General features: G+C 66.7%; 226 protein-coding genes, 1 tRNA gene, 1 other RNA gene, 3 pseudogenes and 1 riboswitch (2 of these 232 only partly in view). Of the genes and pseudogenes, 115 read left to right on the top strand and 116 right to left on the bottom strand.

Features of this window, described 5'->3' with window-relative positions:
• The 7 genes from AC1Q5B_RS19145 to AC1Q5B_RS19115 all read left to right on the top strand — a co-directional run.
• A protein-coding gene (locus AC1Q5B_RS19145; RefSeq protein WP_492633031.1) for a S9 family peptidase crosses the window boundary here: on the top strand, window positions 1–1,770 show its 3' portion. Its footprint begins 315 nt before the window's first position; 1,770 of the gene's 2,085 nt are visible here — the last part of the coding sequence; its start codon lies beyond the left edge, outside the window; the stop codon is at window positions 1,768–1,770.
• An 8-nt stretch (window positions 1,771–1,778) separates the two neighbouring features.
• Entirely contained in the window at window positions 1,779–4,364 is a 2,586-nt protein-coding gene (locus AC1Q5B_RS19140; RefSeq protein ID WP_492633030.1) for a S9 family peptidase, read from the top strand.
• A gap of 166 nt (window positions 4,365–4,530) precedes the next feature.
• A complete protein-coding gene (locus tag AC1Q5B_RS19135; protein WP_492633029.1) occupies window positions 4,531–6,762 on the top strand; it encodes a hypothetical protein in 2,232 nt (743 codons plus the stop codon).
• Window positions 6,763–6,788: 26 nt separating this feature from the next.
• Complete coding sequence (locus AC1Q5B_RS19130; RefSeq protein ID WP_492633028.1) at window positions 6,789–9,191, top strand: S9 family peptidase; 2,403 nt, start codon at window positions 6,789–6,791, stop codon at window positions 9,189–9,191.
• Window positions 9,192–9,283: 92 nt separating this feature from the next.
• Window positions 9,284–9,517 (top strand): hypothetical protein, encoded by a 234-nt coding sequence (locus AC1Q5B_RS19125; RefSeq protein WP_492633027.1) that lies wholly within the window; start codon window positions 9,284–9,286, stop codon window positions 9,515–9,517.
• Window positions 9,518–9,790: 273 nt separating this feature from the next.
• Window positions 9,791–13,003 (top strand): S8 family serine peptidase, encoded by a 3,213-nt coding sequence (locus tag AC1Q5B_RS19120; RefSeq protein WP_492633026.1) that lies wholly within the window; start codon window positions 9,791–9,793, stop codon window positions 13,001–13,003.
• 10 nt (window positions 13,004–13,013) lie between these two features.
• Window positions 13,014–13,646 carry a GNAT family N-acetyltransferase gene (locus AC1Q5B_RS19115; RefSeq protein ID WP_492633025.1) on the top strand — a complete coding sequence of 211 codons (633 nt, stop codon included), beginning with the start codon at window positions 13,014–13,016 and terminating at the stop codon, window positions 13,644–13,646.
• A gap of 1,681 nt (window positions 13,647–15,327) precedes the next feature.
• Here AC1Q5B_RS19115 and AC1Q5B_RS19110 read toward each other — a convergent pair.
• The 7 genes from AC1Q5B_RS19110 to AC1Q5B_RS19080 form a co-directional block, all read right to left on the bottom strand.
• Complete coding sequence (locus tag AC1Q5B_RS19110; protein WP_492633024.1) at window positions 15,328–16,137, bottom strand: DUF8606 domain-containing protein; 810 nt, start codon at window positions 16,135–16,137, stop codon at window positions 15,328–15,330.
• A gap of 23 nt (window positions 16,138–16,160) precedes the next feature.
• Window positions 16,161–17,147 carry a hypothetical protein gene (locus AC1Q5B_RS19105; protein ID WP_492633023.1) on the bottom strand — a complete coding sequence of 329 codons (987 nt, stop codon included), beginning with the start codon at window positions 17,145–17,147 and terminating at the stop codon, window positions 16,161–16,163.
• Between the two features lie 87 nt (window positions 17,148–17,234).
• Window positions 17,235–19,079, bottom strand: a complete 1,845-nt coding sequence (locus tag AC1Q5B_RS19100; protein WP_492633022.1) for an ATP-binding protein — start codon at window positions 19,077–19,079, stop codon at window positions 17,235–17,237.
• A 4-nt stretch (window positions 19,080–19,083) separates the two neighbouring features.
• The gene (locus AC1Q5B_RS19095) at window positions 19,084–20,115 is read right to left on the bottom strand and encodes an SIR2 family protein (RefSeq protein ID WP_492633021.1); all 1,032 of its coding nucleotides are present in this window, start codon (window positions 20,113–20,115) and stop codon (window positions 19,084–19,086) included.
• 570 nt (window positions 20,116–20,685) lie between these two features.
• Window positions 20,686–21,129 (bottom strand): BLUF domain-containing protein, encoded by a 444-nt coding sequence (locus AC1Q5B_RS19090; protein WP_492633020.1) that lies wholly within the window; start codon window positions 21,127–21,129, stop codon window positions 20,686–20,688.
• 1,041 nt (window positions 21,130–22,170) lie between these two features.
• Window positions 22,171–23,427 carry a hypothetical protein gene (locus tag AC1Q5B_RS19085; RefSeq protein WP_492633019.1) on the bottom strand — a complete coding sequence of 419 codons (1,257 nt, stop codon included), beginning with the start codon at window positions 23,425–23,427 and terminating at the stop codon, window positions 22,171–22,173.
• Between the two features lie 121 nt (window positions 23,428–23,548).
• Window positions 23,549–24,004: a hypothetical protein gene (locus AC1Q5B_RS19080; protein WP_492633018.1), complete on the bottom strand. Its 456-nt coding sequence runs from the start codon at window positions 24,002–24,004 to the stop codon at window positions 23,549–23,551.
• A 216-nt stretch (window positions 24,005–24,220) separates the two neighbouring features.
• On the opposite strand from AC1Q5B_RS19080, the gene AC1Q5B_RS19075 reads away from it, so the two are divergent.
• Entirely contained in the window at window positions 24,221–24,787 is a 567-nt protein-coding gene (locus AC1Q5B_RS19075; RefSeq protein WP_492633017.1) for a MarR family winged helix-turn-helix transcriptional regulator, read from the top strand.
• A 37-nt stretch (window positions 24,788–24,824) separates the two neighbouring features.
• On the opposite strand, the gene AC1Q5B_RS19070 is transcribed toward AC1Q5B_RS19075, so the two are convergent.
• Together AC1Q5B_RS19070 and AC1Q5B_RS19065 are read right to left on the bottom strand one after the other, a co-directional pair.
• On the bottom strand, window positions 24,825–25,220 hold the full coding sequence (locus AC1Q5B_RS19070) for a hypothetical protein (RefSeq protein WP_492633016.1): 396 nt from the start codon (window positions 25,218–25,220) through the stop codon (window positions 24,825–24,827).
• Window positions 25,221–25,230: 10 nt separating this feature from the next.
• Window positions 25,231–25,665: a hypothetical protein gene (locus AC1Q5B_RS19065; protein WP_492633015.1), complete on the bottom strand. Its 435-nt coding sequence runs from the start codon at window positions 25,663–25,665 to the stop codon at window positions 25,231–25,233.
• Window positions 25,666–25,812: 147 nt separating this feature from the next.
• On the opposite strand from AC1Q5B_RS19065, the gene AC1Q5B_RS19060 reads away from it, so the two are divergent.
• The 3 genes from AC1Q5B_RS19060 (at window position 25,813) to AC1Q5B_RS19050 (ending at window position 27,626) form a co-directional block, all read left to right on the top strand.
• Window positions 25,813–26,124 carry a helix-turn-helix domain-containing protein gene (locus AC1Q5B_RS19060; protein WP_492633014.1) on the top strand — a complete coding sequence of 104 codons (312 nt, stop codon included), beginning with the start codon at window positions 25,813–25,815 and terminating at the stop codon, window positions 26,122–26,124.
• Window positions 26,125–26,308: 184 nt separating this feature from the next.
• A complete protein-coding gene (locus AC1Q5B_RS19055; protein ID WP_492633013.1) occupies window positions 26,309–27,214 on the top strand; it encodes a hypothetical protein in 906 nt (301 codons plus the stop codon).
• A 4-nt stretch (window positions 27,215–27,218) separates the two neighbouring features.
• Entirely contained in the window at window positions 27,219–27,626 is a 408-nt protein-coding gene (locus AC1Q5B_RS19050) for a hypothetical protein (protein ID WP_492633012.1), read from the top strand.
• Here AC1Q5B_RS19050 and AC1Q5B_RS19045 read toward each other — a convergent pair.
• Complete coding sequence (locus AC1Q5B_RS19045; protein WP_492633011.1) at window positions 27,603–28,862, bottom strand: site-specific integrase; 1,260 nt, start codon at window positions 28,860–28,862, stop codon at window positions 27,603–27,605. The two genes, AC1Q5B_RS19050 and AC1Q5B_RS19045, sit on opposite strands and share 24 nt — an antisense overlap.
• 175 nt (window positions 28,863–29,037) lie before the next feature.
• Here AC1Q5B_RS19045 and AC1Q5B_RS19040 point away from each other — a divergent pair, with 175 nt between their 5' ends.
• Window positions 29,038–30,576, top strand: a complete 1,539-nt coding sequence (locus tag AC1Q5B_RS19040) for a DUF4365 domain-containing protein (protein WP_492633010.1) — start codon at window positions 29,038–29,040, stop codon at window positions 30,574–30,576.
• A gap of 380 nt (window positions 30,577–30,956) precedes the next feature.
• A riboswitch (cobalamin riboswitch) is annotated at window positions 30,957–31,175 on the bottom strand.
• Between the two features lie 275 nt (window positions 31,176–31,450).
• Here AC1Q5B_RS19040 and AC1Q5B_RS19035 read toward each other — a convergent pair.
• A tRNA-Met gene (locus tag AC1Q5B_RS19035) sits at window positions 31,451–31,527 on the bottom strand.
• 116 nt (window positions 31,528–31,643) lie between these two features.
• On the opposite strand from AC1Q5B_RS19035, the gene AC1Q5B_RS19030 reads away from it, so the two are divergent.
• From AC1Q5B_RS19030 to bfr, 3 genes are all read left to right on the top strand, one after another.
• On the top strand, window positions 31,644–32,240 hold the full coding sequence (locus tag AC1Q5B_RS19030; protein ID WP_492633009.1) for an RNA pyrophosphohydrolase: 597 nt from the start codon (window positions 31,644–31,646) through the stop codon (window positions 32,238–32,240).
• A 67-nt stretch (window positions 32,241–32,307) separates the two neighbouring features.
• Window positions 32,308–32,520 (top strand): (2Fe-2S)-binding protein, encoded by a 213-nt coding sequence (locus AC1Q5B_RS19025; protein WP_492633008.1) that lies wholly within the window; start codon window positions 32,308–32,310, stop codon window positions 32,518–32,520.
• A 117-nt stretch (window positions 32,521–32,637) separates the two neighbouring features.
• On the top strand, window positions 32,638–33,108 hold the full coding sequence (gene bfr, locus AC1Q5B_RS19020) for a bacterioferritin (protein WP_492633007.1): 471 nt from the start codon (window positions 32,638–32,640) through the stop codon (window positions 33,106–33,108).
• On the opposite strand, the gene AC1Q5B_RS19015 is transcribed toward bfr, so the two are convergent.
• From AC1Q5B_RS19015 to AC1Q5B_RS19005, 3 genes are all read right to left on the bottom strand, one after another.
• Window positions 33,081–35,576, bottom strand: coding sequence for an ATP-binding protein (locus tag AC1Q5B_RS19015; RefSeq protein WP_492633006.1), 2,496 nt, complete (start codon window positions 35,574–35,576; stop codon window positions 33,081–33,083). The genes bfr and AC1Q5B_RS19015 overlap by 28 nt on opposite strands.
• A 2-nt stretch (window positions 35,577–35,578) precedes the next feature.
• Complete coding sequence (locus tag AC1Q5B_RS19010; protein WP_492633005.1) at window positions 35,579–37,480, bottom strand: EAL domain-containing protein; 1,902 nt, start codon at window positions 37,478–37,480, stop codon at window positions 35,579–35,581.
• Window positions 37,481–37,562: 82 nt separating this feature from the next.
• Complete coding sequence (locus AC1Q5B_RS19005) at window positions 37,563–38,183, bottom strand: DUF4126 domain-containing protein (protein WP_492633004.1); 621 nt, start codon at window positions 38,181–38,183, stop codon at window positions 37,563–37,565.
• Between the two features lie 98 nt (window positions 38,184–38,281).
• Between AC1Q5B_RS19005 and AC1Q5B_RS19000 the strand changes: the two genes are divergently transcribed.
• Genes AC1Q5B_RS19000 through AC1Q5B_RS18975 form a run of 6 tightly spaced genes read left to right on the top strand, consistent with a single transcriptional unit; the run spans window position 38,282 to window position 42,521 of the window.
• Entirely contained in the window at window positions 38,282–39,016 is a 735-nt protein-coding gene (locus AC1Q5B_RS19000; RefSeq protein WP_492633003.1) for a DUF6776 family protein, read from the top strand.
• Window position 39,017: 1 nt separating this feature from the next.
• A complete protein-coding gene (locus AC1Q5B_RS18995; RefSeq protein ID WP_492633002.1) occupies window positions 39,018–39,449 on the top strand; it encodes a bactofilin family protein in 432 nt (143 codons plus the stop codon).
• A gap of 47 nt (window positions 39,450–39,496) precedes the next feature.
• On the top strand, window positions 39,497–40,225 hold the full coding sequence (locus AC1Q5B_RS18990; protein WP_492633001.1) for a DUF6776 family protein: 729 nt from the start codon (window positions 39,497–39,499) through the stop codon (window positions 40,223–40,225).
• Window positions 40,226–40,262: 37 nt separating this feature from the next.
• Window positions 40,263–40,649: an iron-sulfur cluster insertion protein ErpA gene (erpA, locus tag AC1Q5B_RS18985; protein ID WP_241046638.1), complete on the top strand. Its 387-nt coding sequence runs from the start codon at window positions 40,263–40,265 to the stop codon at window positions 40,647–40,649.
• A gap of 20 nt (window positions 40,650–40,669) precedes the next feature.
• Window positions 40,670–41,605, top strand: coding sequence for an NAD(+) diphosphatase (gene nudC / locus AC1Q5B_RS18980; RefSeq protein ID WP_492633000.1), 936 nt, complete (start codon window positions 40,670–40,672; stop codon window positions 41,603–41,605).
• Window positions 41,606–41,642: 37 nt separating this feature from the next.
• Window positions 41,643–42,521: a hypothetical protein gene (locus AC1Q5B_RS18975; protein ID WP_492632999.1), complete on the top strand. Its 879-nt coding sequence runs from the start codon at window positions 41,643–41,645 to the stop codon at window positions 42,519–42,521.
• Between the two features lie 45 nt (window positions 42,522–42,566).
• Here the strand turns inward: AC1Q5B_RS18975 and AC1Q5B_RS18970 are convergent, their stop codons facing one another.
• The 4 genes from AC1Q5B_RS18970 to AC1Q5B_RS18955 all read right to left on the bottom strand — a co-directional run bounded on the left by AC1Q5B_RS18970 (window position 42,567) and on the right by AC1Q5B_RS18955 (window position 45,654).
• Window positions 42,567–42,977 (bottom strand): DUF2752 domain-containing protein, encoded by a 411-nt coding sequence (locus AC1Q5B_RS18970; protein ID WP_492633071.1) that lies wholly within the window; start codon window positions 42,975–42,977, stop codon window positions 42,567–42,569.
• Window positions 42,977–43,315, bottom strand: a complete 339-nt coding sequence (locus AC1Q5B_RS18965; protein ID WP_492632998.1) for a CD225/dispanin family protein — start codon at window positions 43,313–43,315, stop codon at window positions 42,977–42,979. The genes AC1Q5B_RS18970 and AC1Q5B_RS18965 overlap by 1 nt, the downstream gene beginning before the upstream one ends.
• A gap of 45 nt (window positions 43,316–43,360) precedes the next feature.
• A complete protein-coding gene (locus AC1Q5B_RS18960; RefSeq protein WP_492632997.1) occupies window positions 43,361–43,648 on the bottom strand; it encodes a CD225/dispanin family protein in 288 nt (95 codons plus the stop codon).
• Between the two features lie 110 nt (window positions 43,649–43,758).
• A complete protein-coding gene (locus AC1Q5B_RS18955; RefSeq protein ID WP_492632996.1) occupies window positions 43,759–45,654 on the bottom strand; it encodes an MFS transporter in 1,896 nt (631 codons plus the stop codon).
• Window positions 45,655–45,798: 144 nt separating this feature from the next.
• On the opposite strand from AC1Q5B_RS18955, the gene AC1Q5B_RS18950 reads away from it, so the two are divergent.
• The gene (locus tag AC1Q5B_RS18950) at window positions 45,799–46,905 is read left to right on the top strand and encodes an NADH:flavin oxidoreductase/NADH oxidase (protein WP_492632995.1); all 1,107 of its coding nucleotides are present in this window, start codon (window positions 45,799–45,801) and stop codon (window positions 46,903–46,905) included.
• 4 nt (window positions 46,906–46,909) lie between these two features.
• On the opposite strand, the gene purD is transcribed toward AC1Q5B_RS18950, so the two are convergent.
• From purD to prmA, 6 genes are all read right to left on the bottom strand, one after another.
• Window positions 46,910–48,202 (bottom strand): phosphoribosylamine--glycine ligase, encoded by a 1,293-nt coding sequence (gene purD / locus AC1Q5B_RS18945; RefSeq protein WP_492632994.1) that lies wholly within the window; start codon window positions 48,200–48,202, stop codon window positions 46,910–46,912.
• Complete coding sequence (locus AC1Q5B_RS18940; protein ID WP_492632993.1) at window positions 48,199–48,645, bottom strand: hypothetical protein; 447 nt, start codon at window positions 48,643–48,645, stop codon at window positions 48,199–48,201. The genes purD and AC1Q5B_RS18940 overlap by 4 nt, the downstream gene beginning before the upstream one ends.
• Window positions 48,646–48,694: 49 nt before the next feature.
• Window positions 48,695–50,281: a bifunctional phosphoribosylaminoimidazolecarboxamide formyltransferase/IMP cyclohydrolase gene (purH, locus tag AC1Q5B_RS18935; RefSeq protein WP_492632992.1), complete on the bottom strand. Its 1,587-nt coding sequence runs from the start codon at window positions 50,279–50,281 to the stop codon at window positions 48,695–48,697.
• Between the two features lie 63 nt (window positions 50,282–50,344).
• On the bottom strand, window positions 50,345–50,617 hold the full coding sequence (fis, locus tag AC1Q5B_RS18930; protein ID WP_334180560.1) for a DNA-binding transcriptional regulator Fis: 273 nt from the start codon (window positions 50,615–50,617) through the stop codon (window positions 50,345–50,347).
• Between the two features lie 120 nt (window positions 50,618–50,737).
• Window positions 50,738–51,652 carry a DUF3426 domain-containing protein gene (locus tag AC1Q5B_RS18925; protein ID WP_492632991.1) on the bottom strand — a complete coding sequence of 305 codons (915 nt, stop codon included), beginning with the start codon at window positions 51,650–51,652 and terminating at the stop codon, window positions 50,738–50,740.
• Between the two features lie 61 nt (window positions 51,653–51,713).
• Window positions 51,714–52,628, bottom strand: coding sequence for a 50S ribosomal protein L11 methyltransferase (prmA, locus tag AC1Q5B_RS18920; protein WP_492632990.1), 915 nt, complete (start codon window positions 52,626–52,628; stop codon window positions 51,714–51,716).
• 146 nt (window positions 52,629–52,774) lie between these two features.
• Between prmA and AC1Q5B_RS18915 the strand changes: the two genes are divergently transcribed.
• Together AC1Q5B_RS18915 and AC1Q5B_RS18910 are read left to right on the top strand one after the other, a co-directional pair.
• Complete coding sequence (locus AC1Q5B_RS18915) at window positions 52,775–53,710, top strand: hypothetical protein (protein WP_492632989.1); 936 nt, start codon at window positions 52,775–52,777, stop codon at window positions 53,708–53,710.
• Complete coding sequence (locus AC1Q5B_RS18910) at window positions 53,707–54,066, top strand: hypothetical protein (protein ID WP_492632988.1); 360 nt, start codon at window positions 53,707–53,709, stop codon at window positions 54,064–54,066. Before AC1Q5B_RS18915 ends, AC1Q5B_RS18910 begins: the two co-directional genes overlap by 4 nt.
• 87 nt (window positions 54,067–54,153) lie before the next feature.
• On the opposite strand, the gene accC is transcribed toward AC1Q5B_RS18910, so the two are convergent.
• The 6 genes from accC to cutA form a co-directional block, all read right to left on the bottom strand.
• The gene (gene accC, locus AC1Q5B_RS18905; RefSeq protein WP_487750422.1) at window positions 54,154–55,521 is read right to left on the bottom strand and encodes an acetyl-CoA carboxylase biotin carboxylase subunit; all 1,368 of its coding nucleotides are present in this window, start codon (window positions 55,519–55,521) and stop codon (window positions 54,154–54,156) included.
• A gap of 10 nt (window positions 55,522–55,531) precedes the next feature.
• Window positions 55,532–56,011, bottom strand: coding sequence for an acetyl-CoA carboxylase biotin carboxyl carrier protein (gene accB / locus AC1Q5B_RS18900; protein ID WP_394695703.1), 480 nt, complete (start codon window positions 56,009–56,011; stop codon window positions 55,532–55,534).
• 48 nt (window positions 56,012–56,059) lie between these two features.
• Window positions 56,060–56,500, bottom strand: coding sequence for a type II 3-dehydroquinate dehydratase (aroQ, locus tag AC1Q5B_RS18895; protein WP_492632987.1), 441 nt, complete (start codon window positions 56,498–56,500; stop codon window positions 56,060–56,062).
• Window positions 56,501–56,711: 211 nt separating this feature from the next.
• Window positions 56,712–57,305, bottom strand: coding sequence for a TlpA family protein disulfide reductase (locus AC1Q5B_RS18890; RefSeq protein WP_492632986.1), 594 nt, complete (start codon window positions 57,303–57,305; stop codon window positions 56,712–56,714).
• Window positions 57,302–59,602 (bottom strand): protein-disulfide reductase DsbD family protein, encoded by a 2,301-nt coding sequence (locus AC1Q5B_RS18885; RefSeq protein ID WP_492632985.1) that lies wholly within the window; start codon window positions 59,600–59,602, stop codon window positions 57,302–57,304. Before AC1Q5B_RS18885 ends, AC1Q5B_RS18890 begins: the two co-directional genes overlap by 4 nt.
• Window positions 59,603–59,615: 13 nt before the next feature.
• Window positions 59,616–59,939, bottom strand: coding sequence for a divalent-cation tolerance protein CutA (cutA, locus tag AC1Q5B_RS18880; protein WP_492632984.1), 324 nt, complete (start codon window positions 59,937–59,939; stop codon window positions 59,616–59,618).
• 207 nt (window positions 59,940–60,146) lie between these two features.
• On the opposite strand from cutA, the gene AC1Q5B_RS18875 reads away from it, so the two are divergent.
• The 12 genes from AC1Q5B_RS18875 (at window position 60,147) to rarD (ending at window position 75,510) form a co-directional block, all read left to right on the top strand.
• Window positions 60,147–60,440, top strand: a complete 294-nt coding sequence (locus tag AC1Q5B_RS18875; protein WP_162337521.1) for a co-chaperone GroES — start codon at window positions 60,147–60,149, stop codon at window positions 60,438–60,440.
• A 131-nt stretch (window positions 60,441–60,571) separates the two neighbouring features.
• The gene (gene groL, locus AC1Q5B_RS18870; protein WP_162337520.1) at window positions 60,572–62,212 is read left to right on the top strand and encodes a chaperonin GroEL; all 1,641 of its coding nucleotides are present in this window, start codon (window positions 60,572–60,574) and stop codon (window positions 62,210–62,212) included.
• 91 nt (window positions 62,213–62,303) lie between these two features.
• Window positions 62,304–62,921 (top strand): DUF6445 family protein, encoded by a 618-nt coding sequence (locus AC1Q5B_RS18865; protein WP_492633070.1) that lies wholly within the window; start codon window positions 62,304–62,306, stop codon window positions 62,919–62,921.
• A gap of 213 nt (window positions 62,922–63,134) precedes the next feature.
• Window positions 63,135–64,214 carry a 3-deoxy-7-phosphoheptulonate synthase gene (locus AC1Q5B_RS18860; RefSeq protein ID WP_492632983.1) on the top strand — a complete coding sequence of 360 codons (1,080 nt, stop codon included), beginning with the start codon at window positions 63,135–63,137 and terminating at the stop codon, window positions 64,212–64,214.
• Between the two features lie 102 nt (window positions 64,215–64,316).
• Window positions 64,317–64,748: a DUF2141 domain-containing protein gene (locus AC1Q5B_RS18855; protein WP_492632982.1), complete on the top strand. Its 432-nt coding sequence runs from the start codon at window positions 64,317–64,319 to the stop codon at window positions 64,746–64,748.
• Between the two features lie 11 nt (window positions 64,749–64,759).
• A complete protein-coding gene (locus AC1Q5B_RS18850; protein WP_492632981.1) occupies window positions 64,760–66,283 on the top strand; it encodes a carotenoid oxygenase family protein in 1,524 nt (507 codons plus the stop codon).
• A gap of 36 nt (window positions 66,284–66,319) precedes the next feature.
• A complete protein-coding gene (locus tag AC1Q5B_RS18845) occupies window positions 66,320–68,497 on the top strand; it encodes an AsmA family protein (protein WP_492632980.1) in 2,178 nt (725 codons plus the stop codon).
• Window positions 68,498–68,985: 488 nt separating this feature from the next.
• The gene (gene lipA, locus AC1Q5B_RS18840) at window positions 68,986–70,002 is read left to right on the top strand and encodes a lipoyl synthase (protein ID WP_492632979.1); all 1,017 of its coding nucleotides are present in this window, start codon (window positions 68,986–68,988) and stop codon (window positions 70,000–70,002) included.
• A 211-nt stretch (window positions 70,003–70,213) separates the two neighbouring features.
• Window positions 70,214–72,394 carry a carboxy terminal-processing peptidase gene (locus AC1Q5B_RS18835; protein WP_492632978.1) on the top strand — a complete coding sequence of 727 codons (2,181 nt, stop codon included), beginning with the start codon at window positions 70,214–70,216 and terminating at the stop codon, window positions 72,392–72,394.
• Between the two features lie 157 nt (window positions 72,395–72,551).
• Window positions 72,552–73,391: a methylated-DNA--[protein]-cysteine S-methyltransferase gene (locus tag AC1Q5B_RS18830; protein ID WP_492632977.1), complete on the top strand. Its 840-nt coding sequence runs from the start codon at window positions 72,552–72,554 to the stop codon at window positions 73,389–73,391.
• Between the two features lie 293 nt (window positions 73,392–73,684).
• Window positions 73,685–74,593 (top strand): drug/metabolite exporter YedA, encoded by a 909-nt coding sequence (gene yedA, locus AC1Q5B_RS18825; protein WP_492632976.1) that lies wholly within the window; start codon window positions 73,685–73,687, stop codon window positions 74,591–74,593.
• Window positions 74,590–75,510: an EamA family transporter RarD gene (gene rarD / locus AC1Q5B_RS18820; RefSeq protein WP_492632975.1), complete on the top strand. Its 921-nt coding sequence runs from the start codon at window positions 74,590–74,592 to the stop codon at window positions 75,508–75,510. Before yedA ends, rarD begins: the two co-directional genes overlap by 4 nt.
• Here rarD and AC1Q5B_RS18815 read toward each other — a convergent pair whose 3' ends face one another.
• The 3 genes from AC1Q5B_RS18815 to AC1Q5B_RS18805 form a co-directional block, all read right to left on the bottom strand.
• Window positions 75,511–76,077, bottom strand: a complete 567-nt coding sequence (locus AC1Q5B_RS18815) for a hypothetical protein (RefSeq protein WP_492632974.1) — start codon at window positions 76,075–76,077, stop codon at window positions 75,511–75,513.
• A gap of 29 nt (window positions 76,078–76,106) precedes the next feature.
• A complete protein-coding gene (locus tag AC1Q5B_RS18810) occupies window positions 76,107–78,296 on the bottom strand; it encodes a xanthine dehydrogenase family protein molybdopterin-binding subunit (RefSeq protein ID WP_492632973.1) in 2,190 nt (729 codons plus the stop codon).
• A 63-nt stretch (window positions 78,297–78,359) separates the two neighbouring features.
• Window positions 78,360–78,815, bottom strand: coding sequence for a (2Fe-2S)-binding protein (locus AC1Q5B_RS18805; protein WP_492632972.1), 456 nt, complete (start codon window positions 78,813–78,815; stop codon window positions 78,360–78,362).
• 171 nt (window positions 78,816–78,986) lie between these two features.
• Here AC1Q5B_RS18805 and AC1Q5B_RS18800 point away from each other — a divergent pair, with 171 nt between their 5' ends.
• Both AC1Q5B_RS18800 and AC1Q5B_RS18795 read left to right on the top strand, forming a co-directional pair.
• Window positions 78,987–79,946 (top strand): XdhC family protein, encoded by a 960-nt coding sequence (locus AC1Q5B_RS18800; protein WP_492632971.1) that lies wholly within the window; start codon window positions 78,987–78,989, stop codon window positions 79,944–79,946.
• On the top strand, window positions 79,943–80,542 hold the full coding sequence (locus tag AC1Q5B_RS18795) for a nucleotidyltransferase family protein (RefSeq protein WP_492632970.1): 600 nt from the start codon (window positions 79,943–79,945) through the stop codon (window positions 80,540–80,542). The genes AC1Q5B_RS18800 and AC1Q5B_RS18795 overlap by 4 nt, the downstream gene beginning before the upstream one ends.
• A gap of 48 nt (window positions 80,543–80,590) precedes the next feature.
• On the opposite strand, the gene AC1Q5B_RS18790 is transcribed toward AC1Q5B_RS18795, so the two are convergent.
• The 4 genes from AC1Q5B_RS18790 to AC1Q5B_RS18775 all read right to left on the bottom strand — a co-directional run bounded on the left by AC1Q5B_RS18790 (window position 80,591) and on the right by AC1Q5B_RS18775 (window position 85,224).
• Complete coding sequence (locus AC1Q5B_RS18790; RefSeq protein ID WP_492632969.1) at window positions 80,591–81,901, bottom strand: ABC transporter permease; 1,311 nt, start codon at window positions 81,899–81,901, stop codon at window positions 80,591–80,593.
• A gap of 13 nt (window positions 81,902–81,914) precedes the next feature.
• Entirely contained in the window at window positions 81,915–83,075 is a 1,161-nt protein-coding gene (locus tag AC1Q5B_RS18785) for an ABC transporter permease (RefSeq protein ID WP_492632968.1), read from the bottom strand.
• A 12-nt stretch (window positions 83,076–83,087) separates the two neighbouring features.
• Window positions 83,088–83,780, bottom strand: a complete 693-nt coding sequence (locus AC1Q5B_RS18780; RefSeq protein ID WP_492632967.1) for an ABC transporter ATP-binding protein — start codon at window positions 83,778–83,780, stop codon at window positions 83,088–83,090.
• A 199-nt stretch (window positions 83,781–83,979) separates the two neighbouring features.
• On the bottom strand, window positions 83,980–85,224 hold the full coding sequence (locus AC1Q5B_RS18775; protein ID WP_492632966.1) for an efflux RND transporter periplasmic adaptor subunit: 1,245 nt from the start codon (window positions 85,222–85,224) through the stop codon (window positions 83,980–83,982).
• Window positions 85,225–85,457: 233 nt separating this feature from the next.
• Here AC1Q5B_RS18775 and AC1Q5B_RS18770 point away from each other — a divergent pair, with 233 nt between their 5' ends.
• The 5 genes from AC1Q5B_RS18770 (at window position 85,458) to AC1Q5B_RS18750 (ending at window position 90,982) form a co-directional block, all read left to right on the top strand.
• On the top strand, window positions 85,458–86,378 hold the full coding sequence (locus tag AC1Q5B_RS18770) for an ABC transporter ATP-binding protein (RefSeq protein WP_492632965.1): 921 nt from the start codon (window positions 85,458–85,460) through the stop codon (window positions 86,376–86,378).
• The gene (locus AC1Q5B_RS18765; RefSeq protein ID WP_492632964.1) at window positions 86,378–87,136 is read left to right on the top strand and encodes an ABC transporter permease; all 759 of its coding nucleotides are present in this window, start codon (window positions 86,378–86,380) and stop codon (window positions 87,134–87,136) included. Before AC1Q5B_RS18770 ends, AC1Q5B_RS18765 begins: the two co-directional genes overlap by 1 nt.
• Before the next feature lie 24 nt (window positions 87,137–87,160).
• Complete coding sequence (locus AC1Q5B_RS18760) at window positions 87,161–88,366, top strand: sensor histidine kinase (protein ID WP_492632963.1); 1,206 nt, start codon at window positions 87,161–87,163, stop codon at window positions 88,364–88,366.
• 198 nt (window positions 88,367–88,564) lie between these two features.
• The gene (locus AC1Q5B_RS18755) at window positions 88,565–89,167 is read left to right on the top strand and encodes a response regulator (protein WP_492632962.1); all 603 of its coding nucleotides are present in this window, start codon (window positions 88,565–88,567) and stop codon (window positions 89,165–89,167) included.
• A gap of 102 nt (window positions 89,168–89,269) precedes the next feature.
• Window positions 89,270–90,982, top strand: coding sequence for a sensor domain-containing diguanylate cyclase (locus AC1Q5B_RS18750; RefSeq protein ID WP_492632961.1), 1,713 nt, complete (start codon window positions 89,270–89,272; stop codon window positions 90,980–90,982).
• Here AC1Q5B_RS18750 and AC1Q5B_RS18745 read toward each other — a convergent pair.
• The 7 genes from AC1Q5B_RS18745 to AC1Q5B_RS18715 form a co-directional block, all read right to left on the bottom strand.
• The gene (locus AC1Q5B_RS18745) at window positions 90,967–92,340 is read right to left on the bottom strand and encodes a leucyl aminopeptidase family protein (protein WP_492632960.1); all 1,374 of its coding nucleotides are present in this window, start codon (window positions 92,338–92,340) and stop codon (window positions 90,967–90,969) included. The two genes, AC1Q5B_RS18750 and AC1Q5B_RS18745, sit on opposite strands and share 16 nt — an antisense overlap.
• On the bottom strand, window positions 92,337–93,077 hold the full coding sequence (locus tag AC1Q5B_RS18740; protein ID WP_492632959.1) for an HAD family hydrolase: 741 nt from the start codon (window positions 93,075–93,077) through the stop codon (window positions 92,337–92,339). The genes AC1Q5B_RS18745 and AC1Q5B_RS18740 overlap by 4 nt, the downstream gene beginning before the upstream one ends.
• 826 nt (window positions 93,078–93,903) lie before the next feature.
• On the bottom strand, window positions 93,904–94,992 hold the full coding sequence (locus tag AC1Q5B_RS18735) for an AI-2E family transporter (RefSeq protein ID WP_492632958.1): 1,089 nt from the start codon (window positions 94,990–94,992) through the stop codon (window positions 93,904–93,906).
• A 193-nt stretch (window positions 94,993–95,185) separates the two neighbouring features.
• Window positions 95,186–95,632 (bottom strand): hypothetical protein, encoded by a 447-nt coding sequence (locus AC1Q5B_RS18730; protein ID WP_492632957.1) that lies wholly within the window; start codon window positions 95,630–95,632, stop codon window positions 95,186–95,188.
• Window positions 95,632–96,114 (bottom strand): phage holin family protein, encoded by a 483-nt coding sequence (locus AC1Q5B_RS18725; RefSeq protein WP_492632956.1) that lies wholly within the window; start codon window positions 96,112–96,114, stop codon window positions 95,632–95,634. The genes AC1Q5B_RS18730 and AC1Q5B_RS18725 overlap by 1 nt, the downstream gene beginning before the upstream one ends.
• Window positions 96,115–96,123: 9 nt before the next feature.
• Window positions 96,124–96,486 carry a hypothetical protein gene (locus AC1Q5B_RS18720; protein WP_492633069.1) on the bottom strand — a complete coding sequence of 121 codons (363 nt, stop codon included), beginning with the start codon at window positions 96,484–96,486 and terminating at the stop codon, window positions 96,124–96,126.
• 160 nt (window positions 96,487–96,646) lie between these two features.
• On the bottom strand, window positions 96,647–98,116 hold the full coding sequence (locus AC1Q5B_RS18715) for a Do family serine endopeptidase (RefSeq protein ID WP_492633068.1): 1,470 nt from the start codon (window positions 98,114–98,116) through the stop codon (window positions 96,647–96,649).
• A 537-nt stretch (window positions 98,117–98,653) separates the two neighbouring features.
• Here AC1Q5B_RS18715 and AC1Q5B_RS18710 point away from each other — a divergent pair.
• The 11 genes from AC1Q5B_RS18710 to AC1Q5B_RS18660 all read left to right on the top strand — a co-directional run bounded on the left by AC1Q5B_RS18710 (window position 98,654) and on the right by AC1Q5B_RS18660 (window position 106,889).
• Window positions 98,654–100,804 (top strand): adenosylcobalamin-dependent ribonucleoside-diphosphate reductase, encoded by a 2,151-nt coding sequence (locus AC1Q5B_RS18710; protein WP_492632955.1) that lies wholly within the window; start codon window positions 98,654–98,656, stop codon window positions 100,802–100,804.
• A gap of 547 nt (window positions 100,805–101,351) precedes the next feature.
• The gene (locus AC1Q5B_RS18705; protein WP_492632954.1) at window positions 101,352–101,945 is read left to right on the top strand and encodes a hypothetical protein; all 594 of its coding nucleotides are present in this window, start codon (window positions 101,352–101,354) and stop codon (window positions 101,943–101,945) included.
• A 108-nt stretch (window positions 101,946–102,053) separates the two neighbouring features.
• Window positions 102,054–102,854 (top strand): TSCPD domain-containing protein, encoded by an 801-nt coding sequence (locus AC1Q5B_RS18700; RefSeq protein ID WP_492632953.1) that lies wholly within the window; start codon window positions 102,054–102,056, stop codon window positions 102,852–102,854.
• A gap of 3 nt (window positions 102,855–102,857) precedes the next feature.
• On the top strand, window positions 102,858–103,475 hold the full coding sequence (locus AC1Q5B_RS18695) for a hypothetical protein (protein ID WP_492632952.1): 618 nt from the start codon (window positions 102,858–102,860) through the stop codon (window positions 103,473–103,475).
• 76 nt (window positions 103,476–103,551) lie between these two features.
• The gene (locus AC1Q5B_RS18690) at window positions 103,552–103,749 is read left to right on the top strand and encodes a hypothetical protein (protein WP_492632951.1); all 198 of its coding nucleotides are present in this window, start codon (window positions 103,552–103,554) and stop codon (window positions 103,747–103,749) included.
• A 361-nt stretch (window positions 103,750–104,110) separates the two neighbouring features.
• On the top strand, window positions 104,111–104,329 hold the full coding sequence (locus AC1Q5B_RS18685) for an XAC0095 family protein (protein ID WP_492632950.1): 219 nt from the start codon (window positions 104,111–104,113) through the stop codon (window positions 104,327–104,329).
• 144 nt (window positions 104,330–104,473) lie between these two features.
• Entirely contained in the window at window positions 104,474–104,947 is a 474-nt protein-coding gene (locus AC1Q5B_RS18680) for a hypothetical protein (protein WP_492632949.1), read from the top strand.
• An 85-nt stretch (window positions 104,948–105,032) separates the two neighbouring features.
• On the top strand, window positions 105,033–105,182 hold the full coding sequence (locus AC1Q5B_RS18675) for an XAC0095 family protein (RefSeq protein WP_492633067.1): 150 nt from the start codon (window positions 105,033–105,035) through the stop codon (window positions 105,180–105,182).
• Between the two features lie 140 nt (window positions 105,183–105,322).
• A complete protein-coding gene (locus tag AC1Q5B_RS18670) occupies window positions 105,323–105,997 on the top strand; it encodes a hypothetical protein (RefSeq protein WP_492632948.1) in 675 nt (224 codons plus the stop codon).
• A complete protein-coding gene (locus tag AC1Q5B_RS18665) occupies window positions 105,990–106,451 on the top strand; it encodes a hypothetical protein (protein WP_492632947.1) in 462 nt (153 codons plus the stop codon). Before AC1Q5B_RS18670 ends, AC1Q5B_RS18665 begins: the two co-directional genes overlap by 8 nt.
• A 48-nt stretch (window positions 106,452–106,499) precedes the next feature.
• The gene (locus tag AC1Q5B_RS18660; RefSeq protein WP_492632946.1) at window positions 106,500–106,889 is read left to right on the top strand and encodes a hypothetical protein; all 390 of its coding nucleotides are present in this window, start codon (window positions 106,500–106,502) and stop codon (window positions 106,887–106,889) included.
• A 183-nt stretch (window positions 106,890–107,072) separates the two neighbouring features.
• Here the strand turns inward: AC1Q5B_RS18660 and AC1Q5B_RS18655 are convergent, their stop codons facing one another.
• Both AC1Q5B_RS18655 and AC1Q5B_RS18650 read right to left on the bottom strand, forming a co-directional pair.
• The gene (locus AC1Q5B_RS18655; protein ID WP_492632945.1) at window positions 107,073–107,543 is read right to left on the bottom strand and encodes a YybH family protein; all 471 of its coding nucleotides are present in this window, start codon (window positions 107,541–107,543) and stop codon (window positions 107,073–107,075) included.
• 178 nt (window positions 107,544–107,721) lie between these two features.
• Entirely contained in the window at window positions 107,722–107,928 is a 207-nt protein-coding gene (locus AC1Q5B_RS18650) for a hypothetical protein (RefSeq protein WP_492632944.1), read from the bottom strand.
• Window positions 107,929–108,062: 134 nt separating this feature from the next.
• On the opposite strand from AC1Q5B_RS18650, the gene AC1Q5B_RS18645 reads away from it, so the two are divergent.
• Window positions 108,063–108,410, top strand: coding sequence for a hypothetical protein (locus AC1Q5B_RS18645; protein ID WP_492632943.1), 348 nt, complete (start codon window positions 108,063–108,065; stop codon window positions 108,408–108,410).
• A gap of 106 nt (window positions 108,411–108,516) precedes the next feature.
• On the opposite strand, the gene AC1Q5B_RS18640 is transcribed toward AC1Q5B_RS18645, so the two are convergent.
• A complete protein-coding gene (locus tag AC1Q5B_RS18640; protein WP_492632942.1) occupies window positions 108,517–109,134 on the bottom strand; it encodes an FMN-dependent NADH-azoreductase in 618 nt (205 codons plus the stop codon).
• Window positions 109,135–109,264: 130 nt separating this feature from the next.
• Here AC1Q5B_RS18640 and AC1Q5B_RS18635 point away from each other — a divergent pair, with 130 nt between their 5' ends.
• Both AC1Q5B_RS18635 and AC1Q5B_RS18630 read left to right on the top strand, forming a co-directional pair.
• Window positions 109,265–109,621, top strand: coding sequence for a winged helix-turn-helix transcriptional regulator (locus AC1Q5B_RS18635; RefSeq protein WP_492632941.1), 357 nt, complete (start codon window positions 109,265–109,267; stop codon window positions 109,619–109,621).
• A gap of 118 nt (window positions 109,622–109,739) precedes the next feature.
• A complete protein-coding gene (locus AC1Q5B_RS18630; protein WP_492632940.1) occupies window positions 109,740–110,120 on the top strand; it encodes a hypothetical protein in 381 nt (126 codons plus the stop codon).
• Window positions 110,121–110,239: 119 nt separating this feature from the next.
• Here the strand turns inward: AC1Q5B_RS18630 and AC1Q5B_RS18625 are convergent, their stop codons facing one another.
• Window positions 110,240–111,826 (bottom strand): GGDEF domain-containing protein, encoded by a 1,587-nt coding sequence (locus AC1Q5B_RS18625; RefSeq protein WP_492632939.1) that lies wholly within the window; start codon window positions 111,824–111,826, stop codon window positions 110,240–110,242.
• Window positions 111,827–111,935: 109 nt separating this feature from the next.
• On the opposite strand from AC1Q5B_RS18625, the gene AC1Q5B_RS18620 reads away from it, so the two are divergent.
• Window positions 111,936–112,289 (top strand): FKBP-type peptidyl-prolyl cis-trans isomerase, encoded by a 354-nt coding sequence (locus tag AC1Q5B_RS18620; RefSeq protein WP_492632938.1) that lies wholly within the window; start codon window positions 111,936–111,938, stop codon window positions 112,287–112,289.
• A gap of 121 nt (window positions 112,290–112,410) precedes the next feature.
• A complete protein-coding gene (locus tag AC1Q5B_RS18615; protein ID WP_492632937.1) occupies window positions 112,411–113,058 on the top strand; it encodes a hypothetical protein in 648 nt (215 codons plus the stop codon).
• A 90-nt stretch (window positions 113,059–113,148) separates the two neighbouring features.
• Here the strand turns inward: AC1Q5B_RS18615 and AC1Q5B_RS18610 are convergent, their stop codons facing one another.
• Together AC1Q5B_RS18610 and AC1Q5B_RS18605 are read right to left on the bottom strand one after the other, a co-directional pair.
• Window positions 113,149–113,730, bottom strand: a complete 582-nt coding sequence (locus AC1Q5B_RS18610) for a pyridoxamine 5'-phosphate oxidase family protein (protein ID WP_492632936.1) — start codon at window positions 113,728–113,730, stop codon at window positions 113,149–113,151.
• An 88-nt stretch (window positions 113,731–113,818) separates the two neighbouring features.
• Window positions 113,819–115,261 carry a M20/M25/M40 family metallo-hydrolase gene (locus AC1Q5B_RS18605; RefSeq protein ID WP_492632935.1) on the bottom strand — a complete coding sequence of 481 codons (1,443 nt, stop codon included), beginning with the start codon at window positions 115,259–115,261 and terminating at the stop codon, window positions 113,819–113,821.
• Window positions 115,262–115,428: 167 nt separating this feature from the next.
• On the opposite strand from AC1Q5B_RS18605, the gene AC1Q5B_RS18600 reads away from it, so the two are divergent.
• The 3 genes from AC1Q5B_RS18600 to AC1Q5B_RS18590 all read left to right on the top strand — a co-directional run bounded on the left by AC1Q5B_RS18600 (window position 115,429) and on the right by AC1Q5B_RS18590 (window position 116,782).
• Window positions 115,429–115,830, top strand: coding sequence for a barstar family protein (locus AC1Q5B_RS18600; protein WP_492632934.1), 402 nt, complete (start codon window positions 115,429–115,431; stop codon window positions 115,828–115,830).
• Window positions 115,831–116,009: 179 nt separating this feature from the next.
• Window positions 116,010–116,252 carry a DUF2789 domain-containing protein gene (locus AC1Q5B_RS18595; RefSeq protein WP_492633066.1) on the top strand — a complete coding sequence of 81 codons (243 nt, stop codon included), beginning with the start codon at window positions 116,010–116,012 and terminating at the stop codon, window positions 116,250–116,252.
• 143 nt (window positions 116,253–116,395) lie between these two features.
• Window positions 116,396–116,782: a hypothetical protein gene (locus tag AC1Q5B_RS18590; protein WP_492632933.1), complete on the top strand. Its 387-nt coding sequence runs from the start codon at window positions 116,396–116,398 to the stop codon at window positions 116,780–116,782.
• Window positions 116,783–116,869: 87 nt separating this feature from the next.
• On the opposite strand, the gene AC1Q5B_RS18585 is transcribed toward AC1Q5B_RS18590, so the two are convergent.
• The 3 genes from AC1Q5B_RS18585 to AC1Q5B_RS18575 form a co-directional block, all read right to left on the bottom strand.
• Window positions 116,870–119,731, bottom strand: a complete 2,862-nt coding sequence (locus AC1Q5B_RS18585) for a protein kinase domain-containing protein (RefSeq protein WP_492632932.1) — start codon at window positions 119,729–119,731, stop codon at window positions 116,870–116,872.
• Between the two features lie 232 nt (window positions 119,732–119,963).
• Window positions 119,964–120,209 (bottom strand): hypothetical protein, encoded by a 246-nt coding sequence (locus AC1Q5B_RS18580; protein WP_492632931.1) that lies wholly within the window; start codon window positions 120,207–120,209, stop codon window positions 119,964–119,966.
• 137 nt (window positions 120,210–120,346) lie between these two features.
• Entirely contained in the window at window positions 120,347–120,571 is a 225-nt protein-coding gene (locus AC1Q5B_RS18575; RefSeq protein ID WP_492632930.1) for a hypothetical protein, read from the bottom strand.
• 209 nt (window positions 120,572–120,780) lie between these two features.
• On the opposite strand from AC1Q5B_RS18575, the gene AC1Q5B_RS18570 reads away from it, so the two are divergent.
• The 4 genes from AC1Q5B_RS18570 to AC1Q5B_RS18555 all read left to right on the top strand — a co-directional run bounded on the left by AC1Q5B_RS18570 (window position 120,781) and on the right by AC1Q5B_RS18555 (window position 123,683).
• Window positions 120,781–121,134, top strand: coding sequence for a helix-turn-helix transcriptional regulator (locus AC1Q5B_RS18570; protein WP_492632929.1), 354 nt, complete (start codon window positions 120,781–120,783; stop codon window positions 121,132–121,134).
• A gap of 85 nt (window positions 121,135–121,219) precedes the next feature.
• Complete coding sequence (locus tag AC1Q5B_RS18565; RefSeq protein WP_492632928.1) at window positions 121,220–121,420, top strand: hypothetical protein; 201 nt, start codon at window positions 121,220–121,222, stop codon at window positions 121,418–121,420.
• Between the two features lie 44 nt (window positions 121,421–121,464).
• Window positions 121,465–122,466 (top strand): hypothetical protein, encoded by a 1,002-nt coding sequence (locus AC1Q5B_RS18560; protein ID WP_492632927.1) that lies wholly within the window; start codon window positions 121,465–121,467, stop codon window positions 122,464–122,466.
• Between the two features lie 119 nt (window positions 122,467–122,585).
• Window positions 122,586–123,683: a DNA/RNA non-specific endonuclease gene (locus tag AC1Q5B_RS18555; protein ID WP_492632926.1), complete on the top strand. Its 1,098-nt coding sequence runs from the start codon at window positions 122,586–122,588 to the stop codon at window positions 123,681–123,683.
• 136 nt (window positions 123,684–123,819) lie between these two features.
• Here the strand turns inward: AC1Q5B_RS18555 and AC1Q5B_RS18550 are convergent, their stop codons facing one another.
• Window positions 123,820–124,206 carry a DUF6165 family protein gene (locus AC1Q5B_RS18550; protein ID WP_492632925.1) on the bottom strand — a complete coding sequence of 129 codons (387 nt, stop codon included), beginning with the start codon at window positions 124,204–124,206 and terminating at the stop codon, window positions 123,820–123,822.
• A 47-nt stretch (window positions 124,207–124,253) separates the two neighbouring features.
• Here AC1Q5B_RS18550 and AC1Q5B_RS18545 point away from each other — a divergent pair, with 47 nt between their 5' ends.
• The 3 genes from AC1Q5B_RS18545 to AC1Q5B_RS18535 all read left to right on the top strand — a co-directional run bounded on the left by AC1Q5B_RS18545 (window position 124,254) and on the right by AC1Q5B_RS18535 (window position 127,669).
• Window positions 124,254–125,576, top strand: coding sequence for a hypothetical protein (locus tag AC1Q5B_RS18545; protein ID WP_492633065.1), 1,323 nt, complete (start codon window positions 124,254–124,256; stop codon window positions 125,574–125,576).
• Window positions 125,577–125,680: 104 nt separating this feature from the next.
• Window positions 125,681–126,298: a hypothetical protein gene (locus AC1Q5B_RS18540; protein ID WP_492632924.1), complete on the top strand. Its 618-nt coding sequence runs from the start codon at window positions 125,681–125,683 to the stop codon at window positions 126,296–126,298.
• Between the two features lie 129 nt (window positions 126,299–126,427).
• Window positions 126,428–127,669, top strand: coding sequence for an MFS transporter (locus AC1Q5B_RS18535; protein ID WP_492632923.1), 1,242 nt, complete (start codon window positions 126,428–126,430; stop codon window positions 127,667–127,669).
• 49 nt (window positions 127,670–127,718) lie between these two features.
• On the opposite strand, the gene AC1Q5B_RS18530 is transcribed toward AC1Q5B_RS18535, so the two are convergent.
• Together AC1Q5B_RS18530 and AC1Q5B_RS18525 are read right to left on the bottom strand one after the other, a co-directional pair.
• Window positions 127,719–128,297 carry a mechanosensitive ion channel family protein gene (locus AC1Q5B_RS18530; RefSeq protein WP_492632922.1) on the bottom strand — a complete coding sequence of 193 codons (579 nt, stop codon included), beginning with the start codon at window positions 128,295–128,297 and terminating at the stop codon, window positions 127,719–127,721.
• A 99-nt stretch (window positions 128,298–128,396) separates the two neighbouring features.
• Entirely contained in the window at window positions 128,397–128,831 is a 435-nt protein-coding gene (locus tag AC1Q5B_RS18525) for a hypothetical protein (RefSeq protein ID WP_492632921.1), read from the bottom strand.
• A gap of 167 nt (window positions 128,832–128,998) precedes the next feature.
• Here AC1Q5B_RS18525 and AC1Q5B_RS18520 point away from each other — a divergent pair, with 167 nt between their 5' ends.
• Window positions 128,999–129,835, top strand: coding sequence for a hypothetical protein (locus AC1Q5B_RS18520; protein WP_492632920.1), 837 nt, complete (start codon window positions 128,999–129,001; stop codon window positions 129,833–129,835).
• 78 nt (window positions 129,836–129,913) lie between these two features.
• Here the strand turns inward: AC1Q5B_RS18520 and AC1Q5B_RS18515 are convergent, their stop codons facing one another.
• The 3 genes from AC1Q5B_RS18515 to AC1Q5B_RS18505 form a co-directional block, all read right to left on the bottom strand.
• Window positions 129,914–130,339, bottom strand: coding sequence for a hypothetical protein (locus AC1Q5B_RS18515; protein ID WP_492632919.1), 426 nt, complete (start codon window positions 130,337–130,339; stop codon window positions 129,914–129,916).
• A gap of 294 nt (window positions 130,340–130,633) precedes the next feature.
• Window positions 130,634–130,849, bottom strand: a complete 216-nt coding sequence (locus AC1Q5B_RS18510; RefSeq protein WP_492632918.1) for a hypothetical protein — start codon at window positions 130,847–130,849, stop codon at window positions 130,634–130,636.
• A gap of 163 nt (window positions 130,850–131,012) precedes the next feature.
• Entirely contained in the window at window positions 131,013–131,675 is a 663-nt protein-coding gene (locus AC1Q5B_RS18505; RefSeq protein ID WP_492632917.1) for an ECF-type sigma factor, read from the bottom strand.
• Between the two features lie 261 nt (window positions 131,676–131,936).
• On the opposite strand from AC1Q5B_RS18505, the gene AC1Q5B_RS18500 reads away from it, so the two are divergent.
• Window positions 131,937–132,416 carry a transposase gene (locus AC1Q5B_RS18500; protein ID WP_492632916.1) on the top strand — a complete coding sequence of 160 codons (480 nt, stop codon included), beginning with the start codon at window positions 131,937–131,939 and terminating at the stop codon, window positions 132,414–132,416.
• A gap of 330 nt (window positions 132,417–132,746) precedes the next feature.
• On the top strand, window positions 132,747–132,956 hold the full coding sequence (locus AC1Q5B_RS18495; protein WP_492632915.1) for a hypothetical protein: 210 nt from the start codon (window positions 132,747–132,749) through the stop codon (window positions 132,954–132,956).
• Between the two features lie 25 nt (window positions 132,957–132,981).
• On the opposite strand, the gene AC1Q5B_RS18490 is transcribed toward AC1Q5B_RS18495, so the two are convergent.
• Window positions 132,982–133,500 carry an adenine phosphoribosyltransferase gene (locus AC1Q5B_RS18490; protein WP_492632914.1) on the bottom strand — a complete coding sequence of 173 codons (519 nt, stop codon included), beginning with the start codon at window positions 133,498–133,500 and terminating at the stop codon, window positions 132,982–132,984.
• Between the two features lie 134 nt (window positions 133,501–133,634).
• Here AC1Q5B_RS18490 and AC1Q5B_RS18485 point away from each other — a divergent pair, with 134 nt between their 5' ends.
• Window positions 133,635–134,153, top strand: a complete 519-nt coding sequence (locus AC1Q5B_RS18485; RefSeq protein ID WP_492632913.1) for a DUF1993 domain-containing protein — start codon at window positions 133,635–133,637, stop codon at window positions 134,151–134,153.
• Window positions 134,154–134,184: 31 nt separating this feature from the next.
• Here AC1Q5B_RS18485 and AC1Q5B_RS18480 read toward each other — a convergent pair whose 3' ends face one another.
• From AC1Q5B_RS18480 to AC1Q5B_RS18470, 3 genes are all read right to left on the bottom strand, one after another.
• Window positions 134,185–135,450: an RNA polymerase sigma factor gene (locus AC1Q5B_RS18480; RefSeq protein ID WP_492632912.1), complete on the bottom strand. Its 1,266-nt coding sequence runs from the start codon at window positions 135,448–135,450 to the stop codon at window positions 134,185–134,187.
• A 91-nt stretch (window positions 135,451–135,541) separates the two neighbouring features.
• The gene (locus AC1Q5B_RS18475; protein WP_492632911.1) at window positions 135,542–135,955 is read right to left on the bottom strand and encodes a VOC family protein; all 414 of its coding nucleotides are present in this window, start codon (window positions 135,953–135,955) and stop codon (window positions 135,542–135,544) included.
• A gap of 130 nt (window positions 135,956–136,085) precedes the next feature.
• Window positions 136,086–136,472 (bottom strand): MmcQ/YjbR family DNA-binding protein, encoded by a 387-nt coding sequence (locus tag AC1Q5B_RS18470; RefSeq protein ID WP_492632910.1) that lies wholly within the window; start codon window positions 136,470–136,472, stop codon window positions 136,086–136,088.
• 246 nt (window positions 136,473–136,718) lie between these two features.
• Between AC1Q5B_RS18470 and AC1Q5B_RS18465 the strand changes: the two genes are divergently transcribed.
• Together AC1Q5B_RS18465 and AC1Q5B_RS18460 are read left to right on the top strand one after the other, a co-directional pair.
• Entirely contained in the window at window positions 136,719–137,066 is a 348-nt protein-coding gene (locus AC1Q5B_RS18465; protein WP_492632909.1) for a response regulator, read from the top strand.
• 93 nt (window positions 137,067–137,159) lie between these two features.
• The gene (locus AC1Q5B_RS18460; protein WP_492632908.1) at window positions 137,160–137,555 is read left to right on the top strand and encodes a low affinity iron permease family protein; all 396 of its coding nucleotides are present in this window, start codon (window positions 137,160–137,162) and stop codon (window positions 137,553–137,555) included.
• Window positions 137,556–137,566: 11 nt separating this feature from the next.
• Here AC1Q5B_RS18460 and AC1Q5B_RS18455 read toward each other — a convergent pair whose 3' ends face one another.
• The 3 genes from AC1Q5B_RS18455 to AC1Q5B_RS18445 all read right to left on the bottom strand — a co-directional run bounded on the left by AC1Q5B_RS18455 (window position 137,567) and on the right by AC1Q5B_RS18445 (window position 139,933).
• The gene (locus AC1Q5B_RS18455; protein WP_492632907.1) at window positions 137,567–138,040 is read right to left on the bottom strand and encodes a GNAT family N-acetyltransferase; all 474 of its coding nucleotides are present in this window, start codon (window positions 138,038–138,040) and stop codon (window positions 137,567–137,569) included.
• Window positions 138,041–138,089: 49 nt separating this feature from the next.
• Window positions 138,090–138,953, bottom strand: coding sequence for an SDR family oxidoreductase (locus AC1Q5B_RS18450; RefSeq protein WP_492632906.1), 864 nt, complete (start codon window positions 138,951–138,953; stop codon window positions 138,090–138,092).
• 92 nt (window positions 138,954–139,045) lie between these two features.
• Window positions 139,046–139,933, bottom strand: a complete 888-nt coding sequence (locus AC1Q5B_RS18445) for a TIGR01777 family oxidoreductase (protein WP_492632905.1) — start codon at window positions 139,931–139,933, stop codon at window positions 139,046–139,048.
• A gap of 120 nt (window positions 139,934–140,053) precedes the next feature.
• Here AC1Q5B_RS18445 and AC1Q5B_RS18440 point away from each other — a divergent pair, with 120 nt between their 5' ends.
• From AC1Q5B_RS18440 to AC1Q5B_RS18410, 7 genes and pseudogenes are all read left to right on the top strand, one after another.
• Window positions 140,054–140,752: an alpha/beta fold hydrolase gene (locus AC1Q5B_RS18440; protein WP_492632904.1), complete on the top strand. Its 699-nt coding sequence runs from the start codon at window positions 140,054–140,056 to the stop codon at window positions 140,750–140,752.
• A 50-nt stretch (window positions 140,753–140,802) separates the two neighbouring features.
• A complete protein-coding gene (gnd, locus tag AC1Q5B_RS18435; protein WP_492632903.1) occupies window positions 140,803–141,711 on the top strand; it encodes a phosphogluconate dehydrogenase (NAD(+)-dependent, decarboxylating) in 909 nt (302 codons plus the stop codon).
• A gap of 58 nt (window positions 141,712–141,769) precedes the next feature.
• The gene (locus tag AC1Q5B_RS18430; protein WP_492632902.1) at window positions 141,770–142,447 is read left to right on the top strand and encodes a type 1 glutamine amidotransferase domain-containing protein; all 678 of its coding nucleotides are present in this window, start codon (window positions 141,770–141,772) and stop codon (window positions 142,445–142,447) included.
• 62 nt (window positions 142,448–142,509) lie between these two features.
• Complete coding sequence (locus tag AC1Q5B_RS18425; protein WP_492632901.1) at window positions 142,510–142,797, top strand: DUF3247 family protein; 288 nt, start codon at window positions 142,510–142,512, stop codon at window positions 142,795–142,797.
• Window positions 142,797–142,990 (top strand): annotated as a pseudogene (locus AC1Q5B_RS18420) (CPXCG motif-containing cysteine-rich protein). Before AC1Q5B_RS18425 ends, AC1Q5B_RS18420 begins: the two are co-directional and overlap by 1 nt.
• A 75-nt stretch (window positions 142,991–143,065) precedes the next feature.
• Window positions 143,066–144,376, top strand: a complete 1,311-nt coding sequence (locus AC1Q5B_RS18415) for a PQQ-dependent sugar dehydrogenase (RefSeq protein ID WP_492632900.1) — start codon at window positions 143,066–143,068, stop codon at window positions 144,374–144,376.
• A 66-nt stretch (window positions 144,377–144,442) separates the two neighbouring features.
• Entirely contained in the window at window positions 144,443–144,880 is a 438-nt protein-coding gene (locus AC1Q5B_RS18410) for a hypothetical protein (RefSeq protein WP_492632899.1), read from the top strand.
• A gap of 76 nt (window positions 144,881–144,956) precedes the next feature.
• Here AC1Q5B_RS18410 and AC1Q5B_RS18405 read toward each other — a convergent pair whose 3' ends face one another.
• Both AC1Q5B_RS18405 and AC1Q5B_RS18400 read right to left on the bottom strand, forming a co-directional pair.
• Complete coding sequence (locus AC1Q5B_RS18405) at window positions 144,957–146,804, bottom strand: ABC transporter ATP-binding protein (RefSeq protein WP_492632898.1); 1,848 nt, start codon at window positions 146,802–146,804, stop codon at window positions 144,957–144,959.
• A gap of 54 nt (window positions 146,805–146,858) precedes the next feature.
• Window positions 146,859–147,431 (bottom strand): NADPH-dependent FMN reductase, encoded by a 573-nt coding sequence (locus tag AC1Q5B_RS18400; protein WP_492632897.1) that lies wholly within the window; start codon window positions 147,429–147,431, stop codon window positions 146,859–146,861.
• Between the two features lie 68 nt (window positions 147,432–147,499).
• Between AC1Q5B_RS18400 and soxR the strand changes: the two genes are divergently transcribed.
• Window positions 147,500–147,961, top strand: a complete 462-nt coding sequence (gene soxR / locus AC1Q5B_RS18395) for a redox-sensitive transcriptional activator SoxR (RefSeq protein WP_492632896.1) — start codon at window positions 147,500–147,502, stop codon at window positions 147,959–147,961.
• Window positions 147,958–148,554 carry an HAD family hydrolase gene (locus AC1Q5B_RS18390; RefSeq protein ID WP_492632895.1) on the top strand — a complete coding sequence of 199 codons (597 nt, stop codon included), beginning with the start codon at window positions 147,958–147,960 and terminating at the stop codon, window positions 148,552–148,554. Before soxR ends, AC1Q5B_RS18390 begins: the two co-directional genes overlap by 4 nt.
• Window positions 148,555–148,716: 162 nt before the next feature.
• On the opposite strand, the gene AC1Q5B_RS18385 is transcribed toward AC1Q5B_RS18390, so the two are convergent.
• Window positions 148,717–149,757, bottom strand: a complete 1,041-nt coding sequence (locus AC1Q5B_RS18385; RefSeq protein ID WP_492633064.1) for an oxidoreductase — start codon at window positions 149,755–149,757, stop codon at window positions 148,717–148,719.
• A gap of 170 nt (window positions 149,758–149,927) precedes the next feature.
• Here AC1Q5B_RS18385 and AC1Q5B_RS18380 point away from each other — a divergent pair, with 170 nt between their 5' ends.
• A complete protein-coding gene (locus AC1Q5B_RS18380; RefSeq protein ID WP_492632894.1) occupies window positions 149,928–150,281 on the top strand; it encodes a BON domain-containing protein in 354 nt (117 codons plus the stop codon).
• 112 nt (window positions 150,282–150,393) lie between these two features.
• Window positions 150,394–150,945, top strand: a complete 552-nt coding sequence (locus tag AC1Q5B_RS18375) for a lipocalin family protein (protein ID WP_492632893.1) — start codon at window positions 150,394–150,396, stop codon at window positions 150,943–150,945.
• A 151-nt stretch (window positions 150,946–151,096) separates the two neighbouring features.
• On the opposite strand, the gene AC1Q5B_RS18370 is transcribed toward AC1Q5B_RS18375, so the two are convergent.
• The 8 genes from AC1Q5B_RS18370 to AC1Q5B_RS18335 form a co-directional block, all read right to left on the bottom strand.
• Window positions 151,097–151,630, bottom strand: coding sequence for an acyloxyacyl hydrolase (locus AC1Q5B_RS18370; RefSeq protein ID WP_492632892.1), 534 nt, complete (start codon window positions 151,628–151,630; stop codon window positions 151,097–151,099).
• Between the two features lie 132 nt (window positions 151,631–151,762).
• Window positions 151,763–153,178, bottom strand: coding sequence for an efflux transporter outer membrane subunit (locus AC1Q5B_RS18365; RefSeq protein WP_492632891.1), 1,416 nt, complete (start codon window positions 153,176–153,178; stop codon window positions 151,763–151,765).
• Window positions 153,172–153,921 carry an SDR family oxidoreductase gene (locus AC1Q5B_RS18360; RefSeq protein WP_492632890.1) on the bottom strand — a complete coding sequence of 250 codons (750 nt, stop codon included), beginning with the start codon at window positions 153,919–153,921 and terminating at the stop codon, window positions 153,172–153,174. The genes AC1Q5B_RS18365 and AC1Q5B_RS18360 overlap by 7 nt, the downstream gene beginning before the upstream one ends.
• A gap of 31 nt (window positions 153,922–153,952) precedes the next feature.
• A complete protein-coding gene (locus tag AC1Q5B_RS18355; RefSeq protein ID WP_492632889.1) occupies window positions 153,953–157,123 on the bottom strand; it encodes an efflux RND transporter permease subunit in 3,171 nt (1,056 codons plus the stop codon).
• Window positions 157,124–157,248: 125 nt separating this feature from the next.
• On the bottom strand, window positions 157,249–158,454 hold the full coding sequence (locus tag AC1Q5B_RS18350; RefSeq protein ID WP_492632888.1) for an efflux RND transporter periplasmic adaptor subunit: 1,206 nt from the start codon (window positions 158,452–158,454) through the stop codon (window positions 157,249–157,251).
• A gap of 123 nt (window positions 158,455–158,577) precedes the next feature.
• Complete coding sequence (locus tag AC1Q5B_RS18345) at window positions 158,578–159,384, bottom strand: SDR family NAD(P)-dependent oxidoreductase (RefSeq protein WP_492632887.1); 807 nt, start codon at window positions 159,382–159,384, stop codon at window positions 158,578–158,580.
• Complete coding sequence (locus tag AC1Q5B_RS18340; RefSeq protein ID WP_492632886.1) at window positions 159,381–159,848, bottom strand: hypothetical protein; 468 nt, start codon at window positions 159,846–159,848, stop codon at window positions 159,381–159,383. Before AC1Q5B_RS18340 ends, AC1Q5B_RS18345 begins: the two co-directional genes overlap by 4 nt.
• Complete coding sequence (locus AC1Q5B_RS18335) at window positions 159,845–160,072, bottom strand: hypothetical protein (protein ID WP_492632885.1); 228 nt, start codon at window positions 160,070–160,072, stop codon at window positions 159,845–159,847. Before AC1Q5B_RS18335 ends, AC1Q5B_RS18340 begins: the two co-directional genes overlap by 4 nt.
• Before the next feature lie 130 nt (window positions 160,073–160,202).
• Between AC1Q5B_RS18335 and AC1Q5B_RS18330 the strand changes: the two genes are divergently transcribed.
• Entirely contained in the window at window positions 160,203–161,231 is a 1,029-nt protein-coding gene (locus tag AC1Q5B_RS18330; RefSeq protein WP_492632884.1) for a LysR family transcriptional regulator, read from the top strand.
• A gap of 192 nt (window positions 161,232–161,423) precedes the next feature.
• The gene (locus AC1Q5B_RS18325; protein WP_492632883.1) at window positions 161,424–161,966 is read left to right on the top strand and encodes a hypothetical protein; all 543 of its coding nucleotides are present in this window, start codon (window positions 161,424–161,426) and stop codon (window positions 161,964–161,966) included.
• Between the two features lie 226 nt (window positions 161,967–162,192).
• On the opposite strand, the gene AC1Q5B_RS18320 is transcribed toward AC1Q5B_RS18325, so the two are convergent.
• The gene (locus AC1Q5B_RS18320) at window positions 162,193–162,528 is read right to left on the bottom strand and encodes an OmpA family protein (RefSeq protein WP_492633063.1); all 336 of its coding nucleotides are present in this window, start codon (window positions 162,526–162,528) and stop codon (window positions 162,193–162,195) included.
• 60 nt (window positions 162,529–162,588) lie between these two features.
• Window positions 162,589–164,616 (bottom strand): annotated as a pseudogene (locus AC1Q5B_RS18315) (sodium-translocating pyrophosphatase); the annotation flags it as partial.
• 260 nt (window positions 164,617–164,876) lie between these two features.
• On the opposite strand from AC1Q5B_RS18315, the gene AC1Q5B_RS18310 reads away from it, so the two are divergent.
• Complete coding sequence (locus AC1Q5B_RS18310; protein WP_492632882.1) at window positions 164,877–165,398, top strand: hypothetical protein; 522 nt, start codon at window positions 164,877–164,879, stop codon at window positions 165,396–165,398.
• A 51-nt stretch (window positions 165,399–165,449) separates the two neighbouring features.
• Here the strand turns inward: AC1Q5B_RS18310 and AC1Q5B_RS18305 are convergent, their stop codons facing one another.
• The 6 genes from AC1Q5B_RS18305 to AC1Q5B_RS18280 form a co-directional block, all read right to left on the bottom strand.
• Entirely contained in the window at window positions 165,450–165,944 is a 495-nt protein-coding gene (locus AC1Q5B_RS18305; RefSeq protein ID WP_492632881.1) for a DUF2846 domain-containing protein, read from the bottom strand.
• A 5-nt stretch (window positions 165,945–165,949) separates the two neighbouring features.
• Window positions 165,950–166,624: a hypothetical protein gene (locus tag AC1Q5B_RS18300; protein WP_492632880.1), complete on the bottom strand. Its 675-nt coding sequence runs from the start codon at window positions 166,622–166,624 to the stop codon at window positions 165,950–165,952.
• 95 nt (window positions 166,625–166,719) lie between these two features.
• Window positions 166,720–167,088 (bottom strand): nuclear transport factor 2 family protein, encoded by a 369-nt coding sequence (locus AC1Q5B_RS18295; RefSeq protein ID WP_492632879.1) that lies wholly within the window; start codon window positions 167,086–167,088, stop codon window positions 166,720–166,722.
• Window positions 167,089–167,122: 34 nt separating this feature from the next.
• Window positions 167,123–167,254 carry a hypothetical protein gene (locus AC1Q5B_RS18290; protein ID WP_492632878.1) on the bottom strand — a complete coding sequence of 44 codons (132 nt, stop codon included), beginning with the start codon at window positions 167,252–167,254 and terminating at the stop codon, window positions 167,123–167,125.
• A 70-nt stretch (window positions 167,255–167,324) separates the two neighbouring features.
• On the bottom strand, window positions 167,325–167,717 hold the full coding sequence (locus AC1Q5B_RS18285; RefSeq protein ID WP_492632877.1) for a DUF488 domain-containing protein: 393 nt from the start codon (window positions 167,715–167,717) through the stop codon (window positions 167,325–167,327).
• A gap of 7 nt (window positions 167,718–167,724) precedes the next feature.
• Entirely contained in the window at window positions 167,725–168,981 is a 1,257-nt protein-coding gene (locus AC1Q5B_RS18280; RefSeq protein ID WP_492632876.1) for a 6-phosphofructokinase, read from the bottom strand.
• Between the two features lie 121 nt (window positions 168,982–169,102).
• Here AC1Q5B_RS18280 and AC1Q5B_RS18275 point away from each other — a divergent pair, with 121 nt between their 5' ends.
• The 4 genes from AC1Q5B_RS18275 (at window position 169,103) to AC1Q5B_RS18260 (ending at window position 173,666) form a co-directional block, all read left to right on the top strand.
• The gene (locus AC1Q5B_RS18275) at window positions 169,103–169,681 is read left to right on the top strand and encodes an adenylate kinase (RefSeq protein WP_492632875.1); all 579 of its coding nucleotides are present in this window, start codon (window positions 169,103–169,105) and stop codon (window positions 169,679–169,681) included.
• A gap of 141 nt (window positions 169,682–169,822) precedes the next feature.
• On the top strand, window positions 169,823–171,532 hold the full coding sequence (locus tag AC1Q5B_RS18270) for a cellulase family glycosylhydrolase (RefSeq protein ID WP_492632874.1): 1,710 nt from the start codon (window positions 169,823–169,825) through the stop codon (window positions 171,530–171,532).
• Window positions 171,533–171,606: 74 nt separating this feature from the next.
• Complete coding sequence (gene mpl / locus AC1Q5B_RS18265) at window positions 171,607–172,968, top strand: UDP-N-acetylmuramate:L-alanyl-gamma-D-glutamyl-meso-diaminopimelate ligase (protein ID WP_492632873.1); 1,362 nt, start codon at window positions 171,607–171,609, stop codon at window positions 172,966–172,968.
• 119 nt (window positions 172,969–173,087) lie between these two features.
• Window positions 173,088–173,666, top strand: a complete 579-nt coding sequence (locus tag AC1Q5B_RS18260; protein ID WP_492632872.1) for an LON peptidase substrate-binding domain-containing protein — start codon at window positions 173,088–173,090, stop codon at window positions 173,664–173,666.
• A gap of 84 nt (window positions 173,667–173,750) precedes the next feature.
• Here the strand turns inward: AC1Q5B_RS18260 and AC1Q5B_RS18255 are convergent, their stop codons facing one another.
• Window positions 173,751–175,778: a bifunctional DedA family/phosphatase PAP2 family protein gene (locus AC1Q5B_RS18255; RefSeq protein WP_492632871.1), complete on the bottom strand. Its 2,028-nt coding sequence runs from the start codon at window positions 175,776–175,778 to the stop codon at window positions 173,751–173,753.
• Between the two features lie 68 nt (window positions 175,779–175,846).
• Here AC1Q5B_RS18255 and AC1Q5B_RS18250 point away from each other — a divergent pair, with 68 nt between their 5' ends.
• The 5 genes from AC1Q5B_RS18250 (at window position 175,847) to AC1Q5B_RS18230 (ending at window position 179,690) form a co-directional block, all read left to right on the top strand.
• Complete coding sequence (locus AC1Q5B_RS18250; RefSeq protein WP_492632870.1) at window positions 175,847–176,503, top strand: protein kinase family protein; 657 nt, start codon at window positions 175,847–175,849, stop codon at window positions 176,501–176,503.
• Between the two features lie 40 nt (window positions 176,504–176,543).
• Window positions 176,544–177,362 carry an SDR family oxidoreductase gene (locus AC1Q5B_RS18245; protein WP_492632869.1) on the top strand — a complete coding sequence of 273 codons (819 nt, stop codon included), beginning with the start codon at window positions 176,544–176,546 and terminating at the stop codon, window positions 177,360–177,362.
• Between the two features lie 18 nt (window positions 177,363–177,380).
• Window positions 177,381–177,818 carry a VOC family protein gene (locus AC1Q5B_RS18240; protein WP_492632868.1) on the top strand — a complete coding sequence of 146 codons (438 nt, stop codon included), beginning with the start codon at window positions 177,381–177,383 and terminating at the stop codon, window positions 177,816–177,818.
• 24 nt (window positions 177,819–177,842) lie between these two features.
• Window positions 177,843–178,379: a cysteine hydrolase family protein gene (locus AC1Q5B_RS18235; RefSeq protein ID WP_492632867.1), complete on the top strand. Its 537-nt coding sequence runs from the start codon at window positions 177,843–177,845 to the stop codon at window positions 178,377–178,379.
• Window positions 178,380–178,463: 84 nt separating this feature from the next.
• Window positions 178,464–179,690: an acetylornithine transaminase gene (locus AC1Q5B_RS18230; protein ID WP_492632866.1), complete on the top strand. Its 1,227-nt coding sequence runs from the start codon at window positions 178,464–178,466 to the stop codon at window positions 179,688–179,690.
• Between the two features lie 6 nt (window positions 179,691–179,696).
• Here the strand turns inward: AC1Q5B_RS18230 and AC1Q5B_RS18225 are convergent, their stop codons facing one another.
• The 3 genes from AC1Q5B_RS18225 to thiE form a co-directional block, all read right to left on the bottom strand.
• Window positions 179,697–180,326, bottom strand: coding sequence for an HAD-IA family hydrolase (locus AC1Q5B_RS18225; protein WP_492632865.1), 630 nt, complete (start codon window positions 180,324–180,326; stop codon window positions 179,697–179,699).
• Window positions 180,323–181,615, bottom strand: coding sequence for a glutamate-1-semialdehyde 2,1-aminomutase (gene hemL, locus AC1Q5B_RS18220; protein ID WP_492632864.1), 1,293 nt, complete (start codon window positions 181,613–181,615; stop codon window positions 180,323–180,325). The genes AC1Q5B_RS18225 and hemL overlap by 4 nt, the downstream gene beginning before the upstream one ends.
• 105 nt (window positions 181,616–181,720) lie before the next feature.
• Window positions 181,721–182,359: a thiamine phosphate synthase gene (gene thiE, locus AC1Q5B_RS18215; protein WP_492632863.1), complete on the bottom strand. Its 639-nt coding sequence runs from the start codon at window positions 182,357–182,359 to the stop codon at window positions 181,721–181,723.
• 35 nt (window positions 182,360–182,394) lie between these two features.
• On the opposite strand from thiE, the gene AC1Q5B_RS18210 reads away from it, so the two are divergent.
• Window positions 182,395–182,616: a rubredoxin gene (locus AC1Q5B_RS18210; protein WP_492632862.1), complete on the top strand. Its 222-nt coding sequence runs from the start codon at window positions 182,395–182,397 to the stop codon at window positions 182,614–182,616.
• 93 nt (window positions 182,617–182,709) lie between these two features.
• On the opposite strand, the gene AC1Q5B_RS18205 is transcribed toward AC1Q5B_RS18210, so the two are convergent.
• From AC1Q5B_RS18205 to AC1Q5B_RS18195, 3 genes are all read right to left on the bottom strand, one after another.
• Complete coding sequence (locus AC1Q5B_RS18205) at window positions 182,710–183,558, bottom strand: SirB1 family protein (protein ID WP_492632861.1); 849 nt, start codon at window positions 183,556–183,558, stop codon at window positions 182,710–182,712.
• A gap of 38 nt (window positions 183,559–183,596) precedes the next feature.
• A complete protein-coding gene (locus AC1Q5B_RS18200; RefSeq protein WP_492632860.1) occupies window positions 183,597–184,043 on the bottom strand; it encodes a DUF192 domain-containing protein in 447 nt (148 codons plus the stop codon).
• A gap of 61 nt (window positions 184,044–184,104) precedes the next feature.
• Entirely contained in the window at window positions 184,105–184,533 is a 429-nt protein-coding gene (locus AC1Q5B_RS18195; protein WP_492632859.1) for a hypothetical protein, read from the bottom strand.
• Between the two features lie 161 nt (window positions 184,534–184,694).
• On the opposite strand from AC1Q5B_RS18195, the gene AC1Q5B_RS18190 reads away from it, so the two are divergent.
• Entirely contained in the window at window positions 184,695–185,084 is a 390-nt protein-coding gene (locus AC1Q5B_RS18190; RefSeq protein WP_492632858.1) for a hypothetical protein, read from the top strand.
• A gap of 16 nt (window positions 185,085–185,100) precedes the next feature.
• Here AC1Q5B_RS18190 and AC1Q5B_RS18185 read toward each other — a convergent pair whose 3' ends face one another.
• The 8 genes from AC1Q5B_RS18185 to AC1Q5B_RS18150 form a co-directional block, all read right to left on the bottom strand.
• A complete protein-coding gene (locus AC1Q5B_RS18185; RefSeq protein ID WP_492632857.1) occupies window positions 185,101–185,766 on the bottom strand; it encodes an SH3 domain-containing protein in 666 nt (221 codons plus the stop codon).
• A 14-nt stretch (window positions 185,767–185,780) separates the two neighbouring features.
• The gene (gene rpiA / locus AC1Q5B_RS18180) at window positions 185,781–186,431 is read right to left on the bottom strand and encodes a ribose-5-phosphate isomerase RpiA (RefSeq protein WP_492632856.1); all 651 of its coding nucleotides are present in this window, start codon (window positions 186,429–186,431) and stop codon (window positions 185,781–185,783) included.
• A 180-nt stretch (window positions 186,432–186,611) separates the two neighbouring features.
• The gene (locus AC1Q5B_RS18175; protein ID WP_492632855.1) at window positions 186,612–187,079 is read right to left on the bottom strand and encodes an EVE domain-containing protein; all 468 of its coding nucleotides are present in this window, start codon (window positions 187,077–187,079) and stop codon (window positions 186,612–186,614) included.
• On the bottom strand, window positions 187,076–187,675 hold the full coding sequence (locus AC1Q5B_RS18170; protein ID WP_492632854.1) for a 5-formyltetrahydrofolate cyclo-ligase: 600 nt from the start codon (window positions 187,673–187,675) through the stop codon (window positions 187,076–187,078). Before AC1Q5B_RS18170 ends, AC1Q5B_RS18175 begins: the two co-directional genes overlap by 4 nt.
• Window positions 187,676–187,882: 207 nt before the next feature.
• Window positions 187,883–188,068, bottom strand: a non-coding RNA gene (gene ssrS, locus AC1Q5B_RS18165) — 6S RNA.
• A gap of 84 nt (window positions 188,069–188,152) precedes the next feature.
• Entirely contained in the window at window positions 188,153–188,449 is a 297-nt protein-coding gene (locus AC1Q5B_RS18160) for a cell division protein ZapA (RefSeq protein WP_492632853.1), read from the bottom strand.
• Window positions 188,446–188,667, bottom strand: coding sequence for a TIGR02449 family protein (locus AC1Q5B_RS18155; RefSeq protein WP_492632852.1), 222 nt, complete (start codon window positions 188,665–188,667; stop codon window positions 188,446–188,448). Before AC1Q5B_RS18155 ends, AC1Q5B_RS18160 begins: the two co-directional genes overlap by 4 nt.
• A 115-nt stretch (window positions 188,668–188,782) precedes the next feature.
• Window positions 188,783–191,041 carry a putative bifunctional diguanylate cyclase/phosphodiesterase gene (locus tag AC1Q5B_RS18150; protein WP_492632851.1) on the bottom strand — a complete coding sequence of 753 codons (2,259 nt, stop codon included), beginning with the start codon at window positions 191,039–191,041 and terminating at the stop codon, window positions 188,783–188,785.
• Window positions 191,042–191,178: 137 nt separating this feature from the next.
• Here AC1Q5B_RS18150 and AC1Q5B_RS18145 point away from each other — a divergent pair, with 137 nt between their 5' ends.
• Window positions 191,179–191,721, top strand: a complete 543-nt coding sequence (locus tag AC1Q5B_RS18145) for a UPF0149 family protein (RefSeq protein WP_492632850.1) — start codon at window positions 191,179–191,181, stop codon at window positions 191,719–191,721.
• Window positions 191,721–193,046: an aminopeptidase P N-terminal domain-containing protein gene (locus AC1Q5B_RS18140; RefSeq protein WP_492632849.1), complete on the top strand. Its 1,326-nt coding sequence runs from the start codon at window positions 191,721–191,723 to the stop codon at window positions 193,044–193,046. The genes AC1Q5B_RS18145 and AC1Q5B_RS18140 overlap by 1 nt, the downstream gene beginning before the upstream one ends.
• A 337-nt stretch (window positions 193,047–193,383) precedes the next feature.
• Here AC1Q5B_RS18140 and AC1Q5B_RS18135 read toward each other — a convergent pair whose 3' ends face one another.
• The 15 genes from AC1Q5B_RS18135 to rph form a co-directional block, all read right to left on the bottom strand.
• Window positions 193,384–193,818: a GFA family protein gene (locus tag AC1Q5B_RS18135; protein ID WP_492632848.1), complete on the bottom strand. Its 435-nt coding sequence runs from the start codon at window positions 193,816–193,818 to the stop codon at window positions 193,384–193,386.
• An 8-nt stretch (window positions 193,819–193,826) separates the two neighbouring features.
• On the bottom strand, window positions 193,827–194,222 hold the full coding sequence (locus tag AC1Q5B_RS18130) for a YciI family protein (RefSeq protein WP_492632847.1): 396 nt from the start codon (window positions 194,220–194,222) through the stop codon (window positions 193,827–193,829).
• The gene (locus tag AC1Q5B_RS18125) at window positions 194,219–194,599 is read right to left on the bottom strand and encodes a hypothetical protein (RefSeq protein WP_492632846.1); all 381 of its coding nucleotides are present in this window, start codon (window positions 194,597–194,599) and stop codon (window positions 194,219–194,221) included. The genes AC1Q5B_RS18130 and AC1Q5B_RS18125 overlap by 4 nt, the downstream gene beginning before the upstream one ends.
• Window positions 194,596–194,829: a hypothetical protein gene (locus AC1Q5B_RS18120; RefSeq protein WP_492632845.1), complete on the bottom strand. Its 234-nt coding sequence runs from the start codon at window positions 194,827–194,829 to the stop codon at window positions 194,596–194,598. The genes AC1Q5B_RS18125 and AC1Q5B_RS18120 overlap by 4 nt, the downstream gene beginning before the upstream one ends.
• 27 nt (window positions 194,830–194,856) lie before the next feature.
• A complete protein-coding gene (locus AC1Q5B_RS18115) occupies window positions 194,857–195,279 on the bottom strand; it encodes an MAPEG family protein (protein ID WP_492632844.1) in 423 nt (140 codons plus the stop codon).
• Window positions 195,276–195,608, bottom strand: coding sequence for a hypothetical protein (locus AC1Q5B_RS18110; RefSeq protein WP_492632843.1), 333 nt, complete (start codon window positions 195,606–195,608; stop codon window positions 195,276–195,278). Before AC1Q5B_RS18110 ends, AC1Q5B_RS18115 begins: the two co-directional genes overlap by 4 nt.
• Window positions 195,609–195,736: 128 nt before the next feature.
• Entirely contained in the window at window positions 195,737–196,171 is a 435-nt protein-coding gene (locus AC1Q5B_RS18105) for a hypothetical protein (protein WP_492632842.1), read from the bottom strand.
• A 148-nt stretch (window positions 196,172–196,319) separates the two neighbouring features.
• Window positions 196,320–196,694 (bottom strand): hypothetical protein, encoded by a 375-nt coding sequence (locus tag AC1Q5B_RS18100; protein WP_492632841.1) that lies wholly within the window; start codon window positions 196,692–196,694, stop codon window positions 196,320–196,322.
• A gap of 17 nt (window positions 196,695–196,711) precedes the next feature.
• Window positions 196,712–198,052 carry a Xaa-Pro dipeptidase gene (gene pepQ / locus AC1Q5B_RS18095; protein WP_492632840.1) on the bottom strand — a complete coding sequence of 447 codons (1,341 nt, stop codon included), beginning with the start codon at window positions 198,050–198,052 and terminating at the stop codon, window positions 196,712–196,714.
• 79 nt (window positions 198,053–198,131) lie between these two features.
• The gene (locus AC1Q5B_RS18090; protein WP_492632839.1) at window positions 198,132–198,479 is read right to left on the bottom strand and encodes a PilZ domain-containing protein; all 348 of its coding nucleotides are present in this window, start codon (window positions 198,477–198,479) and stop codon (window positions 198,132–198,134) included.
• Complete coding sequence (locus tag AC1Q5B_RS18085; protein ID WP_492632838.1) at window positions 198,476–200,980, bottom strand: DUF1631 domain-containing protein; 2,505 nt, start codon at window positions 200,978–200,980, stop codon at window positions 198,476–198,478. The genes AC1Q5B_RS18090 and AC1Q5B_RS18085 overlap by 4 nt, the downstream gene beginning before the upstream one ends.
• Window positions 200,981–201,070: 90 nt before the next feature.
• The gene (gene hemW / locus AC1Q5B_RS18080) at window positions 201,071–202,225 is read right to left on the bottom strand and encodes a radical SAM family heme chaperone HemW (RefSeq protein ID WP_492632837.1); all 1,155 of its coding nucleotides are present in this window, start codon (window positions 202,223–202,225) and stop codon (window positions 201,071–201,073) included.
• 3 nt (window positions 202,226–202,228) lie between these two features.
• Complete coding sequence (rdgB, locus tag AC1Q5B_RS18075) at window positions 202,229–202,822, bottom strand: RdgB/HAM1 family non-canonical purine NTP pyrophosphatase (RefSeq protein WP_492632836.1); 594 nt, start codon at window positions 202,820–202,822, stop codon at window positions 202,229–202,231.
• Window positions 202,823–202,828: 6 nt separating this feature from the next.
• Window positions 202,829–203,221, bottom strand: a complete 393-nt coding sequence (locus AC1Q5B_RS18070) for a VOC family protein (protein WP_492632835.1) — start codon at window positions 203,219–203,221, stop codon at window positions 202,829–202,831.
• Between the two features lie 107 nt (window positions 203,222–203,328).
• The gene (gene rph, locus AC1Q5B_RS18065) at window positions 203,329–204,054 is read right to left on the bottom strand and encodes a ribonuclease PH (RefSeq protein WP_492632834.1); all 726 of its coding nucleotides are present in this window, start codon (window positions 204,052–204,054) and stop codon (window positions 203,329–203,331) included.
• 110 nt (window positions 204,055–204,164) lie between these two features.
• Between rph and AC1Q5B_RS18060 the strand changes: the two genes are divergently transcribed.
• From AC1Q5B_RS18060 to AC1Q5B_RS18040, 5 genes are all read left to right on the top strand, one after another.
• Window positions 204,165–205,025, top strand: a complete 861-nt coding sequence (locus tag AC1Q5B_RS18060; protein WP_492632833.1) for a YicC/YloC family endoribonuclease — start codon at window positions 204,165–204,167, stop codon at window positions 205,023–205,025.
• The gene (gene gmk / locus AC1Q5B_RS18055) at window positions 205,022–205,639 is read left to right on the top strand and encodes a guanylate kinase (RefSeq protein WP_492632832.1); all 618 of its coding nucleotides are present in this window, start codon (window positions 205,022–205,024) and stop codon (window positions 205,637–205,639) included. Before AC1Q5B_RS18060 ends, gmk begins: the two co-directional genes overlap by 4 nt.
• Window positions 205,640–205,858: 219 nt before the next feature.
• Window positions 205,859–206,158: a DNA-directed RNA polymerase subunit omega gene (gene rpoZ, locus AC1Q5B_RS18050; RefSeq protein ID WP_296278197.1), complete on the top strand. Its 300-nt coding sequence runs from the start codon at window positions 205,859–205,861 to the stop codon at window positions 206,156–206,158.
• 125 nt (window positions 206,159–206,283) lie between these two features.
• Entirely contained in the window at window positions 206,284–208,455 is a 2,172-nt protein-coding gene (locus tag AC1Q5B_RS18045) for a RelA/SpoT family protein (RefSeq protein WP_492632831.1), read from the top strand.
• A gap of 161 nt (window positions 208,456–208,616) precedes the next feature.
• Complete coding sequence (locus tag AC1Q5B_RS18040; RefSeq protein ID WP_492632830.1) at window positions 208,617–209,000, top strand: RidA family protein; 384 nt, start codon at window positions 208,617–208,619, stop codon at window positions 208,998–209,000.
• Between the two features lie 154 nt (window positions 209,001–209,154).
• On the opposite strand, the gene AC1Q5B_RS18035 is transcribed toward AC1Q5B_RS18040, so the two are convergent.
• The gene (locus AC1Q5B_RS18035; RefSeq protein WP_492632829.1) at window positions 209,155–210,192 is read right to left on the bottom strand and encodes an AraC family transcriptional regulator; all 1,038 of its coding nucleotides are present in this window, start codon (window positions 210,190–210,192) and stop codon (window positions 209,155–209,157) included.
• Window positions 210,193–210,311: 119 nt separating this feature from the next.
• Here AC1Q5B_RS18035 and AC1Q5B_RS18030 point away from each other — a divergent pair, with 119 nt between their 5' ends.
• The 8 genes and pseudogenes from AC1Q5B_RS18030 to AC1Q5B_RS17995 all read left to right on the top strand — a co-directional run.
• Complete coding sequence (locus AC1Q5B_RS18030; protein WP_492632828.1) at window positions 210,312–211,544, top strand: parallel beta-helix domain-containing protein; 1,233 nt, start codon at window positions 210,312–210,314, stop codon at window positions 211,542–211,544.
• 11 nt (window positions 211,545–211,555) lie between these two features.
• Window positions 211,556–212,728, top strand: a complete 1,173-nt coding sequence (locus tag AC1Q5B_RS18025) for an SO2930 family diheme c-type cytochrome (protein ID WP_492632827.1) — start codon at window positions 211,556–211,558, stop codon at window positions 212,726–212,728.
• Between the two features lie 62 nt (window positions 212,729–212,790).
• The gene (locus tag AC1Q5B_RS18020; RefSeq protein WP_492632826.1) at window positions 212,791–215,214 is read left to right on the top strand and encodes a TonB-dependent receptor; all 2,424 of its coding nucleotides are present in this window, start codon (window positions 212,791–212,793) and stop codon (window positions 215,212–215,214) included.
• A gap of 86 nt (window positions 215,215–215,300) precedes the next feature.
• Window positions 215,301–216,230 (top strand): annotated as a pseudogene (locus AC1Q5B_RS18015) (OB-fold nucleic acid binding domain-containing protein); the annotation flags it as partial.
• Between the two features lie 140 nt (window positions 216,231–216,370).
• The gene (locus tag AC1Q5B_RS18010) at window positions 216,371–218,830 is read left to right on the top strand and encodes a hypothetical protein (protein ID WP_155944770.1); all 2,460 of its coding nucleotides are present in this window, start codon (window positions 216,371–216,373) and stop codon (window positions 218,828–218,830) included.
• A 380-nt stretch (window positions 218,831–219,210) separates the two neighbouring features.
• A complete protein-coding gene (locus AC1Q5B_RS18005) occupies window positions 219,211–221,106 on the top strand; it encodes a hypothetical protein (RefSeq protein WP_492632825.1) in 1,896 nt (631 codons plus the stop codon).
• Window positions 221,107–221,159: 53 nt separating this feature from the next.
• A complete protein-coding gene (locus AC1Q5B_RS18000) occupies window positions 221,160–221,699 on the top strand; it encodes a hypothetical protein (protein WP_056881692.1) in 540 nt (179 codons plus the stop codon).
• A protein-coding gene (locus tag AC1Q5B_RS17995; RefSeq protein ID WP_056881691.1) for a DEAD/DEAH box helicase crosses the window boundary here: on the top strand, window positions 221,700–221,895 show its start. Its footprint extends 1,841 nt past the window's final position; only the first 196 of its 2,037 coding nucleotides appear in the window; its start codon is at window positions 221,700–221,702; the stop codon falls past the right edge of the window.

Genomic DNA, 221,895 nt, shown 5'->3' with positions numbered 1-221,895 from the left:
CGGTTGAAGTTGCCTGCGTCGGCGCGAAGAATCTTCGACGTCGGCACCCATGGCTTCAAATGGTCGCCAGATGGCAGACGCATTGCGTTCACCGCACCGGACCCGGAGGCGACGGCCCTCGCTGAAACAGCATCGGATCCGAACGTCGGCATGGAGCTGGATGAAACGTGGGATCCGGTGCGCGCAGCGGGCACGCAGAATGCGCTGGGTTCGGTCCCTTACCAGCCCGCGTTGCTGTGGGTGATGGATTTGCAGGACAGCAAGATGCAGCCCCTGACTAACAAGGCGCTGGATGTGATGGCGTATGCGTGGGCGCCGGACGGGCGTCGCCTGGTGTTCTCTGCGGGCAGCGACTTCGGCTGGACGCGCACGGGACTTGGCGCCGACCTTTACATCGCCGACAGTACAGATGGCAGCATCAGCGCATTACCGGCGCAGCGAGGCGGTGGCATGGATCCGGTCTGGTCGCCGGATGGAAAATGGATCGCGTTCACGTCGCAGAAAGCGTTCACGACGGACGCCACCCCCCGCAATCTGCGTCAGAACCGGAGTCTGTACCGGATAAGGGCCGACGGGAACGAGGCCGCTGTCGATTTGCTGGAGGACGCACGAAAGCGCCAGTTGCTGCCGGTGTACGTGCGTAATCTTGCATGGTCGGCCGACAGTCGCGATCTGTACTTCGAAGGCGGATCGGAATTGCGTTCGGGCGCCTTTCGCGTTCGAACGGAAGGTCCGTCGGTTTCCGCGGATACGCCGCGCGACGTGCTTGCCGAGTACGGCGCGTGCAGTCGCAACGGCAAGGGCATGACCGCCTGCGTGCGGCAGTCGCCCACCCGGGCGCCCGAGGTCGTGGTCCGCGACCGGTCGGGTGGCGACTGGCGCACGATCGAGCGCTGGGACGGAGACCGGATCTTCGATGGCTTGTCCAGCGAGATCGTGCAATGGCGCAGTGCAGACGATCAATGGGACGTGCACGGCATCCTGATCAAGCCGCCCGGCTTTGATGCGACGCGCAAGTATCCTTTGATGGTCTACGTGGAAGGCGGTCCGCAGATGGTGCATGCCGAATTCGGCATCACCACGCAGTATCCATTGCTGGCCTGGGCGCGACGCGGCTATCTGGTGCTGGCGCCGAACACACGCGGAAGATCGGGCTACGGTCCGGGGTTCGACGCCGCGATCGCCGACGAGAAGAGCCAGCACATCGGTCCGCATGGCGACATCGTTTCGGGCGTGGACGCGCTGGTGAAACAGGGCATCGTGGATCCGGAGCGTCTGGGGATCACCGGCTTCAGCTACGGTTTCGGACTCGGGTTGGAGACCATCGCGCAGACGCAGCGCTTCCGCGCCGCCTCGCTAGGCGACGGCGTGGTAGAGATGCTGAGCATCGCCTACAGCCAGGCGGCGATGCCGTGGTACCAAGACCTCCTGCGCGACCTGGCAGGCATCGATTCCATGACGACGTCCGGCGGTGTCCAAAGCCTGCTGCGCGAGTCCTCGCTCATGCGCATCCGCAATGTAAGGACGCCTGTGCTGGCCGAGTTCGGCGGCACCCACGGTATTGCCGCGACCCAAGGACGGATGCTGATGCACGCGTTGCGCCTTCAGGGCGTGCCCGTGGAGCTGATCGCGTATCCGCGTACAGGCCATGGCATCACCGAGCCCCTGCTGCGGATCGACAGCATGCGCAGGAATCTGGAGTGGTTCGACTACTGGGTGGAAGGCAAGGGAACGCCCCGCATGACCGAGCGCTATGGAGCAAAGCAATGATCTGCAGCATGAAGAGCAAAGTCGTAACAACCCGTTATCGCAACGGCGATTCGACCAGAGGGTTGACCTGCTTTCTCTGGATGGCGATGTCGGCGCTATGCGCGGTGATGTTCGCGTCGGATCTGCTGGCATCGAGCAACGCGAAAGCCGGCAGGCCGTTCCAGATAGACGACATCTTCGAGATCGAAAGCCTTGGCCGCTACTACGGAGGGCCGTACTCGTTCTCCAGCGAGGGCACACTCGCCTTCGCACGTGTGCGCCCGAAGCGCGAACTGGCCAATTACAAGTGGGAATACCTGTGGGGAAATGCCGGCAGCGATGTGTGGCTGCAGTCCGGCAACGCGGCTCCGATCAACCTGACGCGCGGTATCGAGGACGGGTCTGGCTGGTGGGCACCGGAATGGTCGCCAGACGGCCGTTACCTGGCGATGCTGTCCACGCGTGGCGGCAATGTGCGTGCCTGGGTATGGGATGCGCAGGCGCGTCGACTGAAGCTGCTCTCCGAACGGGGCGTGGACACCGCCAAGATCCACGCGCGGCCTTACACCTGGGTAGACGGCGGGCACCTGCTGTTGCCCGTGCTGGCCGACGGCGAGCAGCCGCTGGGGATGCGCATCGAACTGGCGACGCCCCAGATCGCCAGTCGCGAATGGCCGAAGGTCGTCGCCGGCAGGGAGATCACCGCCAGCGTACTGGACAGCGGCGTGCCTGCAGATCTCTCAACCCGGCCTCAAGGTCAGCTGCTGCTGGTCGACGTGGACGCCGGAACGTCCTCACGCGTGGTCGAGGGCAGCACCCTCAACCTGCAGGTGTCGCCGCGCCGCGATACGGTTGCGTTCGTGCGTACGATCGGCATGTATCGGCCCCGGCAAGGCGAGCCGCTTCCTCTCGCCGCGTCCGATACGTACGAACTTGGACTGGCCACGCTAGCCGGCGAGCGCATCCGCATCGACGGTCCCAACAGCCCCAATGTGCTTGGCGATTCGGTGCGCTGGTCGCCGGATGGCGCTCACCTGGTGTTTCTGGGCTATCCGGGCGCGGCCCGCAGCGGGTCGCCTTCGTTGTACTACGTGGACGTGCGCGCACGGACTTCGACGGTGCGCTCGCTGGGTGACCTGGACGCTTCCGCCATCGTGCGCGAGAACGAACAGATCGAATGGACCGATCAAGGCGCGCTGCTGCTGTATGCCGCACGTCGTGAAGGCAATCGTGCTCCGGACGTGACAGCGCGTCGCGACTGGTGGTTACTGGAGCGCCAGGGCGACCCGCGCAATCTGACCGCGTCGATGGCCAAAGCGCCGTCGGAGCTCTGGGTCGAGCCCGGGCATGGCAGTTTCGTCGGCCTGGCCGGTGGCGACCTGTGGCGCATCCGCGCCGATGCGCCTGCGCAGAACCTCACCAGTGGCTTTGCGCCGCCCATCGCATCGCTGCAGTGGCCTGTCTATGGCAACAACGGACAGGAACAATGGCCGCGCCAGAGCGCGACGTACCGCGTGCTGGTGCTGGAAGCGGGTGAAGGCGACGCAGCGAAACCTTTCGCCTTGGATCTGGTCAGCGGACGCATCGACGCGCTGAGGACGCCGGCGCCACGCGCCAAGCTCAAGGCCTTCGACCCCGACAGCGGCGATGCGCTGTTCCTGCGCAACGACAGTGAGGGATTCCACTTGTGGCGCAGCGTCGCCGGAAGTCCGCGCGTGGTGAAGCTGATCGACGCCAATGGCTTCCTCAATGCGATCACACCGGCCGACGCACAACGTTTCAGCTACACCAGCCTCAGTGGCCAGAAGCTGGACGCGTGGCTGCTGTTGCCGCCCGGTCGCCGCAAAGGCGAACGACTGCCACTGTTGACCTGGGTCTATGCCGGTTCGATGGCGCGCACCACGCCGCCTTCGATCGCCGATCTGGCCTCGGCCAGTTCCTTGAACATGCAGATCCCGGTTGCGCACGGATATGCGGTGCTGGTTCCCAGCATGCCGCTAGGCCCGGAAGGCGCGGCGGACGATCCGATGTTGCGCTTGCCCGAAGGCGTGCTGCCGGCGGTCGACAAAGTGGTGGAAATGGGCATTGCCGACCCCAAGCGGCTGTATCTGATGGGCCAGAGTTTTGGTGGCTACTCGACCTACGGGCTGGTCACGCAAACCGATCGCTTTGCCGCGGCTGTGTCGCTGGCAGGCCTCTCCAATCTGATCAGCCTCTATGGCCAGTTCGATGCTCGCCAACGCTATGGCGACTACCCGCAGGAAAACCTGTTCCAGATGGCGCTGAGTGAATCGGCGCAGATCCGCATGGGCGGTCCGCCATGGGAGGAACTGAACCGCTATCTGCGGAACAGCCCGATCTTCCAGGTGGATCGCGTCAACACGCCGTTGATGATCGTGCAGGGCGATATCGACTACGTCGCCATCCAGCAGGGCGAAGAGTTCTTCAACAGTCTCTATCGCCAGGGAAAGCGTGCGCGCTTCGTGCGCTACTGGGGCGAAGGCCATGTGCTGGAAAGCCCCGCCAACATCCGCGACATGTGGCAACGGATCTTCGCCTGGTTCGACGGCTTTCCGGAGGCAGGCACACAGACGCGCGCCTCGCCGGAGACGTGACCGGTTCGCGCGCGGCACGCGGCACGCTGCAGGTAGGGAGTTTCCGTTCCGCACCGCCCTTGACCATAGAACGGTGTGCGCAGCCGGCATGCACCACCACCCCCGCTGACATCGCATGAGGAAGGACATGGGCCTGAGAGAGAAGATCGGGGCGAGGAGCCTGTGCGTGATCACGGCATGCCTGCTCTTCGTTTGGTCGTCGCCGGCGACGCATGCTGCGCAGCGCGTGGGCGCCACGGTGCAGGATGCGATCGCCATGGTACGCATCCAGCATGGCGTCACGCCCGAGGACGATGTCGCGGCCATTTCGCCGGATGGGCAGCTGGCGGTGTTCGTGACCTGGCGTGGCGATCTTGCGCGCAATACCAACGTCTACGAGCTGAGGCTGATCGACCTGCGGAAACCCCTGGCGATACGTCCATCGCGCATCGCACTGACGCGTGAGTTCCCGGGCGAACGCCGCGACCAGCAGGCCTCGCCGATCAGACAGCTGCGCTTCGTCCGGGACGGCAAGGCGATCGCTTTCCTCGGCCTGGACAAGGCCGGCATCGCCCAGGCCTACCTGCTCGATCTCTCGAGCGGCACCGAAACCCAACTCACGCATCACGCCAGCGCCATCCGAACGTTCACCGTCGGTCCGGATGGCAAGCTGCTGGCATTCTCGGCGGTGGTGCTGCCGGAAGACGGCAGTGCGAAGCGTATCGAGGAGGACGGCGTTTTCCTGTGGGATACGGACGTCTTCCCGACTCCGTCCAAGTTCATGCTGATCTCCCCCGCCCTGTCCCGCCTGGATGGATGGAATGCGATCCGCCAGTACTTCCTTGTCGAGGGCGGGCAAAACCGTCTCATCTTCGATACCCGGCAGAGCCGGCCTGCACAGCCGCTTGATCTGAAGGACGAGAAGGTGGCCGCCGCGCCCACCCAGTCGCTGGTCGACGACAGCAGCTTGCCGTTCTCCGTGCTTCCGGCCTCGCCGGACGGCAAGCATCTTCTGTTGTATCCGTACCAGCTGACCGAACATCCGATGCATCCGGAGAAGTACGCCTACTACCGCGCGTCGCACATGAATGCGTACACGCATCGCACCGCTCCGCTGGTGGGCGTGGTCGACGTGGCGACCGGAAGGATCCAGCCGCTGCTGGATGCCCCCAGCCCACAATTCGAACGCTACGAAAGCGGGGCGCCGTTGTGGTCGCCCGACGGCAAGTCCGTGATCGTCTATACCCTGTCGCCGGAACGCCCGGCCGATCCACCCTCGTGGGTCGAAGTGGACGTGCGCACGCGCCGGGTATCGGCACTGGGGCTGGAGAAGGATGCAAGGCCGCTGGGCTGGACGGACGCAGGCCGGGCGCTGGTGCTGAGCCGCAAGGGCGAACAGTTCGGCAAGATCATGCGTGCGGGTGGTGGCGGTTGGGGCAAGGCTGTCTACCGCGATGCCGTCAAGGGTTTCAACCCGGACTGGTCCGTGGCGAGCAATGGCAACGTCGTGCTGGGCGTGCGGGATGGGTTGAGGGCGGCGCCGGAACTGGTCGCCTTCGATCCGGCAACGCAAACCAGTACACCGCTCACCGATCTCAACCCGCAGCTGGCGTCGGTCAGCATGGGCGAGATCGTGCCTTATCACTGGCAGGACACGCCGGACGCACCGGCGAACGGTTTCCTGGTCAAGCCCGTCGGCTACCAGCCGGGCAAGCGCTATCCGCTGGTGATCCTGCTCGACGATGGAACACTGCGGAAAGAAGGCGAGCCCTATCTGCTCGACGGTGCCTGGCAGCTCAGCGGGCACGCTACGCAGATGCTGGCGGCCCACGGCTTCATGGTGCTTTACACGCGTGAGCCTTCGATGCGCGACGTGGTCGAAACACCCGCCGAAGGCGAACGCATCCGCACGTACACCGAAGCCGCTGTGGCCAGGCTGGACCGCGATGGATTGATCGATCCTTCGCGCATTGGCATCGCCGGTTGGAGCCGTGCGGGCTACTACGTCTCGTACCTGCTGATCCATTCCTCGATCAGGTTCGCCGCCGCCAGCAATATCGATGGCGGTGCCTCCGAATACACCGACCGCATGCGTCCTTTCACCGACGAAGAGCTGAAGCGGGTGAGCGCGCCGGTCCTGTTCAACTCGCATGGCCTGTGGAGCCTGGTCTACCACGGTGCGATGGCCGATCGCCTGCTGGCGCTGGGGCGTCCCGCGGACATCCTGTACTTCCAGGGCGCATCGCATTCCACGACGCGGCCACAACACCGCTTGCGCTCGCTGGGTAGCAACATCGACTGGTGGCGCTTCTGGCTGATGGAGCAGGAGGATCCGGATCCTGCCAAGGCCATGCAGTACAGGCACTGGCGTGGATTGCGTGCGTTGCAGGCGGAGACGATTGACGGGGGTGGCAAGTGAACGCGTCGCACAAACGGAAAGCCTGCATGTCAATCGCCATCGGATACGTGTTGACGGTCTGCCTGCTGGCGGCGCCAGTATTCGCAGCGCCGGTGCGTGCCGATCCAGGCAAGGAATCGCCGGACGCGTTTCCCTACGAGCTCGCGTTCACCGCCAACGAGTTTCCGTACGAGGAGAGGCCGGTGGCCTCGCCCTCGGGCGATCGTGTGGCCTACGTCGTGATCACGCCACCAGCCACACAGCCGCAGGACGATCGTTTCCTGCCCAACGGCACGCCTACCACCGCCAACGGTGCGCGGCTGTATGTCGTATCGGCGGACGCGCGCTCGGCCAGTACCTCCGCCCCTGTCTGCGCCGGGAGGGGCAACCAGTGGTCGCCCTCTTGGTCGCCGGATGGCAAGCGGCTCGCGTTCTACTCCGATGCCGACGAGCGCGTGCACGTGTGGACGTACGAGCCGGCGAACGGCGCCTGCCAACGGGTGTCGGAGGCGGTGGTGCGCGGCAGCGTTTTCTCGGGGTCAGAACCGCGATGGTCGCCCGACGGCGCGGCGCTGTATCTTCCGTTGGATCCGGATCCTCCCGCGGCTTCGCCTGCGGCGACGGCGCAGGTCCGGGAGGCAACGTCCGGCATCGCGAAGACGGAGGCGATCGTCCATTTCGGCGGTGGAGAGGCGGACGAGCCGGTGAAGCAGACGACCCGGATGGGTTCGAGCGACGCCTTCATGATGCGCTACTACAGCGCGACGCTCGCGGCGATCCAACTGCGCGACGGTCAGGTGCGAGCGCTCGTCCCCGCCGGCGACGAGACGCGACCCAACCGGTTGGACGTATCGCCATCCGGGCGCTGGGTCAGCTATCTGTCGGTCATCTATCCAAAGGAAGAAATTTCTGCTGCGTACCTGACCGATCTGCAGGTGGTGGCGTCGGTCGGTGGCGCACCGCAGAAAATCGCGGCGGGGCTCACGTCGTCCGAGCATGGCGTCAACTACACGCGTGCCGACTATCGCTGGCATCCCGTCCAGGACCGGCTGTTCTATCTCAAGGATGGCGGGCTGTGGTCGTTGGATTTCACCGGCAATGCTCCCAGTGCGCCGCGGCGGATCGCAGAGGAGCTCGGCGAACTCGCACCCGCGGTTCTCTACTTCACGGCCGATGGGAACGATCTGCTGGTGGGCGTCGATCCCAAAGGGATCGGCCGCGATCGCGCACCTCAGGCGCTGGCGCTGATCCCGCTGTCCGGGGGGGGAGCGCCACGGCGTCTCCCGCTTCCAAGCGAAACGGAATGGCAGTTCCTCGATCTGGTGCGTGCCAACGAGAACGTTCTCTGGCAACCGGATGCGCGCCAGTTCGCCGTCCAGTTGCGCGAACGCAGCACCGGCGAGCAGGCGATCATGCGCATCGACATCTTGTCCGGTCGGCGCAGCACGCTCTCGAAAGGCATGCACAGGACCTACCGGTTCGTGTCGGGTGGCGACCATGCCAGGCTGCTGGGCATTTACGAAGACGTGGCGACGCCGCCCAACTTCTACCGCTTCTCTACCGGCGCCGTACGCGGCCAGAAGCTGACCACCATCGATCCACGCCTGGATGGGCGTCGCTACGGGTCGGCGGAAGTGATCGAAACACGCACGCCACAGCACGACGGGTCGCTGGCCACCGTACGCACGACCCTGTTGTTGCCACCCGGTGCGAAGAAGGGAGACAGGTTGCCGGGGATCGTGATGATCTACTCGGGCTCGGATCTCTCCACGCGTGCCAGCTACTTCGGCGGCGGCATGGGAAACACGGTGCCCAGCCAGGTGTTCACCAGCCGCGGCTACGCCGTCATCATGGCCAACATCGTGCTGGCGCCGGAAGGAACGCCCAGCCATCCGGCCGAGCAGATGACGGACGAAGTGCTGGCACAGGCGTATGCCGTGGCGGACGCCGGTTACGTGGACATCGACCGCCTCGCCGTGAGTGGCCAGTCGTACGGCGGCTACAGCACGGCGTCCATCGCCAGTCATACGAAACTGTTCCGGGCTGCGATCCCGGTGAACGGCACCTTCGACTTGGCCAGCTTCTACGCCGGCATGGACGACGGCGGCAGTAGCCATTGGATCCGCTGGGCAGAGAAGGGCCAGGGACGCATGGGCGAACCGCCCTGGGTCAACCCGCAGCGCTTCATGGACAACTCGCCGTTCTATCGCATCGACCGCATCCATACGCCCATGCTGATAGTCGCAGGCGAGAAGGACAGCACGGTCCCCTATGAAGAGTCCAAGAAGCTCTTCGTAGGACTGCGACGTCTGGACCGTCCCGCACAGTTGGCGATTTATGCCGGGCAGGGACACGTCATTGCGACCTGGGCCACGGAGAGTGCGGTCGATGTCAGCCGGCGCATGGTGGCGTTCCTCGACAAGCACCTGGGAGTAAGGCGGCACGACTGATCGCAACGACATTCCGGAGCGTGCCTACCGGGTAGGGTGCGCCGCCCGGATAGCGTCTATATCGATGTGCATCGCAACTCCTGGGAAGACCAGTGTCCATCAAGCGCGCGATCTTCCTTCTGTCCCTGGCCTTCGTCCTCGGCTGCACAAGATCGAGAGGCGATCAGGACGAAGGTGGCACGTTTCGAAAGCTGGTCCAGATGCCGGAGCTCTACTGGGAACGAGTCCGCGAGTGCAAGCTGAGGGAGTCGCGCAACGACGATACGGAATGCCGGGTCAGCCTTGAGGAAATCAAGGAGCGAAGGCGTGCAGAAGCCGACCGCTGAAAGTAGCGAATGGCAGAGCGCATTCGAAACCATGAACTTCGTACGGTGCGCAACGAGAGTACGCCACTGTGTCGATCGGCGGAAAGCTTGCGGCACGGGGCCTCCCGCTTGCCAAGGTCGGTGACTGCCTGGAACGGGTAGGGGATTGCATGATCGAGCCGTCCTTAGCAGTGAGACGGTGCTTTTTCTCTTCAGGGGATTGCAGTGACAATAATCAGCGGACTCACGTTCCATCTGGAAAACGGAACATCATTGCGGTCGCAGCTACGGTGGTTGCTGTTTCTCGTGGGCGTGGTGCTGGCTTCCAGTGCGCTGGCCAATCCCGCTTTCCGGCATCAGCTGGACAGCCGCGAAGCGTGGCTGGTGAATGCCGCGCCAGCGGTGGGTCTGGCAGTGGCCGCGGAAGCTGGCAAGAGCGCAGAAATCGAACGGCTCGTACGGCAGCTCGGTGGTCGCGTCGACTATGTGCATCGTCCCACGGACTTCGTCACCGCGGTATTACCCGTTGCGCAGGTGACACGGTTCCTTGCCGAGGCTCCGCTGGTGTCGTTTGCCGTGGAGAAGCGCGCCATCAGTGGCACCAATCCGCCTAATGGCTGGGAACCCAAGCCGGTCGCCGACACTGCCGTTTCGCCAGTGCGCAACGCTAGGCAGGATTGGCCGCGGCGCGAGGGCATGGCGCCGGTCGAACACCCTTATGACGTGCGCAAGGACATGGACGGCGAAGCGTTCGTAAAGCGTCATGCGGGCAATGACGGCCGTGGTGTGGTGGTCGCGCATGTCGAGTACTTTCCGGATTTCCTCTCACCCGAATTGCAGACTGCGTACGCGGCTGACGGCGCTGAAGTGCCGAAGTTCCGCGACGTCATCAACATCCCGGGCCTGGAACCCTCGCTGGATCCGGCGGCACCGCGGAAAGGCTGGTTCTGGAGCCACCGACTGAGTACGCCGGCGACCGCGCGCCAGGGCGCGATCACCGTCGACGGAACGCGGCACCGTGTGCCGGGAGCTGGCGACTACCGGATGGCACTGCTCGATCTGGAGAAGGAGACCGGCGCCCTGTGGGCCGCTTGGCCCGTGCTCGACAAGGCCTTCCACGGACGTCGGTATCCCGAGGGATTGAAACCCGAGGGCACGGGCGTCTACCTGCGTACGCGCGTGCTGTGGTCCCCGACCGACCGCATGCTGTGGATCGACACCGATCAGGACGGTGATTTCGATGACGAAACCGGTGTCCGCGAGTACGCAGGCTCGCAGCAGATCGGCGTGCTGGGACAGGACGATCCCGCCACCGGCCTGCGCGAAACGGTGGGTTACACCGTCCAGATCGATGGCGACTACGTCTCGGTCAACATGGGCTTCGGTTCGCACGTCACTGCCGTGGCGGGCGCGCTGGCCGCCAGCCTTGGGGACAAGGGCAGGATCCAGGGCGTCGCGCCCGGTGTGCAGTTGGTGGCGATCAACGCCAACGAGGATGTCAGCGGGTTTTCGCGCGCCATGATCGCCGCCTACGAGCATCCGGCCGTGGACATCGTGCTGATCGAGGGGCATAGCGCCATCACCACGCTGCATGAATTGGGCGTGGATGGTGGCTCGCTGATCGGCGTGGTGCTCCGCAGGCTGCAGGTCCTGCACGACAAGCCGACCCTGTTCACGGCTTTCAACACGCCGGGCATGTCCACCATTTCCGATGCGACGGTCCCGGACAATGTGCTGTCCATCGGCGCCTACCAGAGCGCGGACGCGGTCTATGCGAACTACGGCATCCACGTCCGATACCAGGACGACCTGCACTGGGTCGGCTCGGAAGGGCCGGCCGGCAATGGCGGGCTCAAGCCCGACTTCCTGTCGCCTGCGAATCCGACCAGCCTGGAGCCGGGCAACGTCGACCGCGACGACGGCGGAAAGCGCGCCGGTGTATTCCGGATGATCGGTTACGGCATCTGTGGCGGTACGTCCTGCGCGACGCCGGTAGCGACGGGCGCCGCAGCGCTTCTGGTCGGCGCCGCCAAGCGCGAAGGTCTTCCGGTCAGCGGTACTGCCCTCCATCGTGCACTTCGCGACAGTGCGCGACCGCTGCCGCGATTCCCGGTCTACAAGCAGGGACGCGGACTGGTGCAGATCGACGCGGCCTGGCAGCGACTGCAACAGATCGCACAGGAAACGCCGGAGACCATCCTCGTCTCCGCGCCGCTGAAGACCGTGATGAGCCCTTGGCAGCATCCGCAGGACACGGGCCAGGGCCTGTTCGAGCGCGAAGGCTGGCAACCGGGCCAGAAGGCCGCGCGTACCGTCGTGCTCACGCGTACCAGCGGCCCCGCGACCCCGGTGCGCTATCGCCTGCAATGGCGCGGCGATACTGCGGCGTTCCGCTCGGCCGCAGACGTGGTGTTGCCGTTGGACACGCCAGTGCCGGTAGACGTGCACGTGGACGCCCCGGAAGAGAAAGTCTACAGCGCACTGCTCGAACTGCGTCGCGATGGGCTGGCGGGGCCGGCGGCCGTCGTGCCGGCCACGATCGTGGTGCCGCATCGTTTCACCGCGCAGAACAAGTTCCAGGTGGAGCAGACGTTCGAACTCGACCGTCCCGGAAGGACCAATCTGTTCTACGACATACCAGAGGGCGTCGGTCTGCTGCGTTTCCAGATGACCGATGGACGCAAGGAGATGAGGTCCTTCATGCATGCGCCCAACAACTGGCAGGCGGCCTCGACGTTCATCGTCGAGGACGGCGGGCAGGACCTGGTGACGCCCATGCCCGGCAGCTGGCAGATGGCGTTGATGGACACAGGCGACCTGTTCGCGCAGGACTGGTCGGTGGTGCCCGGCACGGTGCTACCGCGCACGAAAGTCGGCATACGGACGTCGCTGTTGTCGGTGGATGCTCGCTTCACGGGACAGGAGGTCGTGCTGAGCAACCGGGGAGCCGCCTTCGATGGCCACCTGCGCAGCCAGGCGTTGGCCGCGCAGCGGAGCGAGACGATCGTGCTGTCCGCCGTAGGCGAGGCCGAGCGCACGCTGACCGTGGCCGAGGGCACCGAGCGCCTGTTGCTCGAACTGGCGCCACAGGCAGGAACCGATTCGGTCTGGATGAACCTGTACTCGTGCGATGCCGATACCTGCACGCGGCAGGGCGATACCGACATCACCGGCGGTCAGAAGCGCATCGTGGTGGACCAGCCGAAGGCCGGTACATGGAAGCTGGTGGTCACGCACCACAGTGGCGCGCCCGGGCAGGTCGTCCTGAAGGAGACCCGCTCGCACCCCGATTTCGGCATGCTCGCCAGCACGGATGCACCGCACAAGCGCGACGTCGGCGCCGAGTGGCGCGTGCCGGTCAACGTATGGCGAAGGAGCGCGGCTCCTGCCGGTTACGTCCCTGCGGTAATGCTGGATGTGCAGGTCGCGGGTTTTGGAAAGCAGCCACCTGCGTCGGTACTGGTAAAGGCCATCGCCCAGGACGCTTTTTCAGCAGCAGTGAACTAGCGCGAAGAGCATGCATCGGAGAGAAACCCTTGTTGCGATTCCCCGAGAAAACCTAGAAAGACATCGCCTCTCCAATCCCCTGTTGCCCTGGTCAAGCCAGGGCATTTTTTTGAGGTCATTCATGCAGGCGCGTGTACTCGTTCCGGCAGATTCGAAACGGTATCTGGATCTGAGGACCAAGGCCTCGATAGAAGAACCCGATGCGATGACGTTCGATGTGGAGCAGGAGCTTGGTCAAGCCAAAAAGGGGCGCCCGCTGCCTCTTCTCCAAGAGGGGCAGCCCCGGGTGCATTGGGGTGTCGAACATCGTGAGGGTCTTGTCGGGGTACTGGCGGCCTCGCGAAGGTTCAATGTCGTTCTCCGGAGCCACATCTGGTTGTGGGGAATCCATGTGCTCCCACGCTATCGGGGAACTACCGTGTCCCGTGAGCTCATGGAGGCCGCCATCCAGTGGAGTGACGGGGAGCCTTGGCAAGACAGACTCATGAGCGGATTTCCGGCGCACAGCGTGCGCGCGCGACGATTGCTAGAGCGATGGGGCTTCCAGCCGATCGATGACAAGGAGCGCGAGCAACGTATACCCGGCGTCCCCTTGGGGTATGTGGTGATGGAGCGCCCGCGTGCCAGCCGTACTGAGCGCTAGCCAAAGAAGAGACAGCGGGCGAAGACCGGAGTGGGATAGCAGGCTGCCGCCAAGAAGTTCCAAGCAATCTGCAAAAAAACAAGTCAGTGGACACATCGCTTGCATGGCGGTTCTTTGCGAGAAATCGTTCCAACGTGTCCGCTCGTGGCCGGTAGCGGACATCAGAGTCAAAAGGGCTGGAGTATGCTTCCCGCGCCTCCCAGCCCACCCAAGCATTTGGGTCAAGATCGCGCCAGATTCCCTTACGGAGCCGTCGCTTTCCGCGCCGGCCACTAGATTTATCACCCAGCGGACCTACAGATAGACTGACGATGCTCGCCTCATCGTCCTCAGTGATCAGTGCTTTCGGCTACTTTACGTAGCGGCGGTAATCTTCCTTGTTCTCGTGCCTTCAGGGCTGATGTGTGGCGCGCTCAAAGCCTAACAATTCATTCAAGCCGACGCCGCTTCGCGGCGCGGCTTAATTCAGGCGTTAGGGCTTTTTGGCCGGGGGAAGTAGTTTATCGATTCCTGGATTTTTGCCGACCTCATACCATCCGATCTTCGTACTCACAATCGTACCGCGCACTGGATTCGATGGCTTGGGCCGGGTCGTTCTCGCTGGCACGCATTCACTGGTTGCGGATGGACAGTACCAGCATCCGTTCGCGGTGCAGACATCAACTTCACCCTTATCGTTAACAGACCACGCACATTTTGGCCCGGCGTCTATGCACACGCCCACTGCGTTCCTGCCATCTACCGCCACTGCGGTACCGCAGAGGAGCCCACCCATCAAGAGTACTGTGGCAATCAATAGGGACTTCATAACACCCTCCTTTTTTTGTCGGCACCCCCCGTAACAAAGTCGACGGAGAGCCTCGACGAAGGGGGACACCGTCTGTCGGAAGACTGGTGTATGCGCCATTGCAGACCGACTTGCGCGACGCAGGACTAGCCCGGGCCGGCGACTACGGCATTAGTCACTTCGCGCGATCGGTCGTTGCTGCCGGCGGCTCCGTCGCCGTGGATCTCTTTGCTGGCACGTCGCAGCCACCCTTGGCTGGAGAAGGCGCCTTCGGTGTGCAGTAGCTTGCTTCTGCTCTTCCGGCCTTGTTGACCGAGGAAGGCTTCGCGGGTCGGCTTAATTCAGGTGTCACGTGCCATGACTCACTCGCCGCGAATGACGCGCCTGGTCGCAACTGCAATTGGGCTCGCACTGGCTCCTAGCCAACTGATGGCCTCTGATTTTTCGGGACTGATGTACGTCGCTTACGCCGTAACAGGGATCACTGCTCTTCTCATTGGCTTAGTCGCCTACTTCTTGACGAAGGACGTCCGAAGCATCGCAATCCGCGCGTCAGTTTGGGGGTTCTTCATTGCATTGGTCTGCACCCGACCCCTAAGCCTCCCTGAAGCCGCCTCCACGCCTCCCGGTAGCCCCATCGCGCCCAACAAAAAACCCGCCGTGAGGCGGGTTCTTTGTAACGCGTTGAATTTCAAAGAAATTCTGGTGGCTATGGGTGGACTCGAACCACCGACCCCAGCATTATGAGTTGCCGCTCGATGCGGCCAAGCGCCTGAAAACAATGAGGAAAATCAGTCATTTCCTAAGGCTAATGGCCGACTTGGGGGTGGGTAAGCCGGCCTGAAGCCGGCAGTCGTCTCACCGCCTGGTCTTCGCGCGCCTGAGGTGCGCGGACTACTTGACCAGTTCTTGCAGCCTAACGCCGAAGGCGTCTTCAACGAAAGCTACCGTTACGGGCTGGCGATCAAGCGAGGCACGAACAAGTTGAGTCGCGAAGAGGCCTGACTTCGACTTCCACTTTGCTTCGGATCTGGGAACTGATGCGATCCATTCGATTCGAAGGACATACTCGGAGTTCACCAGGCTGTCCGAGTTTTCTGCCATCTCAGGAGCCACGAGATCAAAGTCCCGCAGTAGCTTGCCCTCCAGTCGAAAATCGAGATAAGGCACGGCGCGCGCTAACACCTTTCCTACGCCGACATACCCCCTTCCCTTGAGGTAGGGAACAACAACATCACCCTCTGCCAGATCAAGAATTTGATCCCTCCATTGAGCGCCTTGACCCGCAGAGAGAAATCCAAGCCTACGGCAGTCGTCCCAATTCCTGTGAGGTCCCTCGCCAACGTTCACGTAGTAAACGCTGTTCTGAAAGTCGAACGCCGAAAGCTCTCGATGTAGCGTATTGCGAGGCCTGAAGAGCGATACGAAACGGCCGGCCGCCTTGTTCGTAAGACCCTTGCCAAGCTTCCAGATCAGGGTGGTTTCAATCAAGTGAGCTTCTTGCTCCGAAAGGCCAGCAGCCACCGTGCGAATTATTGGCGAAAGTCCCTCCGCCTCTATGGCGCGGATGCGCGCTACCTTCTCGGAGTCAGAGTCATCGGAGAGATGTGAGAAGCGTCTCGCACCCTTTCCTTTGCCGTAGTAAAACTCTTCGTAGTTGCGAGGGTCTATGTATACGTAAACATAGAAATTTCGATCTGACATGGAAATTCTCTCGGGCTGCCACGTTACTTTTCAGGTTCGGCACTTGGAGTCTCTCCGCTCAGTGGGGAGATCCTATAAGCTTCTCGCAGCTTAAAGACCTTCGCGGGCACATCTGAAGGTAACTCAATGCCCGGGTCAGGAACGAATCGAGATCCCAGAACCTCCTCGACAATCAAAGGTGCAAACTGCTCGTCTTCGACATCTATAAGAGATCCAAGACGGCAGCGAAGATCCAGCTCTATCGCAAGGCCGGCGCTCGCTTGGAAAGGAGCACGAAACATGGCGCTCCTAAACTGCGTTGAGAGCTCGGTAGGAAGTCCTGAAAGCACTGAAGGCAGCATCCTGCTCTCGAAGTCAAAGCTAACCATATGGGGAGTGCCGGCGTGCTCCACGTTCGCGCTGGCGGTAAAAGTGCTGTCATCGACGCGCGCAAAAAGGTTCAGACGGGACTCCAGCATGTAGATTTCGGCTGCGTCGCGCATACCGAGTCTGTGAAGAGCGAGTCCGAAGTCAGGAGCAAAGCATCTCAAGCTGGGTTGCAAGAGGTACTTCGGCAGCATGTGCTTCTCGAGCGTGCCCCACTCCTTCTCAAAATCCTCATATCGAACGATAGCGAGGGGCTCTCGTCTATAAATGTCATAGAAGGCAATATGCCTGCCATTGCAAAGTGCAAATTCCCGGCATCTGACATCGGGATGAATGGCATAGCTGTAGGCTTGCTGCACGTGTGCGTCCGCTTCAATATTCTCCGAAGGGGACTTCGCATCGATAACGAGGATGGGCTTGTCCTCGAAGTACAATGTGTAATCAGGGATTGTCTGTAAAGGCAAGTTCCGAGTGCCGACACGTATAAAGGGATGAGAGAGGGTCTTGCTTCGCGCAACTCGAGTCGTGCCGCTATGTGAGTACCCCAGCCTTAGCAGCATTGGCGCGATTACCAATTCTCTAACCGAATCTTCTTTGAAGTCGGGGTTTGAGAAGTCGGCCTGGGAAACATGAATTTGATTCATTGCGCGATCCGTGTCGATCAACTTCGCTATTTCGTGACGCGTCCTGCCATTCGGACTCGATAGGTCGGGGCTGCGAACAGGGCCGATCTAAGGAACAGCTGGAACAAGCTGGCTAAACTTTCTTGTCGAGCTCGACGGGCGTGAAGCTTCATCAAGCGCCTTCATGTGAACCTTAAGCGGAACCTGAGTGACTACGCCACTAAAGACGCAAGTTCCGGTGGGGAGTGTTGGAATGGATTCTTCCGTCACACGATCAACGTAAGACACTGCAGATGCAATCATCTTGAGGTCGGCTTGATTGATCAGCCTGTGTATGAAGTAGTTGTGAGCCTGCGAAGCAATAGTGGGCGATATATCGCTTGGACGCTGGCTTGACAGAGTCACGAAAACGCCAAACTTTCGACCTTCTTTTATGATTTCCTCGAACGTCTCAAGTCGATAGTCCTTCCATGTCTCGGCTTCACGGGAGGACTGCGTGGACAAAATGTTGTGGGCCTCATCAATTATCAATGACAGCGTCCTCCCGTTGCCATCAGACTTCTGCTCCTCATACAGTCGCTTAGCAAGAAGCAAAGGAATTGTCTTCTTCATTTCAATGTTGACGTCGTGAAGGTTGACAACCACAAAATTGCTCTCCCAAAAGTTCCCGCCGGCCGCGAAAGAGAACAACTTTTCTACTTCATCTTTCTTCGCTTTCAAGCGATTGATCAAAGGGGCGATGTGCTCGTTTTGAGCCCTATTAGTTAGTACATCTGAGATAAGCTGGAGGTAGAGTGCGGCTATCAAGTTGTCAAGTATGCTTGCGCCGAATGAGAATCTCTCTATCTGCCGATAAAGAGTTGTATCGGGGATGCGATTTGGGGTTGCACGGAAGTACACCGGTGAGTCCCTAAAGCGAAACTCACTTCCGTTATTGAACCATTCGAGATCGCCCGTTAGATCGACTGGATTGTTGTTTCCATCAACATCCGGAATGATCTGCTCAAAGTAGTCAATGAGGAGCGTGGCGCGCAATTTGTCGGCAAGCTGCAGCGTGTCCTTAACTTTGCTTTGCAGAACACCCTTGAAGTACGCGTCTGCATTGTGTGCCTCAGAAATCTGCTTGAAGAACCGAAGCGTCCTTCTGATGAAAGGCTTCTGAGTCTTCTCGGTTGCGTCAACCAAGATGGAAAGAACCTCGATGTCTACAAGTGCATCCTGTTCCATCGGGATCTTGTCTCCCGCATGGTTTCTTGTAGAGAGGTTGTAAACCCTCTTGTTCGGAGTTATGCAATCATCCGCCTTGTACTCGCCATTGAAGTCGAAGAGGACGAATCGAGAGCTTTCCCTAAAGCGCTGTAGATTTCGTTTAGAGAGTTCCGTCACGAGTCCTTGATACAGCGAGGCTAACGTGTTGGTTTTTCCACTTCCAGTGTTGCCGAAAATGGCTATGTGGCTATTGAAAAGCCCATCTATAGGGAACTCGATATCTATATCTTCTCCGAACAGAGTCGCAATGCTGATAGAAGGTGAGTTCTCTTGAACGAGATTGTGCATCAAGTGCACTTTCTGCTTAGTTAGCAGGTATGCCTCATTTCCGATGAGAGGAAGCTCTCGGGTTCCGCCGGAGAAGGAGCCCCGCTCATCAATGAAGCCTGATAGTCCAACCGTCAGGACTCTCTTGTTCCTATTCACGGGCTGACCCGCTTCTGACCAGGAGTCCAAGGTGTCCGATTGCACTCTCTCTCCCTCAACCCTTCCTATGATGCTGAGAAATCCTTTTCTGATCTCAAGGTAGCTGTTGACGGCAATGTTCGTAAGGATCTCACCATCCAAGAACATGTCAGAGAGATTCTTGTTGCGATCAACTTGAACGTAGATCTTTCGGCCATCAACAGCGCTGACTTCTCCCACTCTAAGCACAGCATCTCGAAGAAGTTCTTGCGAGCTCATGAACTTACTCCATATCCGAACTTAAGATGCGTCTCATAACATCGTTGAACTCATGGAACCGAAGCTCGTTCTCTTCTTCTGGGCAGACAACCTCCACATTGCTGTGTTGCTCGAACATCTTCAGGAATCGCGCGCCCGCCGCTGAGTTGAAAGCAAATATCATCAATCTTAGTGTCGGATTCTTCAGTGCGCGAACAGTGATATCTCGAATATGCTCGTCACCGAATGAGAAGCCGAATACGATCAGAAGAGTGTTCTCTCGGTCGAGTGAATTCGCGTAAATGCGAAGAAGATCGTAGTAGTTCCTGTCCAGAAGCGTCTCTCGGAACTTCGCCGCTTGCGGGAGCACGACGGCACTCTCAGTAATGAACTTCGCTCGGTCATCGTGGGTCGCATCCACCGTAAGCAGTGTCCTTTCCTCAACTCTTAGCTGAATGTCATCCTTGTTCTTCACCCAAGAAAGCGAACCATGCAGCTTAATGAGATTTATGCTTGGCACCTCAACTCGGTACTCATACAAGTTGCCAGTGCTATAGGTCGCTTTAAAGAAGTTTCTGGAGGAGTACTCCATGCGACTGCTGAGGGATGGCGGGCGACTGAAGCCGTCGTTGAGAACTGTGGAAGGGCAAGCGGCAGAGGCCGCTTCAACAAAAAGATCGTAGTTCGTTGAGAACACCGTGGCTTGGCGAGGCAGGATGTTTGTGCGGCGGGAGAAAAGTATTTCTTCCAGCGTTGTTAGCAGGGTCTCGTAGCACTTGAGCGTCGATGCGTTGTTGGCATTCTCTTCGCCAGCAATGAGTGCACTGGTTGGCTTATGGACCGTCTCAAGGAATGCGTACATTTTGGTGTACGCGTCTTCCACTTGATCAGATGAGATGAGCTCAGCAATCTCTGATTCGATCTGCCCGGCTGCAGGAATCGCGGGCAACGAAGCGCCTGATCCAATCAGGAGGTTGATGTGCCCTGATTGAAGAGAGCGAAGAAGTCGCTTGCGCAACTCATCGGTCATTCCATTTGCTGAGATTTTACGCGCCATATCCCTATCCCCTTCCGACCAGGCTGACATAGTCCCCGTCGCGGATACTAAAACCGGTGCGAGGATTTCGCCACTGAGCGCGAGGGAGGACGTGCTTATGCCTGTATGGAGTGGGGTGCCGGGTTACGCCACTTCGGATCAAGCGGGACCGAACGCCGTCGCAGGCTCTAAGACTTCCATACTCAAGGACGAGAGCTATCCGCGACCATCTCGAATTGCCGACCCTGGCATCAGTGATGCAAGGAGGATAGCGGCTTTGGGTCGGTGCATCCCTTACGGATCAAGCACTACCGTGCCACACAAAGACCCCTGCCCGTTGCGGATGACGTCCCTTAAGCCGGCACTGACACGTCTGGTCCGCACAAGTTCGTCACACCCCGAGGTCACTCACTTCGGAGGTGGGCCCCAAAGTGCACCAATCGCTCCCTGCCGCGCTCCTGCAATCACAGCACTACGGGCGCGTCAGGCGATACGGAACGCCCCAGGTGCGTACTGGCTGCGTCCAAACGTGCAGTGCATTCTCCACCTTCGCGCCTACACCATTTGGCAGCTCGGTTTGCGCTCAATGAATTAGACGGCATCCAGTTCCGATGCCGCGTCCTGCAAGTTGCGCCAGAAGTAGCTGAGTGAAGTTGTCACCATGTCCTGCTTTGCTTCGTGATCTGGCACATGGTCGGGAAGCCAGTTCAGCCCAGCAATATCGGCTGGTGCGCCATCCCGGTAGAACATCTTCCAGCCGTCAAATCGACGACCCGAGACCGGCCCCTCAAGCAGCTTGAGCAGGATCACATGGGACTTCGAGGACTGAATGCGCTGGTATGCGTCGGCAATGGCCCCGGGGGGACCCTCGATGTATTGGAAGAAGCAAGTCCCGTCGAAAACCAAAGCTCCTGATACAGCGTTCTGGCCGTTGAACGTCGTCGCGTCGGCAACGATGTCCCGAAGCTTGTCGCGCCCCAACTCGGTGGTGGCGCGGCTAACGTAAGCCACTGCGTGAAGCTGAGGACTGGTCATGGCAATCCTTAGGGCCCGCTGGATAGTCATCATGCCACGACTGGAAATGTGAACGTGACGCCAGCTGTCGCAGTTCTTGTGACTGACCTGCATACGATTCCGGCATGGACGACGCCCCCATGCAGTGGACCCACTTGGAACGCTACGACCAGCATTGGCTGAAGATCGATGGCCGGGAAGTTGCCCTGATTTCCAAGCGTGTCCCCGGTGACTGGCTGGTGCACGTCAACCGACACAGGGAATGGCAGCCGGGGATGCGTTGTAGCGGTGTTTCCCCTACGGTGCCCCACGGGAAAAAGATGGCCGAGCGATGGGCCCGGGTGAATTTGGTGCGCTTGAGGGCTGAAATCGCAGCCTTACCCCGGAGGGCTGGGCTGCCCACGCTCCCAGTGGGTGAACCGAGGATGTGGGTTCCGGAACCATCGGAGTCACCCAAGGAGCCCCGCAAGCCAAGGCGTCGAAAACGTCGCCGGTAGGATTCAGGACGTGACAGGCAATGCCGTTGGTGTAAGGCAAAACGTGACCTGGCACTTCATACAAGCAGGCGACACCTTGGTAGGCCGAGGACGACACGCACGGGTGCAACGCCGAACTATGGGCCGGGACGCCTTCCAGCATGGAGTTTCGTTGCGTTACTGATGGAGTTCCGCTGTCACGGGACTACCAACGCAGCGCCGGGGTACTTCATACCTAAAACGCAACAGGAAGCCCTCTGGAGTCGTCGCAGTTCTGGAGCGACACAACTTCATCAAAAATGCCCGAACGCTTCAGGGTGCTTCCGGGGCGGCTTTGGGAGGCACTCCGGAAGTCTCGGGACAATTCTGGTGGATGCTGCCGTCACTAACGTCTCGGAGATAGCAAACCTGCGTGCCCCGAAGGGGCGCGCAACGCATATCCCGAAGGTGGCAAGGGGCCGCAGGCCCCGATGACACCGAAGGGATATGCTGGTGCAACGACCTCAAGTGTCACGATCTCTATAGCTTCTAAAGAAGCTATTAATAACTACTAAAAAAAAGAATAGAGATCGTGACACCCCCGACCCTACGGCTTCGGCCTCCCGTCTTCATTTGAAGACACCTCGGATTCAACCTCAACGGCGTGTTCAGCACCTTCCGATCCGGCCACCTTCCGATCCAGCCTTTCGCGCTCGCGCTGCCTTTGCTTCCGCAGTGTCGCTGCATTGGTGGTGGCTGCTTTCACGGGGTCGGTGGATCCATATTCGGCGAGGATTATAGCGTCCACCTGTGCCTGCAATACCTGACACTCAACCCGTACCGGACATGTCGGGCAGTCTGTCGCTGTGGGCTCGTGCATACCGAAGCAACCCGGCTTCGGTCGCTGCGCTTCCGTTAGCGGAACGGACAACTCCCTCATCCGATGTGGGGTGTAATCCTGCAAGCGATCCACCGCCTCATCCCCGAATTGCTGCCGCGCTGCCTCCTCTGTGATGATTCGGCTGCTTTTCAACATCATGCTCAACTTGAAGAAATCGGGGAACATCTTTGCTTTCAGGCGCAGGTCCTCATGCGCGGCTCGCTGGATGGGATCACCCGTGTAGTAGTTCTCGACGAGAAACATGGGGTCGAGGCTTGCTGAGTCGTACTCGCGTAAGGCCGGGTTGCCGCCTTGAGTCTGGAATTCCTTCTTGATGTGGTCGAGGATCTTGATACCGTGCCAAAGCTGCCCGGGCTTCGGACAACGCCTATAGCCAGTCTTAAAGCGGTAATCAAATGCCGTCCGAATGTAGAAGTTGTATGGCATGCCGAGCGAATCTGCATGCTGCCTTGCGCGCCATAGGGCAATGATGTCGCTGTCAGGCCATAGCGATAAAGCTTCACGGGATGGCGCCGGAACGGACTTGCCAAAGTAGCGATCCTCATGCTCACGGAAGACTTGGTCGAACTTCTTCGCGAAGTTCTCGGTCCGCCTCCATGGGCTTTGATAGCGATACGGCACAAACGCCAGCCCCAGCAATTCGGGCTCTTCCAGAAATCGCTCCGCTGGGATGATGGAGCGTGCTATCGATAGTTCGGCTTTCGCAATTGAAGACTTGTCGCCGCCCGCAAGTGCTGCATCCAGCACGGCTTGTTTATCGACATGCCGGTCATTCGAGTAGAACTTGCGCGTGGGTCCGGGCGACCTCAATGCGACTTCGGCCGGATAGCCATTTTCGCGATTCTTGGCGCGCCTTGCCTTGTCGGAACTGGATAGCGTCTTCTTGGGCTTGCTACGCCCGTTCCATGTTGCTTTGTGTGATTTATTGCCTTTCTGATCGTGGTCGTTTGCATCTTCGGACATGGCTTCGCCCTCCACCCAGCGTCTGGGTGCTATGCGATCAATGGTGGGAGCAGAGCTGGTAGGCGCCTACCAGTCGCTGCGAAAGTGATCCGCGCGGATCTCTTGGATCAAAAGGCGCCTTTTACGGCGCGCCCGCCGATTTACGGGCAACATGCATGACCACGTCAGGCTTGGTCAGTTGAGTGATTCGGGGGTTTCGCCCATTGGGCCGCCCTACGTACTGCAAAGCATTACCGATGTATTCTTGGTAGGGCATACCGATGCTATCGATGGCTTGACGCAGAACCCACAAGTCCTCGACAGTTCGTGCATTGGCATACTTGGGGTCGTACTTCCCCTTGCTCTTCTTAGCAAGGTTGAGGTCCAGCGCATCAGATACTTCTTCAGCCGCTTGGAACGGTCGGAGATGGGCATTCTGGCGGTGAGCGTTAGCGCGTGTCACTTGATCGCGTTCAAGCACCTCATAGTCGACCAATTCTTCGGCGATTTGTTGCTCGACCTTCGCCGACTCATCGGGACCGATCTTGCGGGCGTCATGCAGACGCTTGATACGCGTAAAATCGAAAGGTTTCGGCATTGCATTTGTCTCCGTGTGGGTTCAATCACGGACTGAATGTTCAGTCTCGCGGCTTTGCGCCTTGCGACGCACGAAGATCTTGCCTATGGGAGGAACCCCATCAGAGCCAAAGATGCAATGGGGCCCAACGACAGTAGAACGCACCAACAGTAGCCATTTGCAGTATCGCGCCGGCACCTTAAGATAGGGATGCATGCACCCCTATAGGACCCAAAGATGACGCTACGGGCAGCACTGGGCTTGCTACACGCAAAATTCGGCGAGCGTCCGAGCCGCCAACTTGCAGGCCTCCCGAAGCCTGTCCGAGAAAGCTTGGAGCGTGAAGTAGGCAGATCCGCATTTGCAGATCGTATTGACGGCATCTTCGCGCTCGAGAGAAGACTTCGGAGGGTAGTCGACCAACAGTTGAGCCGCGCGGGCCTAACCTATGCGGAGTACGCCGTTCTTCGATTCATTCGGGAGCCTCGAGACGAGCAGGGATTCAAGACACAGCTTCCCGTGGGCCCGAAGCAGATCGAGAAGTACTTTGATCTTACAAAGCGCACAGTTGCCGTGACTCTTGGGCAGCTTCGTAACAAGGGGATGCTGATTGAAGAGCGCGGCACGGATGGTCGCCGAGTGGAGCTTCGCATACATCCCGAAAGACTGAAGCTGTTAAACGAAGCCGATCTTATTGTGAGTCACGTAGGGCAGGTGCTCGGCGAAACAGGTTCGCGCCAGCAGGACTATGCCTCCTGGTTCCTGATACCACGCATGTTGAAAAATCTTGATCGATTTCGATGATGCGCCGAGAGCGCCGAGTGGCGGAGAGTTAGTTGCTTCACTGGTCCCGAGAACGCTCGGCCTCTTCTGCAGCCTTAGCCAATGCCTTGTATGAAGACTTTCCGGGCTGTTCGCTTATAGGGCTGAGTTCGGAGCCACAGTGTTTGCAGACCACGGCAGCCGCCCGGACGGCTTCGGCGCACTTCGGGCAGGTTCGGTAGCCGCGATCATCGCCACTGGGGCGCTGTAGCGAACCGAACCCCATCAGGATTACGCCCACAGCGACGGTCCCAATGGACAGGTAGGTGTTCGTACGCTTGTTCTCGTACTCGGTGATTGGGTCCGGGCCAGACCGAAACGGTCCGCGAATCTCCCGCATCGCTTCGTGATAGTTCAGGGCGAAGGCCAGCCATGCCAAGCCAAGGCCAATCAGGATGGCACCGATGCTTTTCATGGGCGCGCCCTCAGAAGCCCGTAGGCGTGATCTGGTACAAGCCCTGCTGCGTGATGGACAGGCGCATCTTGGCTTGGGTGCCGGCTTGGACCGTATGGGAGATTTCCCGGCGATGGGCCGCTTCGTTCGTCCACGAGCACATGCCTCCGCCTGACGGTCCGGCTCCGATGACGTGCGGTCCGGCTGGCAGGTACAGCGTTAGGGTTTCGGATGTCCGGAAGTGGGCAGCAATGACGCCGTCCACGTAGACGGCGATCGGGCAGGCAGCGCCGAATGCCCCCTGATCCCTGACGACGACCAGCTGCCCGTTGGGGCCGTCGATGGGCTGGCTGTAGGCGAAGACCCGATCAGGTGGGACCGGCTTGGCGTCAGTGAGGGCAACAGGACTGGTGGCACAGGCTGCAACCAGCGCAGGTATCAGGCAGAGCACGGCGAAACGCTTCATAGGTAGACCCCCTTGGTCGACGGATCAAGGGTTTAGCCGGCGACCGTCCTCGCGTCGCTTTACACCCCCTCTTCGGGAAATGTAGAGTCTTCGCACGGTGAGGCGCAAGGGTGAACATGCGGCAGGTTCAGAGACCGTTGATTCCGCTTGCCCGACAAGGCGACTGCCATCTTTGCGCAACGACTGAAGGACGCCCGCGCCATGCGGGACGTGTCGCAGCGCGCGTTAGGGGCGATGCTCGGGATGACCAAGAAGAACGGTAGCGTGCGAATCAATCGCTACGAACAACAGACTTCGCGCGCTGATATGGACACAGCAGCAGAAATCGCTGCTGCACTGAATGTCCCTCTGGCCTATCTTTTCGCGGAAGACCCCGGTCTTGCGAAATGGATACTTGCCTATAAGAAACTGGATGCCAGCCAGCGCGCGAAGATTCTGGCAGAGGTAAAGGACGAGTAAGGGGCCGCTCTGCACGCGCGGCTGGCAACTGGTACTCTGGCCCCGGGGAGTGGCAGCCGGGGAGTGCTGCGTTATGGAAGTACTCACTTGAAGGTTGCGCTGTCGCAGTCTATGCGACCGGCCACCGATACATTGCGTCAGCCCCTTTTTTGCGAAACAGGACTTTGCGAAGGAGCAGTGAGCTATGCAAGCAACTTACTATCAATACTATCTGACCAAGGGCAGCAGTCAGAAGCAGTATCGTGTCGATATCCGACCTTTCCTGCGTAAGTTCTGTAGCTGGAAGACACCTGTCTTCAAGTCGAAGTTTACCCACAATGGGGAGCGGCTTTATCTCGTCCACACAGTGGGGGATCATTTTCTTTTTCTTCACACGCTGGACAATGAAATCATCAAGAAAATTGATGCAAACAATCTGACGCTCGACGACTTGAAAGCGCATCTTGCGGGTGACTCTGCGGGCTTCGCGTCGTACGTCAACGTTCGAGATGACTTCTTCGGCATTGCATGCAAGATCTTGTCGCCGAGGTGTGCCACATTTGCCGAGTTCATCAATGCTGTCCTGCAAGCACTAAAGCTGCCATATAAGTTCCATGCGGTAGCTTTGACACATCAGATGGCGCGAAAGGATATTTCAAAACTGACGCGTGTCGGCAAGGTCACTGTCGAGCTCCAGCGGAACAATAAGCTGCATGAAGATCTTGTCGAATTCTTGTCTGGAAATCTGCAGCATCATTACGATGAGGTTGGTCCGATAGAGATTACGATTCGTCCGCAGAAGTCTCGCGGTGACATCAAGCGATTGCTTTCCGGTATGTCGTCAACTATCGGAACCAACGGCGTAAGCGACTTCGAGGCGCGTGCCGTCACGGCGTTGGCAGACAAGGTGGTCGACATCTACTTGGTCGGCGAAGGGATTGTGCGAAATCCCTTGAGTGGTGACACCGATTCAAAAATTCAGCGTGATTTCGACAAGCAGATTCAGACAAATGCGCTGCTGAATGAGAAGCTGAAGGAAATGAGGTCACTCAGTGCAATTCAAGTCCATACGTTTGCTGATCTGGATAATCCTCCTAAGCCACATAAGTAGTCTGGTGGCGCTGTGGGCTATTCCGGACAATGCTGCATGCATTCTTTCCTCTTCTGCGGGAAGGATTGAGTCGCTTGCCTCCCTTCTGGGTAGCTTCTCTTTTACGATGGCCGGCTTTCTTGCGGCTGTGCTCGCTTTGTTTGGAATCATGTCGGGTTCCTCCGTGCTTTCCCGATATCAAAAGCGCGGCCACCTCACCACGCTATTGCTGGTGATTGGGCTTACAGTGGTGGAGTTGATCGCCACGTTTGTGGCGTCCCTACGGTTGTTTTTTGTGATTCCGACGCAGGGCTACGTCTACTTTCTGGGTTGGCTCGTTGCCACGAACCTGATCATGGTGCTGCTTAGTACGATCCCCATAGTGATGCTTGTTAAGGGAACGATTGAGTCAACGAGCGATAGCACTGGTTGATGATTCTGAATTTTGGTTCTTACGAGCCAATTTTTCCACTGCCGAAGCCAGGTGTTCGGGTGCCAAATGGGCGTACCGAAGGGTCATCGTCAGGTCTGCATGGCCCAATAGTTCGCGAACCGTGTTGAGGTCTACGCCGGCCATGACAAGGCGGCTTGCGAAGTGATGGCGTAGGTCGTGGAAACGGAAGCCTTCGATCCGTGCAGTAGTCAGCAGGGTGCCCCAGGACGACTTGATGCCGGAGATGCCGAACACGCTGCCCGAACCTTTGCCTTGTGACGCCCACTGACGGAGCACGGTCATCGCCTCGGAATTGAGTGGTACGTGGCGTTGCTTCCCTGACTTGGAGTTCTCCCGGCGAACGGTCAGCATTCGTGCCTGCATGTTGATATCCGACCAGTCCAACGCCAGTAGTTCGCCTTTGCGCAGGCCAGTGTTCATTGCCAGCAGCACGACCGGGGTCAGATGGTCGGCATAGGAGCCTTCTGAAACCTCTGGAAACAGGGGGCGTTTCCGGGCTGCACGCCATTGATTGGCTGACCTGCGTGCGGCAGCGTGTTCCAGGTCGCGCGCTGCAAGCGTTTCACGGAGGCGCTGCTCCTCGGCTGAGCTCAGGAATCGCACCACGCTCCGGGGCTTGGCCGCCTTCATGCGCAACTGCTGAATAGGGTTCTGCTCCAGCATCCCCCACTTCACTGCCTTGGCGATCACGGCCCGGAAGCTGGCGAGGTCGCGCCACGCGGTCGCCTTGGTGATGAGACCCTCCCGGTCGGGGCGCGCCTTGGTCTGCAGCCGCTCCATCCACCACCGTTCGACCCATACCGAGTTGATGTCCGACATGGGCATGTCGACCGCAGTCGGGAAGACCCGCTCAAGGCGACTTATGTACTTGTCCGCCCCTTTGAGCTCGTTGCGCGCCCACGGGCCGAAATGGTCACGCAGGAACTCAGCGAGGGTGATCTTCGGGGCCGCTGGCTTGGCGATGCTGGGTAGCCCGGTCTGGATGTACTCCGCGATGATCTTTCGGGCGATCTCCCGAGCTTCATCGAGGGTCAGGTGTCCAGCAGACCCCAGCGTACGACGCTTCCCGTGCTCCCAGGTGACGACCCACGCTTTATGCCCACTGGGCTGCACCCGGAGGAGGAGGCCGCGTACCTGCGTGTCCCTGAGCTCGTAGGCGCGATCCTTGGGCTGGGCAGTGGCAACGAGGCGCTTGGTAAGGGTGGTGACTGACATCCGGGCTGCTTCCGTGGTTGGCGTAAGCCAACGATAGGAAGGGCCGGAGGATCATGATTGGATACGGATCATCCGCAACGATGAGCCGCTTTCCTGTTGAGATGAGGCCTGGCGTGGGTGTTGCTTAGAGGACTTTGCAGGAGCATCTTTCGGTCATACGGAAGTGGGGGCCAGGATGAACTTTCCAAATAGCCAACTCGTGGGAGAAGCCTCTGAGCTTGCGGTTCGGCAACTCTTCACGGGTTGGCGCTGGGTGGTCGGTAAAGACTTCATCGACGTAGGGTACGACTTCGTTATCACGCCGGATCAAAGTGTCTTCAGAGGCGCTCGCTTCTGCGTGCAGGTCAAGGGGACCGCGACCAAAGGAAAACGGTCCTATGTCGCCAACGTGAGCAAAGAGCGCCTCCGTCAGTATGCGGAAAGCATCGTTCCTGTTTTCATTCTTCGTGTTCTTCCGGACGGTCGAATCCTTTGGCTCGATGCCAGAAAATGGTGTCAGGAGCATCCCGGTCGGCTTGCCGGAAGTGGAGAGACGGGGCTCAAGTTTCCAGACGCCAATGTGCTTTCCGATGAAAGGGAGTTCACTGAGTACCTTAAGCCATCAATGCTACCCATCGGCCAGCGTAGAGACGCCATTGCAGTGGCAGTCAACGAGCGCGCCGCTTATCTATCAAGTATTGACGACCGACTTAAGGTTCGGATCGACTATGTCAATGGTCGGGAGAGCTACGCAGTTTCCGTAGCAAAGCCAAACGAAGCATTTGCGGCGGGTCTTGTGATCAGGCCTGTCCAGCAGCCCGCTAACGTTGAGAAACTTCGAGACGCGATGAACTACGGAGTCCCTGCCGAGTTTGATGCAGCTGAGTTCCGAATAACTGGCTCGCCGCTGTTCGACGAGATCGGTGCGGGCCGGGGATTGGTCGGCCGAATCTCCCTGCGACCTACTCGCAGCGAAGCAGTGCAAGTAACGATGGTTCCTGGTGATAGGTTCAGCCTAACAGCGCCATCTGTCCGTATTGATTCGAAACTCTACCGAGGAGCAAGAGGATTTGCTGTATTGAGTGAGGGCGAACAGTCGCCCCTGAGTCTGCGTGCCCAATTTGACCCCAACGAGAATGGGACTAAGGCGAACATCACTTTATCTACTAATACTTCCGGATATCTTTCCAGCGCTCCTATCGCCAATCTTACGGCGCTTGCAGGCTTTGCCGAGTGGTTCGAGCAAGCAACAACTAAGCGCTCTATATGGCTCTGCTTCGACTTTGATATTGGGCGGGTGCCTGCCGTGCTCGGTGAGGCTGAGGCTTCCAAGATGCTTTCCGTCTTCGGTCATCTCGCGTATCTATCAAAACTGCACGCGATAGCAAAGTTCTGCGCATCAGGATTTCAACTTCCGCCGTCGTACGAGTTGTCAGATCAAGAGCTTGATGAGATAGATACGCTCTACAAGATCCTACGAGGAGAAATGGTCGAGATCGGGTTGCAGTCTCTCCAGTTCGATCCGCAGCGTGAATTTGATGGCAGCCGCGGAGAGTTCATCGCTACCACAGAGCTTGTCTTTGCGATCCTTGGTAATGAAGTGGGCAAGTTTCCGGTGGCCATCCAGCTCAAAGATTTCGATCTGCTGCCTGGCACTGAGGATTTCAGTTGGAGGCTCCAGCGTGGCGGCGGCGCACAGTCCCTCCTTTACTACGACGAACATTTCTCCGCGTAGTTCATGTCGAAGTGGTTTAACCGTTCGTTGTACTCGGAAGGTAGAGTTTATGTAGCGGATGGTCGTGATGGCACGCGGAGGTCCTCAAGGCCACCATGATCGCGCTGCATAGATGATCGCCGCGGCACCGAATGTGCACGCGAGGACGAGTGCAGCGATTGCCAAGAGTTGACCCGCGCGGTCAGCCCCGCGCGTGCTCATTTCGCCCTGGATATGAAGCTTATGTCGGTTGCCATCACTCTTCATCGTCTGTTCCTGCGAACGCACATCCACCAGCCCGAGGGTTAGGTCGATCTGGAGGTGTGGTCGCGGGTCGCGATGCGAACGGGAGCCCCGCGACTGGCACGGCGCCAGTCGACTGACCCCATCCAGTCCAACGCGTGGAAATGGGGCCGTCGGCAGGTCTTCGGACTCAAGGGCTCGGAAGGATTGCCTTCCACCTACTTCGCCAGCTTCCCGAGGTTAGCCTCAGTGCTTGTGGCGGGTTCGTTCCCTATTACCGCTGCGGGGCAGTGCCGGAGTGGCCCGAAGGCGTCACCAGCTTCCCGTTTTAATCCCGTGGCTTGCGGACCGCGGGAACCGACGACGGCAAGATATGGGGTGATTTGGAGCCAGTCAACACCAAATGCTGTGTGGAACGAGCCGTGGACTGCCTAAGCATGTTTCACGGGCTCCGTCCCTCGACGGCGAGATCGGTGGAGCTATGGGAGGGGCGTTAAGCCCCAATTTGACGAGCAACTACTCCGCGCGAAATCCAGTGCTGGGTAAGCCGCCCTGAAGCCGGGCCGCACCGGCCCGCAGCACCAGGCCACGCCCAAACAAAAACCCGCCTCATGGCGGGTTTCTCTCAACGCGTTGATTCCGCTCGGGAATCTGGTGGCTATGGGTGGACTCGAACCACCGACCCCAGCATTATGAGTGCTGTGCTCTAACCGGCTGAGCTACATAGCCGCGTGAACCGCGTATTCTTCATTTCGACCCCCTGCCTGTCAAGCCGGGCCTGCGTGCTTGTCGCCTGCTTCGGGCCGTGGCAGAGTCGGGGACAGTAGATTTAAGGAGTCCGCATCGTGATCGATCCGGACGGCTACCGACCCAATGTCGGCATCGTGTTGATGCGGCCGGATGGCCGGGTGTTCTGGGCGCGACGGGTGCGCCGGGATGGCTGGCAGTTCCCGCAGGGCGGCATGAACACGGACGAGACGCCGGTCGAAGCCATGTACCGCGAGTTGCGCGAAGAAACCGGCCTGTTGCCCGAACATGTGGAAGTTCTGGGTGTCACGCCCGGGTGGCTGCGCTATCGGTTGCCGCCCCGCGCGATCCGGCGCAACGAACGGCAGGTATGCATTGGCCAGAAGCAGGTCTGGTTCCTGCTGCGCCTCGTCGGCGATGAGGCGCATCTGCGTCTCGACCTGACCGAAAGCCCCGAATTTGACCACTGGCGATGGGTGGACTTCTGGTATCCGCTGGAGCACGTGGTGATCTTCAAGCGCCGTGTGTACGCCAGCGCGCTTGGGCATCTGGCGGCGTTCGCCCGGAGTGTCGCGGGGCCCCAGGCGATCCCGATCCAGTTGCCCGATCCCAGGGCAACTGAAGCGCCACGCCGACGGAGTCGCGACCGACCCGCCCGTAAACGGGGCGAGGCCGGCGAGCCCGCCAAGAATTGACAATCATTCTCATTCGAGGTGGAATGGTGCCGGGCCGTTCCGTGCCCGCCGCATCGCCATTACCACTGTGTACGTCTGCATCTGCAACGGCATAACCGACCACCAGATCCGTGAGGCCGCCGCCGCGGGATGCGCCACGGTGGCCGAGTTGACCATGCGGACCGGCGCAGGGGCCAATTGCGGCAGCTGCCTCGACATGGCGATGGATGTTCTTCAGGCCGCCCAACCGGCCCCGCGCGAACCGCTGTTGCCTATCCTCACGCTGTCGCACGCAGCCTGACGTCCATCTCCGCCCGCCGGCGCGATGCCTTCCGCAAAAATGATCACGATTCGCGTTCCGGCACCGGTCGCGGACACGGGCTAACCTTTGCCGTCCTTCCGCCCACGGAGCATGGCCATGAAAGGCGACGCCAAGGTCATCGAATACCTCAACAAGGCGCTCTACAACGAGCTGACCGCCATCAACCAGTACTTCCTGCACGCCAAGATGCTGAAGAACTGGGGCTTCAAGGAACTCGCCGAGCACGAGTACAAGGAATCCATCGACGAGATGAAGCACGCCGACAAGCTGTCGGAGCGCATCCTGTTCCTCGATGGCCTGCCGAACTTCCAGGCGCTCGGCAAGCTAAGGATCGGCGAGACGCCGCGCGAAATCCTCGAGTGCGATCTGCTCCTGGAGCAGGAGGCGCTGCCGCTGTTGCGCGAGGCGATCGCGTACTGCGAATCGGTCGCCGACTACGTCAGCCGCCAGTTGTTCGCCAACATCCTCGATTCCGAGGAAGAGCATATCGACTGGCTGGAAACGCAGTTGTCGGTGATCGATCGTATCGGCGAGCCGAACTACCTGTTGACCAAGCTGGAAGACTGAGCCGTCGCGACCGGCTGCGACGGCAGCAGCGGCCGCCCCAACTGCTGCGCGGCGTAGCCCTGCAGCGCCATGCGGGCACGCGCATATTCGGCGATCACCAGGGCCACGGCCACGGCCGGGCGCTCCAGCTTGCGGGCGCGGGCGCCGAGCTCCACCCGTTTGGCGGCGGCCGACAGGGCCATGGCGCCCACATTCGCGCTGGAGGACTTGAGCGTGTGCGCCGCATCGCGCATGGCGTCGAGGTCCGGTACGGCGGCGGCCTTCTCGAGCGTGCCGATCAGGCGCGGCGCGTCTTCCAGGAAGATGGTGATGATGCGGGTGGTCTCGTCGCCTGCGATCTCGCGCAGTTCCTCCAGCATCGTCTGGTCCAGCACGGGGAAACTCGGTGCGGGCGCGCGGGCGGTGGCGACTGCGGGCGTCGGTGGTGCGGGCTCCGCCGGCGTGGCGAGCGCGGCGTTGCGCAGCACGAAGTTCATGCGGTCCGGCAACCAGCGGTGCAGGCAGCTTTCCAGTTGCTCGCGCGACACCGGTTTGGCCAGGTAGTCGTCCATGCCCGCATCGAGGCAGCGCTGGCGATCGCCGGCCATCGCATTGGCGGTCATGGCCACGATCGGCAGCCGACCGCCATCGGCGCGCTGTGCCTCCAGCTCGCGCCAGCGGCGCGTCGCCGCGTAGCCGTCCAGCACGGGCATCTGGCAATCCATCAGGATCAGGTCGAAGTGCTCCAGCTGCATGCGCTTGAGCGCGATGTCGCCGTTGGCCGCCGTTTCGCAGTTGAAGCCGAGTGCCGACAACAGCTTCTGCGCGACGAGCAGGTTGACCGGGTTGTCTTCCACCAGCAGCAGGCGCGGCGTGGTGCGCATGGCGCTGACCACGGCGGGTTCGGGCTCGGTCGCCAAGGCCTCCCCGGTAGGCAGGACGGTGGCGAGGGGGGCGTCGGGAGTTACGGCCGCATCCGGCTGTGCGGCTTCATCGACCGGCGCCGGTACGTGTGTCGGCTCCGGAAAGATCTCCTCGATCGTCGCCGTGACGACGGAAGCATCCTGCTCGGGTGCCGCGCCGGTGAGGGCAGCACGCAGGTCCGCATCCGGTGATTGGCGCGACAGCAGGGTGCTGCGCGGGTGAAGTTCGGCGGGCACGGTATCGTCGCCATAGAGCCATACCAGCCGCAATGCGTCGGGTAGTGGCCGGCGTGTGATCGCCCGGTGCAGCGCCAGCGCCGTGCTGCGGATGCCGCCGATGTCGGCCAGCACGGCCAGATAGTCCTGCTGCCCCTGCTCGCCGACCAGCCGCAGGCGATCCAGCGCCTCCTGCGTGGTTTCGACGGCGACCGGCTGCATCCCCCAGTTGGTGGCCAGCAAGGTCAGTCGCTGCCGCAGGCGGGCGTCGGGCGAGACGATCAGCACGCGGCCGTGGTCCAAGGCGCCGTTATCGCGCTGGCGCAAGTCGCCGATGACCTTCATCAGGGGGACTTCGAACCAGAAGGTCGAGCCGCGCCCGACCTCGGACACCACGTCGATCCGTCCGCCCATCAGGTCGACAATGCGGCGGCAGATCGCCAGTCCGAGTCCCGTACCGCCGTACAGGCGCGTGGTGGAGGCGTCGGCCTGGCTGAAGGAATGGAACAGGCGGTGGCGCGCGTCCTCTTCGATGCCGATGCCGGTATCGCGCACTTCGAACCGCAGCAGGTGCTGCGCGGCGGTTTCGCCCAGGCGGCGCACCACCAGCGTGATCGAGCCGCGCTCGGTGAACTTGATCGCGTTGCCGACCAGGTTGGTGAGCACCTGCCGCAGGCGGACCGGATCGCCGCGCACCGGCAGGCGGACCGCAGGATCGAGCTGCAGGCTCAGGCGCAGTCCCTTGTTCTCCGCCGGGCGGTACATCAGCTGCAGCACGCCATCGAGCAGTTCGCGCAGGTTGAAGCCGGTGATCTCCAGGTCGAGCTTGTTGGCCTCGAGCTTGGAGTAGTCGAGGATGTCGTCGACGATCCGCAGCAACTGGTGCGAGGACGCCGTCGCGGTGCTGAGCATCTCGCGCTGGTCGGGCGCCAGTGGCGCGCGCGACAGCATCTCGAGCATCGGCACGATGCCGTTGAGCGGCGTCCGGATCTCGTGGCTCATCGTGGCCAGGAATTCGCCCTTCGCCATCGCAGCCGACTCGGCGGCCTGCTTGGCGCGCATCAGATCCTGTTCGAGACGGTCGTGACGTTGCAGGTCGCGTTGCAGACCGTCGCGTTCGGATTCGGCCATGGCCGCACGTGCCTGGATGCCGGCATGGCGTTGCACGTCGGCGCGCACATGCAGGGCGGAGGCGATGGCGGCGATCAGGCCCGCGCCGGCGCTACCTGCGGCAACCGGTACCCAGGGACCGGCGACGCCCGCCCAATGCAGGCCCAGCGATGTCAACGAAGCGGCGGCACAGGCCACGGTCACCCAGGGCGTCACCGGCATGCGACCGGCCGTGGGCATCGTTACAGCACCGCGTTATGGAAGTCGAAACCGAGCTCGCTGCCGACCGCCTGCACCAGGTTGCCCTGGATGAAGTCGACGCCGCCCATCCACATGGCGGCTGCAGCCTGCGGATCCTCGATCTGCTGTCCGATCACCTGCAGGCCCTGACGGTGCGCGTTGTCGATGATGCCGCGCAACTGGTCGCGCAGCACCGGGTCGGCATGCGCACTGGCGTACTTGCTGGACACGCGCACGAAGCCCAGCGGCAGCTGGGTGAGCAGCGCATCGGCCTCGGTGCCGGGTTCGAACTGGCTGAGGCAGAACTGCACGCCGGCCGGCATCAGCTGCTGGCAGAACTGCCGCAGCGTCACGGTGTGGATCAGGGCGTCGGCGAGGCGCAGATCGATGACCAGCGACGTGCCCTCGATGCCGCGGGCCCGCAGGGCATCGAGCAGCCATTGCGCGTGCGATTCGCGCGCCAGCGAGCGCGGCGATTGCGACACGAACAGGCGCAGCGACGGTCCCGCCGCCTGGCGTTCCGCGAGCACATACAGCGCGTGCTCCAGCACCCAATGGTCGATCTGGGCGATGCCGCCCGCCAGTTCGGCGGCCGGGATCACCTGCGATGCCGGCAGCAGCGAGCCGTCGGGCTGGCGCATCCGCAACAGCACCTGGTACTGCGCCTGGTCGCTGCCGGCGACCGCCACGATCGGCTGGTACGCCAGTTCGAACTGGCCGTCCTCCAGCGAGATGCGCGGCGCGTCGTCGTCGACCTGCGCCGGCACGTACTCGGCCAGGCTGTCGGGCTTCAGGCGGGCCTGCAGCACGGCGCGCTCGATGGCCTCCAGCGCGCTGCCAGGGTCGGCGAAACCGAGCGACAGCGCGGTATAGCCGACCGAACTGCGGAGCTTGAGGACTTCGTTCGGTCGCGTCTGGAAATCATGGCCGGCCAGTCCATCCCGCAACTGCTGGGCCAGCGCGGGCAGGGTGGATTCGTCGACGCTATCGGCCAGCATCAGGAAGCTGTTGTCGTTCAGGCGCGCGACCGGATGCGGCGAAGCGGCTGCGGCCAGCTGTCGGCCGGCCTGGCTCATGAGGTGTTCGAAGACTGCGTAGCCGTATCGTTCGCGCAGGCTCAGTGCGCTGTTGACCTCGACGAAGAACACGCCGCCGCGCGACTCGCGCTGCAGCGAGTCGGCCAATTGCTGCAACACGAAGGTGCGCGTCGGCAAGCCGGTATCGGTATTCACCGAGGGCCGGGGTGCCTGCAGGGCCTGATTGCGCTGGCGCGCGCGCTGGATGCGGTTGGACACCGCGGCGATCAGGTGGCGGGGCCGGATCGGCTTGTTGAGGAAGTCGTCGGCGCCGCTTTCCAGCACTTCGAACTGGCGCTCCGGGTCCGGGTCGCCGGTCAGGAAGACGATCGGCAGGTGCAGGTACTCCGGCTGTTGCCGCAGCAGCATGGTCAACGACATGCCGTCCTTGCCCGGCATGTGCAAGTCCATCAGGACCAGGTCGGGGCGGAAGCGCCGCATGGTGTCGAGCAGTCCATCGGACTGCATCTGCACCTCGGCCTGCATGCCGGCGCCATGCAGCACGCTCTGGGCGAACAGCGCCTGGCCGCGATCATCCTCGACGATCAGCACGCGATACGGCGATTCCGGATCCACGGGCTCCGGCGGAGCCGCCGGTGCGGGCGTGGCTTGCGCCGGTGCGGACGCGGCAACGGGGGGCGGTGGTGGTGGCGTGGGGGAGGAGGGGGTCATCTCGGCGGGCTCTCCGGCGCCGGGGGCATCGGCCGCATCCTCGTGGGCGGCATCGCCCACCCAGCGGCGCCAGAAATGCGCCGGCGGTGTTTCGGCGCGCAGGCGCGAGCGTGAAGGCTCATCCTGCGAGCGGGATGTGGGATCGAGCGTGGACATCAGGCTTCCCCAAGCTGAGCCCCATTATGCGATGAAGTTCACGGCCGAGGCACCTTCATGATCCCCGATGTATCGGCGCCTGTCACGGGCCGGAGGTCGGGGGTGGTACGGGTGTGGGCGCCGTCGTCTGCAGCAGGCGCTTCAGGCCGCGCGTGACCTTGCGCCAGACCCACCACACCGCCACCGCGATCAGCAGCGACGCCCCGATCACCAGGAACAACGCAATCCAGGGGTGCGCGAAGGCCAGCGCCAGGCCACCAACCACCACGGCGTCCTCGGTGATCGAGGCGGCCCAGTTGCTGACCGGCTCCGGAGACGTGTTCATCAGGGCACGGGAACCGCTTTTCAGCACATGGCTCGTCAGCGCGACACCGGCGCCCGCCGCCAGTACGCCACCGCTGAGCTGGCCATCCGGCGACAGCGTGGCGGCGGCGAGGAAGGCGCCGGCCGGCACGCGCGCCAGCGTCTGCAGCAGGTCCCAGCCGGAGTCCACGCCGGGAATCTTGTCGGCGAAGAACTCGGTCAGCGCCAGCGCGCCGGAGGTGCCCAGCACCCACCAGGATTCGGTCGCCTGCAGCGCGGGAGGAAGATCGAGCCAGCCCAGCGCCCCGGCCAGTCCGACGCCGAAGACCGTGAGGTAGACGCGGATCCCGGCCATCCATGCCAACAGGATCCCAATTACGAAAAGATGCGCTTCGGACATCCCCGCCACTCCCGTTAGACTCGTGGGCTCGCGCCACTGCGGCGAGTATAGGGGTCCCGTCTGGCTGCCGGCTGAGCGCCGCCCGCCGCTTGTCCGTCATGCCTGCGCCTGTTCCTTCCCGCTTCCGGATCGTGCCGCGTGACGTGGCCGTGCGCCGCCGCGGCACGTCGTTGCTGCTGGGGCTTGCGTGGATCGCCAGTGTGGGCGGTGTCTGGTGGGCGGCCAGCCATACGGCCGCGCCACGGCTGGCGCTGGCCGACGCGGCGCGCGGCAAGGCGGAGCGTGAGGCGAAGGCCGCGCAGTCCGAACTGAACGCGCTGCGCCAGCGCGAATCGACGCTCGCGCGGTCGGACCAGATCAGCCGCGCCGCCAATGCCGAAGTGCAGGAAGCCCTCGCCGAGCGCGACGAGGAAATCGCGGCGCTGCGCGCCGACATCGCGTTCTTCGAACGCCTGGTGGGCTCCACCAGCCAACGCAAGGGACTGACGGTGCACGTCGCCGAGTTCGCGCAGGAGGCAGGGGGCACATGGCGCTACCAGATCATGCTGACGCAGACCATGAACCGTGGCGCGATCAGCCAGGGGCAGATGCGCTTCACCGTGGAAGGCGTGCGCGAGGGCAAGCTGGCCGCGGTGCAGTGGGACGAATTGCATCAGCAGCGCAGCGCGCCGGCGCAGGCCTATTCCTTCCGTTATTTCCAGCAGTTGGATGGCAACGTGATGCTGCCGCCCGGTTTCACGCCGCAGCGCGTCAAGGTGTCGCTGCACGGCGAGGACGCCGCGGTGGAGCAGGCCCTCGACTGGAAGACCGCCACAGCCGCAGGAGGCAAGTGACATGTTCAAGAACAAGCCCATCCGTCCCGACGTGGGTGCCATCGACACCCTGATCGGTCCGCAGGTCACCATCCGCGGCGACGTCGTGTTCAGCGGCGGGCTGTACGTGGAGGGCCACATCCAGGGCAAGGTGATCGCCGAAGCCGGTGAGCGCGCGGTGTTGACCCTGGCCGAGCAGGGCAGCATCGAGGGCGAGGTGCAGGTGCCGGTGGTGGTGATCAACGGCCGCATGACCGGCGATGTGCATGCCCTCGAGCGGATCGAACTGGCCACCAAGGCGCGCGTGCACGGCAACCTGCATTACAAGGTCGTCGAAATGAGCGCCGGCGCGCAGCTGACCGGGCAACTGGTGCATGCGGATGCGGCAGCGGCGAGCCATGGCGCGCAGGACGCGGCGGCACTGCCCGAATCCTGGGCCACCGCCGACGTCTGACGGCGCCATTCAGAGCCCGCTGGGAACGGCCGCGTTATCCTGCGGCCATGAACGTCAGGCCGCTCCCGCCGACCGTACCTCCGCCCCGCTTTCGCAAGGGGCCGGTCATCGCGTTGGCGGTGCTGGCCATGGTCATCGCGGCGGGAGCGTGGTTGCTATGGCGCGGGATGACGGCCAGCCCCGTCGACGGCCCGACGCCCTCGCAGTGGCGGACCCAGCAGCAGCGCATCGAATCGCTGGAGCAGCAGGTCGCCACGCTGTCGCGCTCAGACCAGATCAGCCGTGACGCCAACCGCGACCTGCAGACGACGCTGTCCGAACGGGACGAGGAAATCGCCGGCCTGCGCGCCGATGTCGCCTTCTACGAGCGCTTCGTCGGCGCCACCGCACAGCGTCGGGGCCTGTCCGTGCATGAACTGACCCTGCAACCGCAGGACGAGCAGGCCTGGCACTTCACCGCGACGCTCACCCAGAACCTCAACCGCGGTGCGGTGAATGCCGGTCGCCTGCTGGTGTCGGTGGAAGGCACCGAAGCCGGCAAGTTGCGGCGGCTGGGCTGGGCCGACCTGCGCCAGCAGCCGAACGCGCCGGGCGTACCGTTCTCGTTCAAGTATTTCCAGCAGGTCGAAGGCGACCTGCTGCTGCCGCCCGGCTTCAAGCCGGTCCGCGTCATCGCCCGCGTGGTGCCGCAGAACGGCGCCGCCGTGGAACAGTCGTTCCCGTGGACGCAGGCCGCCGCGAAGGAAGGGGCCGGCGAGGGCGCCGGTACCCGCTGAACTTGAACTGGCCTCCGCCAGCCCCCATCCTTCCGCCATGACCACCGTCGTTTCCCTGCCCACCGCGGCGGCCGCGCCCGATTACCAGTCCATCGACCGCCCGCTGAACTTCACGCCGGCCGCGGCGGCGAAGGTGCGTGAACTGATCCAGGAAGAAGGCAGCGACAGCCTCGCGCTGCGTGTCTATATCCAGGGAGGCGGTTGCTCGGGGTTCCAGTACGGCTTCGAGTTCGACGAGAACCGCGCAGACGACGATGTCGCCGTGGACACCGACGGCGTGTCGCTGCTGGTCGACCCGTTGAGCCTGCAGTACTTGATGGGGGCGGAAGTCGATTACAGCGAGAGCCTGCAGGGCGCGCAGTTCGTCATCCGCAACCCGAACGCCAAGACCACCTGCGGCTGCGGCAGCAGTTTCAGCATGTAATGCCCGGCCTGCCGCGTTCCGTGACAGGTCCCGCCTCCCCTTCCGCGCCGCTCTCCGGCTTCGCTTTCGCGGGCGACACGCTGGACCGTGCCGATGCGCTGCGCGATGACGCCGACGCACTCGCCCAACTGTGGCCGACCGCGCGCGTGATCGTGCTGGACGACGAAGGGCGTGCGCTCGCCCGGGCCGACGGTTCGTTGCTCGCCTTCGAAGGCGCATCGCTGGGGGGCGGTCCGGGCGCCAGCCTGTTCCTCGGATTGCGCGAAAACGTGGCGTGGTTCGCCGCGCATGCCCGGCTCCATGCCGTGCAGGCGCCGGCCTGGCGGGATCTGCGTCGCGCCGCGGCAACATGGCCGGCGTTCGAGTCCGGCGTGTTCGCGATGGCGCGCGCGCTGCTGCACTGGCAATCGTCCACGCGTTTCTGCAGTGCTTGCGGCGGCGACATCACCTTCCGTCGCGCCGGCTACACCGCGCACTGCACGCAGTGCGGCAAGGACCACTATCCGCGGGTGGATCCGGCCGTGATCGTCGCCGTCAGCGATGGCGAACGCCTGCTACTGGGTCGCCAGGCCGCGTGGCCGACGCGCCGGTACTCCGTAGTCGCCGGTTTCGTGGAGCCGGGCGAGACGCTGGAGCAGACGGTCGCGCGTGAAGTGATGGAGGAAACCCGGGTGCGTGTGCGCGGGTGCCGCTATCTCGGTGCGCAGCCGTGGCCGTTCCCGGGCGCGCTGATGCTCGGGTTCTGCGCCGAAGCCGAGCCCGACGAGCCGCAGGTCGATGGCGAACTCGAGGATGCGCGCTGGTTCTCGTTCGAGGACATCGATGCGGCGCTCGCACGCGAGGACGATGACGATGGGGAAGGCCTGCTGCTGTCTCCGTCCATCTCCATCGCCCGCGCGCTGATCGAGCACTGGCACGCGGACATGCGTATGCGTGCCGCCGAGACCCGGCTTTAACGGGCCGCAGCGCTAGAATCCGGAACGGAGGGACCGCATGTCGATCACGCTCGTTGCCGTCGTGCTTGCGCTGGTGCTTGGCCACGTCGCGCCTTCGCTGGTCGCCGCGTTCCGCCAGTACCGCTGGTACACCGCGTGGCTGCGCTGGCTGGGCGAGGTGGCGGGCGAGACGTGGAGTGGGCGCTTCGGCATCGCGCTGGCGCTGGTGCCGGTGCTGCTGGTCGTCGCACTGTTGCAGTGGGTGCTGGACGGTCCGGTCTACGGGCTGCTGGGCCTGCTGTTCGATATCGCGGTCCTGGTCTACGCGTGGGGTCCCCGCGACCTCGACGTGGATGTCGAAGCCGTCATCGACGCGCACGATACGCCGGCCCGGCGCGCCGCGATCGCGCGGCTCGGACTCTCCGGCGAGACCGCGGCGCTGGACGGTCCCGCGCTGGTCGAGGCCGTCTTCACCAATGCGCTGCAGCGCTGGTTCGGCGTGCTGTTCTGGTTCCTGCTGCTCGGTCCCGTCGGCGCCATCCTGTACCGCCTTGCGGTGCAGGGCAGCGCGGTGCCCGACCTGCCCGAGCGGAACCGCGCCGGTACGCTGGCGCTGAAAACGGCGCTGGAATGGCCGGTCGCGCAACTGATGACGCTGGCGATGGCGCTGGTCGGCAACTTCGATACGGTGTTCACCGCGTGGCGCGAAGCCGGCGGCGCGCGATTCCGTCTGGACACCGGGTTCCTCGCCCATGCCGCGCGCGCGAGCGTACGCGGCGAGTTGGCGGAGGAAGCGGAGGAGTACGCGGAAGAGGGCATGGTGCAGGCCATGCGCGACCTGCCGGAACTGCGCGACGCGATGAGCCTGGTGTGGCGCATCCTGCTGCTGTGGCTGGCGGTACTCGCGGTGTTCGTGATCGGCGGTTGGGTCAGTTGACCCACGCCCGCACCGTCCGCGACGGCGCTCGCTTCGCCGCTTCCCTCAGCCCGGTGCGAGCAGGGTGAACGGGAACCACGGCAGGTTGCGCGCGATCCAGTAGGCCGGCAGCAGCACCAGCCAGAATTTCGGCGCAAGCAGCACGCGCATGAGGGGTTCCAGCACCCGCGGCCGCCAGCCCTGGCCGTGGGCGATCATCATCGGGATCGCGGGCAGCAACAACACGCCCAGCGGATTCATCGCGAACGCGCGCGGCAGATCGCCGTGGACCAGGGCGTGCAGTGCCCGCGTCAGGCCGCAGCCGACGCAGAAATACCCGGTCAACGCGCGGAACATGCAGCCGGGGAACGGACTGTCGGCCGCGTTCGGATCGAACGTCAGCAGCAGCCAGACGCCGACGGCGGCCACCAGGGCCGCCGCCGTCAATGCCGCGTAGTGCAGGGGACGCAGTGCGATCACTGCATCTGTTGCATCTGCTGCATCATCTCCATGTACTGCTCCATGCCGCCGGTGGCGAACATCACGATGTTGAGCAGCAGGCCGATGATGGCGAACGCGGTAGCCACCCAGCACCAGGTCTTGGCGTTGGCGGACGCACGGCGGGCACCTTCCAGGTCGCCCTGGTTGAGCTTGCCGTTGACCTGCGACGAGAACACGATCGCGACGATGCCGATCAGGCCGAGCGGGCAGCACAGGCAGGTGGCCAGCACGGTGGAGACGATCGCCCACGCGAGGTGGTTGGGGACGCTGCCCGGTGCGGCGGATGATGGAGGCATGGGAGGTACGGCGCTCATGCAGGCTTTCCTTGTACGGGATGGAGAAGAGTGGTGCGAGTCGGGCTACATGCCGCTCAGGCCGCCCAATAGTGCCAGACCACCGAACAAAAAGAACCACAGTGCCATGAGGATCGGGCCGATCAGCGCGGACGCGATCGCACAGTTCAGGGCCTTCCGCGAGGCATCCTGTGCGCCGGCCAGATCGCCTGCCGCGCGCTTGCCGTCGACCTGCGCGGCGAACACGATGGAAACAATGCCCAAGGGCAGGCAGCAGAACAGCGTGGTCAGGATCGCCCACACCAGGTGATTGGGTACGTAGGGGCCATGCGCGGAGGGAGGCGGCGTGCTCATGTGGTTCTCATGAAGGCAGGCGACAGGACGGGACCGCGGACGCCTGCGGCAGTGCGAGAAGTGATGGCCCCTGCAGCCAGCCTAGCCGGTAACGCGACGCCACGGAAGCATCACGCGGCATCGCCCCGCAGCGCGCGGACCTTCGCCTCCAGCACCTCCGCGTCCACCGCCGCGCCGTCCATCGGCTCGCCCGCCACGACCTCGATGTGCGCACGGAACCGGCGCGGCACGCGCATACGGCCGAGGCGGGTATCGCGCCGGCTCCACATGCTGGCCCACATGCCTTTCAGCGCCATCGGCACGACCGGGACCGGACGCCGTTCCAGGATCTTTTCCACGCCCGACTTGAACGCGGCGATCCCGCCGTCCTTGGTCAGTGCGCCTTCCGGGAAGATGCCGACGATCTCGCCCGCCGCCAGTGCGGCATCGATCTCCTCGAACGCGCGCTGCATCAGCGCGGGATCTTCCTTGGCCCCGGCGATGGGGATCGCCTTGGCCGTGCGGAAGATCCAGCTCATCACCGGGATCTGGAAGATCCTGTAGTACATGACGAAGCGCACCGGTCGCGGGATCGTCGCCGACAGGATCAGCGCATCCATGTAACTGACGTGGTTGCAGACGATCAGCGCCGGGCCTTCGTCCGGGACATGCTTCTCGATGCCGTGCAGGCGCAGCCGGTACAGCCCGCGCACCAGCAGCCAGCTGAGGAAGCGCATCAGGAACTCGGGCACGATCGTGAAGATCCAGATCGCGACCAGCGCGTTGGCGATGGCCAGCGCCAGGAAGATCTGCGGCCCGCTCCAGCCCAGCGCGTGCAGGCCGAGACCGACCAGCGCCGCCAGCACGATGAAGCCCGAGTTCTGGATGTTGAGCGCCGCGAACACGCGCGCCATCTGCGATGTGTCCGTGCGGCTCTGGATCAGCGCGAACAGCGGCACGACGAAGATGCCGGCGAACATGCCGATGCCGATCAGGTCGATCATGATCCGGACGCTGCCGGCCTGCCGGACGAACTCCGCCACGCCCAGGCCCGTGGCGGGGGCGCCGCCGGGCCGGGCGAAGTACAGGTCGAGCAGGAACGCCGTCATGCCGAAGGCGCCGACGGGCACCAGGCCGATCTCGACCGTGCGGCCCGACAGCCGTTCGCACAGCAGCGAGCCCACGCCGGTGCCGATCGAGAACAGCGCCAGCGCGAACACGTACAGCGTCGACGACCCGTCGACCGCACCGAGATGCAGCTTGGCGTACGCCGGCAGTTGCGAGGTCAGCAGCGTGCCGAAGAACCAGAACCACGATACACCGAGGATGGCGTTGCGCACCGCCAGCTGCTGCTTGGCCATGCGCAGCACCGCCAGCGATTCCGGAATCGGATTCCAGCGGATCACCAGGTCCGGCGCGCCCGCGTCCATGCGCGGGATCATGCGCGACACCACGTTGCCCAGCACCGCGAGCAGCACGATGGCGATGGCGGCCGCCTGCGGGCCATGCGCGCCGGCGATCTGGAAGATCATGCCGCCGGCGATCATGCCGCACAGGATCGAGATGGACGTGCCCATCTCGACCAGGCCGTTGCCGCCGGTCAGTTCCTCGGGCTTGAGGATGGACGGCAGCACCGAGTACTTCACCGGCCCGAACAGCGTGGACTGCACCCCGGTGCAGAACAGCGCGACCAGCAGCAGCGGCATGTTCTGCAGCAGGAAGCCGATCGCCGCCAGCGACATGATCGCGATCTCCATCGTCGTGGTGATGACGATCAGCCGGTGCTTCTCCAGCTTCTCGGCGAACTGGCCCGCGATGGCGGAGAACAGGAAGTACGGCAGGATGAAGATCGCCGGTGCCAGCGTGGCGTACAGCGAGAGCTGGTCGTCGCTGGCGCCCAGGAAGAACAGCAGCGCAATGATCGCCTGCCGGTAGACGTTGTCGTTGAAGGCGCCCAGCGCCTGGACGGTGAAATACGGCAGGAACCGCCGTTGTGTCAGCAGCGAGAACTGGCTGTGGCTGGACATGCGCCCTCCGTGGGTTGCGCGCAGCCTAGCAAATCGCGATGGTGGCGCCAGCCGCCGCACCCGACAGTGTTCCGTCGATGGCGTTGATGGCGCTGCGGCGCAGGCGGATAGTGGCCGCCCCACGTCGTCCGGTCCTGTGCCTCCATGAGCCGCCTGTTCTCGCCCCTTGCGCTGGGGCCGCTGTCGCTGTCCAACCGCATCGTCATCGCACCGATGTGCCAGTACTCCGCCGAAGAAGGTCGCGCGACCGACTGGCATGCCTTCCACTGGCCGAACCTGCTCCAGTCCGGTGCCGGACTGGCGATCATCGAGGCCACCGCCGTGCGGCCGGACGCCCGTATCAGCTGGGCGGACCTGGGCCTGTGGGACGACACCACCGAAGCGGCCTTCGCGCGCGCGCTGGCGGCGGCGCGCCGGTACTCGACGATGCCGGTCGGCGTGCAGCTGGCGCATGCGGGACGCAAGGCCTCCACGCAGCGCCCGTGGGAACACCACGGCGCGCAGATCGCGCCCGACGCGCCGCGCGGATGGCAGACGGTGTCCGCTTCGCCGCTCGCCTACAGCGACGGCCAGCATCCGCCGCTGGCGCTCGACCAGGCGGGCATCGACGCCATCATTGCCGCCTTCGCCGACAGCGCGCGCCGCGCCGTGCGGCTGGGACTGGACCTGATCGAGATCCACGCCGCGCACGGCTACCTGCTGCACCAGTTCCTGTCGCCGCTGAGCAACCATCGCGACGACGCGTACGGCGGCTCGCTGGAGAACCGCATGCGCCTGGTGCTGCAGGTGTTCGCTGCGATCAAGGCCGCCGTACCGGCATCGATGGCCGTGGGTATCCGCATCTCCGCCACCGACTGGGTGGAGGGCGGTTGGGACCTGGCGCAGAGTCTCGTGCTGGCGAAGGCGCTGGAGGCGCGCGGCTGCCACGTCATCCACGTATCGAGCGGGGGTCTGCATCCCGCACAGAAGATCGCGCTGGGCCCCGGCTATCAGGTGCCGTTCGCCGAGGCGATCAGGCGCGAGGTCGCCATCCCGGTGATCGCGGTGGGTCTGATCACCGAGCCACGGCAGGCGGAAGCCATCCTGCAGCAGGGGCAGGCCGACGCCGTCGCCCTTGCGCGCGGCGTCCTTTACGACCCCCGTTGGCCCTGGCATGCGGCGGCGGCTTTGGGCGAGAAGATCGCCATTGCGCCGCAGTACCTGCGCAGTGCGCCGCGCGAGGTCGCGGCGAACTTCGTGCAGGCGACGTAACGCGTCAGTCGTTCGCGCGTTCGCGCGCGATCGCGCGCCAGCCGATGTCGGTGCGGTGGAACTCGTGGGTCCAGCGCACCTTCGCCACGCCGGCATACGCATTGCGCTGCGCGTCCGACACCGAGTCGCCCAGCGCCGCCACGCACAGCACGCGGCCACCGGCACTGACCACGCGACCGTCCGCATCCAGCGCAGTGCCGGCATGGAACACCTTGGCGGTCGCGGGTACCTCGTCCAGGCCGGCGATGACGTCGCCGGTCACGGGCGTTTCCGGATACGGCGCGGCCGCCATCACCACACCCAGCGACGGACGCGGATCCCACTCCGCTCCGGTCGTGGCAAGACGCCCATCGATGGCGGCCTCGACCAGATCGACCAGATCGGACTGCAGGCGCAGCATGACCGGTTGCGTTTCCGGATCGCCGAATCGCACGTTGAATTCGATGACCTTCGGCGCGCCGTGGGCGTCGATCATCAGGCCCGCATACAGGAAGCCGGTGAACGGCACGCCGTCGGCGATCATGCCCTGTACCGTCGGGTCGACCACGTCGCGCATCACGCGCGCATGCACTTCGGGCGTGACCACGGGCGCCGGCGAATACGCGCCCATGCCGCCGGTGTTCGGGCCGGTGTCGCCATCGCCGACACGCTTGTGGTCCTGGCTGGTCGCCATCGGCAGCGCGGTCGTGCCGTCGACCATCGAGATGAAGCTGGCCTCTTCGCCATCGAGGAATTCCTCGATCACCACGCGCGCACCGGCATCGCCGAACGCGTTGCCGGACAGCATGTCGCGCACGGCATCTTCCGCGTCCTGCAATGTCATCGCCACGATCACGCCCTTGCCGGCGGCCAGGCCATCGGCCTTGACGACGATCGGCGCGCCCTTTTCGCGGACGTAGGCGAGCGCGGCGTCCACCTCCGTATGCACCGCATAGAACGCGGTCGGGATGCCATGGCGCGCGAGGAAATCCTTCGCGAACGCCTTGCTGCCTTCCAGCTGCGCGGCGGCGGCGGTGGGGCCGAAGATACGCAGGCCGGCCAGGCGGAAGCGGTCCACCACGCCCGCCACCAGGGGCACCTCGGGGCCGACCACCGTCAGGCCCACGCCTTCGGCCTGCACCAGCGCCAGCAGGGCGTCGATGTCGGTGACCTTGATGGCGACATTGCGGCACTTCGCTTCCGTCGCGGTGCCGGCATTGCCGGGCGCCACGATCACCTCGTCCACGCGCGGCGACTGCGCCAGCTTCCACGCCAGCGCATGCTCGCGACCGCCGGAACCGATGACCAGGACTTTCAAGGGGCATTCCTCATGGCGGGGCCGGCATCGGCCGGCGGGTTCAGGCACTCGCGCGCCGGCAGTTCGACCGTGAAGAACACGGCGTCGTCACGGTCCACGAAACGGCGCACGAGCACGGCATCGGTGTCGATCAGTGGCGCGATCGCCGGCTCTCCGCACAATTCGCGCAATGCCATACGCTCGCTCTGCTCGAGCGCATCGAAGGCCGGCGCTTCGCGTGTCTTCGCGGCGCTGCCGGCCGGGCTGCGGACCTGCAGCACCAGGCGGTTGCCGTCGACGCCCACCGATTCCGTCACCAGGTCCTCGAAGTACGGGGCCGGGAGCGTGGCGGCGATCTTCGCCCGCGCGCTCTGCAATTGCGCCTCGGTATCGGCGCAACCGCCGAGCATCACCAGGGCGATCACCGCTGCGGGCGTGGCGCAGAACGGGCGGAGGATCTTCATGACGGCCAATGCTCCAGTGGGCGCGACGAGAGAAGACGGCCGCGGTACATCAATGGCGGAAATGCCGCACGCCGGTGAACACCATCGCGATGCCGTGCTCGTCGGCCGCGGCGATCACTTCGCTGTCGCGCATCGATCCACCCGGCTGGATCACCGCCTTGATGCCGGCGGCGGCGGCCGCGTCGATGCCGTCGCGGAACGGGAAGAACGCGTCGCTGGCCATCACCGAACCTTCGACGACCAGGTCCGCGTCGGCGGCCTTGATGCCGGCGATGCGCGCCGAGTACACGCGGCTCATCTGGCCGGCGCCGACGCCGATGGTGCGGTGGTCCTTCGCATAGACGATGGCATTGGACTTCACGAACTTCGCCACCTTCCACGCGAACAGCAGGTCGGTGAACTGCTGTACGGTCGGTGCGAGCTTCGTCACCACCTTCAGGTCGTCGCGCGTGACCACGCGGTCGTCGGCGGTCTGCAGCAACAGGCCGGAACCGATGCGCTTGGTGTCGATGAAGCCCGGCGACGCGGGCGCCAGCGGGATGCGCAGCACGCGGACGTTGGCTTTCTTGGTGGCGTAGTCGAGCGCGGCGGGCTCGTAGTCGGGCGCGATCAGCACTTCGACGAACTGGCGGTCCAGGATGACCTTCGCCGTCGCCGCATCCAGCGTGCGATTGAAGGCGATGATGCCGCCGAAAGCGCTGGTGGGGTCGGTAGCGTAAGCCAGTTCGTACGCATCGCCGCAGGCCACGCCGACGGCCACGCCGCAGGGATTCGCATGCTTGACGATCACGCAGGCCGGCGCGTCGAACTGGCGCACGCATTCCCACGCCGCATCGCTGTCGGCGATGTTGTTGTAGCTCAGTTCCTTGCCCTGCAGCTGCTCGAACGTGGCCAGCGAACCGGGCGCGGGATACAGGTCGCGGTAGAACGCGGCCTGCTGGTGCGGATTCTCGCCGTAGCGCAGGTCCATGACCTTGATGAAGCTGCCGTTCGCCTGCGCCGAGAAGGCGCTGCGCACCGGCACGTCGGACGAGGCGTCGGTGATCGCGGACAGATAGTTGCTGATCGCGGCGTCGTACTGCGCCACGCGGTTGAACGCGGCGACCGACAGCGCGAAGCGCGTCTTCGCCGACAGGGCGCCGTCGTTCGCATCGAGCTCGGCCACCAGGCCGGCGTACTGCGAAGGATCGGTCGCGACGGCGACGCGGGCGAAGTTCTTCGCCGCCGAGCGCAGCATCGCGGGACCGCCGATGTCGATGTTCTCCACCGCGTCCGCCAGCGTGCAGTCGGCCTTCGCGGTCACCGATTCGAACGGATACAGGTTCAGCACCAGCAGGTCGATCGCGCCGATGCCGTGCTCGGCCATCACCGCGTCGTCGGTGCCGGCGCGGCCCAGCAGGCCGCCGTGTACCTTGGGATGCAGCGTCTTGACGCGGCCGTCCATCATTTCCGGGAAGCCGGTGACGTCGGCGACGTCGCGCACGGCCAGGCCAGCGTCACGCAATGTCTTCGCCGTGCCGCCGGTGGACAGCAGCTCGACATCGCGGGCGGCGAGGGCGCGGGCCAGGTCGAGCAGGCCGGTCTTGTCGGAAACGGACAGCAGCGCCCGTCGGACGGGCTGGAAATCAACGGTCATCGGGGGCGGCGTGGCGAAGCGGGGCGCGGATTATAACGCGGCGCAGCAACGCAGCCGGTGGCCTCAGGCCAGCCCGTAATCCTTGAGCTTCTTGCGCAGCGTGGCGCGATGGATGCCGAGCAGGGCGGCCGCGCGGCTCTGGTTGCCTTCGCAGTGGTTCAGCACTTCCACGAACAGCGGGATTTCCATCTCGCGCAGCACGATCTCGTACACATCGTCCGCGTCGCAGCCATCCAGGTCGCGCAGGTAACGGCGTACCGACTGTGCGACGTGCTCGCGCAGTGGCGGGCGCGACGCGGCGCGTGGCGTGTCCTGGCGGGTGGAGGCAGCGTTCAATCGGATCCCCTGGGCGCTACGGATGCAGATGCCCGCCTGCGCTTGCGGGTATTCGGCGGGGGGACGAGTCTAGCGCCTGAGCGCGGCGCGCGCATCCGCTTTTTTGATGAACCGGCGGACTTAACGGAAGTCGAAGGAAAACGCGACGACGCTGGCGCTGGGTTCGCGGATGCGTACGGCCATCTGTGCGCTCTGGCCCGGTCCGATGGCGTTGGCCATCTCCCCTTCCTGCAGATAGTCGCCTGGCTGCAGCGCCCGTGCGCCGAGGGTGCGGCCATCGGCATCCTTCAGCGTCAGCAGGATCACCGGCCACGCTTGCGCCCAGCGCGCCTCGTTGCGGAACGTGGCCTGCGCCTGCAGCGTGCCCGGCATGTCGAGGAGGGGGCGCACGTCGCGGCTGAGCATGGTGAAGGCCGCAGGTTCGCGCCAGGTCGGCACGTCGCAGCGGAAGACGCCGCACAAGGCCACGACCACGGGGCGCCAGCCCGCCTGCATGGCGAGCCGTGCGCGGTCGGCGATCACCACCTGCACGCAGAGCAGCAGCGACAGCGCGATCACGGCGGCCCATTGCAGGCGCGTACGGCGTGCATGCACCGGCGTGGTGCGCGCGTGCTGCAGGAAGCGGGGTCCGGTCGCCTTCCGTGCAGGTCGTGGCGCGGTGCTGTTCTCGATGCCCCGAGCCGGAACGGTCTCGGGCAAGGGCATGTCGGTGGTCGCAACCGTATTGTCCGCTGTGTCGTCGACTGACGCGGCAGTGCCGTCTCCAGTGACGGGCTGTTCCGCAGGCGCGGGCACTTCGTGCGGCGCAACCGACAGCGATTCGACCGTCTCTTCGGCCGTCGCCTGCATGTCGACATGAGCGGCTTCTGCCTGCGGCGGTGCGGCGTGCAGCAGCGTGGCCAGGCTCGGCGCGGATGCCGGCGCGTCGCCGGCCGTCACCAGCGGCTTGCCGCAGCGTGGACAGTCCGCGGGTGTTGCGCCCGAGTGCGGATCGCGCGCGACGAGGAACTGGCAGTGCGGGCAGGCGGTGAACATGGTCGCTATTCAAGCATGCCCGTCGACCGGTGTGTTGTGGCCGCGGGTGATGGTCGTGGTGTCAGCGGCGGACGCCGTCGATGCGCATCCAGTCACCCTCCTGCGTGGCCGACAGGGCGTCGAACCAGGGCGCGTAGCGGACGAGCAGATCGCCTTCCTGTCCCTGGAGGATGCCCGACAGCGCGAGGCGGCCACCGGGTGCCACGCGCGCCGCGAGGATCTCGGCGAGCGCATCCAGCGCGGAGGCGAGGATGTTGGCCACCACCACCGGATACGTCGCCAGCGGCTCGTCGTCGGGCAGGTAGACGCTGAAGTCCGCACCCACGTCGTTGCGCTGCGCGTTATCGGCACTGGCCAGCAGGGCCTGCGGATCGTTGTCGACGCCGACCGCCTGCGCGGCGCCCAGCTTCAACGCCGCCAGCGCGAGGATGCCGGAGCCGCAACCGAAATCGAGCACGCGCTGTCCCTGCAGTGCGCCTTCACCGGCGAGGGCGTCGAGCCAGCGCAGGCACAGCGCCGTGGTGGGATGCGTGCCCGAGCCGAACGCGAGGCCGGGATCGAGCCGCACGATCGCCGCATCGTCGCCGGCCTCGTCGGGAACCTCGTGGTTCCACGGCACGATGAAGGTGCGTGCGCCGAAGCGCATCGGCTTGAACTGGTCCAGCCACGCGCGTTCCCAGTCCTCGTCCTCGACCTTGCGGAAGCCGACCTGCGTCCAGTCCAGTCCCGGGTCGAAGGCTTCGAGCGCGGCCAGCAGCGTCAGCGCGTCGGCCTCCGCATCGAACAGCGCGGTCAGCACCAGCGCCTTCCACAGCGGCGTCTCGCCGACACCCGGTTCCAGGATGGCGCGCTCGTTGCCGGTATCCGCATCGGCGTCCAGCAGGGTGACCGACAGCGCGCCCACGTCGTCCAGTGCGTTCTCGTAGCGCGGCTGCTCGGTCTCGGTGCAGCGCAGGGAGAGTTCCAGGTAAGGCATGGTCGGCAGTGAAAATGAACGGGCGGGGATTGTCTCACGCGTCCTGCGGTCCGGGTCTGCGGAACGGCGACGAAAGGCCGTGACGGGCCCCGCGAACGCGCATGCATCGCGTTGAAAGGCGGGGAAGCCCCCGGGATAATGGTCGCGTGCCCCGGAAGCTGCTGATGCCGATGATGCTGGTGGGCCTGCTGGGCGCGCTGGCGTGGATACCGCTGCGCCAGGCGGGCTGGCTGCCGCATGCCGCGCCGACGGTCGCCGATGCGGCGGCCGGCCCTGAAGCCGGATCTTTCTCTTCTCCGTCCGCAACGCCATCGCTGCGTCCGATGGCCGCGCGTGCGATGCCGGGGCTGTCGCCACTGCGGCGTGGATTCGAGGACAGCACGGACCTGTTCGCCTATTCGCGCGAACTGATGAGCCTGGCCGCTGCCGGCGATGCCGATGCGATGTGGTTGCTGAGCCTGGTCCAGGACCAGTGCGCCGGTTTCGCGGCCGATCCCGCCGGCTATGCGCAGGACACCCGCGTCATCGCCGGTCTGGGCCTGTCCAACGGCAACGCCATGCTGTCCGCGCGCCAGCGCATCCAGCAGCGGTGCGCGCGTTTCGTGCCGCAGGACGGTTTCTCGCTGCCGACCCTCATCACCCAGCGCACGCTGGCCGCAAGCGCGGGCAGCCTGGCGGCTGAGGCGTCGCTGCTCGCCATGGAGCGGCCGTTGCAGGACGACGACGACTACCGGCGAGACCTGGTGCAGCGCGTGCTCGACTCGGGCGATCCCTTCGCCTATCTCGCCATCGCACCGGCAATGGGCACGGTCGGCAGCGGTCGCCGCGACACGCTGGGCGAGGTATCGGGCAGCGACCTGAGCGAGATCGCATGGCGTATCGCCTCGTGCGAGTTGGGCATGGATTGCAGCCCCGACGGTTCGATGATGACGAGTTACTGCGTGAACGGCGGGATCTGTTCGCGCGACGAATCGCAGGATTTCACCACCTTTGCGCGGGACGCGGGCTTCCCGCGCCAGGGTGCGGACAATGTGGACGACATGGTGGGCACTTTGCTGGCCCGCCCGGGAGTGGACGGATGAAATACAAGCGCACGCGGCCGGGAGTGAATCTCCTGGTCTGGGGACTGGTGGTGGTGGCCTATGCCGCCGCCGCCGCCACGATCGTCATCGAGACGCGCGACCCCGATTTCCGGGACCTGTCGCGGGTCGGGCACATGACCATCCATGCACCGGACGATGCGCGCCGCCTCGGCGCATCCCAGGTCGCCGCGCTCTATCGCGCGCGCAGCGGCACGCCGTTCTCGACGCTGTCGCCCGGCAGCACGATCAGGGTGGTATGGCCGGACGGTTCGTCCGAAGTGGTGCGGATCACCGATCCGTCCTCGCCCCTTGGCGCCATGCCCGTGCCGGGCACGCAACAGGCACCGGACAGGTAAGACGCGGCGCTGCGCGTCGTCCGGGAACGAAAGAGGGCCGGGATGTTTCCATCCCGGCCCTCTTTCGTTCTGTCGCGACGTAACCGCTCAGACCAGCGAGATCGCCTTGTTCTTCCGTTCCGCGAGGCGCTTTTCCAGATAGTGGATGTTCTGGCCGCCGGCCTGGAAGCCCTGGTCGCGCATGATGCGCTGCTGCAGGGGGATGTTGGTCTTGATCCCGTCGATGACCATCTCGCTGAGCGCCACGCGCATGCGGGCGATGGCGGTGTCGCGGTCCGGACCGTGCACGATCAGCTTGGCGATCATCGAGTCGTAGTTCGGCGGTACGCGATAGCCTTCGTAGATGTGCGTGTCGACGCGCACGCCAGGGCCGCCGGGCGGATGGAAGTGCTGGATCAGCCCCGGATGCGGCATGAAGGTGTCCGGATCTTCCGCATTGATGCGGCACTCGATCGCATGGCCACGCAGCACGATGTCGCTCTGCTTGATGGTCAGCTTCTGACCGGCGGCGATGCGCAACTGCTCGCAGACCAGGTCGATGCCGGTGATGCGCTCGGTCACCGGATGCTCCACCTGGATGCGGGTGTTCATCTCGATGAAGTAGAAGCGGCCGTCCTCGAACAGGAATTCGAACGTACCCGCTCCGCGGTAGCCGATGCGGATGCAGGCTTCCACGCAGACCTTGCCGATCTCGTTGCGCAGTTCCTCGGTGATGCCGGGCGCCGGCGCTTCCTCGACCACCTTCTGGTGGCGGCGCTGCATCGAGCAGTCGCGCTCGCCCAGATGGATGGCGTTGCCCTGGCCGTCGGCAAGCACCTGGATCTCCACGTGGCGCGGATTCTCCAAGAACTTCTCCATGTAGACCTCGCCGTTGCCGAAGGCTGCCTTGGCTTCCGACTTGGTGGTCTCGATGGCGGCCTTCAGCGCGCCCTCGACATGCACGACGCGCATGCCGCGCCCGCCGCCGCCGCCCGCGGCCTTGATGATGACCGGGTAGCCGATCTCACGGGCGATCTTGGTGTTGGCGACGATGTCATCGCCCAGCGGTCCGCCGCTGCCGGGGACGCACGGCACGCCGGCGGCCTGCATGGCGCGGATCGCTTCGACCTTGTCGCCCATCATGCGGATGGTGTCGGCCTTCGGGCCGATGAAGATGAAGCCGGACTGCTCCACGCGCTCGGCGAAGTCGGCGTTCTCCGACAGGAAGCCGTAGCCCGGATGGATGGCCTGCGCGTCGGTCACCTCGGCCGCGGCGATAATCGCCGGGATGTTGAGGTAGCTGTCCTTCGAGGCGGCCGGGCCGATGCAGACGGACTCGTCGGCCATGGCCACGTGCTTGAGGTTGCGGTCGACGGTGGAGTGCACCGCGACCGTGCGGATGCCCAGGGTGTGGCAGGCGCGCAGGATGCGCAGCGCAATCTCACCCCGGTTGGCGATGACGACTTTGTCCAGCATGGCGCGGACCTCAGCCGATCACGAACAGCGGCTGGTCGAATTCGATCGGCTGGCCGCTCTCGGCCAGGATCGACAGCACGGTGCCGGATACGTCGGCTTCGATGGGGTTGAACATCTTCATGGCTTCGATGATCGCCAGGGTCTCGCCGGCCTTCACCGACTGGCCGACACTGACGAACGACGGCTTGTCCGGCGACGGCGAAGCGTAGAACGTCCCGACCATCGGGGCGCGTACCACGTGGCCGTCGGGCAGGGCGTTGCCGGCCTTGGCGGTGCCGCCGGTGGATGCCTCGGTGGGCGAGCTCATCGGCATCGGCGCGGCCGGGCGCGGTTCGGCATAGGCGACCGGTGCGGGTGCGGCCGGCGCGGCGTAGCCGCCCTTCGGCGTGCGCGCCAGGCGCACGGATTCTTCGCCTTCCTTGATCTCGATTTCGGCCAGGTTCGACTCTTCCAGCAGGTCGATCAGTTTCTTGATTTTGCGGAGATCCATGGGAGCCTCGTGGTTGAACGCTGTTCCCTGCGGGGAACAAAAAGAAGGTCAGGCCGGCAACCGCTGCAGGGCGGCGTCCAGCGCATAGCGGTAGCTGTCGGCGCCGAAACCGCAGATCACGCCCACCGCCTTGTCGCTGAGGTAGCTGGTGTGGCGGAAGGGTTCGCGGCTGTGCGGGTTGGACAGGTGGATTTCGATGAAAGGCAGGGCGATCGCCGCCAGCGCGTCGCGGATGGCGACCGAGGTGTGGGTGAACGCGGCCGGGTTGATCAGGAGGAAGGCGGTGCCGTCGGTGCGGGCGGCCTGGATACGGTCCACCAGGGCATGCTCGGCATTGGACTGGAAGGTGTCGAGCTGGTGGCCGGCGGCCTGTGCCTGCGCGGCCAGGGCCAGGTCGATGTCCGCCAGCGTCGCGTGGCCATAGACCTCCGGCTCGCGGGTACCGAGCAGATTGAGGTTGGGGCCATGCAGGACCAGCAGCTTCGCCATTCGGCTCTCCAGCGGAAGGGCGGCAGTCTGCTTGAACCTGCCGATGCTGTCCAGTTCGCCGAAGTTTGCCTCGTTTTAAGCGATTGTTTGATTCTTCGCGAGCTCATGGCGGATCAAGGGCTTGCGGGGCATCGCGCCGGGTACGACAGCCGATCCGTTCATGGGTTGCAGCCGCGTTAGCCGCCGTTTCGACGATGTTGCGTGCTGCGGCCTACTTTGCCCAACCGCTGATCTCGCCATGCTGGAATGGGCCGATTTTCTGTCGCTCGATGCGCCCGTCGGCCCCCACCAGTACGGTGTAGGGCAACACGCCCTTGGTGTTGCCCAGCCATACGCTGGCATCGGCAGGGCCTGGGGTATCCAGCACGATCGGGTAGCTGACCGGGACCCGGGACAGGAAATCCTGCACGCCGTCGGTCGTATCCAGGGCGAGTCCCACCACCTGCACCCCATCGGTGCCCTGAGCTGTCGCGAAGCGCTGCAGCTCCGGCATCTCCTCGATACACGGTCCGCACCAGCTCGCCCACACATTGATCAGCAGCCGCTTGCCTGCGTAGCGCGTGCGCAGGTCGACGACGGCGCCATCCAGTCCGGGCAGTGCGATCGCCGGCATCGGGTCGCCGATGCCGGCAGGCGTAACGCCGGCGGGCGGCCGGGGTGCGGTCGCGTTCGTGGCCGCATGCAGGGCGCGTTCGCCCACCTGCGTGCGCCAGAACGGATTGCCGTTGAACCAGACGCTCGCCGCCAGGCCCAGGCCGCCGGCCAGGATCGCGACGGCGACGATGCGGGGCGTGGTGATCTTCACCGCGCCGCCCGCTCGAACGCCTGGCGCATCGTGTCGTTCGTGAGCACGGTCGGCAGCACTTCGCCTTCGCCGCCACCGCGTGGATAGATCACGTACAGCGGCACACCGACGGCTTTGTGCTGTTCAAGGAACGCGGTGATCGCCGGGTCCACGTTGGTCCAGTCGCCGGTCATCATTACCGCGTCGTGGGTGGCGAGCAGATCGCGGAACGCCGAGGTGTTCAGCACCGCCTTCTCGTTGGCCTTGCAGGTGACGCACCAGTCCGCCGTCATGTCGACGAAGACGATGCGGCCCTCGGCCCGCAGCGAGGCAAGTCGTTCGGCGGAATAGGCCACATGGCCTTCAGCCGTCGGTGCGGCGATGGAGGCCGTCGGCAGTCGGTGCACCATTGCCAGCGGCACCAGCGCAGCGGCGGCGAGTACCAACGCCAGTGCGCGCTGCAGCGGGGCGGCGGAGAAACGCACGCGCTGGAACCACCACAGCCCCAACGCCAGCACCACCAGGCCCACCAGCGCCAGGCCGACGGCATCGATGCCGCGCTGTTTGCCCAGCACCCACAGCAGCCAGGCGGCGGTGAGGTACATCGGGAAAGCGAGCACCTGTTTCAGCGTCTCCATCCACACGCCGGGTCGCGGCAGACGATTCGCCAGCGCCGGCACGAAGCCGATCAACAGGAACGGCAGCGCCAGTCCCAGGCCGAGCACCGCGAATACCAGCAGTGCCAGCGGTGTGGGAGCAGTGAAGGCATAGGCGAGTGCGATGCCCATGAAGGGCGCCGTGCAGGGACTGGCCACGACGACGGCCAGCACGCCAGTGAAGAAGTCGCCCAACGGACCGCGCCGCGACGCCAGACCGTGCCCGGCACCGGCCAATCGGTGGCCGACCGCGAATACGCCCGAGAGGCTCAGGCCCACCGCGAACATCACGTAGGCCAGCAGGCCGACTATCCACGGTTGCTGCAGTTGGAAGCCCCAACCCAGCGCCTGGCCCGCGGCACGCAGCGCGATGGCCAGCGCGCCGACGGCGACGAAACTGACCAGCACGCCGGCCGTGTACCAGAGCGCGCGCCGACGGGCATCGCGACCGTCGCGTCCACTCTCGGCCAGCGACAGCGCTTTCAGCGAGAGGATCGGCAGCACGCAGGGCATCAGGTTGAGGATCAGGCCGCCGAGCAGCGCCAGTGCCAGCGCTGCAATCAATGACGTCGCGTCGCGCTGGTTGCGTGCCAGCACGTCTTCGGGAGGGCGTGTGCGCTCCACGTCTGCGGCGACAGGCGTGGTTGTTGCTGCCGCTTCCGCCTCCGGCTTGGCGACAGCCGTATCGGCCGTGTTTGCCGTTGCCGGCGCGGGCGCGACGGCGGCGGGAGCGGGCACGTCTGGTGTAGTGGCCGGGGTCACCGTACCTGCCGGGATCGACAGCGCCACGCGCCGCATCATCGGCGGATAGCAGATGCCATCGGTCTGGCATCCCTGGAACGTCACGCGCAGCGTCGCCTTCGCGGCATTGCCATGCTGGCGTCGCAACGGCACCGGTACTTCGGCCTGGTCGAAGTAGACGGTGACCTCGCCGAAGTGTTCGTCGCGGTGCGCCTTGCCCTTGGGCCAGCGCGGCGCCTGCAGCGCGATGCCCTGCGCGCCTTCCAGCGCCATCGAGGTGCGGTCGCGGTAGACGTAGTAGCCGCGGGCCGGGGTGAAGCGCAGCAGCAATTCGTTGCCGTTGAACGCGATCGCCTCGAAGGCGAACGCCTGGTCCGCCGGCAGCGGCAGCGCATCCATGCCGGCCTGCGGTTTCTGGCCCAGCAGATTGCCGGTGAGCGTCGTTCCCGGCCCCAGCGGCACGAAGGCCTCGTCCGCAGCGGGCGGCAGCGCCACCTTCAGCGTACGCGTCTGTGGCGGGTAGCAGATGCCGGCGTCGGCGCAGCCCTGGTACTTGATCTTCAGTGTGACGCTGTCCGTCGGCGCCGCCGGCTGGCCGGGCAGACTGGCGACCAGTTCGCTACGGTAGGTTTCGACGTCGCCGAAGAACTCGTCGCGGTACGCCTTGCCCTTCGGCAACTGCAGCGGCTGCGCGGCGAAACCGGCATCGGCTTCCACCCCCGTGCGGTGCCGGTAGAGGTAGTAGCCCTCGGTGATCTTCCAGCGGATCTCGATGCGGTCGCGGGCCGGCGCGGTGGCGGTCAGCACGAACGCCTCGTCCACCGGCAACAGGTCGTCCTGGGTGATCGCCGCCGCCCCGCGGGGCGCGGACAGGCCGATCAGGAACAGCAGCAGGACGGGCAGGGCACGGGTCAGCGTCATCAGGGCACTCGGGTCAGGCGTCCTGCCGGGTTTCGGTGGCCACCCAGGCCAGGTAGGCGGGCAGGCCGGCCGCGGTTTCGACCGCCAGGATCTCCGGCAGTTCATAAGGGTGGAGCTCGGCCAGCCGCACCATCAGCGCATCACGCCGGTCGGCGGTGGTCTTGGCCAGCAGCTGGACCTCGGTGGCCTGCTCGACCTTGCCCTGCCAGCGGTAGGTCGAGATCGCTCCGGGCAGCAGGTTCACGCAGGCGGCCAGCCGTTCTTCCACCAGCGTCCGCGCCAGCCGCTGGGCGGTGTCGGCGTCCGGGCAGGTGGACAGGATCAGGTAGACGGACATGGGCCGGCGATTATCGCAGACCGCCCGGCCCGGCCCGGTCGCAAAAAAATCTGCCGCCAGGCCCTTGAAAGCGCGGCGGCCCCGCCCAACATCGGTCGGCATCCGGCGTTGCCGGGTTTTTGCGTCCGCGACGTTGGCAGTCCCTCGAGGCGAGTGCTAACATCGCCGCCCCTTTCCCAGTCCAATCAATCACTTAAGAGGATTGAAATGAGCAACATCAAGCCGCTGTACGACCGTCTGGTGGTCAAGCCGATCGAAGCCGAAGAAACCTCCCTCGGCGGCATCATCATTCCCGACGCCGCCAAGGAAAAGCCCACCAAGGGTGAAGTCGTCGCCGTCGGCGAGGGCAAGTTCGTCGAAGCCACCGGCAACGTCCGCGCCCCCAAGGTCAAGGTCGGCGACAAGGTGATCTACGGCCAGTACTCGGGTTCGGCCTACAAGCAGGACGGCGTCGAGTACAAGATCATCAAGGAAGACGACGTCCTCGCGATCCTCGGCTGATGCCGAGGCGGGACTCGTGATGGGTGCTTCGCCGCAGCGCGACGCGTTGACGGTTCCGCCCAGTCCGAGTTCCCGCCGCCCGACGCTCATCGAATCACTCATCACCCCATACGAATCACGGAGTTTTTCCAATGGCTGCAAAAGATATCCGTTTCGGTGAAGACGCCCGTACGCGCATGGTGCGCGGCGTGAATGTCCTCGCCAATGCCGTCAAGGCCACCCTCGGCCCGAAGGGCCGCAACGTCGTGCTCGAGAAGAGCTTCGGCGCCCCGACGATCACCAAGGACGGCGTGTCCGTCGCCAAGGAAATCGAACTGGCCGACAAGTTCGAGAACATGGGCGCGCAGATGGTCAAGGAAGTCGCTTCCAAGACCTCCGACAACGCCGGTGACGGCACCACCACCGCCACCGTGCTGGCGCAGGCGTTCATCCGCGAAGGCTCCAAGGCCGTCGCCGCCGGCATGAACCCGATGGACCTGAAGCGCGGCATCGACCAGGCCGTGAAGGCCGCCGTCGAAGAGCTGAAGAAGCTCTCCAAGCCGACCGCCGACGACAAGGCGATCGCCCAGGTCGGCACCATCTCGGCCAACTCCGACAGCAACATCGGCGACATCATCGCCGAGGCGATGAAGAAGGTCGGCAAGGAAGGCGTGATCACGGTCGAGGAAGGCTCGGGCCTGGAGAACGAACTCGACGTCGTCGAGGGCATGCAGTTCGACCGCGGCTACCTGTCGCCGTACTTCATCAACAACCAGCAGTCGCAGCAGGTCGAATTCGACGACCCCTTCATCCTGATCCACGACAAGAAGGTGTCCAACGTCCGCGAACTGCTGCCGGTGCTGGAAGGCGTCGCCAAGGCCGGCAAGCCGCTGCTGATCGTGGCCGAGGAAGTCGAAGGCGAAGCGCTGGCCACCCTCGTGGTCAACACCATCCGTGGCATCGTCAAGGTCGCCGCCGTCAAGGCGCCGGGCTTCGGTGACCGCCGCAAGGCCATCCTGGAAGACATCGCCACGCTGACCAACGGCACGGTGATCTCCGAAGAAGTCGGCCTGCAGCTGGAGAAGGCGACGATCAACGACCTGGGTCGTGCGAAGAAGGTCGTGGTCTCGAAGGAGAACACCACCATCATCGACGGCGCCGGCGATGCCGAGCGCATCCAGTCGCGCATCAAGCAGATCAAGGCGCAGATCGAAGAGACCTCTTCCGACTACGACCGCGAGAAGCTGCAGGAACGCGTGGCCAAGCTGGCCGGCGGCGTGGCCGTGATCAAGGTCGGTGCCTCGACCGAGATCGAAATGAAGGAAAAGAAGGCCCGCGTCGAAGACGCCCTGCACGCGACGCGTGCGGCGGTGGAAGAAGGCGTGGTCCCGGGTGGTGGCGTCGCGCTGATCCGCGCGCTGCAGACCATCGGCAACCTGAAGGGCGCCAACGAAGACCAGAACCACGGCATCCAGATCGCCCTGCGCGCGATGGAAGCCCCGCTGCGCGAGATCGTCACCAATGCCGGCGAAGAGCCGTCGGTGATCGTCAACCGCGTCAAGGAAGGTTCGGGCAACTTCGGCTACAACGCCGCCAACGGCGAGTTCGGCGACATGATCGAGTTCGGCATCCTGGACCCGACCAAGGTCACGCGCTCCGCGCTGCAGAACGCCGCTTCGATCGCGGGTCTGATGATCACCACCGAAGCGATGGTGGCCGAGGCTCCGAAGAAGGACGAACCGGCGATGCCGGCTGGCGGTGGCATGGGCGGCATGGGCGGCATGGACTTCTAAGAAGTCCGCGTCCGCTGTACCGCAGTACCGGGAACCCCGCCGCAAGGCGGGGTTTCTTTTTGCCTTGTCGTGACGAGGGGCGACCGTTAGCCTGCATGCCATGCATACCTCCCTCATCATCGTCGACGACTTCCTTGGCCAGCAGGACGCGCTGTCGTTGCGCGACGCGGCCTTGAAACTGACGTATCCCGATCTGCGCGGTCCCTTCCCCGGCCGCAATTCGCTGGAGCGCATCGAGATCGAAGGTCTGTCCGAGATCGCCTCGCACCTCACCGGTGAGCGCCTCAAGCCGATCAACCCGCTGCAATCGCACGGCAAGTTCCGCATCACCTTGGCGAGCGATGTCGGCACGGCCAAGGTGCATATCGACCAGGCGTACTGGTCCGGCATCCTCTACCTCAGCAAGCCGGAGGATTGCCGCGGCGGCACGGAGTTCTTCCGTCATCGTCCCTCGAACCGTGATCGCGCACCGCTCAACGACGCCGAACTGACGGAGATGGGGTTCTCCTCGCATGCGCAGATGCACCAGGAGATCATCGAGAAGCACAGCAACGACGACAGCGTGTGGGAGCCGACCATGCAGGTGCCGATGCGCTTCAACCGGCTGGTGTTGCTGCGCCCCTGGCTGTGGCATACCGCCGGCCCCGCGTTCGGCAGCACGATGGAGGACGGTCGGCTGGTCTATCTGATGTTCTTCACCGCGGCGTGATCCTGCGGCTTCCGTTGCCGATGAAACATTCGACAAGCGTCTCCATGCGTGGCCCAATGGCTGCGTGAACACCCCCCGCGCCCGCTTTTGGTTCTGGTATTACCGCGATCCTTCCGCGGCGGCGAGGCTGTGTTCCTTCTAGCGAAACACCAGAAGAATCCCCTTGAAGCCGCCAGCGAAACTGGCGGCTTTTTTGTTGACCCGGAGACCCCGATGGCCCCCCATACCGACGATCTGCGCATCCGCAAACTCGATGAGCTGGTCACGCCCGCTGCCGTGATCGGCGAACTGCCGTGCGACGACCTGGTGTCGCAGACCGTATCCGAATCGCGCGCCGCGCTGCACGACATCCTGCAGGGACGCGACGACCGCCTCGTCGTGGTGATCGGGCCGTGCTCGATCCACGATCCCGCTTCCGCAATGGACTACGCCCAGCGCCTGAAACCGCTGCGCGACGCGCTGGCCGGCGAACTGGAGATCGTGATGCGCGTGTACTTCGAGAAGCCGCGCACCACGGTGGGATGGAAGGGCCTGATCAACGATCCGGCGCTGGACGGCAGCTTCGACATCAATCGCGGCCTGCGGCTGGCGCGCGGCCTGCTGCGCGACATCAACGCGCTCGGCCTGCCGGCGGGTTGTGAGTACCTCGATACCATCTCGCCACAGTACATCAGCGATCTGGTGGCGTGGGGCGCGATCGGCGCGCGCACCACCGAAAGCCAGGTGCACCGCGAGATGGCCAGCGGCCTGTCGTGCCCGGTCGGCTTCAAGAACGGCACCGACGGCAACATCAAGATCGCGGTGGATGCGGTGGGCGCAGCCTCGCATCCGCATCATTTCCTGGCGGTGACCAAGGATGGCCGTTCGGCGATCGCCGCCACCGCCGGCAATCCCGATTGCCACGTCATCCTGCGCGGCGGCAAGACGCCCAACTACGACGCCGGGAGTATCGAGGCAGCCAGCCAGGTGCTGGCGAAGTCGGGCCTGCCGGCGCGCCTGATGGTCGATGCCAGTCACGCCAACAGCGGCAAGAACCCGGACCACCAGCCGGCCGTGATCGACGACATCGCCACGCAGCTGGAAGCGGGCGAGCGGCGTATCGTCGGGGTCATGGTGGAGAGTCATCTCGTCGGTGGCCGCCAGGATCTGGTCGATGGCCAACCGCTGACCTACGGGCAGAGCATCACCGATGGCTGCCTCGGCTGGGACGCATCGGTGCAGGTACTGGAGCGACTCGCCGCGGCGGTGCGCCTGCGCCGGCAGCGCACCGATGCGGTGGAGCAGGCGGCGTAAGCGGGAAGTGACTTCCGGCAGGTCGAAGAGATGACCGCTGGCAACTGACCGGGGGCGGCATGGCGGATGAGACTGGCCGCACACCCGCCACCGGAGTCCGCCATGTACCGTCCCAAGCACTACACGCTGCCGCTCGCCCTCGTCCTGACCTGTTTCGGTGCCTTCCAGGCGCAGGCTGCGGACCTTACCGTCACGCTGCACGACGTGCGCGCGCAGACTGGCCTGCTGAAGCTGGCGGTCGTCGACTCGCCGGCCGGCTGGGACGGGCAGGCAAAGCCGGTACAGGCCGATGGCGCACCGCCGCAGGGCGATACCGCCACCTTCGTGTTCAAGGGGCTGAAGCCCGGCGCCTACGCCGTGCTGGTGACCCACGACGAGAACGGCAACGGCAAGCTCGACAGCAACATGATCGGCATGCCGGTCGAAGCCTACGGCTTCAGCAACAACCCGAAGGTGATGCGCAAACCGACCTGGGAAGAAGCGCGCTTCGAGGTCGGCGCGCAGGATGCCGCCATCGACATCCACCTGCGTTGAGGCGCGCCGCCATGGACCGTCGCCGCTTCCTGCGCAATCTGCTGTCCGGTGCCACCGCCCTGGCCATCGCGCCCGCGCTGCTGCGCAGCGAGCATGCCTTCGCCGGCGATCCCGCCCGCTTCGCGGCGGGTTTGCGCGAACAGCCATGGCTCGCGGGCTGGAAATCCGTGCAGTCGGAAACCCTGGGCCCGGCGACCGTACAGCTCGAAGGGCGGCTGCCGGCGGGCTTCACCGGCACGCTGTACCGCAACGGCCCGGCGTGGAGGGAGCGGGCCGGCTTCCGCTATGAGCACTGGTTCGATGGCGACGGCATGGTGCATGGCTGGCGCTTCAATGGCGACGGCACGCTCAGTCACCACGCACGCATGGTCGCCACGCCGAAGTTCACCCGCGAGCAGAAGGCGGGCCGCTTCCTGTATCCGACGGCGGGCACGTCCATCCCCGACATGCAGCCGATCCGCAACAACGACGACGCGAACACCGCCAACACCTCCGTCACGATGATCAACGGCCGCCTGTTCGCGCTGTCCGAAGCAGGATCCGCGTTCGAACTGGACCCGGATGAACTGACGACACTGGGCGCGGTCACCTGGCGTCCCGATCTGGCCGCAATCCCGTTCTCTGCGCATCCGCTGGTGGACCGCGACGGTTCGTCGTGGAACTTCGGCTCCCTCTCGATGATGGGCGGCAACGGGCTGGTGGTCTGGCATATCGGTCGCGACGGCACGCTGGCCTCGGCCGATGTACTGGAGACGCCGGTGCCGGGTTACCTGCACAGCTTCGCGATGACCGATCGCCATCTGGTCTTCGTGCTGATCCCGTTCCGCTACCGGGACGGATCGGGCGCCTTCTTCGAGCGCCTGCGCTTCCAGCAGGACCAGCCGTTGCGCATCGCCGTGGTCGACAAGGCGGCGCCCTCGAGGGCGCAGTGGTTCGAGGCGGATTTCGCTGCGATCTACCACTTCGGCGATGCGCACGAACGCGACGGCCGCATCACCGTCCGTGCGGTCCAGCACCTGGACCTGGAGGAAGCGCGCTCGCCGATGCGGGCTGCGATGAACGGCGACGTGCACGGCGACGCGCATGGTGGCAAAGGACCGTTGTGCGAACTGGTGCTGGATCTGCGCAGCGGCAGGGCGCACTGGGAAGACACCGGCATCGCCGGCATCGAGTTCCCCGTGTTCGACGCCCGCACGCCGTCTCGCGACGCGGCGCGACTGTATGCGCCCATCCATGCCGACGGATCGACCGCGCCGTACTTCAGCCGCATCGGTGCCTTCGATCCGGTACGCGGCCGTCGCCAGGTGCACGACTACGGGCGCGACGTGCTCGTGGAAGAACACCTGTTCGTCCCGCGGCCCGGCAGTTCGCGTCCCGACGACGGTTGGCTGGTCGGCACGCTGCTGGATGCCGTGAAGGGTCGCAGCGGCATCGCGGTGCTGGATGCCCGGCGCGTCGACGAAGGCCCGCTGGCGCAGGCCTGGTTGCCGTACACGGTGCCGCTGGGCTTCCACGGGTACTTCGCCGCGCGCTGATTCGCTCGGCAGGTCCGGATGCGGCATCCTGCGCGGATGGAACGGACATCCTTTCGCACCAAGGGCCTGCGCTGGCTGGCATGGGGACTGATCGCGCTCGCCGCGACGTACGCGCTCTATCTGCTCGCCGGCAACGTCTTCCTCAACACGGCGTTGGGCGAGAGGGCGTTGAACCGCAAGCCGGACCGCTTCCAGATGCACTGGGCCTCCGGCCACACCTGGTGGCCGGGCCATGTCAGCCTGCGCGGCGTAGTGCTGCAGGGGCACGCGCGCCGCATCGCCTGGGAAGCGCAGGCGGCGCGCGTGGAAGGACGCATCGCGCTGTGGCCGCTGCTGTCGCGGCGCCTGCACGTACCCGAGATCCGTGCGGACGATGTGCGGGGTGGCGTGCGACGCGTGGCGAAGGAACTGGCACCTCCGCCAGCGCGCGACGGCGGCTGGGAGCTGCAGTTCGACCGCATCGCCAGCGACTCGCTCCAGCGCGGGTACTTCGACGGGCTGGAACTCGTCGGCGCGGGGCATGGCGACGTCGGCTTCTACAAGCAACTGCGCGGCGGACCGATGGAATTGATGCCGTCTACCGTAGGCTTCGCCCAGGCGCGGGTGGTCCGTAACGGTGAGGAAGTCCTGCGCGACGCGACGCTGGATGTGCGTTTCGCGATCGACCGGCACCGGCGCGAGCAGGCCGCAGGTATCGACAAGCTGATGAAGACGCGGCTGGGCGTGAAGCTGGCCGGTCGCACCGCCGGCCTGAACATCGCCGTCAGTCCGCGCGGCAAGGTGACGACGACGCTGGTGCCGGGTGAAGGGCGCGCCGACATCGATCTGGCTTTCGAGCGTGGCCTGCTCGCGCCGGGTGGCCGCGCGCAATGGACGATGGCGGTGGCCGGCAACGACATCGCCGGTGCGGTGCGCAACGACATCCTGGGCATCGACGTGGCGGTGGACAAGGACATCGTGCTGAAGGCGACCGTGCCGCCGCAGGCGGACGGTCGCCTGGCATTGGAAGCGGACCTGCGCCTGCGCGGCCGGCAGGTGCCGCTGCGCGATTTCGCCGGCCTGCTGCCGCGCGCGTCCGGCCATGTGGAGGGCGCCTGGCACTTCGACTCCCTCCGCTGGCTGTCGGACCTGTTTCCGCAGGCGCCGTGGCTGAAGCTCGATGGCGCCGGCTCGATCCGTGCCGACGTGCAGGTGGCGGATGGCCAGCTCGCGGCCGGCAGTCGCATCGACGTGCCCGAGGTCGATGCGGTGGCCGAGGTGATGGGCAACCGCATCCGCGGTCTTGCCCGGGCCGACATCCGGCTGGATGCGGGCCAGGACGGTGCGCTGGTGCCGCGGCTGCAGGCCACGATGGATCGCTTCGACGTGGCATCGCTGCAGAAGCCCTGCACACCGTATGTGCAGGGACGGCACCTGGCCCTGTCGATCAACGCCGTGGGTCCGCTGGCGCAACTGCGCGACGCGTTGCAGGCGAGGGTGGTGTTCAAGGATGCCCGCGTGCCGGACCTGCGCGTGTACAACGCGTTCCTGCCGCGGCGGCAGATGCGCTTCGATGGCGGCGCCGGCGTGCTCAGCGGCGACCTGTCGCTGGATGCCGCAGGCGAAGTGGGGCGCGGCACCGTGCGCATCGCCGGGCGCGGCACCCGCATGCAACTGGCCGGCGTGCAGCTGCGGGGCGACATCGATCTCGACCTGAAGCTGCGCCGCGCCGACCTGAAGCGGCGGCTGTTCGTCGCCGATGGCAGCACCGTGCAGGTGCGCAATGTCGGCTTCACCGAGCCCGGCGGGGAATCGCGCCGCGGCTGGTGGGCGCGGGTGGCGCTGAACCGGGCGCGACTGGACGTGGACCGGCCGATCAGTGCCGGCGGCGGGGCCGACGTGACCATGAAGGATGTCGGCTTCCTGTTGGCGCTCTTCTCGCGGCAGAAGGAGTACCCGGCCTGGGTGTACCGGCTCGTCGACGCCGGCCAGGCACAGGTGCAGGGTCGCGTGGAGTGGCGCGACGACGTGCTGATCCTCGACCGGATGCACGCGCGCAACGACCGCTACGACATGCTGGCGCGGCTGCGCCTGCAGGGAGGTCAGCGCGAAGGCGACCTGTACGCCCGATGGCGTGCGCTGAGCGTCGGGATGGAGGTGCAGGGAGCCCAGCGCACGCTTCATCTGGTCCGGGCCAAGGCCTGGTACGACGGCCGTCCGCATTACCTGAAGTAGCGAACCGGGATCGCATTCGCGCGCTCAGGCGGCGGCCGCCCTGTTCAGGTACATGCGGTGAAGAACGTAATCAGGATTCTGACGAGCGGCACACGAATTGGTCTGATATCGGTAACATGCAGCTACGACGCGGGTTTTGCTCGCATTCATATTAGTGACATGACGGTCGTGACGGGTGAACCACCGGGTTCTGTTTTGCAGTGCAGCGTGCAAGCGGCGTAACCCACCCTTCACGATGGCCCCGCATCCCGACGTGGGGGAGGGAGCAAGCCCGCAATAGCCTAGCTGTTGCGGGCTTTTTTATTCCTCCGTCGCAGGGACAAAAACCCGCGGTTCGCTGCACAAACTCCGGGCCCCGGGATGCGCCGCCGCACCCCGCGGCGTTGCCGCGCCGCCTGAGCCAGGTGGCTTGCCCCAGCCGCCTCCCGGGTGCCTGAGAGGCGTGTGCCGACCGGGGGCCGGCCAGTGAAAACGGCTAGAATTGCGGCATGGCCGATACCCCCGCACGCGTGATTCCCCTCCAGGTCGTCAGTTCCGCGCCCGTGACGCTGGAAACCGGCGCCAAACAGCTCGGCAACGACAAGATCGCGCGCTCGCCGGTGCAGTTCGCCGATGCGCCGGTCCTGCGCAAGCCGTCGTGGATCCGCGTCCGCATCCCGTCCGACGGCTCGGTGGCCAAGCTCAAGGCCAAGTTGCGCGAGAACCGCCTGGTCACGGTGTGCGAGGAAGCCAGCTGCCCGAACATCCACGAGTGCTTCGGCCACGGCACCGCCACCTTCATGATCCTCGGCGAGGTCTGCACGCGCCGCTGCTCGTTCTGCGATGTCGCCCATGGCCGGCCCAAGCCGCCGGATCCTTCCGAACCGCTGAGCCTGGCCAATACCGTGGCCGACATGGGCCTGAAGTACGTCGTGGTGACCAGCGTGGACCGCGACGACCTGCGCGACGGCGGTGCCCAGCACTTCGTCGACTGCATCGCCGCCATCCGCGAGCACTCGCCGGCCACGCGCATCGAGATCCTCACCCCGGACTTCCGCGGCAAGGGCCGCATGGACCGCGCGCTGGAGATCCTGGCGGTGAATCCGCCCGACGTGTTCAACCACAACATCGAAACCGTGCCGGACCTGTACCCGAACGTCCGCCCCGGCGCCGACTACCAGTGGTCGCTGACCCTGCTGCAGCGCTTCAAGCAGCAGCATCCGCATCTGCCCACCAAGAGCGGCATCATGCTGGGGCTGGGCGAGACGATGGAGCAGGTGCAGGGCACGCTGCGTGACCTGCGCGCGCACGACGTGGACATGGTCACCATCGGCCAGTACCTGCAGCCCACGCCGCACCACCACCCGGTGCTGCGCTACTGGACACCTGACGAGTTCAAGGCGCTGGAGGACTACGGCATGGCGCTGGGCTTCAGCCACGTGGCGTCCGGTCCGCTGGTGCGCTCGTCCTACCACGCCGACCAGCAGGCCGCGCAGGCGGCATTCACGGCCGGTCAGGCGGGCTGAGCCGCATTCCGCGGCGTGGCGCCGGCCGTCGCCGGCAGGGAGCCTCGTGCTTGGCGTGTGACCGCGCCACGGCCACGGTTCACCTTTCCCTACGCCACGCCCCTTAGGCTGCCGACAGGCAGATGACAAGCCGCGCAACTTTGTGCACTGTCCCTCTGTCGAATCCGCAATCCGTTCCAGCCTGACGGGCCCTCCGGGCCGCGAGTACGCAATGACACTGAAGAAAGCCCCCCTCCTGTTGTTGGCCCTGGTCCTGTCGACGCCGCTGGCGCTGCTCGCGCGCGGCGACGGCGATGCGATCGCGGTGGCGCCCACCGCCGACCAAGCCAACACGTCCAAGCTGGTGTACGGCCTGTTGTCGGACAGCCGCTATGCGTACCGTCCGCGTCCGCTGGACGACGCGCTGTCGCAGCAGATATTCAAGCGCTATTTCGAAGCGCTCGACGGCGGCAAGCAGTTCTTCACCGCGGCGGACATCGAACGCTTCTCCCCTTACAAGACCAAGCTGGATGACGCGATCCGCTCCGGCGACCTCGCGCCGGCGTACGAGATCTTCGCGGTCTACAAGCAGCGTGTCGGCCAGCGCGTGACGTATGCGCGCGCGCTGCTGAAGCAGGATTTCGATTTCACCGGCGACGAGCGCTGGGAATACGATCGCGAGGATGCGCCCTGGGCCGCGGACGGCAAGGCGCTGGATGCGATCTGGCGGAAGTCAGTGATGAACGACTGGCTGCGCCTGAAGCTGGCCGGCAAGAAGCCCGACGACATCCGCAAGACGCTGGACAAGCGCTACGCCAACCTGCAGCGCAGCATCAACGAGCTGAAGACCGAGGACGTCTTCCAGACCTTCCTCAACGCGTACACCAGCGCGATCGATCCGCACACGGATTACTTCACGCCGCGCACCGCCGAGAACTTCAACCAGTCGATGTCGCTGTCGCTGGAAGGCATCGGCGCGGTGCTGCAGCGGCAGGACGACCTGGTGGCGATCCGCGAGATCGTGCCGGGCGGTCCGGCGGACCTGAGCGGCAAGCTGAAGGTCGGTGACCGCATCGTCGCGGTCGGCCAGGGCAAGTCCGGCCCGATGACCGATGTGATCGGCTGGCGCATCGACGACGTGGTGGCGCAGATCCGCGGCAAGAAGGATACGCAGGTCCGCATCGAATACATCCCGGTAGAGGCCGGCATCGACGGCAAGCACGCGCAGGTCACCATCGTCCGGCAGAAGATCAAGCTGGAAGAGCAGGCCGCCAAGTCCGAGATCATCTCGCTGCCCGCCAATGCCGGCGAGCCGGCGCGCCGCATCGGCGTGATCAAGCTGCCCGCGTTCTACCAGGATTTCGAAGGCCGTCGCCGCAACCCGAACGACTTCAATTCCGCCACCCGCGACATCGCCAAGCTGCTCGCCCAGTTCAAGACGCAGGACGTGGACGGCGTGGTGATGGACCTGCGCAACAACGGCGGTGGTTCGCTGGACGAAGCGGTGCAGCTGACCGGCCTGTTCATCGACAAGGGCCCGGTGGTGCAGCAGCGCGAATCCGGCGGTCGCGTGCAGGTGTACAGCGACACCGTGGCCGGGGTGGCGTGGGACGGTCCGCTGGCGGTGCTGATCAATCGCGCGTCGGCGTCGGCTTCCGAGATCTTCGCGGGCGCCATCCAGGACTACGGCCGCGGCCTGGTGATCGGCGAGACCAGCTTCGGCAAGGGCACCGTGCAGAACATGGCGGACCTGGATCGCTGGCCGGCCAACGAAGCCCCGCGCTTCGGCTCGGTCAAGCTGACCATCGCGCAGTTCTTCCGCGTGGCCGGCGGCAGCACGCAGCACAAGGGCGTGGTGCCGGACATCGCGTTCCCGGTCAGCGTCGACGCCACCGAGTACGGTGAGAGCACGTACGACAACGCGCTGCCGTGGACGCGCATCGCCGCCGTGCCGCACACGCAGTACGGCAACTTCGCACCGCTGCTGCCGAAGCTGGAAGCCCTGCACGCGGCGCGTTCGTCCAAGGACAAGGAATTCCAGTGGTGGTCGGAGGACGTGGCGCAGTTCCGCGCCGAGGCGGCCAAGAAGTACGTATCGCTCAACGAAACCGAACGTCGCGCCGAGCGTGACCGCCAGGACGCGCAGCGCAAGCAGCGGCAGGCCGAGCGCAAGGCGTTGGGCCTGGCGCTGGATCCGCTGGCCGAGGACTTGGCCGATGACGGCCTCGGCGCATCCGAGCGCGATATCGTCAAGGACGCGCAGCGCGAAAAGCTCGCCGACAAGCGTCCCGATCCGCTGTTGCGCGAATCGGCCGCCATCCTGTCCGACGCCATCGGCATCCTGGGCCAGGACCGCAAGCTGTCGGCGCAGGTACTGCCCGATTCGCCCGGTCCGGGCCGCTGGGCGGAGTAGAGCGGAGCTTGCTCCGCTGCCGGTGGATCGGCCGTCGAGTGAACCGAGCGCCGAGCACCCCAATCGAGAGTCGAGCAAGCTCGACTCTACGGGTGCGGAGCGCAAGATCCGGATAGCCAGCCCGCAGCGCGCGCCCTAGTCTGGGCGCATGGACACCATGCCGCGCTCAACAACCCCCACGTCTTTCGCCACCGATCCGCTGGAACTGGCGCGCCGCCTGCTCGACGAGGGTGAACCCTCGTTGTCGGATCTGGCCGCGCGTACCGGTCTCAGCGCTTCGCACCTGCAGCGTCGTTTCCGTGCCCGCTTCGGCCTGAGTCCGGCCGAGTACTTGGCACGCAAGAAGCTGGGCACGTTGAAGAGTGCCCTGCGCGAGGGGCGCGACGTCACCACCGCGCTGTACGACGCAGGGTACGGCTCGCCATCGCGCCTCTACGAACAGGGCGCGGCCAAGCTGGGCATGACGCCGGCCACCTACCGCGCCGGCGGGCGCGGCGTGGCGATCCGCTGGACGCTGGTGGATACCGTGCTGGGTCGCACGCTGGTCGCGGCCACCGGACGCGGCATTTGCGCGGTGGAACTGGGCGACAGCGACGCGGCGCTTGAGCAGCGGCTGCGCGATGAGTTCCCCCTGGCGCAACTCGAACGCGTCGAAGCCGGCCGCGACGACTTCCTCGCACCACGGTTGCGTGCGGTGGCGGAGCGGTTGGCCGGGGGCGATGCCGAGGTGCCGGTCGATCTGCTGGGTACGGGTTTCCAGCAGCGGGTCTGGGATGCGTTGATGAAGATTCCGGCCGGGGAGACGGTCAGCTACGCGGGCCTGGCGCAGTCGCTGGGCGCGCCGCGCGCGGCAAGGGCGGTGGCCAGCGCCTGCGCGCACAACCGCATCGCGGTGGTCGTGCCCTGCCACCGCGTGATCCGTGGCGACGGGTCACTCGGCGGTTATCGCTGGGGACTGCCGCGCAAGCAGCAGTTGCTGGCACGCGAGCGCGGCTGATCCAGCATCCGCCGCGGGAGCGACGCGAGTCGCGACGGGTACGCAGGATGTCGGCATCGTGTCGGCAGATGCGCGGGTGGCAGCGACTGCGTGATGTGCCATCGCGTGCGTGCTGTGCAGGGGCGCTTCATCCCGACTACATCGCTCCCACCTCTGCTGCTCGGGACCGACGTCGTCTTGAAGACCATTCAAGCCTGCCCGGAAAGGTTTCAAGGAGCTGCGGGCAGCGCCGTCATGCCGGCGGTCCGCGAGTGGCCTAGAATTGCACCACGCCGCACTCCCCACGGTTCCCCATGACGTCCTCCGTTTCCGCCGCCGCGCCCGCGCGTGGCGGCCTTGCCGTCGCTGCCGCCCTGGCCATCGTCTACGTGGTCTGGGGCTCGACGTACCTCGGTATCCGCTTCGCACTCGAGGGGGGGTTCCCGCCCTTGCTGATGGTGTCGGGCAGCCGCTTCGTGGCCGCCGGCCTGGTGATGTTCCTGTTCCTCCGGTGGCGCGGTGTCGCGCCGCCCACGCGCGCGCAGTGGAAGAACGTGCTGGTGATGGGCGCGCTGCTGCTGTTGATGGGCAACGGCATGGTCGTACTGGCCGAACAGACGGTGTCGTCCGGCCTGGCCGCGGTGGCGGTGGCGTCGATGCCGTTGTGGATGGGCCTGTTCGGCGCGATGCGCGGCCAGCATCCGACGCGCGGCGAATGGCTGGGCATCATCGTCGGCTTCGCCGGCGTGGTGTGGCTCAACGCGGGCAGTTCGCTGACCGGTTCGCCGGTCGGCCTGGTGCTGCTGCTGATCGCGCCGATCGCGTGGGCCTACGGTTCGGTGTGGTCGCGCGGTCGCGACCTGCCGTCGCCGTTCATGACAGCGGCGGCGCAGATGCTGGCGGCCGGGGTGATGCTGGTCGTCGCCGGTCTGCTGCATGGCGAACGTTTCAACACGGCGGACTGGACGCTGACCGGCGCGCTGGCGGTCGTCTACCTCGCGGTGTTCGGTTCGATCATCGCGTTCACTGCTTACGTGTGGCTGCTGCACCATGCGCGCCCGGTGCTCGTCGGCAGCTATGCCTATGTCAATCCGGTGATCGCGGTGGCGCTGGGCGCCTTCATCGCCGGTGAAACCTTCACCCGGCACGATCTGGGCGCAATGGCGGTGATCCTGGTGGGCGTGGTGGTCATCACGCTGGCGCGCGCGCGGCAGGCGAAATGAGCGTCGAGTCCATCGACCGCAAAGGGCTGGCGATCACCGCTGGCACGTTCCTGATCTGGGGCGTGGTGCCGATCTACTGGCACCTGCTGAAGGCGGTCCCCTCGTTCCAGATCATCGCGCATCGCATCGTGTGGAGCGCCGTGCTGGTGATCGGCTGGCTGTTGCTGAAGAACGGGCGGCGCTGGTGGCAGCAGGTGCGCGCGCAGCCGCGTGCCGTGCCGTGGCTCGGCGTCAGCAGCCTGCTGATCGCGTTCAACTGGGGCCTGTACATCTGGGCGGTGAACGCGGGGCACGTGGTCGAGACCAGCCTGGGCTATTTCATCAATCCGTTGATCAATGTCGTGCTCGGCGTGCTGGTGCTGCGCGAGCGTCTGTCGCCGGCGCAATGGATCGCGGTCGGATTCGCGCTGGTCGGCGTGGCCTGGCTGACGCTGCAAGCGGGGTCGCCGCCGTGGATCGCGCTGGGACTGGCGTTCTCGTTCGGCCTGTACGGCCTGGTGCGCAAGCTGGTCGCGGTGGATCCGGTGGCCGGCCTGGGCGTGGAGAGCCTCTACCTGTTCCTGCCGGCGCTGGCCTACGTGGTGTGGGGTGAGTTCGGCCACGGTGGCGGCTTCGTCAGCGGCTACGGTTGGAAGAACGACCTGCTGCTGGTGTTCGGCGGTGTAGTCACCGCGGTGCCCCTGATCGGTTTCGCCTACGGCGTGCGCCGCATCCCGCTGTCGGTGGTGGGGCTGCTGCAGTACATTGCGCCGAGCATCCAGTTGCTGCTCGGCGTGCTGGTGTTCAAGGAGGCCTTCGGCATCGAGCGCGCGATCGGCTTCGCCGCCATCTGGACCGGGTTGCTGATCTTCGCCAGCGATGGCCTGTGGCGCGCGCGCCGCCGCGAGGCGGTCGCGGCGGCGGCAACGGGACGCTAGTCAGCCGGACGTCTTGGCCGCCGGGGCGGGGCAGGGCCCGCCTGCCGCGGTCCATGTCTTGAACGCGGCGACGAACTGGTCGTGCGGCACCGGCACCGGTGCGCGCTCGCCGCCGGGATTCCAGCCCCACAGCACCAGCTTGTCCTCCGCCACGTGCTTGACCAGCGCATCGAAGTCGCGACCGCCGTTGCGCTTCTTGTCCTGGATCATCGCGCACAGCTGGTCGGCGGGGAGGCCGATCCACGCCATCTTGTGGTCCGGGGGCGGCAGCTGCCAGTGCGGCGCACCGGGCGGCGCATGCGGGCCGTAGCTGGCCGGTGCGTTCTGCTCGGCGTGGCAGGTGGAGCAGGGCAGGCCGGGTGCGCCCTTGCCGTCGGGACCGCGGGCGACGTTCATCGCGTGCGGCGTCTGCGTGTCGAACTGCAGCGGCGCGTCGCCCGGGATATGGCAGTTGCTGCAGCGCGGGTGCTGGAACACCTTTTCGACGGTGGCGAAGGCGGTCAGCGCCTGCGCCCTCTGCTCCTCGCTGATGCGCGGCTTGCAGGCCACCAGCAGGAGGACGGTCAAGGACATCATCAGGATGCGCATGGCGGGCCTCAGGCAGCGGAGGTGGTGGAAGCGGGCGTCGGCAGGCGCAGCGGCAGCTCGCGCAAGCGCTGTCCGGTGAGCGCGAACACGGCGTTGGCCACGGCCGGTGCGATCGGCGGCGTGCCGGGCTCGCCCACGCCTCCCATCTTCTCGGTGCTCGGCACGATGTGGACCTCGATCTTCGGCATCTCGTGCATGCGCAGCACGCGGTAGTCGTGGTAGTTCGACTCCTGCACCTGCCCGTCCTTCAAGGTCAGCGCGCCATGCAGCGTCGCACCGAGGCCGAACACGATGCCGGACTCCATCTGCGCTTCGACCGCGCCCGGGTTCACCGCCACGCCGCAATCGATCGCGCAGACCACGCGATGCACGCGGATCTGTCCGTCCTCGACCGACACCTCGGCCACCTGCGCGACATAACTGCCGAACGACTCGTGCACGGCGATGCCGCGACCGCGTCCTTCGGTGGCGGGCGACGACCAGCCGGCCTTCTCGGCCGCGAGGTTCAACGCCGCGAGATGGCGCGGGTGGTCCTTCAGCAGGGTGCGGCGGTACTCGAGCGGATCCTTGCCGGCGGCGTGCGCCAGTTCGTCGACGAAGCCTTCCATCACGAAGCCGTTGACGCTGTGCCCGACCGAGCGCCACCACAGCACCGGGATGCCGGTCTTCGGCGAATGCAGGTCGACGCGGTGCTCGGGCGTGCCCAGCACGTACGGCGAGTTGGCCACGCCTTCGGTCGAGGTGGCATCGATGCCGTCCTTGACCATCATCGCTTCCATGAAGGTGCCGGCCATGATCGACTGGCCCACCATCACCTGGTGCCACGCCACGGGCAGGCCGTTCTCGCCGAGGCCGACCTTGATCTTCTCGACGAAGGCCGAACGGTAGTAGCCGCCGCGCGTGTCGTCCTCGCGCGTCCACACGGTCTTGACCGGCGCCTTCGCGGCCTTGGCCACCTGCACGGCTTCGGATACCACGTCGGAATCGGGCGTGGCGCGGCGACCGAACCCGCCGCCGAGGAACGGCGTGTGGATGCGGACCTTCTCCGGCGGAATGCCGAGGATCTTCGCGGTGCTGTTCTGGTCCAGCGTGGGGAACTGCGTGCCGCACCAGATATCGCACTCGCCGTCGCCGATCTTCACCGTGCAGTTCAGCGGCTCCATCGCCGCATGCGCGAGGTAGGGCACGGCGTACTCGGCATCGACGGTCTTCGCGGCCTTGCCGAGCGCCGCGACGACATCGCCGGCGCGCGCCGCGGTGGGGCCATCCTCGGTCGCCAGCTGCGAGAACTGCTGGCGCAAGGCGACGCTGTCCAGCTTGGCGCCCTCGCCGGCTTCCCACACCACCTGCAACGCATCGCGACCGAGCTTGGCGGCCCAGAAGTGCTCCGCCACCACGGCGACGCCGCTCGGGACCTGCACCACGTCGCGCACGCCGGGCACGGCACGCGCAGCGGTGGCGTCGAACGATTTGACCTTGCCGCCGAACACCGGCGAACGCAGCACCACGGCGGTGAGCAGCCCGTCGAACTGGATGTCCATGCCGAACGTGGCCTTGCCGGTGATCTTCTCCGGCGTGTCCAGACGCTTGGTCGCCTTGCCGATCAGCTTCCAGTCCTTGGGGTCGCGCAGTTTCAGCGCGTCCAGCGCGGGCGGCTTCTGCTTGCCGGCCTCGTCGGCCAATTCACCATAGCGCAGTCGCGTGGTGCCGGAGACGACGGCGCCGTTCTCGGTGTGGAGCTGGTCGACGGGCACATTGAGCCGCGCGGCGGCGGCCTGCAGCAGCATCGCGCGCGCGGTCGCGCCCGCCTGCCGGTAGCGGTCGAACTCGGACCACGTGGTGGTCGAGCCGCCGGTGCCCTGCATGCCGAACACCGGGCTGGTGTAGGCCTTGTCGGCCGGGCCGTGTTCGACGCGGATCTTCGACCAGTCGGCATCGAGCTCTTCGGCGATCAGCATCGGCAGGGTGGTCCAGATGCCCTGGCCCATTTCGGCGTGCGCGAGCAGTACCGTGATGGAGTCGTCGGCGGCGATGCGAAGGAACGCGCTGGGCACGAACGCCGCCGCCGGTGCCGCGCTTTCCTGGGCCCAGGCGAACCGGCGGGCGCCGGGAACGGCGATGCCGACAACCAGGCCGCCGCCGACGAGGGCGGTGGAGCGCAGGAAGCCACGGCGCGAGGATTTCAGTTCAAGGTTCACGGATACGACCTCCGTCGAACAGTCGGATCGGGCCACGGCACCCGGTGCCGTGGCGACAGGGGATCAGGCCTTGCCCAGTTCGGCCGCGCGATGCACCGCGGCGCGGATGCGCTGGTAGGTGCCGCAGCGGCAGAGGTTGCCGGACAGCGCGTGGTCGATGTCGCTGTCGGTCGGTGCCGGTACGACCGCCAGCAGCGCGGCGGCAGACATGATCTGGCCGGACTGGCAGTAGCCGCACTGCACGACATCGAGTTCCGCCCACGCCTTCTGCACGGGATGCGAACCATCGGCCGACAGGCCTTCGATGGTGGTGATCTTCTTGCCGGCGACGGCGGACGCCGGCGTCACGCAGGCGCGCAGCGGTGAACCGTCGACGTGCACGGTGCAGGCGCCGCATTGCGCGATGCCGCAGCCGAACTTGGTTCCGGTGAGGCCCATCAGGTCGCGCAGGACCCAGAGCAGCGGCATGTCGTCGGGGGCATCGATTTCGCGCTCCGACCCATTGACGTTCAACTTCATGGTGTCTCCCTGGCGGCGGCGTGGGGCCGAACGACGATACTCCGCGGATGCGCATGCCGCCAGTGGGGCCGGCGGCGCATGCTTGCCCGATCCTCCGCCGCGCTTGCCCGATGCTCCGTGCGGGCGGCGGGGCGTTGCCTTGGGCCCCGTGCTTGCGCCATCGTGGAGCGCATGTCGGTCCATCGCCATCCGCTGGAAGTTTCCGCACGCGCCAGCGAGGCCGGCGACGGCAGCGCGCTGGTCGTGGTCGTCGCCACCGAGGGCTCCACCTACGTGCGGCAGGGCGCGATGGCGGTCTTCGCTGCCGACGATGCGCAGACCGGCTGGCTGAGTGGCGGCTGCCTGGAACCCGAGATCGCGCGGCGCGCGCGCCACGTCGTGGCCGGTGGATACCTCGACACGATGGACATCGACACGCGCGACGACGAGGACCTGCTGGCCGGCTCGGCCGTCGGCTGCCGCGGTCGGCTGCATCTGGCCCTGCTGCCACTGGACCGTCTGCCCGGCTGGTCGGACGTGGTGCGGGCGTGGTGGCAGGGTGCGGGTCCGTTGTCGCTGCGGCTGGCCGGCGAAGGCCTCGTATCGGCGTGCGCCGGCGATGCCGCACGGACCTGGACGCTTCCCGTCGCCGCATCCGCTGCGGTGGACATCGCCGGCGAAGCGACGGTGCCGCCGCCGCCGCGCGTCGCGATCTTCGGTGCCGGTCCGGAGACGCGCATGCTGGTGGCGTGGCTGCGCCAGCTCGGCTGGCAGGTCACCGTGGTGGAGCGACGCGCGCGCTGGATGGTGGGCGACGATCTCGCCGATGCCTGGTTGACGCAGGCACCGGAGGACGCGTTGCGGACCTTGCATCCCGCGCCCGATGCGGCGCTGGTGATGCACCACCATTTCGAACACGATCGCGAGGCACTGGCGGCGCTCGCGGAAACCACAATCCCCTTCATCGGCCTGCTCGGCCCGGTGCGGCGGCGCGAGGACCTGCTGCGGGTGATTCCATCGCGCCTGCACGCGGTGCTGCTGCCGCGCCTGCGTTCGCCGATCGGTATGAAGCTGGGCGGGCAGGGGCCGGAAGCGATCGCGCTGAGCATCGCCGCGCAGCTGCAGGCCTGGCATCACGGCGAGCCGGCGTGAGCGCGACGCATGCGGCGGTCGTATTGGCGGCCGGCGGCAGCACGCGCCTCGGACGGCCGAAGCAGTTGCTGGCGCGCGACGGCGAAACGCTGGTCCATCGCGCCGCGCGCCTCGCCCTCGCCTCCGGCGCCTCGCCCGTGCTGGTGATCGTCGGCGCGGACGCGGACGACGTCGCGGCCGCCGTGAGCGACTTGCCCGTGGCGTGCGTGGTCAACGCGCAATGGCGAACGGGGTTGGCAGGAAGCGTGCGCCTCGCCGCGGACACGCTGGCCGCCCACCCGCACGCGACGCTGCTGCTGACCTGCGACCAGCCCGCGCTGGAGGTCGACCATCTGCTGGCCCTGCTTGAAGCGGCGCGTCGAGCGCCATCGGGATCCGCGGCCACGCGTCTGGGGAATCGCGTGGGGATCCCGGCCGCGGTCGCTCCGACGATGCTGCGTGCCGCGCTGGCCGTGCAAGGAGATCGCGGGCTGCGCGACGCGCTGAATCGCCCGGGCGCCCGCGTCATCCCCTGCGACGCGCCGGATCTCGGCATCGACATCGACACACCGGACGATGTCGCCGTGGCCGTGTCGAGGGGCTGGCTGGATCCGTAGCGGCGCGAGGACGCCGGCATCTGCCGGCGCCCCTGGCATGCGTGCGACTCAGATCGCGCGCAGGGCCTGCGTGATCGGCAGGCGTGCCGCCCGCAGTGCAGGGAACAGGCCGCCGACCAGGCCGATGCCAAGCGCCCATTTCAGGCCGCTCCACAGCAACGCCGGCGTGACCTTGAACTGGAACACCACCTGGCTGAAGTTGCTGCCCAGCGTGGCCACGCTGTAGCCGTTGAACACCACCCATGCGATGAGCCCGCCCAGCAGGCCGCCCAGCAGCGCCAGCAGCATCGTTTCCAGCATCACCGCCATCACCACCGGCAGGCCGCGGAAACCGATCGCCCGCATGGTGGCGATCTCGCGCGCACGCCCGGCGACCGCGGCGTACATGGTATTGAGCGCGCCGAACACCGCACCGATGGCCATGATGGTGCCGATGACGGTACCGAGCACCTTGATCAGCGTGTTCAAGCCCGTCGACTGCTTGGTGTAGTAGTCGCGCGTGGTCAGCACGTCCAGCTTCAGGCGCGGGTCGTTCTCCATCGCCTGCTTGAACTGGTCGAAGCCCGCCTTGCCCTCGGTGCGCACGGTGACCGACTGGTAGGCGCGGCGGTCGTAGGCCGACGACAGCGTGTCGATATCGGTCCACAGCTCCGAATCGTGCGCATCGCCGGAGGCGAACACGCCGACCACCGTCCACTCCTGGTTGCCCAGTTTCAGTGTCTTGCCGACGTCGAGGCCACGGTACTGCCCCTTCGCGCCCTGGCCGACCACGATCTCGCGCACGCCGACGTTGAACTTGCGGCCCGCGACCAGCTTCACCTGCGGACGGATCGCCCAGGCCGCCTCGCTGACGCCGCGGAACTGCGCGTTGGCGTCCTCACCGGTGCTGGCGGTCGGCAGGTTGACGATCTGCGACAGCTCCGGCGACAGCAGCGCACGGCCATCCTTGCCCTTGGCGACGCCGGCCAGCGTGGAGATCAGCGGCACCTGGTCGCGGCTGATGACCGAGTTGGTCTCCGCCTGCGAACCGCCCCGCAGCACGATGGCGGTGTCTTCGCTGCCGGTCTGCTTGAGCGTGGCGGAAAAGCCTTCGCCCATCGCCAGCATCGCCACCAGCACGCCGACCACGCCGGCGATGCCGACCACGATCACCGACGACGCGCCCCAGCGCTGCGGCAGGCTGGCGATGCCGATCTTCGCTGCCTCCAGCGACAACCGTCCGCTGCGGGTGAGGAACAGCCACAGCACCAGTGCCACCGCAATGCCCAGCACCGCGAACCACGGCAGCACGATCCACACGCCCAGGCCCACGACCAGCGCCACGATGGAGACGAGATTGCCCAACCATTGCTTCTTCATGTCATGTCTCCTGTCAGCGGCCGGCCAAGGCATCGACGATCTTCAACCGCATCGCGCGGGTCGCCGGCAGTGCGCCGACGATCAGTCCGATCGCGATCATCAGTCCGAGGCCCACGGCCCAGGTCTGCGCGGGGATGGTGGGCAGCGCGATCATGCCGTTGCTGGCGCCGCTGACCACCGGGATGATGGCCGAGGCGATCGCCATGCCCAGCACGCCGCCCAGCACGATCAGCAGCACCGATTCCACCAGTACCAGCACCAGCACGGTGCCGTTGGTGAAGCCCAGCGTCTTCAATACCGCCAGCTCGGGGACGCGCTCGCGCACCGCCTGCGCCATCGTGTTGCCGGTCAGCAGCAGCAGCGTGAAGAACACCGCCGCCATGATCGCGGTGACGATCAGGCCGATGTCGGCGAACTGCTTGGCGAAGGACTGGTTGAAGGCCTGTTCGGTCTGCGTCTTGGTCTCGTGCGACGAATTGGCCGAGATCGCATCGATGGCGTTGGCCACGCGGGTGGCATGGTTCACGTTGTCCAGCTTCACCATGTACCAGCCGATCTGGCCGTTGACGTACTGGTTGGCCTCGTCGAAGTACTTCCAGTGGAACAGCAGTTGGTTCTCCTCGCCCTTGCGCTTGCTGTCGGCGAGCTTGAACGTGCCGCGCAGCGTGAGCGGCCAGGCGTTGCTGCCGTCCTTCTGCGGGAAGATCGTCGCCTGCAGGGGAATGGTGTCGCCGACCTTCCAGCCGAAGCGCTTGGCCAGGTTCTCGCCGACGATGGCGCCGGTACGGTCGGCTTCCCAGGCTTTCACCTGCGCCGGATCGATGATGTATTCCGGGTACATGTCCAGGTAGCCCGGACCGACCGAGAAGTTGGGGAAGAAGTTCTTCGGATCCTTGTAGATGCCGCCGAACCAGGCGGCGTAGGCGCTCTTCTTCACCCCGGGGGTCGCATCGATGCGGGCCGCCAGGCTGTACGGCAGCATCTGCGTGATCGACAGCCGCGAGGCGACGACCAGGCGGTCCGCACCGGCGACGCTGCCGCCGGAGTTGAACGCCACGCGCACCGAGTCGAGCAGGCCGAACAGCAGGAAGGCCGCCACCACCGAGAGCAGGGTCAGCAGCGTCCGCGTCTTGCTGCGGAACAGCGCCGACCATATCAGCGAGAAATATTTCATGGCCGCCTCCGGTCAGTGCGCGCCGGCCGGAGCGTCGGCCAGTTCGCCCTTGTCCAGGTGGATGGTGTGGGTGGCGTATTCGGCCGCCTTCGGATCGTGCGTGACCATGATGATGGTCTTGCCGTGTTCCTTGTTGAGCATCTGCAGCAGGTTGAGGATCTCCTCGGCCGAATGACGGTCGAGGTCGCCGGTCGGTTCGTCGCAGATCAGGAAGGTCGGATCGGACACGATGGCGCGGGCGATGGCGACACGCTGCTGCTGGCCGCCGGACAGCTCGTTCGGGCGGTGCGACTTGCGTTCGGCCAGGCCCACCAACTGCAGGGCGATCTCGGCGTTGCGCTTGCGCTGCGCGGCGCCCAGCTTGGTCAGCAGCAGCGGCAGCTCGACGTTGCGCTGCGCGGTCAGCGTCGGCATCAGGTTGTAGAACTGGAAGACGAAACCGACGTGCGAGCTGCGCCAGTGCGCCAGCTGGCCATCGTTCATGCGGTCGATGCGCTGGCCTTCGATCTCGATCTCGCCGCCGCTGGGCGTGTCCAGACCGCCGATCAGGTTCAGCAGCGTGGTCTTGCCGGAACCGGAGGGGCCCATCAGCGCGACGAAGTCGCCGTGCGGGATGTCCAGGTCGATGCCGTGCAGCACCTGCACCTTCTCGGGGCCGCGCTGGTAGGTCTTGGTGAGGTTGCGGATGGAAACCAGGGAAGACATCGGCAAGATCCTTGTTGGAGGCGGGAAGGCGAACGGCGATGTTGCGGTTCGAACAGGGCGGATCCCGTCCGCGAGGGACACGGTCCGCCTGTCAGGACGACGGATGGCGTCGCCCGGGATCGACACGCGCCAAGGGAACGACGCGGCTGCTTGCAATGGTTCGCTGCGCGGGGAAGATCCTCACGCGGCGAACCGTGGATTACTCGGTGTCTTCGGCCAGCACGACCTTGGCGCCGTCCTTCAGTCCGGCGGGCGGATCGAGTACGACGGTTTCGCCGGCCTGCAGCCCGTCGGTGACGTGCACGTCGTCGCCCAGTTTGCCGGCGACCTTGAGGCTGCGCTGCTGCACGGTGTCGTCGTCGCCGACCACGAAGGCCACCTGCGCGCCTTCGCGTTCGACCACGGCGGCACCCGGGGCGCGCACGCCCTTGGGCTGCTCGGCCTGCTGCGGCTTGGCGGCTTCCAGGAAGCTCACGCGCACGCCCATGTCCGGCACGATGCGCGGGTCCTTCACGCTCAGCGCCACGCGCACCTTCACCGTCGCCTTGCTGCGGTCGGCGGTGGGGATGATGGCGATGACCTCGCCCGGGATCTGCCAGTCGGGATAGGCGTTCAACGTGGCCTGGATCGGCATCTTCGGCTGCACGCGGCCGATGAAGGACTCGTTGACCTCCACCTCGACCTCCAGCGATTCCATGTCGACGATGGTGCCGATGCCGGTACGGGTGAAGCCGCCGCCGGCGGACAGCGGCGAGACGATCTCGCCCGGCTGGGCGGCCTTGGCGATCACCACGCCGGCGAACGGGGCGCGCACGATGGTGTTGTCCAGGCCGATGTCGGCGATCTTCAGGCGGTCGGCGGCGGTGCGCTCGTTGCGTTGTGCGGTCTGCAGTTGCGCGCGCAGCAGATCGCGCTGGGCGACGGCCTGGTCGTACTGCGCCTTGGACACCAGCTGCTGGGCGACCAGCGACGACAGCCGGCGCGCGTTCGCCTCGGCTTCCACCAGCTGCGCCTGCACGCCCGTGGTCTGGCTGCGCGCGGCCTGCAGCTGGCTCTGCGACAGGGCGCGGTCGGCATCGGCATCGATCGGCTCCAGCCGTGCCAGCACCTGGCCGGCTTCGACGCGCATGCCTTCCTCGATCAGCACTTCCTGCACCTTGCCGGTGACCTTGGCCGATACCGTCGCCATGCGACGCGCGACGACATAGCCCGATGCATCCAGGACCGAGGCGGACGCGGCGTTGTTGCCCAGCGCGACCGTCGGCGCAGTGCGCACTTCCAGCGGCTTCTCTCGGCCGAACAGGGCCCAGCCCGCGGCGGCCAGCACCAGCAGCGCAACCACCACGCCCAGCGTGATCCACAGGCCACGGCGCGACGGCGGGGCCGGCGGCGGCGCCTTGCGGTCGATACGGAGTTCCTTCAACAGATCGGCAGACGTGTTCATGCGTATCCAGACGGTGAATGCGGGGAAGTGTGACCAGCAAGGGTAACGGAAGCCTAGTTGCCGGAAGTCACTTCCTGCGGCGATGGCGGGGCGGGGCCTGCCACGGGGCGCATCGTGGGCCAGCCATCGCCCGCATCCCAGTGACACCTGTCAGGTGATTCGCCTGAGGGGCCGCACTCATCACCGGGTCGACGGCGCGGCAGGATGGCCACACCCTCCCGCGAGACCGTCGCATGAACGTCGCAAGCCCCACCCCCGCACCCTTGGCGCGCCTGCGCGGCGTGCGCCATCACTATGGCCGGACCCTGGCGCTGGATGGCCTGGACCTGGCGCTGCCCGCCGGCCAGGTGCTGGCGCTGCTCGGCCCCAACGGGGCAGGCAAGAGCACGGCGATCGGCCTGCTGCTGGGCCTGCAGCGCGCCGATGCCGGCACCGCCGACCTGTTCGGCCTGCCGCCGCAGGCGCTGGACGCACGCCGCCGCACCGGCGTGATGCTGCAGTCCGCCGCCGTGCCCGACACGCTGAAGGTGCGCGAGCTGATCGACCTGACGCGCGCCTATTACCCGCGGCCGCGCAGCGTCGCGGACCTGGTCGCGCTGGCCGGCCTGGACGGGCTGATGGCGCGTCGTTACGGCCAGCTGTCCGGCGGGCAGCAGCGGCGTGTGCAGTTCGCGCTGGCGGTCTGCGGCCGGCCGGCCCTGCTGTTCCTCGACGAACCGACCACCGGGCTGGACATCGATGCGCGGCAGACGCTGTGGAAGGCGATCCGCGAGCTGCGTGCACAGGGCTGCGCGGTGTTGCTGACCACGCACTACCTGGAGGAAGCCGAAGCGTTGGCCGACCGCGTGGTGGTGGTGAACCACGGGCGCGTGGTGGCGGAGGGCACGGTCGCGCAGATCCGCGCGCACGTGGCCCAGCGCCGCATCCGCTGCACCAGCGCGCTGCCCGCGGAACGCGTGCAGGGCTGGCCGGGCGTGCAACACGCGCAGCGCGATGGGGCACGACTGGAGATCGTCGCCGAGTCCGCCGAGTCCGTCGTCCGCCGACTGCTGGCCGAAGATGCCGCGTTGTCCGACCTGGACGTGCAGCGTGCCGGCCTGGCGGATGCCTTCCTCGCCCTCACCCGTGATGCCGCCGACCAGGAAGCCGCCTGATGGACACGATCGCCGCCGTTCCCTTTTCCGCCCGTCGCGCCTACCTGCTGGAAGCGCGTTACGAATGCCTGCGCCTGCTGCGCACACCGTCGTTCTCGCTGCCGTGCCTGCTGTTCCCGCCCGTGTTCTACCTGCTGTTCGGCGTGTTGCTGGGCGGCAAGGGCGGGCCTGCCGCCGCCTCCTACCTGCTGGCGGGCTACAGCGTGTTCGGCGTGATGGGGGTGGCGCTGTTCGGTTTCGGCGTGACCGTGGCGATGGACCGCGAGCAGGGCCTGCTGTCGCTGAAGCGCGCGCAGCCGATGCCGCCGGGCGCGTACCTCGTCGCCAAGATGGCGATGGCGGTGCTGTTCGCCGCCATCATCCTGCTGCTGCTCGCGACGCTGGCGATCGGCGTGGCCGGCGTGCGGCTGTCGGCGCTGCAGTGGCTGGCGCTGGTGGCGACCTGCCTGGTCGGCGTGCTGCCCTTCAGCGCGCTCGGCCTGTGGCTGGGCACGCGGGTGAGCGGGCGCGGTGCGCCGGCGCTGATCAACCTCATTTATCTGCCCATGGCGTTCCTGTCCGGCCTGTGGGTGCCGCTGTCGATGCTGCCCGGCGTCCTGCAGTCCGTCGCACCCGCATGGCCCGCGTATCATCTGGCCCAGATTGCGCAGAAGGTGGTCGGCATGGATGCGGGACGGCCCTTGGCGCTGCACGTCGCCGTGCTGGTCGCGATCACCGTGGTGTTCTTCGTGCTGGCGCACCGCCGCCTGGCGCGTTGATCCGGCTGGCACAAGGAGTCCTCGATGAATCTGCTTGCCTCTCCCTGGCTGCGCATGGCCACTCGACTGCGCGACCGCCTGGTTCCCGAGGCGCTCGGCCTGGGCTGGATGCCGATCTTCCTGCTGGGCTACCTCGTGTTCCTGTTCGTGCCCCTGCTGGTGCCGTCCAATGCCAACTGGGGCCAGAGCCTGCGCTGGTACCTGTGGCCTACGCTGCTGTCCATCGCCGTGTTCCTGCCGATGTACTTCCTGGCGTACCGTGGCAGCGCGATGACGCGCGTGCTGTGCACGGCGGGCATCGCCGCGCTGGGCTACGGCCTGATGCCGTCCAATGCGTTCTCCAACACGTACGTGATCTATGCGGCCGCGTTCGTGGCCCTGCTTCCCGGCAGCGTGTGGACGCGCGCGGGTGCGCTGCTGGCGCTGCTGGTGGCGTATGGCGGCATGGCGGCGTGGCTGGATTTTCCGGCATTCGTGCCGGCCGTGACCGCGATCATCTCGGTGGCGGTGTTCACCGGCAACTACTTCCAGTCCGAAGCCGTGCGCAAGCGCGCCGAGCTGAAGCTGTCGCACGATGAAGTCCGCCGCCTCGCCGCCCTGGCCGAGCGCGAGCGCATCGGCCGCGACCTCCACGACCTGCTCGGCCATACGCTGTCGCTGGTGGCGCTGAAGTCGGATCTCGCGGGGCGGCTGATCGACCGCGATCCGCAGGCGGCGCGCAACGAGATCGTCGAGGTCAGCCGCGTCGCCCGCGATGCGCTGGCGCAGGTCCGCCGCGCGGTCACGGGCATCCGCGCCGCCGGACTCGCGGCCGAACTGGCGTCGGCGAAGCTGCTGTTGGAGTCGGATGGCGTCACCCTGCGCTACGAGGCGCAGGAAGCGGTGGTGCCGCCCGACCTCGAAACCGTGCTCGCGCTGGCGCTGCGCGAAGCGGTCACCAACATCCAGCGCCACGCGCGGGCCACGCTCGCCGAGGTGTCGCTCGCATCGACGGGCGACCACGTGCAGCTGCGCATCCGCGACAACGGCGTCGGCAGCGCCGCCGTGCCCGGGAACGGTCTGGCCGGCATGCGCGAACGGGTCGAGTCGCGCGGCGGGCAGCTGCGCATCGATTCCACCTTGCGGCAGGGAACGTGCGTGGAGATCGTGTTGCCGCTGCCGTCGCGGGAGACGGCGGCGTCGGTCGAGCGGCAGTCAGCGAGCACGGAAGCAGGTGTGGGAGCGACGTAAGTCGCGATGGCAACATCCCGGATGGTTCGGATGCGTGGAAGCGTGGCGAAGCGCGCGGGCGCGGACTTCATGCGATCGCGACTCACGTCGCTCCCACATCGGAACTCCCTGCTTCGTCACCGGGTGAAGGGGGGATGCCTCCCAAGACCCCACACGATTTGCTAGCGTGTCGCGCATCCATTCCACCACGGCGTCCCGATGATCCGCGTACTCCTCGCCGAAGACCAGGCCATGGTGCGTGGCGCATTGACCGCACTGCTGGGCATGGAGACCGACATCGAGGTCGTCGGCAGCGCTGCGGACGGCGAGGCCGCATGGCGCGAACTGCAGCGGCTCAAGCCCGACCTGCTGGTCACCGACATCGAGATGCCGGGGCTGAGCGGGCTCGAACTCGCCCAGCGCATCCAGCGGCACGAGATCGCCTGCAAGGTCGTCATCGTCACCACGTTCGCGCGCGGAGGCTTCCTGCGCCGCGCGCTGGATGCGGGGGTGTCCGGCTATCTGCTGAAGGATGCGCCCGCCGAAGACCTCGCGGAGGCCCTGCGCAAGGTGCATCGCGGCGGCCGCGCCATCGATCCGCAGCTTGCGCTGGAGGCGTGGTCCGACGCCGATCCGCTCAACGATCGCGAACGCCAGGTGCTGCGACTGGCCGGCGAGGGCCAGTCGGCCGGCGATATCGCCAGGCAGCTGAACCTGTCGCAGGGGACCGTACGCAATTACCTGTCCGAGGCGATCGGCAAGCTCGGCGTGGCCAACCGCATCGAGGCGTACCGGCTCGCACGCCAGCGCGGGTGGCTGTAACCCGCCAGGATGTGCGGCAGTTGGCACTTCGGACGTGCGCTGGGTTGTCCCGATGGACAGCGCGACCTAGTCTGCACCTGATCCTTGCCGCGTCCCCACCGAATGCCTCAGCGTCGTCGCCTCGCCAACCGCATCGGCCTGCTCGCCGCCGCATTGATCTTCGTCGCCGTCGGTGTCGGCGTGGTGCTGGGCGCGCAGCGATTCATCGTCGACGCCAACCGCGTCTCGCATACCAATGAAGTGATCGCGCTGGTCGTCGCCATCGAAGCGCATCTGCGCGACGGCGAATCCGCGCAGCGCGGCTACCTGCTCACCGCCGACGTCGACTATCTGGCCGACTACCAGCGCAGCCGCGGCGACCTGCCCGAGATGATCGTGCAACTGCAGGAACTGGTGCGCGACAACCCCGACCAGGCCCGCCGGGTGCTGGCGTGGAAGCTCGAGATCGAGCGCCGGCTCGGACAGATGGACGCGACGCTGGGCAACTACGCCACCGGCGGGCTGGCATCCGCGCAGCAATCCATCGGCCAGGAGGTGCGGCGGACGTCGGCGGCCCTGCGCGCGCAGGCACGCCAACTGGTCGCCAATGAACAGCAGCTGCTGGTGCAGCGCGCGGAATCCAGCCGCACCAGCGCCAACCTGCTGCGCGCGCTGGCGATCCTCGGCATCCCGCTGGGTCTGGTCATCATCGCCGTGGTCTACGGCTGGCTGGTCGCCGAGATCCGCCATCGCGCCCGCGCCGAAGCCGACGGCGACGATGCGCGCGGCGACCTGTTGCGCAACATCCAGGCGCTGGAACGGCACGGCGAGGATCTCAACGAACTCAGTCGCTACGGCGGCATGCTGCAGAGCTGCGTGCGTTCCGAGGAAGCGATCGGCCTGGCCACCCAGTATTTCTCGCGCCTGCTGCCGGGCACCGGCGGCACGCTGTACCGCGTGCGCGCCTCGCAGGACTACGCCGAGGAGGTCGCGCACTGGGGCGAGCACGCGATCAACGGACCGGCCATGTTTCCGCTGCCGGATTGCTGGGCGCTGCGCCGCGGCCAGCCGCACGTGCACCGCGCGCACCACGAGCTGCTGCCGTGCAGCCATGTGGCCATGCCCTCGCTCGGCGCCACGCCCAGCTACGCCTGCGTACCGCTGATCGCCCAGGGCAGCCAGCTGGGCCTGCTGTACCTGTCCAGCAACGACGATGCATTCCTCGCCCGGATGGACCTGGTGAAGACGGCGGCCGAGCAGCTGTCGATGGCGCTCTCCAGCCTGGAGTTGCAGGCGCGCCTGCGCGTGCAGTCGATCCGCGAGCCGCTGACCGGCCTGTTCAACCGCCGCTACCTGGAAGAGTCGCTGGCGCGCGAACTGGCGCGCTGCGAGCGCCGGCACATGCCGCTGGGCCTGATGATGCTGGACCTGGACCACTTCAAGCGCTTCAACGACCTGCACGGACACGCCGGCGGCGATGCGCTGTTGTCCGAGTTCGGTCGTCTGCTGCAGGCGCTGTCGCGCGACGAGGACATCGCGTGCCGCTACGGCGGCGAGGAGTTCACGCTGATCCTGCCGGAGGCCGACCCGATCACCGTGCAGGCGCGCGCCGAAGCGATCCGTGCCGGCGTGGAAGGCATGCGGGTGGCGCACCTGGGGCAGGAGCTGCCGCGGGTGACGGTGTCGATCGGCGTGGCGATGTTCCCGCAGCACGGAGGCCTGGGCGAAAACCTGATGCGGCAGGCCGACGCGGCGCTGTATCGCGCCAAGCGCGCCGGCCGCAACCGCGTCGAGACCGCGACGCTCGACCTCGCCGGCGATCAGTCGGCGGCGTAACGCGCCTTCAGCATCGCGTACGCACTGCGCAGCGCCAGCGCTTCGCCACCGGCCGGGCGTCCTGCGCGATCGCTGTCGTTCCACGCGTACACGTCCAGGTGCGCCCACGTCATGCCGTCGGGCACGAAGCGCTCCAGGTACAGCGCGGCGGTGACGGCGCCGGCCATGCGCGAACCGGCGTTGGCCAGGTCGGCGATGCCGCTGGTCAGGTAGCGCAGGTACGGGCGCCACAGCGGCATGCGCCACACCGGGTCGCGCATGCGCTCGCCGGCGGCGATCCAGTCGTTCGCCACCGCATCGTCGTTGGCGAACAGCGCCGGCAGGTCCGGGCCCAGCGCGATCCGCGCGGCGCCGGTCAGCGTGGCGAAGTCCAGCAGCAGCTCCGGCGATTGTTCGCCGGCGTACGTCAGCGCGTCGCACAGGATCACGCGGCCTTCCGCATCGGTATTGTCGATCTCGACGCTGACGCCCTTGCGCGTGGCGATCACTTCCCCCGGCCGGAACGCGTTGGGGCCGATGCTGTTCTCCACCGCCGGCACCAGCAGCGTCAGGCGGATGGGCAGCTTGCGCGCCATCACCAGCTGCGCCAGCGCGATCGCATGCGCGGCGCCGCCCATGTCCTTCTTCATGTGGCGCATGCCGTCGGCGGGCTTGATGTCCAGGCCGCCGGTGTCGAAGCACACGCCCTTGCCGACCAGCGCCACGTGCGGCCGCGCGGCATCGCCCCAGCGCAGCGCGATCAGTCGCGGCGCGCGGTGCGAGGCGCGGCCCACCGCGTGGATCGCGGGGAAGTTCTGCGCCAGCAGCGCGTCGCCGGCGACCACGTCCACGTCGGCGCCGTGCGTGGCGGCCAGGTCGCGCACCACGGCTTCCAGCTCGTCCGGCCCCATGTGTTCGGTCGGCGTGTTGACCAGGTCGCGCACCTGCAGGCTGGCGGCCAGCAGGTCCAGCGCTTCGGCATCGGCCTGCGGCAGCAGCAGGCGCGCCGGCTTGCGCGGCGGCTGCTTGTAGCGGTCGAACCGGTAGCTGCCCAGGCCCCAGCCCAGCTGCAGCGCGGTGCGCGCGCCGGCGGACAGGTCGCTCGCGATCTCCCAGTCGCCGGCCGGCAGGCCGAACGGGGCATGCGCATACGCATACGGGTCGAGCGCGTCGCCGATGCTGATGACCGCGCCTGCGAGGCCTTCATCGCCCGGCAACAGCAGCAGCGAGCCGGGCGAGGCGGTGAAGTTCTGCGCGTCGATCCAGGCGTTCACCGCCGGCGTCTGTGTCGCGTGCCACGTCGCCAGCTGCGCGCGTTCGAGCACGTGCAACGGGCGCGCGCTGGTGGAGGAATCGGTGTAGGCGAGGGCAGCGCTCATGCGGCGGCGTGTTCCGTGGCGAAGTCGGGGTGAGCGTCCAGCCAGTCGGCCAGCGCGGTGAGGGTGGCGAATTCCAGGTCGGGACGCAGCGTCGCGTGCGGCCAGGAGGGCGGCTGCCCGCCGTGATCTTCCGGCCGGTTGATCCAGCAACTGCGCAGGCCTGCCTTCAGGGCGCCGACGACATCCATCTCGATGTGGTCGCCGACATGCAGCACGTCGCCCGGCGGTACGCCGAGCAGGTCGCAGGCGGCATGGAAGATGCTGGCGTCGGGTTTCGCCGCGCCGTGCTCGCGCGAATGGACCTGGTGCACGAACAGGTGGCCCAGACCGATCCGCTGCAGGTCGGCGTTGCCGTTGGTCACGGCGGCGACCGGCAGGCGCGCGGCGATGCGCTGCAGGGCGTCCAGTGCGTCCGGGTAGTACTCCACCTGATTGCGCGCGGCGTAGAAGATCTCGTACGCGGGCTCCAGCAGCGCCATGTCGGCGCCGCTCTCGCGCAGCGCGTGTTCCAGCGTCATCCGGCGCAGGCGGCTGAGGTCGTGCTTGTACTGCGGGTGGGCGGCGAAGACCTGTTCGCGCACGGCGCGCATGCGTTCGGTGGGGAACATGGCGGCGGTGGCGGGGCTGTGTTCGCGCAGCCAGTCGTCGAGGACGCGCTCGATGCGTGCGCCGATGGGGGCGAACGGCCAGAGGGTGTCGTCGAGGTCGAGGGTGATGGCGCGGACAGGGAAGCTCATCGGGGCGATTTTACACCCGGGCGGCGGGCGACCTTTCACTGGCTTTGGTCTAGCCCCTCTCCCTGCGGGAGGGGGGGTGGGGTGAGGGGCGATGGAGTCCGTTGCCTGTGCGCGCCGTTGGTCTGTCCAGGCGGTTGCGTGGAGCTCTTAGGCCTGCCGGGCTGGTTCTTTTGGAGCCGCCGGCATGGCGCCGCTCGCCGCGGGGGCCTTCTTTCTTTGCTTGTGCAAAGAAAGAAGCAAAGAAACACACCCCAGGCGGCACGCCCTCCGCTTCGCTACGGGTCCGCGAGCAGGCCGGGAATTTTCGTATGGCACATCCCTGTGCCATACGAAAACGCCGTCATCCATGACGGCGCCCTTCGGGTTTTACCCGTCCCGCTCGCCGCGCCTCATGGGGGCCCGAAAGGCAGGAGCGGAGCGAAGCCACGATCGAATGCATCTGGGGTGGCTCTTGGGCCCCCTGAGGTCCGGCAGTCCCGGCGGGTAAAACCCCGCAGGGGCGCCGCACTAAGGATGTGCGGCGTTTTCGTACAGGGCAGGATGCCCTGCACGAAAATTCCCGCCGGGACTGCGTACCCGCCGCATGCGGCGGGCGGACCGCCGGGGTGTGCTTTCTTTGCCTACTTTCTTTGCACAAGCAAAGAAAGTAGGGCCTCCGCGGCGAGCGGCGCCATGCATCCAAAAAGGATCCCATCCCGCAAGGCCGCTGAGCCAACACCATCGCGGACCTGGTCGAGAATCGAAGTGAGGAAAGACAGCGTCTCCGTCGCCCCTCTCCCCAACCCCTCTCCCGCAGGGAGAGAGGCTTGAAGCGGTCTCGCTGAGGTCACTCCAGCAACCGCGCCCACCCCTCCATGCCTTCCACCCGCGCCAGCACCAGCTTCACGCACACCAGCAGCGGCACCGCCAGCAACAGCCCGATCATCCCCCACAGCCACCCGAACAGCATCAGCGCCAGGATCAGGATCAGCGGCGACAGCGCCATCCGCTTGCCCAGGATGATCGGCGTGACGATCTGCCCCTCGATCGTGTGCAGCACCAGGTACGCAATGGCCGGCAGCATCGATTGCAACGGCTGCTCGAAACTGATGAAGCCCACCAGCAGCATCGCCACCATCCCGATCAGCGGACCCACGTAGGGCGCGAAGTTCAGCAGCGCCGCCATCGTGCCCCACAGCAGCGCTTCCGCCAGCGGCAGGCCCAGCAGGTACAGCACGCCGGCGAACACGAAGCCCACCACCGTGTTGATGATGCTGATGGTCAACACGTAGCGCGACACTTCGCGCTCGATCGAATGCAGGATCTCCACGGTGAACTTCTTCTGCTGCCGCCCGGGCAGCAGCGCGATCGCGTTGCGCTGCAGGTTCTCGCCATAGACCATGAAGAAGAACGTCAACAGCACCACCGCCAGCAGCGAAGCCAGCACGCGCGGCGTCGCCAGCAGCTTGCGGTAGGGGTCGTCGGCGGCGGCCTGCACGACCTGCGGTTGCCGGCCGGAGGTCTGGCCGCCGGCGGCGGCACGGGCGAAGTTCTCGGCCGCCTTGTTGGCATCCTGCACCGGCTTGGTCAGCTCGCGCAGCTTGGGCGCGAGCTGGCGCATCTCGCGCGGCGCCTGCTGCGCCCATTCCATCGCCGACGGCAGCATCTTCTGCGCCAGCAGGCCGGTGACGGCCATGCCGCCGATCAGCACGATCAGCGCGCCGAGGAAGCGCGGCACGTAGATCCGCCGCAGCGTCCGGATGATCGGATTGCCCACCAGCGCGAAGAACATCGCCAGCAGCACCGGCAGCAGCACTTCCTGCGCGGCCCACAGCGTGTAGCCGACGGCCAGCGTCGCCAGGACGAGCAGCGGCGTGGAGGCGCGTGGGCGCGACGGCGGAGCGGGCGGGGTGTCGGGTGGAGCGGATGTGCTCATGGGCGGGTGGCGACCGTAAGGAAGGCGCGATTGTGCGGCCAACCTTGTAGGAGCGACGTGAGTCGCGACCGCATGAGGTGGCGGTCAGGGCAGCCTCGGACGGGCCGATGCTTTTCCAGCCACGGGGTTGGTGCAAAGGGGCTTGATTCGTGTGGTCGCGACTCACGTCGCTCCTACAGGAAGCCACCTGCGGTCAGCGCTCGGAGACTTCCGTGGCGGCTTCGGCCGGCCGTGGCGCGGTGACCACGATGTCGTCCTCGTCGAAGGCCGCGTCGACCATCGGCTCGTCGGCGGCCCGCCCGTCGTCGGCGGGCAAGCCCGCGGCCTGTGCCTGTGCGTCCTGTGCGGTGTCGGCGGCGTCTTCGGCCGTCTGCGCGGCGGCGGCCGCCTGCGCGGTAGCCACGAAACTGGAGACCGCGGTGAACATCTGCATCCAGCGCGCGCCGCTCATCGCGCGCATCGGCTCGGCGCGACCGGCCAGGAAGCCGCTGACCACGCCGGCGATGACGATGCGCGCCGGCGTCCAGCCTTCGCGCCACGAGTCCTTGAGGATGGTCCAGTACAGCGAGGACTGCGCGCTGCGCAGCTCCACCCGTCGCTCGGCCCGCGCCACGTGCTGCTGCAGCTGTTCGAAGCGCATCAGGGGTCTCCCTTGCCGGCGGACGGGGACGCCGGCGGCGCCTCGTCCTCGTCCTCGGGGCTGCCGTTCTCGTCGAACAGGCCGAGCCGCGACAACTGCCGGCGTGTGGCGTGCATGCCGGTGTAGTCGAAATAACGGCCCACGCGCCACGCCGCGAACGCGGTCATGGCGAGACTGACGAAGGCCGCCAGCGACAGCGACTGCAGCCACGAAAACCCGAACCGCTGCATCAGCGCGATCAGCGCCCCGGTGACCAGCAGCCACGCCGACGCACCGAACACGATGGCCACGCACGCCCACGCCAGGGCGCGTCCGAAGGCGCTGCGGGCCAGTGCGAAATCCGCCGACACCAGCGCGCGCATCGCGCGGCCGGTGTCCTTGGCGGATCCGTACGCAGCACGCCCGGCTTCACCGACCTCCTTGAGGCTTTCGATGAAATCGGGCGGCGGCGGGGCGTCGGTTTCGCGGGGCGCGTCGCTCACGCGGCCGGCTTACTTGTCGCCGCCGCTGCGCGCCAGCTTGGCGATGATCCAGCCGGCGGCGAAGGCCACGCCGAACGAGGCGAGCGGACGCTCGCGGATCAGGTCGGCGGCGCTGTCGATCAGGTCGCGGCCCTTGTCCATCAGCGCATCGACCTGCTCGCGCGCCGCGCCGCCGCCGGCCTCGGCCGCGGCCAGGCCCGACAGCGCACCGTCGGCCAGTTCGGATTTGACGTTCGCCTTGCCCAGGCGCAGTTCGTCGCCGGCGGCGCTGGCGGCGCCCTTGATCGCTTCGCCCGCGGCGGCCGCGGCCGAGGCCAGGTGCGAGCCGGCTTCGCCGAGGTTGGACTTCAGGGCATCGGTATGGGTGGGCATGCTCATGGGTGTCTCCTGCGGGCGGGGGATGGGGCCACTCTAATGCACGGGAGTGAACGGGCTGTTAGGTGGGGAGGAGCGAGTGGGGAGGAGTGAAGCGTGAGCGGGAGGAGGCACGACGCCTCACTTCTCGCTCTTCTTCACTCGCTCCGGGCCGGGTTCACTGCATCAGCAATCGACCGGTGCCGCGTCCGCGCAGGATGTTCAGCACCAGCTGCGCCGGCTTGCGTTCGAAGCTGGCGCGGAAGCCCGGCAGGTCGCCGAATTCGCCACTGCTGCTGGCGACGATGATGTCGCCCGGTCGCAGCCCGCTATTCCAGGCGCGGCTGTCGCGCACCACGTTGCCGACCTGCACGCCGCCCTGCGCACCGCGGATCATGCTGCGCAATGTCTGCTTGGCGGACTCGTCCATTTCCTTCAGCGTCGCGCCGGTGAGGCGGGGATCGAGCGTCGCGCCGTCGGCGTTGCGCACGCCTTCCTTCAGCGCGACGTTGAGCTGCAGCGGCGCGCCGTCGCGGCGCACGTCCAGTGCCACGCGCGTGCCCACCGGCTGCAGGCCTTCGAAGTTGTGCAGGGCGGCGCGGTTGTCGATGCGCTGGCCGTTGGCGGCGGTCACCACGTCGCCCGGCTGCAGGCCGGCGGCGGCCGCGGCCGAGCCCGGATACACGCGCGTGATCAGCGCGCCGCGCGCCACGTCCAGACCCAGGCCGCGCGCGGTGCGCTCGTCCACGTCCTGCGATTCCACGCCGAAGGTGCCGCGCCTGACCACGCCATTGTTGGCGATCAGCTGGTCCATGATCCCGCGCGCCATGTTGATCGGAATGGCGAAACCCAGGCCGATGTTGCCGGCCATGCTGCCGCGCGGATTGAAGCTGGCGGTGTTGATGCCGACCAGCCGGCCCTGCAGGTCGACCAGCGCGCCGCCGGAGTTGCCGGGATTGATCGAGGCGTCGGTCTGGATGAAGTTCTGGTAGCCGGCCACCGGAATTCCGCTGCGGCCCACCGCCGAGACGATGCCCGAGGTCACCGTCTGGCCCAGGCCGTAGGGGTTGCCCATCGCCACCACGAAGTCGCCGACCTGCAGCTGGTCGCTGTTGGCCATCGGCACCGCGGTCAGGCCCTGCGTCGGCAGACGGATCAGCGCGATGTCGGTATCGGGATCGGAGCCGATGAATTCGGCTTCCACCTGGCGCCCGTCGCTCAGCGTGACCGACACGCCGTCGGCGTTCTCCACCACGTGATGATTGGTCAGCACGTAGCCGCGCGCGGCATCGACGATCACGCCCGAGCCCAGCGCGCGCTCCACGCGCTCGCGCGGCATGTCGGGGATGCCGAAGATGCGGCGGAACACCGGATCGTCGCCGAACGGCCCCAGCGGGCTGGCCACGCGCACGGTCTGACGGCTGTAAACGCTGACCACGGCCGGGGTGACCCGCTTGAGCATCGGCGCCAGCGAGGGCAGCGCCTGGCCCTCGACCGTGGTCGGCAGCGCGGCGGCGGCGGGCACCGCGGCGGCGGCGCTGGGCGCGGCCTGGGCGGGCTGCTGGAAGAGGTCGTTGAGGCCGGTGGCGGCGAAACCGCCGAATGCGGCGGCGGCGGACAGGGCGATCAGGGTGGGGAACGGACGCAGCGCTTTCTTCATGGTCGGTCGGCAGCTCGTTGCGAAAGAGAGAGCGGACCGGCGACGCGGCCCGCGAACCTGAATGAGTCTGCTCACGGACCCTTAAACCTGCAATGAAGTTCACCGCCTTCGGCCCGCCGGCCACGCCCCGCGCGTGATGACGGACGGCGGGGTCCATGCCACGTAATTGTCATGTCGATCCGGTTGACAGGGGGGACCCCCGGGCGTAGTTTTGCCACTTCGTGCTGACACAAGATGTTGCGGTCCAGCACGAAGCGGACCCAAGTGCTGGTGTTTTTAGGGCAACACGCCTTGGGAATTCGGGCGCCTTCGGGGATTGGCGCATGAGGTCGAGGGAAGCAGTGGGCACCACGGCAACGGCAGGGCCCACGTCCACAATCCGGCAACCGGTGCGGCGCATCCCGTGCGTCCGCCCGCGGTGCCGTCCCTGTCCTCCGGGGCCGCAATGAAATACCGGGGTGGGCCACGGCCTGCCCGCCACCACCGCCATACGTAGTTCCAGTCGTTCAGGAGAACAACACAACCATGAGTACGGTGCGCCTCGAGGCGATCAAGACGGAACAGCCCACCCTGATCCCCATGCAGCCCGCGTCCCAGGACATCTGGGACAAGAAGTACCGGCTGAAGACCAAGCAGGGCGAGGCCCTCGACGCCGACATCGACGGCACCTACCAGCGCGTGGCCCGCGCCCTGGCCGACGCGGAAGCCACCCCCGAGAAGCGCGCCTACTGGTACGAGCGCTTCGTGTGGGCGCTGCGCCGTGGCGCCATCCCGGCCGGCCGCATCACCTCCAACGCCGGCGCGCAGCAGCACAAGCCGGCCACCAGCACGATCAACTGCACCGTGTCCGGCACCATCGAGGACTCGATGGACGGCATCCTGGACAAGGTCCACGAAGCCGGCCTCACCCTGAAGGCCGGCTGCGGCATCGGCTACGAGTTCAGCACGCTGCGCCCGAAGGGCGCCTTCGTCGCCGGCGCCGGCGCGTACACGTCCGGCCCGATGTCCTTCATGGATATCTACGACAAGATGTGCTTCACCGTGTCCTCCGCCGGCGGCCGCCGCGGCGCGCAGATGGGCACGTTCGAAATCTCCCACCCGGACGTCAAGGACTTCATCCGCGCCAAGCGCGAAGACGGCCGCCTGCGCCAGTTCAACCTGTCGCTGCTGATCACCGACGGCTTCATGGAAGCGGTCGACACCGACGCCGACTGGCCGCTGGTGTTCCCGGTGAACATCAAGGAGAAGGGCGACATCGACGTGGAAGACGCCGCCCAGGTCGTCTGGCGCGAGTGGCCCACCCACAAGAACTACATCGTCCGCGACGACGGCCTGGTGGCCTGCAAGATCTACGGCCACATCCGTGCCCGTCATCTGTGGGACATGATCATGGTCTCCACCTACGACTACGCCGAGCCGGGCTTCATCCTGATCGACCGCGTCAACGAGATGAACAACAACTGGTGGTGCGAGACGATCCGCGCGACCAATCCCTGCGGTGAGCAGCCGCTGCCGCCGTACGGCGCCTGCCTGCTGGGCTCGGTCAACCTGACCACCTTCGTGCGCGACCCCTTCACCGACCAAGCGCGTTTCGACTGGGAGGAATACAAGGAAGTCGTGCGCGTGTTCACCCGCATGCTCGACAACGTGGTCGAAGTGAACGGCCTGCCGCTGGAACAGCAGCGCCAGGAGATCCTGCGCAAGCGCCGCCACGGCATGGGCTTCCTGGGCCTGGGCAGCACGCTGACCATGCTCAAGCACAAGTACGGCAGCGCCGAGTCCTGCGAGTTCACCGAGGCGATCGCCCGCGAGATGGCCGTGGCCGGCTGGGAAATGGGCCTGGCGCTGGCCAAGGAGAAGGGCGCCGCCCCGATCATGGAAGAGCGCTTTGCCGTCACCGCCGCCATGCTGCGCCAGCGCCCGGAAATGGCGAAGGACGGCTGGAAGGTCGGCCAGGAGATCCCCGGCAAGGTGCTGCACGCCAAGTACAGCCGCTACATGCAGCGCGTGGCCACGGTGGCGCCGGAATTGGTGGACGAGCTGGCCGAAGTCGGCAGCCGCTTCACCCACCACAGCTCCATCGCGCCCACCGGCACCATCAGCCTGTCGCTGGCCAACAACGCCTCCAACGGCATCGAGCCCTCGTTCGCGCACCACTACAGCCGCAACGTGATCCGCGAGGGCAAGAAGTCGAAGGAAAAGGTCGACGTCTATTCCTACGAGCTGCTGGCCTACCGCGAACTGGTCAACCCGAAGGCCATGCCGTTCTCCGACGACGCCGACGCGAAGTTGCCGGAGTACTTCATCGCCGCCGACGACATCTCCCCCAAGGAGCACGTCGACGTGCAGGCCGCCGCGCAGAAGTGGGTGGACAGCTCCATCTCCAAGACCGCCAACGTGCCGACGGACTACCCGTACGAGCAGTTCAAGGACATCTACCGCTACGCCCACCAGCAGGGCTTGAAGGGCTGCACCACGTTCCGCTTCAACCCGGCTGCCTTCCAGGGCGTGCTGGTGAAGGAAGCCGACCTGGAGAACACCACCTACCGCTTCGAGCTGGAAGACGGCAACGTCATCGAGGTCAAGGGCAACGAGCAGATCGAGTACGACGGCGAGATGCACACCGCCGCCAACCTGTTCGATGCGTTGAAGGAAGGCTACTACGGCAAGTTCTGACGGCTCTCCTCCCCCGCGTGCGGGGGAGGAGGCCCGGAGGGCAGGTGGGGGGGCGAGCGCAGCGAGCTGCTTTTGCTCTCAGCGAAAAGCGCTCCCATCCCAACCTTCCCCCGCATGCGGGGGAAGGGGCTACTCCAGGACAAGGAAAGAAAAGTGGTACGCCTCCCCCGCCTGCGGGGGAGGATGCCCGGAGGGCAGGTGGGGGGGAGCGAGCGCAGCGAGCTGCTTTTGCTCTCAGCGAAAAGCGCCCCCCATCCCCGCCTTCCCCCGCATGCGGGGGAAGGGGCGACTCCAGGACAAGGAAAGAAAAGTGGTACGCCTCCCCCGCCTGCGGGGGAGGATGCCCGGAGGGCAGGTGGGGGGAGCGAGCGCAGCGAGTTGTTTTAGCTCTTTGCGAAAAGCCCCCATCCCAGCCTTCCCCCGCACGAGGGGGAAGGGGTGCATCCCGGCAACTTGAACCACCGATTCACCGGCTTCACCGTTCCACCCCGCGCCATCGGGTATAGCATCGGCAGCGTCAACCAACCTCGCCCACAAGGAGGGCAACATGAGCAACGGTAATGGTGTCACGGCGACGCTTTCCGGCGCAGCCGAAAGCGTGAAGGAAACAGTGGCGGGGATCGGCGAAGCGGTCGCTTCCACCGCCAGCGAGACGGTCGCCAAGGCCAAGAAGGCGGCCAAGAAGGCGCGCAAGACGGTGACCGCCGACCTCGCCAAGGCGAAGAAGGCCGTGGCCAAGCGCACCGACAAGGCGACCAAGGCGGTGAAGAAGACCGTCGCCAAGGCCAAGAAGAAGCTGGCCGCCGCCAGCACCGCCGCCAAGGCCGAAGCGGCCAGCCTGCAGAAGAAGGTGACCGGCAAGAAGGCTGCGAAGAAGGCGACCAAGAAGTCGGCCGCCAAGAAGGCCACGAAGAAGGCCGCTACCAAGAAGGCCACGGCCAAGAAGGCGGTGAAGAAGGTCGCCCGCAAGGCCGCCGCCAAGAAGGCGCCGGTCAAGAAGGCCGCCAAGAAGGCAGTGAAGAAGGTGGCCAAGAAGGCACCGGTGAAGAAGGCGGCGAAGAAGGCCGCTCCGAAGAAAGCGGTCAAGAAGGCCGTCAAGAAAGCCCCGAAGAAAGCTGCGAAAAAAGCAGCCCGTAAGTAAGTGCTCCGCCCCCTCCCCCGCGTGCGGGGGAGGGTTGGGGTGGGGGCAGGCCGGTAGTGCTTGCCCACCCCGTCATCCATAACAAGACACACACAGGATTCCCCCGTCATGGCCGTCAAGATCGACAAGAAAATCAAGGGCTACAGCGTGCTCACCCCGGAAGACAAGGCGCGCGAAGCCGCGGCCGCCGTCCCCGTGGCGTCGGTGCCGCGCGAGACGGTGGAAAAGGAAACCCCGCAGGACAACATCATCCAGATGCACGAGCGCATCGAGCGCCCGGAAGTCCTGATCGGCAGCACCTACAAGATCAAGTCGCCGCTGGTGGAGCACGCCATGTACGTGACCATCAACGACATCGTGTTGAACGCGGGCACGGAGCACGAGCTGCGCCGTCCGTTCGAGATCTTCGTCAACAGCAAGTCCATGGAGCATTTCCAGTGGATCGTGGCGCTGACGCGCATCATGTCGGCGGTGTTCCGCAAGGGCGGCGACGTGACGTTCCTGGTGGACGAGATGAAGGCCGTGTTCGATCCGCGCGGGGGTTACTTCAAGGCCGGTGGCGTGTACATGCCGTCGCTGGTGGCGGAGCTGGGCGCCATCGTGGAAGAGCACATGAAGTCGATCGGCCTGATCCACGATCCGGAAATGAGTGCGCACCAGCGCGCCATCCTGGCCGAGAAGCGCAAGCAGTACGAAGACCGCGCAAAAAAAAACTCTGACGTAACGGAAAGTGTGACCGTTGCACCGGCCGCGCCCGCGCAGGGCGCCGCCGAGGACATCGCCGTGACCGGCGATGGCGCCAGCTTCCCGCCCTCTGCGACCCTCTGCCACAAGTGCAACACCAAGGCGCTCGTCATCATGGACGGGTGTGCGACGTGTTTGAACTGTGGGTATTCGAAGTGCGGATAAGGCATGGCAACACCTCTAGCTGACTTGGATGAATTGATCCTCCGTTGCCGAGATGATCGCGCCAGGTCACTGATCGCCGAAGCGGTCAGTGGGTATAGAGCAAATGCATTCCGATCCGCCGTAGTGGCTACCTGGGTAGCCGTCTGTTTTGATCTCATAGAGAAACTTCGTGAGCTTGCCCTCGCGGGGGATGCGGCGGCCGAAAAGCAAACAGAGCGCCTAGAAAAAATACGAGCAAGTGACGACGTATCAGCAGCGCTTGCATTTGAGCGCGATTTGCTTAAGTTGGCGCGTGATCAGTTCGAATTCTTTTCGCCTCTTGAATACGTGGATTTGCAGCGGCTGCAGGAGGATCGAAATCGATGTGCTCATCCTTCTCTGGTAGATGAAACGTCGCCATACAGGCCCTCTGCGGAACTGGTGCGCGCCCATATCGTATCCGCAGTAGATCATGTACTTCGGCATCCCCCGGCACAAGGAAAGTTTGCCCTTGATCGCCTGCTCACCCAGATCGACTCTGAGTATTTTCCGACTAAGAAGCAGGGCGCGTTGGAAGCGCTACGGGTCGGGCCACTGACTAAGGCCAGAGAGTCATTGGTTAGGAATGGGCATCGAGGCTGACATTGCAGCGCTAAGATCCTTGCGTAACGACTATGGCCACTCGTTGTTCTTTGAACCATTCTCGGTGAGAGCTAGATTGGCCAAGGTGACCAAGGGGTTGGATAGCGAAATTTCGGATCTGTATTACAGGGTGAGCGAGTTCGCTGCGCTGCAAGGTCAGGGTGTGCCCGCATGCGAGCTGATCGTGACGCTCGTTGAGAGGTTGAAACGCCACGCGGAGTCGGTTGTGCCTCACGACGGTGTTTCTATTTCTTTCTGGGATAGAAGCAGCTGACTACAGGTGCTGCTTATGGCGGGCGTTGGAGATTTCATTCGCTCGCTGTTGGCGAGGCTAATCCCGCCTAAAAATGTAAATAGACACCCCGCCATCCCCTCTGCAAACTCGCCTCCAATGAGCGTCGAATCTCCTTCGTAAGCGGCACCCACCCCGGCAACACAGGTGGGTTTCTTATGCCCAATACATCGGGCGCTTCCGGCGCGATCTGCTCTACGTCGGGAGGGAGGCGGAATAGAACACCCTTCGGGGAAATACGCCCGGCCAACTTACGATGGCTTTCGACCCTCCCGACACCCTTGCGGGCGCACGACGCGCCCGCAAGCACACCACGTACTACGCACGCGGAAGGATTCCCGCCATGACGCACGGAAAGCACAGCGACCCCGGTTACTACCTGCCCATCGAAGCCCACGAAGAACTGCAGGCCCTGCGCCACCACCTGCACCTGCTGGCCCAACTCAGCATCCCCGAAACCCAGAACCCCGACGACCTGGTCCTCTCCCGCACCGGCCTGGCCCACTGCTTCACCCACCTCGCCGACACCGCCGACCACATCATCGCCGCCGTGACTGCCTGATCGTCCGTCGCCGTGGCATAGTCCGCGAGACGGGGATGGTGCATTGAAACGGGGTAGCGGCACGCCAAGGCGGTACGTTCGTGCGAGCTTGCGAACCCCTGCAATCTTGGACTCGATAGGAGCAAGCGGATGCGGATACTGTTGATGGTATTGGCCGTCTTGGGGCTGGCGTCGTGTGCGACGCTGCGCGATCGCCCCACGGATGTGATGGTGGGGCAGCAGCTTGCCAAGGTGAAGAAGCTGGTGCATTTCTCTTCCCCGCTAACGCCAGAGCAACTGCGCGAAAAAGCCACGCAGACTCAATGCGGCAAGGAGACCAAAGTCATGACGTCGATCATGCCTGTCGTCGGCGTTGGCTACGTAGGCGTGGGCGGAACCTACGACTACACCGTGCACTCAGGTGTCCTTCCGGACGGCGTTGCGTACGTGGCGCTGCGCACCACCAACGGCACCCTTCATGGCACGCCCATGGGCTACACCATGAAGGCTACAGAAGTGGGTCCCACGGAAGTTACGGTGTACGCCGCCGACAAGCGAAAGGTGGGCGAGATCCGTACGCACGTGGAGGCAGGTACGCTGCTTTGCCATTGGCGTGACTACAGCTACCCCTACGACTGACGTGAAGACCCATAGGGTGAGTGTCAGCCCACCTTCTCGATAGTCGCGGTGCGATCCAGACAGGGGCCAAGGCCACCCTAGTGCCCTGCGCCAGCACCTGCACCTGCTGGCCCAACTCAGCATCCCCGAAACCGACAACCCCGACGACCTGGTCCTCTCCCGCACCGGCCTGGCCCACTGCTTCACCCACCTCGCCGACACCGCCGACCACATCGCCGCCGCCGTCACCGCATGACGCCGTAGCGCGGGCTCAAACCCGCCATCGCACGCCATCCGCAACCATTGAACGGTGGGCCAAGGCCCACCCTACGATGCGCCACCGCCTGATAGATCTCGTCATGGCATAGTCCTGACCCATCGGCCCTGGGGAGCGCCATGGACACACTCAGTTTCACCGAACTGGACCGCCGACTGCGCGCCGTGCCGGAGGGCCCTTCTGCCATCCTCAATACGCCGCCGCCCTACCGCCTGGCCAACATCATTGGTGGCGTCGCGGGTTTGCTCTCGCTGATCCCGTTCGTACTGGTCCACCTCATGACGCCTGCCGCGTGGATGGTCACGTGGGCGCAGATCAGCTTCTCGGTGTTCCTGCTCGCGCTGCTGCCTGACATGGTCCGTTCCTATGGCTTACTGGGCTGGACACTGTGGACGTGGCGTGCAGATCAAGTAAGCCAGCTCGACCACGATCTCCCACAGTTCCATACGATTCTGGCGTGGCTGAGCGAACGCCCCGCGTCGGACCTGCAAGAGCATCAGCGCATGGCGCGGCTCATGCTGCCGCAAATCTCGGCAAAGATTGGTCTGTTCACCGGCGGGTTGGAGCGACTAGGTGTACTGCCGGTGCTCGTGTCGGCGTACCTGTTCTTCCGCAACGGCGACGAACTACTAGACATGCCGTACTGGCAACTGATCATCGGCTTCGGATTGATCCTGTTCTACTTCGTCATGATGGTCGGCAACCTCAAGCGCATCCGACTGCAGCTCTACGAATCCCTGCTGTCCGAAGCGCTGGCGATGAAGTCCGCTCCGGAGTCGCGGCGCCATGAGTGAAGTGCCCAATCCATATGACGCTCCAAAGGCGACGCTGGCGGAAGTGGACACCCGCCCGGTGCGCATGCCACCGACGATGATGGCGGCGCTGGCGACGTATCTGGTCGTCTACCTGCTGGAGGTTGTCCCGCTGTTCGGCACGCCCATGTCGAGGTTCGAGCTGTTCCTGCCAACGATGGCAGCGCTCGGCATCTACACGCTGGCCATGATGTTCGCGCTGTGGCGGCGCTGGCAGTGGGCCAGGGTATGGCTGGTGTTCACGACGGTACTCGCCGCGTTCTTCCTGATCCGCATGCTCTGGCGCGGCGTTTCGATGGAGCAGTGGCATGCTTGTCTGGCCGGCATACTGCGCATCGCCATAGGGGTAATGTTGCTGCTGCCGGCCAGCCGTCGCTGGTTCGCGGCCAAGGGCCCTAGGTTGGGTGAGCTTGCGAACCCCACCACCGCGCCATAGAGGCCCCACAAGTTGATCCGACCGCAGGACAACAATCAGGGAGTGAGCATGTCCACCTACTTCGATGCCGACGCCGCCAGGCAGCAGTACCGCGAGTACGAATCCGACCGCCTGATGCGCATCGCGCTGGCGACGACGGACGAGTACGGTGAGGAAGCCATCGACCTGGCGCGGCAGGAACTCATCGGGCGCGGCATCCAGGATGCGCGCTTCGACACCCCGCCGGGACGCTCACCCCCACCCATCCCCGGTGCCAAGCCCGTCGACACCCTGCCGCTCGTGCTCAAGGTGCTGTGCGTCCTGCTGCCCGGTATCGTCATTTTCCTGGCCGCCGGTTACCTGATGGCCGATAAGAAGAAAGCCGCGGTAGAAGCCCTATTCCTGATGATGATCGGCTGGTTCGTCTGGCTGCTGCTGTTCAAGGCGCTGGGCAACTAGAGCGACAGGGTGGGGTGAGCAGAAACAGGGATCGAGTACGTTTCCATGTGATGGTGCCGACGATCCGGACGGTGGGCCAGGGCCCACCCTACGGTGCTACGACGCGCGTTATCCGTTCGCCCATGACCGGCCGACCGCAAAACAGGGGTCAGAGTACGTTTCTCGCTTACTCCGGTCAGTGCGCTACTGAATCAACGACTCGTGCGCCACCACGATGCGCCACCCTTCCGGCAGCTTCCGCCAGACCGAGGTGGCCACCACCCGCACCGTGCCCTGCTTGCCATCGGGCATCGTGCTGGCCACCTCCATCGACTGCAGCGTGCTGACCACATCCGGCGCGATCACCGTGATCACCGGCGCAGCGCGGTAGCGGTACACCGCGTCGGACGTGCCGCCGGCCCACCATTCGTCCTGCTGGTCCCGCACCGTTTGCCACCCGCGCAGCGTCTGATCGTCGAACTGGACGACGAGCGCATCGCCACGCGCATACAGCGCCATGAACCGGTCCGTATCGTGCGCATTGGCCGCCGCCATCATCTCGTCCAGCAGCGGCATCACTTGCGCCTGCACCGAAGGCGGCGCGTCGTCGGCATGGGCGCGGGTCGGCGCGAGCATGACCACCATCAACAGCAGTACGTGCAGTGCGTGCTTCATCGGGCATCTCCACAGAGCGTCTGAATGTCGCGGCCCCCGGTCGCACCGATGCGCGGCACCCCGACGAGCCAGGCTTCCCCTGTGCTGCATCGTACACCCCAGGCCGGGCCGACCCGCCGCGCCCGCGCGAGCCCTCCGTATTCCTGCAAGGCGCGCCAAGGCCCACCCTACGACCTGCTCAGGCGCGCGGCGTATCCGGGTTGCGGGCGCCCAACTGGGCGTCACGCCGCTTCCTCTCGTCCTCGCGACGGTTCCAGGCGGCGACACCGAGACACACAAGCGCCAGCAGCGAGGCACCGGCGCGCGCCCAGCGTTCCGACGCCAGATCGACGATCACCACGCCCACCATTCCCACCGCCAGTACCAGGTAGATAAGCCAATGCATGTGCGTGTCCACCGCATGTTCCCGACGCCGAGTGTAAGCCCCGCAGCCGCTAGGGCGAACTCAGCCCCACCATCGCACACCCTCTGCCCCTACAGCGGCGCTGCCCGGAGCCACAGGGACGACGCGCGCCAGGAATGACCAACACCATGAGAGAACGCGTCACTGGACTCAACGAAGCACAGGCCCGGGATTTCTGCGTCCGGCTCTGGTTCGAACTCACGCTAGCCGGACGCGGCATCTGGTCCGACGGCACACTGGATGCGGCGACGCAAGCCAACGCACTCAAATGGCTCAACGAGATCCAGCACCAGGTGTGGAGCGCGCACGCATCGCGCCGTTCTCACGCCTTGCCACACCTACTGGACCGGATCGTCTCGCATTGCGAGCAGGCACCGGTGTTGCAGTCCCATGTCCGGATCGCGCTGGACAGTGCCTTGCTCGCGGTATCCCACCATCCGGTCGCGGGCGGCAGCGATGCGTAGGGCGGGCTCTAGCCCGTCAGCGCACGCCCTCCGCGTGCGTGGAGGGCGGGCGCGGCCTGCGTCACCCCGCAGGCCGGCGGCCGCGCGCGCTCACCCTGCACAGGGATCACGCGGCTTTCAGCTGGGCCGCCTGTGCCAGCGCACCGGCCACGGCGACGTCCGCATGTTCGGGGCTCAGCTTGACGCCCTCGGCACGGACCACCTCGATACGGGTCACGCCCAAGAAGCCCAGGAAGCTGCGCAGATAGGACTCGTGATGGTCATACGCCGCGACGGGTGAGCCCACGCCATAGACGTTGCCGCGCGCGGAGGCGATGACCACGCGCTTTTCTCCCAGCAACCCGTGTGCGCCCTGCGCGTCGTAGCGGAACGTCCTGCCCGGCACCGCAATCGCATCCAGCCACGCCTTCAACTGGCTGGGCACGCTGAAGTTGTACATCGGCGCGCCGATCACGATGACATCGGCGGCCAACACTTCGTCCAGCACGCGACCCACCAGGGACACGTCCGCGTGCAGTGCGCTGTCTTGCACCGGCATATCGACGCCTGCCGCCGCGGCCAGCAAGGGACCGGAGGCTTGGGGCAGCGGCTGGGCGGCGAGGTCGCGATAGGTGACGTCCGCGTCGGGCGCGAGCGCGACCAGGCGTTCGACCACCGCCGCGGTCAGCTTGCGGCTGACCGACGCGTCGCCGGTGATACTGGAATCGAGGTGCAGGATCTTCATGGGGCGTATGCCTTGTGGGGAGGAGATGCGGCCGCATGTCGATCGCCTCAATAACGTCACTGCCACCGCGTCGCGAGAATCTAGTGACGTATAGTCGTGCCAACAAGAAGGATGCATTTGAGTACCAGGTATGCAAAACCATACTGAGCACGCATGTGCCGGCATCGCCGACAGCATCGATGAAGTGCATGGCGACATCAGGAAGGCCGTCGCCATCTTCGGTGGCAAATGGAAACTGGAAATCCTCTGGCTGCTGCACCAGCGCGTGCATCGCTTCAACGAATTGCGGCGCGCCATTCCCGGTGTGACCCAGCACATGCTGACCGCGCAACTGCGTGAACTGGAACGCGACGGCCTGGTGCGCCGTACCCTCTACGCAGAAGTTCCCCCGCGCGTGGAATACGAACTCACCGACGAGGCCGTGCGCCTGCAGCCGGTGTTCGAAGCGATGCTGGCGTTCATGCGGGGCAGACGGTCGTCCGTTTAGCGAGAGGGGCCCCTGCGCCTATACTTCGCAGACGGAAGCCGGTGCCGTCAGTCTCGCGCTTCCCCTTCCGAGGCTCGTGTCGGATGATGCCCGGGCCCTCCACCACACGGAATGTCCCATGTCGCGCTTCGTCATCGCCGCCCTCATCGGCATGATCGCCACGCCCCTGATGGCGGCCGAGCCCGCCTCCCATCCCAACGCCTGGCTGGTCGGCGATTGGATGATCTGCAAGGACCCCGACAAGAGCCCCAAGGACACGTTGCGTTTCGAGCCCGACGGTACCGGCTGGGTGCTGCGCGAGAAAGGCAACATCGAGACCGTCTATCGCGTGCGCGGGCAGCGCGTCGAGTTGCTCGCCAACGCCAATGGCCGCGCCATTCCCATCACGCTGACCTTCACCGGCACGCGCGACGTGCTGCAACTCCACAGCGACACGACCGGCACGGATTCCACCTATGTCCGCAAAGACGGCAAGCGCGTGGGCGAGTGCGACGCGTAAAGCGCGTGGCGCGGGCAAGTGCCGGGCCCTAGGGTGGAGTGAGCCCGCGAATCCCCGCATCGATCCGGTGGGTATCGGGTGGGATGACGAAAACCGTCGCGCGTGAGGTCCGCGCCCTGTCAGCGCCCACCGTCGGTTGCTTCAACGCCGTTGCTGACGACCACGGTGTTGCGACCGGCATCCTTGGCGTCGTACAGCGCCCGGTCGGCCAGCTTGACCAACTCCAGCGCACTGCCTTCTGGCATCGCCCGGATGCTGGCCACGCCCACGCTGATGGTCAGCGTTGCCGGCACATCGTCGGCCACGGGCCCCATCTGCTCGACCGCCCGCCGCATGTCCTCGCCGACCGCGCGCGCCACGTGCGGCGAATAACCCGGAAGGATCACGGCGAACTCCTCGCCGCCATAGCGCGCCAGCAAGCCGCCGCCCTGGTGGAGACGGGACGCCAGCGCGCCCGCGACCAGTCGGATGCCCTGGTCGCCTGCCTGGTGTCCCCAGTGGTCGTTGAGCTTCTTGAAATGGTCGATGTCCAGCAAGAGCAAGGACAGCCAATCGCCACTGCGCCTTGCCCGCGTCCACTCGCGCGCAAGGCTGTCATCGAAGCGGCGCCGGTTGGCGAGGCCGGTCAACCCATCGAGGCCGGACAGCAGCGCCAGATGTTCCTGCTCCGCATTCGATCGCACCTGCACGCGGATGGTGCGCACGCCGTAACCGACGGTGGCCACCACGAAGCCCGCGCATGCCAGCGCAGGGCGGTGGGGCATGAGCACGGTCGCGACCGCGAGCAACGCCAGCGGCAAGATCAAGGGGCTCGCAATACGGGCCACCTGCGTCCAGCGCTGGGGGACCAGCAAGCGCCCGCTGGCCGGGTCCGGCGTGCTCCGCATCACATCGATCAGCAGGAGCAGAAAGGGCACGGGAATCACCGCGTCCATCCACTGGCCATAGGCGGAGGTGTCCACGTGGTTCACGTAGGCGGCCACGAGCAGGTAAACCACCGCGTAGCGTCCCAGCGCGGCAAAGAATCGACGCTGCCCCGCATCCTCCGACGTCACCCAGCGACCCAGGGCAAACAGCGCAAGGAAGAGGTTCTCCACATCGAACATCAGGCGCAGGTGCGACACGCCGGCGGCATCGGTTCCCTGCATGGTGGAGAAGGCCAGCGTATGGATCGCGAAGAGACCACCCAGGGCGAGCGCAAGCCCCGCATCGGTCCAGCGCACGAAGCGGTCCTCATGGTTCTCGCTGGCCAGGGCGAAGACCAACGGCACCGCATAGAGAACGAAGAGCAAGACGCTGGGCGTGGTCGGCATGTTGAACAGGTCATGCACCAGCTCATCGAGGGAAGTGCTGGCCATGCCCGCCGCCCAGAGCATCATGGCCGCGCCCAGCGCGTTCCATTGCCCCCGCATGGCCCCTGACCGCTGGGCCAGCGCCACGCTCGCCACGCCCGCCAGCAGAGGGGCCAAGATCAGGAAGGCAAAGGAAAGCAGCTTGGCGTGTTCCGATCCCGGCGCCAGCAAGATCAGATGCAGGGTGACGTAGGCTGACGCGCCGAGTACGGCGACCCATGTCCTTGGCCGGAGCATCTTGTCTCTCCCAGCGTCTTGCATACGGGGGTGATATACCACTATCGCCCGCCACGAGGTCAAACGCAGTTGGCGATTGACTGACCGCCCGATGGCGCCGCGTGCAATCGACACCATGCTTCCGAAGCGCAACGGGCGCCACGTCGCCGTGTGGGCACAGCGCACCCGGCATACACGCGCGATAGACTACGCGCCACGACCTTCCGCTCTTGATAAGGAACACCCCTTGCCCTTCACCACCACCGCCTCCGGCCTGCAGTTCGAGGACACCGTCGTCGGCAGCGGCGTCGAGGCCAAGCCCGGCAGCAACGTCACCGTGCACTACACCGGCTGGCTGTACGAGAACGGCGCGCAGGGCGCCAAGTTCGATTCCAGCAAGGACCGCGACGAACCCTTCATCTTTCCCCTCGGCGGCGGCATGGTCATCAAGGGCTGGGACGAAGGCGTGCAGGGCATGAAGGTGGGCGGCCAGCGTACCCTCATCATCCCCGCCAGCCTCGGCTACGGCGCCCGCGGCGCCGGCGGCGTCATCCCGCCCAACGCCACATTGAAGTTCGACGTGGAATTGCTTGGGACCTGAGGATCGTAGGGCGAGCCTCGGCCCGCTATCGCACGCCATCCGTACGTCGTGAACCGCGGGCCAAGGCCCGCCCTACCGCGGTACCGAAGGTCGCGTTTGCAGCCATGCAAGAGGTCGCGCCATGAAAAAAGGTTTGCGCATCATTCTGTGGTTGGCCTGCGCCATTGCGGCAGTTGAGCCAGCCGTGGCGGCAAAACGCATACCGCTGACCGATGCGCGTTACTCGGGCCCGGTCACTGCCAAGTCGTCTGCCTCTGTCGTCGTGGAGAGCACCACGTTCACGCCTGACGAACAGACCTGGTCGGACCTGGCGATGGTGGGCGGCATGTATATCCCTGTCTTCGGAAAGACGAAGACGGAGTTCTTCTTCAATCCTCCGGATCAGGAAGCGCTGGCGTCGATGCTGGCAGCAGAACTTGAGCGGGTCGGCATCTTCGCCCCGACGGGTACCGCCGACCAAGCGGTCATGCCGATCAGGCTGGTCTTCAAGAAGGGCACGTACCGGCATGCCGACAACACCTACACGCTGGACGTCGCGATGGCATGGACGGACGCACATGGCGAGCTCATCGAGAAGAACTACACCCTCAATTCCCATGCGCGCCTGACCCGCTGGCAGAAGCTCAACACCAGCGTGTGGCAAGGCAAGATGTATCTCGTGCGAGAAGCCTTGGACGTCATGATTCCCGACATCCAGTACTCGCTGAGTGGCGAAGCGCCCGAGAATGACGTCGGTGAAGCGGCCAGCGCGCCGACGGACCAGGATTAACGCAACTCTGAAATGACTGCGACCGTAGGGCGGGCTCGGCCCGCCATCGCACGCCATCCGTACGCCTTGAACGGCGGGCCAAGGCCCGCCCTACGGTGCCCTGCGCAGCTCGGCCAACTGCGCCTCAAGTTCCGCGATGCGCGCATCACGCTCGGCCAGGGCACGCTGCACGTCCTCGGCCTCGAAGCGCACCGGGATGTACTTCGGGCAGTTCCAGTCGAAGGCTTCCACATGGATCGTCATCGTGCGTTCGGTGCGCGCTTCGCCCGGTGCCTCCTGCACCGCCAGCCGGCCCAGCAGCTTCAACCGTTGGCGATGCGTGTAGTCCATCAGGATCATCGCCACGCGGTCGTCGTGGGCCACGTTGCCGACGCTGATGAACTGGCGGTTGCCCGGCAGGTCGGCGAACGTCAGCGTCTTCGCGTCGACCACGCGCAGGAAGCCCGGCGCGCCGCCGCGGTGCTGCACGTATGGCCAGCCGGTTTCCGACACGGTGGCCAGGTAGAAGCTGCGCTGCGCATGGATGAAGGCCGCCTCGTCGGGCCCGAGTTCGGCATTGCGGACCTCGTCGCCGGACTCGAAGGCGCGTGCGTACTGCGCGCGGCTGCCGTCGCGCGCCTGCGCGTCGCGGACGGCGGGGGTGAACGCGATGTTCGCGAACGCGTGCCTCATCTCGGTCTCCAAAGCGTAGGGCGGGCTCAAGCCCGCCGTCGCACAGCATCCGTCATCCCGAACGGCGGGCCAAGGCCCGCCCTACGGCTCATTCGCGTTGCAACACCTGCGCCGGACCGCCCGTGACCTTGCCGCGCGTCTTCGCGGTCTCGCCCAGATAGGCCAGCGCGAACTGGGTGAACTTGACGCTGTGCTGCGCCGACTCGCCCATCGTCGCCAGCGTGTCGTACGAGGTGTGGATGTAGGGGAAGCTGCCGCCCGGATCGCCGGCCTCGAACATCATCGCGGCCGGATAGCCGGCGTTCGTCCATGACGCATGGTCCGAGCACGCATACCCGCACGCCGTACTGCTGCGTGTCAGTCCCATCGGCGCCAGGTAGGTGTCGAACAGCGTGATGAAGAAATTCCTGAGATCGGTATTGGAGTAGTCGCTGATCAGCTTCATGTCCGTGACCGCGCCGGACTTGTAGTTGGTCATGTCCACCTGCAGCACGCTGACCACGTTCACGCCGCCGGAGCGGAACGACTGCGCGATGGCATTCGAGCCGCGCAGGCCGACTTCCTCCGCCGCATAGCCCATGAACTTCACCGTGCGGCGCGGTTGCCAGCCGTCGGCCAGGGCGATGCGCAGCGTCTCGGTGAGCGTGGCGATGCCCGACGCATCGTCGTCCGCACCCGGCGCATGCTGTTCGGGATCGGTGCGGTTGCCGCCGTTGATCGAATCCAGGTGCGCGCCCAGCACCACGACTTCGTCGGGCAGGTCCCAGCCGCGGATGGTCAGGATGACGGAGGGCTGCGTGCTGCAGGTGGTGCACGCGGTGAACAGCTCGGTGGTGACATCGCTGCGGCCCGCCGCCAGCGATTGCCACTGCGTGCGGATCCATTCGGCCGACGTCCTGCCATGCGTGCTGGCGAAGTAGCGGTTGCGGTAGCCGGAGAGGTGGTTGATGGTGTCGTAGAGGCGGCGCTCCTGCACCTGCGGCAGCCAGCCGTTCACGGTGGCCTGGTTGTCGAGCGTGTAGGGTGCGGCCATCGCCTTCGCCATCGCCCGCTTGGCGCGGTCCGCACCGACGAACGCCTCGGCCTGCGTGCGCGTGGGGAATGCGAAGTAGCCGCCGCAGCGGCGTTCGCGGGTATGCACGTACTCGCTGATCGCGCCGAGACGGTCGGCGCGGGTCTCGGCGATCACCAGCGGCATGCCGGTACTGTCGCTGCGCACCGCCGCTTCTCTCGCCAGTCCGCGGATGCCCTGCCAGGTGTCGCGCGAGGTCACGATGTAGACGGGTGCGAACGGGTCGGCCTGCGACGCCGCCGCAGCCGTCGCGAGCGCGGAAGCCGTGCCGTCGCTCCCGCCGCTGCGCAGGGACGTCGTATCCGCAGCCCCTGCCACCTGCGAGGCGTTTTCCCGGGCCACCGGCGCGGCCGACGGCGCGCGCGCACCGGACGCATGCCACCGCGCCGCGTCGGATCGCACCCGCACCACGCCGGTCAGCAGGGAAAGCAGCATCAGAACCAGCAGGAACGGTTTCATCGTGGTCCCCCAGGGTCGCGGCCGGCAGCGACACGGTGGCCACGCTATCACTTTCGCCATCGTTCCTCGCCTGCAGGCTGGACACGGCATCCGCGCTGCGCAGGCGAGGCGCACACGGCGCTCCTCGGGATGCCGACGTCGGCCCTATCCGGGCTACGCTTGCCCCGATGACACGGACCTACACGCTGGACGGCGCCCGCATCCACGACATCCCGTCGTTCTACGACGAGATCAACCGCGTCTTCATGGCCGACGTCGACTGGACCCTCGGCCCGAGCCTGGACGCCCTCGACGACCTGCTCTACGGCGGCTACGGCGCCCTCGATGGCGACGCGCCGGCGGTACTGGTCTGGACGCATGCCGGCGCAAGCCGCGACGCGCTCGGCGTGCATGCGACGCGACAGTACCTGCGGGAAAAACTCGCGCAGCCCGAACGGTTCAACCGTGCGCACGCCCAGCGCGCACTCGATGCGCTGGAGGCCGGCACGGGGCAGACCTATTTCGACAGGGTGCTCGAGATCATCGCTGCGCATCCGAACATCACGCTGGTGACGGAAGATCCCGCGTGATCCGGGCCAGCCTGACGCATCCGGGGCGGCTCATGACAGCGCTCGCCGCGAGCCGCTCTTCGCACCGCATCACCGCCGTGCACCCGCCGCTCGACCGCGACGGCAGTACCACCCCTCGACTACCGCCGGCTTCACGCGACCATGGCTACGCTGGCGTCCTCACCCCACGACGCCTTGCCATGGAATCCACCGTCCACCCCTTCTCCGAACTCTTCGCCCAACTCGGCCTGCCCGATGACGACGCCGGCATCCGGCAGTTCATCGCCACGCACTCGCCGCTGCCCGATGGCATGCGGCTGGAAGAAGCGCCGTTCTGGACCCCCGCGCAAGCACAGTTGCTGCGCGAAGAGCGCCTGGACGACGCCGACTGGGCGATGGTGGTGGATCGCTTGAACGTGGCGCTGCACGGCGATCCGGCGTAACCGGCGCGGACGGCCCGCCGGAACACCGTCGCGTCGCACACCGCGGCGCAACCCGCGCTGGTGAGGCATGCGCGCGGGCCAGCGCATCCGTCCGCCCGTGTCGCGCGTAACGCAGGCCATCTCCCTTCTTGCAAGGAGTCCGGATGCGCCTGTCCCTGATGCTCGCCGCCGCCCTGGCGCTGCCGTTCGCCGCGCCCGTGCGGGCCACGCCGCTGGACGGCATGTGGGTGGTGGACCTGTCCACCCGGCCGGACGCACCGTATACGCAGCCGATGGAACTGACGCTCCATGCCGACGGCACCGTCACCGGCCGCTTCTACAACAGCACGATCGAGGCCGGCCGCTGGAAGGAAAGCCGCGGTCGCCTGTGCGCCAGCTTCCGCACCGGCGATGGCGTGGGCCCGTACCACACTGCGGTGTGCCTGACCGGCGATACCGCCAGTGGGCAGACCTGGGCCGAGCACCGCGGTTTCCTGTTCAACTGGAACGCCACGCGCGCGCCTACCGCCGTGACCGCGCCGCCGCGCTGACGGCGGCGCCGGGACCGACACCCGTACAGCGGGTGTCCTGGACCGGGCATTGCGCGTGCGGGGCGGAATCGCCCGGCGCCGGCAGCCTCACTCGTCCAGTGGAATGCTGCCCGTCCTGTCGAACGCCGCCAACGTCGCCTGCATGCGCACGGTCGTCGCATGCGCCGGCCCGAAGGCGGTGCGGGCCTGCGCGACGGCCCGCTCCAGCCAGACGCGCGCCTGCGCCCGGTCGCCGCGCCGCAGCGCGACGTCGGCGCGCAGCACCAGCGCCTGCAACAGCAGCGTGCGCACGCCGTTCGAGGTCGACTGCGGCGGCAGGGCGACCAGCAGGGTGGACAGCCGGGCCTCGGCACGATCGAGATCGCCGGTGCGCAGCGCCAGCCGTGCGTCGAGCACCTGGTTGAGGAAGCCCCAGACGAAGTCCGGGGCATAGGCGCGCAGCAGCACCGTGTTCTCGTCGAGCAGGCGGCGCGCGTGGTCGAGATCGCCCGGGCCATCGCGCTCCATCAGGGCGTTGACCAGGGTGATCCGATGCATCGTCGGCACCGGCAGGCGGCTGCGGCGGCTCTGCGCCAGCGTGGCTTCGAGTCGGCCGATCACTTCCTCGAGCTGCTGGCGGCGTGCCGCAGGCGAGGACGCCGGCAAGGCCAGCAGGCGCGTGGCCAGCATCGACTCCACCCGTTGCACATCGGCATGGTCGGGCGGATATGCCGCCCGCAGCAGCGCGTCGGCGCGCCGCAGCAGGGCGATGCCGTCGTCCCGGCTGGCGGGGTCGAAGAACGCGGGCAGGGCGCGCACGCGCAGTACCTCGGCGTATTCCGGATGCTGCTCGCCGTAGTCGCGGCGCACGATGGTCTCGGCGCGCCGGATCGAGGCCGCGCACGCGTCGAAGCGGCCGAGCGCGCATTCGGCATGCGCTAGCATCCGCCAGGTGCGGCCCACCAGCGGATGCGCATCGCCCAACTGGCGGCGGTAATCGGCCAGGACCTGCACGATGGCGGCGTGGCCCTCTTCCATGCGTCCCTGCGCCATCAGGTTCTGGGCGAAGACGAGCCGTGCGGCCTGCGCCACCAGCGGCGCGCGTGCGTGCGCCAGGCGGATCGCCGCCTGCAGATCGGTGCCGGCCTGGGCGAACTGCGTCTGCCGCAGTTCCCACTCGCCGCGCAGGGTGCGCAGCTCGGCCTGCGCCGGCGCGTCGTCCGCCCGCTCGGCCAGCGCGAGCGCCTGGCCCAAGGTGCGGTAGGCATCGGCGTGCCGCACGAGATGCCACTCGCTGCGGGCGCGCTCGGTCAGCAGTTGCAGGCGCACGCCGAGCGGCGCGTCGCCGTCGGTCGCCAGGGCACGCTGCGCGACGCGTTCGGCATCGGCGGGTTTGCCTTGCAGGTTGAGCAGCGCCGCGAGCAGGGCGGCGCTGCTGGCCGGATCATCGCCCTGCAGCGCGCCGGCTTCGCGGGCCAGGGCGGTGGCGCGGGCGTAGTCGCCGATGGCCATGTGGCTGCGGGCGAGCACGGCCAGTCCTCGCGCCCGCACGGTGGGATGGTCCTGCAGATCGAGCCCGCGCATGCGCTGTTCGGCATCGGACAACAACTGCTGCGACGACATCGGGGTGGCGCCGAGGCCCGAGAGCGTGGCCGTCCCCAGGGTCTGTTCGAAGATCTGCGACAGCGCCTGCGCCTCGGCGGCCTCCTGCGCGAGACGCTGGCCGCGCCAGGTCGCGATGCCGCCGCCGATGGCCAGTGCGGCCGCGCACACCATGATGATGACGGCGGCCGTGCGGTGGCGCTTCATCAGGCGGCCCAGCCGATACCCCGGGCCGCCCTCGCGCGCCCGCACCGGACGTGTCTGCAGCCAGGCCTGCAGATCAGCGCCGAGCGCCGCGACGGAGGCATAGCGCGCCTCCGGCTGCGCGGCGGTGGCGCGCAATGCGATGGCATCCAGGTCGCCGGCCAGCTGGCGCGACAAGGCCTTCGCCGAGCGCGCGCCGCGCACGCGTGCGGTATCGATGCTCGACGTGGCGGCGAGCGCGGACATCGGCACGGGCTCGGGAACGTCATCGGCGGCGGGCACCAGCTGCAACGGCGAGCGCGTGTGCGGCAACGTGCCGGCCAGCAGCGAATACATCAGCCGGCCCAGCGACCACACATCGGCGGTCACCCGTGGCGGGATGGTCGACAGCGCTTCCGGCGCGGTATAGCCCTGCGACATGGCCACGCGCGGGACGCTGCCGGGCGTGGTGAGCGACGCGGTCAGGCCGAAGTCCAGCAACTGCACCTGGCCGTCGTCGGTGACCATCAGGTTGGAAGGCTTGATGTCCTGGTGCAGCACCTGGCGCCCGTGCGCGTACGCGATGGCATCGCAGGCCTGCACCAGCAGGGCCACGCGCTGGCGCAGGCCCGCGCGGCGGCGGTCGCACCAGGTGTCGATCTGGTCGCCCTGCACGTGGCGCATGGCGAACCAGGGATTGCCGTCCCGGTCCAGGCCGCCATCGATCAGCCCGGCGATGCCGGGATGGTCCAGCCGGGCGAGGGTGGCGCGCTCGCGCAGGAAGCTGGCCACCAGCGGCGGCGACGACAGTTCGCGGCGGATGCATTTGAGGGCCACGCGCTGGTGGTAGTGACCGTCGGCGCGCTGGGCCTCGTAGACGGTGCCCATGCCGCCGACGCCGATGACGCGGTCCAGGCGCCAGGGGCCGAGGCGCTGTCCGAGTGCATGATCCTGCGGGGACGGCAGGGCCGCATCGACGGCGGCCAGCGCGTCCGGCACCTGGTCCAGCAGGTCGGGCTGTTCGCCGGCATCGAGGGCGTTGTCGGACGCCAGCATCCGGTGCAGCGCGAGATGGGCGGCAGGATCGTCGCGCGCCAGCGATGCCAGCGCATCCTCGCGCTGCGTGGGCGTGAGCGTGATGTAGTCGTCGAACAGCGCCAGTGCACGGATCACGGGGGTGTTCATGGCGTCCCTGCGACCGGACGGAAACCTGGAGCCTGCATGGCGCGCCTCCCACGGCCGGTCCCGGAACAGGCGGCGTCATGTGAGGTGATCGCGGGGGCATGGAGAGACAGGACGCGAAGGCGCATCCGTCGGCGTATACGCAGCACGGCAGGCGGACATGGACAGGGCGGGCGTCAGTCCGCCCCGGGTTCACGGCGATGCGAAGGCGGATGCCGGCGTGCGCCGCGCCGGTTCAGAACGCGCGGTTGGTCCAGCCGGGATAGCCGGCAAGCATGATGTCCGCCACGCGTTCGTCCATCAGCACGGCGCCGTTGGTGCGCATGTGGCCTTCGATGAACGTGCGGCCCGCGGTGTCGCGCGACAGGAACATCATGTCCGGGCGACGGTCGCGCAGGTCGTTGGCGTGGGACGCGGGAACCGGCGCATCGGCGGGGCACACGAAATACCCGCTGTCCACCCGGTACAGATGCAGTCTCATGGTGTCGCCCTGTTCGGTTCCGGCTGCGGAATGGCTGCGGGAGGCAGCCGAGGCGCGGACACTAGCATGCGGGCGGCGAGGGATGTCGACGCGGCGGTCGTGCGAGGCCGGAAGGCCCCGTAGGCGGCCTCGCGGGGCTAGCGGACGCCCCAGCCACTGGCCCGCGCGCGCGCGATCGCGGCGGTTTCCGCGGCGTCCGGCGTCGCGTGGCGCGCGGTGGTGACCACATCGCCCCGGGCACGTCCGTCGGCGATCTGGAACATGGCGCGTCCCTGCCAGTACGTCGCGCCCAGGACGTCGGTCTTCTGCAGCACCTGGACGGTGATCTGGTGGTCGCCGTCGGTGATCGTCCTTACGCTCATCGTCCCTCGTTCCCGCATGCTTATCACCCGATTCTAGGCGGCATGCCCGGGCATGCAAGCCGCGCGCTGAGCGCGGCTGACGCGATAAGCACGACTGACCTCGGTGGCTGCGGTCCTCATTCCTGTCGCCCGCATCTCACGCGATGCTCACCGGCCGCGCGCGAGGGTGGCGCGGTGATCGCAGCGGAGTACACGGGATGTCGGCTTCGATGGCCATCAGGATTCGTCGCGCGCGGCTGGGCGCCTCGATGACGCAGTCGCAACTGGCCCGCCATGCGGGCGTCAATCGCAGTGCGGTGGCGCAGTGGGAGCGGGCCGAAGGCGGCACCACGCCGAGCGTCGCCAATCTCGCCAACATCGCCGTGGCCACGCGGGTCGCGTTCGAGTGGCTGGCGACGGGGCGCGGCGCCCACCCTGCGCATGGGCTGGAGGCACCGACGGCGGTCATCGCCTATGCGATGGACGAATTCGAAGCGCACTGCCTGGACAGCCTGCGACGCCTGACCAAGCACAGCCAGCGGCTGGTGTGCGAGTTGCTGGACGACATGAGCGCCCGGCGATGAGTGCGCGCGGACGGCACGGCATGCGATGACGCGGCGCATACGCCGGCCGTTCTAGGCTGGCGTCATTCCCCGAGGAGATGCCCCATTGACCCGCTCGACCCGTGAAGACGTCATCCTGCAACTCGACCGCGTGGACACCGCGCTGGAAGCCCCCGAGGCCGACAAGGCGACCCTCCTGCAGCAGGCGCTGGACTGGCTGGCGGACCATCCGCCGGAAAAGGCCGCCGACGCGCTTTACTACCGCGAGCGCCTGCAGGTGATCCGCGAGCGCCACGGCGCGGACTGACGCCGCATCGCCGGGCGCGCGGCCCGGTGTCCTAGACTGGGCGCATGCTCAAGCATCTGACGCGCCTGTTCTCCCGCCCGCAGGCGCCCGTCGCCGTCGAACGTCCGCGCGTGCCGGTGGAGGTGCCGTGGTTTACCGGAACGGCGCTGCCCCTCGTCGATTGGGAGCGCCTGCAGGCAAGCGAAGCCGCCGCGCTGGACGGCGATGCCGCGCACGCGCTGTGGGACTCGGCGGCGCAGACATGGCTGGAGGCGCTGCGGGATGCGCTCGGCGGTCGCTACCACGTCACCGGGTCCGCCGATTTCCTGCTGCTGTCGACGCTGGAGCCGCGTCCCGCCGCGCTGTTCCTCGCCGCGTGCCAGCGCATGCACGCACGCATCCTGCGCAACCTCGGCGCACTGGCCGGCGACGACGGCTGGGGCCGCTACGTGGTGATGGTGTTCGAGGATCCGGACGACTACTACGCCTACGTCAGCCATTACTACCCGGAGGGTGGCGAGTACGCGATGTCGTCCGGCATGTTCATCCAGGCGGGCTACGGACACTTCGTGATGCCGCTGGAGCAGATCGATGCGATGGAGCCGGTAATCGCGCATGAGCTGACGCACTGTCTGCTGGCGCACCTGCCGATCCCGGCCTGGCTCAACGAGGGACTGGCGGTGAACACCGAACACACGATGTTCCCGCAACTCGCCGCGCCGCAGGCGCAGCTCTACTTTCCGCACGAACTCGCCGCGCAGCATGCCGCCTACTGGAATGCCGACAGCATCCAGGCGTTCTGGTCGGGCAAGTCGTTCCTCGCCACCGACGAAGGCAATCGACTGTCGTACGACCTGGCCAGGAAGATCACCGCCTTGGCCGCGCGCGACGAAACGGCGTTCCGTGCGTTCGTCGCGCAGGCGCACCTGCAGGATGGCGGACTGGCGGCGGAGGCGAACCTCGGCTTCCCCATCGCGCATCTGGTGGAGGCGGTGCTGGGCGAAGGGCCATGGCAGCCGGCGCCGGCGCGCTGGCACGACGGCATCGAGCGCGGACAGTTTCGCTGACACGCGCCGGCGTGCGTCGCCGTGGCCGGCGAAGGCATGCGGCTGCGTGTCAGGAGAGGAGGGCGGCGGCCACCGCGCGTACGGCATCGTCGGCCCATTCCCCCGTGAGGGCATTGCAGATGTTCCCGATCCCGCCGACGAACCGGCATGCCGGCACCGCCGCCTTGATGATGCTGCTCAGCCTGACGGTCGCCGGGTGCGCGACACGCGGTCCGGTCGACGCCGCCACGAGTGCGGGTCCATCGCTCCGGGAGGTGCAGAACCGCGCAGCGGGCGAAGCGACCGCACGACCGCACTTCGCGGACGCGGACGCTGACGCCGACATTGACGTTGACGTTGACGCGAGGCTTGCCGGCGACGCGGCGGCCGATTCCGTCGCTGCGCCCGATGCCGATGCCGGACCACTGCCGCCTCCGGCGGCAGGCGCGCGGGCGGCCGCCGTCGTGTCGACTGCCGCGAATCCGCACTGCCCGTTCGGCGATCCGGTGCCGCGCCGGGGGTTGGACTTCGGTGCCACCGAGCGCGTGGTGCGTGCCGGCTATGCGCTGCTGCACAGCGCCGACCTGAAGACGCCATACTGGGTCTGCGAGGCCTATACGACGACGTCCCTGCGCAGCAATGTCGAGCGCGGCTCGCTGTCGTTCAAGGCCGATCCTGCGCTGCGCCTGGCGCGCGCGGTGCCGCGCGACTACGCCGGCTCCTCCCGGCACCACACGCGCGCCGGGCTGTTCCCGGTCGACATCGGTCACATGGCCCCGGCCGAGGCGCACTCCAGCAGCGAGGCGCGCATGGCCGACACGTTCTACCTGTCCAATGCGGTGCCCCAGCATCGGGCGATGAACCGGGGCCAATGGGCGCGGCTGGAGGCCTGCGCGCGGACCACCGGGCCCGTACGCGGGACCAAGTGGGTGATCAGCGGTCCGATGATCTACACCGAGCGCGACGTGCCGTTCGTCACCGTGGACACGATCGGCGATGGCGTCGTCATCCCCACCCACACCTGGAAGATCCTGGTCTACCGCACGCCGGCCAACGCGTTGCGTGCGTGGGCGGTGGTCATGCCGAACCGGGCGCTGCCGGAGAACGCGCAGCTGGACGATTTCGTCGCCAGCATCGATGCGATCGAGGACGCCACCGGCTTCGACTTCCTGCCCGATCTGGACAGCCGCGAGCAGGCATCGCTGGAACGGGCGCGGCATCCGATCCCGTGCCAGTGATGCCTCGCTGGCGGGCTATGCCGCCAGCCCGAGGACACGCGCGGCGACGGTCCGGGTGCGGTTCCCGACCTGCAGCTTGCGAAGGATGTGGGTCATGTGCCGGCGCCGCGCGGTACCCGGTCCGCGGACAGCGCCGTCAGGCCTGGTACTGCTTCTCTTCGATGAAGCGGGAACCGGCCAGGCGATTGATCGCGTTCTTCACCGTGATGCGCTCGCCGTTGCGCTGCGCGACGGCACGCGCGAGCGTGACAAACTCGCCATCGAAGACCTGCGCGGCCTCCTTCGCGCGCAGCGCGTCCTGCACGTCCCACATGCGTTCGTTGATCGCGCGCAGTTCGCGCTTCATCGCGGCCAGTTCCTGTTGCGCGGCCGCCAGCGGCTCCCACAGGGCGCGCAGGCCGTCCAGTTCCACCTGCACGTGCGCGCGCTTGACGGCATCGTCGATGCGCTCGGCCTTGATCTCGAGGATGGTCAGCTTGTCGGCCAGTTCGCCGATGGAGACGGGAATCAGGATGGTGTTCATGCCCGCATTCTAGCGCTGCCGCTGTCCGCGACGGCGTGCGTGGCATGATGCCCGCTCCCCGATGGCCGGAGAACGTCCGCATGCTGCAGCGCCTGCTCGTCTCGATCCTTGCCCTGTCCCTGCCTGCATGGGCCATCGCGGCGCCGTCGCAGGTCCGCATCGTCCACGAGCAGGGTGCCTACGTGATGCGCGTGGACGGTCAGCCCTTCCGCGTGAAAGGCGCCGGCATGGGGAGTGAAGGCCAGGAGGAACTTGCTGCACGCGGCGGCAATTCCTTCCGCACGTGGAGCACCGGCCTGGATGAAGCCAAGGTGCGCGCGATGCTGGACCGTGCGCAGCGCAACGGCCTGAAGGTGGCGATGGGCATCGAAGTGGGCAACGAGCGCCACGGGTTCGATTACGACGATCGCGCGGCGGTGACGCGGCAACTCGCGCGCATCCGCCGGGAAATCGATCTCTACAAGGATCACCCGGCGGTGCTGATGTGGGTGGTCGGCAACGAGTTGAACCTGCACTACAGCAATCCGAAGGTGTGGGATGCGGTGGGCGGGATCGCCGACATGATCCATGCCGAGGATCCGAACCATCCGGTGATGACCACGCTGGCCGGTTTCGACAGGAAGCTCATCGATCTGCTGAAGGCGCGTGCGCCATCGCTGGACCTGATCGGCATCCAGTTGTACGGCGACATCGGTGCGCTGCCGGAGAAACTCGAGAGCAGCGGCTGGACCGGGCCCTACGTCGTCACTGAGTGGGGTCCGACCGGGCACTGGGAAAGTCCTCTGACCGCGTGGAAGGCGCCGATCGAGGATGACGCCTCGCGCAAGGCGCTGCTGCTGCAGCAGCGCTACGAGCGGGTGATCGCCGCCGACACGAAACAGGGCCTGGGGTCGTACGTGTTCCTGTGGGGCGACAAGCAGGAGCGCACGCCGACCTGGTACGGCCTGTTCCTGCCCAGCGGCGAGAGCACGCCGGCGGTGGACACGATGGAGTACCTGTGGACCGGACGCTGGCCGGCCAATCGTGCACCCTCGATCCGGCCGCTGACCCTGGACGGTCGCATGGCGCTGGACAGCGTGGTGCTGGACGCGGGCCAGCCGGCGGTCGCGCACGTGGAAGCACGCGATCCGGACGGTGATGTGCTGCGCTACCGCTGGACGGTGTTGCAGGAGACCACCGCCACCACCGTCGGCGGCGACCGTGAGGACGTGCCGCCGGAAGTCCCGGTGGCGATGGAAGACACGGGGCAGGGCGGCGTGCGCTTCACCGCACCGGCGACGCCGGGCCAGTACCGGTTGTTCGTGGAAGCGCACGACGGCAAGGGGCATGCGGCCTACGCCAACCTGCCGTTCCGGGTGGACGCGCGCTGACGCCACGCGTGTGGCGCCCGGGTTCCCGGGCGCATTGCGCCCTCGGCGCGCAGGCGCCGAGAATGGGGTGCGCCAGGGGTGGCGCCATCCAACAGGGAGAATGTATGCGCAAGGTGATCGCGGGCCTGCTGCTGCAGGCCGGTGCGTGTGTGGCCGGGTCGGCGTGGGCGCAGGCGTCCGCGTCTGCGGTGCAGGAGGGGACGGGAATACTGGTGGTCGACGTCAAGCCGTTCACCAGCGAGCAGGAACTGCCGAAGAAGGTCAATGAACAACTGAAGAGCGGCGCGCTGGAGTGGGGCGTCCGCGATGGCCAGGTGCTGTTCTCGATGGTCAACAAGCAGTTCATCGATTTCCCGATCAGCCACATGACCCGTTACGGGCAGCAGGAGTCGCTGTCGCTCCCGGCCGGTGAGTACAAGGTGACCGGCATCGGCATGGAGATGCACACCAGTTTCAGTGTGAAGAAGGCGCTGGAACGGGGCGCGTTCGTGAACGAGGATGCGGTGGTGTTCCGGATCGAACCCGGCAAGACCACCACCCTGTCGATCAATCCGGTGATCCGCAAGGACGCTATCTTCGGCAGCGCGTTCTACGTGCCGACCCTGATGGCCAGCACGCACGGGGAAGGCGGCGACACCGCCGAGGTCGCGCTCAATACGCGAAGCGCCGCCTCGATCGCATGGCCGGCCTACCACGGGCCGCTGAAGTTCGTTCCCAAGTAAGGGCTGCCCACGGGGACTTGCGCATGGCCGGGGATCGACGCCCCGGCTTTCCTGATCGAGGTGGGCCCTGTCTTCAGTGTTCCAGCCACGCCCTCGACCGCGGCTGCTGCAGTGCAGCACAATGCGTGCATGGACATCGCACCACCCCCGCATTCTTCGCTTTCCGTGGCCGAGGACCTGACTGCGCGCCAGGTCGGCCTGATCCTGTTCGCGCTGACGCTGGGCGGCTTCGCCATCGGTACCAGCGAATTCGCCAGCATGGGTTTGATGCCCAACATGGTGGCCTCGCTGGGCGTCACCGAGCCGCAGGTCGGACATCTGATCAGCGCCTATGCGCTGGGCGTCGTCGTCGGCGCTCCGCTGCTGGCCATCCTCGGCGCCGGCTGGAAGCGCAAGACGCTGCTGCTGGCGCTGATGGGTTTCTACGCAATGGGCAACCTGGCCAGTGCGCTGGGTCCTACCTACGAGAGCCTGCTGGTGTTCCGCTTCATCGCCGGCCTCCCGCATGGCGCGTACTTCGGCGTCGCCGCGCTGACCGCAGTGGCGATCAGCCCGCCGAACAAGCGCGGCCGCGCGATCAGTCTGGTCATGCTGGGCCTGACGCTGGCCATCCTGATCGGCAATCCGCTGGCGACCTGGCTGGGCCAGATGATCGACTGGCGCTGGGTATTCGCCGTGGTGGCGCTGGTCGCCCTGACGACGGCGGTGCTGCTGGCGATCTGGCTGCCGGGCGGCATCGACGGTGCGAAAGCGCATCCGCTCGACGAGTTGCGTGCGTTCAACCGGCTGCCGGTGTGGCAGGCGCTGGCGATCGGTGCGATCGGTTTCGCCGGCATGTTCTCGGTCTTCAGCTATCTCGCGCCGACGATGCTCGACGTTACCCGCGTGTCGCCGGCCTGGATTCCGCTGGGCCTGGCCGGCTTCGGCGTCGGCGGCGTGATCGGCAATTTCGTCGGCGGCTGGCTGTCCGACCGTTTCCAGCTGCGTGGCGCTTGGATGGTGCTCGCCTGGGCGATGGTGGCGCTGCTGCTGTTCCCGCTGCTGGCGACGGGATTGCCGACGATCCTGCTGGCCACGGTGACGATCGGCCTGATGGGCGCGCTCGGTCCGATCCTGCAATCGCATTTGATGGATGTGGCGGGCGATGCGCAGACGCTCGCCGCCGCGTCGCACCACGCCGCGTTCAACACGGCCAACGCACTCGGCCCCTGGCTGGGCGGCATGGCGATCACCGCCGGCTACGGCTGGACGTCGACCGGCTACGTGGGCGCGGCCATGGCCGTGGCCGGCCTGCTGATCTATCTGTGGGCGCAACGGACCTTGCGTGGCGCGACCACGTCGGCCGAGGTCGCCTGCGACGCGGCCTCCTGATGCCCGGCCTGCGCACCTTGCGTGCGGGGTCGCCTGATGTGTCGGTGCCTCACTCCGGCGCCGACGCCGCCGGTGGCGAACCGGAGCGCCACCTTCGCGTGGTGCGCTGGAAGAACTGGCTGTTGGGAATCTGCAGCACGGTATCGCCGCGAAGCGCGTCTTCTTCCAGCAGCGTGGTGTAGAGCAGGTTGATGTCGATGACGCGGCCACGCAGGCCGGGCTTGTCGCCGTTTTCCAGCACTTCGATATGGTCGTGCACGCGGAACGGCCGCGTGGTCAGGATCAGCACGCTGCAGAAGATGTTGGACAGCACGCTCCATGCGGCGAAGAACGCCACGGCCGCCACGGCGGTGAAGCCGGTCAGCGCGGTCCACAGCACGCTGCCCGACACGCCGAGCCGGCCCAGCGCCAGCATGCCCGCGGACAGGTAGACCAGGACGCCCAGCAGCCGCCGCGCGCTGACCGCGACCTGGGCCGGCAGGTGGTAGCTGTCGCAGATGCGGCGCACGATGATGCGCAACACGCGAAGCAGCACCCAGGCGCCCAGCAGGATCGCGAGCGCCTGGGCGATCGGAATGACGACACGCGCGCCCTCCTGCAGCCAGCCGTTGAACTCGGGCCACGACATCAGCAGGTCCCTGCGGAGACGAAAGGCGCGAGCCGGACGGCGGGAAAGGCGGGCAGGGTCATGCCGGAAGGGTGACGGCGCGGACGCACGGGGTCAACCTCAGGGTTCGAATGGATGCGCCTTCCCGCACGCCAGTACGTGGTTGTAGTCGCTGGACATGCACTGGTAGAAATCGCGCCGCGCACCGCTGGCGGATTCGCAGTCCTGCAGGCTGAGCGTGGCGAGCAGCGAACGCAGGGCGGGCGCCATGGAGTCGTAGGCGGCCTGGGTCATGTAGCCGGCGCGCAGGTTCTTCTCGCCCACTTCCAGCATCGTCTCCACACCGTAGCGTGCGTTGTCCACGGCCTCGCCGCAGGCGAGCGCGGCATCGGTGTCGTTCACCTGCGTCAGGTGCCCGGCGATCGCCTCGACATCGGCCTGCACGTCCGCCGGCAGCGTGCGGGGCGCCTCGTCACCGTGGGCGGATGCGCCGGCGGCGAGCGACAGCAGTGCGACGGCGGCGGCGATGCGGAACGAGCGTCGGGTGTGTTGCATCGCGTGGATTCGGCTTCTGTCTGAAGAAAGGACGCGATTCTAGAACGCAAGGTGCTTGTGGTGCATCGTCCGACCTTGCCAGAATGCCGCGGGGACGGATCCCTCGCGGTCGGAAGCATGGCGCGTGGCATCCGGGATGCCCGCCACTTCCACTCTGTGAGGATCACATGACCAACAAGCTACTTGCCGCCATCGCGCTCGTCCTGGCGAGCGTGGCGCCCGCCGCCATCGCGGGTGAATGCGAGGACACTTTCAGCAAGTCCGGCAGCATCTTCTCGGGCACCGATTTTTCCAGCCGTGTCACCGTACCCGACCAGTCGGTCAAGGACGCGATGGCACAGATGCGCGGCATCATGATCGGCGAGAAGATGGACGTGATCACCGAGGATGTCGACACCGGCGCCATGCTGGTCGAACAGCGCTCCACCGGCACCACGCGCGCGATCCCGACGCTCATCAACATCAGCGACGAGGGCGGTGCCGCGGTCGTGCAGATGACGGTGAAGACGGAAAAGGGCCAGATGGCCAAGCAGGACGCGATGCGGCCGTACATGTGCCAGATCCTGGCCAAGCTGAAAGGCGGCAAGGAAGGTCGCGCCGCCGCAGCGCAGGGGTCGAAGACCCAGAACAATGCCGACGTGACCGTGAAGGATGTCTACGCGTTCTCCCGCGAGATCGCGCGCGAGGCCAAGGGCAATGCGGTGGCGGTGACCGCACGCCACAAGGGTCGCCACTATGCGTTGCGCGGCCGCGTGGACTACATCCAGGAAGACGGCGAGGACTACAACGTTTCCTTCGAGATCCCGCAGCCGGGTACCGGACTGCTGCAGGTGCCCGGCGACAACGAGCCGCGCGTGGGCGTAGCGTGCCTGTTCAAGCCGAACCAGCTGGCCAACGTGCTGACGTTCCGCAAGGGCGACAAGGTTGTCTTCAAGGGCCAGTTCCTGCGCTACGACGATGCCAAGCGGGTGCTGTGGCTGCAGAACTGCGTGCAGACGCGCTGACGGCACGGGGGGCGTAAAGGTTCCTGAAGGAAAAGGGCGCCTTCCGGCGCCCTTTTCCGTTGCGGGCCGGATCGCGCGTCAGCTGTCCTGGCGGCGGAAAACCCCGACGTTGGTATAGCTGCGTCCATCGCTCAGATGCCCGCGCATCCGGATCACCAGCGTATCGGCATCGATCAGTTCGCGCTCGGACCATTGCACTTCCTGCCCGTCGCGCCATGTCGTCGAGTGCAACTGCGTGGGCGACACCGCTTCGAAACTCAACGCGTCGGCGTGCGGGGTGCCGTGGTACGGATAAGGCGTGCCATCGGCGCGGCCATCGAACGACGCCTGGTGACGCTTGCCGTTCCTGCCGAACCATTCCGACGCGATCGACAGGCCGCCGTCATCGGCGCAGGCGAAGCGGTAGCGTCCGCTGCGCGGCGCGCGTCCGAGCTGGTAGTCGCATTCTTCGGGCAGCAGGTCCCAGGTGCCGGCGAACGCGGCGGTGGTGGCGTGGATCGTCATCTGCACTCCTTGTGCGGGGAACCGGAACGGAACAGAGGCCGCCATGCTAGCGAGACAGTCGGGTAGGGCGGTTGCTAACGCCGTCGCACTTCCGTGTGCTGGCGTCACATGGCGTGTAGGACAGTGATCGTGTGCCCCGCTGAATGTGATACGAAACGCGACCGCCGCCACATCACGCGTGCGCCGTGCGTGGGTGGGCCACGTTCTTCGATATGGAGACGAGGCGGAAGAGGCTCATTGCGGGCGGCCGTGGGGCCGGCCCTTCCTGCGTGCGGTGGCCGGGTCTTCCCAGATTCACTCATCGACGGCCAGCGCCGGCGTCGCCGGGCCGAGCCAAGGGGGCACGTCCAGCGCATGGGTCAGGGCATCCGTGACCAGCAACTGGACCAGCGCGTGGTGGACGGGGGGATCCGCCGTCCTCAGGACGGCCAGGGCTGCGGCCTGATCCTCGTCCTCCATGTCGGAGTAGGTCTCGAAGAGGAACATGGCGAGAGCCCGGGCTTCCTTCATGCCTCCGCCACCGCGGCCACCTGGACCGTTCCCGGCGGCCGCTGTCCGGACATGCTGCGCGCGGGGCGGGCGAAGGGTAAGGGGGAAAGGTGAGGGAGCACATCAGGAAGGTTCGAATCCCGATGGCGTTTCCGGACGCGTCGACACGCGTTCCTGCGATGGCTCAGAGCGGATCGGGCAGTTCGCCGTCGCCGAGATGGCTGAACAGGAACGCGCGCGCCTTCCGCCAGTCGCGACGCACCGTGCGTTCGGTGACCTTCAGGACATCAGCGATCTCCAGTTCGCTCAGGCCGCCGAAGTAACGCATCTCCACCACCTGCGCCAACCGCGGATCCAGCTTGGCCAGGTCGTTCAGAGCCTGGTCGAGGATGAGCAGCTGTTCCAGCCGGGAGCTCTGGCCGGGCTCGGTGGTCTCGTCCAGCGGCAGCAGGTCCATGCCCTCGCCGCGCTTTTCCGCGAGCGCGCGCCGGACCTCGTCCAGCAGGACGAAGCGCATCGCACGCGCCACCAGGGCCACCAGGTGGGCCCGGTTCTCCACGCTGAAGTCCGCACTGGCCAGCTTCAGCCAGGTCTCGCTGATCAGCGAGGTCGGCGACCGGACATGGCCGCGCCGTTGCTGGCGGATCTGGGAGCGGGCGATCTGGTGGAGGTCGCGATACAGCAGGGCATAGATGCGGTTCCACGCCCCGGGCTGTCCTTTCTCGACCTCTCCCAGCAACTGGGTGACCGAATCCGGGTCCGGCGGCGGGATGGCGCCCACGTCCAGCGAGCCGGGTAGGGCGATGGCCCCGATCTGCGTTTCACCCTTGTCTCGATTGCCGGTCATGTCCGGAATGTGCCTGTCGTCACGATCTCGTTCCCTACATATATGACCCGTCCGGGGCCGCCACGCAAGCCGTAACACCGGCTTTACCGCCGGCGCCGGGAATGCACGGAGTGGCGCGGGGACAGGGAATGGACGGCACGTACATCGAAGAGCGGGAGCCAGAGAGGATGCGGAGTTTGAAGAACGTCGGTTGTATGGCGGCGTCGGTGGGGGAGTCCAGGTCAGGGGGAACCCGGACGGCGGCCGACAGGAGGTTGGCGCATGGTGCATGACACCCCGGAGGTTGCCGAGCCGGACAAGGGCGCTGCGATCCCTGCCGAGCCGGGCGTGACGGCCATGCCGGCCGGTGTGCGCTTGCCGCACGGCATCGGTCCGCGTGCGATCAGCCACTGGCCGATCATGCAGCGGCTCACGGCCGAGGAATGGAAGCAGCTGATGCAGGCGTTGCCCGGCCGGGTCGGCGCGCGCGCGCGCCATGGCGGCAACGCACGCCGCTTCATCGAAGCCGTGCTGTGGGTCGCGCAGACGGGGGCCTATTGGTCGGACCTGCCAAGCGAATTCGGCTCCTGGCACGGCATCTACGTGCGCTTCATCCGCTGGGCGCAGGACGGCAACTGGACCCAGGTCCTCGCGCACTTCGATCCGCAGGACCAGCGTGCCCGCGATCTGCACGCATTGATCGAACGCTACCTGCACCGCAACAACACCAAGCATCTCAGCCGGGCGATGCGCGCATCCTGAGGATGTCCGGTCGCATCCCCCAAGATGCGAAAGAAGGGGAGATCCACGTAGAACACGCGAGGCGGCCGGGCATCGTTTCCGGTCCCCGCCCCCTGCTATCCGCCGGCGTCCCCCGTCGGCGGCTAGGTGGGCCGCTCCGCTCCCCTGGAGTGCGCCCGTGCCGTCCATGCCCGACACATGGCCGGCTTGCGCTCAGGCGCCAGAGGGGGAGGTGCAACGCCTCCCCCTCTTCTTGCCGGGTTGGCGCGCGCGCGCGTCGGCATTCCGCTTCGCTACGCTTAACACCGGGTCGCCTATCCTCGGCGTCTGTCCGTGCCTGGAGGCGTTGCCATGACCACGCATGTGTTTACCGCGCAGGATGCCTCCGGGCGCCGCTGCCGCATCCTGGTCAACCGGATCGACGATGCCGACGCCGCACGAAGCGGAGGGACGCCATCGCCCGCCTATGTGCTGGAAGACGGCAGCCACGTGCGCCGCATCGACAACGACACCTTCCAGATCATCGGTACCGGTGCCTACGTTACCCGCGTGACCGAATAGCGCGCGCCGCCGCGTCGCGAGCGCGTCAGTACACCGCCGCCGCATGCAGCGGTGCGGGATGGTTCCATGCCGTACGCGCAGCGAGGAAGCCGAGTTCCACCAGCACGCCGGTGCCGACGACGACGGCCCCCTGGCGTTCCACCAGTTGCACGGCTGCCTTCAGCGTGCCGCCGGTGGCCAGCACGTCGTCGATGACGATGACGCGTGCGCCAGCCGGCATCGCATCGGCGTGGATCTCCAGGCGATCGCGTCCGTACTCCAGCCCATAGTCGAGCGCCAGCGTATGCGCCGGCAGCTTGCCCGGCTTGCGTACCGGCACGAAGCCCGCCTCCAGTTCGCGTGCCAGCGCAGCGCCCAGGATGAAGCCGCGCGCCTCGACGCCGACGACGGCATCGATATCGGCGTCGCGCCACGGCGTCGCCATCGCATCGACGGCATCGGCGAAGGCGCCTGCGTCGGCCAGGACCGGCATGATGTCCTTGAACAGGATGCCCGGTTGCGGAAAGTCGGGCACGTCGCGGATCAGATCGGTCCAGGCAGGCATGGCGGGCTCGAAAGCGTGAGGGGCGACGATGCTAGCGCAGGCTGCTGCGGGATGCAGTCTCCCGTGGCGGCAGGCTAATCGCGGCCCGTGCGCAGGACTATCCTCGCGACTTCTCTCTGCACCGGATCCTGCCCATGGCCGCCGCCCTGTCGATGTACGAAGCCTCCCTTCCCACCTTCCTGCGCGCGCTGCGCAACCTCCGCCACGTGCTGGAGACCGGCGAAGCCCACGCGAAGGCGCAGGGTTACGAGCCCGGCGTGCTGCTGCAGTCGCGGCTGTATCCCGACATGTTGCCGCTGGTCCGGCAGGTGCAGCTCGCCACCGATGCGGCGAAGTTCGGGGCGGCGCGGCTGGCGGGCGTGGAGTCGCCGCGTTTCGAGGACGTCGAGACCACGTTCGAGGAACTGTACGCGCGTCTGGATGCGGTTGCGGACCATCTGCGCAGCTTCGACGAGGCGGCATTGCAGGGCAGCGAATCGCGCGCGGTCACGCTGTCGACGCGCGCCCGCGGAGAGCTGACGTTCGATGGTCGCGGCTATCTGTTCGGCTTTGCGCTGCCGAACCTGTTCTTCCACGTCACCACGGCCTACGCGATCCTGCGCCACAACGGCGTCCCGCTCGGCAAGCTGGACTATCTGGGACCCGCCGCCTGAGCGAACGTCGGGCAGGCGTTGCGGTGCGTGCTCAGCCGGCCATGCATTCGCGCGCCCGCGCCAGCAGCAGCGCCTGTTCGCGCTCGTTGCGGGTCATGCCCGCTGCGCGCTCGAACTCCGCCCGCGCCTCGTCGCGGCGATCCAGCTTGAACAGCAGGTCGCCGCGCACGCTGGGCAGCAGGTGGTACTGCTTCATCGCCGGTTCGTCGAGCAGACGGTCCACCAGGGGCAGGGCGCTCGCGGGGCCGGTGGCCATCGACACCGCGACGGCGCGGTTGAGTTCGACCACCGGCGAGGGGTTCACCTGCGCCAGTGCCGCATACAGCGTCGCGATGCGCGTCCAGTCGGTGGCGTCGGCGCTGTGCGCGCGCGCATGGCAGGCCGCGATGGCGGCCTGCAGCGCATAGGAGCCGAACGCACCGCCCAGCCGCTCGGCGCGCGCAAGCGCTTCCAGCCCGCGCTGGATCAGCAGGCGGTCCCAGCGGCTGCGGTCCTGCTCCAGCAACAGCACGGGCGTGCCGTCCTTGCCCAGCCGCGCGTGCAGGCGCGATGCCTGGATCTCCATCAATGCGATCAGGCCATGCACTTCCGGTTCGCGCGGCGCCAGCGCCGCCAGCATGCGCCCCAACCGCAGCGCTTCCTCGCACAGGGCCGGTCGCATCCAGCCGTCGCCGCTGGTGGCCGAGTAGCCTTCGTTGAATACCAGGTAGACCACGCCCAGCACGGACGCCAGCCGTTCCTGCAGTTCGTCGCCGCGCGGTACCTCGAAGGCCACGTCGGCCTCGGCCAGCGTGCGCTTGGCCCGCACGATGCGCTGCGCGACCGTCGGTTCCGACGTCAGGAACGCGCGCGCGATCTCGTCCGTGGTCAGCCCGCACAGCAGGCGCAGCGTCAGCGCCACGCGCGCTTCCATCGACAGGATCGGGTGGCACGACACGAACACCAGCCGCAGCAGGTCGTCGTCGATGTCGTGGTCCAGCGCATCCTCGTCGCGCGTGCGCCGTTCCTCGTGCGCGTCGTCCAGTTCGCGCGCGAGTTCCTCGTGCTTGCGGTCCAGTAATTGCAGCCGGCGCAGGCGGTCGATCGCGCGACGCTTGGCGGTGGTCATCAGCCAGGCCCCGGGGTTGTCGGGCACGCCGTCACGGGGCCAGGTCTCCAGCGCGATGACCAAGGCGTCCTGCGCCAGTTCTTCGGCCAGGTCCAGGTCGCGCAGCATGCGCGCCAGGCCGGCGATCACGCGCGCGGACTCGATGCGCCAGACGGCGTCGATCGCACGATGGGTAGGGGAGGTCGCCATGCCGCGCATCAGACCACGGCACTGCGGCCGGTGAAAGCCGCAGCGCAGCGGGCAGGGGCATCAGGGCGCACACGACATCCCCGCGCCGTCATCACGCATCCTTCTCGCAGTTGATCATCCACGGCACGCCGAACTTGTCGATCAGCATGCCGAAACGGACCGCCCAGAACGTCTGCGCCAGCGGCATGGTCACCTGGCCGCCCTCGGACAGCGCGCCGAAGATGCGCTCCGCATCGGCAATGCTGTCCACCGACAGCGACACGGAGCAGCCCTTCACGCCCTCGTGCGGATAGGCAGGATGGTTGTCCGAGCCCATCAGCACGGTCTGGCCGAAGATCACATGCGTATGCATGATCTTCTGCTTGTGCTCGGGCGGGAAATCCTCGCAGCCCTCGGCGCCGTCGAAGCGCATCAGCGGTCCCAGCTCGCCGCCGGTGGCCTGCGCGTAGAAGGTGAAGGCGGCTTCGCAGTCGCCATTGAGGATCAGGTAGGGATTGACGTTCATGTCGTGCTCCTTGGGATATAGATGACGGGACGCCAGGGTGCGGCGCGGGGTGGGTCTTCCTGCAGTCGACGAACCGGCAGTGCCGGAATCGACACGTCGGCAGACGGGAATTGACGGAGGGGCCGGTTGCTCAGCGGGCCGGGCCGCCGGCGCCCGGCGCATCGTCCAGGATCGCCGCGCGCTGGCGCCGGGTCAGCCGGTCCCACGCGTAGCCATAGGACCAGCCCACCAGCGCCTTCAGTTCGGCCGTCGGGACGGAGGCCACATCCACCACCGTCACCCAGCGATGGATCCCCAGCCAGCGCGCCGGCTTGATGCCGGGCTGGTCGGTCAGTTCCAGGAAGCGCTCAGGTGCCACCTTGAAGCTGAAGCGCCAGCGCTCCGGCTCGCTGGTCTTGAAGTAGGCGAAGCGCTTGCCGGCCACGGCGTACGCCAGGATGTTGGCGGGCGCGTCGTACAGCGTTTCCACGCTGCCCGGCAGGGAGCGGCAATGGCGTTTGAGGGCGGCGACATCCATGCCGGCATGCTACGCCGGGACCATCGCCCGGTACCGTCGCCGCGATGCGCTCGCGGTCAGTAGCTGCCCTCGATGCGAGGGGCGTGGCGTCGACGTGTCCACCACCGCGGAGATGCGACGCTTCCGGCGAATGGACAGCACAGGTCGACGGTGTCTCTTCGCCGGGCAGCAACCTATGACCATCCCCGAACGCCGAGCGCGGCGCTTTCACGCGGGATTCGCGGGCTGCTGCGGCACAGTCCGCTCATGACCGATCTCACCATTCTCTACGTCGACGACGACGACAGGCACCGCACCATGGTGGCCGAAGCCCTCGAACTGGCCGGCCACCGCGTCACCCAGGCCTCCAGCGGCACCGACGCGCGCGAACTGCTGCACCAGCACCGCTACGACTGCGTCGTGACCGACTACGACATGCCCGGCATCACCGGCGCCGCCGTGGCATCGGACGCCCGCCGCCTGCAGCCGCATGCGATGGTCTGCGTCGTGTCGGGGCATGCGCGCGACCACATGAGCGACCTGCCCACCGGCACCCTGCTGATGACCAAGCCCTTCAGCGTGCCCTTGCTGCTGGACGTGCTGTCGCCGCGGTAACCGCGTCGCCTTACCGTGCCGGCGAAGCGGATTCTTCACTCCGGTCCCGGCAAATGGGCGGACACTGCAGGCCTGCCCTTCACGGAGCCCGCCATGGCCCATCCGTCCGCCTTCACCCGTCTCGCCAAGAAAGCCTCGACCTTCACCGGTCGCCCGGCGTGCTTCGCACTCGCCTTGAGCACCCTCGTGGTGTGGGCCGTCACCGGCCCGCTGTTCGGATTCAGCGACACCTGGCAGCTGATCATCAATACGGGTACCACCATCGTCACCTTCCTGATGGTGTTCCTGATCCAGAACACCCAGAACCGCGATACCGAGGCCATGCAGATCAAGCTGGACGAACTGATCCGCGTCTCGCGCAGCGCCAACAATGCGCTGCTGGACCTGGAGGAACTGGAAGAGAAGGAACTCGACGACCTGCGCGCGCACTACGAAGGCATGGCGCGGCAGGCGCGCGAGGTTCAGCAGATGAGAACGGGCCGCAGGTAACCGGGACCCCTTTATCGCGGCAATCGCTTTTCCATCCGGTAGTTGTGGATGGCCACGCCGTCCAGGTCCAGATCGTTGCGGCCAAGCACGATAAACCCGCGTCGCTCGAACAGCGGTTTCGCCAGTTCGCTGGCTTCCACGAAGATGCGCGTCAGGCCCAGCGACCGGGCGTGGGCTTCCAGGGCGGCGTAGAGCAGCGATCCTGCATGCAGGCCCTCGGCTTCCGGCGCCACATAGAGGAAGTCCAGATGGCCGTCCGCCTCCAGGTCGCCGAAGCCCAGCAGGGTGCCGGCGTTGTCCTGGGCGACGAGCACATGGCGTCCATCGGCGCAGCGCGCTGCGGTCCTTGCCGTGTCCGCGGTTGCCGACCATGCCGCGACCTGCGCGGCGGAGTAGGCGCGGGGTCCGTAATGGCGTACCGAGCGCCGGTAGAGATCGGTCAGCGCGATGGCATCGTCGGGATGGTAAGCACGCAGCGTCGGCATCGGGGCAAGGTTCGCGGAACGACACCACCAGTATGCCGTCGGGTCCATCCTACGCCGAGATATGCCCGCCGCCGTTGACGTGGATCAGCTGCCCGGTGATGTAGCGCGCGTCGTCGCTGGCAAGGAACACATAGGCGGGCGCGACTTCCGACGGTTGCCCCGGCCGCTTCATCAGCGTGTCCGAGCCGAACTCGGCCACCTGCTTGCGGGTGAAGGAGGCGGGGATCAACGGCGTCCAGATGGGGCCCGGCGCGACCGCATTCACGCGGATGCCGCGATCGGCTAGCGCCTTGGCCAGCGAGAACGTCAGCGCGTGGATGGCGCCCTTGGTGGCGGCGTAATCCAGCAGCGTGTCGTGGCCTCGCACGCCGGTGACCGAACCGGTATTGACGATGCAGCCGGTATGGTCCGGCAGGTGCTCGAGCGCCGCGTCGACCAGGTGGAAGAACGAGAACAGGTTGGTCTCGAACGTATGCCGCAGCCGCGCGGGCGTGAGTTCCTCCGGTTCGTCGACGGGGTATTGCTGCGCGTGATTGTTGACCAGCACGTCGAGCGCGCCGAGCCGCTTCACCGTGCGTTCCACCACGCGCCGGCAGCGAGCCGGTGTGCTCAGGTCGCCGCGCAGCAGCAGGGCGCGCTGCCCTGCGGCTTCGACCAGGCGGGCGGTCTCCGCCGCGTCCGCATCTTCTTCCAGGTAGGCGATCGCGACATCGGCGCCTTCGTGCGCGAAGTGCACCGCCACCGCGCGGCCGATGCCGCTGTCGCCGCCGGTCACCAGCGCCACCTTCCCGACAAGCCGTCCGTTGCCCTGATAGCCGGGCCGGATGGTTTCCGGTTCAGGCTGCATGCGCGGTTGACGTCCCGGCTGGCGACGCTGGGTCTGCGGACGGTTCACGCGTTTCTTGGCAGGCATGGCGGCATCTCCCTTGTCCTGCAACGACCGTAAGCAGACGGCTGTTAGGGCGACGTCACCACACGATGAAGACGGCCGGGCTGCCGCGGCACCTACCTCAGCAGATCTTCGAGGGCCTCATCCAGCGCCGGGAATCGGAACACGAACCCTTCCGCCAGCGCATGCGCGGGGAGCACGCGCTGGCCGGTCAGCAGCAGGTGCGCCATCTCGCCGAAGCCTGCCTTGAGCAGGAACGCAGGCGTCGGCAGCAGCGCCGGACGATGCAAGGCGTTGCCGAGTGCGCGGGCGAAGTCGCGGTTGGTCACCGGCGCGGGTGCGGTGCCGTTGTAGGCGCCACCCGCCCGGTCGCTGTGCAGCAGCCATGCGATCATCCGCACCAGATCGTCGCGATGGATCCAGCTCATCCATTGGCGACCGTCGCCCATCGGTCCGCCGGCCCCCCAGCGGAACGGCGGCAGCATCTTCGCCAGCGCGCCACCGTCCGTGCCCAGCACGATGCCGGTGCGCAAGCGGCACGTGCGTACGTCCAGGCCTTCGGCCTGCAGCGCCTCGGTTTCCCAGTCGCGGCAAAGCTGCGCGGCGAAGTCGTCGCCGGGCGCGGCGGACTCGTCCAGCGCCTCGTCGTCGCGCGGGCCGTAATAGCCGATCGCCGAGCCCGATACCAGCACGCGCGGGCGCACGGACTGGCGAGCCATCCACGCGACCAGCGCCTGCGTGGTGCCCAGTCGGGAGCGGCGGAATTCGGCCTTGCGTTCGGCATTCCAGCGCCCGGCCATCAAGGGTTCACCGGCCAGGTTCACCACCGCTTCCACGTCGCGCGCCTCGTCCAGAGCCGTCACCACGCGCGCGGCCGTCGATACCTGCACGCGGGCACGGGTGGGATCGCGCGTCAGCACGCTCAGCGTGTGGCCGGCCTGCAGCAGGTGCGCGCAGAGCGCATGGCCGATGAAGCCGGTGCCACCGGTGAGCAGGACATGCATGAAGAGATGCTTGCGTGTGGGGGAACGGGGAGCTTACGGCGGGCCGCATGTTGCGGATGTGGAACGGACCGTCGGTGCCGACCACCGGTCAGCTGCCATTGCGGCGCCTACACTACGCACATGGCCTCCCTTCCCCTGCTTCTGCTGCCCGGTCTGCTGTGCGACGAACGGCTGTGGCGCGATCCCGCCGTGGCACTGGCCGACGTGGCGCATGTCCAGCACGGCGACCTGACCCGCGACGACAGCGTGGCCGGCATGGCCGCGCGCGTGCTGGCCGCGGCGCCGCCGGTATTCGCGCTGGCGGCGTTGTCGATGGGCGGCTATGTGGCGTTCGAGATCCTGCGCCAGGCGCCGCAGCGGGTGGCGCGACTGGCGCTGCTGGATACGAGCGCGCGGCTGGATCCGCCCAAGCGCAGGCTGGTGCGGCAGGCGGGCCTGGCGCTGGCGGAGGCCGGCCGCTTCGCCGGCGTGACCCGCAAGCTCCTGCCGCAACTGGTGCACGAGAGCCGCGTGGACAGCGGGATCGGCGAGGAGGTGATGGCCATGGCACAGCGGGTCGGTCTCGACGCCTTCCTGCGCCAGCAGCGCGCCATCATCGACCGGCCGGATTCGGAACCGCTGCTGCCGACGATCGCGGTACCCACGTTGCTGGGCGTAGGCGAGGACGATCGCATGACGTTGCCGGACGAGACCTGGCTGATGCACGCGCGCATTCCCGGCGCGCGGTTGCATGTGTTCCCGCGCTGCGGCCACCTGCCGCCGATGGAGGTGCCGCAGGAAACGGCCGCCGTGCTGCGCGACTGGCTGACGGCACCCTGAGACACCGGCGACAATGCCCGCGGATTTCTGTTGAACCCGAAGGAGTACACATGGAACTGGCGATGATCGGACTGGGGCGCATGGGCGCGAACATGGCCGAACGACTCGTGCGCGGCGGGCATACCGTGCGCGGCTACGATCCGGGCGAGTCCGCCCGCCAGCAGGCGGAAGCACGCGGCATCGTGCCGCACGCGACGCTGCAGAACGCCGTGTCGGCGCTGCCGGCGCCGCGCGTGGTCTGGCTGATGGTGCCGGCCGGACAGGTGGTGGACGACACGCTGGCGCAGCTGCATCCGCTGCTGTCGGCGGGCGACATCGTCATCGATGGCGGCAATTCCAACTACAAGGACAGCCAGCGCCGCGCGCAGGCGCTGGGCGAGGCCGGCATCCGCTACGTCGACTGCGGTACCAGCGGCGGCGTGTGGGGTCTGGCCGAGGGCTACAGCCTGATGATCGGCGGCGACGCCGAAGCCGTGGAGACGTTGCGGCCGGTGTTCACCGCGCTGGCGCCGTCGCCGGAGACGGGCTGGGGCCGTGTCGGCCCGAGCGGCGCGGGCCATTTCGCCAAGATGATCCACAACGGCATCGAGTACGGAATGATGCAGGCCTACGCGGAAGGCTTCGCCATTCTCGAGAAGAAGACGGCGATGGACTTCGACCTCGGTGCGGTGGCGGAGATCTGGCGGCACGGCAGCGTGGTGCGCTCGTGGCTGCTGGACCTGACCGCCGACGCGCTGAAGAAGAATCCCGGCATGACCGGCATCGCGCCCTACGTGTCGGACTCGGGCGAGGGCCGCTGGACGGTGGCCGAGGCGATCGACCTGGACGTGTCGGCGCCGGTCATCACGATGTCGCTGCTGGAACGCCTGCGTTCGCGCGAGCACGATTCCTATGCCGACAAGCTGCTGTCGGCGATGCGCAACGAATTCGGCGGGCACGCGGTCAGGAAACAGGACTGATCACCCGGTCTTATCGCGGGCGCGGCTAGGGTGGCGGCTCCTACCGGAGGAGTCGCCGATGAAGATCCTGATGGTGCTGACGTCGCACGACCGCCTCGGCGAGACCGGGCGGAAAACCGGGTTCTGGCTGGAGGAATTCGCTGCGCCGTACTACGTGTTCAAGGATGCGGGCGCCGATGTCGTGCTGGCCTCGCCGAAAGGCGGCCAGCCGCCGCTGGACCCGAAAAGCGATGCACCCGACGCGCAGACGGCCGCCACCGTGCGATTCAACGAGGACGCCGACGCCTTGTCCGCGCTGGCCGCGACGCATCGGCTGAAGGACGTGGTGGACGACGCGTTCGACGCGGTTTTCTACCCCGGTGGGCATGGCCCGATGTGGGATCTCGCCGAGGATGCCGAATCGATCCGGCTGATCGAGCAGACGTTTTCGGCCGGCAAGCCGGTCGCGGCGGTCTGCCATGGTCCGGCGGTGTTCCGCCACACGCGCGGCGCGCTCGGCGAACCGCTGGTGAAGGAGAAGCGGCTCACCGCGTTCTCCAACGAGGAAGAAGCCGCCGTCGGACTGGCCGAGGTGGTGCCGTTCTCGCTGGAGGACGTGCTGACGCAGAACGGCGGGCGTTACGAGCGGGGCACCGCGTGGCAGGCGTACGTGGTGACCGACGGCCGGCTGGTGACGGGACAGAATCCGGCGTCGTCGGCACCCGCCGCAGAGGCGTTGCTGCGCCTGTTGCGCTGAGCGTTCACGGTGTTTTACCGCCGAGGCGCTAGGGTGCGTCACCTGTCGCATGGGAGTGGACCATGACGGAAGCGCCCCGGCATCTCTACACGCGGCAAGCCGACATCGCCCGCATGGAGGCCCTGATACGGCAGCTGCCCGACGAAGCGGTGGTGGAGATCCGGCTCGCCGATGGCGGGTCGATCACCGGCACCGTGCCCGTGCGCCCCAGCGTGCAGGTGTTCCGGGATGCGGACGGCGGAGAAGGCTTCAACGCCGTCGTCAGGATCGACGACAGCAAGCGGCCCAACGTCGTGCATTACCTGTGGCTCGACCGTATCGCCTCGGTGATCCAACGGGGTACGTTCTGATGCCGCACCTGCCGACCGCCGACGTCGCCTGCCCGTACTGCGGTGAGACCATCACCCTGGTCGTGGACGATTCCGCGGGCGATCAACGGTACGTCGAGGACTGCCATGTCTGCTGCAAGCCCATCGAAGTGCGGGTGAGCGTCGACGACGACGGCAGGGTGGACGTGTCGGCATGGGGCAGGACGACGCCTGAGGGTCGGTCGAGGGTTGACGCCGCGTTCGCGCCGGCGTGCCTAGGCTGCGCGCATTCCCCTGCGAGAGGCGTGCCATGACCGTGATCCGCTGCCTGATGTCGATCGCGCTGTTCGGGTGCGTTTCGTGTTCCGGCCACGCACAGTCGCCCGCAGAGACCGGCCCGCAGCCGAACCTGCCCGCGCCGGAGAAGCGCTGGATCCCGACCGTCAACGTGGCGCCCGCCGTCGGCTGGCCGGACGGCATCGCGCCCATCGCTGCGCAGGGTCTGGCCGTCACTGCCTTCGCGCGCGGACTCGACCATCCGCGCTGGCTGTACGTGCTGCCGAACGGGGACGTGCTGGTGGCAGAGACCAATGCGCCGCCGAAGCCCGCGGAGAAGAAGGGCCTGCGCACCTGGTTCATGAAGCGCACGATGAAGAAGGCCGGCGCCGCCACGCCCAGCGCCGACCGCATCACCCTGTTGCGTGATGCGGACCGGGACGGCGTGGCGGAAGTGCGCGAGGTGTTCCTGGCGAACCTGATGTCGCCGTTCGGCATGGCGCTGGTGGACGGCCGCCTCTATATCGCCAACGCCGATGCCATCGTCAGCGTGCCGTACCGCGATGGGCAGACGCGCAGCACCGACATCCCGGTGAAGCTTGCCGACCTTCCAGGTGGCCCGCTCAACCACCACTGGACCAAGAGCCTGCTCGCCAGCGCCGATGCCCGGCATCTGTATGTCGGCGTGGGATCCAACAGCAATGTCGGCGAGAACGGCATGGCGATGGAGGCTGATCGCGCCGCGATACTGCAGGTGGACGTTGCCACCGGCGCGCGCCGCGTGTTCGCCGGTGGCTTGCGCAATCCGGTCGGACTGGCATGGGAACCGAAAACCGGCGCGTTGTGGACAGTGGTCAACGAACGCGACGAACTCGGCGATGCGCTCGTGCCGGATTATCTGACCTCGGTACGCGAAGGCGCGTTCTACGGCTGGCCATACAGCTACTACGGTCCGCACGTCGACACGCGGGTCGAGCCGCCCCGGCCGGACCTGGTGGCGTCCGCGATCGCGCCGGACTACGCGCTCGGCGCGCATGTCGCCGCGCTTGGCCTGGCTTTCCACGATGGTGCGGGATGGCCCGCCGCGCTGCAGGGCGGTGCCTTCATCGGCGAGCACGGGTCCTGGAACCGGCGCGCGCCGGCCGGTTACAAGCTGGCGTTCGTGCGCTTCGTCGACGGGCGTCCGCAGGGCGTGCCGGTCGACGTGCTGACCGGGTTCCTGGATGCGGACGGCAAGGCGCGGGGACGTCCGGTCGGCGTGGTGGTCGATGCGCGCAATGCGGTGTTGGTGGCCGATGACGTCGGCAACGCGATCTGGCGCGTGGCGCCGGCCAGCGGACCGTAACGGCGGTATCGCGGCACGCGGCGCTATGCTCTTCCCCGGTCCGACAACCGACCCTGGGGAGGGAACATGACGACGACCGATGGTGCAAAGTGTTCGCTGGGTTACTGGATCATCGCGGTGTTCGCGCTGGTCTGGAATCTGATCGGCGTAGCGTTCTGGTACATGCAGATCAGCATGACACCCGAGCAACTGGCGATGCTGCCGGAGGCACAGCGACAGGTCTACGAGGGCACACCGGGCTGGATCAACATTGCGTTCGCGGTGGCAGTGTTCGCCGGCGTGCTGGGTAGCCTGGGATTGCTGCTGAAGAAGCGCTGGGCGACGACGATGTTCCTGCTGTCGCTGATAGCCTTGCTGTTGCAGGTGATCGGAGGCTTCGTGGTCACGCCGGCATGGGCCGCCTACGGTCCGGCCGGGCTGGTGATGCCGGCGGTGCTGGTGGCGATCGCACTGTTCCTGCTGTGGTACGCCAACAAGGCGAAGGCCCGGCTCTGGTTGTCCTGAGTCGTGCCGCCGTAAAAAAGCCGCCGGGGGACCGGCGGCTTTCTTGTTCCTTCTTCCCGCCTGGCAGAGCGGGAAATTACGCCTCGACGTCTTCCAGGTCCACGCCGATGAAGCCGCCGGACTGCCGGCGCCACAGCGCGGCATACAGACCATCCTGTTGCAGCAGCTCCTCGTGGCTGCCGCTTTCGATCACGCGGCCACCGTCCATCACGATCAACCGGTCGAGCACCGCGATGGTGGACAGGCGGTGCGCGATGGCGATGACGGTCTTGCCTTCCATCAACGCGTACAGCTGCTCCTGGATGGCGGCCTCGACTTCCGAATCCAGCGCCGAGGTCGCTTCGTCCAGCACCAGGATCGGCGCGTCCTTCAGCAGCACGCGGGCGATGGCCACGCGCTGGCGCTGTCCGCCGGACAGCTTCACGCCGCGCTCGCCCACCTGGGTGTCGTAGCCGCTGCGGCCCTTGGCGTCGGTCAGGCCCTGGATGAAGTCATCCGCATGCGCGCGCTTCGAGGCTTCCAGCAGTTCCGCTTCCGTCGCATCCGGCCGGCCATAGCGGATGTTGTCGCGGATCGAGCGGTGCAGCAGCGAGGTGTCCTGGGTGACCATGCCGATGTTCCGGCGCAGCGATTCCTGGGTGACCTGCGAGACCTCCTGGCCGTCGATCAGGATGCGGCCGCCTTCCACGTCGTAGAAACGCAGCAGCAGGTTGACCAGCGTCGACTTGCCCGCGCCGGAGCGGCCGACGATGCCGACCTTTTCGCCCGGCTTGATCACCAGCGACAGGTCGTCGATCACCTTGGCCTCGCGGCCGTAATGGAACTTGACGTGGTCGAAACGGATCTCGCCTTGCGTGACCTCCAGGTCCTTCGCGCCCGATGCATCGGCGATGGCTAGCGGCTGCGCCAGCGTGCCCATGCCGTCCTCGACGGTGCCGATGTTCTCGAACAGGCCCGCGACCTCCCACAGGATCCAGTCCGACATCGAACGGATGCGCATCACCAGCGCGATGGCGACGGCGATCGCGCCCATCGAGATCGACGCCTGCAGCCACGCCCAGATCGCCACGCCGGCCACGCTGGCCAGCAGGAACGCGTTGAGCGTGTGCAGGGCGACGGTCAGCTGGGTGACCAGCCGCATCTGTGCGTGCACGGTCACCATGAACTCGTCCATGGCATTGCGCGCGTAATCCTGCTCGCGCATGGTGTGGGCGAACAGCTTGATCGTCTGGATGTTCGTGTAGCTGTCGACGATGCGGCCGGTCATCTGCGCGCGCGCGTCCGACTGCGCCATCGAGACCTTCTGCAGGCGCGGCACAAAGTGGAACACCAGCATCAGGTAGCTGACCAGCCAGATCACCAGCGGCAATACCAGCCAGATGTCGGCCTGCGCCACCAGCACCACGGTGCCGACGAAATAGACGACGACGTAGACGAACACGTCCATCAGCTTCATCACCGTCTCGCGGATCGACAGGGCGGTCTGCATGACCTTCTGCGAGATGCGGCCGGCGAATTCGTCCTGGAAGAAGCCCACGCTCTGCCGCAGCAGGTAACGGTGCGACAGCCAGCGGGCGATCATCGGGTAGTTGCCGAAGATGGTCTGGTGGATGACCAGCGACTGCACCAGCACCAGCAGCGGATAGGCGACGACCACCAGCAGGCCCATCCACAGCAGCCGGTCGCCGTGCACCTGCAGGAAGCTGTCGCGCCCCGTGCTGCCCATCCAGTCGACCAGCTGGCCCATGTAGTCGAAGAAGGTGATCTCCAGCGCCGAGATCACGCCGGTCAGCACCGACATCACCACCAGCCACGGCAGCAGCGGGCGCGAGTAGTGCAAGAGGAACGGCAGCAGTTTCCGCGGCGGCGTCGTGGGCTCGCCCTTCGGATAGGGATTGATGCGGGTTTCGAAGAATCGGAACATCGGGTCGGTCCATCGTGGGCGCGCATCGGCGCGCCGGGTAAAAAACGTGCCGGCTCAGCCGGCGGGATAGGGCCAGGCCGCGCGCGCCTGGCGGAGCGCATGGCCGTACCAGGCGAGCTGGTCCAGCATGCGGCGTGCGGCGCGTTCGCCGGCATCGCCTTCGCGCGGCCTGCCCGCGGCATCGAACCGGTCCCACGCCTGGCTGAAATACACCCCATCGCGGACCGGCACCGCATGCAGTCCGGAGAACACCTGCCGCAGCTGCTCCGCCGCACGTATGCCGCCGCTGTGGCCGCCGTAAGCGACGAACGCGACCGGTTTCGCCTGCCAGTGGGACTGCACCGAATCGATCACGAATTTCAACGCGGCCGGGTAGCCGTGATTGTACTCCGGCACCACCACGACGAAGGCATCGGCCCGCCAGATGCGTTGCTGCAGATTCACCAGGTCCGCACTCGGCGCGCCACCGTGGCGGTGCGGCAGGTCGAGCAGGGCCGGGTCGATCGCGTCGACGGTGTAATCGCGCCGCAATGCGAGCTGCGCACGCAGCCAGTCCGCGACGGTGTCGCAGAAACGGCCTTCGCGCGTGCTGCCGTACAACAGGGCCAGGTGCAGGGGGTCGGACATCGGGAAGCGGCTTGCGATACCAGGGGAAGACAGGGTAGAACCTCAAGCAATCTTGAGGTCAACCCGCCATGCCCGCAAAACCGCATCCGCCCATCGAAACTGAACTCACCGTCGGCCAGGTCGCCGCGCGCGCGGGCGTGGCGGTGTCCACGCTTCACTTCTACGAAGCGAAGGGCCTGATCCACAGTTGGCGCAATGCCGGCAACCAGCGTCGCTACCCGCGCGAGGTGCTGCGCCGCGTCGCGGTCATCAAGGTGGCGCAGCGCACTGGCATTCCGCTGGCGGAAATCCAGTCGGCGCTGTCGTCGCTGCCCGAGAACCGCACCCCCACCGCCGCCGACTGGAAGAAACTCTCCGCGCGCTGGCGCGAAGCGCTGGATGCCCGCATCGCCAGCCTCACCCGCCTGCGCGACCAGATGGATGGCTGCATCGGCTGCGGCTGCCTGTCGCTGAAGGTCTGCCCGCTGCGCAACCCGTGGGATGAACTGGGCGAAGAAGGACCGGGCGCACGGTTGCTGGAGGAAGCATGACGGTGGACCTCGCCCTGTTCGATTTCGACGGCACGCTGACCACGCGCGAGACGTTCCCCGATTTCATGCGCTACGCGGTGGCGCGCCCCCGCCTGTTGGCCGGCGGCGTGCTGCTGGCGCCGGTGGTGTTCGGTTACCGGCGCGGCTGGGTGGCGGGCAATCCGACGCGCGCCAGCATCGTGCAGGTCGGTCTGCGTGGCGTGGATGCGGCTCGCTTGCGTTCACAGGGCGAAGCGTTCGCGCGCGACGTGCTTCCCGGCGTGCTGCGACCGCAGGCGATTGCGCGGTTGCAGTGGCATCGCGAGCGCGGCGATCGCATCGTCGTGGTATCCGGCGGCCTGGATGTCTATCTGACGCCGTGGTGCGCGACGCAAGGGGTCGAGCTGTTGTGTTCGGTGCTGGCCGAGCGCGGCGGACGCATCACCGGCTATGCCGGTGCGCAATGCGTCGGCGAGGAGAAGGTGCGCCGCGTGCGCGCGCTGTGCGATCCGCAGGCCTACGCCGCCGTGCACGCTTATGGCGATACGCACGAGGACCTTGCGATGCTGGCGATGGCCCATCACCGGACGTATCGCGGTGAAGCGGTGGCGTGAGGGCCGGGGGATGGTTGGTGTGGGAGCGACGTCAGTCGCGATGGACGATCGTGGTGAGCTGTCTGCCCACTTCCTGCAGATCCTTCTTCCATCGACCCCAACGCATCGCGCCTTACGTCGCTCCCGCACCCGCGCACCCGGACATCTCTTGCGCGGCCATGCTCAGCCCAGCGCAATCTCCCGGCGTTCCTCACTGCTGCGAGCCCCCAGCTCGATCAGCCGCATGACCTCCAGCGCCTGCCGCGGCGTCACCGGTACCGGGCCGCCCTGCAGGATCGCGTCGCGCATGCCGGCGTAGTACGCCCGGTAATCGCCGTGCTCAGCGCGGGCGATGTCCGTCACGAGGCGCCCGTCGCGTTCCTGCACGACCTCGCCCGACCGGGGGTCGATGCCCCAGCCGGCCGCGCCGGGCACCACACCCGCCCGTAGCTGGTCTTCCTGCACGTCCAGCCCATGCTTGAGATAACTGCCCTGCGTGCCATGCACCGCGAAGCGCAGGCCGTTACCGGCGACCAGCGTGGACGCGTGCAGGAGGGCCCGATGACTCGGGTAGCGCAGCGTGACGTCGAAGTAATCCGCCGCCCGCGCACCGTCGCGCAGCCGCGCGATGTCGGCGCTGATCGCTTCCGGCAGCCCGAACAGCTGCACGGCCTGATCCAGCAGGTGCGGCCCGAGGTCGTACCAGAGCCCGCCGCCGGGCTCGTCGCGTTCGCGCCAACGGTCCTGCACGACAGGCCGGAAGCGGTCGAAGTGCGAATGGAACTCCGCGACGCGGCCCAGCTCGCCGTTCTCGATCAGCCGTTGCACGGTGAGGAAATCGGCATCCCAGCGGCGGTTCTGGAACACGCTGACCAGACGGTCCGCCGCGTCCGCCGCGGCGATCACGTCATGCGCCTCGCGCAACGTGACGGTGAATGGCTTGTCCACCACCACGTGCTTGCCGTGGCCAAGTGCCGCGATCGCGAGCGGCGCATGCGTATCGTTCGGCGATGCGATCACGACCAGGTCCATCGCCGCATCGGCGAACGCGGCCTGCGCGTCCTGGACGACACGCACGTCCGGCCAGTCGGTCCGCACCTTGGCGGTATCGCGCGACACCACGGTGTGCAATGCGAGGCCGGGAGTGGCCTGGATCAGCGGTGCGTGGAATACCTTGCCGACGAAACCGTAACCGACCAAGGCCACCCTGAGCGTCGTATCCATGCGGTGCGCGTCCGTGAGGGAGGTGTCCATGGTAATCGACGCCTTGCGTTGATTCCGCGTGCACGTGCATGAATCCTTCGCAACCCGCGACTGAACGGCCGGCGCGTTTTTCACGCGTGTTGTACGTGCCGGCACGGACACTCGGGTCGCACTACGAACAGGAGATCACGATGAACGCTCTGCATACCCGTACGCTGTTGGCCGCCGCCCTGTCGACCGCACTGCTGTTTTCCGCGTCGCACGCGATGGCGGCCAATCCGCCGAACGAGCCGGAAGAAAACGCACAGAACGACTCGAGCCAGCCAGTGACCGATACCTGGATCACCACCAAGGTGAAGGCCGATCTGCTGGCGACCGAGAACGTCTCGGGCCTCGATATCAAGGTCGAAACCGTCGACGGCGTCGTGACGCTGTCCGGCGCGGTCGCCAGCAAGGCGCAGAAGGACAAGGCGATTGCCGTGGCCAAGCAGATCAAGGGCGTGAAGCAGGTCGAGGCGACGGGCCTGACGCTCGCCTCCCAGTAAGCCGCCCCACACCGTGTGGCACGGAGCGGGTGCATCCCAGCGAAGGGTGCATCCGCTTCTCTGTTTCCGGCGTATGCCCTCGACCTTCCCGCGTTCGCCACGGAGTGCACCGATGAAACGCGTTCCCCTCTTCCTCCGGACCCTGTTGGCGGTCGGCCTGGGCGTCGGTGCGCTGGCGGCCCACGCGGCCGAGCCGGTGACCTCCGTACCGCAGCTCGACCTCTCGCGTTACGCCGGGCAATGGCACGAGATCGCGCATCTGCCGATGTTCTTCCAGCGGCAATGCGTCGGTGACATCACCGCCCGCTACAGCCTTGATGGTCCGGGCAAGATCGGCGTCCTCAATGCATGCCGTACCAAGGACGGAAGCAGGGACCAGTCCGAAGGCGTCGCCCGTCCTGTCGAAGGCCATCCCGGCCGCCTCCAGGTGCGCTTCGCGCCGGACTGGCTGTCCTGGTTGCCGATGACCTGGGCCGACTACTGGGTCATCGCGCTGGATCCCGAGTACCAGTGGGCGATGGTCGGCGAGCCGGACCGCGAGTACCTGTGGATCCTGTCGCGCGAACCGACCATGGACCGTGCCCGCTTCGAGCAGCTGAAGGCGAAGGCCGAAGCGATGGGCTACGACCTGAAGCCGCTGATCATGGCGGCGCCGCTGCGGTAAGGTGCGGTGGCGCTGTAGGCACGACGTAAGTCGCGACCGGGCGAACGAATCGCCCGCGTGCGTCACCAGGCGCGATCTGCACAGGGCGGGCTGCCCCTATGTGTCGCTCTCGCGGTCGCGACTGACGTCGCTCCTACAGAAACCAGAAGCCTCAGAGTCGGTGCGTATACCGGAACTGCAGGAAGTTCTCGCCCGGGTTCGGGCGCTTGATGCGCGCGTTGGAGAAGTGCTGGAAGCGCAGCGACCATTCGTGCTGGTCGCTGGCGCCGAAGCGCTTGCCGATCGCGATGTGGTCGCCGAAGTTGAAGGTGGTGCTGAATTCCTTCACCCGGGTGTCGTACTTGGGGAAGATCACGTTCACGCCGATCCCGCCCTCGACGAACCAGCCGTCGCTCCAGCCGTTCGGACGCCAGCGCAGCGCCGGCGTCAGGCCGAGCTGCGTGCTGTTCTCGCTGTCGCTGTGCCAGCGGCCGACTTCGCCTTGCCACTGGCCGCTGACATGTCCGTAGCGGTACTGCTTTTCCCAGGGCCAGTCGCGGCTCATGCCCACGGTCAGCGACTGCGCGTCTTCGGCCACGCCGCCCTGCAGATACCAGGCGGTGCGAGGCTCGGCAGCGAAGACCTGCAGGCTGGCGGTGGCCAGCAACGCACCGAGCGCCAGCCGGGGAGCGACGCGCAGTAGCACGGAGGAGAGGATAGGGGAGGGGGGGAGAAGAGGATCTGCAGCGGGCACGGATGACACTCGATCGGTGGGTGGGCTGCGCCCGTGGACGCAGCATGCAATGCGTTATCGAAAAGACGGCGTGACGGAGGCGCGTCAGGGCAGCGCCGCCAGGGCGGGCGCGACATCCTGTTCGCCCCAGCCGCCCAGCGACTTGTAGATCGTCACTACGCCGACGTTGACCCCGGCCTCGGCCTGCGCCAACGCATCGTCCGCCGCGAGTTGCGTACGCTGTGCGTCCAGCAGGGTGAGGAAGTCCGACGAGCCGGCACGATACCGGACTTCGGCCAGCTCCGCTGCGCGGCGTGCGGCAACGGATTGTTCCAGCCTGAGTTTCAGCTGGGCCTGCTGCTTGGCATAGGACAGCAGTGCGTTTTCCGTTTCCTCCAGCGCGCCCAGCACGGCCTTCTCGTACTGCGCGGCCACGCCATCGGCCTGGGCCTCGCTCGCGCGCAGGCGCGCGCGGACGCTGCCCATGTCGAACGCGGCCCAGCTGATCGAAGGCGTGACCTGCCAGGCGCGGTTGTCGCCGTTGACCAGGTTGCCCCAGCCGCCCGACAGGAAGCCGATGAAGCCGCGCAGGCTGACCCGCGGGAACAGGTCCGCCGTCGCCACGCCGACGCGGGCCGTGGCCGCGGCCAGGCGACGCTCGGCCGCGCGCACGTCCGGCCGCTGGCGCAGCAGTTCGGTGGTGTCGCCGATCGGCAAGGCCTTGGCGAACGCCGGGGCCTCGCGCGGGACGAGCAGCGTGTCCAGCTCGCCGGGACGCTGGCCGACCAGCACCGCCAACCGGTGGCGCGACTGGCCTTCGGCTGCTTCGAGCATCGGCACTTCGGCTTCGACCGCACGCACGCGGGCCAGGCTGCTCTGCACCTCCAGCTGGCTGCCCGCACCGAGGTCGAAGCGCGATTCGGTCAGGCGCTGCGTTTCGCCCAGCGTCTGCAGGATGCGCCGCGATACGTCCAGCCGCTTCTGCGTGCCGCGCAGCTCGAAGTAGTTGCGCGCCACTTCGGCGGCCACCGTGACCTGCACGGCCTGCAGGTCGTTGCGTTGCGCCTGCAGGTCCGCATGCGCGGCCTCGGCGCTGCGGCGCACGCGGCCGAACAGGTCCAGTTCCCAGGCGGCATCGAAGCCGGCGGAGTAGCTGTCCGTCTCCACGCGCCCCTGGCCTTCGATCGGCTGCTTGGTGCGGGTGCCTTCGACGCCCATCGTGACGTGCGGCGCCAGATCTAGGCGGCGTTCGGAGAACACCGCCCGGGCCTCGTTGACGCGCGACACCGCGATGCGCACGTCCAGGTTGGCCAGCAGCGCTTCGCGCACCAGCTGGTCCAGCACCGGATCATCGAACTGGCTCCACCACGCGGCGACCGGATGGTCGGCGACGTAGTCGGCGGCAGCGGCCTGCTGCAACGTGGCCGGTGCGGTCTGCGGAGCCGCGTAGTCGGGCCCCACGGTCACGCAGCCCGCCAGCAGCACGGCGGCGACGCCGAGGACGAGCGGGCGGATCACCATGGCAGCACCTGGTCGAAGTAGTAGTAGCCGCCGGTCGGGCCATCGTTGTCGATCAGCGCCAGCTGCACGCTGGTGCGCGCGCCTTCCGGTACCGACAGCTCGCCGTTCTGCTGGTCGCCCGACTTGTTCATGTCGGTCTGCACATAGCCCGGGTGGATGGTGTTGACCTTGATGCCGGTGTCCTTGAGCTCGTGCGCCAGGTGGATGGTCCACGCATTGACCGCGCTCTTGGACACGTTGTACGCCGGCACGGCCTTGAACTCGTAGATGAAGGACGCGGGATTCTGGTGCTCGGACAGCGAGCCGAGCAGGCTCGACACGTTGACGATGCGGCCCGCGTTCGACTTGCGCAACAGCGGCAGGAAGGCCTGGGTGGTTTCGATCAGGCCGAACAGGTTGGTGTCGAAGGTGGTGCGCCAGGTGTCGAGCGACTGGCCGGACACGCCCTTGCTGGCGTCGTCGACCATGATGCCGGCGTTGTTGACCAGGATGTCGAGCCGGCCGTGGCGCTGCTCGACCTCCTTCACGGCGGCGGCGATGCTGGCCGGGTCGGTGACGTCGAGCGCGATGGCTTCGACCGGCAGGCCCTGCGCCTGCAGGTCCAGCACGGCCTCGACGGCCCTGTCGCGATTGCGACCGGCCAGCAGGGTGTGCACGCCGGCTTCGGCCAGCTGGCGGACGGTCTCGCGGCCGATGCCACGGGTGGCACCGGTGACGAGGGCGATCTTGGAAGAAACGTTCATGGCATGACCTCGTAGGGTTGGGAGAATTCAATCAGACGTGTGTCGTCGCCGTGTCGGCGGCGGGGGCGTGGGACACCAGCGGCTTGTTGGCCAGCTTGCGCAGGGCCACGTAGAACACCGGCGTCAGGAACAGGCCGAACAGGGTGACGCCCACCATGCCGGCGAAGACCGTGATGCCGGTGACCGAGCGCACCTCGGCGCCGGCGCCGCTGGACAGCACCAGCGGGACGGTGCCGGCGATGAACGCCACCGACGTCATGATGATCGGGCGCAGGCGCAGGCGACAGGATTCCAGTGCTGATTCGACGATGCCCTTGCCCTGCAGCTCCAGTTCGCGGGCGAACTCGACGATCAGGATGGCGTTCTTGCACGCCAGGCCCATCAGCACCACCAGGCCGACCTGCACGAACACGTTGTTGTCGCCACCCACCAGCCACACGCCGGCCAGCGCCGACAGCAGCGTCATCGGCACGATCAGGATCACCGCCAGCGGCAGGGTCCAGCTTTCGTACAGCGCGGCGAGCACCAGGAAGGCGAGCATCACCGCCAGCGGGAACACCACCAGCGCGGCCTTGCCCTGGGTGGCCTGCTGGTAGCTCAGATCGCTCCAGTCGATGCCCATGCCCGGCGGCAGCACCTGCTGCGCCAGTTCGGTGACCTTGGCCATCGCTTCGCCCGAGGACAGCACGCGGGGGTCGGCCTCGCCCAGCAGGTCGGCGGCCGGATAGCCGTTGAAGCGGATCACCGGGTCGGGACCGTAGGTCTGCTTGATGTTCACCATACTGCCGACCGGCACCATCTCGCCGTTGGCGTTGCGGGTGCGCAGGTTGGCGATGTCCTCGACGTTGTCGCGGAACGGACCGTCGGCCTGCGCGATGACCTGCCAGGTACGGCCGAACATGTTGAAGTCGTTGACGTAGGCCGAGCCCAGGTAGGTCTGCAGCGTGTCGAACAGCTCGGTCAGCGGCACGCCCTGCGCCTTGGCCTTCACGCGGTCGACCTCGGCATCCAACTGCGGCACGTTGGCCTGGTAGCTGCTGATCGGGAAGCCCAGGCCCGGCGTCTGCGACGCCGCGCCCTGGAAGGCCTGCACCGCGTTCTGCAGTTCGCCGTAGCCCAGGCGCGTGCGGTCCTCGACGAACAGCGACCAGCCGGAACCGTTGCCCAGGCCCTGGATCGGCGGCGGCATGAAGGCGAAGGTGAAGCCCTCCTGGATGCCGGCGAACTTCTGGTTCAGTTCGGCGGTGATCTCTTCGGCACTGCGCGAGCGCTCGTTGAACGGCTTCAGGGTGAAGAACACCACACCGTTGTTGGGCGTGTTGGTGAACTGCAGCGGGTTCAGGCCCGGGAACGCGACCTCGTGTTCCACGCCTTCGACCTTCATCGCGATGGCGGCCATCTTCTTCAGCGTGGCGTCGGTGCGCTCGATCGAGGCGCCTTCGGGCATCTTCACGCCGGCGATCAGGTATTGCTTGTCCTGCACCGGGATGAAGCCGGCCGGCACCGCGCGGAACATCAGGCCCGCGCCCAGCAGCAGCACGGCGTACACCACGAACACGGCGCCGCGACGGCCCAGCGCGCGGCCCACCGCGCCTTCATAGCGCTCGGAATTGCGCTTGAAGAAGCGGTTGAACGGACGGAACAGCCAGCCGAACAAGCGGTCGATCACGCGCGACAGGCGATCCTTCGGCGCATCGTGCCGCTGCAGCAGCTTGGCGGCCAGCGCCGGCGACAGGGTCAGCGAATTGATCGCCGAGATCACCGTGGAGATGGCGATGGTGACCGCGAACTGCTTGTAGAACTGGCCGGTGACGCCGGTCAGGAAGGCCATCGGCACGAACACCGCGCACAGCACCAGCGCGATGGCGATGATCGGGCCGGACACTTCCTTCATCGCCAGGTGCGCCGCTTCCAGCGGCGTCGCACCGTGCTCGATGTGGCGCTCGACGTTCTCCACCACCACGATCGCATCGTCCACCACGATGCCGATGGCCAGCACCAGGCCGAACAGCGTCAGCGTATTGATCGAATAGCCCAGCAGGTGCAGCACGGCGAACGTGCCGACCACCGACACCGGCACCGCCAGCAGCGGGATGATCGAGGCGCGCCACGTCTGCAGGAACAGGATCACCACCAGCACCACCAGCAGGGTGGCTTCCAGCAGTGTGCTGATCACCGACTTGATCGAGTCGCGCACGAACACCGTGGTGTCGTAGATCGACTGGATCTCGACGCCCGGCGGCAGGGTCGGGCGCAGCTCGTCCATCTTGGCGACGACGGCATCGCGGATCTCCAGCGCGTTCGCGCCCGGCGCCTGGAAGATGCCGATGGCGGACGCGTTCTTGCCGTCAAGTCGTGCGCGCAGCGTGTAGTCGCCGGCGGCGAGCTCGATGCGGGCGACGTCGGCCAGGCGCACGATCTCGCCGTCCGTGCCGCTCTTGAGCACGATGTTGCTGAATTCCTCGACGCTTTCGAGTCGGCCCTTGGCGTTGATCGGCAGCAGGAAGTCGCTGCCGTTCGGCATCGGCTCGGCACCCAGCTGGCCGGCCGAGACCTGCACGTTCTGCTCGCGCACGGCGCGCAGCACGTCGCCGGCGGTCATGCCGCGCGCGGCCACCTTGTCCGGATCCAGCCACAGGCGCATGGCGTAGTCGCCGCCGCCGAACTGCTGTGCATCGCCGACGCCGGGGATGCGCGCCAGTTCGTCCTTCACGTGCAGGCGCATGTAGTTGCGCAGGTACAGCGAGTCGTACTTGCCGTCGCTGGAAGTCAGGTGCACCACCATCAGGAAGACCGGCGACTGCTTCTGCGTGGTCACGCCCTGGCGGCGCACGTCCTCGGGCAGACGGGCCTGCGCCTGCGCCACGCGGTTCTGCACGCGCACGGCGGCCTCGTCGGGGTCGGTGCCCGGCTTGAAGGTCACGGTCAGCGAGAGCACGCCATCGGAACCGGCGACGGACTTGATGTACATCATGTCCTCGACGCCGTTGATGGCTTCCTCGAGCGGGGTGGCGACGGTCTCGGCGATGACCTTGGGGTTGGCGCCCGGGTAGACGGTACGCACCACCACGGACGGCGGTACGACCTCGGGGTATTCGCCGATCGGCAGCAGCGGGATCGAGATCAGGCCGGCGGCGAAGATCACGATCGACAGCACGGCGGCGAAGATCGGCCTATCGATGAAGAAACGGGAGAAGTCCATGGGTGGATTTCCTGGAGGGAAGATGCAAAGGGCTAGCCACTGCCCGGACGGGCAGTGGTTGGAAGCGTGGATCCGCGTTGGACGTGGCTACCGTCGTTCCCGCGAGGGCGGGAGCGACGTCGTGCTTACTTCATGGCGACCGCTGCGGCAGGCGCGTCGGCCGCGCCCATCGCCACGGCCTTGGCCTGCACCGGCATGCCGGGGAAGAAGACCTTCTGCACGCCGCTGACGATGACCTTGTCGCCGGCGGCAAGGCCCTGCTCGACGATGCGCAGGCCGTCGGCCATGCGGCCGACCTTCACGTCGCGGCGCTGCGCCTTGCCTTCCTTGTCGACCACATAGACGTACTTGCGGTCCTGATCGGTCAGCACCGCCTTGTCGTCGACCAGCGCGGCCTTGAACTCGCCGCTGCCGAGCAGGCGCACGCGGGCGTACAGGCCCGGCGTAAACGTGCGGTCGGCGTTGTCGAGCACGGCGCGCGCGCGGATGGTGCCGGTGCTGCGGTCGACCTGGTTGTCGAGGAAGTCGACCGTGCCCGCGTGCGGGAAGTCGGACTCGTCCGCCAGCGCGACCTGCACCGGGACCTTGCCGTCGCGCTCGCTCGGGCGCTCGCCCTTGCGCGCCATCTCGGCGTAGCGCAGGAAGGCGCGTTCGTCCGCGTCGAAATGCACGTGCACCTTGTCCAGCGACACCACCGTGGTCAGCACGCTGGCGGCATCGCCGGCGCTGACCAGGTTGCCGGCGGTGACCAGCGCACGGCCGGCGCGGCCATCGATGGGGGCGCGCACCTGGGTCCATTCCAGGTTGAGGCGCGCGGTTTCCACCGCCGCCTGCGCGGCGGCGACATTCGCGCCTGCCTGATCGGCATTGGCGCGGCGCTGCTCGTACTCTTCGGTCGACAGTGCCTGCAGGTCGGCCAGGCGCTTGGCGCGCGAGGCCTCGCTGCGGCCCAGCTCGGCCTGCGTGCGCGCACGCGCCAGCTCGGCCTGTGCGCGCGCCAGTTCGGCGCGGTAGCTGCGCGCATCGATGGTGAAGAGCACGTCACCCTTCTTCACTTCCTGGCCTTCGGTGTAGACGACTCGGTCGATGTAGCCGGAGACGCGCGGACGGAGATCGACATGCTCGATGGCTTCGACGCGGCCGCTGAATTCGTCCCACTGGCTGATCGACTTGACCGGCACGGCGGCGACGCTGACCTCGGGCGGCGGCGGTGCGCCGTTCTCGGCGGCCTGGCCGCTGCAGCCGGCCAGCACCGCGAGGGCGAGGACGCTGAACGCGCCGAGCGCCAGCAGGCGCTGCGAACGCGGAGAAGAGGAAGAGTGCGTGTTCATGGGTGGTGGTCTCTTGGGGGAGAGGAGGAAACGGGCGGGAAGGGTGCGACCTGAAGCGAGGTTGAGGTCAAGTGGAGGGTCGGAGTCGGCGCAAGGACGGGGGAGGACGCGATGGCGTGACAGTCAGGCGGAAGCGCGGCCGTTGCGGTTTGCGCCAGCCACCGCCCACAACGCATCCTCGAAATCGCGGGCGAGCGTCTGTTCCGGCGGTTTGGCATCGTGCGCGGACCAAGTGACGATCGACTGCGCTGCGCGACCGTTGCGCGACAGCAGCGAAACCGCGCTGCGGCCGACCGCGAGCGCGTTGGGCCATTCCGCGCAGGCATTGATGGCGTTCTCGGGCGTGCATACCGGCTTGTCGACCGACAGCAGCTGCACGCGGACGCCCATCGTCTGCGCTTCTTCGTGCAGCACCTGGGTCAGCATGCGCATCGCCGCGCCGGTCACCGACGCGTGGCCGTACCCCGACCAGCCGCGTTCCGCATACGGGCCGCCGATCAGCACGTAGTTGGCCGCTGTCTGGCTTTCCGACAGCAACGGCAACAGATGGCGTGCGGCAGCGAGATGCGGGATCAGGTCGGCTTCCAGCTTCTCGAGCAGGAACGACGCCGGACGGTCCAGCAGGCGGCCCGCCTGCAGCGGCGTGCCGATGCTGGCGAACACCGCGCGCAGGGGGCGGCCGCGTTCGCGCACTTCGTCGGCCAGGCGCGCGGCGCCGCGGTCGTCGTGGATGCATGGCGAGTGCAGCAGTTGCAGGCCGGGCTCGTCCTCGAAATGCTCGGCCAGCGCGCTCATGCGCGGCCCTTCGCGGCCGACCGCCAGCACCGGGCAGCCGGCTTCCAGCAACGCGCCGACCACGCCGAAGCCGACGTTGCCGCTCGCGCCGAGCACCAGCGCACCGGGCGTCAGTGCGTCTTTCGTCGTATTCACGGCAGCCTCCGCCCCGCGACCGGCGCGATGCGCGTGCTCACGCCGGCGGACTTCACCCGCAGGCGCAGCGCGCCGCCGTCTGCCAAATGGCGCGGCAGCGTGAACTCGCGGAAACCGGCCGCCTTGCGCACGAAAGGCAGGCGCACGGCGGACCGACCCGTCGCGGGGGAGGGTGACGACGGGTCGGTCGGCCTGCGGAAGCGTTCGGCCAGCGTCCGTGCAACGGCACGCAGCCAGCGCAGGGCGGCAGTGGGAAGGGAAACAGGCATGGCATCCAGTCTGGCGACCGGTGCCGCGATCGCGATATCCGGATCCTGTTGTGCGATTGCACGATCCTGCGCGCTGTCGATCGGTGGGGCGACGAAGGTCTGGCACCGGCCGAGACGCAGCGGCGCGTCATCGCCGCACGCCGCGCTGGAGGTCGCGCCGTTCGTCGGAACGCGATGGGCGAGTGTCCCGCTCATGGGATGAATCCTCCCGTGACCGGGATAATCCCGGAAAGCGGCATCAGGCTGCCCAGTCGCCGGCCGCCTCCCACCACGCCGCCACGCTGCGAGCGCGGGGCGGCCACATGACCCGAAATGTCGTGCAACAGCAGGCTCCTGCTGCGACGGAAAGCCCGCTCGGACGGTACTTCACGGGAGTCTTCGGCGTGTTCCAGCGACTGGAAAAGGCGGGCGAACAGCATGGGGGCGGTACCCGGTGAAGGACGATGGACGCCACGTTACGCCCCCAATGAGGACTTGATTAGTCCTGATTTAGGGGAATAATCATCCCGTCAGCGGGCCAATGTGCCCTTCGCCTACCGGAGTTCCCAGATGAGCCACGATCTCAACGACACCCTGATCTTCGTCAAGGTGGTCGAGCAGGGCAGCTTCATCGCCGCGGCCAACGTGCTGCGCCTGCCCAAGACCACCGTCAGCCGCAAGGTGCAGGAACTGGAAACGCGCCTCGGCGCGCAGCTGCTGCACCGGACCACGCGCAAGCTCGGGCTCACCGAAGCCGGCAACGTCTATTACGAACATTGCCAGCGCATCGCGCGCGAATTGAACGAAGCGGCGAGTGCGGTCAGCCAGCTCCACGCCGGTCCGCGCGGCTGGCTGCGCTTCACCGCGCCGTATTCGATCGGCATCGACAAGATCGCGCCGCTGCTCGGCGAGTTCCATGCGCAATACCCCGAGATCCGCGTGGAGATGCTGCTCGCCAACGACACGCTCGACCTGATCTCCGGCGAGATCGACGTCGCGCTGCGCATCGGCAGCCTGCCGGATTCCAACCTCGTCGCGCGTCGGCTCAGCACGCTGCGCACGCAGGTGTACGCCAGCCCGAAGTACCTGGCGCGCTACGGCGAGCCGCTGCATCCGGACGACCTGCAGCACCACCGCGTGCTGGCGATGCAGAAGCACCGTCGCGGCAACGGCTGGGCGATGACGCTGCATGGCACCGATGGCGAGCATGATTACCCGATCAATCCCATCCTGGTGGCCAACGATCCCGCTGCGCTGAAAGGCGCCTTGCTGTGCGGCGAAGGGCTGATGCTCGGCGCCGACGTCATGGTCAAGACGTATCTCGAGCAAGGGCACCTGCAGCGCGTGCTCGTCGGCTGGACGGGTCCGGAGTACGAATTCAACGCGGTGTTCCCGCGCGGTCACGTGCAGTCGCCGAAGGTGCGCGCGTTCGTCGACTTCCTGGTCGAGCGGATGAAGTTCGATGTCGACTACATGATGGAGCACTGCCCGGTGTACCTGAAGCAGCAGGCCGAGGCGCGTGCGGCGGCGGAAGCGACGCCGGAAGTCGAGGCCGCGGCGGCGGTGGGCCGCAAGGTGCTGGCCGACGTGCTGAGCTGAGTCGAGGCCGACGGAATGGCGGCCCATCAACAGGTCGTCATCCCGGAAAAAGCCGGGCCGACGGTGCTCCCTAACGATTCCCGAACGCAAGCCGACGCAGGGCTGGCTAGGATGGGACCGCATCGCCGGAGTTGGGTTGTCGCCATGGACGGGCCGTCGCACCACGTCTCCCCCTGACCAGGAATCCGCACGATGAAGACACGAATCGCCGCCTTGGCGGCGCTATGGCTGGCGGCGTGTACGCCGGCCACTCCCGATTCCGCTGCTTCTGCCCCGGAAGCGGCCCCCGCCGATGCTGCGGCGGATGCTATTCCGGCGAAGACGCCGGCTCCCGCCGTCGCCGAGGTCGTCGATGATCCGCTCGCGGTCAATCAGGCCATCGACGAAGTGCTGGGCGACCACGTCCGCTACGAGACGGTGATCCGCCAGTTGCAGCAGGCGGTGACGGCAAACGACGCGGCGGCCGTCGCGGCGCTGGTGAACTACCCGTTCGTCACCGTACGCGACGGCGAGTCGTTGAAGGTGGCCGATGCCGCCGCCTTCGTGCGCGAATACGACCGGATCATGACGCCGGCCATCGCCGAGGCGATCAAGCGGCAGAAGTACTCGCAGCTGATGGTCAACTACAAGGGCGTCATGTTCGGCGACGGCGAGGCCTGGGTGAACGGCATCTGCAAGGACGACGCGTGCAAGGACGTGGACGTGCGCGTGGTGGCGCTGCAGCCGACATCGTGATGTGTACGGGGTCACTGTAGGAGCGACGTGAGTCGCGACCGCACGGCCTCGCAGGTCATGAAGCGTTGGAAAGACGGACACGCAGGAAGTCAGGCGCCTGCCTGCTCATCATGGGACGAGGTTTCCGTATGCGGGTGGCGTGCGGTCGCGACTCACGTCGCTCCTACAGAAATGCAAAAAGAAGGGCGGCCAATGGCCGCCCTGTCTCGTCCGTCTGCCGCTACGCCTATTCCACCAGCACATCCACGCGGCGTGCCTCGTCGGCATCGCCGCCGCCGGTGGTCTGCGCCGGCTTGTCCAGCGCGATGCGCTCGGCGGCGATGCCGTTGACCACCAGCCACTGCTGGATGGCTTCCGCGCGCTGCTTCGCCAGCGCCTCGTTCGCAGCGGCATCGCCGCTGGCGTCATGGAAGCCGGAGACACGCACGTGCGCGGCAGGATCCGCGCCCAGCGTGCCCAGCACGCCGGCCATGCGCACGCTGGTGTCGGACGGCACCACCGCCGAACCACTGTCGAACAGGATGCGCGCGCTGCGTCCTTCCACCAGCTCGCTGGTCGTCATCGGCGTGCCGTGCGCAGCCACCTCGTGCGACGTGGCGCTGCCCAGCCAGCCGTTGACCGGCAGCACCGGCACCAGCAGCAAGGCGACGATGTTGATGATCTTGATCAGCGGGTTGATCGCCGGACCGGCCGTGTCCTTGTAGGGATCGCCGACGGTGTCGCCGGTGACCGCCGCCTTGTGCGCCTCGCTGCCCTTGCCGCCGTGGTGACCGTCTTCGATGTACTTCTTGGCGTTGTCCCACGCGCCGCCGCCGGTGGTCATGGAAATGGCGACGAACAGGCCGGTGACGATGGTGCCGATCAGCAGGCCGCCCAGTGCCTGCGGACCGAGCAGCAGGCCGACGATGATCGGCACGACCACCGGCAGCAGCGACGGCACGATCATTTCCTTGATCGCCGACTTGGTCAGCATGTCCACGGCCTTGCTGTAGTCCGGCTTGGCCGTACCTTCCATGATGCCGCTGATTTCGCGGAACTGCCGGCGGACTTCCTCCACCACGCTGCCCGCGGCGCGGCCGACGGCTTCCATCGCCATCGCGCCGAACAGGTAGGGGATCAGGCCGCCGATCAGCAGGCCGACGATCACCAGGTGGTTGGACAGGTCGAAGGTGAAGATCGTCCCGGGGTGCGCCGTCTGCAGGTTGTGCGTGTAGTCGGCGAACAGCACCAGCGCCGCGAGCGCGGCCGAGCCGATCGCGTAGCCCTTGGTCACCGCCTTGGTGGTATTGCCCACCGCATCCAGCGGATCGGTGATGTTGCGGATCTCGGGCGGCAGTTCCGCCATCTCGGCGATGCCGCCGGCGTTGTCGGTGATCGGGCCGTAGGCATCCAGCGCCACGATCATGCCGGCCATGGACAGCATCGCCGTCGCGGCGATGGCGATGCCGTACAGGCCGCCGAGCGCGTAGGCGCCGAGGATCGCGATGCAGACCGCGACGACGGGCCACGCCGTCGAGCGCATCGACACACCGAGGCCGGCGATGATGTTGGTGCCGTGGCCGGTCGTCGATGCGGCGGCAACGTGCTTGACCGGCGCGTACTGCGTGCCCGTGTAGTACTCGGTGATCCAGACGATCGCACCGGTCAGCACCAGGCCGACCAGCGCGCAGAAGTACAGGTTCATCGCGCCGTAGGACGAATCCGCCATCAGCTGCGTGGTGATCGGATAGAACGCGATGGCGGCGAGCACGCCCGACACGATCACGCCCTTGTACAGCGCGCCCATGATGGAGCCGCCCGCCCTTACCTTGACGAACATCGCGCCGATGATCGAGGCGATGATCGATACGCCGCCCAGCACCAGCGGATAGAGCACCGCGTGTTCTCCCGCCTGCGCGGCCATCAGGCTGCCGAGCAGCATGGTCGCGATGATGGTGACCGCGTAGGTCTCGAACAGGTCGGCCGCCATGCCGGCGCAGTCGCCGACGTTGTCGCCCACGTTGTCGGCGATCACCGCCGGGTTGCGCGGGTCGTCCTCGGGGATGCCGGCTTCCACCTTGCCCACCAGGTCCGCGCCGACGTCGGCGCCCTTGGTGAAGATGCCACCGCCCAGGCGCGCGAAGATCGAGATCAGCGACGAGCCGAAGGCCAGGCCGACCAGCGCGTGCAGCGCGTCGGCTTCGGTATAGCCCAGGTGGAGGTGCAGCACGGCGTAGTAGCCGACCACGCCCAGCAGGCCTAGGCCGACGACCAGCATGCCGGTGATGGCGCCGCCCTTGAAGGCCACGTCCATCGCCGCGCTCATGCCCTTGCTGGCGGCCTCGGCCGTGCGCACGTTGGCGCGCACCGACACGTTCATGCCGATGTAGCCGGCGGCGCCCGACAGCACCGCGCCGATCAGGAAGCCGATGGCGCTGGGCCAGGACACGAAGAAGCCGATCAGCACGAGCAGGACGGCGCCGGCGATGCCGATGGTGGCGTACTGGCGGTTGAGGTAGGCGCTGGCGCCTTCCTGTACGGCCGCCGCGATTTCCTGCATGCGGGCGTTGCCCGCGGGTTGTTTCAGGATCCAGCGCGCAGCCACCACGCCGTAGATGATCGCCACGCCGGCGCAGATCAGCGCCAGCGTCAAACCGTGTTGTTCCAGCATGACCCCTCCCAAGGTTGATGGATGTCGTCCAGCAGAAAGCATGAACACGCAACCCAATCCCGGTGGAGCCTGTTGAACGATTGAGCGCACTCGATCGCTGCGGTGGACAGCAGCACGAAACCCTTGTTCAGACATCCCTGGAGCTGGCCCGAGTATGACCGGATGCGCCGCAGGCCGCCAGCGGTGACGGACCGGTTCAGGCATTCCGTGCCAGCCTTGCGGCCCCGGTCCTGTTTCCTTATCCGTTTCAAGGAGTTGCCATGCGTCAGACCGTCGCACTTCCGCTGTTCGCTGCGTGCCTGCTGGCGACGTCATCCGCCTTTGCGGCCGATCCTGCGCCCGAGATCCAGCGTCCGGCCGGCACACCGCAAGCCGTTGGCGCGGTGCACAGCCTGCGGCAGATTCCGGAAGCGTGCGCCCGTCTGGAAGGTGCGTTCACCGGCGATGCGGCGCAGCCCTACCGTTACGCGCCCGTGCGCACCAGTCCGCAATGCCAGCCGCGTGCGCGTTTCGTCGACTTCGACAAAGCGAAGCCATCGGTCGCCGCAGGATGGAAACTCAACGATGTGATCCGCGTGCCGAACGCGGCCTGTCCTTCGCAGCAGGCCGTGGTGCGCGTATGGCGCAAGCCGGGCAGCGCCACACCGCCGCCGCTCGATGGCCAAGGGCAGTCGCGCATCTATCTGCAGGATGCGAAACAGCAGGCGGGCGCCGCCGCGCAGGCGCCGTCGCTGACGTTGTTTGCGGCGAAGCTCGACGTGGAAGGCAACGCCTGCCGGTGAGTGCAGCGGCGGCTCCGCAGAGGGCGCCGCCGCAAGGCCGGTTGCCTGGAATTACGGCTTCGCCGGCTTCAGTTCTTTCGCCATCCCGTTGAAGGCGGCTTCGTCGGACGGCGAGAGGTTCGGTCGGCCCGCCATGAAGCCCATGGTGATCGAGCCCTGCACGTAGTAGGTCTCGCCCGCTTCCACTTCCAGCGTCAGTACGTCCTTGGCTTCGGAATGCACCGTGTACTGGTGCGTGCCCGGTGCGACGGATGCGATGAAGTAGGTGCCGCTGCTGAGCTTGCCGAGTTCGGTTTCGCCTTCGCGGACCTTGTACTTCACGGCGGCGCCGGCGAACTTCTTCTCGCGGAAGAACACGACCTGGCCCATGCCGTCCGCGGGCGCGCCGACCACGCCGCTGGTCGCCGCAGCGCTTGCTGCGGGCGCTGCGGGAGCGGGCGCTTCCGTGGCGGCGGGTTCGGGCGCCGCATCCTGCGATTGCGCATGGGCGGCGATCGGCAGCAGCAGGGTCAGGCACAACAGGGCACGATTCAGCGGTTGACGCATACGACTTACTCCGGGTGGTTGGGTGGGGTAGTGGGTGACGGCGCGGGCGTGGCATCGGCTTCAGGCGGAACGATGGCCTGTTCGCCCGGTGCGGCCGCTTCGGTCGGCAATGGCCCGTTCAAGGGCTCCGCAAGCTTGGCGATGCCGGCCGTCAGCGCCGGAATCTCGATTTCCTTGCCATGGATGAAATGCGCGAACGGGCCGATGCCGACCGCGACGCCCAGCGCCACGCCGCTGGTGTCCTTGCCGGCGCCACCGAGCTTGAAGCCGCGAAGCTTCAGTTCGCGATCGCCCAGTTGCAGGCGTCGCGCGGCGAGGATCAGTTCGCCGGGCTTGCCGCCGCCGCGCGAAGGTTCCGCATGGACGATCTCGCCGACGCCCTCGGTGCCGGCGGCGAGCACGACGACGCCTTCCACGCTCACCTCGTCCCGCACACGCAAGCGGAAGGCATCGCCACGCTTGGCGCGGGCCGAACTGATGGGGTCGAGGATTTCGAGCACCACCGGAGTGCCTTCCGGCAGCCCGCAGCACGCGGTCGGCGGCTCGGGCGTAGGCAGCGTTGCGGTCGTAACTTCGTTCGCCGGCACGTTCGCCGGAGGTGGTGATTCCTGGGCACCACTCGGCAGTGCGCACAGCCACGCCAGCAGGCCGATACCTGCGCGTCTCCCCACTTTCGTCATGTCCCCTCCCCCGGACAGATACGCTAGCGCACCGCGCAGGTGGCGCCAAGCGGGGAAAGCGGTCAATCGCTCCGCCGTCGATGGCGATGGCCCTCTCAGACGGCGGCCGGCGTGCCCTGGTGGTAGTGCAGTTGCCAGCCGACCGGGGTGCGCCGCCATACGGACATGCGCAGGGCGGCATGGCGATGCGTGCCGTCCGTCGCGACTTCATGCGAGGCGAAGTGCAGCAGCGCCACGTCGTCGGCGAGTCGTTCGATGCGATGGTCGTGGGCGACGACGCGCGGCGGTGAAGGGCGACCGGCGAGGAACTCGATGACGGTCTGCCGTGTGTAGCGCGTCCCCGAGCGACCGACTTCGTGGAAGTCCGGATGCAGCAGGCGCTCCAGTCGCGCGCGCGTGCAGGTCGCGCCGGGGTGGTGGAGTTCGGTTTCGAGCGCCGTCAGTTCGGCGAGCAGGTCGTCCATCGCGCCATGCTAGCGCCATGGACGTCATCGATCATCAGGACACGGCACGCGCGGCCGGTGTCGCATCGTCCTCTTGCGCGAGGTATTGGCCGAAGCGATAGCCGGCACCGGCGATGGCGAGACCGATGGCGACGGCAAGCAGTCCGACGAGCACTTTGCGGAACATGGCGGACTCCCGGTGGCGTGGCGACGATCCCACGCTAGCATCGCCCCAGGCACCGGGCCGGTGCCTGAAGTCACCCTGCCGTGAGGGCGCCGCCACGTTCGACGAGCAATGCGCGCAGCACCGAGCGATGGCAGTGCGCTTCGTCCTCGCAGTAGCAGCCCACCGAGAAATGGCTGCCATGCGACAGCGCGGCCAGCAGGTCCAGCGTGCGTGCGTTGTCGGGCTTCGCCATCTCGGTGCGGTACTTCCTTGCGAAGGCGGCCCACGCCCCGGGTGTGGTCGCGTCCTGCGCTTCCTTCACCAGCGCCGCGCTGGGCGCTAGGTTGGGATACCAGACGTCGTACCAGTCCCGGGAGGCGAATTCCGTTTTCGGCACGCCGCGTGGTGGCCTGCGCACCGTACCGATGCGCAGGCCTTCGTCCTTCATGCGCGGACTGCCGAGGCGGACGATGCGGATGGACATCCGGCCGTCAGCCCTCCCAGGCCGGCAGCTTCTTCTTCACCGCCACGTTCTTCAGGGCCACGTACTTCGGCAGGCCGTCGGTGCCATAGGGCGGGTAGGCCTCGCCGCGGATCAGCGGCTGCAGGTAGGTGCGCGCCTTGTCGGTGATGCCATAGCCGTCCTTGCGGATGAAGTTCGACGGGAACTTCTTCTCGTGGTTGGCGACCTTCGACAGCGGGGCGGCCTCGATCTTCCAGCGGAACGGCGCGTCGGACGTGCGCACGATCACCGGCATCACCGCGTTCTGTCCCTTCAGCGCGAACTGCACGGCGGCCTTGCCGACCGCCTGCGCCTGCTCCCAGTCGGTCCTTGAGGCGATGTGGCGCGCCGAACGCTGCAGGTAGTCGGGCAGGGTCCAATGGACCTTCAGGCCGAGCTGGTCCTTCACCCGACCTGCGAGGTACGAGGCCACGCCGCCGAGCTGGGTGTGGCCGAAGGAATCCTTGCCGCCGCCCGCATCCGCGACGAAGCGTCCGTCCGCGTACTGGATGCCTTCGCTGGCCACCACCACGCACCAGCCGACCCGATCGACGACGCGCTTCACCTGCGCAAGGAACTGCGTCTCGTCGTAGGCACGCTCGGGGAACAGGATGAGATGCGGCGCCTCGTCCGGCGACTGCCCCGCCAGGCCGGCGGCCGCGGCCAGCCAGCCGGCGTGCCGGCCCATGGCTTCGTAGACGAAGACCTTGGTCGAGGTCTCCGCCATCGCGGCCACGTCCAACGCGGCCTCACGCACGGAGACCGCCGTGTACTTGGCCGCCGAACCGAAGCCGGGGCAGGTGTCGGTGACGGCCAGGTCGTTGTCGACCGTCTTCGGCACGCCGATGCAGGTCAGCGGGTAGTCGAAGGCCTGTGCCAGCTGCGAGACCTTCCATGCCGTATCGGCCGAATCGTTGCCGCCGTTGTAGAGGAAGTAGCGCACGTCGTGCGCCTTCAGCACCGCCAGCAGGCGCTCGTACCTGGCGCGGTCCGCGTCCAGCGATTTCAGCTTGACCCGGCAGCTGCCGAAGGCGCCGCCGGGTGTGTGGGCGAGGGCGCGGATGGCGGCGGCCGACTCCTTGCTGGTGTCGATCAGCTCCTCGCGCAGCGCGCCGAGGATGCCGTTGCGCGCGGCCAAGACCTTGATTTTCCGGGCGCGCGCTTCGGTGATGACGGCCGACGCGGAGGCGTTGATGACGGCGGTGACACCGCCGGACTGCGCATAAAGTAGGGTGCCAGACGCCATGTGGGGTTCGTTCCGGAGTGCGGGGATGCGGTAAGCTTCACACAGATGACGCGGTGCAGCGCGGCGCCCGGCGCCCGGCGCGGTACACCGCCCGCAGGATTCCAGTTTCGGGAGTTACAGCATGCGATTGGTTCTACTGGGCCCCCCCGGGTCGGGCAAGGGCACTCAGGCAGCGCGCCTGAAGGACTACCTGCAGGTACCGCATATTTCCACCGGCGACCTGCTGCGCGCCGAAGTCGCCGCCGGCAGCCCGCTGGGCCTGCAGGCGAAGGAAGTGATGGCGCGGGGCGAGCTGGTCAGCGACGACATCCTGCTCGGCATGCTGGAAGACCGCTTCTCCCGCGACGACACCCGGGCGGGCTTCATCCTCGACGGCTATCCGCGCAACCTGGTGCAGGCCGCTGCGCTGGGCAAGCTGCTGGCCAAGCTGGGGCAGAAGTTCGATTTCGCCGTGCAGCTGGACGTGCCGACCGAACTGCTGGTCGAGCGCATCGCCGGCCGTGCCCAGGCCGAAGGCCGCGCCGACGACAATCCGGAATCCGTGCGCAAGCGCCTGCAGGTCTACACCGACCAGACCGCGCCGGTCATCGACTTCTACCGCCAGCAGGGCGAACTGACCGTCGTCGACGGCGTCGGCTCGCTGGACGAGGTGTTCACGCGCATCACCGAGGCGCTGGCACCGGCGAAGGAAGTGGGCTGACGCCCGCGCCGCACGACGCGTTCCCTGGAAGCCCCGCGCATGCGGGGCTTCTGCTTTTTGCGGGGCTGTGACCGCGCGCATCGCGATCGCCGGGCGACGGCTGCTATGGTCCGGGTCCCGAGAACCCGTCCGGAGTCGTCGATGACGCGCATCGCCTGCCTGCTGCTCGCCTGCCTGGCGGGATCGTCCCCGGTCCACGCCAAGGACTTCCTGCGCACGCAGGGCACGCAGATCGTCGATGCCAGCGGCAAGCCGGTGATCCTGCGCGGCATGGGCCTGGGTGGCTGGATGCTGCAGGAGGGCTACATGCTGGACATCGATGGCGTGGGCACGCAGCGCAGCATCCATGCCCGCATCGCCGACCTGATCGGACCGGAAAAGGCGGACGCCTTCTACCAGGCGTGGCGCGACAACCACACCACCAAGGCCGACATCGACGCGCTGGGGCGCTGGGGCTTCAACTCCGTGCGCCTGCCGATGCACTACGCGCTGTACACGCTGCCGGTGGAGCAGGAGCCGGTCGCCGGCCGGCAGACCTGGGTGGAGGAGGGCTTCCGCCGCACCGACGAGCTACTGGCCTGGGCCAAGGCGAACGATCTCTACCTGATCCTCGACCTGCATGCCGCGCCGGGCGGGCAGGGCAACGACAACAACATCGCCGACCGCGATCCCACCCAGCCATCGCTGTGGGAGGACCGGCGGCACCAGGACAAGATGGTCGCGCTGTGGAGGCAACTGGCGCTGCGCTACAAGGACGAGCCCTACATCGCCGCCTACGACATCATCAACGAGCCGAACTGGGGCTTCGCCGACAAGGCCGACGGTAACGGCTGCAAGGAAGAAGGCAATGCCTCGCTGAAGGAGCTGCTGGTGCGCACCACGCGTGCGATCCGCGAAGTCGACAAACGCCACATCATCGTCATCGAGGGCAACTGCTGGGGCAACAACTACCGGGGCGTGCTCGACGACGGTCCCTGGGACGACAACCTGGTGATCAGCTTCCACAAGTACTGGAACGTCACCACCCGCGAGAGCATCGCCGATTCGCTTGCCCTGCGCGACAAACACCGCATGCCGTTGTGGCTGGGCGAGACCGGCGAGAACTCCAACGACTGGTTCGCGCGCACCGTGGCGCTGGTGGAAGGCGAGGGCATCGGCTGGGCGTGGTGGCCGCTGAAGAAGATCCGCTACAACAACCCGTTGCAGGTCATGCCCAACGACGGCTACCGCCGGGTGCTGGCCTACTGGAAAGGCGAAGGCCCGAAGCCGTCGGCGGAGGAGGCCGAAGCCGCCCTGATGCGCTTCGCCCGCGAGGACGTGCGCTACGAAAACAACGTGCAGCACCCCGACGTGATCGATGCGCTGTTCCGCGCGCCGCATTCGGACCAGTCGGTGCCGTTCAAGGCGCACGTCATCGGCGAGGCGGGGGGTGCGATCGCTGCGGTCGACTTCGACATGGGCCGCAATGGCGTGGCGTACCGCGACCTGACCCCGGCCAACCATCACATCTCCGACGGCGGCGAGCGGGTGGTGTGGAATCCGGCCATGATCTACCGCAACGACGGTGTCGATCTCGGCCAGGACGCGGACGGGCAGCTGCACGTCGCCGGCCTGCAGCGTGGCGAATGGCTGAAGTACACCTTCGACGCCGGCGCCGGCGGCACCTACCGCCTCGCGCTGGAAGGCCGCGGCACGGGGCGTGTCTCGCTGGTGCTCAACGGCGTGCCGGTGGACGCCGCCGACCGCGCGCGCGGGTTCCGCGGGCTGGTGCTGGCGCCGGGCCGCAACACCCTGGTCGTGAAGGGCGAGGGCGCCCCGGTCGACGTGGCGACGCTGCGCTTCTCGCGCTGAACCGGCGGCGCGAGAAGGGTGCCGAACCCCGTCCGCTCCGCTAAAGTCTGCGCAGTTTCCACGGAAGTCCCGTCTTGAAGATCCACATCCTCGGCATCGCCGGTACCTTCATGGGTGGCGTCGCCGCGCTGGCGCGCGAACTCGGCCATACGGTCGAAGGCAGCGACCAGGCCATCTATCCGCCCATGTCGACCCAGTTGGAGAAGCTCGGCATCGCGCTCGCGCAGGGCTATCAGCCGCAGAACATCGCGCCGGACTGCGACGAGATCGTCATCGGCAATGCACTCTCGCGCGGCAATCCGGCGGTCGAAGCGGTACTCGACCAGGGCCGGCGCTACATCTCCGGCGCACAATGGCTGTCGGAACGCGTGCTGCCGGGGCGCGACACGCTGGCCGTCGCCGGCACCCACGGCAAGACCACGACGACGACAATCCTGACCTACCTGCTGGAAGCAGCCGGCCGCTCGCCGGGCTTCCTGATCGGCGGCGTCGCCGAGGATTTCGGCGCGTCCGCGCGCATCGGCGGGGGCCGCGAGTTCGTCGTCGAGGCGGACGAGTACGACACCGCGTTCTTCGACAAGCGCAGCAAGTTCGTCCACTACCGCCCGCTGGTCGCCATCCTCAACAACCTGGAATACGACCATGCCGACATCTTCCCGGACGTGGCCGCGATCCAGCGCCAGTTCCACCACCTGGTGCGCACGGTGCCGCGCCGCGGCCGCCTGATCGTCAACGGCGAGGATGCGCGCCTGGCGGAAGTGCTGACGATGGGCTGCTGGACGCCGGTCGAGCGCTTCGGCTTCGATACTTCGCTGGAATGGAGCGCGCGGCTGATCCGCGAGGACGGCAGCGCGTTCGCCGTGCGCCACAATGGGATCGAGATCGGCGAGGTGCACTGGCCGATGCTGGGTCGCCACAACGTGCTCAACGGTCTCGCCGCGCTCGCCGCCTGCCATGCGGTCGGCGTCGATGTTTCCACCGTGCTGCCGGCGCTGGCCGCGTTCCGCAGCGTGAAGCGGCGACTGGAAGTGATCGGCCAGCACGACGGCATCACCATCTACGACGACTTCGCCCATCATCCCACCGCCATCCACACCACGCTGGAAGGCCTGCGCGCGCGCGTCGGCGCGGCGCGCATCCTGGTGGCGATGGAGCCGCGCAGCAATTCGATGCGCTCGGGCGCGCATGCCGAGGCGCTCGCGCCGTCGCTCGATATCGCCGACGGGGTGGTGTTCCTGCATCGTCCAGAACTCGCGTGGGACGCCGGCAAGGTCGTCGCCGCGATCCGTGGCGACGCACGCACCGTCCCCGATGCCGATGCGCTGATCGCCGCCCTGAAGGCACAGGCGCGCCCCGGCGACCACGTGGTGTTCATGTCGAACGGCGGTTTCGACGGCGCACCACGACGGTTCCTGGCGGCGCTGCAGGACGGGTGATCCGCTGTGCGTGGTCCGTGTGGGCACGCCGACCCTGTCGCGATCCCGCACGCCGTCCGATGAGTTCACGTTGACCGCACTGGCGGACATCGGCGGTCACGGTTCCGTACACTGCGCGCATGACGACGGCCGCCTCGCTACCGCTGTTTCCCCTGCACAAGGTGCTGTTGCCCGGCGCGGCGATGGACCTGCGCATTTTCGAGCGGCGCTATCTGGACCTGGTGCGCGATTGCGGACGTTCCGGCACCGGTTTCGGTGTCTGCCTGATCCTCGAGGGCAGCGAAGCCGGCGCGCCCGCCACGCCGGCGGCGTACGGGGTCGAGGCGCGGATTGAGAACTTCGACATGGGAGAGGACGGCCTGCTGTCCCTGCACGTGCGTGGACACCGGCGTTTCCATGTCACCCGCACGCGCATCCGCGACAACGGGCTGGTGATGGCCGATGTGGAATGGCTGCACTCGGACGAAGACCTCGAGATCCTGCCCGAGCACGCCCTGCTGGGCACGCTGCTGCAGACCATGATGGAAAAGGTGGGCACCGATATCAGCAAGCTGCCTGCCCGCGTGTTCGAGCATGCGGGATGGGTCGGCTGGCGGCTGGCGCAGGTGTTGCCCATCACTCCGCAGCAGCGCGTATCGCTGCTTCAGGAAGACGATGTGAACGCGCGCCTGCAACGCCTGCTGGAGTGGATCGACTGACGTCGCCATGTAGCGCCGAGCTTGCTCGGCTGCGTCGTCTTCGAACTCGCGGGTCGCCGACAGGCAAGCGGAGCACGCTCCGCTCTACTTGTCTTCGGACGTTCCGGGTGGACGGACGTCCGCGCCCTCGGTACGCAGGCGCAGCACGGGAAGCCCGGAATCCGGATGCGGCGCGATCGCGTGGTCCAGGTCCGACGTGGCCTGCGTCACCGCATCCAGCGCGGTGCGCGCCTCGCGCAATGGCCGCCACAGGCGCACCAGGTTGAATGCGCGCTGCTGCTGCAGCACCTGCGCGCTGCCGATCCACAGGGGCACGTCGCCGGGCTGCAGGCGCGTGTCGGCCGGCCACAGGCGCAGTACGTAGACTTCGCCGGGCTGGTTGCCCTTGCGCAGCATCAGCAGGCTTTCCGCACGCGTGTCCAGCGTCGCCGGCAGCACCGGCTGCTCATCGTCGGGCAAATCACTGTCGAGCAGGTTCAATGCGTCTTCCCAGCCCGCCTGCGGCTGCTCGCGCCAACCGGCGGCGGTCAATGTCGCCTTCAGCGGCGCCAGCGGACCGGCGACCTGCACATCCAGCGGCCAGCGCTGTTCGTCGTCGAATTCGTTGCGGCGTGCCGGCAGCGACTGCCAGCCACGGTCCCACCACTCCTGCGTCGGGACGCTCGCCTCGATCACCGGGGCTTGGAACTGCGCCAGCATGGTGTCCACGTTGCGTGGCGCGTGCCACAAGGCCGCCAGCACGAAGCTGCCATAGAACAGCCATGCGATCGGCTTGATCCAGAACGAGCGCACCATGCGCCGGCGGTAGGCGATGCCGAGCACCAGCAGCCAGACCAGGCCGAACAGTATGCCGCCGATGATGTCGCTCAACCAGTGCGCGCCCAGGTAGATCCGTGCGAAGCCGATCAGCGCCACCACCAGGCCGGACACCAGGTAGGGCCACACGCGCGTGCGGCCCGGCAGTTCGCGCGCGATCAGCACCGCGAAGAAGCCGAAGGTGATCGTGGACATCGTCACCGCGATCGACGGGAAGCCGAAACCGCTGCTGACGCTCGGTGGCTTGGGGATGTCGACCGACGCACCGAGCCAGGCCGTCAAGGCCAGTCCGAACGCCAGCGCCGCCAGCCAGTGGCCGGCCGCCATCCAGCGCTTGCGCCAGCACAGGTAGCCCAGCACCAGCAGCGACGCCGGCGCGAGGACCTGCTCGTCGCCCAGCGAAGCCAGCGCGGCGAGCGGGTAGTCGGCCAGCGGATTGCGCAGGGCGCGCATCAGTTCGTAGACCCACAGGTCCACCGCCAAGGGTTCGCCGTGGCCGATCACGATGATGAGGAACGCGAACCACACCCACACGATCGCCAGCAGCAGGATCGCCAGCAGCGCGAGCGGTACCGATTCGCGTCGTGACGGCTCGAACACGGCGGCCGTGTGTCGGCCCAGCACCGGGTGCGCATGCGACCACGCCAGCGCACGCGCCAGCAGGGCGTCCGCGTGCGCGGCGAACCAGCGGTAGGTGTACAGCACCAGCGCCCATGCCAGCGCCAGCACCACGACCAGCAGGCCGAGCACCAGCGCCAGCCGGCCGGCGACCGCCGCCACGGCGTCGTAAGCGTGCCCCAGCACCCAGCCGGGCAACAGGAACGCGGCCGCCCACGCCACGCAGGCCGCGCCGCTGGCCACCACGTAGCGGCGCAGCGGCATGCGCGAGATGCCGGCGACCGCCGGCACGAAGGGGCGGATCGGGCCGACGAAGCGCGCGATGAAGATGCTCTTCCACGCATTGCGGCGGAACAGCAGTTCGCCGCGGTCCAGCAGTTGCGGATACTTGCGGAACGGCCACACCGTGCGCAGCTGCTGGCCCCAGCGGTGGCCGACCCAGTAACTCGTCGCATCGCCGACCAGCGCGCCCAGCGTGGCGCAGATGACGGCGTAGGGTCCGGAGATTTCGCCCAGTCCGATCAGCACGCCGACCGCGAACAGCAACGGCAGGGCCGGCACGATGGCGCCGAGGATGATGACCGCATCGCAGAAGGCGATCGCGAAGATCACCAGCCCGGCGGCCACGGGATGCGCGCTGATCCAGGCCAGCAGGTTGTCGAACCAGGAAGCTTCCATCGGCGGATTATAGGCGGCGGTTCATGACCCGCGTCTGCGACCTATGGACGTAGAATGACGGGGTGGACTTGCGCTCGCCTTCCGAAATTGCTGCACTCAAGGCCGACAGCTTCGGCCGCATCTCGTTGATGCAGGGACCGGAGGGGCCGTTCGTGCGGCGTGACCTCGCGCACGTCCCGCTGTGGCTGCGGCTGCCGGCATGGTGGCTGGCGCGGCGCGAGGCGCTGGCCCTGCGCAAGGTCGCCGGCATGGCCGACGTCCCGCAGCTGCTGGACTGGACGGGCCGCCGGCTGGATCGCAGCTACATGGAAGGCGCGGCGATGTACCAGCGGCCTCCGCGCGGGGACCTGGCCTATTTCCGTCGCGCGCGTCGGCTGCTGCAGCAGCTGCATCGTCGCGGCATCGCGCACAACGACCTCGCCAAGGAGGCCAACTGGCTGGTGCTGGCCGACGGCCGCCCGGCCATCATCGATTTCCAGCTCGCCACCCGCGGCGATCCGCGCTCGCGCTGGATGCGGCTGCTGGCGCGGCAGGACCTGCGCCACCTGCTCAAGCACAAGCGCATGTACTGCGCCGCGTCGCTGACGCCGGTCGAGAAACGTGTGCTCAAGCGCACCTCATGGCTGCGCGAGCTGTGGTTCCGCACCGGCAAACCGGTCTATCGCTTCATCACGCGCACGCTGTTGAAGTGGGAAGACAACGAAGGGCAGGGACCGAAGCCGTGAGCCCGACTGCGTCCATCCGATCCTTCCTCAGGAGCACACCATGACCTCGCTGGCCGGCAAGACCCTCTTCATCACCGGCGCCTCGCGCGGCATCGGCCTGGCCATCGCCCTGCGCGCGGCACGCGATGGCGCCAACGTGGCGATCGCCGCCAAGTCGTCGGTGCCGAATCCGAAACTGCCGGGCACCATCCATACCGCCGCGCAGGCGGTCAATGAAGCGGGTGGACGCGGACTGGCGCTGAAGTGCGACATCCGCGAAGAGGACGAGGTGAAGGCGGCGATGGCCGCGACCGCCGATGCCTTCGGCGGCATCGACATCCTGGTCAACAACGCCAGCGCCATCTGGCTGGCCGGTGCGCTGGACACGCCGATGAAGCGCTTCGACCTGATGCAGCAGGTCAATGCGCGCGGCAGTTTCCTGTGCGCGCAGGCTTGCCTGCCGTATCTGAAGCAAGCCGCCAACCCGCACATCCTGACGCTGGCTCCGCCGCCGTCGCTGGACCCGAAGTGGTGGGCACCGCATACCGGCTACACGCTGGCGAAGATGGGCATGAGCTTCGTGACGCTGGGCCTGGCCGGCGAGTTCGGCCCCCAAGGCATCGCGGTCAACGCGCTGTGGCCGCGCACCATCATCGCCACCGACGCATTGAACATGATCCCCGGCGTCGAGATCCCGCGCTGCCGAACCCCGCAGATCGTCGCCGATGCGGCGCACGCCGTGCTGGTGCGCGAGGCGCGTGGCTTCCATGGCCGGTTCCTGATCGACGAGGACGTACTGCGCGAGGCCGGCGTCACCGATTTCGCGCCGTATGCGGTCGATGCGTCGCAGGCGCCGTTGCCCGACCTGTTTCTGGACTGACCCCACCGAGCCATCGCCATGAAATACCTGCACGCCATGATCCGCGTCCATGACCTGGACAAGACCAGCCGCTTCCTCACCGAAGGCCTGGGCCTGACGGAAACCCGCCGCATGGAGAGTCCGCAGGGCCGCTTCACGCTGGTGTACTTCGGCGCCCCCGCCAATCCCGAAGCCGAGGTCGAACTGACCTACAACTGGCCGCCGGAAGACGGTACGCCGCCGGAAAACTACGGCAGCGCACGCAACTTCGGCCACCTCGCGTTCGAGGTCGACGATATCTACGCGCTCTGCGCGCACCTGCAGTCGAAGGGCATCACCATCAATCGGCCCCCGCGCGATGGGCGCATGGCGTTCGTGCGCACGCCGGACCTGATCTCCATCGAACTGCTGCAGAAGGGCAGCGCACTGCCGCCGCAGGAACCTTGGCTTTCGATGCCGAATACGGGAAGCTGGTAGGCAATCGAAGCAGGAGTCCGCAAGATGAATCTCGCCCTGATCGTGATCGATGTGCAGCGCGGCCTGTTCGAGCCGCAACCGCCGCCGGCCGATGCCGATGCCGTCGTCGCCCGCATCAACGCGTTGGCGGACAAGGCGCGTGAGGCCGCCGCGCCGGTGGTCTTCGTGCAGCACGAACGGGCCGGCGATCTGGCGCCGGAATCATCGGGCTGGGCGCTGCATCCGGCGCTGCGCGTGGTCGAGGGCGACCATCGCATCCGCAAGACCACGCCGGACGCGTTCCTGCGCACCGGTCTGGACGAAGTCCTGTCGTTCTGCGGCGTGGAGGGCGTGGTGCTGTGCGGGTACGCCACCGAGTTCTGCGTGGACACCACCACGCGCAGCGCCGCGGCGCATGGTTACCACGTGGTGCTCGCCGCCGATGCGCATACCACCCACGACAAGGCGCATGCCGACGCCGCGCAGATCCGCGCCCACCACAACGCCACCCTGCCGGCGATCCGCAGTTTCGGCGTGGGCATCCGCGCACTGCCGGCGGCGGAGATCGCGTTCGCCGGCTGAGCGCGGCATGCTGCACCGCCCGCTGGTACGGGCCGCTTGATGAGCGACAATACGCGGCCCCTTCCGTTGCCGCGAGCCGCCGCCATGAGCGCCACGACTTCCGACCTGCTGTCGAACGGACAGCGCTATTACCTGCCGGTCTACCGTCCGCGCGAGGTGATCCTGGAGCGCGGGCAGGGTGCGCGCGTCTGGGACAGCGAAGGCCGGGAATACCTGGATCTTTCCGCCGGCATCGCCGTCTGCGGGCTCGGCCACAACGATCCCGATCTGGTGGCCGCGCTCACCGAGCAGGCCGGCAAGCTGTGGCACACCAGCAACGTCTTCTACAGCGAGCCGCCGCTGCGGCTGGCCGAGGAACTGGTCACCGCCTCGCGCTTCGCCGAGCGCGTGTTCCTGTGCAACTCCGGCGCCGAAGCCAACGAGGCGGCGATCAAGCTGGTGCGCAAATGGGCCGCCTCGCAGGGGCGCGCGCCGGACCAGCGCGTCATCGTGACCTTCCGCGGCAGCTTCCATGGCCGCACGCTGGCCGCGGTCACCGCGACCGCGCAGCCCAAGTACCAGGAGGGCTACGAACCGCTGCCGGGTGGCTTCCGCTACGTCGACTTCAACGACCTGACCCAACTGGAGATCGCGATGTCCTGCGGCGACGTGGCCGCGGTGATGCTGGAGCCGGTGCAGGGCGAAGGCGGCGTGATGCCGGCCGCGTCCGGCTTCCTGCGCGCGGTCCGCGAGCTGTGCGACCACCATGGCGCGCTGCTGGTGCTGGACGAGATCCAGGCCGGCATGGGCCGCACCGGCACCCTCTTCGCGCACTGGCAGGATGGTGTGGTGCCGGACATCGTCACGCTGGCCAAGGCGTTGGGTGGCGGCTTCCCGATCGGCGCGATGCTGGCCGGCCCGAAGGTCGCCGAGGTGATGCAGTTCGGCGCGCACGGCACCACGTTCGGCGGCAATCCGCTGGCCGCGGCGGTGGCGCGCGTGGCCTTGCGCAAGCTGGCCTCGCCGCAGATCGCCAACAACGTGGCGCGCCAGTCGGCTGCGCTGCGCAAGGGACTGGATACGATCAACGCCGAACTCGGCCTGTTCTCGCAGGTGCGCGGCCGTGGCCTGATGCTGGGTGCCGTGCTCAACGCGAAGTACGCGGGGCGCGCGGGCGAGGTGCTCGATCTGGCGGCGGCGCAGGGGCTGCTGATGCTGCAGGCCGGTCCTGACGTGTTGCGCTTCGTGCCGTCGCTCAACATCACCGATGCGGAGATCGCCGAGGGCCTCGCGCGCCTGCAGGCGGCGCTGCGCGCGTTCGCGCTGCGCTGAAGTCTGTTACCAGCCGGTCTGCGGCCCGAATACGTAACGCTTCAGTGCCTTGCCGAGGCTGCGTGCGTCGGTGACGGTCTCCGCGTGCAGGCCGGCCTCGCGCGCGCCCTGCACGTTGGTGAACAGGTCGTCCACGAACAGCGTCGTGGCCGGCTCCCAGCCCAGCAGCTCGAGCGCATGGATGAAGGTCGTCGGCAGCGGCTTGCGTCGCTGCAGGCCGCCGCTGGTCAGCACACGCCCTTCGATACGAGCGGCCACGGGCGCGACGATGCGCGGGATGGCTCGTGTCATCAGCGCGCCGTTGTTGGTCAGTACGCCCATCGCCACGTCCGGATGGAGGGCGGCGATCCGGACCAGCACGTCGTCGATGGCGGTGCTGCCGGCCATGCGCGAGGCGATCCACGCATCCTCGTCGATCACCGCGCCGAGGCCGTCGCCCAGCCGGCGCAGATAGGTCGCGGTATCGATGGCGCCGCTGTCGTATTCGGATTCCAGTCCGGACGCGAACAGGACGTTGCGAACGTGCTCGTGTTCGCAACCGGCACGTGCGGCGAGGTGCGCGACGCGCACCTCGTGCCGGTAGTGGGCCAGGACGCCGTCGAAATCGAACAGCACCTGGTGGATGCGGGGTTTCATCCCGCGGCGACGACCTTGAAGGCCTCGCGCGCGGCGGCCAGCGTCGCCTCGATCACGTCCGGCGTATGCGCGCTGGACATGAAGCCGGCTTCGAACGCCGACGGCGCCAGGTACACGCCGCGCTCGAGCATCGCGTGGAAGAAGCGGTTGAACGCGGCGGTGTCGCAGGCCACGGCCTGGGCGTAGGTATCGACCTGCTGGTCGGTGAAGAACAGGCCGAACATCGCGCCGACACGCGTGGTGGTCAGCGGCACGCCGGCGTCGCGCGCGGCGGCTTCCATGCCTTCGCACAGTGCGGCCGTCGCGGCGGCGAGCCCGTCATGGAAGCCAGGTGCCTGGATCAACTCCAGCATCGCCAGGCCGGCGGCCATCGCCACCGGATTGCCGCTCAGCGTGCCGGCCTGGTAGATCGGGCCGGCCGGCGCGATCTGCTGCATCAGTTCGCGGCGGCCGCCGTACGCGCCCACCGGCATGCCGCCGCCGATGATCTTGCCGAAGGTGGTCAGGTCGGGCGTGATGCCGTAGTGCGCCTGCGCGCCGCCGAGGGCGACGCGGAAGCCGGTCATCACTTCGTCGAAGATCAGCAGCGCGCCGTGCTGCGTGCACAGGGCGCGCAGGTGCTGCAGATAGCCCTCGCGCGGCGGCAGGCAGTTGGCGTTGCCGACGACGGGCTCGATGATCAGGCAGGCGATCTCGCTGCCGTACTGCTCGAACAGCGCGGTCGCGCCATCGACGTCGTTGTAGCTCAGCGTCAGCGTCAGTTCGCTCAGGCCCGCCGGTACGCCGGGCGAGGTCGGCACGCCCAGCGTCAGCATGCCGCTGCCGGCCTTCACCAGGAACGAATCGCCGTGGCCGTGGTAGCAGCCTTCGAACTTGACGATGCGGTTGCGGCCGGTGGCGCCGCGCGCCAGGCGGATCGCCGACAGCGTGGCCTCGGTACCGGAATTGACCATGCGCACCATCTCGCAGGACGGCACCAGGCGTGTGATCGTTTCCGCCATCGTCACTTCGGCGGGGCACGGCGCGCCGTACGACAGGCCATTCTGGATGGCCGCCTGCACGGCGTCGCGCACGGCCGGGTGGTTGTGGCCGACGATCATCGGGCCCCACGAGCCGACGTAGTCGATGTAGCGGTTGCCATCGACGTCGTGCAGGCAGGCGCCGTCGGCGCGCTGCACGAAGAACGGTTCGCCGCCCACCGACTTGAACGCGCGTACCGGCGAATTGACGCCGCCGGGAAGCAGTTGCTGGGCGCGTGCGAAGAAGGCGTGGGACTGGTCGTGGTTCATGGGAGGGTCCAGAAGAAGGGAAATCGTCCTGTGGGAGCGGCGTCAGTCGCGATGAACCACCATCGGCCCATCATCGCGACTGACGTCGCTCCCACAACATGGGGGTCAGCGGCCTTCGAAGCCCTGCCGGTAGGCGATCGCCGCCGCCACCGGATCGGGCGCTTCGAACACGCCGCCGATCACGGCGACCAGGTCGGCGCCGGCGGCCACCAGCGGGCCCATATTGTCCGGCGTTATGCCGCCTATCGCCACCCGCGGGACGCCCAGCGCCACGGCGCCGGTCAGCAGCGCGGGGGTCGCGCGACGCGTGGTGACCTTGCTGGCGGTGGGGAAGAAGGCGCCGAACGCCACGTAGCTGGCGCCGGATGCCACGGCACGCTCGGCCAGTACGCCTTCGTCGTAGCAGGAGGCGCCGACAATGGCGTGTTCGCCGAGCTGCGAGCGCGCAGCGGCGATATCGCCATCGTCCTCACCCAGATGCACGCCGGCGGCACCGACGGCTCCGGCGAGCGCAACGTCGTCGTTGATGATCAGCGGCACGCCGGCCTGCGCACACACCGCCTGCAGCGCCATCGCCTGCGTATGCCGGCGCGCGCTGTCCGCGCCCTTCTGCCGATACTGCAGCCAGGTCGCCTGCGGCAGCACGGCCGCCACGCGTGCCAGCAGGCGCGCGGTATCGGGCTCTTCCGGCGTGATCAGGTACAGCCCGCGGGCAGGGCGGACGGACGGCGGCTGAGGGGTCATCGGCGAACTTCCGGTACGTGGGCGGCGATGGGACAATGGCCGCTCCTCCAAGCCGGCATTATCCCGTGACCGACGCCACCGACACCATGTTCCGCACCTGGATGTGCGTGGTCTGCGGTTTCATCTACGACGAGGCCGATGGGCTGCCCGAAGAAGGCATTGCGCCGGGCACGCGCTGGGAAGACATACCGGCCGACTGGACCTGCCCCGATTGCGGCGTGGGCAAGGATGATTTCGAGATGGTGGAGCTGGACTGAACGGGTGGTATGGGAGCGACGTAAGTCGCAATGATCCTCCGCGGCGCGTCATCGCGACTTACGTCGCTCCCACACTCATACCCGGTGGCCGCCTCAATGCATCCGCGACGTACGCACCGCATTGATTTCCACCAGCTGCTCGCGCAGCTCGGGTGCGTCCTTGGCGTCCGGCGACAGGTGCAGGTAGCGGGCCAGGTCGCGTTGCGCGCCGGCCTTGTAGTCCATTTTCAGGTAGGCCAGTCCGCGGTCGCGCAGCGCTTCCGGCTGATCGGGCGTCAGCTTCAGCACGCGGTCGGCGCTGCGCGCGGCGCGATCCCATTCCTCGCGCTCCGCGTAGACGCCATGCAGGTTGCGCAGCGTGCGTACCAGGATCGCGCGCGGCGAGGCGGGATTGAGGATGTGCAGCAGTGCGGCATCGTCCGGGATGTCGCCGCCGAGGTGCGGCTTGGCGCGTTCGCGCAGTTCGTCCACGCCCAGCGGGCGGCCACCATTGAACGGATCCATCACCAGCAGCCCGTCATCGACCGGTAGGCGCACCAGGAAATGCCCCGGGAACGACACGCCATCCAGCGGCACGCCCAGGCGGTGCGCGACTTCCATCTGCACCATGGCCAGCGACACGGGATTGCCCAGCCGGCGCTCGAACACCTGGTTGAGGTAGCTGTTGCGCGGGTCGTAGTACTCGTCGTGGTTACCGGTGTAACCGAGTTCGTCGAACAGGTAGCGGTTGATCGCCGCCATCTTCAGCGGCCACGGCTCGATGGTACCGATCTCGTGGCGCAGGTGTTCGGCGTGGCTCTGCACCAGCGTGTCGTACAGGTCGGCGTCCAGCTCGGGGTATTCGTCGCGCGCGATGAGCAGCGCGGTTTCCAGCAGCGGCACGGTGTCGTCGGCCTGGTCGGCCAACGCATTCCATTCCGGCAATGTCAGTCGATCCCCCATGGCCACAGACTGCGGCCAATCGCCCGCACAATCAAGCCTCAGCGGACGGGCGGAATGCCCTTGCCGAACCCCATTTCCGCGCCGTCCTGCAGCTTCAGCCGTTCGGCTTCGCCGGCATTCAGTTCCAGCACGTAGCGGGCGGGCTTGTCGCTGGGGTATGAAGGGCAGCGGTCGCCACCGGAGCAGGGCGGTACGTTGCGCTGCTGGGTCACCAGCTTGCGCGCGTTGTCGAAGTACAGGATGTCCAGCGGAATGCGGGTGTTCTTCATCCAGTACGCCTGCGGCTCCTCGGCGTCATGGATGAAGAGCATGCCGGTCCCGGCAGCCAGTTCGTCGCGGAACATCAGCCCGCGGGCGCGCTCGGCATCGTCGTCGGCGATCTCCACCGCGAATCGTTCGCCGCCGACTTCGACCCAGGGGCCGCCGTTGGCGCAGGCGCTGAGGAGGAGGGTGAACACGAGGACGGACCACTGGGGAAGACGCATGCTGGGATCCCGCATCGAACGAGGAGCGTAGTGTATCGCCGCCTCCACCGCATGGCCGCGATCAGTCTGACTGCAGCCGAGCGGCCACGCGCTCCGCCACCTGCCGGTTGTCCCGGTAGTACGCCGCATTGTCCGCCAGCGCCTGCCAGCGGTGCTGGTCTTCCACGTGGTGGCGCAAATGGCGGATCACACCGGGCATCAGCGGGCGCGGGTGTCCTTCCTCCGCACGCTGTGCGAGCTGCAGCAGATCGAGCAGCAGCAGGATGCCGTCGTGGTTGCGCTCGGCCTGGCGGCGGGCGGCGAGGAACAGGCGGTCGAGACTCGCGGGTGTCAGTCGCGCGAGGCCGGGATCGGCGAGACTGTGGCCAGGATCCGCCTGCAGCAGGTGCAGGGCATCATCAAGCGGCACGAGGGGAGGCGACGCGCCTGCAGCGGGATGATCAGCGGCGGCGGCGGGCGCATCATGCGCGGGGGTCTCGATAGGCGACATCGACATCTCCTTCTGTCGGTGGAAAAGTGACGCGGAATCCTGTGATCTGTGGCCGGGCGCCCGGGAGTCGCGACGCGGATCGACTCTATTAACTCGATAAGTTCCAGTCAATTAACTTAACTAGTGAATAAGTGTGAGTCGCCGTCGCTAACGTTGTCGCCATGGGCAACGAGCATGAAAAATTCTCGCAGCGACTCGCGCACGCCATGCAGCAGGCGGGCTATGAGCCTCGCCCTTCGGTTCTGTTCCGTCTGTTCAACACGAACTATCGTGGCCGTTCGGTCACGGCCCAGACGACCTCACGCTGGCTGAGCGGGCAGGCGATCCCGGCCCAGGACAAGTTGCAGGTGATCGCGGATCTGCTGGGCATGGAGCCCCACATCCTGCGTTTCGGTACGTCGGCCCGCTCGCGCGTGGCGGAGCCGCGCCCGCTCTGGCCTGCCGGCGTTGGTGGACGCGAACGCCAGGTGATCGACACGTTCCTGCAATTGCCGCCGAAGAAGCGGGAACTGGTCGGCGACCTGGTCAAGGCGCTTTCGGACAACGGTTGAGCGGATTGCCGCGCGCTCAGTCGCCGGCGACGAAGTACTGGATGCTCCAGCGACCATCGCCCTCATCGATGAGCGCGATCCGGTAGTCGATCGGGCTTCGCAGCAGCGCGCCGGCGATGTAGCCCTGCTGGCCCGACGCCAGGCGTACATGCACCCAGCCGGGCGTCGACGCGCCGGTGGCGTCATCGATGGCCGTCAGCACCACTTGGCCGACCCGTGCGACGACCGGCGCCTGCGGATCGGGTCGTGCCCTCAGGGCGACATCGCGACCCAGTACGACTTGCGCGTCGAACACATCGATGTCGGCCGGATAAGGCAGGCAGAACACGTAGGGTGCGCAGTAGACCGTCTTACCGTCCTCCTGCTGCGCGACGCCCGGCAGGACCAGCAGGGCGTCCAGCACGCGCCACAGTTCGCGCGTGGCGGCGGCATCGCTGGTCCAGACCGCGTCGAAGCCCTGTGGCCCCGCATCGCCGCCGAAGCTAAGCGTGGTGTCCTCGCGTACATGCGCACGCAGTCCCTGCAGATCGCGCGCCGCCACGATGCGGCGCAGGTCGTCGCTCATCGCCTGGACGGCCGGTGGCAGTGCCTGCGTCGGCGGTGCAAGGACGGGATCGTCGGCTGCCGCGGCGCTGCCGGCAGCCATCAGCATGGCGAACAGCAGCGTGCGCGCGGCAGGCATCGGGGAGGTCCGTCTCAGGTCAGGACGCGCGGCGGCTCGCCGCCGACGATCACGATGTCGGCCGGGCGGCGGGCGAACAGGCCCACGGCGACCACGCCGGGGATCTGGTTGATCTCGCGCTCCATCGCCACCGGATCGGCGATCGACAGGTTGTGGATGTCCAGCACCACGTTGCCGTTGTCGGTGGTCACGCCGTCGCGCCACACCGGCTGGCCGCCGGTCATGGCGAGGATCTCGCGGGCGACCAGGCTGCGCGCCATCGGGATGACTTCCACCGGCAGCGGAAATTTTCCGAGCACCGGCACCTGCTTGCTCGGGTCGACGATGCAGACGAACTGCTTGCTGGCCTCGGCGATGATCTTCTCGCGCGTCAGCGCCGCACCGCCGCCCTTGATCAGGCGCTTGTGCGGATCGCACTCGTCGGCGCCGTCCACGTACAGCGACAGCGTGCCGGTGTGGTTGAGGTCGAGCACCTCGATGCCGTGCTGCTTCAGGCGCGCGGTGCTCTGCTCGGAGCTGGACACGGCGCCCTTGATGCGGTCCTTGATGCCGGCCAGCGCATCGATGAAATAGGCCACGGTGGAGCCGGTACCGACGCCGACGATCATGCCGTCTTCGACGAACTCGATGGCCTTTTCGCCGGCCAGGCGCTTTGCTTCGCTCATGGGGTCAACACTCGGGTACGGGAGGGAGTCGTTTGTAGGAGCGACGTGAGTCGCGACCGAAAGAATGTGGCGCCAGGAACGCAGGTTGGCGGGCAGGGAACACCGGGACCATGGCAGTGCTGCCCTTGGTCTCCGGTGCCGTGCGGTCGCGACTCACGTCGCTCCTACAAGGGCGGGGGATCATTCGAGGGCCAGCAGGAATTTCCATTGCGCGGCGGTGACCGGCAGCACGGACAGGCGGCTGCCGCGCTGGATCAGCGCGAAACCTTCGCCGAGGTCGTCGGCATGCTGCTTGATCTCGTCCAGCGTGATGGTGCGCTTGAGCTTGCGTTCGAACTTCACGTCCACCAGCGACCAGCGCGGTTCCTCGCGCGTGCTCTTGGGATCGTAGTAATCGGACTTGGGATTGAACTGGGTCTCGTCCGGATACGCCGTGGCGGCCACGGTGGCGGTACCGACGATGCCCGGTTCCTTGCAATTGGAGTGGTAGAACAGCACGCCGTCGCCGACCTGCATGTTGCGCATGAAGTTGCGCGCCTGGTAATTGCGCACGCCGTTCCACGGCTCGGTGCCGACCTTCTTCAGGTCGTCGATGGAGAAGGCGTCCGGCTCGGACTTCATCAGCCAGTAGTGCTTGCGGGAGGTCATGGCGTGGCCTTCGACGGGAGGGGGAAAAGCAGCGTGTCGCGCTCGGTGCAGACCGCATCCAGCGGTACGTCCCAGGGTTGCGCGACCAGAGCATCGATGCGCTGCGCTTCGAAGCCGACGCCGACCAGCCAGGGCGGGGCGGGACGCTGTAGGCGCGGCGCGAGGGTGCGGTCGTACCAGCCGCCTCCCATGCCGAGGCGATGCCCGGCAGCGTCGAAGCCCACCAGCGGCACGGCGATCAGGGCCATGTCGGATGCCGACAGGCCCGAGCGCGGATCCACGTCCGGCTCGGGGATGCCGTAGCGGTTGGTGACCAGCTCGTCGCCCGGCCGCCATGGCGCGAAGCGCAGCGTCTCGTCGTCCGACAGCACGGGCAGGCAATAGACCAGGCCTTTGGGCAGCCGCAACTGCCAGCTGTGCAGGCCGATCTCGCCATCCATCGCCCAATAGCCGGCCACGTAGCCCGAAGCAGGAAAGAACGGCAGTGCGAAGAGCCGCGCGGCCAGCGCATCGGCGCCCGCGATACGCTCGGCCGCGGGCAGGGCACGACGACGCGCGCGTAGTTCTCGCCGCAGTGCATCGCGCTCGGCAGTCATGGCGAAAAAGGGGACGGGACGGGCATGCGCGAATTTTACGGCATGCGCACCGGCGTTGCCGGCGTGGGACCGCGGGAGCGGCGTCAGTCACGGCCCTGTGCGTCGGATCCCTAGTGCAGTCGGCTTCGTTTCGAAGTCATCCCGCTCAAGGGCGGGTGCAACAGGACCGGCCGGGTCGCGGCTGATGCCGCTGCCGCGGGAAAAAATACGTCCTCCGCCATGCACGATGTTCGCGAAACGACCTTGAACCCGGGGTTCAAGTGGGAAGGTTGGGCAACCATCGGGCTTTCCGCTGCGAGGCAGACTTGCACTCCCGGTTACGTCACCATCCCGTGGTCGTCATTAAGGGACAAGGCGAATGTTTGCGCTCACTGTCGAGTACAGCAGAGGACGCGAAGCCAGTATAGCGAGCGAAGATTTTTTGCCTAGCCCGTTCGTCGGCGGATTCAGTAAGCAGTCGGCGAAATGTGCGCGCCGTTAGGGTGCGCCGAGCACGCCGTCCAGTTTGCGGTGCAGATCCTGCAGGGTGCGTTCGACCTCGCGGTTGCGCACGTGCTGCTCGTCGCGCAGTTGCTGCAATTCGTGTGCCAGGTTGAGCGCGGCCAGTACGGCGACGCGATCGACGGCGGCCATGCGGTTGCTGCCGCGCACTTCGCGCATGCGGCTGTCGAGGAGCTTGGCGGCGGCCATCAGGCTGGAGCGCTCGTCCGGCGCGACACCGACGGTGTACTCGCGGTCCAGGATATGGACGCTGACCGGTTCGTTGGCGCTCACGTGTGCTGCTCCAGGGATTTGAGGCGGCTGATCATCGCTTCCACGCGCGAACGCGCCTGCTCGTTCTTGGCCAGCAGTTGCGAACGTTCGCCCACCAACTGCTCCTGCTGCTGGCGCAGGCTGCGGTTCTCGTCGGCGAGGCGCTGGCAACGGTCCGCCACTTCCTGGATGCGCGTGCTGAGCGCGCGGAGCTGGTCGAGGAGGTCGGCGGTGTCCATGGCGGTCACGATAGGCATGCGCCCGAGGGCGGGTCAAGGGCGTTGGGCTGTGGGAGCGACGTCAGTCGCGATACCGGGCCCCTGATCGCGACTGACGTCGCTCCCACAAGGGGGGTCAGGAGGCGACGCGCATGCCCGAGCCGGGGTAATAGTCGCGGATGAAACGCAGGCACTGGTCGGCACCGAGCGCCTGCGACACCCAGTGCCCCTGTACCTCGTCGCAGCCGTGGTTGCGCAGGAACTCGTACTGGTCCCAGGTTTCGACGCCCTCGGCCACCACTTTCAGCGCCAGTGACTGGCCCATCGTGATGATGGTGCTGGTGATCGCTTCGTCGTCGGTGTCGTGGGTCAGGTCGCTGATGAACTCGCGGTCGATCTTGAGCGTGGTCAGCGGCAGGCGCTTCAGGTATGCGAGTGAGGAATAGCCGGTGCCGAAGTCGTCGATCGCCAGCGAGATCCCCAGGCGGCGGCAGGCACGCAGGGTATCGGCGTTCTGCTCGGGGCTGGCCATGACCACGCTCTCGGTCAGTTCCAGCTCCAGCCGGTTGGCCGGCACGCCGGTTTCCTCCAGCGTGCGCGCTACCACGGTCTGCAGGTCGCCGCGCTGCAACTGGGTGGCCGACACATTCACCGCCACGCTGAGTTCTTCCAGGCCGGCGTCGTGCCATTCGCGCAGGGTCAGGCAGGCATGTCGCAGCGCCCAGGCGCCGAGTTCGAGGATCATCCCCGACTCTTCGGCCAGCGGGATGAACTGCGCCGGCGACACCATGCCGAATTCCTTGCTGTCCCAGCGCAGCAGCGCCTCCACGCCGGTGATCCGCTGGCGCGAGATCGACAGGCGTGGCTGGAACACCAGCGACAGTTCGTTGCGGTCGATCGCGCGGCGCAGCGCGCTGGCGAGGATGGCGCGATGGCGGTTCTTCTCGTCCATCGATTCCGAATACACCTCATAGGTGTGCCGGCCCATCGCCTTGGCCTGGTACATCGCGGTGTCGGCGTGCTTCAGCAGTTCGGTCGGCACCTGCGCATGTTCGGGATACAGGCTGATGCCGATCGACGGCGATACCGCCAGCTCCAGCCGCTCGCCGAAGTTCAGCGGCGCGCGGAAAGCATGGATGATGCGCTGGGCGACCTCTTCGGCATCGGGCATGCCGTTGATGTCCTCCAGCACCACGGTGAACTCGTCGCCGCTCAGGCGCGCCACCGTGTGCTGCGTGCCCACCGTCTGCTGTACGCGCGCGGCGGCGGAGCGCAGGATGCGGTCGCCGGTGGCGTGGCCGAGCGAATCGTTGATGTCCTTGAACCGGTCCAGGTCGATGAACAGCACCGCCACGTGCCCGTGTTCGCGGCGCGCCCGCACGATCGCGCGCGACAGGCGTTCGGACAGCAGCGAGCGGTTGGGCAGGCTGGTCAGGGTGTCGTAGTTGGCCAGATAGCGCAGCTCCTGCTCGGCGCGCTTCTGCTCGGTGATGTCGGTAAGCACCTGCACGTAGAGCGGGCGCTCGCCGCTGGCATCCGGCACCACGTTGGTCTCGATCCGGCAGAGGATCTCCTCGCCGTCCTTGCGCACCTTCCAGATCTCGCCCGACCAGCGTCCCGTGAGGCGCAGTTCGCGGTTCATCCGCTCGAAGAAGGCGTCCTCGTGCTGGTCGCTGTCCAGCATCGTCATCGGCTGGCCGATGATCTCCTCTTCCGCGTACCCGGTGATGCGGGTGAAGGCCGGATTGATGGTGATGAACTGGTGCGCCCAGTCCAGCACGGCCACGGCCTCGTTCATGCTGCGCATCACTTCGCCGGCGATGCGGTGCTCGTATTCGGCATTGCGGCTGGCGGTGATGTCGCGCGCGGTGCCCGCGATGCGGATCGGCTGGCCCTCGGCGTCGCGCTCGACCACGCGGCCGCGTGCGCGCACCCACACCCACGTGCCGTTGCCCAGCATGTCCATGCGGTGCTCGGACATGAAGAGCGGCGTCTTGCCCTGCAGGTGCTGGCGCAGCCGCTCCTGCACCAGGGGCAGGTCTTCCTCATGGATGGTCGGGACTTCGCCCTGGCGCGTCAGTACGGTGATGTCGGCCGTCTGCACGGCGGTCTCGTCCGCGCGCATCCGGTAGAGGCGGCGCTGCACCAGGTCGTAGTCCCAGAACTGTTCGCCCGAGGCCCACAGCGCCAGCTTGAGCCGCTCGTCGCGGTTGCGCAGCGACTCGCTGCGTAACGGCTCCTGCGGCATATGACGGGTCGTCAGCCACGCCTGCCACCAGCGGCGCGTGCCGATCACGATCACGCCCACCAGCACCACGCCCGCCAATCCCATGGCCAGCCGGGACGACAGGGGGGAAGCCGTTGCCAGGATTGCAGCGACAGAAGAGGCGTGCATGGAGGGAGGACGGGCGCCCGGAGCGGAGGCAATACGCGAGTGTAGGCATGCGTACACAGGCACAACAAGGAGGGGAGCGGGTTTTCGTTGGTACACTGGCGCGGTTGTCCGAAACCCCTGACGGATTGCGTTCTTCTATGCCCGACCTTCCCGATATCGCCGACGTGGCGGCCGCTTCCCGCCAGCTTGGCCTGGCCATGGACGCGTCCGAACTGCACGGCGCCCTGTGCGGCTGGCTGGCCGGCGGTGGTACCGCCGACGATACCTGGCTGTCCCGCGCGCTGGCCGACGATCAGGTGCCTGCGCCCGCGGCCGGCAGTGCGCTGGACCAGTTGCGCCAGTGCGCGGTCGCGCAACTGGAAGACCGCAGCTTCGCCTTCGACCTGCTGCTGCCTGCGGCGGACCGCCCGCTGGACGAGCGTGCCGAAGCGCTGTTCGGCTGGTGCCAGGGCTTCCTCGGCGCATTCGGCCTGGCCGCCGGCGCATCGCCGCCGCTGTCCGAGGAAGGGCAGGAGGCCCTGCAGGATCTGGCGCGCCTGGCCCAGGCCTCGGCCGAGAGCAGCGACGACGAGGAAGACGAGGACGCGCTGGCGGAACTGGAAGAGTTCGTCCGCGTCGCGGTCCTGTTGCTGCATGGCGACTGCGTGCTCGGGCCCCGGCACCGCCGGAGCCTGAACTGATGAAGGCCGTCGCCGGCATCGGCGCGGCGGAGTTCGCCCGCCGCCGCAAGCAGTTGATGCGGCTGGCCGGCAACGACGCGATCCTGGTACTGCCGGCTGCCGCCGAGCGCGTGCGCAGCCACGACACGCACTATCCGTACCGGCAGGACTCGGACTTCTGGTACCTCAGCGGCTTTCCCGAGCCGGAAGCCGTACTGGTGCTGGTGCCGGGCCGCAAGCACGGCGAAACCCTCCTGTTCTGCCGCGAACGCGACCTCGAGCGCGAAGGCTGGGACGGTCCGCGCGCCGGTCAGGACGGTGCGGTCAACGACTACGGGATGGACGATGCCTATCCCATCGACGACCTCGACGAGATCCTGCCTGGCCTGCTGGAAGGGCGTTCGCGGGTCTATTACCACTTCGGCCGCGACGCCGACTTCGACCTCAAGCTGATTGGCTGGGTGCGCCACGTACGCGCACATGTGAAGCAGGGCGCGCAGCCGCCGCACGAATTCCTGGAACTCGGCCACCTGCTGCACGACCTGCGGTTGTTCAAGTCGAAGGACGAGGTCAGGCTGATGCAGCGCGCGGCCGACATCAGCGTGGAGGCGCATCGCGCCGCGATGCGCGCGGCGCGGCCCGGCATCCGCGAGTACGAACTGCAGGCGGACCTGGAGCGCGTGTTCCGCGCTAACGACGCGTGGCCGGCCTACAACAGCATCGTCGGCGCCGGCCACAACGCCTGCGTGCTGCACTACCGCGCCAATACCGCGCAGGCACGCGACGGCGACCTGGTGTTGATCGATGCCGGCGCCGAGTACCGCGGCTACGCCGCCGACATCACCCGTACCTTCCCGGTCAACGGCCGCTTCACCCCGGCGCAGCGCGCGCTGCACGACCTCGTCGGCGAGGCGCAGAAGGCTGCGCTGTCCTGCGCGCGCGTCGGCGTGCCGTACGAGGCCGGCCATGTGGCCGCGGTCGAGACGCTGACCGAGGGCCTGCTCAGGCTCGGCCTGCTGAAGGGCAAGCTGGAAAAGCATCTCGCCGAAGGCACCTACCGCCGCTTCTACCGCCACAAGACCGGCCACTGGCTCGGCCTGGATGTCCATGACGTAGGCGACTACCGGATCGACGGCGAATCGCGCCTGCTGGAAGCCGGCATGGTGTTTACCATCGAGCCCGGCCTCTACGTCGGCCACGACGACGAGACCGTAGACGCGAAGTGGCGCGGCATCGGCATCCGCACCGAGGACGACGTGCTGGTCACTGCCGGCGAGCCACGCGTGCTGACCGACGCGCTGGCGCGCAGCGCCGACGAGATCGAAGCCGCGATGGCGGACGCCTGACGGTCTGTTCCACGGGTCCTGCGCGCCCCCGCGACACCCGCGTGCAAGCCTCGGCGTCCGACGGTTGAGACTGACCTGCCTTGCGCGCGGGATTCCCGTGGCCCACGCGCGAGTGTCCCCGGCTTGGTTGCGAGTCCGGCAGCCTCGCGCGCGGATGCGGGACGCTTGCGCACCGGATCGGGAAACCCGCGCGCAGGAATGAAGCGCTTGCGCCGGCAATCACCGGTGCCTCGCGTGTCTCACCTTTATCCTTGTGCGCAAGCGTCTTGGCCTTGCGCGCGCGTATCCGCGACCCACGGTCGGGCATCCGGACCTTGCGGGCCGGTTGTCGGCGCCTTCAGGCCAGCAGTTGCACGTCGCGCACCCACAGCCGACGCCAGCGGGCGGTCTTCTCGTCGGGCGCCAGCGCCTGCGGCGAGGCGGGCACGGCGGGAGCGAACGCGTCGCGTGCGTCCAGGCAGCCGGCATTGACGGCTGCGAAGCGCCGGTCGGCCTCTTCGAACACGACCGCCACCAGCACCCCGCAGTCGCTGCACAACAGGAACTGCGCGGCGTCCGATCCCTGCCGATAACGGCGCAGGCGATCCGGGCGGCGGGCCTGGATGAGCACCCGTGCCGTCGCGTCCGATATCCACGCGGCGCCGTGCGCACGGCAGAAGCTGCAGTCGCAGGCGCGTGGCGCCGTCTCTGCGGGGATGAGCGACGTCGTCAGGTCCAGGGTGAGCGCGCCGCAGTGGCAGCCGCCATGCAAGGGCGATGAGGTCGACGCCATCGGAGGATTCAGTCGGCGCCGGAACGCCAGGCGGCCGGCGTTTCGTTGGTGGCGACTTCCGCGCGCGCCCGCGCGGCTTCCAGCGGCCGGATCTCCAGGGTCAGGCCGAAGGCGAGACAGGGATTCTGCGAAGCGATTTGCGCGGCGTGGTCCAGCGAGTCGGCGACGATGAACCAGTAGCCGCCCACCAGTTCCTTCGCCTCGGCGAACGGCCCGTCGGTGATCCCGTTGCGCGATACCTGCCGGCCGCGATGCTCCAGCCGGCTGCCGGGCTTCAGCACGCCGTCGGCCAGTCCCTGCTCGTACCAGACATAGAAGCGGTCGATGGCGTCCTGCACGTCTTCCTTCGAGGCGGATTCGTCCCACTGGCCGCGGGAGATGAGCAGGTAGTCGGAGGTCGTCATGGAAGTGTCCTGGAGGAGGATTCGCCCGCGTTCCGCGCCAGCGCATGATGCCGGAACCGGAGGAAGGCCAGGCGATGCTGGCAGGTCGGGCAGTACATGTCCTGTGCGAAGGCCGGCTTTTCGACATCGCGGACGATGCGTAGCGGGTAATCGGGCAGTGGGCCGTCCGGCAGGCCCCAGTAGTCGGGGAAGTACGAGCCGAAGTCGGCATAGCAGAAGTCGCAGAGCACCAGTTCTCGCCCCCACAGCTCGACAACGTAGTACTCGTGTTCGCCACGTCGACACTCGTCCAGTTCGCGCGGTGCATGCCCGCAGTCGAAGCAGGGCGCCACCTCGATGGGGCTCAGCGGACCGGTACACAGGGGACAATCGTTCACGGGGCCGCCTGTCGGTAGACCCAAAGACCCAGTGCGATCATCGCGATCCAGAAGACCAGTCCGGCCAGGATCGCCGCCGTCTCACCCGGCTCGTGCCGCGGACGGACAAGCCGCAGGATCAACGCGCCGGTGCCGCGCAGCAGCCACTCGACCACGATCTCGAACACGATGCGTGCGATGAAGCGGAACACGCCGCCCAGTGCTTCGCCTGCGATGTCTCCCAACGGCATGCGCGACCCTCCGTCCCTGGCGGACGATTATGCGTGTTCGATCGCCGCCCGCAGCAGCAGGCTCCACAGGGCGATCACGGCGAGGAAGTTCACGGTGAACACCAGGCCGCGCAGGCGCACGTTCGCGGTCAGCACCTGCACGCCGCTGTGCAGCAGCCGGCCGCCGACGAACACCCAGGCCAGCGCGACGGCGGTCGTGCTGGTGCCGAGCAGCATCAGCACGACGCAGGCGATGTGGAAGAACAGTGGCCATTCGAACTGGTTGGACAGGTTGGCGCTGATGCGCGGTTCGATCTTCGCCCACGGGTTGCTGCCGTCCGCACGACGGCCGATGCCCCAGATGGCGGGTGCCCGCGCGATCGTCAGCAGGACATAGAGGAATGCGGCAAGCGCGACATGCGCTGTCATCGGCAGCAGCAGGGCGGTATCCACGGGCGGGAGCGATGTCATGGCAGCGCTGGATTCGCCAGGTAGGCCGCACCAAGGGCGGCAAACAGGCCGAGCAGGATGACGAAGCCGTAGCGCAGTCGGAAAGGAATGTCCGGCTTGCCGTAGCGTTGCTCGGCCTGCCGCCGGTCCAGGCGCCAACCGTGGTGGCACTCGGGGCAGGCCAGTTGGTAGCGCCTGCCGTAGATGAAGCCGAACAACAGGTCGAACTCACCGTATTTGTAGGCGAGTTGCGGCTGGAAGTCGCGCGTCTCGTCGCAGCGCGGGCAGTGCTGCGGCTCCGGTTCGCCCACCGGCACCACCCGCTCGCCCTGGCCGATCATGAACATCATGCGTGCAGTCCTGTTGCGGGCATGCCGGTTACTCGGGAGTCGACGGGATTCTGTGGGGACGTCGGGGTGGCGTCAAACGATGGCCATAGGTTGGTGTGAGTTTGCCAACCCCAACACGCGCGGATGATTCAATCCGACGAAGCTTGGTGGGCGAGATCCGAAGGCGGCGGCGCGATGGCGCCGATGATCGCGCTCCACTGCTTGCGCAACCAGACGGGGACCACAAAGGACGCGATGCATCCTGCCAAAGGGGGCAAGATCGACGCACCGTACTCGGCACCCACGAAAATCGCGTTTGCGAGTGTCTTGTGGCCCGCGGCATGGAGGTCCGCGGCCATGAACACCTTGAAGACTTCCAAGGGCGACATCGCAGCGCCCGCCAGTGTCATCACCCCGTAGGCCAACAGAAGGCAGGCCAGCGCGAAGGAACGCCTTTGCGCGCGCGGCATCCCCGATCGCCACGCGACCCACCACGCTACCCAGACAGGCAGCAGGGCCAAGAGCAGTACTCCCAGGCTCGCGAGCACGGTGAAGGCCAACGTTGCGAGCAAGTAGCGGTCCATGCGCTTGAGCCTGTGGGAGATTGAGGGGGCTTGGCGTAGCCCGGGTAAGCGTAGCGCACCCGGGATGCCCTGAAGTTTCCGACCGGATTCCCCGGGTGCGGCCGCTGGCCTTACCCGGGCTACGACGCGTCAGCATCCAGCGATGGGATCAGTTGTCGTAACCGGTAACGTCGGCGTGCACGATACAGTCGTCGCGGACCACGACATGGCCTGCAAAGCCCCAGGGACGTCGGCCAGTGTCAACGAAGTATCCTTCGAACGCGTACAGCCCATCGCCTGTGCGCAGGCGCGCGTGGAGCTCGGGCGGCAACGGCCTTTCCAACTGTTCGGACTGAAGCGGTCCACGCACGCGCAACGTCGAACGCAGGTGTTCAAGGCTGCCGCCAGGGCAGGCCGCCGTGGCGGCGACGCGGTCGGTGAAGTCACGGTTCCAGTCCTCGCGCGGCGTCAGCAACGCGGGGAGTGGAGTCGCGCCCCCGAGCGCGCTGGCAGTCCACAACACCCACGTGGCGATGACGGACATGGCGCGCCTGCCGGGGCTCAGCCGTGCTCCGCGAACGCAGGCCGCGTCAGATTGTCGGCATCGCCCTCGGTGCACAGCACTTCGTCTTCGATGCGGATACCGCCGTACGGGCGGAACGCATCGACGCGGGCCCAGTCGATGCTGGCGGCGTGGCCGTTCTTCTTCACCTCGTCCAGCAGCATATCGATGAAGTACAGGCCCGGTTCGATGGTCACCACCATGCCGGGTTCCAGCACGCGGGTCATGCGCAGGTAGGGATGGCCGGCCGGACGCTCGATGCGGCCGCCGCGGTCGTTGGCGGCGAAGCCGGCGACGTCGTGCACCTGCAGGCCGATCGGATGGCCCAGGCCGTGCGGGAAGAACGCCGCGCTGACGCCGGTGGCGACCGCCGCTTCCGGCGATACCGTGATGACGCCGAAGTCCTTCAGGATGCCCATCAGCGTGTGGTGCGCATCCACGTGCAGCTGCTTGTAGTCCACGTTGGCGCGCACGCCGGCGCACATGCGCTGCTGCGCGGCGTCGACCGCGTCGATCAGCGCCTGGAACTCGCTGCCGGCGTCGTAGGCGTAGGTGCGGGTGATGTCGCTGGCGTAGCCATGGAAACTGGCGCCGGCGTCGATCAGGAAGCTGCGCAGCGGAGCCGGCGCGACGCGCTGCAGTTCCATGTAGTGCAGGATCGCCGCGTGCTCGTTGAGCCCGATGATGTTGCCGTAGGGCAGCTCGTTGGCATCCTGGCCCACCGCGGTGCAATAGGCCATGTGGATGCCGAACTCGCTCTCGCCGGCGCGGAACGCGGCTTCCGCCGCACGGTGGCCGCGCACGGCCAGGCGCTGTGCCTGCCGCATCAGCGCGATCTCGTACGGCGTCTTGTACGAGCGCTGGTACTCGAGGTACTGGATGACCGGTTCGGGATTGTTCGGGGCATGCTCGCCGAGCGTGCTCTGCGGCTCGCCGAGGATCGCGCTGCGGTCAGAGGGCGGTAGCAGGGCGGCGGCTTCCTCCGGCTTGCGGATGATGTGGATGTCGAAGTGATCCACCCACCAGCCGCTCGGCGCGTCCGGCACCACGTGCCAGTAATCGAACGGCTGGTAGAACACGACCTTCGGCCGCTGGCCAGGCGTGTACACCAGCCAGCTGTACGGCAGGCGCGTGAGCGGCAGCCAGGCCTTGAACTGCGGGTTCACCGCATACGGATAGTCGCGGTCGTCGAACACCTGCCAGTGCTGCGTACCGCTGGGGACCACCAGATGACCGAAGCCGCCGCGCGCCAGCGCCTGGTCCGCCCGCCGCTTCATCGTCGCCAGGTGGTCGGCGTACAGCGGGACGAGGTCGGTGTCGAAGGGGGCGGGGGCGTTCATGGCGGCGGCTCGTGCGAGAGAGCCGCCATTTTGCCGCAATCGTCCCGGTCGGGCGTTGCGCGGACCGTCGTGTCGCGCGCTACTCGGCTTCAGGACCGGCGTTCACCCAGTTCCGCAGGCGTTCCAGCGGCTCGCGATCGATGGTCAGGAAACGCAGGCCCGCGAAGGCCTGGCCGGGCGTGTTCGCCGGCGCCGACCAGACCAGGTGCGCGCCGACGTCGATCGGCAGGTCCTGGCCGCGCGCGTCCTGCAGATGGAAGCGCAGCTGGTACAGGGCGTCGTCGACCACCGGTTCGGTGGCCACCAGCAGCATGCCCGACTCGGAAAGATTGCCCAGTCGTCCGATGATCTGTTCGGTCATCAGGTCCAGCACCGTGACCGGTTTCGGCACCGCGCGCCGGCGGGCACGGCGGAACTCGCGCATCATGCGGCGTCTCCTGCGGGTTCGCCGCTGCGGCCGGTGAGGCTGCGCAGCGCGCTGAGGGTGGCGTTCCACGCGCGATCGATCAGGCGGCCGCGGTCCTCGGTGACCACCTGCGCCTGGCCCTTGGCCATCAGGTGCGCCAGCGTGTCGAGAGAATGCTCGCCCACGCGCTGGCCGCGCTGGTTGACGAACAGCGCGTTGCCGGTCACCGGACTGAACCACGACAGGCGTTGCCGTTGCACGTCGCCCTGCTGGTTGCGCGTGAACTCGAACCACGTGCCGAACGGCAGCGCGCGCAGGTAGTCGTAGCACGCCTGTTCCTGCGGCGTGCGCGGCTGCACGACCTTCTTCTTGACCTCGCCCTGTCCGCCGAGGCGCGCGCGCGCCTTGAGGCGTGCGGTCAGCTCGGTGCGCGACGTGGTCTCGTCTTCCTCGGCGCTGGACAGCCGGCGCGAAATCGCCGCAGCCTCGTCCTCGTGATAGCCGACCTGCACCAGCGACTTCTCGATCTTGCCGGCAAGCGCCGGATCCGGTGGCTGGGAAGTGGTGGTAGCGGCGACGATCTCCAGCGTGGTCTGCAGCTGGTCGGCCCATTCCGTGGACGACTCGCCGTTGCGCAGTTGGGTGAGCGTCAGCACATCGGCCCACGCCTGGCTGAGCAGCGCCTGCACGAACTTCTGCGGCTTGGCTTCGGCCATTGCCGACTCGATGGTGTCGGCGGCCTTCTGCTTGGCGATCTCCAGCCGGTCCTTGCCGCGCGCGGCTTCGATCTGCCGGCGCTCGGCCAGTTCGGCCTTGCGCGCGGCCGCCTGCAGGTGCTGCTGCACGTCGCGGTTGGCGTCCTCGAAGACCGCTTCGTCGCCTTCGTAGGTCTCGACGACGGTCTCGACCGCCGTGTGCAGCCGCTGCACCAGGTGCGGATCGACGTCCTCCTCGCCCAGCCAGGTGGCGCCGGATTCGGCGACCGTGTTGAGCAGGTCGCGTGCCGGGTGCTGGGCGCGCAGGAAGAAGTTGCGGTCGCGCAGCGCGGCCTGCACGACCGGCACCTGCAGCCGCACCAGCATGTCGGCCGCCGGTGCGTCGTGCTGCACTTCGCGCTCGATTTCGTTGTAGAGCAGATCGAGCAGTTCGAACGTGTCCGAATCCGCGCTCGCCAGCGTCGCGCCCGGACCATGCTGGGCGCGGGCCGCTTCCAGCATCGCTTGCTGGAGATCCTGCACGGTCCGGCGCGGCTGGTCGGGCCTGCGCGCCGGCAGCGGCGCGTGCTGCAAGGCCTTGAGTGCGTTCAGGACGTCGGGCGTGGGCAGCAGGCGGCGTGGCGCGTCGGCCGATCGCCCGCCGGCGCCTTGGGAGCCCGTTGAACGTTCGTCAGAGCCACCGGAGCCACCCGAGCCGCTGCCGGAACCGCGAGTACCGCCAGCGCCCGAATCCCCGGTGCCGGAACCACTGCCTTCCAGCGTGCCCGCATTTCCTCCGGGGCCGATGTCCGCTTCGTCCGGCCAAGCCAGGTCCGCCTGGCGTCCGCTACGACGGATCGCGAGCAAGCGCTGCAGGGCTTCGAAGGCCACGGTGGTGCCGGAGGCATCAGGTTCGCTGGCCTGCGCGGCAGTGGTGCCGGAGGACGCCCCGGCGCCTTGGCCGGCAACACCGGGCGCCGCGCCCGCGACGGCGCTCACCTGGTCGGGCGTGAGCGTCGCCCAGTGCGATGCCGCCCCCTGGCCTTGCCATCCCGTCATGGGGCGTGCGCTGGTCTGGCCCGCGTCGTCGATCGGCGGGCGCACGATCTCCAGGGTGCGGGCACGTCGCGGCATGTAGGACAGACCGGGCAGGATGCCCTCGCGTCCCAACCACTCGTTCAACGTGGTGACCCACTCGGTATACCCGGTCATCACCTTGTGGTCGAAACTGCGGTACATCACGAGCTGGGCATCCAGCGACAAATCGAGGCACCCGGCGACATCCCGCAGCAGCTGCCCGAGACGGTGCGGACCCAGCGGCACCGTGTCGGCGTCGTAGGCCGGCTTGCAGGCCAGCACGGCAAGGCGATAGCCCAGCATCACGATCTGCGCATTGGCGCGCTGCTCATGCCGCCGCGACACCTCGCGCAGCACGATTTCCTGATCCATCACCGCGTCTTCGACCAGGGTGAGGGTCTGGTAATCGAGCCGTTCGGCGGTCTGGTCGGCTGCGGCGGCATCCCGGCGCAACGACGCGAGCTCCGCCTCCAGCGCGAACATGTAGTTGGGCACCAGGTCGGCGCGGTTCTTCTGCAGCGCACGCAGGTCGACGAAGAGCTGCGCCTGCACGTTGTTGTTGCGCGCCTGCTCGGCCTGCTTGAACAGTACCTGCTCGAGCTCCACCAGCATGGCGTTCAAGGACGACACCATGTCCCGCGAGACGTGGTCGAACAGGCTCTGCAGCACGCGCCGCACGCGCGGCGGCAGCACCGACGAGGCGATCGTGGTCGGTGCGGCAGCGGACGTCGGCGGTCGTGTCGCGGTCATCGGTACGTCGGGCTCCCCTGTCACGGCATCATTATCACACCCTGTGTTGCCTGCGCACCCCTGGGTCGGCGGGATGCGCCGCGACCGGGATCAGGCATCCAGGAACAGTTCGACCACGTCGTTGGTGAACCGGTGTCCCAGCGCCGTGGGGCGCACGTGCGTCTCCGTCAGGTCCAGCCATCCCCGCTGCAAGGCCCGTTCCAGCGCCGGCGCGATGCTCGCCTGCGCCAGCCCGGTGGAGCCGGTGAAGTCCGCCAGTGCGAAGCCCTCCTGCAGCCGGAGCGCATTGAGCATGAACTCGAACGGGCGCCGCTCGGGCGTGATGTCGTCGTCGCCGCCGATCGCCTGCGGCGTGCCGGCGTGGGCCAGATAGGCGGTCGGATGCTTCACCTTCCATCGGCGCAGGATCTGCTGGGTGGCGCCCACGGTGATCTTGCCGTGCGCGCCGGCCCCGATGCCGATGTAATCGCCATAACGCCAGTAGTTGAGATTGTGCGCGCAGCGGCGTCCTGCGCGTGCGTAGGCGCTGACCTCGTAGTGCTGGTAGCCGGCGTCGGCCAGCAGCGTCTGGCAATGCTCCTGCATGTCCCAGGCGTGGTCGTCGTCGGGAATCCCCTGCGGCGGCCGCGCGAAGAACACCGTGTTCGGCTCCAGCGTCAGCTGGTAATGCGAGATGTGCGCCGGCTGCAGGGCGAACGCGCGCTGCAGGTCGTGTTGGGCCATCGCCAGCGTCTGGCCGGGCAGCGCATACATCAGGTCGAGGTTGAGATTGTCGAAGCCGGCATCCTGCGCCAGCTTCACCGCATATTCGGCCTCGCGGCTGTCGTGGATGCGACCGAGCTTCTTCAGGCTTTCATCGTCGAAGCTCTGGATGCCGAAGCTGATGCGGTTCACACCGGCGGCGCGGTAGTGCTCGAAGCGCCCGTGCTCGGCGGTGCCGGGATTGGTCTCCAGCGTGATCTCCAGCCCCGGCGCGAAACGCAGCCGGCTGCTCGCACCCTGCAGGAAGCGGTCGATCGCCTCCGGCGGGAACAGGCTGGGCGTGCCGCCGCCGAAGAACACGCTGTGCACGGTGCGTCCCCACACCAAGGGCAGGTCGTGGTCCAGGTCGCGCAACAGCGCATCGACGTAATCGTCGAACGGCAGCGCGCCCTTGCCTTGGTGCGAATTGAAATCGCAGTACGGGCATTTGCGCACGCACCACGGCAGGTGCACGTAGAGCGAGAGGGGCGGGGGGATGAGCACGGGTCAGGACAGGCCGAGCAGCCGCTGCTTGAGTCCGGCCAGCGCCTTGCCGCGGTGGCTGATCTGGTTCTTCTCGCTCAGTGGCATTTCCGCCGCGGTCTGCCCGCGCGAGACATCGAAGAACACCGGGTCGTAGCCGTGGCCGCCGGTGCCGCGGCGTTCGTGCAGGATGCGGCCGCGCCATTCGCCTTCGACGATCAGCGGCTGCGGATCGTGCGCATGGCGCAGCAGTACCAGCACGCAGTAGAAGTGCGCGCCGCGCTGCTCGCCGGCCACGTCCTTCAACGCGTCCAGCAGCTTGTCGATGTTGCGCTGCGCGTCGCCATGGCCGCCGGCGTAGCGCGCCGAGTACAGGCCGGGCGCGCCGTTCAACGCATCCACGCAGATGCCGGAGTCGTCGGCCAACGCGGGCAGGCCGGTCTGCAGGCTGGCGTGGCGCGCCTTGATCAGGGCGTTCTCGACGAACGTCGTGCCGGTCTCGTCGGCATCCTCCACGCCCAGGTCGGACTGCGCGACCAGTTCGATGCCGGTATCTGCCAGCAGCCCGCGGAGTTCTTCCAGCTTGCCCTGGTTGGACGAGGCGAGGACGAGTTTCATGGCGGATCAGTCCTTGGGTTGCAGCAGGTCCCAGCGATTGCCGTAGGCATCGCGGAACACGGCGACGGTGGCGTAGCTTTCCTCGCGCGGCGTTTCGAGGAATTCGATGCCTGCGGACGTCAACCGCGCATGGTCGCGCCAGAAGTCGTCCGTCTGCAGGAAGAAGCCGACGCGCCCACCCGTCTGGTCGCCGATGTGTGCGCGCTGTTCGCCGGTCGTCGCGACCGCCAGCAGCAGGTCGGTGGTGCCTTCGCCTGCCGGCGCCACGCGCACCCAGCGCTTGCCGCCGCCGAGGTCGGTGTCCTCGCGCAGCTCGAATCCCAGCGCGTCGCGGTAGTGCGCGATGGCACGGTCGTAATCGTCGATCAGCAGGGTGACCAGGCTGAGGATCTGTGGCATCAGTCAACTCCGTGGAACAGGGCGGTTGTGGGAGAGACGTCAGTCGCGATGAGGCTTTACCGACGGGCTATCGCGACTCACGTCGCTCCCACAAGCAAAGAACACTGTCAGCCGGCCAGCGCCGCGCGCTGCGCCGCGAACAGTTCGCCGATGCCCTTCTCGCCCAGCGCGAGCAAGGCATCCAGTTCGTCGCGACGGAAGGCATGGCCTTCGGCGGTGCCCTGCAATTCGATGAAGCCGCCGCCGTCGTTCATCACCAGGTTCATGTCGGTGTCGCAGTCGCTGTCTTCGGGGTAGTCCAGGTCCAGGACCGGCACGCCGCGGTAGATGCCGACCGAGACCGCGGCCACGGCGCCATGCACCACGTCGCGCTTGATCTCGTTGCGCGCCTTCAGCCAGTTCACCGCGTCCACCAGCGCCACGTAGGCGCCGGTGATGGCGGCGGTGCGGGTGCCGCCATCGGCCTGCAGCACGTCGCAGTCCAGCGTGATGGTGCGCTCGCCCAGTGCGCCGCGGTCCACGCAGGCGCGCAGGGTGCGGCCGATCAGGCGCTGGATCTCCAGCGTGCGCCCCCCCTGCTTGCCGCGCGAGGCTTCGCGGTCGCTGCGGGTGTGGGTGGAGCGGGGCAGCATGCCGTATTCGGCGGTCACCCAGCCTTCGCCCTTGCCGCGCAGGAAGCCCGGCACCTTGTTCTCCACCGTCGCGGTGCACAGCACGCGGGTGTGGCCGAAGCTGACCAGCACCGACCCCTCCGCATGGCGGGTGTAGTTGCGCAGGATGCCGACATCGCGCATCTGGTCGGGCAGGCGGCCACTGGGGCGGGAGAAGGACATGGAGGCATCCGCAATGAGGGGGGCGAAGTTTACCAGCCCCTCCGCCCGGGCCCGGCCGGCGTCGCAGGGGCTGCTAAGATGCGCCGCTCACTGGTCCGATGGGCAACCGCATGATCCGCAGCATGACGGCGTTCGCTACCGCCGAACGCGCCACCGAGGGCGGCGCGCTGGCGGCCGAACTGCGCGCGGTCAACCACCGTTTCCTCGAGCTGGGCGTGCGCCTGCCGGACGAACTGCGCGTACTGGAACCGGCCCTGCGCGAGCGCGTCACCGCACGCGTGTCGCGCGGCAAGCTGGACCTGACCCTGCGCCTGCGTGCGCCGGAAGGCGGCGGCGCGTTGCAGCTCAATCCGAACGTCGTGGGGCAGCTGTCGGAACTGGCAGCGGACCTGGCCCTGCGCGTGCCCAACCTGCGCACCGAGCTGACCGACCTGCTGCAGTTCCCGGGCGTGCTGCAGACCAAGGGCGTGGACATGGAGGCGCTGCAGGCCGAGGCACTGGCCCTGCTGGATACCGTGCTGGACCAGTTCGTCGCCGCACGCGAACGCGAGGGCGGCAAGCTGGTGGCGGCGATCCTGGAGCGCGTGGACGGCATCGCCGCGCTGGCGGCGGAAGTGCGCACGCTGATCCCGCAGATCCGCGCCGGTCAGCGGCAGAAGCTGGAAGCGCGCCTGGCCGATGTGGCGCAGAACATGGAACAGGGCCGGCTGGAGCAGGAACTGGTGCTGTGGCTGCAGAAGCTCGACGTGGACGAGGAACTCGACCGCCTCGACAGCCACGTCAAGGAGATCCGCCGCGTCTTCACCCAGAAGGAACCGCAGGGCCGCCGGCTGGATTTCCTGCTGCAGGAGTTCAACCGCGAAGCCAATACGCTGGGCTCGAAGTCCGTCGACATCCGCACCACCAACATCGCGGTGGAGCTGAAGGTGCTGATCGACCAGATCCGCGAACAGGCGCAGAACATCGAATGAAGCGCGGAACCCTCTACATCGTCGCGGCGCCGTCGGGCGCGGGCAAGAGCAGTATCGTCAACGCCGTGCTGGCGCGCGACACCGACATCGCGCTGTCGATCTCGTTCACCTCGCGCGCGGCGCGCCCGGGCGAACGGCACGCGCAGCACTACCATTTCATCAGCGCCGACGAATTCAAGGCGATGATCCGCGCGGGCGATTTCTTCGAGTACGCCGAAGTGCACGGGGACTGGAAGGGCACGGCGCGCCAGTCGGTCGAGCCGCAACTGAATGCCGGCAAGGACGTGTTGCTGGAGATCGACTGGCAGGGCGCGCGCCAGGTGCGCGAGAAGGTGCCGGACGCGGTCAGCGTGTTCATCCTGCCGCCGTCGCGCGGCGCGCTGGAGCAGCGCATGCGCGCCCGCGGGCAGGACAGCGAGGAGGTGATCCAGCGCCGCCTGGCCGCCGCCCGCGAGGAGATGTCGCACTACGCGGAGTTCGACTACGTCATCGTCAACGACGTGTTCGACGAGGCGGTGGCACAGATGCATGCCATCTTCACCGCCAGCCGCCTGCGCCGGGAGGCGCAGGACGTGCGCCATGCGGATCTGATCGCGGCCCTGCTGGCGGAATAGCGTCGATCCGCTGTAGCGCCGGGCTTGCTCAGCTGCGTCCGCCGGGGTGAGGTGAAGCAAAAGCAGCGGAGCAAGCTCGGTTCTACGATGGTCGGGGCTGGGAACCTCCCTTAAATCCTTGATTTTCAAGGAAAGGCTTGCAATGGCTGGCTTGGCTGCCTACAATCCCGGCCCCTTTCCGTATTCACTGTGCGGCCTGCCTGGCCGCCGGGAGCCCGCATGGCCCGCATCACCGTCGAAGATTGCCTGGAAGTCGTAGATAACCGTTTCGATCTGGTCACGATGGCCGCCAAGCGCGCCCGACAGCTGGCGAACGGCGTGGAGCCGCAGATCGACAACAACGAGGCGCAGGACAAGCCGACCGTCCTTGCGCTGCGCGAGATCGCCGCACGCAAGATCGATAACGAACTGATCGACCGCGTCGAGAAGGCCGAGCGCGAGCGCGCCGAGCGCGAAGCGCTGGAGTGGGCCGCCGCCGAAGTGGTCGCCGACGACGACCTGTCGAAGGGCGACGACTGATCCCGTTCGTCGCACGTTCTGATCGGAACGGTCGATCGCCGAAAGGCCCGCGCAAGCGGGCTTTTCGCGTTTCAGGGCCATCGATCCGCGTTGCCGTGGCGACGTGACTGGCATAGTCTGGCGGCATGAATTCAGGCCGTACCGCCAAGGCGCTCCGCAGTCCCGCTTCGTCCCGCGACGAGGGCGTTCCGGAGTACGTCGCCCAGTTCGAACGGTTGGTGACGTATCTGCCGAAGGAGCAGCTGCCGCTGCTGCGGCGCGCCTGGGAAGTCGGCGCCGCCGCGCATGCGGGCCAGACGCGCAAGTCCGGCGAGCCCTACATCACCCATCCGGTGGCGGTGGCCGGCGTACTGGCCGAGCTGGGCATGGACGCGGAGACGCTGATCGCGGCGATCCTGCACGACACCATCGAGGACACCCCGCTGACCGGTGCCGACATCGCCGCCGAGTTCGGCGAATCGGTCGCCGAACTGGTCGAAGGCGTCACCAAGCTGGACAAGCTGAAGTTCCGCGATCGCCAGGAAGCGGCCGCCGAGAGCTTCCGCAAGATGCTGCTGGCCATGTCGCGCGATCTGCGCGTGATCATGATCAAGCTGGCCGATCGCCTGCACAACATGCGCACGCTGGGCGCGCAGGGCGCCGAAGCCCGCGGTCGCATCGCACGCGAGACCCTGGAGATCTATGCGCCCATCGCGCAGCGGCTGGGCATGAACCTGGTCAAGTCGGAACTGCAGGACCTGGGGTTCCGCGCGCTGCATCCGTGGCGGCATGCGGTGATCGAGAAGCACATCCGCAGCCAGCCGGTGATGCGCCGCGAATCGATGGCGCAGATCGAGGCGCACCTCTCGCAGCGGCTGGCGAAGGAAGGCATCGAACATCGCCTGGTCAGCCGGGTGAAGACCCCCTGGAGCATCTACAACAAGATGCACGCCGAAGGGAAAAGCTTCGACCGCGTGATGGATGTGTTCGGGTTCCGCGTCGTCGTCGACTCGGTACCGGACTGCTACCACGCGCTGGGCGCGGTGCACGCGCAGTACAAGCCGCTGGATGGACGGTTCCGCGATTTCATCGCCATTCCCAAGGCCAACGGTTACCAGTCGCTGCACACGGTGCTGTTCGGCCCCTACGGTTCACCGATCGAAGTGCAGATCCGGACCACCGAGATGGATCTGGTCGCCGAGCGCGGCATCGCGGCGCACTGGACCTACAAGTACGGCACCGACGCCCCGAACAGCGCACAGAACCGCGCGCATGCGTGGATCGTGGAGTTGATCGACAACCAGCGCGCCGCCGGTTCGTCGCTGGAGTTCCTGGACAACGTCAAGGTCGACCTGTTCCCGGACGAGGTCTACCTGTTCACGCCGAAAGGCAAGATCCTGTCGCTGCCGCGCAATGCCACCGCATTGGATTTCGCCTACGCGGTGCACACCGATGTCGGCAACCAGGCCGTGGCCTCCCGCGTGGACAAGAAGCTGGTGCCGCTGCGCACGAAGCTGGCCAGCGGGCAGAGCGTGGAGATCATCACCGCCAAATCCGCGGCACCGAAACCGCAATGGCTGGAATTCGTCGTCACCAGCAAGGCGCGCACCGCCATCCGCCACCAGCTGAAGCAGCTGGAGCACGAGGATGCCGTGCAGCTCGGCCACCGCATGCTCGACCGCGCGCTGGAGGACCTGGACAGCTCGCTCGAGCGCCTGCCGCAACAGCGCCTGGAAGCCTTCCTCACCGAGCACAAGTACCCGCGCCTGGAAGCCTTCCTGGCCGACGTGGCGCTCGGCAACTGGATGCCGGCGCAGGCCGCGCAGGCGCTGACCGCGTTCGCGGAGTTGCGCGCCGGCGGACACTCGAAGCATTCGCAGGAGAAGATCCTGATCACCGGCGGCGAACGCGGCGTGGTCAGTTTCGCGCAGTGCTGCCAACCGATCCCGGGCGACGAGATCATGGGCTACCACACGGCCGGCAAGGGCATCGTGGTGCATCGACTCGACTGTCCCAACGTCACCGAGTTCCGCAAGTCCCCGGAGCGCTGGGTGCCGATCGCATGGGACGCCAAGGTCACCGGCGATTACGACGCCGCGCTGCTGATCGACGTGGAGAACCGGCCCGGCGTGCTGGCGCAGGTCGCGGCGGCGGTAGCGAAGAGCCAATCGAACATCGAGCGCGTCGAGTACCTCGAACGCGACATCAACGTCGCCGTGCTGCGCTTCTCGATCCAGGTCCGCGACCGCAACCATCTGGCGGAGGTGATGCGCAGGTTGCGGCGCCTCAACGTCGTGCACGGCGTCCGCCGTCAGTGACACGGGGCGGGGCTTGGCCCGCCGTGCTGAAGCATGCAGGCGCGACGATGGGGTTCGCTTGCGCCGTCGTTTCCGATCAATGTCGTCGCGGTCGGCGCGTTCGCGATGGCGGGCCAAGGTCCGCCCTACGTAGAATCCGGGTATCCACACAGGAGTCATGCATGACCAGGCAGATCATCCACACCGACCGGGCACCCGCTGCGATCGGCCCGTATTCGCAGGCCGTGCGTGCCGGCAACACCGTGTACTTCTCCGGGCAGATCCCGCTGGATCCGGCCACCGGCAACCTGGTCGACGGCGACATCGCCGCGCAGGCGCGCCGTGCGTTCGACAACCTCAAGGCGGTGGCGGAAGCGGCGGGCGGTTCGCTCGACCGCTGCGTGCGCCTCGGCCTGTACCTGACCGACCTGTCGCAGTTCGCCGCGGTCAATGCGGTGATGCAGGACTACTTCGCCGCGCCGTATCCGGCGCGTTCGACGATCGAGGTCTCCGGCCTGCCGAAGGGCGCGGCCTTCGAAGTCGATGCGGTGATGCTGCTGGACTGAGGGCGGAGGACCCGTAGTGCCGAGCTTGCTCGGCACCGCACGCTGTCCGCCGCATCGACGCAGGAACGAAGAGCAGCGGAGCAAGCTCCGCTCTACGAAGGGCGCGGCCTTGGACGTTGGCGTGGAGATGAAAGGCAGCGGAGCAAGCTCCGCTCTACGCGGGCGACCGCCGTGTCTCGCTCGGCGTGTGCCCGGTCCAGCGCTTGAACGCGCGACGGAACTCGCGCACATCGTTGAAGCCGATCTGGTTGCCGACGGCGGCGATGGTGGTTTCCGCATCCTGCAGCAGGGCCAGGGCGCGCTCCGTGCGCACGCGGTCGTGCACGGCGCTGAAACTGGTGCCTTCCTCGGCGAGCTGGCGGCGCAGCGTGCGTTCGCTCAGGTGCAGGGCGGTGGCGACATCCGTCATCTGCGGGTTGTCGCGCAGGCGTGGACGCAGCTGGCGCTCGACGGCGGCGGTGGTCTCGCCGCGCAGCGACATCGCGGTGAGTTGCGCCCGGCACAGGGCGAGGGCCTGCCCCGAGGTCACCGGGTTGTAACTGGCGAAAGGCAGTTCCAACCAGCGGCGGTCCACCACCATCGCATGCTGGGGCTGGTCGAAGAGGACGTCGCACCCGAACAGATCCGCATAGCGCTCGGCGTAACGCGGCGCCGGATAGCCCAGCTCCAGCCGCACGGGACGGAATTCCGGACCGGCCAGTTCGCGCGCCAGCATCAGCGTGCTGGCGAACATCTCCTCGCACAGGAAGGGCAGCAGGTCGGCGGCCTCGTCGGGCGCGGTCGCGACCACGGCCAGGCTGCCGTCGTCGCGATCCTGCATGTCCAGATCCATCAGGGGGCCGAGGTTGCGCTGGTATTCCAGGCCGATCTGCACCGCGTCGCCGAAGGTCGGCGCGGTCTTCATCGCCAGGCCCAGCAGGCCGAAGTTGCCGCCGTTCTGCTTCTCGCCCATCGCAAGGCCGACGCCGTCGATCGGCAGCGTCGGCAGGGCGCGGCGGATGATTTCGCTGGCCTGGCGGTAGGACACGCGCGCCTGCGGGTCGTGGATCTCCTGCACGTTCAGGCGCATGCCGGCGAACCAGCTTTCCGCCTTCACGCCGAATTCGCCCGCCAGCAGCACCAGGCCGCACAGCATGTTGGTGGGGAGGTTGGCGATCGACAGGCGATTGCCCAGTCCGGTTTTCCAACGCATCGGCGCCTCTCCAGCTTGTCCGCTTTGCCCCCCGTAGTATGCCGCTCCCGCCCTCCGTGTCACATAGGCCGCCGCACCAGACTGCGGGGCACTACGCAGGCGTATGGGAGGGGAAACTCATGCAGCGCACCATGTCCTTGGCGGTGGCCGGCGCACTGGCCGTCCTGATGGCCGGCTGCCAGCCGAAGGCGCCCGACACCACGCCCGTCGCGGCTGCCGACGGCTTCGCCGCCAGCCTGCAGGAGCGCCTGCTGGACGCCAGGCCCGGCGACGTCATCGAGATTCCGGCCGGTCGCCATGCCTTCGACCGCAGCCTGACCCTGCGCGCCGACGGGGTGACGATCCGCGGCGCCGGCATGGACAAGAGCGTGCTGAGCTTCAAGGGTCAGAAAGCCGGGGCCGAGGGCCTGCTGGTCAACGGCGACGACTTCACCATCGAGAACCTCACCATCGAGGACTCCAGGGGCGACGGCCTGAAGATCAGCGAGTCGTCGAACATCACCATCCGGGGCGTGAAGGTCCAATGGACCGGCGGGCCGAGCACCAAGAACGGTGCGTACGGCATCTATCCGGTGCTGACGAAAAACGTGCTGATCGAGGACACGGTATCCATCGGCGCGTCCGATGCCGGCATCTACGTCGGCCAGTCCGACGGCGTGATCGTGCGCCGCAGCCGCGCCGAGCAGAACGTCGCCGGCATCGAGATCGAGAACACCATCAATGCCGACGTCTACGAGAACGTCGCCACCGGCAACACCGGCGGCATCCTGGTGTTCAACATGCCAGGGTTGTCGCAGCAGGGCGGCAACATCCGGGTGTACGCCAACAAGGTGATCGCCAACAACCACGACAACTTCGGGGCCAAGGGCACGCCGGTGGCCAGCGTGCCGGCGGGGTCGGGCATCGTGATCAACTCCAACGACGACATCGAAGTGTTCGGCAACGAGATCCGCGACAACGCCACGGCCAACATCATCGTCTCCAGCGTGTATTCCACCGGCTACAAGGACAGCAGCGCCTCGCCGAACTTCGATCCGTATCCGGAACGCATCCATGTCCACGGCAACACGCTGTCCGGCGGCGGCGACTCGCCGGACGGCTTCGACCTGAAGGCGTTGAAGGTGGCCACCTACGGCCTGCGCGGCAACTTCCCCGACGTGCTGTGGGACGGCTACTACAACCGGGATCGCGTGGTGGACGGGAAGAAGATCGGGCCGCAGATCTGCCTGCGCGACGTCAACGGCGTGGTCAATGCGGACGGACCCGGCGGCTACAAGAATCCGAACAAGGACGCGAAGCTCCACGACTGCGAACTGCCGCGCCTGCCGGCGGTCGACCTGAAACGCGGGTGAGGCCATCGCGCATGCCGTATCGCGTGCTGCCGTGGCTGGCGATCCTCGCGGCCTGCGCGGCGCTGCCGGCCTGCCGGCCGGCGCCGCAGGTGCACTTCTTCGCCGAGGGCCAGCCGGCGACGCTGGACGAATGGGGCGTGCTGCGGGTCGAGGACGGGCGCCTGCGCCTCAACGACGGCGTGGTGCCGTACGACCTCAACACGCCCTTGTTCAGCGACTACGCGCACAAGCTGCGCACGGTCTGGATGCCGGCCGGCACGTCCGCGACGTACCGGGCGGAACAGAGCTTCGACTTCCCGGTCGGCACCATCCTCAGCAAGACGTTCTACTACCCGTTGCCGGAAGGAAAGCCGTGGGACGGGAAGTCCGTCGCGCGTACGCCCCCGACGCAGTCGTCGCTGGAAGGCGAGGCGCTGGACCTGGCCAGGGTGCGCCTGATCGAGACGCGCCTGCTGGTCCATCGCGCCGGAGGCTGGGTGGCGCTGCCTTACGTGTGGAACGACGCCCAGACTGCGGCCACGCTGAAGCGGACGGGCGAACTGGTGGCGCTCGACCTGGTCGATGCGCAGGGTCAACGGCAGGCCACGAACTATCAGGTGCCCGACCAGAACCAGTGCGGCGGCTGCCACATCACCGACAACAGGTCGCGCAAGTTGCTGCCGATCGGGCCGAAGGCACGGCATCTGAACCGTGATTTCGAGTACGTGGGCGGCAGGGAAAACCAGTTGGCGCACCTGACGCGCGTCGGCTACCTGGCCGGTGTGCCGGCGTCGCCGCCGCGGCTGGCCGACGCCATGGATGCGCACGCCGCACTCGATGCCCGCGCCCGCGCTTACCTGGACGTCAACTGCGGGCACTGCCACAGCGCCACCGGTCCGGCGATCACCTCGGGCCTGTGGCTGGACGCGCACACGCAGGACCGCCTGAAGCTGGGCTTCTGCAAGCAGCCCATCGCGGCGGGTAAGGGTACCGGCGACCGGCGCTACGACATCGTGCCGGGCCATGCGGCCGATTCCATCTTCGATTACCGGTTGGACAGCGACGACCCCGCGATCATGATGCCGGAGCTGGGGCGCTCGGTCGTCCATCGGGAAGGGGTCGCGCTGATCCGCGCATGGATCGACGCGCAGGCTGGCCGTTGCGACACGGCAGGCACAGGCAGTGATTCACCGCCGGCCACCTGAGGCCGGTTTCCGCACAACGCTTCCGGGAGGGCGTGATGAGAGTGATGCAACGGAATCTGGTCGTGGGGCTTCGACGCGCGTTGTTCGGCAGTTGCGTGGTGCTGGGTGCGAGCGGGACGGCTTGGGCGCAGGCGACGCCCGAGGGCGAACAGCAGGCGACCAACCTCGACACCATCACCGTTACCGCGCAGAGCCGCCAGCAGGAACTGCAGGACGTGCCGATCGCATTGCAGGTCGTCGACCAGCAACTGCTCGATGACGTGGCGGCGGAGAACCTGGGCGACATCGACGCGTTCGTGCCGGGCCTGGTGGTGGACGCCGCCCAGCCCACGCAGCCCTCGTTCCGCCTGCGCGGCGTGGAGACCAGCGACTTCGGCATCGGCACCGACCCGGCGGTCGGCATCTTCGTCGACGGCGTGTACGGCGGCCGCGGTGGCGGCGTGCTGTTGCCGTTCCTCGACGTCGAGCGCATCGAGGTGCTGAAGGGGCCGCAGGGCACGCTGTTCGGCCGCAACACCGCGGCGGGCGCGATCTCGCTGGTGACGCGGCGGCCGCAGGACGAGACCGAAGCCCGCCTGCGCCTGCGGCTGGGCAACTACGGCAAGCAGTACGTCGATGCGATGTGGAACATCCCGGTCAGCGACGTTTCGGCGTTCCGGGTGAACGCGCTGTTCAACCACAGCGATGGCTGGTTCCAGGATGGCGCCACCGGCAAGGATCTGGGCGGCGAGAACGTGTGGGCCGCGCGCGCCGCCTGGCAGCTGCGCATCGGCGACAACACCACCGCGCTATTGAGCTGGGACCACGAAAGCCTCGATCAGAACGGCCGCGTCACCACCGGCATCGTGCCGCTGCCGGCGTATCCACAACGGCCGCCGGTGCCGGTGGATCCGGACGATTACCTGGATCCGCGCAAGGTGCCGACCTACAGCGATGCGGAGAACGCGGAGTGGCGTACGTTCGATGGCGTCACCCTGATCGTCGACCACGCCTTCGCCTGGGGCAACCTGACCTCGACCTCGTCCTGGCGCGAGTACGACTCGCTGAACCAAACCGAGGAGGACGGCACCAACCGCGCCGACCTGTACATCGACTCGGTCAACACCGAGAGCAACGAGACTTTCTACCAGGAGTTCAAGTTCGCCGGCAGCAATGCGCGGCTGGACTGGGTGGCGGGCGCCAGCTTCTTCAAGGAGGATGCGCGCCAGACCAGCGAGGTGAACACCAATACCGAAGCGGTGGACAACATCGTGCGCAACCTCGGCATCGCGCCGACGCCGGACGGCAGCCTGTTCGGCTTCACGTCGCTGCTGGCGCAGATGAACGGCATCCCTGTATCTCTGGTCGGCGACCGCTGGAACGAGCGCTTCAACAACACGCTGTCGACCACCGCCTACGCCGCGTTCGGTGACGTCATCTGGCGCGCGACCGACAAGCTCAACCTGACCTTTGGCTTGCGCTACACCCGCGACGAGAAGGACTTCACCTGGCTCAACACGCCGCGCAATGCGCCGGAGCTGGAAGCCAAGCTGGCGCTGCTGGAATCGCTGGGCTTCTTCGCCGCGCTGGGGCAGATGGGCATCCCGATCAGCCGCGAAACGCTGACCTTCGACATGGCCTTCATCGATCCGCCGGCGATGGTCAACAAGGGCGTGCTGGTGCGCGACAAGCGCAGCTGGAGCGACGTCAGTCCGCGTTTCGTGGTCGACTACCACCTGGATGACCGGACCATGGTGTTCGGCTCGCTGGCCAAGGGTTACAAGGCCGGCGGCTTCAACGCGCTGCAGATCGGCCCGGCCTTCGAGAACGAGGACGTCTGGAACCTGGAGGCCGGCATCAAGCAGTCGCTGGGCCGCTTCGCCTGGAACGCCTCGCTGTTCCACTACCGCTACGACAATCGCCAGTCGGTGCGGCTGATCGATCCCGATCCGAACAATCCCGTCGACATCCCGCGCTTCGTGTTCGACACCGGCGATCTGGAGGCTACCGGCATCGACGTGGACCTGCGCTGGAAGGTCACCGACGGGTTCACGCTGGACGCGCAGGCCGAGTGGATCGATTCCAAGTACAAGGACTACGTGACGCCGGAAGGCGTGGACCTGGATGGCGAACCGACCGGCGAACCGCGTTTCACCGCGTCGCTGGGCGCGGCCTACAAGGTCGACCTGGCGGAGCACGGTGAACTGCGCTTCTCGGCGCGTCACGCCTATCGTGGACGCAGCCGCTGCAACGCGGGCTCGGACCTGCAGGGCGATTGCGGCGTGAATGCGCTGCTCGACATCGGGGAAGCGCGCGACCGCACCGACGTCCGCATCGGCTGGACCGCGCCGCAGGGGCACTGGAGTTGGGCGGTCTACGGCAACAACGTGTTCGACAACCAGTACGTGAAAGGCCTGAACACCTACGGTCGCGGTCCGCTGGGCGTGGTGGGCGCCACCATCACCGAGCCGCGCACGTACGGCCTGGAAGTGGCCGTGAAGTTCTGAGCCACGCGTCGACGCGTCGGATAACGGCCCCGGCATCGCGAGATGCCGGGGTTTTTGTTTGGCGTGGTTCCCGGCATCCTTGTGCGATGCCTGTACGTCGCGAATCGCCGTCCATCGATCTTTCCGCCGAACCCCTCAGCCACCTGCCCGGTGTCGGTCCGCGCGTAGGGGAGAAGCTCGCCGCGCGCGGATTGCAGACGATGCAGGATCTGTGGCTCCACCTGCCGCTGCGCTACGAAGACCGCACCGCGATCACGCCGATCCGCCTGCTGCAGCCCGGCGTGCCGGCGCAGGTGGAAGGGCGCGTGGAAGCGGTGGACCGCGGCTTCCGTTATCGGCCGGTACTGCGGGTGGCGGTGGGCGACGAATCGACCGGTTCGCTGGTGCTGCGCTTCTTCCATTTCCGCGCCGCACAGGTCGCACAGTTCGCCGTCGGTGCGCGCATCCGTTGCTACGGTACGCCCAAGCCCGGCCAGCACGGGCTGGAGATCGTCCACCCCAGCTACCGCATCCTCGGTGATGACGATGACGCCGCCCTGGGCGAGGCACTGGATCCGGTGTATCCGGCCATCGAAGGGCTGGGGCCGGCGAGCATCCGCAAGCTGGTCGGCCAGGCGCTGGAACGGTTGCCTGCCGACGACCGCCTGGAACTGCTGCCTGCCGGGTTTCTGGATGAGTCGGCATTGCCCTCGCTGCGACAGGCGCTGCTCACCATGCATCGGCCGCCGCGCGATGCCGATGTCGCGGCGCTCGCCCTCGGCACGCACCCGGCACAGCGCCGGCTGGCGATCGAGGAACTGCTGGCCCATCAGCTGAGCCTGCGCCGGCAGCGGCTCGCGCTGCAGCGGCAGCGTGCGCCGGCGCTGAAAGGCAAGGGCACGCTGGTGGAGGCCTTGGTCAAGGCACTGCCGTTCACGCTGACGGGTGCGCAGCAGCGCGTGTTCAAGCAGATCCGCGAAGACATCGCCCGGCCCTCACCGATGATGCGGCTGGTCCAGGGCGACGTGGGTACGGGAATGTTAGCATCGATGGGCGTACACAGAAGACCTTTTCGATGCAGAAGAGCTCCAATAGGCTACCAAAGCCTGAAGGAAAGAGGGCGGGGCTTACCTTAAGCGCTCAGAGTAAGCGGGGTGCCCTTCGATGGCATGTCAAGTTGTTCCTGGCGTACTTACTAGATGCCATCCAGGAGTCCTGGCGGGAAGGCGCTCGGGCGCGCCGTCCAAAAGACATCAAGGCAACGGTGGCTGTCCACACCAAATGTGGCGCGATCCAAATCCCCTTGCTTCGGCCAGCAGGTGGATGGACTGAAAAGCTTCTGGAGCGCATTCAATCCACATTGAAAGAGCAGGCTGATCTCGTGTGGGTCGGAGCTACACAGTGTTTGGAAAGCGAAGCGTTTCCCCGCTCTTCACTGAAAGCCCTGGTGACGCGTCTAGTGGGGCGGGTTTATCCGCCCTCTAGAATGGAAGCGGTGATTAAGAAGATGGAAGCATTCCTCGCAGACTATGCAATCTGCGAGAAGCGTAACGAAGCGAAAGTCTGCCATGCCAGCGCAATCATCGAACAAGCCGAAGCCCGCGGCTTCTCTAGCAGCGCGATAAGCGTAACGCCAAAGGGGCCACGAGCGCGCCTGGTTGTCATCTTCTCGCAGCTACGGCTGCGACTTCCCGGCGGCCCTGGAACCGGGGAGTGGGCGGCACTTCAAGAGAGAATGAACGCGGCCGCCGTCAAATTCAAAGCGTGCCAAGGCAACTTAGTCTTCCTCCCGACAGAGAACAACCCCCACGGACGTAGGACATACCCAGGGTACGTTGTGGACTTCGAACAACTGGGAGTTCGGCAGGGCGGCCTCTTGACGGAAGTGTTGGATGCGATGCCAACTCCCGTAAGTCATCAGTACTTCCAAAGGCTGATGCGTCACGTTGAATGGATCTGCGCGACGTCGTGCATTTCGCAAGCTAGGGTTCGTGCAATCCTAAGCTCACGATCTGACATTCTTCAGGAAGATGATCTCCAAGTTCTCACCAATGCACTGATCTCATGTTGTGATGCCCGCCCTCTAGAGCCGCGGTCAAGAAGCGGCTACCTGAGCGCGTTCCAAGAGGCCTTTCATGGCGCATTTCAATCGCTAGGAACTCGTGCGAGCAAGGTTCAACTGGATAGCACGAAGCACTGGGCGAGAAGAAGTCGCGGACTCATCAGTGAGGTTGCCGATCCTGGAGCGATATCGCCGGAGAACCGCCCTCCAATCATTCACGTCGTAGGAGGTGATGGCGCACTGAGTAGAGAGCGTGCTGCGGAACACTTGGAAGATAGGCTGAAGCGTATCGAGAATGCGTGTGACCATGCATTAGCAGAGTTCATCAACTGGCGGAAATTCATGCTTCGCGCCGGTGAGATGGGCGTTGATGACTCTTTCCGGTCCTACGTGGATCAAATGAAGGGGCTTGGTGACGGGCGAGAGGATTTCCGGCAATGGCTGAGAGGTGCTGCCACTGAGGACATTGCAAGAGTCACCTTCTTTGCCGCTCAGAAGCACGAGCTTTATCGAGAGGCTCGCGATAGGGAGCTTCGTTCGAATGTCCACCAAGGTCGCTTCAACCGCGCATTCGGACGGATCAGCGAAGAGTACCCAGAACTGGTGAACTGGTGCGGAGGTCGTTCATCACCATTCTACTCTTTTGCCATTCAAATGATCTGGTGGGTGCCACGCTGGGTTCAGTTGGCAATTGAAATGAAGATACAGATAGTCACTTCATGGAATCGCGACACGGTGAAGCATCTGGAGGCTAATGGGGTTCGTCGCGAGGGGGCGCGATTGGAGTTCCAGTCATTGAAGGGAAAAAATGGAGAGATGGAAAACGCCAGTGTGGAGCCGGTCGATAAGCTCCTTCAGGCTGGCATCGATCTTATGATTGAGCACAACGCCAACGTCGATCGCTACTGGTCTCGCGAGTCGCCAGGCTTGTTTGTTACCTTCATCGAGAAAGGGGTGGGCCGTCGAGTCTTTGGGCGAGGTACAGACCATAAAATTCTGTCGAGATTCATTGCCTACTACGAGCTTCCGCACTTTACACGGGAGCAGCTTCGAAATCAGAGCGCGGGTGCTGACTATCTTAGCCATGACGATCCACATGCGACACAAGGACGCCTGGGGCACACAAGCATCAGGACAACTGCGGGCTATCTTGACGGCACCGTATTTCGGGTATTGAACTCAGCCAACATTGCGAAGTTCCAGAAGGTGCTAAGCGCCTCGATTGTGTGGGCCGCTGGTGGCGAGGATGCGGTGACAAAGAGCGGGATGCCTCTTTCGTACGTGGACAAGAGGCTGCTATTTCCCGTGAGTGACAGTGCGGTGACGGATCGTCTGATGCCGCCGGAGTGTGACGTCTGGATGGTTGACCCAGAGCAGCCTTTGGTACTGGACAAGATCAGGGTCATGCATCTCATTCGACAGAGGGCCTACTACGCACAGAACTGGCAAAGATTACGCGCTGAATCATCGGAGAGATTCTCCAAGGTCCATCTTCCACGGATCGAGTTTACAGCCGCACTCTGGGCACTCATCTCGGACTCCGAGTATGCGTGTTTGCTGGAGCAGAGGGTATGAAAAAAGGCGTGAAAGTTGACGCTGGTTTGATTGCGCCATCGCCAAACCGAGATTCAGATGAGGGCGCTTGGCCCACGGGAGTTGCACGAGATAGAAGGATTCTAAGCGATTGGAATGACCCGGTTCTACGGGTGGCCAACGGTGACAAGATTAGGCTCATCGACCTCTCCCGAATTCCGCTGCCAGCCAATGGTCCTGACGGACCCTTCTCGGAAAGCTTCACTCTTGGGAAATTTCCGCACTGGGTAGATGTTGCGCGCGCGCAATTTTGCAACGTTCTGTCAGCCGGGACCGGGCATGACGCTCTAGGTAAAGCGGTCAACTCGCTCAATCATACGTCCAGGTTTTTCGCATGGTGCGTGAAGAATCGGATCTACAAGTTGGCCGATGTGACCTTGGACGATATGAGGAGGCTGGCGCTCGAGTTGCAACCCAAGGGGTGGTTCAGCGCCCTAAACACGGAGGCCGAGCTGAGGGAGCTAGTCAGGCGCTGCGAAGACGATAAAGCCCTACTTCTGCAGGTTGCTTCATCTCATGATGGGGCGACTTGCAGCATCTCTTCGGAGCGACTCTCCTCTTACCTTGGATACGTAGTCACATCGCGGGAGTATCCGATGTTCCTCCGTAAGGAAATAGCTGGTCTGATGCAGAAGGTGACAGTCGGGGCGGAACGGAGAAGCGACGATATGCAGCCCTGGTCCGAGGCGTCGTTCAAGAACTGCTTCGGTGCACTGAATGGACTTTGCATTCTTCCCGCGACGCTTGACAGGCTGAGCTTTGAACCCTTCGCTAACGCCCGGCTTCATGCGCGCCTTGCCAACGGGATTCCGGATGGGCGGACCGCCAACTTGACGGTGGAGGATGCTGCTAAGTTGCTAGCGGAGTCGCTTGAGTGGCTTTACAACAAGGCTGATGCAGTTATCGAGCTCGTGGCGTTCTGGCGAGAGACGCTTGTTGGGACAGCATCTGAGTACAAAGGCGAGGCGAACGTCAGCACGCGCGTGAATGCAGCGATACGTGAACGATACGCAGAGCTAAAGTCGCGTGTGGACTTTCCCTATGAAGTGGCCTCGTTCACCACTGCAACCGGTGAGAGCATCTCCCTGCTGGTGAAGAATCTCTTGACGGCGGCTTTCGTCCTGATTGCCATTACGCAAGCAAGAAGAAAGAATGAGGTAGTCGGAGAGGGGAGTCGGCCATGGGGCATCTACGCGGCGTGCCTTGAGAAGATTGATCCCGATATCGATGCATATGCCCTGGACATCTACATCGAGAAGACCTGGAATGCCTGGATGAAGATGCCGGCATCAGCGCTGACGGTGCATGCAGTGGACGTGCTGACAAGATTGAGGGCCGCCGCTCTTCCCGGCGAGGAGGTCGGAACCTCGGATCAGGATAGGCGTGCCCAGAAGCTGTTCTCCTTCCCCGGCAGCGCGGCGCTTCTCGGGGATGCGAGCGCCATGTTTGGTTTTTCCTTTGACGAACACAGCGGGGAACTGTATTCGCTGGCGGGAGTTGCTGATTCTGAACGCAAGACTCACATGTTCCGACGTTTCTTTGCGCTGGTGTACTTCTATCGATGGGAACACCCCAAGTTGCAGGCCTTGTCGGAGTTCCTTGCACACTTTGATCTCGAAACGACCAGGGTCTACATCACCGACCCAGCCATGCGAGACAAGGCAGATCGAATTGAGGCACTACATCGGCACAGAGCGGATTGTTTCCCAGAGCAAGAGATGTCAGAAGCCCAGCGCCACTACGCGGATGCGCAGTTGGATGCGATGCTAACTTCCGACGGTGCCGGGGGGCCAATGACGAGGCGTGTACATCGTTGGATTCAGCGCATCTGGCGGCACGTCGAGTTTCCTGATCGCGACCCAGCGACCCTGAAAAGCGAAATCCGAAAGCAGTTTAAGAGCAGGGGGTACGCGCCAACCCCGATGTCTCATGGGGTCTGTTGGGCGGAAGAATCTGGCGGGCGGGTCGGCTTGAGAGGGCGTTGTAGCAAGGAGGGGACAATTCGTAGGGAGCTGGCAGGAGTGGATATCTGCGGCGCCTGTGTATTTCACAGTACATCGAGCTCCTTTTTGCTGAACGTGGAGCAGGATGCCAAGCGCCTGGATGAGCAGGCAGCTCTGGCAACCGACCCGCGAGAAGCGCAAGTTCTTCGCGCCACCGCCTCGTGCTCTCGAGAGCTTGTAGAGTTGGAACTGTCGCTTATCCAACGTCAGCGATGCCCACTGACCAAGCCACCAGGAAAGAAGGTGCCGGAATGAGTGTCTCTGATCAGCATGTTTCACGTCGCTTGCGTGCTCAGGCAGATCTTGCCATGAGTGCAAAGAAGGATCTCATGACGCGCTGGGCGCGTGATGGAGTTCCCGTGTGCGTCGGCTCGGAGCATCCAAAACAGCTTGAGTGGTATCCGACCAGTCTTCGGAGCTTCAGTGCCTGGGATGGTAGTCAGAACTCTGCGGCGGTCCGTGAGTCCGAACCGCTTCTTCGCAAGACGGCGTTCCAAACGCTCAAATCTAATGCCTCGCTGCATCTGGCTATCAACCAGTTGCTTCGCCAGTTGGAGGTCACAGCCGAAGCTTGTCGGAGAGCCTTGAATCCTGAGCTTGCTGTGGAAGATGCAAAGGAGAAGGCGGAGGTCGAGCGCGCTAAGCGCGCCGGAGCACTACTGGGGTATCGTCAGGCAAGAGCCGAAGTCCGCACGGCCCGGAGAGATCTCGGTGCCGAGAAGAGGGCGCACCAGGGAACCTTGGGGCTGCTAAGGGAGAAAGAGCGCGAACTGGCTCAGGCACATGAGCAAATCGCAGCGCTAACTAAGACCTTGCGTAAGACGACGAGCCTCAAGTCGGTTCGATAGATGATGCCGCCAGAACAGAGACAGCAAATCACCGCCATGTATCACCATCATGACCTCGCTCCTGGCCTGGCACTTGCTGTGGCTCTGGGTGCGGGTATAGAGCCCGCGAAGGGCTTTAAAAAGCTCCAGTCCACGGGCCTGGTGGAGCGGTGGCAGGTACCGCTCTACCTTCCGTCGCGCTATCTAGATGCGCGAG

The sequence above is a fragment of the Pseudoxanthomonas sp. GW835-FHT14C01 genome (assembly GCF_058793715.1).
The sequence above is the reverse complement of the archived record's forward strand: the minus strand, read 5'-3'. Positions and strand labels throughout refer to the sequence as shown.

Coding starts and splice junctions, on each gene's coding strand:
- AC1Q5B_RS19140 (WP_492633030.1), top strand. CDS start 1,779: ATGAAGAGCAAAGTCGTAACAACCCGTTATCGCAACGGCGATTCGACC.
- AC1Q5B_RS19130 (WP_492633028.1), top strand. CDS start 6,789: ATGTCAATCGCCATCGGATACGTGTTGACGGTCTGCCTGCTGGCGGCG.
- AC1Q5B_RS19115 (WP_492633025.1), top strand. CDS start 13,014: ATGCATCGGAGAGAAACCCTTGTTGCGATTCCCCGAGAAAACCTAGAA.
- AC1Q5B_RS19110 (WP_492633024.1), bottom strand. CDS start 16,137: ATGTCAGATCGAAATTTCTATGTTTACGTATACATAGACCCTCGCAAC.
- AC1Q5B_RS19105 (WP_492633023.1), bottom strand. CDS start 17,147: ATGAATCAAATTCATGTTTCCCAGGCCGACTTCTCAAACCCCGACTTC.
- AC1Q5B_RS19100 (WP_492633022.1), bottom strand. CDS start 19,079: ATGAGCTCGCAAGAACTTCTTCGAGATGCTGTGCTTAGAGTGGGAGAA.
- AC1Q5B_RS19095 (WP_492633021.1), bottom strand. CDS start 20,115: ATGGCGCGTAAAATCTCAGCAAATGGAATGACCGATGAGTTGCGCAAG.
- AC1Q5B_RS19090 (WP_492633020.1), bottom strand. CDS start 21,129: ATGACCAGTCCTCAGCTTCACGCAGTGGCTTACGTTAGCCGCGCCACC.
- AC1Q5B_RS19085 (WP_492633019.1), bottom strand. CDS start 23,427: ATGTCCGAAGATGCAAACGACCACGATCAGAAAGGCAATAAATCACAC.
- AC1Q5B_RS19080 (WP_492633018.1), bottom strand. CDS start 24,004: ATGCCGAAACCTTTCGATTTTACGCGTATCAAGCGTCTGCATGACGCC.
- AC1Q5B_RS19075 (WP_492633017.1), top strand. CDS start 24,221: ATGACGCTACGGGCAGCACTGGGCTTGCTACACGCAAAATTCGGCGAG.
- AC1Q5B_RS19070 (WP_492633016.1), bottom strand. CDS start 25,220: ATGAAAAGCATCGGTGCCATCCTGATTGGCCTTGGCTTGGCATGGCTG.
- AC1Q5B_RS19065 (WP_492633015.1), bottom strand. CDS start 25,665: ATGAAGCGTTTCGCCGTGCTCTGCCTGATACCTGCGCTGGTTGCAGCC.
- AC1Q5B_RS19055 (WP_492633013.1), top strand. CDS start 26,309: ATGCAAGCAACTTACTATCAATACTATCTGACCAAGGGCAGCAGTCAG.
- AC1Q5B_RS19045 (WP_492633011.1), bottom strand. CDS start 28,862: ATGTCAGTCACCACCCTTACCAAGCGCCTCGTTGCCACTGCCCAGCCC.
- AC1Q5B_RS19040 (WP_492633010.1), top strand. CDS start 29,038: ATGAACTTTCCAAATAGCCAACTCGTGGGAGAAGCCTCTGAGCTTGCG.
- bfr (WP_492633007.1), top strand. CDS start 32,638: ATGAAAGGCGACGCCAAGGTCATCGAATACCTCAACAAGGCGCTCTAC.
- AC1Q5B_RS19015 (WP_492633006.1), bottom strand. CDS start 35,576: ATGCCCACGGCCGGTCGCATGCCGGTGACGCCCTGGGTGACCGTGGCC.
- AC1Q5B_RS19010 (WP_492633005.1), bottom strand. CDS start 37,480: ATGTCCACGCTCGATCCCACATCCCGCTCGCAGGATGAGCCTTCACGC.
- AC1Q5B_RS19005 (WP_492633004.1), bottom strand. CDS start 38,183: ATGTCCGAAGCGCATCTTTTCGTAATTGGGATCCTGTTGGCATGGATG.
- AC1Q5B_RS19000 (WP_492633003.1), top strand. CDS start 38,282: ATGCCTGCGCCTGTTCCTTCCCGCTTCCGGATCGTGCCGCGTGACGTG.
- AC1Q5B_RS18995 (WP_492633002.1), top strand. CDS start 39,018: ATGTTCAAGAACAAGCCCATCCGTCCCGACGTGGGTGCCATCGACACC.
- AC1Q5B_RS18990 (WP_492633001.1), top strand. CDS start 39,497: ATGAACGTCAGGCCGCTCCCGCCGACCGTACCTCCGCCCCGCTTTCGC.
- erpA (WP_241046638.1), top strand. CDS start 40,263: ATGACCACCGTCGTTTCCCTGCCCACCGCGGCGGCCGCGCCCGATTAC.
- AC1Q5B_RS18975 (WP_492632999.1), top strand. CDS start 41,643: ATGTCGATCACGCTCGTTGCCGTCGTGCTTGCGCTGGTGCTTGGCCAC.
- AC1Q5B_RS18965 (WP_492632998.1), bottom strand. CDS start 43,315: ATGAGCGCCGTACCTCCCATGCCTCCATCATCCGCCGCACCGGGCAGC.
- AC1Q5B_RS18960 (WP_492632997.1), bottom strand. CDS start 43,648: ATGAGCACGCCGCCTCCCTCCGCGCATGGCCCCTACGTACCCAATCAC.
- AC1Q5B_RS18955 (WP_492632996.1), bottom strand. CDS start 45,654: ATGTCCAGCCACAGCCAGTTCTCGCTGCTGACACAACGGCGGTTCCTG.
- AC1Q5B_RS18950 (WP_492632995.1), top strand. CDS start 45,799: ATGAGCCGCCTGTTCTCGCCCCTTGCGCTGGGGCCGCTGTCGCTGTCC.
- AC1Q5B_RS18940 (WP_492632993.1), bottom strand. CDS start 48,645: ATGAAGATCCTCCGCCCGTTCTGCGCCACGCCCGCAGCGGTGATCGCC.
- purH (WP_492632992.1), bottom strand. CDS start 50,281: ATGACCGTTGATTTCCAGCCCGTCCGACGGGCGCTGCTGTCCGTTTCC.
- AC1Q5B_RS18925 (WP_492632991.1), bottom strand. CDS start 51,652: ATGTTCACCGCCTGCCCGCACTGCCAGTTCCTCGTCGCGCGCGATCCG.
- prmA (WP_492632990.1), bottom strand. CDS start 52,628: ATGCCTTACCTGGAACTCTCCCTGCGCTGCACCGAGACCGAGCAGCCG.
- AC1Q5B_RS18910 (WP_492632988.1), top strand. CDS start 53,707: ATGAAATACAAGCGCACGCGGCCGGGAGTGAATCTCCTGGTCTGGGGA.
- accC (WP_487750422.1), bottom strand. CDS start 55,521: ATGCTGGACAAAGTCGTCATCGCCAACCGGGGTGAGATTGCGCTGCGC.
- accB (WP_394695703.1), bottom strand. CDS start 56,011: ATGGATCTCCGCAAAATCAAGAAACTGATCGACCTGCTGGAAGAGTCG.
- aroQ (WP_492632987.1), bottom strand. CDS start 56,500: ATGGCGAAGCTGCTGGTCCTGCATGGCCCCAACCTCAATCTGCTCGGT.
- AC1Q5B_RS18885 (WP_492632985.1), bottom strand. CDS start 59,602: ATGACGCTGACCCGTGCCCTGCCCGTCCTGCTGCTGTTCCTGATCGGC.
- cutA (WP_492632984.1), bottom strand. CDS start 59,939: ATGTCCGTCTACCTGATCCTGTCCACCTGCCCGGACGCCGACACCGCC.
- AC1Q5B_RS18875 (WP_162337521.1), top strand. CDS start 60,147: ATGAGCAACATCAAGCCGCTGTACGACCGTCTGGTGGTCAAGCCGATC.
- groL (WP_162337520.1), top strand. CDS start 60,572: ATGGCTGCAAAAGATATCCGTTTCGGTGAAGACGCCCGTACGCGCATG.
- AC1Q5B_RS18860 (WP_492632983.1), top strand. CDS start 63,135: ATGGCCCCCCATACCGACGATCTGCGCATCCGCAAACTCGATGAGCTG.
- AC1Q5B_RS18855 (WP_492632982.1), top strand. CDS start 64,317: ATGTACCGTCCCAAGCACTACACGCTGCCGCTCGCCCTCGTCCTGACC.
- AC1Q5B_RS18850 (WP_492632981.1), top strand. CDS start 64,760: ATGGACCGTCGCCGCTTCCTGCGCAATCTGCTGTCCGGTGCCACCGCC.
- AC1Q5B_RS18845 (WP_492632980.1), top strand. CDS start 66,320: ATGGAACGGACATCCTTTCGCACCAAGGGCCTGCGCTGGCTGGCATGG.
- lipA (WP_492632979.1), top strand. CDS start 68,986: ATGGCCGATACCCCCGCACGCGTGATTCCCCTCCAGGTCGTCAGTTCC.
- AC1Q5B_RS18835 (WP_492632978.1), top strand. CDS start 70,214: ATGACACTGAAGAAAGCCCCCCTCCTGTTGTTGGCCCTGGTCCTGTCG.
- AC1Q5B_RS18830 (WP_492632977.1), top strand. CDS start 72,552: ATGCCGCGCTCAACAACCCCCACGTCTTTCGCCACCGATCCGCTGGAA.
- yedA (WP_492632976.1), top strand. CDS start 73,685: ATGACGTCCTCCGTTTCCGCCGCCGCGCCCGCGCGTGGCGGCCTTGCC.
- rarD (WP_492632975.1), top strand. CDS start 74,590: ATGAGCGTCGAGTCCATCGACCGCAAAGGGCTGGCGATCACCGCTGGC.
- AC1Q5B_RS18805 (WP_492632972.1), bottom strand. CDS start 78,815: ATGAAGTTGAACGTCAATGGGTCGGAGCGCGAAATCGATGCCCCCGAC.
- AC1Q5B_RS18800 (WP_492632971.1), top strand. CDS start 78,987: ATGTCGGTCCATCGCCATCCGCTGGAAGTTTCCGCACGCGCCAGCGAG.
- AC1Q5B_RS18790 (WP_492632969.1), bottom strand. CDS start 81,901: ATGAAGAAGCAATGGTTGGGCAATCTCGTCTCCATCGTGGCGCTGGTC.
- AC1Q5B_RS18785 (WP_492632968.1), bottom strand. CDS start 83,075: ATGAAATATTTCTCGCTGATATGGTCGGCGCTGTTCCGCAGCAAGACG.
- AC1Q5B_RS18780 (WP_492632967.1), bottom strand. CDS start 83,780: ATGTCTTCCCTGGTTTCCATCCGCAACCTCACCAAGACCTACCAGCGC.
- AC1Q5B_RS18775 (WP_492632966.1), bottom strand. CDS start 85,224: ATGAACACGTCTGCCGATCTGTTGAAGGAACTCCGTATCGACCGCAAG.
- AC1Q5B_RS18770 (WP_492632965.1), top strand. CDS start 85,458: ATGAACGTCGCAAGCCCCACCCCCGCACCCTTGGCGCGCCTGCGCGGC.
- AC1Q5B_RS18765 (WP_492632964.1), top strand. CDS start 86,378: ATGGACACGATCGCCGCCGTTCCCTTTTCCGCCCGTCGCGCCTACCTG.
- AC1Q5B_RS18760 (WP_492632963.1), top strand. CDS start 87,161: ATGAATCTGCTTGCCTCTCCCTGGCTGCGCATGGCCACTCGACTGCGC.
- AC1Q5B_RS18755 (WP_492632962.1), top strand. CDS start 88,565: ATGATCCGCGTACTCCTCGCCGAAGACCAGGCCATGGTGCGTGGCGCA.
- AC1Q5B_RS18750 (WP_492632961.1), top strand. CDS start 89,270: ATGCCTCAGCGTCGTCGCCTCGCCAACCGCATCGGCCTGCTCGCCGCC.
- AC1Q5B_RS18745 (WP_492632960.1), bottom strand. CDS start 92,340: ATGAGCGCTGCCCTCGCCTACACCGATTCCTCCACCAGCGCGCGCCCG.
- AC1Q5B_RS18740 (WP_492632959.1), bottom strand. CDS start 93,077: ATGAGCTTCCCTGTCCGCGCCATCACCCTCGACCTCGACGACACCCTC.
- AC1Q5B_RS18735 (WP_492632958.1), bottom strand. CDS start 94,992: ATGAGCACATCCGCTCCACCCGACACCCCGCCCGCTCCGCCGTCGCGC.
- AC1Q5B_RS18730 (WP_492632957.1), bottom strand. CDS start 95,632: ATGCGCTTCGAACAGCTGCAGCAGCACGTGGCGCGGGCCGAGCGACGG.
- AC1Q5B_RS18720 (WP_492633069.1), bottom strand. CDS start 96,486: ATGCCCACCCATACCGATGCCCTGAAGTCCAACCTCGGCGAAGCCGGC.
- AC1Q5B_RS18710 (WP_492632955.1), top strand. CDS start 98,654: ATGAGTACGGTGCGCCTCGAGGCGATCAAGACGGAACAGCCCACCCTG.
- AC1Q5B_RS18705 (WP_492632954.1), top strand. CDS start 101,352: ATGAGCAACGGTAATGGTGTCACGGCGACGCTTTCCGGCGCAGCCGAA.
- AC1Q5B_RS18700 (WP_492632953.1), top strand. CDS start 102,054: ATGGCCGTCAAGATCGACAAGAAAATCAAGGGCTACAGCGTGCTCACC.
- AC1Q5B_RS18695 (WP_492632952.1), top strand. CDS start 102,858: ATGGCAACACCTCTAGCTGACTTGGATGAATTGATCCTCCGTTGCCGA.
- AC1Q5B_RS18685 (WP_492632950.1), top strand. CDS start 104,111: ATGACGCACGGAAAGCACAGCGACCCCGGTTACTACCTGCCCATCGAA.
- AC1Q5B_RS18680 (WP_492632949.1), top strand. CDS start 104,474: ATGGTATTGGCCGTCTTGGGGCTGGCGTCGTGTGCGACGCTGCGCGAT.
- AC1Q5B_RS18670 (WP_492632948.1), top strand. CDS start 105,323: ATGGACACACTCAGTTTCACCGAACTGGACCGCCGACTGCGCGCCGTG.
- AC1Q5B_RS18665 (WP_492632947.1), top strand. CDS start 105,990: ATGAGTGAAGTGCCCAATCCATATGACGCTCCAAAGGCGACGCTGGCG.
- AC1Q5B_RS18660 (WP_492632946.1), top strand. CDS start 106,500: ATGTCCACCTACTTCGATGCCGACGCCGCCAGGCAGCAGTACCGCGAG.
- AC1Q5B_RS18655 (WP_492632945.1), bottom strand. CDS start 107,543: ATGAAGCACGCACTGCACGTACTGCTGTTGATGGTGGTCATGCTCGCG.
- AC1Q5B_RS18650 (WP_492632944.1), bottom strand. CDS start 107,928: ATGCATTGGCTTATCTACCTGGTACTGGCGGTGGGAATGGTGGGCGTG.
- AC1Q5B_RS18645 (WP_492632943.1), top strand. CDS start 108,063: ATGACCAACACCATGAGAGAACGCGTCACTGGACTCAACGAAGCACAG.
- AC1Q5B_RS18640 (WP_492632942.1), bottom strand. CDS start 109,134: ATGAAGATCCTGCACCTCGATTCCAGTATCACCGGCGACGCGTCGGTC.
- AC1Q5B_RS18635 (WP_492632941.1), top strand. CDS start 109,265: ATGCAAAACCATACTGAGCACGCATGTGCCGGCATCGCCGACAGCATC.
- AC1Q5B_RS18630 (WP_492632940.1), top strand. CDS start 109,740: ATGTCGCGCTTCGTCATCGCCGCCCTCATCGGCATGATCGCCACGCCC.
- AC1Q5B_RS18625 (WP_492632939.1), bottom strand. CDS start 111,826: ATGGTGTCGATTGCACGCGGCGCCATCGGGCGGTCAGTCAATCGCCAA.
- AC1Q5B_RS18615 (WP_492632937.1), top strand. CDS start 112,411: ATGAAAAAAGGTTTGCGCATCATTCTGTGGTTGGCCTGCGCCATTGCG.
- AC1Q5B_RS18610 (WP_492632936.1), bottom strand. CDS start 113,730: ATGAGGCACGCGTTCGCGAACATCGCGTTCACCCCCGCCGTCCGCGAC.
- AC1Q5B_RS18605 (WP_492632935.1), bottom strand. CDS start 115,261: ATGAAACCGTTCCTGCTGGTTCTGATGCTGCTTTCCCTGCTGACCGGC.
- AC1Q5B_RS18600 (WP_492632934.1), top strand. CDS start 115,429: ATGACACGGACCTACACGCTGGACGGCGCCCGCATCCACGACATCCCG.
- AC1Q5B_RS18595 (WP_492633066.1), top strand. CDS start 116,010: ATGGAATCCACCGTCCACCCCTTCTCCGAACTCTTCGCCCAACTCGGC.
- AC1Q5B_RS18590 (WP_492632933.1), top strand. CDS start 116,396: ATGCGCCTGTCCCTGATGCTCGCCGCCGCCCTGGCGCTGCCGTTCGCC.
- AC1Q5B_RS18585 (WP_492632932.1), bottom strand. CDS start 119,731: ATGAACACCCCCGTGATCCGTGCACTGGCGCTGTTCGACGACTACATC.
- AC1Q5B_RS18580 (WP_492632931.1), bottom strand. CDS start 120,209: ATGAGACTGCATCTGTACCGGGTGGACAGCGGGTATTTCGTGTGCCCC.
- AC1Q5B_RS18575 (WP_492632930.1), bottom strand. CDS start 120,571: ATGAGCGTAAGGACGATCACCGACGGCGACCACCAGATCACCGTCCAG.
- AC1Q5B_RS18570 (WP_492632929.1), top strand. CDS start 120,781: ATGGCCATCAGGATTCGTCGCGCGCGGCTGGGCGCCTCGATGACGCAG.
- AC1Q5B_RS18560 (WP_492632927.1), top strand. CDS start 121,465: ATGCTCAAGCATCTGACGCGCCTGTTCTCCCGCCCGCAGGCGCCCGTC.
- AC1Q5B_RS18555 (WP_492632926.1), top strand. CDS start 122,586: ATGTTCCCGATCCCGCCGACGAACCGGCATGCCGGCACCGCCGCCTTG.
- AC1Q5B_RS18550 (WP_492632925.1), bottom strand. CDS start 124,206: ATGAACACCATCCTGATTCCCGTCTCCATCGGCGAACTGGCCGACAAG.
- AC1Q5B_RS18545 (WP_492633065.1), top strand. CDS start 124,254: ATGCCCGCTCCCCGATGGCCGGAGAACGTCCGCATGCTGCAGCGCCTG.
- AC1Q5B_RS18540 (WP_492632924.1), top strand. CDS start 125,681: ATGCGCAAGGTGATCGCGGGCCTGCTGCTGCAGGCCGGTGCGTGTGTG.
- AC1Q5B_RS18535 (WP_492632923.1), top strand. CDS start 126,428: ATGGACATCGCACCACCCCCGCATTCTTCGCTTTCCGTGGCCGAGGAC.
- AC1Q5B_RS18530 (WP_492632922.1), bottom strand. CDS start 128,297: ATGTCGTGGCCCGAGTTCAACGGCTGGCTGCAGGAGGGCGCGCGTGTC.
- AC1Q5B_RS18525 (WP_492632921.1), bottom strand. CDS start 128,831: ATGCAACACACCCGACGCTCGTTCCGCATCGCCGCCGCCGTCGCACTG.
- AC1Q5B_RS18520 (WP_492632920.1), top strand. CDS start 128,999: ATGACCAACAAGCTACTTGCCGCCATCGCGCTCGTCCTGGCGAGCGTG.
- AC1Q5B_RS18515 (WP_492632919.1), bottom strand. CDS start 130,339: ATGACGATCCACGCCACCACCGCCGCGTTCGCCGGCACCTGGGACCTG.
- AC1Q5B_RS18510 (WP_492632918.1), bottom strand. CDS start 130,849: ATGAAGGAAGCCCGGGCTCTCGCCATGTTCCTCTTCGAGACCTACTCC.
- AC1Q5B_RS18505 (WP_492632917.1), bottom strand. CDS start 131,675: ATGACCGGCAATCGAGACAAGGGTGAAACGCAGATCGGGGCCATCGCC.
- AC1Q5B_RS18500 (WP_492632916.1), top strand. CDS start 131,937: ATGGTGCATGACACCCCGGAGGTTGCCGAGCCGGACAAGGGCGCTGCG.
- AC1Q5B_RS18495 (WP_492632915.1), top strand. CDS start 132,747: ATGACCACGCATGTGTTTACCGCGCAGGATGCCTCCGGGCGCCGCTGC.
- AC1Q5B_RS18490 (WP_492632914.1), bottom strand. CDS start 133,500: ATGCCTGCCTGGACCGATCTGATCCGCGACGTGCCCGACTTTCCGCAA.
- AC1Q5B_RS18485 (WP_492632913.1), top strand. CDS start 133,635: ATGGCCGCCGCCCTGTCGATGTACGAAGCCTCCCTTCCCACCTTCCTG.
- AC1Q5B_RS18480 (WP_492632912.1), bottom strand. CDS start 135,450: ATGGCGACCTCCCCTACCCATCGTGCGATCGACGCCGTCTGGCGCATC.
- AC1Q5B_RS18475 (WP_492632911.1), bottom strand. CDS start 135,955: ATGAACGTCAATCCCTACCTGATCCTCAATGGCGACTGCGAAGCCGCC.
- AC1Q5B_RS18470 (WP_492632910.1), bottom strand. CDS start 136,472: ATGGATGTCGCCGCCCTCAAACGCCATTGCCGCTCCCTGCCGGGCAGC.
- AC1Q5B_RS18465 (WP_492632909.1), top strand. CDS start 136,719: ATGACCGATCTCACCATTCTCTACGTCGACGACGACGACAGGCACCGC.
- AC1Q5B_RS18460 (WP_492632908.1), top strand. CDS start 137,160: ATGGCCCATCCGTCCGCCTTCACCCGTCTCGCCAAGAAAGCCTCGACC.
- AC1Q5B_RS18455 (WP_492632907.1), bottom strand. CDS start 138,040: ATGCCGACGCTGCGTGCTTACCATCCCGACGATGCCATCGCGCTGACC.
- AC1Q5B_RS18450 (WP_492632906.1), bottom strand. CDS start 138,953: ATGCCTGCCAAGAAACGCGTGAACCGTCCGCAGACCCAGCGTCGCCAG.
- AC1Q5B_RS18445 (WP_492632905.1), bottom strand. CDS start 139,933: ATGCATGTCCTGCTCACCGGTGGCACCGGCTTCATCGGCCATGCGCTC.
- AC1Q5B_RS18440 (WP_492632904.1), top strand. CDS start 140,054: ATGGCCTCCCTTCCCCTGCTTCTGCTGCCCGGTCTGCTGTGCGACGAA.
- gnd (WP_492632903.1), top strand. CDS start 140,803: ATGGAACTGGCGATGATCGGACTGGGGCGCATGGGCGCGAACATGGCC.
- AC1Q5B_RS18430 (WP_492632902.1), top strand. CDS start 141,770: ATGAAGATCCTGATGGTGCTGACGTCGCACGACCGCCTCGGCGAGACC.
- AC1Q5B_RS18425 (WP_492632901.1), top strand. CDS start 142,510: ATGACGGAAGCGCCCCGGCATCTCTACACGCGGCAAGCCGACATCGCC.
- AC1Q5B_RS18415 (WP_492632900.1), top strand. CDS start 143,066: ATGACCGTGATCCGCTGCCTGATGTCGATCGCGCTGTTCGGGTGCGTT.
- AC1Q5B_RS18410 (WP_492632899.1), top strand. CDS start 144,443: ATGACGACGACCGATGGTGCAAAGTGTTCGCTGGGTTACTGGATCATC.
- AC1Q5B_RS18405 (WP_492632898.1), bottom strand. CDS start 146,804: ATGTTCCGATTCTTCGAAACCCGCATCAATCCCTATCCGAAGGGCGAG.
- AC1Q5B_RS18400 (WP_492632897.1), bottom strand. CDS start 147,431: ATGTCCGACCCCCTGCACCTGGCCCTGTTGTACGGCAGCACGCGCGAA.
- soxR (WP_492632896.1), top strand. CDS start 147,500: ATGCCCGCAAAACCGCATCCGCCCATCGAAACTGAACTCACCGTCGGC.
- AC1Q5B_RS18390 (WP_492632895.1), top strand. CDS start 147,958: ATGACGGTGGACCTCGCCCTGTTCGATTTCGACGGCACGCTGACCACG.
- AC1Q5B_RS18385 (WP_492633064.1), bottom strand. CDS start 149,757: ATGGATACGACGCTCAGGGTGGCCTTGGTCGGTTACGGTTTCGTCGGC.
- AC1Q5B_RS18380 (WP_492632894.1), top strand. CDS start 149,928: ATGAACGCTCTGCATACCCGTACGCTGTTGGCCGCCGCCCTGTCGACC.
- AC1Q5B_RS18375 (WP_492632893.1), top strand. CDS start 150,394: ATGAAACGCGTTCCCCTCTTCCTCCGGACCCTGTTGGCGGTCGGCCTG.
- AC1Q5B_RS18365 (WP_492632891.1), bottom strand. CDS start 153,178: ATGGTGATCCGCCCGCTCGTCCTCGGCGTCGCCGCCGTGCTGCTGGCG.
- AC1Q5B_RS18360 (WP_492632890.1), bottom strand. CDS start 153,921: ATGAACGTTTCTTCCAAGATCGCCCTCGTCACCGGTGCCACCCGTGGC.
- AC1Q5B_RS18355 (WP_492632889.1), bottom strand. CDS start 157,123: ATGGACTTCTCCCGTTTCTTCATCGATAGGCCGATCTTCGCCGCCGTG.
- AC1Q5B_RS18350 (WP_492632888.1), bottom strand. CDS start 158,454: ATGAACACGCACTCTTCCTCTTCTCCGCGTTCGCAGCGCCTGCTGGCG.
- AC1Q5B_RS18340 (WP_492632886.1), bottom strand. CDS start 159,848: ATGAGCGGGACACTCGCCCATCGCGTTCCGACGAACGGCGCGACCTCC.
- AC1Q5B_RS18335 (WP_492632885.1), bottom strand. CDS start 160,072: ATGCTGTTCGCCCGCCTTTTCCAGTCGCTGGAACACGCCGAAGACTCC.
- AC1Q5B_RS18330 (WP_492632884.1), top strand. CDS start 160,203: ATGAGCCACGATCTCAACGACACCCTGATCTTCGTCAAGGTGGTCGAG.
- AC1Q5B_RS18325 (WP_492632883.1), top strand. CDS start 161,424: ATGAAGACACGAATCGCCGCCTTGGCGGCGCTATGGCTGGCGGCGTGT.
- AC1Q5B_RS18320 (WP_492633063.1), bottom strand. CDS start 162,528: ATGACGACCAGCGAGCTGGTGGAAGGACGCAGCGCGCGCATCCTGTTC.
- AC1Q5B_RS18310 (WP_492632882.1), top strand. CDS start 164,877: ATGCGTCAGACCGTCGCACTTCCGCTGTTCGCTGCGTGCCTGCTGGCG.
- AC1Q5B_RS18305 (WP_492632881.1), bottom strand. CDS start 165,944: ATGCGTCAACCGCTGAATCGTGCCCTGTTGTGCCTGACCCTGCTGCTG.
- AC1Q5B_RS18300 (WP_492632880.1), bottom strand. CDS start 166,624: ATGACGAAAGTGGGGAGACGCGCAGGTATCGGCCTGCTGGCGTGGCTG.
- AC1Q5B_RS18295 (WP_492632879.1), bottom strand. CDS start 167,088: ATGGACGACCTGCTCGCCGAACTGACGGCGCTCGAAACCGAACTCCAC.
- AC1Q5B_RS18290 (WP_492632878.1), bottom strand. CDS start 167,254: ATGTTCCGCAAAGTGCTCGTCGGACTGCTTGCCGTCGCCATCGGTCTC.
- AC1Q5B_RS18285 (WP_492632877.1), bottom strand. CDS start 167,717: ATGTCCATCCGCATCGTCCGCCTCGGCAGTCCGCGCATGAAGGACGAA.
- AC1Q5B_RS18280 (WP_492632876.1), bottom strand. CDS start 168,981: ATGGCGTCTGGCACCCTACTTTATGCGCAGTCCGGCGGTGTCACCGCC.
- AC1Q5B_RS18275 (WP_492632875.1), top strand. CDS start 169,103: ATGCGATTGGTTCTACTGGGCCCCCCCGGGTCGGGCAAGGGCACTCAG.
- AC1Q5B_RS18270 (WP_492632874.1), top strand. CDS start 169,823: ATGACGCGCATCGCCTGCCTGCTGCTCGCCTGCCTGGCGGGATCGTCC.
- AC1Q5B_RS18260 (WP_492632872.1), top strand. CDS start 173,088: ATGACGACGGCCGCCTCGCTACCGCTGTTTCCCCTGCACAAGGTGCTG.
- AC1Q5B_RS18255 (WP_492632871.1), bottom strand. CDS start 175,778: ATGGAAGCTTCCTGGTTCGACAACCTGCTGGCCTGGATCAGCGCGCAT.
- AC1Q5B_RS18245 (WP_492632869.1), top strand. CDS start 176,544: ATGACCTCGCTGGCCGGCAAGACCCTCTTCATCACCGGCGCCTCGCGC.
- AC1Q5B_RS18240 (WP_492632868.1), top strand. CDS start 177,381: ATGAAATACCTGCACGCCATGATCCGCGTCCATGACCTGGACAAGACC.
- AC1Q5B_RS18235 (WP_492632867.1), top strand. CDS start 177,843: ATGAATCTCGCCCTGATCGTGATCGATGTGCAGCGCGGCCTGTTCGAG.
- AC1Q5B_RS18230 (WP_492632866.1), top strand. CDS start 178,464: ATGAGCGCCACGACTTCCGACCTGCTGTCGAACGGACAGCGCTATTAC.
- AC1Q5B_RS18225 (WP_492632865.1), bottom strand. CDS start 180,326: ATGAAACCCCGCATCCACCAGGTGCTGTTCGATTTCGACGGCGTCCTG.
- hemL (WP_492632864.1), bottom strand. CDS start 181,615: ATGAACCACGACCAGTCCCACGCCTTCTTCGCACGCGCCCAGCAACTG.
- thiE (WP_492632863.1), bottom strand. CDS start 182,359: ATGACCCCTCAGCCGCCGTCCGTCCGCCCTGCCCGCGGGCTGTACCTG.
- AC1Q5B_RS18210 (WP_492632862.1), top strand. CDS start 182,395: ATGGCCGCTCCTCCAAGCCGGCATTATCCCGTGACCGACGCCACCGAC.
- AC1Q5B_RS18205 (WP_492632861.1), bottom strand. CDS start 183,558: ATGGGGGATCGACTGACATTGCCGGAATGGAATGCGTTGGCCGACCAG.
- AC1Q5B_RS18200 (WP_492632860.1), bottom strand. CDS start 184,043: ATGCGTCTTCCCCAGTGGTCCGTCCTCGTGTTCACCCTCCTCCTCAGC.
- AC1Q5B_RS18195 (WP_492632859.1), bottom strand. CDS start 184,533: ATGTCGCCTATCGAGACCCCCGCGCATGATGCGCCCGCCGCCGCCGCT.
- AC1Q5B_RS18190 (WP_492632858.1), top strand. CDS start 184,695: ATGGGCAACGAGCATGAAAAATTCTCGCAGCGACTCGCGCACGCCATG.
- AC1Q5B_RS18185 (WP_492632857.1), bottom strand. CDS start 185,766: ATGCCTGCCGCGCGCACGCTGCTGTTCGCCATGCTGATGGCTGCCGGC.
- rpiA (WP_492632856.1), bottom strand. CDS start 186,431: ATGAGCGAAGCAAAGCGCCTGGCCGGCGAAAAGGCCATCGAGTTCGTC.
- AC1Q5B_RS18175 (WP_492632855.1), bottom strand. CDS start 187,079: ATGACCTCCCGCAAGCACTACTGGCTGATGAAGTCCGAGCCGGACGCC.
- AC1Q5B_RS18170 (WP_492632854.1), bottom strand. CDS start 187,675: ATGACTGCCGAGCGCGATGCACTGCGGCGAGAACTACGCGCGCGTCGT.
- AC1Q5B_RS18155 (WP_492632852.1), bottom strand. CDS start 188,667: ATGGACACCGCCGACCTCCTCGACCAGCTCCGCGCGCTCAGCACGCGC.
- AC1Q5B_RS18150 (WP_492632851.1), bottom strand. CDS start 191,041: ATGCACGCCTCTTCTGTCGCTGCAATCCTGGCAACGGCTTCCCCCCTG.
- AC1Q5B_RS18145 (WP_492632850.1), top strand. CDS start 191,179: ATGCCCGACCTTCCCGATATCGCCGACGTGGCGGCCGCTTCCCGCCAG.
- AC1Q5B_RS18140 (WP_492632849.1), top strand. CDS start 191,721: ATGAAGGCCGTCGCCGGCATCGGCGCGGCGGAGTTCGCCCGCCGCCGC.
- AC1Q5B_RS18135 (WP_492632848.1), bottom strand. CDS start 193,818: ATGGCGTCGACCTCATCGCCCTTGCATGGCGGCTGCCACTGCGGCGCG.
- AC1Q5B_RS18130 (WP_492632847.1), bottom strand. CDS start 194,222: ATGACGACCTCCGACTACCTGCTCATCTCCCGCGGCCAGTGGGACGAA.
- AC1Q5B_RS18120 (WP_492632845.1), bottom strand. CDS start 194,829: ATGCCGTTGGGAGACATCGCAGGCGAAGCACTGGGCGGCGTGTTCCGC.
- AC1Q5B_RS18115 (WP_492632844.1), bottom strand. CDS start 195,279: ATGACATCGCTCCCGCCCGTGGATACCGCCCTGCTGCTGCCGATGACA.
- AC1Q5B_RS18110 (WP_492632843.1), bottom strand. CDS start 195,608: ATGATGTTCATGATCGGCCAGGGCGAGCGGGTGGTGCCGGTGGGCGAA.
- AC1Q5B_RS18105 (WP_492632842.1), bottom strand. CDS start 196,171: ATGGACCGCTACTTGCTCGCAACGTTGGCCTTCACCGTGCTCGCGAGC.
- AC1Q5B_RS18100 (WP_492632841.1), bottom strand. CDS start 196,694: ATGTCCGTCATCGCCACGTGGGTGTTGTGGACTGCCAGCGCGCTCGGG.
- pepQ (WP_492632840.1), bottom strand. CDS start 198,052: ATGAACGCCCCCGCCCCCTTCGACACCGACCTCGTCCCGCTGTACGCC.
- AC1Q5B_RS18090 (WP_492632839.1), bottom strand. CDS start 198,479: ATGATGCGCGAGTTCCGCCGTGCCCGCCGGCGCGCGGTGCCGAAACCG.
- AC1Q5B_RS18085 (WP_492632838.1), bottom strand. CDS start 200,980: ATGACCGCGACACGACCGCCGACGTCCGCTGCCGCACCGACCACGATC.
- rdgB (WP_492632836.1), bottom strand. CDS start 202,822: ATGAAACTCGTCCTCGCCTCGTCCAACCAGGGCAAGCTGGAAGAACTC.
- AC1Q5B_RS18070 (WP_492632835.1), bottom strand. CDS start 203,221: ATGCCACAGATCCTCAGCCTGGTCACCCTGCTGATCGACGATTACGAC.
- rph (WP_492632834.1), bottom strand. CDS start 204,054: ATGTCCTTCTCCCGCCCCAGTGGCCGCCTGCCCGACCAGATGCGCGAT.
- AC1Q5B_RS18060 (WP_492632833.1), top strand. CDS start 204,165: ATGATCCGCAGCATGACGGCGTTCGCTACCGCCGAACGCGCCACCGAG.
- gmk (WP_492632832.1), top strand. CDS start 205,022: ATGAAGCGCGGAACCCTCTACATCGTCGCGGCGCCGTCGGGCGCGGGC.
- rpoZ (WP_296278197.1), top strand. CDS start 205,859: ATGGCCCGCATCACCGTCGAAGATTGCCTGGAAGTCGTAGATAACCGT.
- AC1Q5B_RS18045 (WP_492632831.1), top strand. CDS start 206,284: ATGAATTCAGGCCGTACCGCCAAGGCGCTCCGCAGTCCCGCTTCGTCC.
- AC1Q5B_RS18040 (WP_492632830.1), top strand. CDS start 208,617: ATGACCAGGCAGATCATCCACACCGACCGGGCACCCGCTGCGATCGGC.
- AC1Q5B_RS18035 (WP_492632829.1), bottom strand. CDS start 210,192: ATGCGTTGGAAAACCGGACTGGGCAATCGCCTGTCGATCGCCAACCTC.
- AC1Q5B_RS18030 (WP_492632828.1), top strand. CDS start 210,312: ATGCAGCGCACCATGTCCTTGGCGGTGGCCGGCGCACTGGCCGTCCTG.
- AC1Q5B_RS18025 (WP_492632827.1), top strand. CDS start 211,556: ATGCCGTATCGCGTGCTGCCGTGGCTGGCGATCCTCGCGGCCTGCGCG.
- AC1Q5B_RS18000 (WP_056881692.1), top strand. CDS start 221,160: ATGAGTGCAAAGAAGGATCTCATGACGCGCTGGGCGCGTGATGGAGTT.